The following is a 199,196-nucleotide window of genomic DNA, read 5'->3' as shown; positions in this document are numbered from 1 at the left end:
TAATCTGCGGCGGTTCCTGCCCGGTAATCCGTGGCATGAGTGCATAGATCCCTGCCCAGAGCAAAAAGCAGATAATGCCATACATCGTCAAATGGGAATGGGCGACAGTAAAATCAGTGAAATGCCATAGCAGATTGGTAGACCGGAAAGCTTCGGCGGTTCCCTGCATGGAACCGGTAAAGTAGAAAAGGATACCCGTTAAAAAGAACGGAAGCGTATAACTGTCGGTGATCTTGTACCACGCGCCTTTGAAGGTCAGCAGAAAATTGGTTGTGCCTGCCACCACCGGGATGATCATGCCCACACTGCCCACGATGGCGACCGTTTGAAGCCACCAGGGAATCGCACTGAAAACAAAATGATGGGTACCAATGAGTGTATAAAAAAGGATCTGGGTCCAAAAAGCGAGAATACCCAGGCTATACGAATAGATCGGTTTATTGAGCTGCTGGGGCAGGAAGTAATAAACGATCCCGAGCGTAAAAAGCATGAACCACATTCCAACACCCTGGTGCATGTAATAGCCTTGAATGATCGTTTCACCCAGCCCATTTTGCCAGAGAGGCACATATGCAACGACCGCGATCACAATTCCGAAAATTACGGAAGAGACAATGTACCAGTTTGAAATATAGATCTCCTTCGTGGTGCGGCGGGCAACTGTCTTAAAGTAATTGATCAATGTTAGCAGAAGCCCAATGCCAAACAGCAGCATCACCGGCCATATGTATTCCCGGTACTCCCCGCCCCCATTATTGATTCCGGCCATCAAACACAACGTGCCCAGTACCACCGCCGTGTTAATAAGGATCAATGTGTACCATCCCAGTTTTATGCTGAACAGATTTGTATTGCTCACCCTGGGCACAACATAGTTACCCAAGCCCAGCATCGCCAGTGATGCCCAGCCCCAGAAAACGGCATTGGTATGGACCGGCCGCAATCGCCCAAAGCTCAGCCAGCTGAATTGGTCTGCATCCGGCGCAACAAATTTTATCCCAATGTATTCCCCGACCGTCGTCCCGAAAACAAGCCAAAAAGTAGCTGTGATGATGAACCAGGTGACAAGCCTGGAAAGTTGCGGGTCTACTTTCGGGCGAACGTGCGCCTTTCTTTTACGTGCCACAAATGGAAGTGATGCCTCATGCTCCACATTGTTGATCAGCCCTTTATGGTCTTTGGCCGGTAATGCGCCTGACAGTTCATTATGACTCAATGCAAAATCCAGCGCATCTTTTCTTTGTTGCAGTGCTACTGCAAGATCCTTACTTTCAATTCCGTTCAGGTAATCTGCCACACGCCCGGCCTCTGCCACACGCTGCTGATTTCTATATCTGTTTAATGTGTTGGTGATCTTGAAAAATAAGAAGATAGCCCCTGCCAGGACAGGGATTGCTATCAGGACAATGGTGATTAAAATACCACCCTGGCTCAGCAGCGAGTCAGCAGTTGGTTGGCTCGACTGTGCGTGTGAAGGAAAACTTACCAAATTCAGCATAGCAAGCGCAATAACCCCCAAATGCTGCCTTTTCCCCATCCGATCGAGCAGTAATGAGATCTGTTGGCTATTCAGGTTATGGAGATATCTTGAATAATCCTGTTTGCCCGGGTTGATTTTATTAATCAGATCATGTTGAACAACGTTTTTGATCAGGACCGCAATGAAAAGCACACCTAGTGCCATCACCAATGCCACGATTCCTACCGATAGCATAACGGCTTGTCCAAATAGGCTATTTGCATATACAGGAGTCGCAACCAAATAAATCAAAAGGCATACGCTACTTATAATCTTATACTTACTGACAGCAGTCATATTATATATATTAAGATCCTAATATCTTTTAATATTGAAAATTTTATCTCTCTTTAATATAGCTCAGCCCTAAGTTCAAATTCTCATTAAACTCCCCAATCGTCGCAGACTGTAACGTGCGATGCATTTTTGTTCTGATTTCTTTAAAATCGTTGTGCAGTGGGCAAGGCTTTGTTTCGGAGCAACTTTTTAACCCAAGCCCGCAGCCCTTAAATATTTTTTCTCCGTCAATCGCCCTGACAATATCGGCCAATGTATTACTCCGGGCAATGCTGTCAACATAAAAGCCGCCATTTGGACCTTTACTGGATTGTATGAGCTCACGTTTGCTGAGTTCCTGAAGGATTTTGGCAATGAAGTGTTCCGGTGAATCAATACCAGCCGCAACTTCTTTAATACCCACTTTCCTGCCTCCTTCTGACTTCTGGGCAACAAAAATGACCGCTCTTATTGCGTATTCGCACGTTTTCGAAAAAAACATCTGCATCTGGTTTATATGCAAATATATCTTCAAGATTCGGAAAATAAAATACTTTTTACTCTTTTATTTAAATGTCTCTTTGCCCCGGGCTGTGCTTATGCCCGTTGAGTGGCTAACTATACATAGGGTTAAAACCAGTTGCTATCAATACGGATATGTTACCCGGCGGGATCGAGTTTGCGATTAATTTGAGGATCAATGCTTTACTTCTTTTCAACCCTTGAAGATATTGTCAACAGAAATAAGGATTCTTCACTGGCAAGAACCTTGTGTGCAATTCCTGCCTGAAGTGCAAGCATCTGGCCTGCACTACGATCTGCTGTTTTTTGTGCCGTAGAAAAGGTGATGTGTCCTTCAAGGACCTGCACACTGATAACCCCGGGTGCAGTATGGGTTTTCATTTCTGCACCTTTATGTAGCGCGATCAAAACAATGCGCATGCCCTCGGTCTTAAAAATAGTGATGGCATTGCGGTCGCCATTCTTGTAAGAAGCTTCTTCTTTGATCTGGGCTTTCAAAGAATTTAGGTCCATCGTTACCATTGGTGCGTCCAGTTCCCTTTCACCTTCCGGCCTTAGCTGAGTAGCTTCATTCGACTTAGTTGGGGTTGAATCTGACGTCTGTTCCAGATGCTTAACCGGCGGCGTTTCGTTCAGCGCTTTGATGAGATCATCCGTCATATTATCACTTGAGATACCATATCCGTTTACCAGAGTACCTTTTATATTGTGTTTTGGAGAAGAGATCGCATACACAATAGCCTCATCGCTTGGGTCAGACATTCCCTCAAAGCGGTAATGCTTATCAACCACAAAGTCCTCCGGGTGTATTTTCAACGAATTTGAATGGCAGACCAGGCAGTTATCGTCCAGATTAAAGTCTACGGTATAACCTCTTAATTTAAGCTCATTTAAAACTTCTGAAACAGTCGTCATAGTATTCATAAGAAATATATTTATTTACGGTCTAATAAAACAAATGTAATCAAAGCCACTGTAGCGGACAGCCGCATCTTTGACAAGACACAACCGGGACAAGCTCAGCCTCAATTGTAATGGTAGATGCTACCTTTAAAGGCCCGCTCAAGCCGAAAAGCAGCAGCAGCGTCAGGCTGCACAAGATTAATTACGCAATGAAGGCAAATTTATAATGTCATTACGGTTTTATAAGTCGCTGCACCCGTTGCATCAATGCATTTATCCGCATAATGATCTTCTTTCTGCGGAGTAGTAAAGCAGCGATTTTTTCCTGCGTTGAGACATATAGAGCGCTAAATTTTTCGCGGGCCCGGGCGTTTGCCACTAAATCAAATTTGAACATGAGAACTGATAAAGGTCTTTCAAATAAACGTAGTACGCTGTGCATCAGATTAGGTAAAAGTGTGATGCTCGTCAGTATTCGAGGATGCAGTTATCCCGACATTTGATCTATATCTCAGCTAATCAGCAAACCGCAAAAAATAAGGCTTGTCTTCAAAACTCGGAAGTCGATGATGGCCGTATTTAAACTGTCAATCAATTTCAAACTGTAAGGTGCCTGGTTAGATGATGTATTGATTTCCCTTGGTTTGCGTTCATTAAATTCCTTTTCCCTGATACCACCAAGTGTAATTTCTTTCACTCCCTGCTTCGAAGCGTAAGTAATGGTGTAGCTGCTATCAATGTTGTAAAGCTGTTTCAAGTGGAATTGAAGAAATGAGCTTCCGAAGGCAAGGCGAAATTCCTGACTTTCCTCAGCGGTCATTTTAATGATGTTGTTGATCAGGTCTCCGGATGAGATGTTGTTTATTGACAAGATCTCCCCATTTACCGGAATAGGTATCCCCATATCAGGCATTAAAGGTCCCTGGCAGGAAATGTAAGGCTTTATCCTACATCAAGGCTTTACCGTAACTATTGTAGCATTGTACGCACCGAAGCAGCCTAACCCTCCTTCAATATTTGTGTAAACCAGGGCAGGCTCCACAAATGGATTGTCATTGTTGCCGCCGTCTTTCATGGACTTGCTGAATTTGTAATAATTTTCATCCAGGTTCAGTACTTCAAACTGGATTTTGTTCAGCTTTGGGTTGGACCAGATATACTGCCACTGACCATTTTGTTCAATATTCCCAAGCATGGAGGATCGTAGTGAAACGTCGTACACCGGTGAATCGAAGGTGATACCGTCGAGATTGGTATCTGTTATCAGATAATTTTCGTTGTTGTATACCCTTTTGTTTAGACGTCGGTTAACGACAACCTGCCCAGTGGACGAATTGTAGGAATAGCCGTTTGTCTCAAGTACTTCGAAATATCCCCGTAACGAATAGACGTTTTTTTCTCCCTTGATATCGTTCCAGGATGCTTTGAAGGTCATGCTAGTGTCGCCTTTCCAGGGGTAGTCATATACGGTATCAACCGTATATCGTTTGAAAGTCACCTGGTTTTCAGGAACTGTACATGTTGCCTTTACAGTCCGTGAAACATCGCTTACCACCAGATCGTACTTTTTGCCTGCCTCAATTTTGAATGAGCCGGCAGGTATCCGATAGCTAAACGAAGAATCGTTGTATGGGATTTGGATCTGACCGGCGGCCCCGGAGAGGGTTACGGAAGCATTTTTTATGTAAGTCGGCTCATAGGATGCAGGTCCGAACAACTTTTGCGATTCGGTAACCTTCACGATGATTTCCTCTGATTGTGGCGATAGATAACATTCCACCACCAGTTTGGATTCGGTCTTAGGTAATTTGCTAAGGTCCAGATCGTCCACCAAAGTTTCGCAGCCGAATAAAACTGCAGCGCACGTTAACGCCAGGAGGTATTTAATGATGCGGTTGCTCATTGTATTTGGTCTCAATTACTTTGTTCAGAACTTGAAGTTGTAGCTAAATGATGGCATTACTGGAAACAGTGAATAGCGCGTGAGCACATTCGTAGCGGTTCCGGTTTGTTCATCGTGCTTTTTGCCGATATTATAGAAGAAAGGATTTTTCCGGTTGTAGGCATTATATAGCCCAAACTCCCAGGTACGTTCGTATCTTTTTTTCTTTTTGTGAAATTGAATTGCGATGTCCATGCGGTGATATGGCTCGGCCCGGAACGAATTCTTTTTGTCGTACTCAGATGTATTATTTCCGTAATTCCAGGGGTTGTTGAAGGCGGGATGGTAAGGGTTGCGGAATACAGTGAATTTGGAAACTGGCAAGGTAAGGGCATTTCCGGTGCCGTACACCCAGGTCGCAGAAAGTGTGATCCGCTTGCTGATTTCGTAGATTCCTACAACAGAGAGATCGTGACGACGATCATAACGCGGGTAAAAGGTTTCTCCGAAATTCAGCTCAGGAAATTTCCATTGTGTCCAGGAAAGCGTGTAGCCGATCCAGCCCGACAGCTTTCCGGTTTTCTTTTGGACCATGAATTCCGCACCATACGACCAGCCTTTTCCTGCTGTCACATTATCTTCCCAGTTCAGTTCATTGGCATTTTCGCCTTCCAGACTAATAAATGAGGAGCCTTCTTTATAGCTGATAATGTTGTTCATGTTTTTATAATAGCCTTCCAGCGTAAGCGAGATGCCGGGTGCGGCAAGGTCTTTGGCCAGACCCACTGCAACCTGGCTCGACTGCTGTGGGGCAATCTTATCCGTGGTGGGCACCCATAAATCGGTAGGAAGTCCGAGTCCGGTATTGCTCAGCAGATGCACATACTGGTTCATGGTCGCATACGATGCCTTTGCCGAAAAATCGCGGGCAAGTTTCAATGCTGCCGAAAATCTGGGTTCGGGGCGGATGTAAGTTTTTGAGCTGGTCTGAAAAGTGCTTAATCGCAAACCGCCATTTAGTTTAAGAGCAGGAAAGGGCTGCCAGGTGTCCTCGGCATAAATACCTGCCTCAATGGTATTGATCGGCGTGGCCTGCAAGTCGATATCCTCGTCGGAAAAGTCTCCTTCAACTGCCAATGCGGACGGGACAAAGCGATGTGCTGTGGCCTGAGCACCGAATTTTATGGAATGTTTGGCATTGGGATAATAATCGAAATCCGTTTTTAGCCCGAAATCGCGGATCAGACTATTGTATTTCAGACTAAAAATATCAGGATCTTTTCCTACATTTTTCTCTTCCTGATAAGCTGAGACCGCAAATTTGAAATGGCTGAAAATCAGGGAAGTGTTGACAAATAACTTTTGGTTGATCAAATGGTTCCAGCGTAATGTAGCGGTGGCGTTACCCCAGTTGAGTCCCGATTTGTTTTCAGTATTGGCGCTTTTTTCTTTGACATGAAACCTGTCCTGTCCAAAATAGCTGCTAATGTAAAGCTTGTCTTTTGCGCCGAAATCGTAATTCACTTTCGCATTGAGATCGTAGAAATAATAGCCGGGTTTTACCTTACTGCTGCTACCCGTCTGTTGCTGGGCAATCAGTGGAGCAGCCAGAACGTCTATATATGTACGTCTACCCGAAATCAGGAAGGAAGATTTCTTCTTGGCCAATGGTCCTTCCAATGTAAGTCTGGACGATATCAGTCCAATGCCCCCTTCTCCGTGCAGCTTGTCTTTGGCCCCTTCTTTCATATTCATTTCTACAACCGAAGAGAGGCGTCCACCATATCGGGCTGGAAATCCACCCTTGGTAAGCTCCACGCTTTTTAAAGCATCCCCGTTGAATACAGAAAAGAACCCGAAAAGATGGCTGGCGTTGTATACCACCGCATCGTCCAGGATGATAAGGTTTTGGTCGGGCCCGCCGCCCCGGACGTAAAGGCCGGTTTGTCCCTCGGTACCCTTCTGAACGCCCGGCATGAGTTGCAGGACCCGGATTACGTCTTTTTCACCTAAAAAAGCCGGGATTTTTTTAATCTGCGAAATCGGGACATCTATTTTACTCATTTGCACCGATTCGCTGACCTTCTCATCCAATCGGTTGCCCGAGATAAGCACTTCATCAAGCTGGTTGACAGCCGGTAGCTCAATACTGAGCTCTACATTTTTTTGCGATGCAATCCGGAGGGTCTGTTTGTCAAAGCCAACAAAGGAGTAGGAAATGGTTACGGAATCGGATTTAAGAATCGTAAGAGAGTAAAATCCGTAGGTGTTGGTGACGGCACCGTAAGCAGAGTTCTCTATAAAAACATTTACGCCGGGTAATAATTCGCGGCTGCCTTTTTCGCGCACAAACCCGCTGATCGTAATCCGGTCCTGGGCAAAGCTTGAAATTGGAATAAACAATAAAAGTACTACTGAATAGAGGGTATCGCGCATAGGTAAAATGGCTTGTTAAAATTGCTAACGGCTTGTAGTAACTCTTAGTATATTATGATGACGTTTAGGGGTATCAGTTTCTCGACAATTCAAGGACTGGGTTTGATAGCATTTAAATTAAGATAGAAGGATCCGGATAATACAGCACAGCTAAACTGTACTTGATTTTTGTATTTCGGAAGAAATAAGCGCTATTCAAAGGGGTTTTAGCTAAAGGGAATTTGATATGATCAGTCTCGTTCTTCGACAGCAGAAGCGGGACGAGATCTTTTCAAAAGTACTTGAAGCGTCTCTTGCAAACTATTGCGCTAGAGCAAAAAAACAATATCGAAAATTTGAAAATTGCGTAGTGGCATAAAAAGCACGTTATTGCCTACCTCATCAAATAGTCAAAGGGTGAACGATTTCATTAAACGACTCAATAGACACACACCAATATCAAATGACTTAGCATCTGTTATCGCCGGTAAAGCAGCGATATAGAATTATATCTAACCTATCAAGCAAAACTCAATGAAGTTCATCCGCCTACTTACCCTGTTAGTGATCGTATATAGCTTTACATCATGCGAGAAGAAAAATACCCCCGAGCCTGAACCCGAGCCTGATGTAAATGGAACGGTGTACGTGGGTAGCGATGACAAAAATCTATACGCGATCAATGCCACTACTGGTTTGAAAAAGTGGGCTTTTGCGACGGATGGAGCTATCTTTTCCAGCCCCTCTTTTGTAAATGGGGTAGTATATGTAGGGAGTTTTGATAAGAAGGTATATGCCGTGAATGCTGCTACTGGGGCGAAAAAATGGGAGTTTGCAACGGATGGACTTATTTTTTCCAGCCCATACGTTGTAAATGGGGTGGTGTATATAGGCAGTACTGACCAAAAGCTATACGCACTGGATGCAGCTACGGGTGCCAAAAAATGGGAGTTTGCAGCAGAGGGTAGTGTGGATTCGAGTCCTATGGTGGTGAATGGGGTAGTGTTTGTGGGAAGTGAAGGCAAGAAGGTATATGCGCTTGATGCTGTTACAGGGGCAAAAAAATGGGAGTTTGCAATGAGCGGTACGAGTGCGACGACCCCGACGAGCCCTACATTTGCCAATGGGGTGGTCTACGCATGTGACTTTCAAAGAACACTTTTTGCCATTGACGCAGCTACCGGTGCCAAAAAATGGGAATTTAAGACAGAAGCAAGTATTGATTCGAGTCCGACAGTTAAAAATGGTGTGGTGTATATAACCAGCTTCGACTTCAAATTGCGCGCTCTGGATGCGGCCACCGGAACAGAAAAATGGCAATTTGAGATTGGCATTACAGGGATGTCCAGCCCTACCGTCAGCGATGGTTTTGTGTATATAGGAAGTATCCCTGGTAGATTGTATGCAGTCGACGCGGTCACTGGCATAAAAAAATGGCAATTTATTACGGACGACATGAGGCCCGCCATGTACTCAAGCCTGACTGCCGCAGAAGGAATGATATACGCCTGTACCGGTGAAAAAAAACTCTATGCACTTGATGCTATGACTGGTGGCAGCAATTGGGTCTTTCAAACCGAGGGTTTGATTAATTCTTCCCCCTGCGTGGTGACGGCAAGCGGCAATGTATACCACTCTGGGGTAAGCGGCGCACAGGAATAGTTTGCTATGAGATAATATGGAGAAATCCTGCAAGACCTTTCTACGTGCATTCCGGCAAAATGGTAACGCGCGTGCTGCTATTGGTTTAGCATTGCACGCTATTGCCAATTACCATGATTACCAGCATTTGGCGCGGGGCTTTATGAACATTGGATCATTATTTTTTCCTGAAGTAATAGTAGAACAACCTTTCGCCCCTATCAGAAATAATAACAGAGTTGTAATGATCCCAATTATTGGCTTCTAAAAGATTCAGTACAGCTGATGTTGACTTAAACCGGACCGGTTTTCCAGATGTGTTGTCTAAAATCCTTTGATCGCCAGAATCATTACCGATGCTACCTACCCAAAAAGTGCTCTTCTGACCAAAGTCAACATAGACATCGACGTACTTGTTGGACATTCTTTCGGCAATCAAAACTTCAATAACCTTAATACTGTCAGATCCATTGATATCCACCTTCCCAACAAATAGTTGGCCAAATGAGGGAATAGAAGCCAGAACAAAGACGGTTGGTATGAAAAGATGCTTCACTAGCTTGATATACATGATGGTCATGATTTTGGAATGGAGGTCTTACATTAACGCAACTTTTTCATTGGTTGGAATTTGTAACTTCAAATTTACTGTCGATCGGGCTAATTTATATTAAGTTATTGTTACTCTTAAACTTCAATTTCTCCGAAAAACCGTATTATTATAGTAGTACAATAACGTTATATAGATCGTTTATTAGTATGTTTTCGTATTATATTTGAAAGCAGTTACGAAGTTTAAATATGCACGACAATGAATTTTAGTGGAAAAAATATACTGGTTGTTGGTGGAAGCTCTGGTATTGGTTTATCACTTGTTGAAACCTTACACCAACACAATGCGTCGGTATATGTGATTTCGCGGTCAAAGCCAGCCGATCTTGCCGAAGGTATTGCATACTTGCAAGCTGATGTGACAGGCGATCTTGAAGCGATCGGTGGGTTCTTGCCGGAACAGTTGCACGGGCTGGTTTATTCAGTCGGCAGCATTAACCTGAAACCTTTCAACCGCCTTACGAGCGAGGACTTTTTAAATGACTACCGCCTCAATGTCCTGGGTGCTGCTCAGATTATTCAGCAGGCAATGAAGCAATTGAAGAATGCGGCTGGGGCTTCGGTTGTCTTGATAAGTTCTGTCGCGGCTAATACCGGCCTGCCTTACCACGCAAGTATATCGGCAGCAAAAGGCGCCGTGCAGGGACTGGCCATATCGCTGGCTGCCGAACTGGCTGGTCAGAAGATCAGGGTTAATGTAGTGGCGCCCTCGCTTACCGACACACCCATGGCGCAAAACCTGCTGAGCTCACCCGAAAAACGCGAAGCATCTGCAAAAAGGCATCCGCTTGGAAAATATGGGCAACCAGAGGATATCAGCAAGGCTATTGCATTTTTGTTATCGGACGACAGCAGCTGGCTAACTGGCCAGATCATTGGCGTTGACGGAGGATTAGGCAAACTAAAAACCGCTTAATATGAGCACGAATATAAACAGCGGGCAAATCGCCGAGCTCGAAAAGCAGTACCGCATATGCCTGATTAATAGCCTGCTGGGATATAAATCGTTAAATCTTCTTGGCACCATAAGCAAGACCGGGACCACCAACTTGTGTGTGATCAGTTCGGCCTTTCACCTCGGAGCGAATCCGCCGTTGATCGGGATGGTTATGCGGCCCGGGCGCGAGCATAACGACACCCTCGCCAACATACAGGCAACCGGGCAATACACCTTGAGCAATGTGCAGCCCAAGTGGTATAAACAGGCGCATCAAACCAGCGCCAGTTATCCTTCGGGCGTTTCTGAGTTTGGGACTTGTGGATTTGATGAACTATATGTGCCTGGTTTTGAAGCACCTTTTGTTCAACAATCAACGGTCCGGATCGGATTGAAACTGCGTGAAACCATTCCAATGGAAATCAATCGCACTACGATTGTGATCGGTGAGATCGTAAAAATCCTGATTGATAATGCGCTCATCGGCCACGACGGCACCATTGATCATGTTCAGGCCGAAACCATGACCGTAGCGGGGTTGGATGCGTATTTTCTAACACGTCCCATCGGCCGGCTCGCCTATGCCAAACCGGATATTGAGCCACATGAAATAAACCAGCCCGGTTAAAATGCTATGGAAGATAATTTGGATGTGATCATCATTGGTGCGGGATTAGCGGGATTGACAGCTGCAAAAGTGTTAAAGGCTGCTGGAAAATCAGTAAAGATACTGGAAGCTTCTGACCGGCCAGGAGGCAGGGTGAGGACAGAGAAAGTGGAGGGCTTTCTGCTGGACAGAGGATTCCAGGTTTTGTTAACCGCATATCCCGAAACGCAAAGGTTTTTAGATTACGGTGCATTGGAATTGCAGAAATTCGATCCCGGCGCATTGATCTTGAATGAAACCGGTACGACTAAAATCGGGGACCCGCTTCGGCAGCCCCGTGAACTGATCAGCACGCTGGCATCACCAGCGGGCACATTCGCCGACAAGTTGCGCATGCTTGGATTAAAGTTAAAACTGACCGGAAAAAGCGTAGATGAGATTTTTACCGGCAGTGAGACGACCACATTGGCCTATCTGAACGAAGCTGGATTTAGTCAGTTAATGATCCGCCAGTTTTTCAAACCATTCATGACAGGGATCTTTTTGGAAGATAGATTAAGCACTTCCAGCCGGATGTTTGAATTTGTATTCAAGATGTTCAGCCAGGGCGATGCGGCTGTTCCCGCGAAGGGAATGGGCATGATTCCGTTGCAGTTAGCCAGTTCGCTTGCACCCGATGAGATTGTATTTGGTCAAAAAGTGGTTTCCATTGACGCAAACATGGTTACGACATCCGACGTGCAGGTTCATAGCGCAAAAAGCATTCTCATCGCCACCGATCAGCTTGAAATGCCCGAACCGTTTCTGAAAGTGCCTTCCTCCTATCATTCGGTTACCAATATGTATTTCACAGCGGCGACCAAACCTTATGACCAACCACTTATTGCATTAAATGCATTGCCCAGCAAACTTGTCAATAATATCGCAGTCATGAACAGGATCGCGCCCGCCTATTCCAAAAATGGTGATGCCCTGATTTCTCTTTCGCTGATTGGAGACCATTCAAAAACGGATAGCGTGCAGCTTCAGGGGCAGGTTTTGCGTGAAATGCAAGCCTGGTTTCCGGAGGCTATGCATTGGAAACATCTGAAAACCTATCACATCGGTTACGCGCTGCCGAATGATGACCAAGTCATTAATGTGCCTCGCAAAGACGCATTGAGACTAACTGAGCAATGTTTTATTTGCGGGGACCATTTACTGAACGGTTCGATCAATGCGGCTATGAAAAGTGGACGATTAGCCGCTGATGCAATAATAAACAGTCAGAAATAAATTTCCAGATGAAATCATACCAGCTTATTCATGAGCTAATATCACTGGTTGAAGAGCTTGAACAGCAAAACCCTGACAGGGCGGTTACGATGCAGGATTTTGCAGGATTTGTGGTTCACACAGCCGGAAAGTCTGCGCCAGGCGCTGCGCCTCCTGCCCTGCTCAGCCACGATGTGAGATTTGGGAAAAACGAGAAAACGGCACAGGAACAGGCATTTCAGCTTGACAATAACATTGGTCAATTGTTTGTATACATGAGCCGGTATGCAAAATCTTACATAAAAAAAGCCCTGGACGGTACGCCGTTAGTGACTGCCGAAGATTTTACAGCATTGGCGATTCTGCTTACTCATGACAACCTCTCCAAAAGCGAACTGATCCACTATAATTTGCAGGAAAAAACCTCGGGTACAGAAGTAATCAGAAGGCTTCTGGCAGCGGGTCTGATTAAGCAATGGGACGACGTAAAAGATAAAAGAAGCCGGCAGATCGCGATCACCGATCAGGGTAAACAGTTGCTTTACGTCGTGTTTGAAGACATGAACCACGTGGGTAAAATGATCTCGGGAAATCTTACTGTTTCCGAAAAACTGACACTTCGTTATTTACTTCAGAAGTTAGAGGATTTTCATCAGCAGCATCATCAACAAAAAACCATTTCCAGCAAAGCGGATCTGAAACGGGTGACCGAAACCTTTTTTGACCAAATCGACTAATTCGCGAGCGGACTGTCTCGATTCCCCTCCATGTTGGCTCGTATTCCCCACAACTACCAGTGCCAAGGTTCGTAGTTTTGTCGACATAAATGAACACGAAAATCGGTATGGATATCAAATTTGAAGGCGGCATTAACATTGCCGTCAAAATCCCGAAAAGTAAATATGATGCCACAGTCGGATTCTATCGCGATATTCTCAAACTCGATGTGGAAGAAAAGCCGATCACGAATCCGACAGTTTCAAGAACACACCGGGTCAATTTCGGTAACAATGTGATGTGGCTGGATTGCGTAGACAACTATACGCATTCCGAAACCTGGTTGGAGCTTAATGTGGAAAACGTCCCGGCAGCAACCGAATATCTCAGATCCCACGGCATTTCGACTTGCGACGAACTGGAAGAGCTTCCCGACAATATGCATTGGATCACCGATCCCGCCGGGTCTGTGTATATTGTTAAAAACAGAGAGTGAATCTTTGAAAATCCCGAAAGGGACGGAAGGAGCGGTTGATATCTGGCCTCAGCGGGGCCTCCTGCGAATTGGCAATCAATTAGCAGACCCCGCTGGAACTGAGACTAAATCTCCTTTCCAATAATGAGTTTATTAGTCCAGATCTCGTTGACAATGGTGTTACCGACAGCATTTGTATAATGTATCGGATCTTCGAAATTGACGGTATTACTGGTGATCGAATTAACATAATCAAAATCATAAACTTTTGCACTTAACCCGGACATGATCTGCTTGAACTTAGCCTCTTCTTTTTGCAGACCAAAATCAACCAACCTTTTGTGAAAGTCGCTGTGATGGGGAACAATAATGAAAATCACATCTATCTTATTGGCCTTTGCGAATTTGTCGAAGTTTAACAGCTGCGAATATAATTTCTCCGGAAATGCGTACTTACCATACCAGTGGCTGGCCTTTGTATTAATACTCCAGTCCCAGAATTCTTTTCTGGACATAGGCGGAGCGAAATCGGGCTTCTTGTCGGTGAAAGTATATTTGATGGTGGAATAGGCTGCTTCTGCAACGTCTTTATTATAAACGTACATAAATGGATTGTTCAGCATTCTTTTTACGCCTTCCACCCTATCTTCGTGACCAAACTTGTTGAACATGTTAAAGTTAATTCCGATCACTACCCTTTTGATCGGCGTCTTCGAATTTGCAAAATAGAAAAGATCAAATATCTCATTTAGTTTCGCTCCGTTCGTATTGAGCTTTTTGTATTTCCTCTTTGAAATCTCTTCAATTCGCTCTAATGGAATGTTATAAGTTCTTGAATCGCCAAAGATGACATTTTCGCAAGGTTCATTCACATAATCGATCGTACGATAAATGAGCGTATTCAAGCTTTCAGCCTCCTTTTTCGCTGATCTCTGGAATACTTCAAACCCAAAATAATTAAAAGGGTCAATAATCGCTATTAAAATACCCCAGACAATTAAAGGCAAAAGCAGATAAAAGAATTTGGTTAAGAACTTTTTCATATGGCTAATATTAAAATTGGAAATAGATGAAGTTACCTGCCGGGTTTTTTGTAGCGCTAAAAACGATCGCTATCAAAAAGAAATAATAGGCAGCCCATCTTATTCTCGGATTTGGGTAAATAAGTGTCCGTAACTTATCATTTGCCATCACATATTCCATTACCAATAATACGACCAGAAAGAAAACAGACGTAAGAAGATCTTCCGGTTTCAATCCCACACCCCGGAATTTCAATGACATAGCCATCGGATCAGTATAATCTCGGATATCCGAAAACATGTGTGTGATAATGTAAATAGCGTCGCTCAGGTTATTGCTTCGGAAGAAAATCCATGCGAATGCAACAAATATGAGTGTCAGGATCATGCGCATCGCATTTACGAGCACACTCGCACTATCTGCTTTCTGAATATTGAACGTCTTTTCAACGATCAGACCGAGTCCGTGTACAAAACCCCAGATCACGTAAGTCCAGTTGGCGCCGTGCCATAAACCGCTCAATGTGAACGTAATAAGAAGATTCCTGTTCGCATTGAAGGTGGAAGTGCGGTTCCCGCCCAGTGGGATATAGAGATAATCCCTGAACCAGGTTGACAAGGAAATATGCCACCTGCGCCAGAACTCCGTGAGTGATCTCGAAAAATAAGGCGAAGCAAAGTTCGGTCTCATATCGAAACCCAATAGTCGTGCAGTACCAATTGCGATATCAGAATATCCGGAGAAATCGCAATAGATCTGGAACGTAAAAAATATCGTCGCCACAACCATTGGAAAACCCGTATACGCTTCCGGGTTGTTATAAACCGTATCTACCAAAATGGCAAGACTGTCGGCAATAACTATTTTTTTAAAGAATCCTTTTAGAATAAGGCGACCGCCACTTGCTGCAAATGCATAATCAAATTTTCTCTTTTGGAAAAACTGCGGTAACAAATGTTCCGCCCGCTCGATCGGCCCGGCTACGAGCTGTGGAAAAAAGGAAACGAAAGCGAAAAAGTTCAAAATATTATGAGAAGGTTCAAGCTTTTTCTTGTAAATGTCAATCGTGTAACTAAGCGACTGAAAAGTATAAAAGCTGATACCGACCGGAAGAATAATATGAAGCGTATATACATTAATAGGTATATTCATTTCAGTCAGCATCCCGATAAAGCTATCAACAAAGAAGTTGAAGTATTTAAAGAAACCCAGAAAGCAAAGATTAAAGACGATACTCACCAAAACGAGCCGCTTTCTGAGAACAGGATTTTGTGTTTTCCAGATCTGATGTCCCAGAAAGTAATCAATAGAAGAACTGGTAAATATCAGCAACAGAAATCTCCAATCCCACCAGCCATAAAAGAAATAGCTTACAACTAGCAGAAAAGCATTTTGCGCTTTTAAGTGCCGGTTCAATACAAACCAGTACAAGACGAATACAATTGTGAAAAACACAATGAACTCGATAGAATTAAATAGCATAGTTAGTATTGAAAGAGGGGAACGTTTGAGATCTGTGCTTATTTACTACTCATTTTTAAACGGCATTTCAAATATTCGGGAGGGTCGGGTTATCTTCGCTTGAAGTGTTTCGTTGAGGTTTGACTACCACTGACAGCGTTGTTACTAAATCAAATTTAGATAAAAAAGAGCGAGCCGATCAGAAATTTGGGACGACCTCCCGATAATTAGGGGTAATGCAAGAGAATTTACTGGAAAAGGCTAATGATCTCTGGCATCGGGTCAGTTCAACGCATCCTTATTGTATTTCAACCTGTATTCCAACGGAGATACGCCGGTCACCTTTCTAAACACTTCCCGGAACGCTTTCATATCGGAATAACCCGTTTCGTACATCACTTCCTTGATGTTTTTGCTGTTGGTTTCAAACGATTTTTTGGCAGCTTCCATCTTTACGCGCTGGGCATATTCAATGGGTGTATTGCCTGTTGCCCTGATGAATCTGCGGTCGAAGTTCCGCCTGCCGACGGCAAATCTGGACGCCAGCTCGGCAATGGAAATCTTGCTTTCCACATGCTTTTCAATGTAAACCTGCGCCTGCCGGATGATCTCGTCTTCATGCGATTTTTGTCCGGCGAAGATGATAAAAGGGGACTGCGCTTCTCTCTCCATATCAATTTGAAATACTTTGGAACAGAAAATGGCCGTTTGCCGATCAAAATACTTTTCGACCAAGTAAAGGATCAGGTTGAGAAACGAATATGCGCCGCCGTTTGTGTAGATCCCGTTTTCGTCTGTGATCAACCTATCTTTCTGTACATCGATCTCAGGGAATTTTGCTTTGAACAAATCTGAAAATGCCCAATGCGTAGAGCATGTTTTTCCATTGATCAAACCTGAGGAAGCCAGCAAAAAAGCGCCGGTGCAAATACTCGCGACCTCCGCGCCGCCCCGATACTGGTCGCGGATCCATTGAATCAAAGGCTGGTTCTTCTCAACTGCCTGTTCGAACTCGTGGTTCAGGGAAGGTATAATGATCAGGTTCGTTTTGGAAACAGCAGAAATATGCACGTGCGGCCGGACCGAAAACAGCCCGTCGTGAAAGTCCACCTGTTCCGACAGACCGGCCAGCTCAATCTGATACAATGTCTTTTTATGATTTTCCTCCCAGTACTTATTTGCCCTTTTCAAAATCTTGTAAGCGCCTATAATGCTGCTCAGATTATTTTCTCCGTCGGGTACAAGGATGGTGATCTTCTTCATCTTTTTTGTTGCAAGATAGAGATAGGTATTGTCCAAATCAACCCGCGATAATGTCCATTTTACACTGCACTAATATCCTGTCAAGCCTATACTTTTGACCACGTAACTATATCAAACTTTCATTTGAAACTTAAACACGCAAGCAACTATGGCGGATATCTTACACAGGGTCGGGATCAGATCAGACTCATTACAAGACGTTTATAAAGCATTAACAACCACGGCAGGCCTCGCGGGCTGGTGGACGAGCAATACAAAAGGGGAAGGCAACCGGGTCGGCAATATTATTGAGTTTAGATTCGGCGCCGGCGGATTTGATATGAGAGTCGCCGAACTTGAAGAGCCGAGCCGGGTTGTGTGGGAGCTGGCCGATGGCCCCCAGGAATGGATGGGAACAACGATCAGTTTTGACTTGAAGCAAGACAATGATTTCGTTATTATCCTGTTCAAGCATGCCAATTGGACCGAACCGGTGGAATTCATGCATCATTGCAGCACAAAATGGGCTATATTCTTACTGAGTTTGAAATCGCTGATTGAAGATGGGAAAGGCAAACCTGATCCCAACGATATTAAAATAGACAACTGGAATTAGGTTTCATCAAGTTTACAAAAGGGGATTGGAAAGCAACCAATTCCCTTTTTTGCATTCTATCCCCGAAAAAAGATCCAGTTAATCCAACTAAACAGGCAGATTGTATAAGCGATTTAGTGCCAAACTGACTACATTTGCGCAACTATTTAGAATAAGTCTACTTACTAATAATATAAAATATGATTTGAAAGTATCCAATTCTTAGCTGCCAATATCAAATTATAAAGCAAAAAAGCCGGATGGTTCGTACCCACCCGACTCCCGCGCCGAGGCGCTATGCTTTCCAACGCCAGAACATTTTAAAGCAATGCAAATTAGTAAAATTCTGCATACAGGGCTCCTTTGTATGCTGTCAATCATCGCCTTTGCCCAGCAGTCCCGCATCGCGCCGGCCACTGCCTCGCTCGCTGGCCAGGTACGGACGGAGGACGGTGAGGCGCTTCCCGGCGCATCGGTCAGCCTGAAAGGTACCTCTTACGGTACGGTTGCGAATGCCGATGGGAAGTACACGCTCGAAAACGTGAGCCCCGGCGCCTATCAGCTAATGGTCACCTTTGTGGGTTACCAGCCGCTTTCCAGGGAAATTATACTAAAATCGGGAGAATCTGACAAGCATAACTTCAAGTTGGTTTCTCAGACCCGGGAACTGGAATCGCTTTCGGTGATCGGTCGGTCGGAAACGCGGGAGGTCAATCGCCAGGCGTATAATGTGACTGCGATCGACGCTAAAAAACTGCAAAACTCGACGCTGGATTTGTCACACGCACTTGACAGGGTATCCGGAGTACGCGTGAGGGAAAGCGGCGGCGTAGGTTCCAATATGAATTTCTCCCTCAACGGTTTCACGGGAAGACAGGTAAAGTTCTTCCTCGATGGCGTGCCGATGGATAATTTTGGTTCATCGTTTCAGCTTAACAATATCCCGATCAACCTCGCCGAGCGCGTGGAAGTGTACAAAGGTGTGGTACCGATCTGGCTGGGGTCCGACGCACTGGGCGGGGCCGTCAATATCGTGACCAATACCCGCCAGAACAGCTACCTCGATGCATCCTATTCATACGGTTCTTTCAATACCCACCGCACCGCGATCAATGCGGGTTTTACCAGCAAAAACGGTCTTACAGCCCAGCTGAATGCATTCCAAAACTATTCGGACAATAATTACTGGATCAATGTGGATGTCGCAGATGTGAATACCGGCGAATATTTCCGTGACCAGCGCCTGCGCCGTTTTCACGACACTTACCATAATGAAACTGTGATCGCGAATGTGGGTGTGGTGAATAAAAAGTTTGCAGACCGCCTGCTGCTGGGGATAACGCTGGGTAAAAACAAAGCCGAGATTCAGACCGGCGCGCGGATGGTGAGCGTGTTCGGAGCGTGGCACCGGAAGGGGAATATCGTAATGCCCAGTTTGAAATACTCAAAAAAGGATCTGTTTGTCAAAGGTCTGAGTGTCAATATTTCAGCAAACTACAACCTGGGGCAGGAACAGAATGTCGACACCGTGTATCGCCGGTACAACTGGTTCCAGCAATTCAAACAATATGAGGGTTTGGGCAGCGAGCGTGAAAGATCGCTTTACAGGTTCCGGAACAACAACGGGCTGGCTACCGCCAATGTTACCTACCAGATAGGCGCGCGCCATTCATTGACCGTTAACAACGTTTACAACACCTTCAACCGAAAAGGCGAAGACGAACTTTTTCCCGATGCGGAAAAATTCGAGCAGCCCCGGATTAACAAGAAAAACGTGCTCGGGCTCGGGTATAAGTTTGATTACAGCGAGCGTTGGAACACTTCTGCATTTGTCAAACATTTTTCTCAAAACAATAAATACTCAATATCCTACAACCCGAGCGGGAACTGGGGCGACAATGCGTTTCTGGAACAAAAAAGCAATTTCACAAAGCTGGGCTACGGAATTGCGTCCACGTATTTCCTTCGCAAGAATTTACAGTTAAAAGGCTCATTTGAAAAGAGTTACCGCCTTCCTGAAACCGACGAGCTATTTGGTGACCTGATCAATCTCGAAGGTAATATTGACTTGGATCCGGAAACGAGCTATAACTATAATCTGGGTTTCAGCTATCAGGCAAATATCAATCGGGTGCACCGTTTCAGCGTCGATGCGAATGTGCTTTACCGCGATGCGCAGGGTTTCATCCGCCCTCGACTGAATGCCAATCAGACCAAGCAGGTAATGGATAACCTGGCCGACGTGACCAATTTCGGTGTGGACGGCGAAGTGCGGTATTCTTACAATCAGCTGCTCACCGCCGGTGTAAACCTGACCTACCAGGACCTGCGAAACAATACGCGTTTTGAAGAAGGCTATACCACCGAAAGCCCGCTGTACCGCGACCGCATTCCCAATATGCCGTTTATGTTCGGCAATGCCGACGCAGCTCTATTCCTGAAAGATTTTGGAAGAAAAGGCAACACGCTGACCTTCGGCTACAACCTGCTTTTTGTACACGCTTACTACCTCTACTGGCCGAGCATGGGCAGCGACAAACTCGACATTCCGCAGCAGCTGAGCCACGATGTGAACGTGGTGTATGCCATGGCGAACGGGAAGTACAACATCTCTCTGGAATGCAAAAACCTGCTCGACGCCAAGCTTTACGACAATTTCAGCTTACAAAAGCCCAGCCGCGGTTTCTATGTCAAATTGCGGTATTTCATCAGTAAATAAAAACTTACAATTCATAATATAATTCAAATCAAAAAAATGAAAAAGTCATATCTCAAGTGGTTTTTATTTGCAGGATTGGGCCTGTCGATAGCAGCGTGCACGGACGAAAATACTTCCGAACCGACACCGGATCCTGAGCCAGGCACCAGCTCCCGCTATGTCGTAGCTTCTACGCCGGTAGGCTCGTCAGGTGTAGCCGACTATTTGCTGACCACGAGCGATCTTACCCAGGGAACGATCAGCACGATCGGAAACGGGATTGAGCAGGACGGTTCTTACCGGTATTACCTCACCCTTAAAGGAAAATTTTTCAGCCTTTTATATGGACAGGGAAATCCGGGTGCGGTTACTACCTATTCCATGGACGATAAAGGAAAGCTGGAAAAAATCTCGGATTTCCAGAGTGAAACGGTTCAGATATGGAGCACTGCCGGTGATGATCTTTTGACTTTTAAAGTGCCAAGGAGCGGAAATGAGAATGCTTCGTGGTTCAGGATCAATGCTGATCAATCCAAAATCGTCGCTGAGGGGCAACTCAATATCGTGAAGCTGGCGGGCAATGGCGAACGTGCGCATTATACCTGGGCGACTCAGGTGGGCGACAAAATTTTTGCCCCTTATATGAGCATCAAAGGCGTCGCTCCGGATGCTTTCGGAACAGCCTACCCGGACAGCAGCTGGATTGCGGTTTACTCCTACCCTTCCATGCAACTCGATAAAGTGATCAAGGATAACCGGACGAGCTTCTTCGGTTCGTATGGAAAAAACGGGCTTTCTGTTGACGAAGCTGGCGATATATATGCTTTCTCACCTTCTGTCGCAACGAACAGCGGAAAACAAACTTCTACCAAACCTTCTGCGATTGTAAGGATCAAAAAAGGCACTACGGAATTCGACAAGAGCTACCTGTTTAATGTGCAGGAAAAATCGGGCGGCAAAAAGGTAATTGCCCATACTTATCTGGGAAAAGGTAAGGCGCTGCTTTATATGCTCGTTGACGGAAATAACCAGTACGGACCTGTCAAACTCGCTATTGCTGATCTGTATAACCAAACCTTCACCTGGATTACCGGCGCGCCGGAAAGTATCGTTTCGAGCTCTGCCGCTTACAACAACAATACAATAAGTGCGGATGGAAAAACGGTGTATGTGGGATCCAATACAGAGGCAGGAAGCTGGGTATATGTGATTGACATAGAGCAGGCAACTGCCAGACAGGGCTTGAAAGTAGAAGGCGGCGCGATTACCGCTATTGTAAAAGTAAAATGATCGATTTTAAAGATTATCCCCTTCATCAACTTGGCGGTGCATTCTTTTCGATGACCACCATTGAAGATGCCGACGAATACTTCTTCGATGGTATGCACCGCCATGATTTTTATGAACTGCTCTGGTTTACCGATGTCGGACCAGAGCAGGCACATTATATTGACTTCAACAAATTCACAATTGATCCGAACCAGGTTTTTCTGCTGCTGCCCGGCCAGGTACACAGTATCCATCAGCGTCACAAACGCGGGTTTTTAATGGCTATTTCGAAGGATTTTTTTGAAAAGATGCTCGGCGGGGACATTTTCTGGTTCCAGGAATATTCCAGCAACTTCACCATCGTACTACCGGACGATTCGCTGCACATTTTCAATACGCTGATGAAGCTAATCCGGCTGGAAAATGATGGTTACCGCCGCCCGGCGATATTGGAATCTTACCTGAGGAGCTGGTTCCTGCATTGTGTTGAAATTAAAAAACAGCTTACTCCGGTCACACACAGCAATCCGCGCATACAAATACTCATCGAATCCATCGAAAACCATTACCGCAAGCAGCGTAATGCGGATTTTTATGCCGCGCAGCTTTCTATCAGTGCCAAACGACTTAATGAAATTACCCGGGAATCTTTCGGCAAAACCATCAGCCAGATGATCAACGATCGCCTGATCCTGGAAGCTAAACGCGAAATGGGCAATGTCGAAAAGCCGATCAAGGAGATCAGCTACGCGCTGGGATTTTCCGAGCCAGCCTATTTCACGCGGTTTTTCGGAAAGCACACCGGGTACGCCCCGCAGGATTTCAGAAAACGGATCGCTTCACCGGAATAAGCATTTCTATAAAAAGCATTCATAAATAAAAGGTAACATGTTCAGCACCATTTGTTTACTCTTTCTCGTCGGCTTTGTCTGCTGGATGAACACTTCCCGGCGAATCGCCTGGAACGATAAGAATCAGGTTATGGCCAAATTGGCATCCAACCCATTTTACGGCCGGTGCGCAGCCGGAGCAATCTTCCTGGTGGCAACGGTTCTCTGTGTAGTCGCGCTGGGCTGGGGCAGCGGGCTATTCGCCGCGATCGTCGTCTTGATGACCGCCGGCTCTGTTTCCGTGCTATTCTTCCCATTCAATTATTTCGGTACCAAAAGCATTGCACTGCTCTATATCTGCGCACTCGCAATTGAACTTATTACCCGCTGACCTATGCCTGCCAATAAAAAATACCTGACAAAATCCCCCTGGCTGCGGCTGAGCAAGATCCTCGCCGGGATGGTCGGCGGCTATGCCGTAACGATGAGCCTGCACCTGTTCCTGACTGCCTTTTTCCCGAAAGAAAACGTGATCATCACCGCCTTTTTCACAGGCTATATCCTCTGGGCTTTCCTGCTGCTGTACGCATTCATCGCTACAAACGTGTGGCGCGTGTGGGCGATCTACATTGTACTTACCATTGTGTTCTCATTGCCTTACCTGCTGAAATTCAACCTCAATCATGGATCTTAGGAAGTACAACATCTATTTTCATACGCATACGATAAGTGGTATTTTCATTGCCGCTATCCTGTATGTGATCTTTTTTGCGGGCTCTTTTGCTTTTTTTAAGGACGATATTTCAGCCTGGCAAAAGGGTACCTCGATCGTTGCCCGCAAACCAGTCCAGAAGTTCAACCCCGTGATCGATTCGCTTGCGGACAAGCATAACCTGCAAGGCCGGAACCTGGATTTTTACATGCAGCGCCAGGGCCAGGGTGCCTACGTGAGTATGAGCGCCTCAGCCGATACGACCATTACGAAGCCCAAGCCGAAACCCAAAAAAGAGGAAAAGAGAAGAGGGCGCGGCCGGCGCGGAGGCGATGACGATTCGGCCTATTTCCTTTACAGCTTTACAGATAACAAAGCCGCGGGCGAATATGCGAATGCCTACGATATGGGCGAGTTTCTATACCGGCTCCACTTCCTCGCACAGCTAAACCAGGTTTTTCCATTCAATATAGGTACACCAATAGGCTATCTGATCGCAGGTATCGTTTCATTTCTCTTTCTGTTTGCGTTGATAACGGGTTTGCTGCTGCATTGGGACAAAATTAAATCCAACTTCTTTGTTTTCAGGCCGCTGAGTAAATGGAAAACGGTCTGGACGGATATGCACACGGCATTGGGTGTGATCGGCTTTCCGTTCCAGCTGGTATTTGCAGTGACAGGCGTGGTACTGATCGTGAACTATGTGATCCTGAGCCCCTTCGCCAGCCTGCTTTACGAAGGCAATTCTGACAAACTCTACGAAAGCCTGCAATACAACCGCAACATGACGGCTGAGTATACTTACAAGCCGATGCAGGCAGGCTTCGACTTGGACGCATTTGTTACGAAATGGAAGAAAGAATGGAAAGGGAGCGAGATTACGCGTGTGAGCGTCCGCAACTACATGGACGAAAGCATGCAGGCCACTTTGGAATCCAAACCGAATCCGCAAGCAGCATTCGCAGGATCGGGGCTGGTTCAGATGGAAGTTATTTCGGGTAAAATTCTGGCAAAAAAATCACCAACTACCGACGGAAACTACATCGATACCGTGAAGAGCCTGGTATTTCACCTGCATTTTGGCGATTTCGGTGGCAAGCCGCTGCGTATTGTCTTTTTTATCCTTGGGTTAATGGGCTGCGTCGTGATCATTTCCGGTATCCTGATCTGGTTCGTGGCGCGGGATAAGGTGAGCACCGACGCCTACAAAAGGAAGTTCAACTTCTGGGCGAGCAACGTTTTTCTGGCAACCTGCCTGAGCATGCTTCCCGTGACCGCATTCACATTTATCATGCTCAAAACGCTGCCAAAAGTAGATCAAACGGCCATTTACCACACCTACTTTTACAGCTGGCTGATATTGTCGGTGTACTTCATCATCCGCCGCGACTTCCCGCTGATGAACCGCCAGACGTTACTCCTTTCCATCGTGCTATGCCTGGGCGTACCCATTGCAAACGGTATTTCCACCGGCCTCTGGATGTGGACTACCTGGGGGCAGGGTGCGTTCGATATCTTCTTCATCGATGCACTGTTCCTGGCGCTGTCGGTCTGCTGCGCGTTCGCTTACAGGCGGGTTCGTTTGGAGGCTAAACCGTTCAAAGTGTTGAAAAATGAGAAGAAGGAGCAGACAACATTTAAAACACAATCACTTAAAGTAAATGTCAATTTCAAATCTTATGATAACTAGAAAACTGATCCTTTCGCTGGTCGCATTGGTCGCCGCTATTTCCAACTTACAAGCACATGCATTGTGGATCCAAACTTCCCCGACCGGCGCGGCGGGCAAAGAGCAGCAGATAAAGATCATTTATGCGGAACCAGACCAGAAGCCGGAGAAACTTTCGGAATGGTATTCGGATGTAAAAGAATTTGAACTCTGGCTCACCGCACCGGACGGTAAAAAAGAGAAACTTCCGACGGTTGCCGGAGAAGATTTTCTTACCTCCAAATTTACACCTGCCCAGGAAGGTATTTACACGATATCAATAGGTCACACAGCCAAGGAGCCAGGCGGGACTACGGTATACCAGTTCAATGCAAGTGCACTGGTAAAAGTGGGCAAAGCTTCAACCGGAAATGACGCGACATTGAATAAAAACGACCTGAGCGTATTCGCAAATGCTTCTCAGACCTACAAAGTGAATAAACCCTTAACCCTGAATACTTTATACAAGAACGCACCCGGCGAGAAAATAACCGTGACCATTTCTTCACCGAGCGGCTGGTCAAAACAAATCGAGAGCAACGCCGAGGGCATAGCCGAGTTTACCCCGATCTGGCCGGGCACCTATTACATTGAAGCCTCAAAAAGCTGGAAAGAAAGCGGCACACAAAACGGAAAGGAATATAAAGCTGTCTGGCGAGCCGCTACTTTGCTGGTGGATGTGTCAAAATAGCTTTGTTTTTTGGGCCCCGGGCGGGGCCCAAAAAACTCAACGCCACCCCAACCCGGGCGCCACGTGTTCCAGGATCGCGGACAATACGTGCACGTTATAATCAACTCCCAGTGTATTGGGGATTGTTAAAAGGATTGTATCTGCTTCCTGAATAGCCTCGTCCTGCGCCAGCTCTTTGATAAGCTGATCAGGTTCGTCGGCGTAGCTTCTGCCAAAAATGGCGCGCTTGTCTTGTTCAATCATACCGATTTTATCGCGCCGGCTTGCTTCCTGACCGAAGTACATGCGGTCCTGATCATTTACCAATGCGAAAATAGAGCGGCTTACTGAAACCCTCGGCTCGCGCTTGTGCCCCGCCTTTTTCCAGGCCTCTTTATACAGCCTGATCTGCTCGGCCTGCTGCACGTGGAAAGGCTTGCCGCCTTCGTCGTATTTCAACGTGGAGCTTTGCAGGTACATGCCGTTTTCCGCCGCCCAAACGGCCGTAGCATTGGAAGCTGCTCCCCACCAGATGCGTTCCCGCAGTCCTTCCGAATAGGGTTCCAGACGCAGCAGGCCCGGCGGGTTTGGAAACATCGGGTACGGATTAGGTTCCGCGAATCCCGCACCTTTCAGCCTTTCCAGGAATTCCAGTGCTTTGCGACGTCCCATTTCCGCGTCGGTCTCTCCCTCGGCCGGTTCGTAGCCAAAGTAGCGCCAGCCGTCGATCACCTGTTCCGGCGATCCTCTGCTGATACCCAATTGTAATCGGCCTTCCGAGATCAGGTCAGCCGCGCCGGCATCTTCGACCATATAAAGCGGGTTTTCATAACGCATATCGATCACGCCCGTTCCGATTTCGATTTTGCTTGTTTTGGCACCGATGGCCGAAAGCAATGGAAAAGGTGATGCCAGCTGAGATGCAAAATGGTGTACCCGGAAATACGCACCGTCCAAACCGATTTCTTCGGCGGCAACAGCCAGGTCAATGGATTGAAGCAAGGTATCGCTCGCTGTGCGGGCGTTATATGCCGGATGATTTGCCCAATGCCCGAACGATAAAAATCCTATTTTCTTCATAAGGTTCTTTCAGAGTCATTTTCATATTAGACAGATTATCCCGCTTTAAAAGTTCCTGGCAGCCGGGTTTCGGAACATTGGTCCTGGTAACTAACTTTGTTTCAAAATCACATTTTTATGCTAGATATAGTCATTGAGTCCAGGAAAGCGGAAATCGTTCCGGGTTTTCAGGTAAAACGCATTCTCCCCTATCAGCTACGGAGGATGGTGGGACCGTTTATCTTCATGGATCATGGCGGACCGGTGAGTATACCCACGCCAACTGCAACGAATCTGGATGTACTGCCACATCCGCATATTGGTTTGTCGACGGTAAGTTATCTGTTCAGCGGAAACGTAACCCACCGGGATAGTCTTGGAGTAGAGCAGGTTATCAAACCCGGAGAAGTGAACTGGATGACAGCCGGAAAAGGCATAGCGCACAGCGAACGCTTTGAAGACCCGGCTATGCTGGCTGGCGGCGAGCTGGAACTGATACAAACCTGGGTCGCTCTTCCTGAAAAAGACGAAGAATCCGACCCTTCTTTTAAAAACTACACACCGGAACAATTGCCCATATTCACCGACACGGGTGTCTGGATGCGTTTGATCGCTGGTGATGCATATGGTCTCAAAAGCAATGTCAGTACCAGCTCCCCGATGTTCTATCTCCATATTGTGCTTGATCAGGGGGCAAAGTTTGGCCTGCCTCGGGAACATAGCGAAAGAGGTGCATACATTGTGAATGGCAGCGTTGAAGTGAACGGTATTACCTACACGGCAGGAAAATTGCTGGTTTTCTCAAAAGGCGTGGATCCGCTGATCATCGCAAAGGAGACTACCACACTGATGATGCTGGGCGGGGAGCATTTGGGCGAGCGTTACATCTGGTGGAACTTCGTTTCCAGCCGCAAAGAGAGGATTGAACAGGCGAAAGAAGATTGGAAGCAGGGTCGCATTATACTACCGCCAAACGACAACGGAGAATATGTTCCGCTGCCGAAAGACAATTCCAGACCCGCAGGCGGACCTCCTCCGCAAGCATTATCTTAATCCCAATCAAAACGCAAACAGTATTTTGTACGCGATTCTTCTTCTCCTGCATTCTCTCTTTCGCTGGTTGGTGCTGGCGTCACTATTAGTCTCTATTGGTACAGCTTATCAAGGGTTTAGTGGTAGAAAGCTTTTCACAGCGACTGCCAATAAGATCCGACACTGGACTGCGACTATCGCCCACATACAACTGATATTGGGTGCCTGCCTGTACTTTGAAAGCCCGATTGTCAAGCTGGTGTCGCCGGATACCGGTAGCGGGTGGGCCCAGGACCAACCGTTTTTCTTTCGCTACATTCATGCCGGGATGATGATTATTGCGATTATCGTGATCACGATCGGTTCTGCAAAATCAAAACGGATGAAAACGGACCAGCAGAAGTATCAAACCATGTTCCGGTTTTTTCTCGCAGCACTGGTCATCTTGCTTCTGGCGATTCCATGGCCATTCTCGCCATTTGTAGCCCGTCCCTATTTTCGCTAATACCGGTTATGACATTTTGAACAAAGTAAATTGACATTTTGAACAAAATGATCACGCAGGCGGTCCTGTAATTTTGTCCTATCACATTTAAACAAAAATGACATGGGACAGAACAATTGTCAGGGAGCTTTACAACAGCCGGTCGGCTCGGGGTTCAACGCGACATCCACAGCAAGTGATGTAATCAAAGGGATTGATTTGACAGGAAAAATCGCCATCGTGTCCGGCGGCAATGCAGGTATTGGTTTGGAAACCACCAGGATTCTGGCCGCAGCCGGGGCCACGGTGATCGTTCCTGCGAGGGACTTAGAAAAGGCGCGAAAAAATCTGGCAGGCATTCCAAATGTGGAATTGGGGAAAATTGATTTTATGGACCCTGCTTCGATAGATGCATTTGCCGACTCTTTTATCGCAACAGACCGGCCCCTACATTTGCTGATCAACAACGCCGGCATTATGTGGGTGCCTTTGCGCAGGGATAGCCGCGGAATTGAATCGCAATTGGCCACCAATTATCTGGGGCAGTTTCAGCTTACTGCCCGGCTGTGGCCCGCGCTCAAAAAAGCGAACGGCGCGCGCGTTGTGAACGTATCGTCGCTTGGCCACCAAATGGCCCCGTTCAACTTTGAAGATCCGAACTTCCTCCATCGCGACTATCAGACATTGCAGGCTTACGGTCAATCCAAAACGGCCAGCAATCTATTCGCCGTCGAGCTGGATCACTTCGGCAAACAGTTTAATATCAGTGCTTTTTCGCTGCATCCAGGTTCTATACACGGGACTGAACTGGGCAGAGAAGCGTCTTTGGAACTGTTTCAGCAAATGGGCTTTCTGGATTCCGAAGGCAATCTTTTACCCGAAGTACTGGCATCCTTGAAAACCATTCCGCAGGGTGCAGCTACGACTGTCTGGTGTGCTACAAGTCCAATGCTGAACCATCTTGGCGGCGTATATTGTGAAGATGCGGATGTAGCCGAATTAAGCCCGGAAAGTACTGATAGTGAGGTAGCTACCGAGCAGCGTGGCGTAAAATCGTATTCCCTGGACCAGGTAAGTGCCCGGAAATTGTGGGAGTGGAGCGAACAGATCACCGGTATCACTCTCGGACAGGACATGCACGCTGCTGCACCCGCATTTGTGAATTAACCTGATTTTACTCAGAATTGCTGATAATTTTGTTACGCTGTTCGTATGAACCTAGCCGCTATCACTCGCTGAGAATATGGATCACATTTCAAAGTACCTGACCAAGGAGATCAAACTTTCCAGCTACGACGACAAATTGTTTAAGTCAGACCTGATGTTTGATGATCACATGCTGATCTGGTTTATTTCCGGAGAAACAAAAATAATACAGGCGGATACTACTCACTATTTCAAAACGGGCGACATATTCCTGATCCCGAGAAATCAACTGGCCACAATTGTTAACTATCCCAAAAATGGACAGCCGCATAAAACAGTGGTCATGCATTTGTCAACCGAACGGCTGAAACGGTTCTACGAAAAAATAGAGGTTAATAGAAACGTTAGCGCCGTGCAAAAGATTTTCAGCTTCCATAATCACCCCTTTCTGGAAAGTTGCCTGGCTTCATTAATACCATACTTTAATGTGAAAGGCGAATTTCCGGAAAGTATTGCTTCACTAAAAATTACGGAAGCGATTACAATCCTGAGAGAAATTGACAAGACGGTCGACACCGTGCTGGCAAACTTTGACGAACCGGGAAAAATTGACCTGATCGATTTCATGCAGCGCAATTTTATGTTCAATATGCCGATGGAAAAATTAGGCTATCTTACTGGCCGGAGCTTGTCGACGTTCAACCGGGATTTCAGGAAATTATTTGATATAACGCCCCAGAAATGGCTTACAGAAAAAAGGCTCGAACTTGCCTATTATCAACTGTCGGAAAAGAAGAAAAAACCCACAGAAGTATACCTGGAAGTAGGCTTCGAGGATCTGTCCCATTTCTCTTTTGCATTTAAGAAAAAATATGGAATTGCCCCGACGCAGCTACATTCCCGCGCTTAGCCCAATCCTTCTATTGTGGAAACAATTGCCTGCAAGAGCCCTTTGTCGATTTTCACAGGTTCGCCTTTATCCTGCATTACCCGGAAGTTTCCTTCGTTGTCCTTTTCCAGGATCAGTCGCTGGTCCCCTACCTGCACATGTAATTGGTAAGCATAACCAAAAGTGACAACGGTAACAGGGAATTCAAGGGTTTCTCCCTGATATTCCACTGGAATTAGTATTGGCTCTTCCATAAATAATTTCGAAACGCTGAGTGATAAGAAGCAAATCTCCCGAAACTTCAACTAAGGATCAAATCTCTTTAACACCGGAAATAACAAGCGCGCCGGATTTAAAAATCGTGCCGTTACAAAACCACACTGAAATAGCCCCTTTTACCCCGCTGCGTTCCCAGGAAGATTAGCTTTTCGTTGCCTTGCCACTGCGGGAGATAATCGTCGGAAGGAATAAGGTCCGGCAGTAGTTCCACCCGCCTGACCTTGCCAGTGGTGAGGTCGCGGACCCATAAGCTGTAAGAAATGAATGAAGGATTTGCACGGCTACTCAGGAAGGCGAGCTGTTTTCCATCGGGCGAGAACGAAGGATTGGTATCGATCCAGCCGGGGTGGGTCTCAAAAAACTTTTGCTCGCCCGATCCATCAGTCGCATACAACGAAATAGCAAAACGCACCTGCTTGCCGCCGTCGCTTCGCGTGCGCGATACAGCAATATGCCGGCCATCGGGCGACCAGTCTATATTCGCCTGCCGGAAACTATTCAGATCGCGGAACCGCATTGGCGGGGTCAATGGCACCGGAGCGCCTCCCGCTACCGGCATTTTCCAAAGCCTGCCCTCTTCTTCGGTAACTGTCGGGAAAGCCAGCCAGTTACCGTCTGGCGACCAGGTCAATCCATGTAGCTGATCCAGATTTTCCAGCGGAAGTGTACGGGTAGTGCCAGTGTCGACGGTGTAAATAACCACGCCCTTTTCAGTCCGCGACAAATACGCAACCTGTTTTCCATCATCTGAAAAAGCGGGTCTGAAACCTTCTCGGGTGATCAATTTCGTAGAAGTAACCTGCTCATTTTCCAGTTCTGCCAGATACAAGGGCGATAAGTTTTGACCCGGGGCTGGTACCATCGCAACTGAGTAGAGCGCTGTTTTCCCATCGGGCGTCACCGCCCCGCCTGTTACCAGCTCCGATGTGCCGAAGCCCGGATAAAAAGCCGATTGGGAAAGTGGGCCGCTGGTAGCCATAACCGGATCGGAACTGACGGGCGGCGCGCCTTTGGCTTTTGAGACGATACGGGCTACCAACTGCACACCGCGCCCGGCTGTGGGGATATGGATTGATTTCTGATCCGCACGAACGGTCCGGTACGTTTGAAACGGGCCCAGTTCATCAGCAGCGATCTGAATCTCATACTCCTCTGCTTCCAGATCCGCGATGTCAGGGCATGGCAACATGTAACAGATAATGCTGATCCCCTCCCAACTCAACTGATATTCGCTACCACTTACGATTATTTGCAAACCAACAGGGCGTACCCGTTTGGACGGGTCAATCGCTTCCTCTTTGCAGGCGTACAGGAAAAGGAGCGTGATCAGAAAGAGTAGTGAACGTTTCATAGTAAATACGTTAAGACGTTGGTAGCGCATTTAAGACGCTGATAAGGTATGAAAGGTTGGCAGATAGTTTCACGGCTTTTTTGACTTCTATAAAAAAATCCCTTTTATGATTACTAATAAAGCAAAGCAGTTTACAATACCCGGTGTCGCGCTGGCCATTTTGATTGCGGCAACCGGCTGGCAGTTTGCGGCAAAAGAAAATAAGGCGGCAAAACCCAACATAATCCTGATTAACCTTGATGACCTGGGTTACGGCGACGTGGGCGCGTACGGGGCAACAGCGCTGAAAACGCCGAATATGGACAAGATCGCGAATGGTGGTATTCGTTTTACAAATGGATATGCTACTTCGTCTACCTGCACGCCGAGCCGATTTGCATTGGTGACCGGCGTGTATCCATGGCGCAACAAGGACGCGAAGATCCTGCCCGGCGATGCGCCGCTGCTGATCGATACCGCGCAAATGACCATTCCGAAAATCCTAAAAAAGGCGGGCTACGCCACGGGAATCGTAGGAAAATGGCACCTCGGTCTCGGTGATGGAAATACGGATTGGAACAAAGAGATCAAACCCGGACCGAACCAGCTTGGTTTCGACTATTCGTATATCCTGGCAGCCACCCAGGACCGCGTACCGACGGTTTACATTGAAAATACCCGCGTAGTCGGCCTCGATGCGAACGATCCTATTCAGGTGAGCTACAAAGAAAATTTCCCTGGCGAACCGACCGGAAAAAACAACCCGGAGCTACTGAAAATGAAGTGGCACCACGGCCACGATCAGAGCATTACGAACGGAATTTCGCGCATTGGCTACATGAAAGGCGGCGCGAAAGCCAAGTGGAATGATGAAGAAATGGCCGATCTGTTTCTGACGAAAGCGCAGGCATTTATAACAGATCACAAATCAAAACCGTTCTTCCTGTACTACGCCATGCAGCAGCCGCACGTGCCGCGCACGCCTAATCCGCGTTTCAAAGGTGTAACCGGGCTCGGACCCAGAGGCGACGCCATAGCCGAAGCCGACTGGTGCCTGGGTGAGCTGCTTAAAACGCTTGACAAAGAAGGAATTCTGGAAAACACACTGGTCATTTTCACCAGCGACAATGGCCCGGTCGTGAACGATGGTTACCACGATGATGCGGTTGAAAAACTGGGAAACCACAAACCTGCGGGACCGTTGCGCGGTGGCAAATACAGCCTGTTTGAAGCCGGCGCGCGCGTTCCTTTTATTACCTATTGGAAAGGCACGATCAAACCGGCGGTTTCCGATGCAGTAGTTTGCCAGCTTGACTTGCTCAGCTCACTGGCGCATTTAGCCGGAGAAGAAGCGAAAGGTTTGGACAGTCAGAACTACCTGGATGTGTTTCTGGGTAAAAGTAAAAAGGGGCGGAACGAACTGGTGATCGAAGCGGGCTCGCGCACTGCGTTGCGGCAGGGCGATTTTGTGATGATACCGCCTTACAACGGTCCGGCTGTGAACAAGCAGGTCAATATTGAACTGGGGAATGCCAAGGAATATCAACTGTACAATTTAAAGACAGATATTGGTCAGCAGAATAACCTTGCGAAATCCCAGCCTGAGAAACTGAAACAACTGATCGCCGCCTATCAGCAGTTGGCGAAGGGTATTTCAAACCAAAAGACAGAAACGCTTAAACTGGAATAAGAGCGCGAACTCTTCCTGTTTCCGGGTAAATTAACAACTGATGCGGGGCCGCTTTTTGCAGCCCGCATCAGTCGTTTTCAAGCAAATTCCTATACTTATCAACCTGGCTTTCAAAGTTCCTTATCGCGACTTCGTAAATGATTTTCAGCGATTCCAGGTCGTCTATATCTTTTTCATAATCGTCGCTGGCCTGCACATTCCGATCGAGTTTCGATAGCAGTTTTTCGAGCTTTTTCAATGAACCCGCATTCTCTTCCGCGCGGTACTGATACCAATCCAGCAGTTGCCTGTAATTTTCTTTTAAGCTGTCTTTTTTCGCCATTGTTAAACCTTTATCCGCAGGTCAACAATATCTGTGCCACTTTTTTGGATGGCTGAATAATGCGCGCCCTACTCCCGCAAAAATTCGCGGCTTTCGGTTCCCTGCCTCAATATAACCTTTTTGTCCGCCAAACTGAATTCAAAAGTGGCTCCTTCGGCGGGATAGGAAAACGAATGCTTGCCGGTTACCTGCAGTTCGGCAGGTTTCTGGCCGGTCGGCTCGACACTCAGCCCGGTTTCGCTTTTTGCAAAAATCAGCTTATACCACGCCTGCACGCTGCTGTAAGTACCGATGTATGGTTCCAGGTCGATGCTCGCGATCTCTTTGGCGAGGCTGACAATCCCTGAAATATGATCGGTACCGATGATCCCGTCGCCCTGTTTTAGCCGCGCTATGATACCCCAGCCGTAAAAATCATTCGAAACGCCGATCAGCAGATCATTCTCACCCGCATTCAGGTTCAGATCGACCGTCGCATTCTGGATCGAAATTCTACCGTCGGGGTAGCGTTTCATATTCTGCTGAAACAGGTTTTTGTCTGCGAAAATGATCTGGTTGTTGAGAAATACCCAAACCTCGTCGCTGAAACCGAGTTGCAGTGCCACTTTTGCAGCTTCCTTCGCAGTAATCTTCGTTTTGAGCCAGATCGCCCTGCGTGTTTTACTGCCGCCGTGCTTCCTTGTCAGGTTCACAAAACCTACGCGTTCGGCCGCTATACTATCTGTAAAAAGTTGGGGTTTGGGCTGGTTTTGAAAGGCTAGTTCACTGCCTACCGGGAGCTCGAACGGCGCGCTAATTGCCCATTTTCGGAGGTAAAGTCCGTCGTGGTCAGTGATATCAGGCAATGCGAGCGGGCTCAGACCTTCCACTTCGTCGGGCTTCACGCGCACATTGGCAATATAGGAAGCGCCTTCAAAAGCAATACTACCCTCGGCCGCGGAGCCTTCCAGCCTGGGAATATCCAGTACCGGTTTGGTTGCATTGTTGAGAAAAACTTGCAGGCGTTTGCCCGAGATAATCAGTTTCAAATGATTCCACTCCCCCGGCTTCAATATCGCAGGCGCCTGATAGTCAGGATACATATCCCACATATTGATCCCATCAAAATAAGGACAATACTGTATTCCCTGATTCGCCAGCCCGTTGTTCACCCGCGACATGCGCAGGTACACGATCTCCTGCTCCCTGGCGTCTTTGCGATGGAAATAAATGCTTTCCGCGAATTCAGATTCAGAGGGATCAATGTCAAATTCAATGGTCCCGTTTTTGAAATGGAGGTCTTTCAAAACTACCTGGCCGGATCTTTTTTCGATCTTCATCGCCTTCGCGCCTTTGTACGTTTCGAAAGTGACCTTACCTTCCTGAAATTCCCATTTCTCCGCGTTAAGCGGAATAAGATAATCGACTTTTGCAGCAGCAGGACTTACTTTTTTCCTTTGACCAAAACACTGAACCGAGAGAAGAATGAGTAAAATGGGAACGACGTTTTTCATAGCATTTTTGCTTGTTTTGTTTCGAAGCAAAAGTGCATTCCAATGCAGTTACAGCCTGTTCAAACCTGGGGCAAATTCAGTCCAAGATGCTTTCAAGCAGAATAATCGCTCATTTCGGACTGATATAGGTCTCAAATTTCAGGCTCCGGTTTTTCTCGATCACGAAACCCCCATCACCCTTCACCGCCGCCGCGCCTTTTGGATAAGACAGCGAATCATTGAATTGAAAACCATAGCAGCCTTTTGTAGTTTTTGATTTCAATGCGATCACATATTTCTTCCCTTTTTCCACCTGAATATTGGGGTTGAAGTGAAGTCGCTTGGGCGCCCAGCCCATGGAATCGGGCTCCGCAACGGTGGCAAAGAGAGAGGAACCAGTTGGTAACCCGGAATCGGTTGCAGGATATATACTCAATTCAAGCCCGGCGTCGGGGTAACCATCGCGGAAAGTAGTAAAATTAACCTCGCTCAACTTGCCCGATCTGGTAGCTACAAAAGATTGCGTCCGCTCCTTTCCGTTACTAATATCGCATTGCGTTGTAAAACCCTCCCGACCCGAAGAATTGTCGATATTTTTCCGTGACTTTTGGTCAGGTGCAGCGCCTACTTTGACACGGACATTTTCGCTCGGATTGCAGGGAACAGGCTCAATAGCGCCCTTTTCATCAAATTTCAGCGGCGCCCAGAAATAGTTGGCCAGCGCCTCATTTTTGGCCGCATTGTTCCACAGATCGCTCCCATACAGATAGACGGTTTCGGAGTCAAATTGAATCGTGGAAACAAATGAAGGTTGCCCGCCGCAGGATTTATCACTGATACTGATCCCCTCCGACCACGGCCCTAGCGGCGATTTGGCGGTACGGTAAGAAGTGCCGGCACCGGAACAATACCCACAATTTGGATCCGAATACAGGAGGTAGTAAATGCCATTTCGCTTCATCAACCCCGGCGCCTCCGTTTTGCCCGGCGTGACCGCTTTCACGTGTTTGCCAGTGCCGGATAAATAATCGTCAGTAAGTTCTTCGATCACGATGGTTCCTTTGGTCCGCCAGTCGGTGTAAGCTACGTAACCTTTACCATCATCGTCGACAAAAGTATCGTGGTCGCCATTGTTCAATCCGGCGGCTTCGGCATTCTGATTAACAGCCAGTTTCGGATTTTCAACTTCTGCAAAAGGTCCCGCTGGGTTTTTGCTCGTAAATACCCTGAACCCGACCACATTATCATACACATTTACCCACAATACATACAGCCCGGTCTTTTTGTTAAAAACAACGTGAGGCCGGAAGCAACCGTACGTATTTCCATTACACCTGCTCTGCCAGACGGGATTTTTGGCGTCAAACAGATAGCCTTTATCCGTCCAATTCACCAGATCCGGCGAAGCGTACACCTTAAAACCACAGAACGGAGCGGACTTGTTCTGCCAGGCGAAACCGCAATCGTAGCTGGTTCCGTAGAGATAATAAGTCCCGTCGAAATAGGCAATCTCCCCATCGTGCGCATCTATTGCATCGCCCGCAATATCAAAACGGGTCACCTGCTTGCCCGACTCATTAAAATTAACAATGCTGACCGGCGACAACGTATTTCCCTTGCCAGTCGCTGCATCTCTTTTGCGCTTACTCTGGCTGAATGTATCTGTAACCGGAAAAACGATTAAAAACAACAAGAATGCGGCAAGCATTCTGGCTATCGGACTGATTTGAAATTTCATAGGATTCAGGAAACTGGTCGATTCGAAAGTTACAAACCTACCGCCTAACCTCCCCGCCCGAAATGATCGAATTGGCTGATCTTTTACATATTTTGCTGTCGCGAAACCTCCCGCAAAATGGCGGGGTACAGATTTGTTATAGTTGAAGTGACCGTCAAAAAAACCATTTAAATCATACCATGATAGAAACGACAAACGTGAAGGCATTCGGAACAGAAGCGGCCGAGGCTCCATTGAACGAACTTGGCATCAGCCGCAGAAAACCGACCGCGCACGATGTGGAAATCGACATTCTCTTCTGCGGAGTATGTCACTCCGATCTGCATACCGCCAAAAATGAGTGGCACGGGACCCAATATCCCTGCGTTCCCGGTCATGAGATCGTGGGTAAAATTATCAGTGTCGGCGACCACGTGAGCAAGTTCAAAGTCGGGGATACGGTGGGAGTCGGCTGTATCGTGGATTCCTGCCGCGAGTGCCAGTATTGCCAGGATGGTTTGGAACAATTTTGCGAACCGGGCATGACCGGCACCTACAATTCACCGGACAAATACCTCGATACACCGACATTCGGCGGGTATTCTGAAAGTGTGGTGGTGGATGAAAATTATGTATTGCGCATTCCCGAAAATCTGGATCTGGCAGCGACTGCGCCCCTCTTGTGTGCGGGTATCACTACCTATTCTCCTCTGAGACACTGGAATGTAGGGCCCGGCCAAAAAGTGGGAATTGTTGGCATCGGCGGACTGGGGCACATGGGCATTAAGATCGCCAAGGCAATGGGCGCCGAGGTAGTAGCATTCACCACGTCGGAAGCGAAGTTTGCGGAGGCGAAACGCCTGGGCGCAGATGAAGTGGTGATGTCAAAAGATAAAGACCAGATGGCGGCTTACACGGGAAAGTTGCACTTTATATTAGACGCAGTTTCAGCGGAGCACGATATCAATGCATTTCTCAGTCTTCTCCGCGTGGACGGTTCCCTTGCACTGGTAGGCGCGCCTGAGCAGCCGCTGCCCGTCGCTGCATTCAGTCTGATTATGGGGCGCAAAAGTTTTTCAGGCTCTATGATCGGCGGTATTGCGGAAACCCAGGAAATGCTTGACTTCTGCGGTGAACATCATATTACCGCTGATATTGAAATGATTGATATTCAGGAGATCAACCAAGCATACGAAAGAATGCTGAAAGGCGACGTGAAGTACCGTTTCGTGATTGATATGGCTTCGCTGAAAAAGTAAAATCGGGTTCAAAGAAAGGCCTGCATGAATGAAATGAAGTGCGCTCACAAGGTGCACTTCTTTTTTTTTGAAAATATTCGCGCAAATTGTGTGACATTCTTTTTGTTGCTGCGAATAATTATTCAGGACAACATTAATTTTCACAAAGCAAAAGAAACAGCCTGATGCATGTGCCGGGAGATACCGATCTGCGAGATTCCGATCTGCGAGATTCCGATCTACGCGATTCCGAAAGTTTCCTGAATGTGATCGATGCGAATAAGGGCATTATTTACAAAGTCGCGAATGCCTATTGCCGCGACAACGAAAACCGGAAAGATCTTATCCAGGAGATTACCGCACAGCTCTGGCTTGCGTTTCCAAAGTACGATGACCGGTTCATGCTCAGCACCTGGATGTACCGTATAGCGCTGAACGTTTCTATTTCTTTTTACCGGAAAGAGACAAAAAGGAATAAGCTGAATCAGCCGCTGACTGCCGAAATAATCAGCCTGATAACGGAAGATGCGCCTTTCGATGCCAATTCTGAATTGTCGCTGCTGCACCGGTTTATCCGGGAGCTCAAAGAATTCGACCGCGCGCTGATCCTGCTTTATCTCGAAGACCGGAGTCAGCAGGAGATCGCCGACATTCTGGGAATTTCAATTTCCAATGTCTCGACAAAAGTGGCGCGGATCAAGGAACAACTCAGACAAAAATTTTCAATTTTAAAATCTTAACTACCATGCAAGAATCTGAACTGATCGCATTGTGGCGGTCTTATGATCAAAAGCTCGAAGAAAACCTGACCCTGAACCGGCAGAATGCGGCCGCGATTACGCTCATCAAGATCAAGTCGCTGCTGCGTACGATGGCGCCTATGAAAATGTTCGTGACCATTGCTGGAATACTCTGGATCTCGTTTTTATGCGTGGTACTTTACAAAACCTATTCATTCGCGAGCCCGTTTTTCTGGTATTCTATCTTGATACACGTGGTGCTGCTCGCCGTCGTAATCGGCATTTACATTTCGCAGATCATCCTGATATTCCAGACCGACCTCAGCGAGGCGCTGATGGAAACGCAGCGCCGGCTGGCATCTTTAAAAGGCTCTACCCTATTGATTTCCAGGCTAATGTTCCTGCACGCGCCGGTTTGGACAACTTTTTCAATCCAGGAAAGAATGTTCGAACACCCGGTCTGGCTTACCTTACAAGTGGCTACTACCATCCTATTCCTCATCACCGCCCTCTGGCTATTCTTCAATATCAAATACGAAAACCGTGATAAGAAGTGGTTTAAAATGATATTTAATGGAAAAGAATGGGACCCGGTGATGAGATCGATCGAGATGCTGCGGGAGATTGAAGGGTATGAGGATTGACGTTAAATAACTGAACACTGCAACTTGCACATTTCGCTGCCGTTGAATAATTCCTTCGTCGTGTATTCATTGTAATGATTAAGATTTGTCTCAACAATAATTGTCAAACCTTCTCATTCAATTTACCGGTCAGGCATATGAAGCACAACTACAATCTTAGCTTGGTATTGATGATAACCCTGACCATTGCAGGTTTGTGGTATGTTTTTCAAGATACCGAAACCGAGCCAGCCGCTACTATTATTGAAAGTGATGCCCCGGTCGTTTCTGTTGGTGGCACTGTCCCTGCGGACATTGAGAAAAGCATTAGTCAACGCGAATACCATATTACCTTCGATGCGCAGAGCGGCCGGTACCAAAGTCCCAATCGGGAACATAATCTCCGTGCATTCTACGAACCGGGTGTGCTGACAGTCCGTAACCGAAAGGATTCGGTGGGGCACAACTTCGAGTTTAAATTGATCACTAAGGGGATTTATGTTGATAATAAGCGGATTGATCTGGTTGACAAACAGGGTATAATTGAAAACAAAAACAACACCGCTGAGATCAGGCACAGTACGTTTACCGAGCAGTACATCAATAGTCCGGAAGGTATCCGCCAGAATTTTATCATTGAAAAAGCGCCATCAGGGACCGATGAACTATCTGTTAAACTGCAATTGAAGGGTTTCAAAGCAAGAGAAACTGGTAACAATACACTTGCTTTTTATAGTGAAAAAGAGACAAACAACGAGTTGGTTTACAGCGGCCTGAAATGTTGGGACGCATCCGGCTCGCCACTGCAAGCGACCCTGGCTCTGAGTGAAGGTGATATTGAGATCAATGTAGATGTCCGCGGCGCAGCATATCCCGTCACGATCGATCCGATCATATCGAATGGAAATCCGGGCAATGCGATCAAAGTCCCGGAAGTAAACCAGAACCAGGCATGGATGGGCGGGGTAGTGTCCAGCGCGGGTGATGTGAATGGGGACGGATACAGCGATGTGCTCGTGGGCGCTTCCAAATATGATAACGGGCAGATTGACGAAGGGGCAGTTTTTGTTTATTATGGCAATGCGGCTGGTATCAATATGGCTGGCGGCGTAATGCTCGAATCGGATCAAAAGGAAGCCCGGTTCGGCAGCTATGCTTCCTCAGCAGGAGATATCAATAAGGACGGTTTCAGCGATATTATTGTCGGGGCACACATGTACGATAAAGGCCAGACCAATGAGGGCGCTGCATTTGTCTATTACGGATCTGCTCAAGGAATCAGCAAAGTTGCTTCGCTGGTACTGGAAAGTAACCAGGCAGAGGCCAATATGGGCAATACCATCGGCTTGGCCGGTGATGTGAACGGGGATGGTTACAGTGATGTGCTAGTTTGTGCGCGGGCTTACGACAAAGGGCAGACCAATGAAGGGGTCGTATTCCTTTACCACGGATCAGCAGCGGGACTGAATACGAATAACCCTGTGATCATTGAAGCCAATCAGGCCGAAGCGATGATGGGCTTTTGCGCCTCTGGTGCCGGCGATGTGAATGGGGATGGTTACAGCGATATCCTGGTTGGTGCCCGGCTTTACGACAAAGGCCAGACGGATGAAGGTGCTGTATTCGTCTATCACGGCTCCGCGCTGGGTATCAATCCTGCAAATGCGGCTACTACTTTGGAAAGCAACCAGGCAACAGCATACCTGGGCCACACGGCCGCCACTGCCGGGGATGTGAATGGCGACGGGTACAGTGACATCATCATCGGAGCGAATATGTACGACAAAGGCCAAACCAATGAAGGGGCGGCTTTTATACATTACGGTTCCGCACAAGGAATCAACATTGTAGCCGCAGCAACGCTAGAATCAAACCAGGCAGAAGCCCAGTTCGGTTATTCAGTAGCTAGCGCCGGAGATGTGAATGGCGACGGATATGCAGATGTGATCGTCGGGGCGATGTTTTATGATAATGGGCAGAGTAATGAAGGGGCGGCGTTTGTTTATCCAGGCAGCCAGACTAGCATTGCGGAAACTGCAATCTCTACGCTGGAAAGTAATCAAGCCGGCGCGCAACTTGGCAGCAATGTCGCTAGTGCGGGTGATGTGAATGGGGATGGATATAGTGATGTGATAGTTGGGGCGATTACTTATGATAATGGGAATGTGGATGAGGGTGGGGCGTTTGTGTGGGTAGGAGGAGGATCAGGAGACTATTTGGACGCAGGATTGATTAAGAAAATAGACCAACGAATGAACACTGCGGGCGCTGGTGACATTAATGGTGATGGTTTTAGTGACATCATTGTTGGAGTTCCAAGTTATGATGAACATGGTGCTGTCTTTATATACAATGGTTCTTTATCCGGTATTAACTTTAACTCGTTCACTATTATCGAAAATGTACCTAATAGCGGTGATTTGGGTTGCTCAGTGGCCTCTGCGGGAGATGTGAATGGGGATGGTTTTGGAGATATAGTGATAGGTGACTTTACCTATTTTGTAAAGGTTGGCCAGCAATCCGAAATGATTACCGGGGCAGCGCTTGTATATTATGGATCATCCCTTGGGATCAAGATTAACTCACCTACTATTTTACCGAGTAACAAGAGTACATCCCTAATGGGCTGGTCAGTTGCCAGTGCGGGTGACATCAATGGAGATGGTTATGACGATTTGATAGTGGGAGACGAAGCCTATGATAATGGCCAATCCGACGAGGGCGCTGCCCTGATATACCACGGTTCACAAAACGGAGTTATCCTAAATGCGGCTATTGTTATTGAGGGCAATTCCAATTTCGCTCAATTCGGATATTCAGTATCTACTGCTGGCGATGTGAACGGAGACGGTTACAGTGACATCATCATCGGTGCCCCTTACTATACAGGTCCCGAGAGTCATGAAGGAGCTACATACCTCTACTATGGCTCGCCAAATGGCATTTCGGTTAATTCTATGCTAATGTTGCAGAAAAATCAAGCTAATGCCGGCTTTGGGACTTCTGTGGCAAGTGCGGGTGACCTAAATGGCGACGGATTTAGCGACGTTATAATCGGTGCAGATCAGTTTAGCAGCGGAAGTTATGAAGAAGGAGCTGCGTTTGTATATTATGGTGGTGCTTCGGGACTAAATGCAGCATCAGTTTTATTAGAATGTAATATACAGGGTGCTAACATGGGTAGAACAGTAGCGACAGCCGGTGATCTGAATGGAGATGGATATAGTGATGTTGTTATCGGTATACCAAATTTTCCTTTACAGCAGATAATGAGAGGAACGAGTATGGTATTCTATGGATCGTCAGCAGGTATTCCTAATGGAGCTTCTCCCGCGTTCTTCTTGAATAATATAAATCCCGTCGGACCTTTTAGTACGCTTGATTTATCCGCTTCAACGGCTGGCGATGTTGACGGTGATGGCCTGAGCGACCTATTAATGACGTCGTACGTCTATAACTACGACAGCTTTACAGAAAAAAGTCTTGTGGTGGTTTATCATGGAAGTGCAAGCCAATCCATCCAAAACAATCTCCGCCTCTACAACACCAACCTCACTACCCCAATCAACCAATCTCAATTCGCCCAGAACAACTTTGGTGCTGGGTTACATTCTAAGTCGTTTCTGGGTGGGAATAAAGGCAAGCTGGTTTGGGAAACGAAGGCGGCTGGGCAGGGGTTTTCCAAAGGGGCGAATAATGTGATTACGAATAGCACACAATCCTCTGGCTCGCAGAACATTTATGCAAGTCTGGGGCTGGTGGGTACGGAGTTGAAGAATGTAATCCCGAAACAAGGACCGGCTACGAAGGTTCGGGTTAGAGTGAAATATGATCCTGCATTGGCGCTGACTGGTCAGACGTATGGTCCGTGGCGTTACCTGTCTTCTTACTTAACTGGAAACGGTACTGCGCCTGTTCCTGACGAGGGAATGCAGGACCAATTTGAGGATACCGTATCGATGTCAGAAAGTGAATCTGAAAAAGTGAGGGTGTATCCAAATCCTGTTTCGGATAAGATCAGCATAACACAGATTTCTGGTGAAATAAAAATGTTGAGACTTAGGACGAAAGAAGGAAAAACGGTTCACCAATCTTTTGAAGCCGCAAACGAGATCAGTGTCCTTGGATTGGCACCAGGGCTGTATATTCTTTCTATCGACTATGAAAACGGCACACAAAGTTCTCACCGGGTGGTTGTCAAATAATCACCGCCCTCTGGCTATTCTTCAATATCAAATATGAAAACCGTGATAAAAAGTGGTTTAAAATGATATTCAACGGAAAAGAATGGGATCCGGTGATGAGATCGATCGAGATGCTGCGGGAGATTGAAGGGTATGAACCTAATCCCCCTGCAAACTCTTCACCGGGTTCATCAGGGCGGCGCGGATACTTTGGAAGCTGACGGTTACCAGGGCAATAGTCGCGGCGATCAGCCCGGCCAGGACGAATACCCACCAGTCGATCGTGGTTTGATAGGCGAAATCTGCAAGCCACCTGTCCATTGCGTACCAGGCGATTGGTGTGGCCAGCAAGATCGCGATCAGGATAAGTTTGAGAAAACCCTGGGAAAGCAAAGCTACTACGCCGCTCACCGTTGCGCCCAATACCTTGCGGACACCGATCTCTTTTTTCCGCTGCTCGGCCATAAATGCCGACAGACCGTATAGTCCGAGGCACGATATGAAAATCGCCAGCCCCGCAAAAAGATTGAAAATATTCCCCATTTGCTGCTCACTTCTGTACAGGTTATCGAGGTCTTTATCCAAAAAACCATATGTGAACGGATATGCAGGATTAAGCTGCCGGCTGATCTCCCCGAGCTTGCCAATAGTCGCCTCATTTGCGCCGCCGCGGGTACGAACGATCACGACCCCGCCCCATCTATTGAGCCGCAATATCAGTGGCTCAACCGCATGTTGCAGAGATTTGAAATTGAAATCCTTCACTACTCCGATAATCGTACCCTTACTTTCACTGAATGAGATGCTTTTTCCTACCGCATTACCTGCGTTCATTCCCATGATTTGCATCGCCCGTTCATTGATCACATAATTTGCAGTATCCCCTGAAAAATCGCGGGAGAAACCGCGGCCAGCCAGCAACTTTGTTTTAAATACCTTCACAAAGTTCTCATCCACATCCAGCGAAGGCACAACAATTTCATTTCTGGCAACCTGTCCTTCCCATTCCAGATCCACCGTGCCCGACGTAATGGCTGTCGGCAGCTGCGAGATGATCGAGAAATTTTCGGTAAGCGCGTTCTCTCCTAATGCCGTTTTCAATGCCTGTTTTTTATTCCATAATTCACCGGACATAGAAAGGTAGAGCAAGTTCGATTTATCAAAACCCAGGTTTCTGTTTTTGATAAAATTCAATTGTTTGTAAACAACAGCGGTACCGATGAGAAGAATAATAGCGACAACAAACTGTGTGATTACCAGTCCGTTCCTGAAAAGAAGATTCGCGCCTGCTACCCTCATTTTCCCCTTTAATACTTTCACAGGAGCAAATCCGGAGAGGAACAGCGCAGGGTAACTGCCTGAGACCAGGCCGGTCAATATCGCAATGCCGACCAGACTGAGCAGCAATTTTCCATCCAGCAATTGAATGGCGAGCTCCTTTTCGGTGAGCATCTGAAATACCGGCAGCAGCATATAAACGATCACGATCGCGATAAGTAGGGACAGGAATGAAAAGATCAGCGATTCACCTAGAAACTGGACGATCAGCTGATAGCGGCCCGCCCCTACCACTTTGCGCAGCCCCACTTCCTTAGCCCGGCGCTCCGACCGCGCTGTCGCGAGGTTCATGAAATTAATGCAGGCTACGACAAGAATAAAAATCGCGACGACGAAGAAGATATTGACATACTGCATATTACCGTGGCCCGGCAGGTCGATCTGTAAATCGGAATGCAGGTGAATAGCAGTAAGCGGTTGCAGGTGAAAATCGACTTTCATTTCACTTCCGTGCGCCTTGAATAGTTTGTAAATCTGCTTGCTCAGTGCATTCAAACCGAGATCAGAGGTATTCACATTTTTATTCAGCTGGAAATAGGTGTAAAAATTAAAGTTTCCCCAGGTCGCGGTTTTCAGATCATTGTCAAATCTGGCCAGATTTGACATCGGGATAACAAAATCAAACTGCAAATGAGAATTGGAAGGAGTATTGGCTAAAACGCCCGCGATCGTAAAATTCTCCTGATTGTTCCTGCGAATGATCTTGCCGATCGGATCCTGATCCCCGTAGTATTTCCTGGCCGTTTCCTCCGTGACCAGCAGCGCGTCCGGGTTATTCAGTGCAGTACGTACATCTCCTTTTACCAATGGAAAAGAAAAAACCCGCAGGAAGTTGGAATCAGCGAATATCACGCGCTTTTCTTCAAATTTTTTTTCTCCCACTTCAAAAAGACTTGTAACCGGTTTACTGATCCGTACAGAACTTTCTATCTGCGGCATTTGCGACTGTAATCCCGCCGCCATTCCCGCCGGACTTACTGCTGCTTTGAAATCGCCCGCATTACAAGTAAGGCGGAAAAGTTGATCTGCATTGGTATGAAAACGGTCGTAACTCAACTCGTTTCGCACCCACAACAAAATGAGAATACTGCACGCCATTCCAATGGAAAGTCCGGCGATATTGAGTGCCGAGTAGGCTTTTTGACGGAGCATATTCCGCCAGGCGATTTTGAAGTAGTTGCTTAACATATCAGGATTCAGGAAAAAGGTTTGATCATATTCTGTTTTACGCTGGCGTCGTTTTACAAATGGCGGCAGCACGGAAATTACGTTCAGGCTGTAGCGGAAAACGGCCTGCGTTTTTCCTGCGCGCCGGTACCAGTATTCGTACAATTCATCGAGGTCGCCTTCTACTTCTTCGAGCGTATTGGCCGGGTGCAGCCAGCGGAGCAAAGTCCGGGCCCAGCCGGGTGGTTTTGGCGCGCTCATATTCCGCTTACTTTTAACGCGCTTTCGGGCATCATCTGCCAGAGCTTATTACGCAGCTGCTGGATATCGCGAAGTGCAGTACTGCCGAGTGCGGTTACTTTGAAAAGTCGCTTCCGTCGACCGCCCCGCTCCGTCGTAGCCCCGCCGAGCTCTGATTTCACAAAACCCTTTTCTTCCAGTCGGATCAGCGTATTGTGAACCGCGCCGAATGTGACGAGCCGTCCGGTGTGCTGCTCAATTTCCTGACTGACCGTCACCCCGTACGCTTGTCCGTCGAGGATCGCGATCATAAGCAATACCAGCTCTTCAAATTCTCCGAGGTATGTTCGGCGCATGCTGAAACTATTAGTTTCTATTTTCTAGTACAAATGCATGCCAATTTTTAAAAACTACCCTCAGTGCGCTTACTGAGGTATTTTAGGAGTTTTTTAAAAGAATATTCTGTCCATAAAAGAACGAAGGCTGTCCGATTTTGAACAGTTTAAATACCTCTCTATTTGACAAAGAAAACCTCAGTCTGGCAAAAGTAAGCTTTCGACCGCGGCCAGGATTTCTTCCGGGCAGGGATAGGGAATGTGCGTGGCGTAAATCTGATCGGAAACGTGGCGGATAATGATATTACTGCTTTCCAGATGTCGCGGGACAGAATAGGGCAAGATCCGGTGCGGCGATTTCCACGGAGTGTGCTGCGGGTTGGTTTGCGCATATAATACCACTACGGGCGTTTGCATTGCAGCGGCAATGTGGATCGTGGCCGTATTAACCGAAACTACACAACGCGCCTGATCGATCAGGCTGGCAAACTCTCCTACCGAAAACAGCCCAGCCACCGAGATCGCCGGAGCGCCAATCCCTGCCGCAACAGTTTTCGCCAGGTTTCGCTCCGATTCCGACCCGCTGACCAGGATCGGCATTTGATATTTCTCCGCAAGTTGCCGCCCTGCCTCAATCCAGTGACCAACCGGATATTCTCTTTTTGCTTCCGAGACACCGGGGTGAAATAGAATAAACGGATTTTCAATATCAACTTGAATAGCAGCTAATTTTTGCCTGCAAGATTCAATATCAGCCGCATCAATCCGTAACAATAATTTATCATGATCCGTACTAGCGCCGAGCTTAGCGGCAAGTGCCAGATCCCGCTCCACCTGATGCGCAATATGCTGAAACGGTTCCGGATCGGGCAGCCAGTGTGTGAGTAATTGATAAGGATTTTCACGGGCGTAAGCCGCGCGCACAGGTATATTCGCCATGAAAGCCAGCATCGCGGCAGGAAGCGAACTTTGACTATATACTGTAAAAATGATAGCCGCATCAAATCCCCGACTTTTGATATCCCCTGCCAACTGTACCAATGCTGCACCATCACAGCCATCGCTTCGGACCCACGGCAAATCTGCCACGATCGTTTCGTCGATACACGGAATATTCGGAGAAATCAGCGAGCCGGCACGTGAGGTAAGTAGCGTAATGCGGCTTCCAAACGTTTCTTTCAATGCACGAAAAGCAGGCGACGCCATGATCACATCCCCCATATTATCGGCGCGAATGCACAAAATGTTATTCAGTTTCAGTTCGGGCATCGGTCAGTACCTTTTGGGTGGAGATATAGTTGGCGGCTTCCAGGAAGTTACGTGCTGTGAAATCAGGATTACGAAAGGGGCCGGTAAGCCACTCGGTTTCATTTCCATTATCGATAAGTACCGTGCGGCAGCCAGCCAGGTTGCCTGCTTCGACGTCATTCAGAATATCGCCGATCATCCACGATTGCTTTAAATCAATATGAAGGTCACCCGCCGCCTGTACCAGCATGCCGGACTTAGGCTTTCGACATTCACATGAAGATGGAGGCGCATGCGGACAAAAGTAGAAGCCCGCCAGTTCGAGCCCGTTTTCCTGAAAGATTTTGTGAAAAAATTCGACCAGCCGCTCAAAGTCGCCAATCGTAAATTTCCCCATTGCGAGTCCGGGTTGGTTTGAGATAATGGCTAGCTTATACCCCTCCGACTGCAAAGTCCGTAAGCCGTCAAAAACGCCGGCTTCAAAAACGACCAGCGAAGGATCGGCATTGTACGGTACGTCGCGAATCAGCGTACCATCCTTATCCAGGAATATGGCTTTTGTTTCAGGACTTTGAGCGATGTGCATTTGGTAAATATGGTTTGCCGCTTGCGGAAAAAAAAGATGCCACTTCACAAACAGTTGCTGTGGCAACTGGCACGCATTTATAAGGACGCGAATCCGAAAATCAACATTCCTTTTACTAACCCATGAAAAAAGAAGATATACAGCCCTGGGACTGGCAGCGCATCCTTTTTGGAGAAGCGCCCCCGGAGTTTTTGGTAGAAGTTTTTATCCGCACCTTCATAATTTACGTAGTACTGCTGGCCATCGTACGGTTAATGGGCAAGCGGATGGGCGGCCAGCTGACGATTTCGGAAATGGCCATTATGGTTACCCTTGGTGCGATTATCTCACCGGCGATGCAGATTCCCCAACTGGGTGTTTTAATGGGTATAATGATCCTGATTTGTGCACTTATATTTCAACGTGGCCTCAATTTCTTTGAATTTAAAAGCGGCAGGTTCGAAGAGCTAAGCCAGGGTACCACATCCCTTGCAGTCAAAGATGGGATCATTCAGCTGGAAGAAATGAAAAAGGCAAAGGTTTCCAGGCAGCAGCTTTTTGCGGCGCTGAGAAACCAGAACGTCTATAATCTCGGCGATGTGGGTCGGGTTTACCTGGAAGCCTGCGGCATATTCAGTGTTTACAAAAAACCGGAGCCTTCCCCTGGTCTGCAAATTTACCCACCGGAAGACCAGGGCATCAATAGCTTCTCTCAGCAGATCGTCGAGGGTAACCTGGTCTGCGCCAGCTGCGGGCATGTGGTGGAAGAGACCGACACGTCGCATACTTGTGAAATATGCAGTTCGAGTGAATGGATATCTGCAACGGTCTCCCTACCATCTCAATTAACAGTATCATGAAATCCTCAGATATCCATTTTAATGATTGGCAAAGGATATTCATCGGAGATGTGCCCGGCGGATTTTACCTGGAAGTTGTTTTTAGAATTTTCCTTATTTACCTGATCCTCATGATCTCCATGCGGTTAATGGGTAAAAGAATGGCGTCCCAGCTCAGCCGTAACGAGCTGATCGGAATGGTCTCGCTCGCCGCTGCGATCGGGGTGCCCCTGCAATCGCCCGACCGGGGCATATTACCTATCATCGTCATTGCTGCGATCGTCATTTCTGTGCAGCAGCTCGTCGCCAGCCTGGCCACCAAAAGTCAGTCGCTGGAAAAAGTCACTCAGGGAAACCTTACCGCAATTATCGAAGACGGCTGCCTGAACCTTGATAAGATGCAGCAGGTCGGCATTACCCGGGAGCGGGCATTTGCACAACTGCGCAGCCACAGTATTCGTCATCTGGGTGAGGTAAAAAGGCTTTATTTCGAAGCCGGGGGAAATTTTACATTGATCAAAAATTTTGATGTGATACCGGGCCTGCCGGTATTGCCAATATGGGATAAGGAGTACCAGCAGCAGGTTAGTGAAACGTCAGAGCAGCTCGTTTGCGAAGACTGCGGGAAGGAGTCGGCCGACGGCGAGCATGTCCCCTGCCCTAACTGCGGCAGCAAACACTTTATCAGTGCTGTTAAATAAAACTACGTGGACAATAAAAAATCACAGGCTTGCATGATGCAAAAGCCTGCGATTTGATTAGAAAAAATTTAAAGAAACCAAATACTCAGCTCAGCATCATCCGCATTCGCCGGATCTGATCCGCGTCTACTTTTCTCTTTCCGACAATACCTCTGATGATGCTTTCCAGCGAGTTATTAAATTCCTCAAACTCACCTTTAAGCGCCTGGTGCGCCTGTTGCAGAAAGGGGACATACTGCTGGTGCATGGTAATCGCTTTTTTCGGCTGCCTTGCGTATTGCTCGTACTCAACGTACAGCTCCTGATTGCTCTGGTCGGTATACCACTGCCCTACTGGCTCCGGAATGGAGATCGGCGGGCGGCAACCCAGCAGGTAGCCAGATTCTCTTAACAAATATTTGTACACCAGCACACTCACGCGCACATTCACGCCCCGCCGCATGCCGGGCTGAAATTCGGAAAGTGGCAAAATCCTGTCGACGACAATCTGGCGACCACTACTGAAATCGATCTCGGGCAGTTGCAGCCGGATTGTCTCTTTCAATGACGAGATATGTTGTTCGAGCTCCTCGTCGCGAAGGAAATCTTCGGGCCACACACTCACCTGATCTTCCAGCTCATTCGTGGTTTTCAGGAACAGCGCGGCCGCGTCATACTGTGAAAACAATTGTATTTTTTGCATGGATAAGGTAGGTAAAGGTGTTAATTCACTCAACTCAAGCACTTACTAAAAACAGGCCAAATACTTCAAAATCGCTGTTTTAGAAGAAAAAAATTTGTGAGTCGGAGAATTGTTGTCTGATGGTGCAGTCCCGCTCATCGCAGGTGCTGCGATCTGGCACAGGTTTTTACAGGGCGCCGTAATTTTCAAACCTGTCAACAAACAAATCCAAAATGAAAATCATCAGCACCAAACTACACAGCAAGCTGGATTACGCCACCGGGCCGCTCTTCATCGCGATGCCCTGGATCGTGGGTTTTAACGACAATTTAACCGCCACCTGGACACTGATCGCCATTGGCGCGATGGTCATCTTAATGTCCCTCTTTACAGACTACGAAGGTGGTATGGTACGAAGTATCCCGATGTCAGCTCACCTGAATATCGACATTGTTACCGGACTATTCCTGGCGGCATCACCCTGGATTCTCGGCTTTCATGATGAGGTGTATCTGCCGCATCTGATATTGGGGTTAATCGAAGTTGCGGCCGGATTAATGACGGTACGGGCAACGAAGGAAGTGGAGGAAAGTCCGCTGGAAAGAACTCAAAACCCAACCTGAGCAGTACTAAAACCGGATTTTTATGAAGCATTACATTCTGTTCGGACTCCTGATTGTTGCTGCCGGCTGCGGTGGCAACAACTCAGGCTCCCAGGTGAAATCCCCAGGCGATTCTATTCCTGCGAAAGACGCACTGCTGGACAAAGGCGCAGATCTGATGCAGGACAAAACGCCATTCAAAAATTTCAATACCTACCTGGACGGTTTTCATTTTTATAATGGAAATATCAACGCGCAAATGGAAGCGCATCACTATGTGAATCAGCTAAATGCCGACCTCTACCAGGCGATTATTTTCGACGGAAATGGAAAAGATGCCAAACTGATGGGTGTGGAATACATTATTACAGAGCGGCTTTTTAAAACCCTGCCTGAGGAGGAAAAAAAGCTTTGGCACAGTCACCATCACGAAGTGAAATCGGGCTCCCTCGTTGCGCCAGGAATTCCGCTTGCCGCTGAGCACGAGCTGATGGAAAAGCTGGTTTCAACTTACGGAAAAACGATCCACACCTGGCATACGGATCAGGAAAGAACATTGCCCGTAGGCTCGCCGATGGTGATGATGGGATTTACAAAAGAAGGACAGCTAAAAAAAGAACTGCTCGACGACCGCGACAAGCGATTTGATATCTCCACCGAAAAAATCAAAAAGAGCCGGGCGGATATTCCGATGCCGCAGGTGGCAGCCGGTGCCAATGCGTGGGAAAAGGGCGAGATCCGGCAATTTGTGATCAGCAGCAAGGCTGATTCGGCTCTGCACAAGCACTAATATATACCCACACTGGAATGGTTTTTTAAGACCCGCGCCTACTTAAATCTTTTACACTTCAAGCACTTAACAACAGACCAACTATGCTAGCAATGAATTATCGCGGCCCGTACCGGGTCAGATTGGACCGTAACAAGCCGATGCCGGAGATTGAGCATTCGAGCGATGCGATCGTCCGTGTTACCCGTTCCTGCATTTGCGGCTCAGATCTTCACCTCTATCACGGCCTGGTCCCGGATACGAGGGTCGGAACCACTTTTGGACATGAATTTATAGGTGTTGTCGAAGAAATCGGCGATGCGGTACAGAATTTGAAAGTAGGCGACAATGTACTGGTACCATTTAATATAGCCTGCGGAAAATGCGTTTTCTGCGAGCAGCAGCTTTATGGTAACTGTCACGAGTCCAATCCGGAAGCAACCGCAGTAGGCGGTATATTTGGCTACTCCCATACAGCCGGTGGTTTCGATGGCGGCCAGGCAGAATATGTGCGGGTACCTTACGCCGATGTGGGCCCGACGGTCATTCCGGAAGATATGGATCACGACAATGCGGTACTCCTCACCGACGTATTCCCAACAGGCTATCAGGCCGCTGAAATGGGCGGGATCAAACCCGGCGATACGGTTGTGGTATTTGGCGCAGGGCCGGTTGGTATTATGGCCGCAAAGTCTGCGTGGCTGTTCGGCGCAGGTCGTGTAATCGTTATTGACCACCTGGAATACCGACTGGAATTCGTAAAAAACTTTGCGCAATGCGAGGTATACAATTTCCGCTCGCTGGGCGATGTCGTTTTGTTTTTAAAGAAAACAACCGACTGGCTGGGTGCCGATGTGTGCATTGATGCGGTAGGCTGCGAAGCTGCGGGTGACGCAATGCAAACGATCACAGGCCGGAAGCTGATGCTGCAAGCGGGCTCGGCGACTGCGCTGCATTGGGCTATCAATTCGGTGAAAAAAGGAGGTATTGTATCAATTGTGGGCGTGTACGGTCCAACCGGAAATCTGATCCCGATCGGAAATGTGGTCAATAAAGGTATAACGATCCGCGCCAATCAGGCTTCTGTGAAGAGGTTGTTGCCGAAACTGATCGACCACATTCAGTCAGGTCGCATAGATCCTAAACAGATCATCACGCACCGGATTCCGCTGGAAGAAGTTTCTGACGCATACCATATTTTTTCAGCGAAGCTCGACAATTGTATCAAACCAATATTGATTCCGCCATCTGCACGTAAATAACGAACATTATGAAAAATACAGAAAGAGATTATAGTCACATCAAGGGCTGGGGGATCGATGCTGATCCATTGGATGTACCGGCCTATCCCATGAAGCGACGGACCGAAAATGACAATAAGGGAATGATCTGGGAAAGACCCGCACAGCAGCCGGCATTGGTGGAAGTGCTGCATTCCAATGAGCGTCCCAGTTTGTCTGCCGTATTTGGTACACCCAATCCGCCAGCCGGACTGAGTGGAAAAATCAGGCGTTTTGCATTCCGCTACTCCGAATCCATGATCCGGCACTGGCTTTTGCTGTTACTTGCCGATCGTGTGAATGTTATAGAAGGAGTAAAAGAGGATATTCAAAGTGGCCACATTCCGGACTTTTTCGGCGAGCTGGGCGGAAAAGCTGAGCTCAAATACAACAAAGCGGGTTTGGTCCGCAAAATTGCATTGGGTTCGTTGATTACGATCGTGGCTGTTGCCTGGCTGGGCAGGAAGCGGAGGTGATTTAATGAGTGAATGAGTGAATGAGTGAATGAATGAGCCGCCGTGGGCCGGGCTGCGGTGAAACCGGAATGAGTGAGTGAGTGAATTAACTGGTGAGGTTGGTAGTGATAGAATGGGTTCAGTTGATGGTTGCAAAATTGATGAACAAAAACGGTCCGGATTTCCGGACCGTTTTTGTTCTTATTTCTTTGCCAGGTTTTACTTTTTCGGCAACTTACATAAACATTTATCTAAACTCTCCAATGAGCCAAACTTCCAAAAAGCATTCGTTTCTGTATCAAAATGGGCTCGGCCTGCTCTTTGTGGGCCTTTTTATGGTAACCCTCATTGCCCAGGCGTTAACCGGCTGGCACGAGCACAATTCGGAACTGGAAGAACACCAGGCAGCCGCACTGAGCCTCGCCGCCTACCTGCAAAGCGGGCATTTCATTTCTGCAACATTTGAAAATTTTGAAAGTGAGTTTTTACAAATGGCATTGTATGTAGTACTTACAGTGGGACTTCGTCAAAAGGGCTCCGCAGAGTCAAAATCACTTGATGAGCCCGAAGATGTAGACCGCGAGCCGCAGCCTGGACCCGATGCGCCCTGGCCGGTACGAAAAGGCGGATTTATTTTAAAACTTTACGAAAACTCACTGGCGATCACATTCGGGATCCTTTTCCTAACGAGCTGGCTACTGCACTTATACGGTAGCTGGGTCGATCACAATGACCAGCAGCTCCTCAACGGGTTATCCCCGGATACCATGGGCGACTATCTGACACAAGCTAACTTCTGGTTTGAAACCTTTCAAAACTGGCAGAGCGAATTTCTGTCCATTGCCAGTATTGTAATATTCACCATTTTTCTTCGACAAAAGGGATCGCCGGAATCGAAACCAGTCGATGCGCCAAATTCTGAAACAGGGAAGTAAGCCATTTTTTTTGCACAAAAAGCCGCCTGCAATCGGTGCGGGCGGCTTTTTAACTACCAGAATTTGCAAACTTATTTAACCGAAGATCCGGTTGATTGTGCAGGAAATAGCTGCTTCGCCATTTCCAGGTGGTGCTTTAATGCAGGAATTTTCGAATCCGCCCATTTCTTAAAGTCAGGATCCTGCCCTTTGTTCGATTCAGTTTGAAAAAGTCCGATCGTTTCTTCGTGTGACGCGATCATCATATTCATATAAAGCATATCAAATTTTTCCCCATTCTGGGCGGCCAGGCTATCATATTGCTGCTGCTTCATTGCGCTTAGCCGGGCGGGAATCGTGATTTGCTTTTTTTGAGCCAGCGCTTTCAGTTCTCCGTTCACTTTGGTGTGATCCGTAATCATCATTTTCCCAAACTCCTTGCATTTTGCCGAAGTGGCGCGCTCGGAAGCCAGCTCGCCCAGCTTCACTTCCAGCATACCGCCGTCGGCCGCTGCGAGTACGAATTGCTTATCCGGCGAATCCGTTTGAAAACGGTCCGTAAAAGCCAGTGCTGCGGTCAGCACTATACACAGGGTTGATAAAAAAATTGCTCTCATTTTAAATGTGTTTTGATTTGTGATTGATTGAAAATCCGTATTCCTCATGCAATCGCCCGGAACGTGTTTGTCCAGGAAGACAGGCTGCGACTCTTAAAACCATGCCAGCAGCGGCAACTCAATGAAGTGCTCTGATTTTTTCCATTTTTGGGTAAATATGTTGATAATCAGCGTGGCACGGGAATTGGTATCGGCTGGAAAAACACTTTCAACATCCTAATTTTCTGTCTATGCGCTTCAATAAATGGTTGGTCATTTTACTGGTATTGCTGGTACTGGCCGGAGTCGGGATATGGTGGTGGAAGTCACCTACTTCTGAAAAAGTTAAGGAAAATGCGGCGGACAAGGTAATGCCTACACTGGGCGTTGCGTCGGCCAGTATTACGGATATAGATGCGGAACGTATTAAATTGGTAAGTAAGATCTCGATCCATAATCCGCTTCCTGTGGATATCAAAACGAGGAAACTGAACTACATCATCTATATCGATTCCGTAAAGGTGATCGAGGACAGCTACGAAAAGCCGATCCACATCCGTTCTTCCGACAGTTCCACCCTCACCTTGCCTATGGAAATCATGGCAAAACCGATGGCGCAGGTAATTAAATATTTTGATAACCAAAAAATCGACAGCGCAGATTATTCCGTCAAAGCTTCTTTCGAGGTGGATGTGCCGATTGCGGGAGAGCGTAAGTTCAATATGGATTTTTCGAAAAGATTGCCCGCATTGCGGCTACCCAAAGTGGAGGTGAAGCACGTAGACCTGAATGCATTCGCACTGAAAAGTAAGGGAATGGACATCGAGGTAGCGGTTTTTAATCCAAATCTATTTCCGTTGAAAATGCGCGACGGAAAATTCAGTTTCAGCATTGAAGACGCGTTGGAAATGAATGGCGTACTCGAAAAGAACATCAGCATTCCCGCCAAAGGAAGTCAGAATATTTCTGTGCATGCTCAAATGACGGATGGAAGTGTAATGAAAAGCGGCTGGAAATTACTGACTGATAAGAAAGATACCCGCTTTGCCTGCAAGTTTTCAGGAGAGATCGAATCTGAAAATAAGATGCTGCAAAACAGTAAAATGGTCAGTACGATATCCGGTACACTCGACGAGATTGTAAATACAGTGAAGAAGGCGGCGGAATAAGATTGCAATCGATAAAAACGTTTCGGGCCAGTTACCGGCGATAAATCAAATATCGCTGGTACTGACCCGAATTCTGTTATATTGTTAGTCGCCGCGATCAGGGACGCGTCGGTGTTCTTTGATTATGCTTGATCTCCTGGTTCTGATAGTTACCAGTTTTACCTGTGTGATTTTTAGTATTCTTGGGAGCCGATCCGCTGCCTTTTTTCATGGTCGTGTCGCCCTCAGTCATATTTTTTCTGCGCGCTTCCACCGCTTTTTTGGAATTCAGCATCGACTTTTCATTCGCTGCATCATTATCTGAATATCGTCCTACGTCGTTTGCGTTCTCATTCGAAGCGCCACCAGGGCGGGTACTGCCGTCGCCAGGTGTATTTTGCTGTGCCTGCTTGCTGCGCGTATCGACTTTGCCGGTATTTCCACCCTGAGCGCTACCGCCTGACGGAGCCGGGCTGCCTTTATCAGTATTACCTTGATGGGTTTTGCTTGGAGCCTGGCTATTTGGATTCTGCGCACTTGGCTTGTTGGTTTCGCCAGCGCCGGTGCCCGTAGTTTGTGAATATGAGATTGTGGTAGCATATAAAATCGCCGCAGCGACCAGCATGATTGACTTTTTCATAATGAATGATAGTTGGTTGATGATATAATAAGTGACACATTTCTAAAATTATGCCAGCAGGTAGCCTGATGGAACCTCTGATGCGCCCTCTATCTCCATTTTTCTGCTCCTTAATGTGAGCTCGATAAGCCGCTGACTTTCCGCCAGCGCAACTGCCGATTCTGTGTGCAATACCCTCGCGTGTCTTTCCGAAAAATCGTTGTCCCACAAACCTGCCTGGTGCCAGATATGAAGATTATCCCAATCGGGGCGGTCGATAACCGGGTAGAGGCAAACGCCCAGGATCGGCGCGCCGCGGTTGATCAGCTCTGCACATTGTGCCGCGATCATTCTAATCCAGATAGGTCGGTCTTCCTTCGGGTGACTCGTTTCGGAGATCACGAAGGGTTTATCGTACCGCAGGTAAGCGGCTTCCAGCATGTCGGCCAGTTCTTTCCACCTCGGATCGTTCACTTCATCATTCCAGCCCAGGAACTGGTAGCTGCCCACGATCCACTGGTTATTGTAGTAATAATTAAATCCTAAAATATCGAGCAGGTCCATACTCCCGCCTAGTTCCGGGCAGATCTTCCCACAAAGCATATCGACGGACTGAAACTGCTGCTCGTTTTCCAATGAAGCCGCGAGTAAATCGTCCAGTGTCGGATCAAGTACGGGCACCATATTGACGAGCGGCTCGGTGGTGAGTATCCTTACATGGTCGCTCATTTCTTTCATCGCCCTTGCCCCCGCGATATATGCTTTCATCAAGGCATACTTCACATTCCATCCGTTTCGCTGGCAGTAAGGCGAAGTGCCCGCTACCTCTCCCCCCAGCCAGGAAAGAAAGCTCACTTCATTCACCGGAGTAACGAAAAACACTTCACCAGGAAAATTGGCGGTATAAAATGCAACAAACGCCTTGCAAAGCGCCACGAAACGCGGCGTAAAATGAGGGTGTAAAGGGGTAAGGTCTGCTGGAAACCCGAAATGGCAGATATCCCAGATTTGCTGTACGCCATTCATTTTCCCTGCTTTCATCATCCATAACACAGCGGAAAAGTCGTAGTGATACGGCTTGTATTCCACAGTGCTCCACCTGATCCCTTCACGCACCGTCCTCATACCCAGCGAGCTAAGCCGTGCATAATCCTCATTGATCAATTCCAGATGCCCGGTAACTTCCAAAAGGTCCACGCGGTCGCCGCTGGAATTAAGCTGGTCCGTGCATTCGAACCCTCCCATCCAGAATGTACGGAATGGGCTGTTCTGCGTTTGAAAATGTGTATTTCGTGCGTAATCGTCAGCTGGCATTTTTCAATTCTCTCGTTAATACAACTGCCTTATCCTTTCTCGTCGCGGCCAGCATTAATGCCGCCATGGATGCATAGGTATCTTCCCATGATTTGTCGGCAAGATATTGATCCACTGATTCGAGCCAGTCCGGATTATCCAGATTTCCCAACTCGTATTCAATAGCCGAAATGAAAGTTTCCGCATCGTCGCCAATGCTCACCAGTCCGAGTTTTGCATACGGTAATACCACATCCCTGATCGGTGTCGACACGACCGGTCTTCCAGCCGCCAGGTATTCCGGTGTTTTGGTTGGACTGATAAATTTGGTGGATTCATTAAGCAAAAATGGGATCAGAGCCACATTCCAACCGGACAGGTAGGAAGGCAATTCCTGGTATTTTTTCGAACCGAGATAATGAATATTATCGGCAACCGGAAGCAATGCAGGGTCTATTTTAACTACTGGCCCGATCAGCATAATTTGCCAGTCTGGTCTGCGAGCAGCAATTTCCCTGATCAGTTCCTGATCAAACCGCTCATCGATCACACCATAGAAACCGAGTTTGATACCTGCGACTTTCGCCTGGTCCGCCGGCTCGGTAAGTACAACCCTTGCCGACTGGAAATGCTCTTTTTCAATGCTGCTTGGGAACGGGTGAATGTTCGAATGACTGTTTTTCTTAGCCTCGTAAAGCGTAACACCGCCTGTGAAAACAATATCAGCTTTTGCGAGCAGCTGCTGTTCCAGCTCCCGGATCCCGGCCGGAGCAAATTTGAAAGCCGACAGTTCATCCATGCAATCGTACACTAGCAGGTCCGGCTTGAAGGTTTTCGAAAATTCAAAAGCCATCGGCGTGTAATACCAGAATACAAAGTTGGTGCTGCCACGGTCTTCAAAGAAGGACGCAAGCAATTCCCTCATAATCTCATTAGACTGTTGGTGTGTGCAATCTGCCGGTAAATGCGGCACACAGACCGATAGTCCGGGAAGCTTTTTTTCAAACTGAATGTAAGGTCTGTCAGTCGCATCAAAAAATGGTTCTTCCAGAAAAAAAACGTTTCCGTTCTTAGCGAAGCGCGTCATTAAGTGTTGCGGACGTTGAAAGACGAAATCCCACCTCAGGTGGGAAAAACATAGCAAATCTTGCTGTAAGTTGATGCCCATATCGATTGTGCCAAAATAAAAATTGACACGGATAGATAAGAACTATGCCAGCGTTAAAAGTGCACTTACACGCTTAATACAAAGTAAATTGGGGAACAGCTTTCCAATTCCGGGATCAGCTGCCGGCGCGGCTGCCTCGCGCATTTCCACGCGTGTATTAGTGCGACTGTTCATCCCAGCCCGACCCACTTGCAAAATATGTGCTGGTACAAAATTTTTAGAAGCGGCGGCAGTGGAAATTTTCCAGAACTCAAAACTTTACAAACTGAAATCATGAAAACGACTAAAAGCAAGACCAAAGCCACAAAACAAATTACTGAACAAGATAGCGCGAAGCTGAAAGAACTGTTCGTTGATGGACTGAAAGACATTTACTGGGCTGAAAAAAACCTGGCAAAGGCATTGGTTAAGTTGTCCAAAAATGCAACTTCCGAAGAATTGAAATCAGCATTCGAATTGCACACTGAGCAAACTCAACAACATGCAGCAACTTTGGAGCAGGTTTTTGAGATTGTAGGGGAAAAAGCGCAGGCTAAAAAATGTGCTGCAATGGAAGGCTTGATCGAGGAAGCTAACGAGATCATCGAAAGCACAGATAAAGGCACGATGGTGCGTGACTGCGGCTTGATCATGGCAGCCCAAAAAGTGGAACACTACGAAATCGCTTCGTACGGTACCCTTAGAAATATCGCCCGTACACTCGGTTACGAAGAAGCAGCTACCCTATTGCAACAAACGTTGGATCAGGAAGGCGAAACCGATCATATCCTGACCGAATTGGCAGAAAGCTATGTAAACGAAGAAGCCAGCGCAGAGTAATTTCCGCAGGTTTAATACACAAAAAAGCTGGCGACCATCGGGTCTTGCCGGCTTTTTTGTTCTTAAGATGTGATCGCCCGCATTTGAATCAATGATCATTCTCATAAAACGGAGCTGCTTCACGTCACTTTTTTACTTGTCCGCGGAATCTAGCTTTGTGAAAAAGTAATCTTTATCCCGACAACCAAAACCGCCAGCGCTGCAAACCAAAATATGAAAATCTCTCCCGTACTAATTGGCCTGTCCCTGCTTGTACTCACTGCCTGTAACTCCGGCCCGACCGAAAATTCAGCGATCAATACGAAAACCTCTGAATCCGACAGCACCTTCAATCTCTGCTATGCATCTTTTGTGCAAAAGGATACGGTATTGTTTAATGCGTTGATGTTCGGGGATAGTATCAAAGGCAGTCTCGGCTACAAGCTTTATGAAAAGCAGCAGAATAATGGAATGTTATTGGGGAAAATGCAGGGCGACACGATCTGGGGACTATATACTTTCATGGCCGCCGATTCGCAGTTTATCAACGAAGTAACTTTCTTAAAGAAAGATACGCTGTTGGTAGAAGGCCTGGGCAACCGGGTATTTAAAGACGGGAAATTCGTTTTTGACGACAAAGCCAGCGTACGCTACGACGGAGTGAAACTGGCGAAGAGCAAATGTAAATAAGCCCGAAATCCCTGGGAGTGCTGCATACTTTTTAGTATTTTGTTGCTATGATCCTCATCGCACTCATCCTCTCTGTCGTATTCGGTTCCATAGGTTTTCTTGTGACCGAAAAAAATGCAAGGTACAGTCTGTCCGGCTATAACACGATGTCGGAACAGGACCGGCAACAATTTGATATTGTTTCCTACATCAGGCTGTTTAAACAATTCCACCTTACGCTGGCCGCGACATTATTTATCGGCGTTTGTCTGCTGAGCCTCATCGATAATAACTGGGCAAGCATATTCATGACCGTATATCCATTGGTCGCATACCTATATTTTCTGGTCAAAACGGCAGCTTATAACAAAGGAAAATCGGGTCAGAAAGCGGGGAGCTACATTGCGGGCACCGTGCTGGTAGTGGTAATTGGCACCCTGCTGTTCACCAGTTTCAAAGATTACAAAAGCAGTGAATTAAGGCTGAATGCAGATAAACTGGCGATCGAAGGCTCATTTGGAATAAAAATCAATAGAAAGCAAGTTGAAGAGCAACAACTTGTTGACCGCATCCCCGAGATCTCTTACAAAGAGAATGGATTTGCGGCGGGTGATTATGCCAAAGGCAGGTTCAGGACCAAAGACGGAAGAACAGTCTGGCTCTTTGTCAATAAAAAAGCCAGCCGTTTTCTGTGGATCAAAAGTGCGCAGGGTGATATCTTTTACAGCCACGATCAAATGGATATGCAGACACTGAGCCGGAACATCGAACAGTGGATCGCTGGCAACAATTGATACCAGCCCAGATTCAGCGGCACTTTTTTCCCGGTCCGCGCCGATTCTGGAACTGTTTTTGTAGACTGCTGCGGTTTTGAAAGTATGAATTCTTCGAAACCTATTAACAATGGAAAATCAACAGACCAACGACTCTGGCATGCAAAATCCAGAAGAAAAATATCCGGTACCACCTTTTCCCGAACAAAAACAAACTCCTCCCGGCACAGAAGGAGAACTCCGCCCCAAGGCAGATCACGGTGAGGAGTCTTACAAAGGCTCCGGCAAGCTCGCCGGTAAAAAAGCAGTGATAACCGGAGGCGATTCCGGAATAGGAAAAGCAGTCGCGATCGCATTTGCAAGAGAAGGCGCCGATGTACTGATCAGCTACCTCAGTCCGGTTGAGGACGAAGATGCCCGCGATACCGCCTCTTATGTAGAACAGGCTGGACAAAAGGCAGTTCTGATCCGGGGAGATATTAGTAAAGAGGCCCATTGCAAGGAAATAATCGAAAAAGCGGTCGCTGAATTCGGGCAGATTGACATTCTGGTGAATAACGCGGCCTTCCAAATGGCGCGGAAAACTTTGCAGGAAATCCCGTCGGAAGAGTGGGAATATACATTCGCAGTAAATATTCACGCGATGTTCTACCTCTGCAAAGCCGCAGAGCCGCATATGAAACCAGGAAGCAGCATTATCAATACGACTTCCGTCAATGCGTATTCCCCAACGCCGCTGCTCCTGCATTATGCTGCGACGAAAGCTGCGATCCAAAATTTCTCGGCAAATCTTGCGCAGATATTGCTTGAAGGTGGAAAAGGGATCCGCGTGAATGCAGTTGCCCCCGGCCCGATCTGGACGCCCCTCATCCCGTCGACTATGCCGGAGCCGGAAACATTCGGAGAGAACACGCCAACCGGCAGAGCAGGCCAGCCCGCCGAAGTTGCTCCCGCCTACGTGTTCCTGGCAAGTGAGGAAAGTAGTTACGTATCAGGTGCTACGCTGCCCGTTACCGGCGGCAGGATCACCATTTGATGTGGAAAAGCCGGGGATATCATATTTGAATATCCCCAGTTTTTGTTATTAATCCACCCACCGGCAGAAATTAACTTATTTGTCACTCGTGCTTTTCAAAGCCCACCAGATCAGTACCGGCTGAAAGAACAACCGGACAAAACGCTTCCTATCGGTATCCAGCCCGAATGCATCGCGGTGGTTGACCAGCTGGGCGATGTTACCCGGAAACACCGCAGTAAAAAATGCCGCCGCCGCCTGCCCTACCCGCTGCCGGTATTCCTTTGGCGCCGCGATCAGCGCACTGCCCATCGCGATTTCCGCAATGCCCGAATAGACAACGGTATCATCCTTTTTGAGCGGAACGAAATCCGGCACCTGCGCCTGAAATTCCTTTCTCGCAAAAGTAAGGTGACTAATTCCCGCATAAACCAGGCTCGCCCCCAGCAATACCCGCGCGACTGTTTTAATATCCTGTTCTTTCATGATTTTTTGTTTGGAAGAGAAAGAACAAATATTGTTCCGTGTACTTGCATTTACATTTCACACAGTAATTACCGACAGTTACACACTCCTATAAGCGATTCTGGTTTGGCAGACACAATTTTGCCCGAACTAATCCCAGAAAATATGAAAAAGAAAAAGTTTCTGCTGCTGTTTTTACTGCTGATCCTACTTTTCCCAGCCCGCGCCCAGGTACTTGTACTTGACGAGAATCTGAATCGGTTTCTGATCAATGAACGCAGCAATAAACCTCGTCTCGACCTGATCGTACAAAGATTTACAGATTTCGAAAAGAATGAGATGAGTAAAAAAGCGTTGCTGGATACAATTACGAAACCTACATTTAGGAATACTGAAAAGGGCTATGAAGTCCGGGCAAATCGGCTGGCTGAAAAAATGACGCTGGTGATCCGAAACCCGAAAGCGTTGCCGGAGGGTTACCTGCTCAAAATCGATAATAGTAACATGGTATATCAGGAAGAAAAGCCCAGTGAAATAGCCTTTTATAATTTCGGCGGTGAACAATGTGCGGCTACATTTCCACTACCATTTGGCCCCGATACGGTTACTATTTCACTGGAAGACAAAAATGAAAGGCTTATTTCAAAACTTACTATTCTTTACACTTACCCTACTCCCGAGCTATTTTATATCACCATTGCCCCTCACCCCGATGTAGACCAGAGTGACACGACAGGACTTCGCAAATTCCTGCATTATTACAATCAGGTACCAACGAAGTTTTCGGCTCCAAATGCTGTGCCTGATAGTCTGGTAATTGCCGAAGCGGAGTTGTATTTCGGCTTTAAAAAGGCTTATTACGATGGTAAAATCAGGGAAACTCGGGTAATGTACAGATTTAAGAACGGCAAGTTTTCTGGGAGTCTGCCGGCTCCAAACCCGAGCATTTTCTTACAGCACACCAGCGGCGACTGGAACTGGCTGATTGACGGAAAGTATAAGTTAGAGTATTCATACAGCTGGTCCGGCGCAAATGCCGGGCAATATGATTTTCGGATCGACCATCACTGGGCTGCGAGTATTATGTACAATCTGAAAGGATTTCTCTGGCTCATTCCAATGGTATTAATGACCAGGCTTTGGCTGACTGCATTACTTGTAGCCGCGTTTATATACTTTAATTTCAGGAAGCGATTAAAGAAGGAACGCACGCTGGCAAAAAAGACGAATCTCGAACTGCAAGCTATTCAGGCTCAGCTAAATCCCCACTTTGTATTCAATGCACTCGGCTCACTTCAGGGATTGATCAACAAACAGGAAATTGAAACAGCAAACTCGTATCTAACAGATTTCAGCAGGCTGCTGCGTAGTACCCTCAACAATTCGGGAAGAGAAATGGTACAGCTCTCGGTGGAAATAGGGAATCTCGAAAATTATATTAAACTGGAACAAATGCGGTTTGGCTTTGACTACAAACTGACTGGGAATGAAGACATTAAAAATATGCAGGTAGAACTCCCTTCGCTATTGATCCAGCCTATTATTGAAAATGCGATCAAACATGGGATAGCCCAGCTTGGCAGTAACGGAAAGCTCGAAGTTACATTCGAGCAGCACTCAAAAGACCTGATCGTTACGGTTAAAGACAATGGAAAAGGTTTTGACGCGACTCAGAACTTTAAAGGAAAGGGCCTTAATTTGACCCGCGAACGCATTAAGCTACTCAACAAACAGAAATTCCGCATTAGTATGGATTTTCAAAACGACAACGGCACATTGGTTTCAGTACACTTTACAGACTGGCTATGATGCGCGCGATCATCATTGACGATGAGGTTAATAATATAGATAACCTACGGGCACTGTTGGAAAAGTATTGCCCGGAAGTAGATATTTTGGGAACTGCATTAAATGCCGACAGCGCCGAGGAACTCATAGCCCGAATATCGCCTGACCTTCTTTTTCTGGATATTCAAATGCCAGAAAAGAATGGATTTGAGCTGCTTAAATCACTTTCAAACTATCATTTTGAAGTGATTTTTGTGACAGGCTTTGACCAGTATGGTATTCAGGCAATCCGGTTCTCTGCTATTGATTATCTGTTAAAACCAATCAGTCACACCGAATTGCAGGCGGCCGTAAAACGGGCAGAAGATAAGATCGGGAGCAAAAAGCAGAATGCTCAGCTCGAAAATTTAATGAAATTGCTGATCGACGAAAGGCGCACGACGGAGCACCGTATTGGTTTGTCTTCGGCAAAGGAAACGCGTTTTGTGAAGACTTCGGAGATTGTGCGCTGTCTGGCAGAAAATAATTACACGCTCTTTTTCCTAAAAGACGGCGAGCAGATACTGGTTTCGCGTCCTATGTTTGAATTTGATGAACTGCTGTCGGGTTACGGGTTTCTGCGCTGCCACCATTCACACCTTGTGAACCGGGCATTTATTAAAAGTCTGATCAAGGAAGACAGCGGGTATTTGTTGATGGAAGGCGGTTTCAAAGTCCCCGTTTCCCGCCTGAAAAAAGACTATATAAGATTGGCGCTCAGGTGAAAGAACCCGAGCGCCATTTTGCAATTTCAGCTTATCTAATGGACAAATGCTGGCTTTCCAGTACCTTCTCGATTTCAGCTTTGGAAGCGCCGCCTTTTTTCTGCCACACGATCTCGCTGCCTTTGTAGAGGATTAGTGTCGGCAGGCCTACTACGCCCAGTTCTTTTACCAGACTTTTGTTTTCGTAAGCTTCGATTTTAACCACTTTTACATTTGCCGCGTGCTCGGTTTTGATGGAGTCGATCGTGGGATCGAGGCGCTTGCAGCTGCCGCAATAGCGCGAGCCGAAATCGACCAGCACCAGTTTCTCGCTTTTTAACGAAGCCTGATATTCTTCCAGAGAAAGTCCCTTACCTGTGGTGGAAACGACCGGCCGGCCGAGTCCGATCCATTTGCTCAAACCGCCCGGCACTTCGGTAACATCCTTGAAACCAGCCTCCCGAAGCTGCTTCGCCAGCGTTCCGCTACGTCCGTTCCCGATCGAATAGATAAATACGGGCTGTTCTTTATTCAGCTTTCCGCCCTCTTTTGCAAAATCTTCTTTATTGGCAATATTAAAATTAACGGCCCTTTCCAGGTGATTTTGTGCATATTCTTCCGGAAGACGCGCGTCCAGGATCTGGGCGTTTTTACCCGCCGCTTTCAATTTCTCCTCAAAAGCATCGAAGGTCAGCAACTCTCTCTTTTTAGCCTGCTGCGCAAAGGAAGCAGTCGACAAAACGGCCGCCATAAACAGCACAATAAACAATCTCAGGTTTTTCATAAGTATGGTTTTTTAAATGGTGATTCTTATTTGGGGCGGCCCGCGTAGGGAAGATGGAGGATGGAGGAAGGAGGGATGGAGGAAGGAGGAAGGTGCTTTACGGGGCGATTGGGAGGGGGAGGTAATCGCGGTTTACGATCATCCATTCCTGTAAGCGGCTTTTCAGCTCGTGCTCTATTTCTTTTACTTCCGCAGTTCCGGCCAGGTTATTGGTTTCAAATGGATCTCTCTCTTCGTCGTATACTTCGAACATCTTCCGGCGGTCAGCGAAAAGGAGTTTATCGAAAGGCTCCTCCAATGTTCCTTCCAAATGCTTTTGTTTTAAATCCAGCCAGAAAGGTTGACCCGCGAAGTCTACCGGATGATAAGGTATCTGCCAGATCGCATTATAGATCAGCTTGTACTTTTTGTTGAAAATCGTCCGACCGAGATCGAAGTTCGAAGAGTTGGTCGGCAAGCCCTGCCCGTGTGCGCCACGGACTGCAAATGCGAAATCATGACCGGCAAAGGCGGCATTCTGAAATGCAGGAGCGACGCTGATACCCGTGATTTCCTTTGGCACAGCCAAACCGGCCACACCAAGGAATGTCGGCGCGAGGTCGATGCCAGATACCAGCGCGTCGGTTACCTGTCCTGCCTTGATCAGCCCCGGGTGGCGCATGATCAGCGGCACATTCAGCCCGAGATTGTAGAGGGTACCTTTGCCGCGGATCAGCGCGCCGCCATTATCGCCGATGAAAACGACAAGCGTATTTTGGTCTAGCCCGCGCTTTTTCAGGTCTTCCAGCACTTTGCCCACGTCACTGTCGAGCCGCTGGATTTCTCCGAGATAGGCCGCAAAATCTTCACGCAACAATTTCGTATCCGGCCAATGCGCGGGAACGGAGATCTTTTGCGGATCAGGTTCAAAATTTTTGGCATTAAAAACCCTGTGCGGGTCACTGTACCCTACCTGCACGAAAAACGGTTTTCCTTTCGGTACCTGGTTCAGAAACTCGGAGTATTGCTGGAAGATCGTGTCCCGGTTACCCGACGTTTTAAGGAAGTCTACCCTGTTTCTAAAAGTTTCCAGCCCATATTTTTCCAGAACTGCGACTGTTTCAGGAACCCTCCTGTTTCCGTCCAGATGAAAGCTGCGTCCCAGGATCCCGGTATGATACCCTCCTTTGCGGAGCAGCTCGGGATAGGAAGTTACCGACGCGTCGAGCGGCGCGGAGAAGCGCGTCATCTGAATATCCAGCGTATTGCGCCCCGACATAATAGCCGCCCGCGACAGCACGCATTGCGGGGCAGTTGTGAAGGCTTTTTTAAAGATAATCCCCTCCTGCGCCAGCTTGTCGATATTAGGTGTTTTAATCTCAGGATAGCCATAACATCCCAGAAATGGTGCACTATGATCGTCGGAAACGATCAGGACAATATTGGGTTGCTGCGCCTTCTTCTTCTGGGCCCAGGCAGCAGGGTGCAGTAAAAGCGCCAGCGTGATTGATGTTATAAGTTTTATCATGTTTTGTAGATGTTTATGTGCAGTTCGCGGTTTGCGGTTTGCGGTTCGGCTGCGCTCACCGTGACAGGTTGTTTGCAGTTCGGCTGCGCTCACTGTGACAGGTTGTTTGCGGTTCGGCTGCGCTCACTGTGACAGGTTGTTTGCGGTTCGGCTGCGCTCACTGTGACAGGTTTTGGTTAGTGGTCCTCTTCGGCCGCACGTATTTCCCTCTTTCATCGAGTGGCCGCGGGTCGGCGTAGGTTGGGTTGGTGTAGCCGGTTGCCTGTTCCTGTTTGGCGAGTTCACCTTGCAGTTGCTTTTTCAGCTTTTCGCCTTCTTTGGTATTGTGTAAATTTTTTGATTCGCCTGGGTCGCTGCTCAGGTCGTACAGCTCCGACCAGCCTTCCTCGCCGGGGTATAGGATCAGCTTGCTTTTCTCGGTCCGGATCGCTTTAATCGTCGGTACTGCGAAGCTGTTCTCATAGAAATACTCGTAGAGAAACGAGGTCCGCCAGTCTTTCGCTTTGTCTTCGACCAGCGGCACCCAGCTTTTCCCCTGGAAAGATTTCGGCGCGGCTACTCCTGCCAGATCCAGCAACGACGGCGCAGCATCCAGGTTCAGCACGATTTTGTCGACCTTCTTTCCTTTCGGAAAACGGGCGGGATAGCGTACCAGCAGCGGAATGCGGATCGACTCTTCATAAGCCGCGCGCTTGTCGCCCAGGCCGTGCTCACCGAAGAAAAATCCGTTGTCACTCGAAAAAATGATCACCGTATTCTGGTCGAGTTTCAGTGAATCGAGCGTTTCCAAAACCCTTCCAACATTTTCATCAACTCCTTTCAGCGCACCGAAGTAATTCCTGATCTTCTGGTCATTGTTTTCGGTCCAGGATCCCCCTTTTGGCTGCGCAGCATTGTTATTATTGTTATTGTTTCTTCTTTCGGTGTGGATCTGATCTTTGTAAGGGAATACCGCATTTTCGTTTTCCGGCTCTGTGAGTTTTACTTTGGCATAAGTCTCCTGGTGACGCACCGGCGGCTGGAAAGGCCCGTGCCCGGACTTGAATGCGAGCGTGACCAGAAAAGTCCTGTCCTTATTTTCGCGGATATAATTGATTGCATTGGTGGTAGAAACATCATCGACCCAACCCTGACTCGGTTCGGCTTTTCCATTGATTTCGATCGGGCAATCGAAGTATTTACCCTGCCCTACAAAACTCGCGGAATAGTCGAAACCCGGCCTCTTACCCGTTTCATTACCCATATGCCACTTCCCGAAGAACGCCGTGGCATAACCTGCCTTACGCAGTTCGGTTGCGTAGGTTGCGGTGGTATCCGTAAGGCCTGTGTGGTTGTTGGCAATTCCGTTGAGGTGGTTGTACCGGCTGTTCAGCAATGTCGCCCGGCTTGGCGAGCAGAGTGAATTGATCACAAATGCATTGCGAAAGCGCACACCTTCGGTCGCCAGTCTGTCTAGATTTGGCGTTGAAAACCACGGAAATCTTGCTTTATCTCCCTGCTCCTGCTGCACTACGCTCAACGCATCAAAACGCTGATCGTCGGTATAAATAAAGATGATATTAGGCTTCGCAGGCGATTGGGCACGCGCGAAAAGCGCGAGGGCGACAAGTGTGGCGGAAAGAATGGATTTGAGCATAATATTTAAGTTATCTGGTTATTAAGGCATTACCGGTGTGGTCACCGGCAAATGTGCGTTGGCGCATGTTGTTGGTGACAACACCAACAATGGCTTACCACCCCGGATTCTGTTTTCCCTGCAACTTCGGATTGTTGTCAATTTCTTGCTGAGGCAATGGGTACAGATAGTGTTTTGGCTGTGCATTCGTCTTTCCTGCGGCGTGGAGCGATTTGATCAGGTATGCATCGGGGCCGGTAAGTGGCTTATAGCGGATCAGGTCGAACCAGCGGGAATATTCGAATACAAATTCGAGACGGCGGTCAATACGCAGCGAATCGCGGAACTGTGCCTGGGTGAGTCCGGGAACAAGGTTATCCAGACCAGCCCGGTTCCTTACTTTGTTGTAAGAAGCATAAGCCGCCGCAGTCGGACCGTCTTTCTCGTTAATAGCCTCCGCGTGGATCAGCAATACATCTGAAAACCGCAGAACCGGCATATTTGCGGCAGACTGGCCCAGATTTGCTGCCTGCGCCGGATCAAACCATTTATTGAAATGGGGGTTTGGTCTGATCTGTCCGGTAACTGGATCTTTCAAGGTCAACTGATAAGTCTGACCGTTTGACGGGCTTACTATGGAAGTAATAAAGCTCACGTCCCGCCGCTTGTCTTTTGCCGAAAACAGTTCATAAATCCCCGGCAGCGGCTGTTCTGCAAAATTCCCGTTCATGCCCGGGATACCCGTCGGTGCCGAGCGCATCGCCTGACCATTACCATGTGAGTCTGCATTAGATTCAAATTGTGCGGAGAAAATATGTTCGATCCCGTTTTTGTAAGCAGGCAAAAAGACGTGCGAATAATTTGTAAACAAACCGTAGCCAAATGGCCCTTCGATCACTTCTGCCGCTTTCGTAATTGCATTCGCATAATCGTAGCGGGTCAGGTATACTTTCGCAAGAAGCGATCTCGCAGCGCCTCCGGTAGCGCGTCCGGCATCGGCAGCTGTATATCTTGGTGCAGATCCAAAAGTATCGTTCGGCAGTCCGTGCGCGTCGGTGAGATCCTGGATAATTTGCTGATAAACCTGCTCGGCGGGCGTCCTTTCCACATAAAGTGCTTCCGGATTGAGCGAAGTAGTTTCGTGCAAAACGAGCGGAACGTCGCCGTACAGGCGCACCAGATTGAAGTAATATAAGGCACGCAAAAACTTGGCTTCCAGTACCAGGCGGTTTTTCAGCGCTTCGTCCATCTGGATCGCAGGGATTTTATCGATCGCGATATTGGCGCGGTTGATCGCGTCGTAATGCTGCTGCCAGATCTCACGCACGCGCACGCCGGTCGAGGAATGGGAAAGTACAGATTGTGAGCGCACATCGGCATTGGTCGCGCCGGGCCCCGGCTGCACGTCGTCGCTCATCATATCCATTCCTGTCGAGAAAAGTACGTGATAAGGGGTTTGTCCGGAAGCATTAAGACGGAAATAAATCGCATTCACGCTGGCTATCGCGTCGGCCTGGGTTTTGAAAAACTGGTCGGAAGAAACGAAGGATTTCGGCGCTTCATTCAGGTCGACGCAGGAAGTCAATGCAAATTGCACAAGCCCTGCCAATAGGATAGATCTGAAAGTATTGGTATATTTTTTCATATAAATGCACTTGAAATCGCTGTGACTAGAATGTAAGGGTTAGGCCGCCGAGGAATGTTTTATTGGCCGGATATACCCCATTATCAACACCTTGCGTGAGGGTAGCTTGCTCGTTTCGGCTCACTTCGGGATCGTAGCCCGTGTATTTGGTCCACGTTACCAGGTTTTGCGCGGTTACATACAGGCGCAGCTGGCTGATACCGATCTTACCCGTGATTGTTGCCGGCAGCGAGTAACCCAGACTCAGATTTTTAAGGCGCAAATATGAACCGTCTTCGATAAACCGGTCTGAAACAGTAACTGCCGGGTTTTCAATCGCGCGGTGGATCACATTACTTGGATTAGTCGGTGTCCAGCGATCGAGCATTGTTGTAGATGCATTGATGTAGCCGGTACCCATTTCCAGGTTCGCCTGGTTGGCATTGTACACCTTATTCCCCGACTGACCTTGCAGCAATACATTGAGATCGAACCCTTTGTAACTGAAATTGTTGGTTAGCCCAAACAAAAACTTAGGCTGCGCATTCCCCACGATCACGCGGTCGTGCGCCTGGGTGATCGTTCCGTCGGGCACACCGGCAGGCCCGCTGACATCTACGTATCGTTGACTACCCGCGCGGTCATTTACATTGAATTTGGGAAGTGTAGCCAGATCGTCGCCCGTCTGGAAGATTCCAGCCTCTTTCAGAACTAAAAATGAACCGATCGGCGAGCCTACCTGCGCGATGGAATTGCCCGAGATCACCTGCGTCACGCCCGGTCCGAGGCTCAGTACTTTATTTTTATTTGTGGAAAAAACAAAATCCGTTGTCCACCCAATTTCACCCTCACTATTTACAGTATTGACCGATAGCTCAATTCCTTTGTTTTCTACACTTCCGTAGTTTTGAAATGCATTCGCATATCCGGTCGTATAAGGAAGCGGCACGTCGAGCAGCAGGTCGGACGTTTTCTTGTAATACGCGTCCAGCGTGACGTTAATGCGGTTTTTGAACAAACCTAAATCAAGACCGGCGTCGTACTGGGCAGTTTGCTCCCAGCCCAGGTTCGGATTGGCGATACTATTTGGCGCATAACCCGCAACGAGTTTTCTGCCGAACAAATAGCTGTAATAGGATTCCTGCGCGAGCGAAGTATAAGGTGCAATCTCCTGATTACCAGTGATCCCACCACTCAAACGCAGCTTCAAATTGCTGATATCCTTCACATTTTTGATAAAATCCTCCCTGCCCAGGTTCCACGATAGTGCCGCAGAAGGGAAAAATCCCCACTTATTATCATTTCCGAGACGCGACGAACCGTCGGCGCGGGCTGTAACAGTCAGGTTGTATTTCTGGCGAAAAGTGTAATTGACCCGCCCCAGATACGAAAGCAGCGTCCATTTGAAGTAATTGGAAGACGATTGCTGAAAAGTGGTCCCACCGCCCAGGTTGTGGTAGCCAAATTCATCGGTCACGAAAGTAGCAGCTCTCGCCACCGTGTTTTCGGTTGTAGAAGCCTGCTGCGTGATACCCACTACCGCGTCGAGCGCGTGGTCCGGGCTGAAAGTTTTGTTATAGCTTAATGTGTTCTCATTCAGCCAGCCGATGGTGTTTTTGTTCCCAATTGTCGCCTGACCGCCAATACCTGCGCCTTCTTGCAACGAGGCGGGCAGATAGCGGTTTTGTTTGTTGATTAAAATGTCGGTTCCTATCGAAATCTTAGCTTTTAGCCCGTCTGCGATCTGATATTCTCCGTAGGCATTTCCAAATCCTCGGTAAATGTGCGTTTCGTTGACCTGTAAATATAAAGTCGCGATCGGATTGGCGAGCGGGCTGTCGTAAATACTGCGCAATGTAAATCCGTTAGCCGAAGTAGGGTCGTAGATCGGCATCGTCGGCGGCATTTGCAGCAGGTTCGGTACCACATTTTCCGGCGCTACATTTGCAGACGATTTACTTCCTGAAAAATTGATCCCCATTTTAAACCGCTTGCTCATATCGCGGTCGAGGTTAATGCGGAAAGAATAGCGTTCGAAATCCGATTTTTGCAGGATACCATCCTGTTTGAAATAGTTACCCGAAACTGCGAAACGCGTTTTATCATCGCCCCCCGAAAACGACAGACTGTGGTTTTGAATAGCCGCCTGCCTGAAAGCCGCGTCCTGCCAGTCGGTACCCACACCCGGCTGACCAAGACTGTCAATTTCCGCCTGCGAGACTGCGGGCGCTTTTTTGGAATCGAGCAATGCATCGTTTTTCAGCAAAGCCCATTGTTGTGCATTCAGGAGCGGCAGGGTTTTGAGCACTTTTTGAACCCCATAATAACCGTCGTAGGTGATCACATTCTTGCCGGCTTTTCCTTTTTTGGTAGTGATGATCACAACCCCATTTGCCCCGCGTGAACCGTAAATAGCTGTGGCGGAAGCGTCTTTCAGAATATCGATAGACTCAATATCACTGGGGTTCAATGTGGAAAGTGCATTGATAGTCGGGCCGTTCGTTACCCCTGCATCCGCATAGCTGTTGTTGTTATACACCGGAAAACCATCGATCACATACAGCGGCTCATTTGCGCCGTTGATCGAATTCCCACCCCTGATTTTAATACTGACAGAACTTCCCGGCTGCCCGGAAGATTGCGTAACCTGCACACCGGCGGCCCTTCCCTGCAACGCACGGTCGAGTGAGCTGATCGGGACACCTTTCAGATCTCCTGTGGAAATCGACGAAACAGAACCGGTCAGATCACCTTTTTTCTGGGTACCATACCCAATTACCACTACCTGATCGAGCACATTGGCCGTTTTCAAAACCACGTCGATCGGCTCCCCGGCCAGTTCGTATATCTCAACTTCCTGCTGCTGGTAACCTGTGAGATTGATCTGTAATGTGAATGGAAAATCCTTGGGAGCGGGTATTTCAAATTTCCCGTCCACGTCAGAAACCGTGTATTTCGAGGAGCCTTTTTGAACGACGGTTGCGCCGGGAAGCGACTGGCCGCTGTCGTCTTTTATCAACCCGCTGACAATATCCTGAGAACGTACCGTCCCCACACCCAGCAGAAGCAGGGCAAATACTAAAAATCGTTTCATTAAATTTCCTTAGATGAGTAATAAATGCATTAACGTACCTGGCTATACGAACCAGCCTAGAATGTCGGCGGGCGGCGATCGGGGCGCGGCGCCTGCGATCCGATCGGGTTCTTCGGTTTGATCTTATCATATTCTACCACACCCGTGCGTTCCGCCCAGCGTACATAGTCCGCTGAAAGTTCGTTGACGATATCTGTCCGGCTGCCCGCAATGTCAGACGTTTCGCCCCGGTCTGTTTCCAGATCATACAACTCCCACTTGTAAGCCGGGTAAGTTGACACGATTTTCCATTTCCCTTTTCTTACTGCACGGTTTCCGGCGCGTTCCCAAAAGATCGGCTCGCCGCCACGATCCACCTCGTCCGCTTTTCCGGTCAGTACCGGCATCAGACTTTTTCCTGGCAATGCATTGGTTTTGATACCGTTGCTCGTCGCCGGGTAAGTTGCCTTCGCCAGATCGTAGAAAGTTGGCGCGAGGTCGATCAGGTGACCGGTACCTTTTACAATCGAACCGGCTTTGATCTGTTTTGGAAACCAGGCGATAAAAGGTGCGCTGATCCCGCCTTCGTGCATATTGTTTTTGTAAGCTGAATGCGGTGTATTGGATACATAAGCCCAGGGCTGATCTTGGTACACATACGATCCGGCCGAACCCGCAGGTCCTGTGTTGCGCTGCGGCTTGCGCGGAGAAGAGCCTGCATAACCGCCCTGCGCTCCGTTGTCAGAAATGAAGATGATCACGGTATTCTCATCTTTTTTCAATGCTTTCAGTTTTTCACGCAGCTTGCCAATATTCTGGTCTACCCGGTCCACCATAGCCGCATATATTTCCATTTTGCGTTCCCACAGCAATTTTTCATCGTAAGGAACATTTTCCCAGGGCGTTACTTCCGGGTCACGTTGCGCCAATGCCTGCTTTGGATCCGCAATCCCGATCGCTTTTTGTTTTTGCAGACGCTCTTGTCTGAGTGAGTCCCAGCCAATGCTGTACCGGCCTTTGTACTTGGCAATATCGGCCTCGTGGGCTTGCAGCGGCCAGTGCGGCGCGTTGAAGGCGAGGTATAAAAAGAATGGTTTCGGTGTTTTGCTCTGGTCTTCGATGAAGGAAATCGCGTGGTCGGTGATCTCGTCGGTCAGGTACTTGTCGGCTGGCAGGTTGATTCGTTTGTTATCTTCCACAAGCTCCACTTTCGGGCCTTTCCCGTATTTGCCGAGACCAAAATAGTTGCTTGCTCCATTGATAAAACCGTAAAAACGATCGAATCCACGCTGGTTTGGCCAGGCGAGACTATCATTCCCTACATGCCATTTTCCACTCAAAAGCGTGCTGTAACCCGCGCCGCGCAGTACCTCGCCGAAAGTAAGTGATTCCTTATTTAAATAGCCCTGATAGGCAGGCAGGCCCAGATTTACATTAAAATACCCTACCCCTGCTTTGTGAGGATATTGTCCGGTAATCAGCGAAGCGCGGGTTGGGGCGCAAATTGAATTATTATAAAACTCGCGGAAACGAATGCCTTCGCTGGCAAGCTGGTCAATATTGGGGGTTTTGATCTCGGAACCATAGGCACCAATATCTGAAAAACCAAGGTCGTCGACCATCACGAGGATAATATTGGGACGCTGGTCGGCTGCTGCTTTTTTCTGGGCATAAGCGCCTGACAAACCGAGCAGGGCAATGAGAGGTACTGTAAAAATTTTCATGAGTTAACCACAATCGTTTGAGCAATATCGATCCGTTATGGATTTTCATCCACAGGCGGAATTAATCTAAAAAATGCTTTCTAAAAACGATTCTGCTGGTGGTTAACAGAATATCCTATAAAACTGATAGACAAAGTAAAGTTTTAAAAATCGAAGAAAAAAGAAATTTGTTTGAAAAATGTGTTTTGGGGCGATAATAGGCGCTAATCAGTAATTAATACACTTTTCATTTGAAATATTGCTTTGTGCAAATTTGTATATGTACGTATTAAATCCGTACATTTATGGAGCTTACTCAAAGACATGAACAGGATATGAAAACATTAGTGAATGACCGCATCGATGTTCGGATCAGCCGGGAACATAAAGAACTTATCAAAACTGCATCAGAGATAAGTGGTTTTAAGAATCTCTCCGAATTCATTATTTTCTGCGCCAAGACGGAAGCGAACAGAATTATATCGGAGAATGATCAGTTTCTACGCTCTACCGAGGACAAGAAAATTTTTGTTGACGCTATATTGAATCCCCCCGCTCCCGGATCGCAACTGAAAAAGGCGCTGCTGAACTATGACAAATTTAACGGAGATGATCATAACAGATCTTAAAAATGAGCATATCAGGAAGGATTTTCAATGCGGGAATGAGTTGCTGAACAGGTATCTCGCGCAGCAGGCCAGGCAGGATGTGTCACGTGGATTATCAGCCTGCTTCGTATTAGCAGGCGAAAATCTTATCGTAAAAGGATATTACACACTTTCTTCCTGCTCGGACAAGCTGGAAAGTTTCCCCGAAGAACTTGCAAAAAGATTGCCCAAATCTTATAACAGTATTCCCACTACTTTACTGGGCAGATTAGCCTGCGATATCAGCGTTAAGGGCCAGCGCTACGGAGAAATATTACTCATTGACGCATTAAAAAGATCGTTGGAAACCACCACTTCAATTGGTTCACTGGCGGTTGTTGTCGATCCGATTGATGAACAGGCCCGGTCTTTCTATCAGAAATATGAATTCATAGAACTCGTAAATGGAACAAGAATGTTTTTACCAATGAAAACGATAAAGCGGTTGTTTGCGGAATGACCCCCTGCTTTGCTTTGCTAGTTACCCCCTGCCCCCTAAAAGGGGGTTCTACGTGTACTAAGCAAAACGCCCTTCAGGGGGCAGGGGGCAGGGGGTCACTCGCTGCGCAAACTCTTGACCGGATTCATCAGCGCGGCGCGGATCGATTGGAAACTTACGGTCACGAAGGCGACCAGCACTGCCAGCAAAGCGGCTTCCAGGAATATCAGCGCGCTAATACTGATGCGGTAGGGATAGTTTTGCAGCCATTTGGCAACTGAATAGTAAGCTAGCGGGAAGGCGAAGACGAATGAAATGCAGACCAGTTTCAGGAAATTTGCTGTGAGCAAACGAGCGATGCTGGCAATTGAGGCGCCCATTACTTTCCGCACTCCAATTTCTTTTGTGCGCCGCTCGGCAGAAAGTGTCGCCAGTCCGAAGAGTCCGATACAGGAAATAAAAATGGTGAGTGCGGTGCCGAAGAGCAGGATCTGCCGCCATTTTTCCTCCGCCTCATAGCGTTCCCTGTTTTCGTCGTCCAGAAATTTGTAAGTGTACGGATCCAGCGGAAACAGGCGGCGAAAGGTATTTGCTACGTGTTGAAGGCTTCCCGATTCGGTACCGGGCTTGATCTTGACAAAAAACCTCCCGTAGGAATTGCGCGCTTTCATAGTAAACAGCTGCGAGCCGATTTTTTCACTCAGATCGGCGTAATGATAGTCTTTCACAACACCCACCACCGCATATTTCTTATTGTTATCATACCAAAAATCAACAACCTGTCCGATCGGATCTTTCCAGCCCGCTTCTTTTACAAATGTCTCATTCACAAGGACCGAGGTGATAGAATCGGCAGGGAAATCGGCTGAAAAGTTGCGGCCTTTCAGAATGGGAACATCGATAATTGGCAGGAATTCGGGATCGACGGTCTCATAGGTGAAACCGATCTCTGTATTTCCATTCACCTTCGCCCGGGTGTTCCAGCGACCGCCGTTTTTGGGAGCCACAGCCAGCACATTCGGATCCTTTTGCAGTTCCTGCCGGAGTAAATGTGCCTGTTCGCGGGTAAGGTTTGATTTATTGACAGTCAGTAGATTATCGTCGCTGTAACCGAGGTCTTTATTGATCAGGTAGTTGAATTGGGAATTAATGGTAAGTGTGCCGATGATCAGGAAAGAAGCGATCGTAAACTGCAATACGACCAGGGAAGTCTGCATGTAATTCTTGCCTGAAAGCTGTATTCTGTTATAAAGTGTTTTGACAGGATTATAGCCCGACAGTATGATCGCCGGATAAAAGCCAGCAAGCAAGCCAGTCGTGAGGAAAAGCGCCAAATAGCCAAGGATCAGCTTGATATCAAACAAATAGGATAACGCGAGCGACTTATTTGCGAGCTCGTTGAATGTGGGTAATGTGACTTGAACCAACATGAGCGCGAAAATAAATGCAGCCAGACACAGCAGAAAAGATTCGCCCAGAAACTGCGCTACCAGCTGCATGCGGCCACCGCCCACCACTTTACGAACGCCAATCTCCTTCGCACGTTTCAGGGATCTGGCGACTGTGAGATTGACGAAATTGATACAGGCTATTAAAAGAATAAAAAGCGCAATACCTGTCAGAATGTAAGATAGTTGTGGGTTGTTGTGACCGGTTAACCCATTGTTGGCGGGCAAATCGGTACTCAGGTGCATGTCGGTAAAAGGTTGGAGGGTATATTCTGTTTTGTTGTTCTCGCCATATTTCTCGGCGGCTTCTTTCATCGCTTCTTTGGCATCGGCGTTGTAAACTAAGTTCATCTTTTTCTCTACCAGACTTACATTTGAACCGCGATCCAGCAAGACGAAGGTGTTCAGGAACGTATTAAACCAGTTCATACCACGCTCCATTTCACCTTTTTTTGTCAGAAAGGGAACCAGGATTTCGAACTTGATAGAAGAATTCTGGGGAGATTTCCGGGTAACGCCGGTTACGGTATAAGGTTCAAACCGAGCGTCTTTATCGTAACTGTCCTTCATCAGCAGCGACTTTCCGAGCACATCTTTCTGCCCAAAATGTTTCATCGCCATTTCTTCCGATATCACCACCGATTTGGGTTCCCGCAGCGCAGTTTGCGGGTTACCACTCACGAATGGAAATGAGAACATGGAAAAGAATGCGGTATCTGCATGAAAAACCTCCTCGCTTTTGATCTCATTCCCCTTTTTAATATCGCTCTGAGTTCCCAGGAAGCGGACTGCAGCCCGGATCTCCGGAACGCCGGCCGCAAATTTCGGCCCCTGCAAAAACCCGGTGTTGCCCCCAACCCCTGTCTGCGCTCCGGCCGGAGAAATGAATCTGCTCGTGATACGGTAAATGTTCGGGTTATTGGAATGGAACTGGTCGTAACTCACTTCGTCTTTCGTATAAAGCAGGATCAGCATGGCAGCGGCGAGCCCGATGCTCAGGCCGGTTACATTGATCAGCGAGTAAACTTTACTTTGCGCCAGGGTCCTCCATGCAATTGTAAAATAGCTTCTTAGCATATCGTGGCTAATTATAGAGGTGTTTGGATAGGATGACTTTTGTCGTTTCATGTATCTCGGTTTTATAAAACCAATTGCCTCGCGCCAGTAAAGCAGCCGCGCCTTTCGCGCGCCGGATTTCCTGACTTTGAAATGAAATTCTTCATGCAAGTCGCCCAAAATGATTTCGATCAGGTGCGGCGCACAGATCCAGGATAGGATTTTATCCGCCCAAACCGGCGGCTGTGGTGTGTTTTTCATAGCTCTACCGCCAGTTTGAAAGGTTTGACGATTCTCGACCAGAGATTTTCACGTACTTCCCTGACCTGATGCAAGGTATTCTGTCCATAGGCAGTCACGGTGTAGAGCCGCTTCCTGCGTCCCCCACGTTCTGCTGTCGGTTCGCCCATCTCAGACTTCACCATTCCCTTTTCTTCGAGTCGCTGCAATGCGGAATGTACCTGATTCAAGCGCACTTCCCGTCCGGTTTGCCCGGCGATTTCGTGGCCAAGTACGACGCCGTAAGCACCGCCGTCGAGTGCGGCAACGGTTAACAACACTATTTCTTCAAACTCGCCCAGATAAGCCCTGTTCATATTCAATCATTAGATCCATATTTGCTGATCAAATACTTTGCCAGATTCCAGGAAGCAGTTCAAAACATTAACAATCAATTAATTAAGATAAATAACAATACTACAAAGTGTTCAGATCCGAACACTGATTGTTCGGATTTTTCTGTTGCTTCCAAGCGTGGAAGGTGTACGTTATCAATTAATAATAGCAGCGGAGGTGCAGTCTGTTTTAGATTAGCAAGGAACCCTAACTACAAGTAAAGCTTCACCATCTGACGCCAGTAGCGCGGCCGGTGGGCTTCTTCGTTCCAGATATAAAAATGGTGGGGTACCCCTATTGCATTCAGTGAAGCACTTAATTGCTCGTTGTCGGGCAGAAACGGATCGTCCCGCCCTATCACGATCGTGATATCCAGCTGCCTCAGCTGGTTGAGCAGCACTTCGTCAGTTATACCCGGAACGAAGCGGTTAGGCATGTTGAAATAAACATTTTCATCAAAGTACCCGTCGAAAAGGTCGTCGAAGAATGGGAGTGATTTGGTGAGATCATACCGGCCGCTCATACCTACGATCTTACTGAAAACGGTCGGATGTTTGAGTCCGATATTCACGGCGTGGAATGCGCCCAGGCTGCAACCGGTTACGGCTAGTTTTCCTTTTTTATTTCGCTTTCTGATAAATGGGACCACTTCTTCGAGGATATATTGCTCAAACTCCAGATGCCTGAGAATACGCTCTTGCGGCGGGATATCAGAATAAAAACTCTCCTTATCAATACTGTCAACACAAAATACCTGTACCTGCCCCGCCGCGATCTTTCCGCTCATCGCGTCAATGATCTTCCAGTTTTCCATATCGTAAAAACGGGCGGACCGGGTTGGGAAAAAGAGAACCGGCATTCCTTTCTTTCCAAAAACCAACATTTCCATATCTCTTTTCAGAGCTGGGCTATACCATTTCTGGTATTCGCGCTGGGACAGGGAAGGTGCTGAGGTAATCATCGGTTATGAAAGTTTGGGGAGGTTGAGCGCATTTCTAATCCTTTCTGTCCAGATCTCGTACCCCTCCGGCGTCATGTGCAGCCCGTCCTGTTCAAACAATGTGCGGACCGGGGTGTCCTGCCCGTCGAGCATAGCGGGAAAAATGTCAATGTAATGCTGGTTCGGGTCCGTGTCGATCACGTCCAGAATGAGCCTGTTGGCTGCCCGTATCTGAGAAATGATCTCCCAGCGTTGCAGGCTTGGTTTGATACTGATATAATAGCAGGGTATGTCGCCAAACCGCTGCCGCACCTGCCCGATCAGCTGCCGGTAGTACAGGCACACTTCCACCGGATTACGTCCGTCGCCCAGATCGTTGTCACCCGCGTAAATAATCACGGTCTTTGCAGCTTGGATCTGTTTCATAATACGGTCGAAAAACCAGGTACAGGCGGCCAGCGTAGAGCCTCCAAAACCGAGGTTAATCGGCTTTACGTCCGCGAAATCTTCGTACAATGTATTCCACAAATTAATACTTGAACTACCATAAAATATAGTTTCTGGCTGATAGGGCAAGTTTTCGGCTTCTTTCTCGACCCTTAATACTTCATCTTCATACCATTCCATAAGCTTAGCGTGTCGGACAGAATCTGGCGCTCATTTAGAGTCCTGGTTCTTTTGGTTTCTAAAATTAGATTACAAATGTGACCCGCGTATTAATTTTCGGCGCGGGCATTTTATCAAATATTTAAGATTAAAAGCTGCCGATACGCGCTATAAAAACCGCACCAGCATCGCTGCTACATTACTTTGATATTATTTTCCCTGAACTTCCTGTAAAGCGTCTCCAGCACGTAGCTCTTGAATGCTGCTTCGGCGTAAACGCTGTTCAGCCACACGAGGATTTTCAGTTCCACATTATCTGCCCCGATACTATTGAACAGGATCTGTTGCGGCGCATTTTTTACAATATCCTCTCCCTTATCAACCGTTTCGCTGACGAGCTTCTTTACCAGATCCAGGTCTGATTCCACATTCACTTTAAATGTAATCTCGGCTTTCAGCTGCGCATTTTTCTGGCTGTAATTCACTAACCTGCCAGACAGTAAATCCCCATTCGGAATAATCACGCGGGAACCTTGCGAAGTGAGCATTTTACTCGACCTGATCCCGATATCCAGCACTTTTCCCTTTTTATCGGCCAGTTCAATGTAGTCTCCGATATCGAAGGGTTTTTCAAAAATCAGGATAATACCGGAGACAAAATTGTTGATGATATTCTGCAAACCCAGCCCGATACCTACCCCTAATGCACCGATCAATACGGTGATCTTATCCAGCGGAACTCCGGAAGCGGTGATCGCGAACAGAAATCCGATCACGATGATCACCAGCCGGATCAGCGCCAGTTTTGAATTTTTCTCGACGTAATTACTCCCGAATGTATTGTCAGACTCCCCAAACAGTAAGCCGATATTCTTTTGAAGCAGGTTGGCCAGGTACACGATCACGGCGAAGAACACAATATTGCCGAGCGTGAATGTGATATTACCCAGCGTGCGCGGCTTGGCGAGGATCTGTTGCAGCAAGTCTGTGATCGGGTCGATGATATTGAGATTGATCGCGAAAACCATGATCCAGAGCAATACCGAAACGAAGGTAAGTATGGTCCTGAACTTGGCCCGGCTGCTGGCTACATTGATCCGTGCAAAAAGCCCGCCCGAGCACGAGCTGACTTTGATCTGCAGCTCCATCGCTTCTATTACTATTTCAACAAAAACTGCCAGACTCAGTACCTGCACCAGCCCACTGATCGCGGTGAGATTGAAAGACTTAGCCAGACTTATTCTTCCAAAAACATTGAGCAATACCGCCGAGATATTCAGGATCACATAAATGATCGTGACCGGCTTGATGAATTTTTTATGAAGCCGGGCCTCTTTCAATTTCCCGTAAAACCAGATCCCGAAATAGATCGACAATCCATTGAGAATGATCAGCAGGGAACGCAGCAAAAAGGTATCGTTGACAAATGCATTGGTAAAAATCACGAGGGCATATAACCCCATGATCGCAAACCAGACGCGCAGCTGGTCTTTTGGCAGCCTTTTCCGGAGGAATATCGTAAGTGTGATCAGGAGTAAAAATTGGTTGAGCTCAATGTAAATGGAAGGCGAATCGGGCTCAAAGAATGGGGTTAAATTGAATAATACCACCAGCGTGGGCAAAATGGGAATGCGGGTAAGATAACTCAGATTCAGCTGCCCGATCTCCCTCGAAAGTTTGGCATTGGAAGCGAGCCGGAAGTTGATGTAAACCCACCAGAAAAAAATGCCGCAAAGTATCAGCAGAAATATCCGGTTATCCCAGGTGGAGTTGAGAAAGTAACGCAATATCCTGTCCTGGCCGAGGTAAGAGGTTTTGATTAGCGTACCAATATTGTCCGAATCGCTCGTGCGCGGCGCTTTCCAGAGATACCGGTATTCTTTGCTCAACACACTTTTACCCGACTCGCGGATATATTCATCGACGATCGTTCGCAGGTCGATGGTTTTGAAATACAATGCAGAAACGTCTGCCAGGAGCTTGCTGACCGTATCGAGATTGGCTACCGTTACTTTTCCGGTGCTTTGCAGCCGGGTCCTGAGATCTGCTATTTGCCCGGTGTACAGTTTTCTCTGGGTCGAATCGGTATTGTTGGTAGCGAGCAGGGAATCGCGGCTGAACTGGATCACCTTCTCCGACATACGCTGCAATTCCAGGTTATATTTGGACAGTTCCTTGCGCCAGTTCCCTGTTTTCAGCTGTGCATCGGTCAGCATCAGCCGGTAGTTGAGCAAACTTTTATTATCGGGAACGGTCTTATTCAGCTGCATCGCCGAGTCGATCTGAGCTACATTCGCCTGTGCTTTGGTAAGTTCCTGCCGGATCTTCGCGCCGTCGTAAGCTTTCTTGTTTGCCGCATTCATATCTGTAATTGCAGCCTGGTATTTTTCCAGCCTGAACAACAGGGTATCGGGGATCAGGGCGCTGGAATCGGTCGGGGTTTTTCTGTCCTGCGCAGAGAGAAATCCGGAGGATAGGATGAAAAGAAAAAGGAATTTAATGAATCTCATTACGCTAATTTTTGATCAAGCCGAGGCAAATAGTATGCCTTGGCGGTATACGTCGCTTTTTTTGAATGTAGTCAAATGCGCGGTCGGTTCAAATTTTGTTCTTTATAAATGCAGAAATTGAACAGAATCGGTTGGTCGCGGTGTTATTTCAGGGGCACCGAAATTGTAACGTCGCTCCTTTACATTAAAATCAGATTGTATGAATACTGAAAAAGCAATTCTGGCAGGTGGTTGCTTCTGGGGCGTGGAAGAATTGTTCAGACACTATCCGGGGGTAATTTCAACGGTAGTGGGGTATACGGGCGGCGATGTGCCCAATGCAACCTACCGCAATCACGGCACGCACGCAGAAGGGATCGCCATTGAATTCGATCCTTCCAAACTAACTTACCGCGGACTTTTGGAATACTTTTTCCAGATCCACGATCCTACCACCAGGAACCGGCAGGGAAACGATATCGGGACCTCCTACCGTTCCGCTATTTTTTATCTGGACGAAAACCAGCGCGATACCGCAAATGCACTGATCACCGAAATGGAAGCTTCTGGCGTGTGGCCGGGCAAGATCGTGACGGAAGTGGTGCCTGCCGGTGATTTCTGGGATGCAGAAGTAGAGCATCAGGATTATTTGCAAAAACACCCTGGCGGCTATACATGCCACTTTGAAAGACCAAGCTGGAAACTGAACTAAGATAGCATTCCTGCAAAAAAGCCAGACGAGTTGATCTCGTCTGGCTTTTTTGTATTCCACTAAAAATTCGGAATGTTAGTATTCCAGCTCTTTCAATTTAGCAATAACCCGATTCGCGACGATTTCGTAGCCTTTGTTATTGATGTGAATTTCATCCGCATTGTCTGGTCTCATACCTCTCGGGAAAATGCCATTTGCTATATCAGACAGATCTTCCGGGCTAGGCGAATAATTGATAACCGCCATTTCTTCTTCTGTCGGCGGCTCCATAGGTACAAATGATTTCCCGAATTCAGAAGATAACCTGCTGTTGATTTCCGTCACTTCATTGTAACGATCCGTGCCTTTTTTCTCGGGAACAGCCAGCAAAACGCCTAATACTAAAAATCTCTTTGGTTCTTCGAGATAGGAAACCGAACTATTGAGCGCCGTCACGATATCTTCTTTTGCATTGGGCAGACCAATATTGTTCCGTCCGTACCACAGGATCTGGGTCGCTGTGCGAAGCTCCGCGGGATCGTCGAGTACAAATTTGGAATCGTCGGGAATCTCGGCAATACTTTCGCCGTCAGGTTTGATGGTGTAAATTTCGCCTTTTGCTTCGTTTGCCTCGCGGGTGATCGTGCATTTTACGCCGGCCAATGTACCTGTCCGGCTATACGTCAGGAAATTGATGGGCGTGGATAAAAACTCGTTACTGAGTTTTTTCACTTTAAGCGGCTCGGTTCCATTGAACTTCCCTCCTTCCACGGTGACGGTTAAAGGTTCGCCGCCCTGCCTTATCGCAATAGATTTCGCAATCTGGCCGCCGATCCCGTCGCTTACAATCCGCCTCCCGGGCAGCCCGACGCCTACTAGTGTACCGTAAGGCACATTTGCGCCTGCGCCTATGGTGAGACTGTCACCAAAGAATGCGAGCGTCTGGTCGAGTTTTGGCTTGTCCTCTCCCGTTCCTTCCGGATTGTTCTTTTTCGGGAAAATTTCGTCGATCAATCCTTCGCAGGAAGTCAGCAATGTGGTTGTAATAATAGCCGCCCCAGTTTGGCGAAAAAATCGCCTCCGGCTTAATGAGGTGTCAGTGTTCTTAGCGCTGGATTTGCGCTGATCGTGGTTAATCATTCTGATTGGAGAACATTTGAGTGTGCTTTTCTTAATTTATATCAATAATCATTCCATAATGCAAAAAAGGAGGCTGAGCGTCCGCCCAACCTCCTTTGGTATTTTATTACAAAAAAACTGACCTACTTACTTCACCAGCGGGATCGCCCAGAAAATGCTGGCCTGGATCACACTGTTTTTGAAATCAGGATCGATATTCTGGCCGGAGAAATTTCCTACTTTGGAAAGACCGGCAATATATCTTACGCCCAGTCCAAGTCCGATCGGAGATTGGTAACCGATACCCGCCGCAGCCGACAAGTCAAGGTTCTTGGCGAAGTTGTTGATCGTCTGATCAGGCACATCGCTCGAAGTCCTGAAACCAGCCTGCGGCCCGAACTCTACGTAGAATCCGCCATTGGTTTTGAATTTCAACATAACCGGCACATTCACATAGCTGATCTTGAAATCTGACCTTGCTCCGTTGTTATCAACTTTTGCACCCTGCGTGGAGAAAAGAACTTCCGGCTGGATCGAGAATACTTTTCCAAAACCGTAATTGATTATACCACCAAGGTGATAACCTACAAGCGCATCCGATTCTATATTTCCACCGGTATAGTTACTGATGTTCAAACCTGCTTTCGGACCGATGCTGAATGATTGGGCAAACGCTGACTGGACAGATACGAGCAGTACAGCAACAAATAGTAATTTTTTCATGTTTTAAATTGATTTAATGTGACTTCGAAGTCCACTATCCCAGTTTGTGACGGGTAATTTATTCAAATGCGCCCGACTATATGCCGGACAAGGATAGTAATGAAAATGTCGTGCCAATGTAGCCGCCAGCGACATCAGCCTTCGTCCCCTGGTGAACAAATCTGTTCGGTATTGAACATTTCATAAGATACGAGAATTAGTAAACACCTCATTTTTAGCGAGTTCAAGCGGTGGCAGGTTTTTTTGCATTTTTCTTCGATCCATCATCCAGCCAACCAACTGAGAAAATATGTTCAATAATTATCTCAAAATCGCCTTTCGCAACCTGCTGCGAAACAAAGGATTTTCATCGATCAATATATTGGGGCTGTCTGTTGGCATGGCCAGCGCACTGCTGATCCTGCTCTGGATGTACAATGAATTCAGCTACGACCGGTTTCATAGCAAAGGCGACCGCCTTTTTGCAGCCTGGAACAGGAGTATTGTTGACGGAGAAATGCTCTGCTGGAATGGTACGCCGAAAATTCTCGGCCCTACATTAAAGGAGGAATATCCCGAAGTGGCCAATATATCCCGCAATTATTCCCGCTGGTACGTGACGCGGGTGGGTGACAGGAAAATTTCTACCGAGGCGATGACAACGGACGCTGCATTCCTGGAAATGTTTGACTTCAAACTTCTTCAAGGCGATCCGAAAACCGCGCTGAGCAATATCAGCTCTATCGTGATTACCCGGAAAATGGCGATTAAAATGTTTGATACCGAAGATGCGCTGGGGAAGACGCTGACGATTGACAAGGATAATTTTACGGTAACCGGAATCATGCAGGACTTACCCACCAATACTGGATTTACCTTCGAATACCTGCTGCCCTGGCAATACATGAAAAAGACAGGACAGGACGACGAACACTGGGGAAATAATACGGTCAAAACCTATATTGAACTAAAACCGGGAACTGACCCGGCGCGCTTCGCCGAAAAGATCAGGGATGTGACGATCAGGCATTCCAACAAGACCGAAGACAGCGAAATTTTCCTCCACCCGATCAGTAAGTGGCACCTTTATTCCAATTTTGAAGATGGAAAAATATCCGGCGGCCGAATAGCGATTGTGCGGCTCTTTGGTATTATCGCTGCATTTATCCTATTGATCGCCTGCATCAATTTCATGAACCTCAGTACGGCGCGGAGCGAAAAGCGGGCGAAGGAAGTCGGGATACGGAAGACGGCCGGCGCAAATAAAGGCTTGCTGGTGGCGCAGTTTATGGGAGAATCGATTATGATATCGCTGATCGCCGGTACACTGGCTTTAATACTTGTGGTTGCGGCGCTTCCTGCATTCAATTTATTAATAGGTAAAAATCTCGCTTTACCCTATTCAAATCCCTATTTCTGGCTCTCGATCCTGGCATTCATTGTGTTTACAGGTATGGTTGCAGGAAGTTATCCCGCGTTTTTCCTGTCTTCTTTCAAGCCGATCGCGGTTTTAAAAGGAACATTTAAGAGAACTAATGCAATAGTAAGTCCGCGTAAGGTGCTGGTGGTGGTACAATTCAGCTTTGCAATAGTCCTGATCATTTCCACACTTATTGTCGTACAGCAAATCAAGCACGCACAGCGACGCGACGCAGGTTATGACCGCGGACAGGTCGTTTTCCACTGGATCACCGGCGATATGGAAAAGAATTACCGCCAGATCAAAAGCGAACTGATCGCCTCCGGTGCAGCTTCTGTGACCAAAACGGCCTCGCCGCTCAGCTATGTGAACACGGATACCTGGGGTATTGAGTGGGCCGGGAAAAATCAGGCTGAGAAAATTGATTTTGACCGTTTCAGCGAAGACGAAAATCTGGTAAAAACAGCTGGCTTGCAACTGTTGCAGGGCCGCGACATGGACCTTACCAAGTTCCCCGCCGACTCCTCGGCGATGCTACTCAATGAAACCGCCGCAAAAGTAATGGGCTTCAAAGATCCGATCGGGCAGATCGTGAAAGATGAGGAGAAGTCGTATCGCGTAGTCGGTGTGGTCAAGGATTTTGTGATCGGCTCTCCTTACGAACATGCGCGGCCAATGGTGATCGAAGGGGCCCAGAGTTCTTTCAATGTGATTCACGTCAAACTTGGAACGGACAAATCGCCGGCCGATCAGCTCAAAAGTATGGAAGCGATTTTCAAGCGATATAATCCTGACTATCCTTTTGAATACCATTTTGTAGATGCGGATTTTGCGCTCAAATTTGAGGATACCCGCCGCATTGCCACATTGACGGGCCTTTTTGCCGGACTTACCATCTTCATTTCCTGCCTGGGACTTTTCGGATTGGCTGCCTACATGGCAGAAAACCGCGTAAAGGAAATCGGCGTGCGAAAGGTGCTCGGCGCCTCGGTGATGAGCATTACGGCGTTGCTTTCGGGTGAATTCATGATACTGGTCGGCATTTCGATTGTCATCGCCATTCCGACTGCCTGGTACGCAATGAGCCTGTGGCTGAGCGACTTCTCTTACCGGATCAATATGCAATGGTGGACGTTTGCGCTCGCCGGCTTTCTGGCGGTCCTCGTGTCGCTGCTGACTGTCAGTTATCAGGCGATCCGGGCGGCTTTGCTGGATCCTGTGAAAAGCCTCCGCAGCGAATAATAACCCTGGAATGATTTTAGACGGCAGACTGGCGATCAAACTCGCCTATTACCGATGATTAAAACCCAAGCCGGAAAATTTTTCACAGGTACCAGCGGGCTGGTATTGCCAGTTCCGAATAAGCAATTTTATCCCCCTGAATTTCAGGACAAAAGCCGCCTTACCTACTATGGATCGCTGTTCAATAGCATTGAGATCAACAGCTCATTTTACAAAGTCCCGCTAGCCTCGACTGTGCGGAACTGGGCGACACAGGTTCCCGAAAATTTTACATTTACATTCAAACTCTGGCGCGAGATCACGCACAATAAGGGTCTGGTGTTCGATCCCGAGTACGTGAAAAAGTTCATGGATGTTATCGGCCAGATCGGAGATAAAAAGGGTTGTCTGCTGGTACAGTTCCCGCCTTCCTTGAAAGCAATTATGCGCCCGCAATTGGAAAGATTGCTTACTACCATATCAGAATCGGATCCTGACAAAGCCTGGAAAGTGGCGCTCGAATTTCGCCATAGCTCGTGGTACCAGGACGAAACTTTCGAAATGCTCGATGGATTTGGCTTTGAGATTGTGCGGCATGACAAACCGGGCTCCGCTCCCGGCACGCTCGAATCTGAATCCGATTACATTTACCTGCGTTTCCACGGGCCGAATGGTGATTACAAAGGGCAATATGAAGATGATATGCTGATTGAATATGCGGAATATATTCAGGATTGGCTCGACGCAGGAAAAACCGTTTTCGCCTATTTCAATAATACGATGGGAGAAGCAATGAAAAATCTCACGCTGCTGAACTCCATCGTACAGAGTGGGCGGGAAGATTGATACCCGGTTACAACCTTTCACTCCTATTTCTTTTCCTTGATTATGAATTGCCTGACTCCAAACTCAACCTAATTCCTTCCCGTATGAAACACCTTTCACTTTGCTTTTTGCTGCTGGTTTTTGTGCTGTTTTCGGGCTGTAACCGTGAGAGCAACAGCAACACTGTCAACGCGATTATCGGTGATACCAGTTTTATTGAGGCATTCGGCTTTGCACCCGATGCGACGACGGATAATACGCTCAGGATCAGAACACATCTTCAATATGTAGAGCGGCTGCTGCGGAACAGGGACGTTTCGTTTTTACCAAAAAAATTAAGAGAAAAGCGAACGGAATTGCTGGACCTGCTGCAAACGTATTCAGCTGCCGGGAAATACCCGAAAAACTACGATCACGCGAACGAAAGGAAGCCTTGTTTCATCGATAGGGACGGAAATATTTGCGCAGTAGGTTATCTGATTGAAAAAACTGCCGGCCGCGAAATGGCAGAGGCGATCAATGCGGACTACCAATATGAGGCGTTGATGAATTTGAAGAATCAGGAGATCGATCGCTGGGTCGCCGCCAGCGGACTTACCAAAGAAGAATGCGCGATGATCCAGCCGACGTATGGTCCGATTATCCCGCGCCCTTCTGTTCCCGCTTCGGATTACCGGTACAGGATGAAATCAGGTTATGTGATCAGCTCCGGGCTTCTGATCGGTACAAATGTTGCTGTGAATTTTATGAATGAGATAAATATCGCTGCGGGCAGTACCAATAAGGTAGTACCCGTGGTGGGGCTGATTACAGGCGCTGGTCAAATCGTACTCGGTGCGGTCGGGTATCATCCGGAAAATAGCCGGGGAACGGATTTCAACTACTCCGACCAGCGAACACTGTCAATCGTCAATATCGGTTTGGGGGCAGCGTCCATGGTTTTTAGTGCAAGAAATCTTGTGTGGCAGCAAAAAATGGTCAGGCGCAGAACTTCCTGGAATGTTTTCAGCTTCCCGGCGGGACGCAGTCAAACGGGCGTTGGGCTAAGTTTTAGCAGGAAGATCTGATCATGTGAGGCCCGGTAGTGGGGCCTCACATGCAGTGGATTAGGCAGTTCGGATATCCACCATCCAGTCAATCCCGAATTTATCCTGAAACGCACCGTATATGTCGCCCCAGATTTGCCTGTCCAGCGGGATTACAATGGTACCGCCTTGGCTCAATGCCTCGTATTTCTCGCGCAATGCTGCTTCTTCGAAGCCGCTTAATGAGAGGTTGATTTTGCCGGCGCCCAAAGGCATACCTTCCGGTGCGTCACCGCCCATGAATTCGATGGAGCCGCCCATTAGGGTTCCGTGCATGATCTGGTCGCGGACCCCGGCAGGACAACTTCCGTCGAGATCGCCGTAGGTCATAAAATTTACTTCTCCGCCGAAAATATTTTGATAGAATTCAAATGCTTCGCGACAATTGCCATCGAACATTAAATACGGATGCAAATCCATTTGTGCCATGATTTATAGCGTTTTAAATTGTGACTATTTAATTTTTGTGACACAAAACTAGAAAGCCTGATAAATACCCTGCGGGTGAAATCGGGACAAAATCAGGGGGACTTTGCGCCAATATACTTTCCGCTTTTCAGACTATATACTGATAAAACAAACCTAATTCGTTGTTGATGCTATGAAAAAATTACTTCTACTCTGCTCATTCTTCGCATGCATTGCCGGTTACGGCGTAGCGCAGGATGCTGCCAAATTCAAGAAGTTTAGTGCCGGAATCTATGCCGGGCCGCAGCTTTATGGAAAAGTATTCAGTCATAATAAGCTCACCAAGATTTCTGGGATCACCGCGGGCATCGACCTTGGTTATGCATTTTCTAAGCAACCAGAGGGATTTTCGCTGCATTTCCAGCCCGGTTATAATACCTTCCGGCATTTCACATCGGAGGGCGCCAATACACAAATTTATCTTGAAACGACCTCAAAGTGGGAAGCGATCCATCTGCCGCTGCTGGCCCGATACACTTTTGGCTCGGGCTGGATCCGGCCTTTCGCGGAAGCCGGGCCCATGCTGCGGCTCCGTACTGCTCTTAAAACACGCTTGGCAGGTTCCGGTTGCGGTGTTATTGGATGCAGTGGGATAGTAATCAATGAAGATCTGCAACAGCAAGTCAGCAAGGATCTGGTCGGGATGACGGCCGGAGCTGGTGTGGAAGTGGATCTTTGGAAAGTCACAGTTCCCATTTCCGTGCGCATTCAGGAAGGCTTTGGTACGTCTGAATCCCATGTTGTACTCTACGACGGCCCCTATATCGAAAAGCTAAAAACCCGGACTATCCAGGTCACTGCGGGCATAAATTTTTGAGGTACTACTATCCTTCGCAAATCTTATTCCCTGGCATAAAAATGTTGCGGTTTTTTGCTTCATCAAACTCAACATAATATGCATATCGTACTTGGAGCAACCGGACATGTCGGATCTGCGGTGGCTGAAACGCTGCTTGGTGAAGGCGAAAATGTAACAGTGGTCACGCGGGATGAGGGCAAATCGAAACATTGGAAGGATAAAGGAGTGCAGATAGCGATCGCCGACGTGCACGATGTGAATACGCTTAGAGCGGTTTTACAGGGAGGCAAGCGGCTTTTTTTATTAAATCCACCCGCACTTCCCGATACAGACACCGTCGCAGAAGAACGCAAAAGCATGCTATCCATCGTTTCAGCGCTGGCAGGTTCAGGTATTGAGAAAATCGTGGCGCTATCTACTTATGGTGCGCAGGCTGGTGACGGAATCGGTGATCTGGGTGTGTTGTACGAAATGGAGCAGGAGCTCGCGAAAATCAATATCCCTACTACCGTAGTCCGTGCTGCCTATTACATGAGCAACTGGGATGGATTTCTTGAATCTGCTCAGAAAGACGGCCAGATCTTCACATTATACCCGGCAGACTTCAAACTCCCGATGGTTTCGCCGGGAAACATGGGGCAGTTTGCCGCACAGCTACTCAAAGAACCTATTGAAAAAACGGGTTTGTATCATATCGAAGGCCCTGCCTGGTATTCGCCCGGCGAGGTCGCGGATGCATTTTCCAAAGCACTTGGTAAAAAGATGGAAACCATCGTGATCCCTCGCGAGGAATGGGTTTCTGCGCTGACTAATATGGGATTTTCGCAAAAAGCAGGCAAATCTATGGCTGCCATGACCGCAGTTACTTTGGATGAAAAGTATGAAGTAACCGGCGAGCGTGTTAAAGGTGAGACGACGATTAATGATTATATCACGCAGCTGGTTAGAGCAACAGGCTGATATCACACCCCAAATCGGCGGTACTGCACTTATCTGATGTCCAAATTTAGGATCTGAGGCTTATATTGCTCCGGCAAGATCAGGTTGCGTAACATATTTTGCAGCCTGACTTTGCGCATTCCTTTGTAAACGGGTAGTATCAGACTGATAAGCGGCCCCTTTCCCAAGTCCAGCAGCTCGTTGACGCGCTCCGGTGCGATTTCTGCCTGTACCTGCTTTAAGAGGTAATACCTTCCAAGACCGAGGTGCTTTTTGTATTGTTTATACAGGTCAATGGAGTAGCTGCTTTTGATAAGATTGTCGCGCAGGTGCTCTTCCCGCATTACCTTCCATTTTTCGTAAGAATCCGGCAAGCCGGCAATTCCCATACGAAGTCCTACCTGGTTGAAAACATGAAAAATCTCCGCCAGTTCTGCGGCAGTGAGCTTTCTTTCTAATAGTTCGAAGGAGCGGATTGAATAGTCGATCAGCATAAACAGCACGTCACGATATGCCCAGTCGGGAATTTGTGCGCCACGTTTGTTTTCAACCTCCTTGTGAATGGCAGTGATCTGGTCAATCGCTTTCAATGCTTCATCATATTCAGCAAATACGATCTTTCGTGCATAAGTAACAGTTGAGAATAACCTGCCTAGCGGGTCAGCAGGGAGCTTTCCGGTAAAATACAGCCAATCCACCGCCTTGTTTACAGCGAATTCCGCCGAAGCGCCAGCGAAAATAAAAAGGATCGTATCCGCCTTTCCCCATATCTCCCGCACAATCGAATCTTGCTTAACAAACCATTTCATACATTGTAAAGTACTTTGTAATTCAAAGTAAACGGAAAATGTTCGATTTAAAAATGATCGTGTCCATTTATTCAATTACTCTCTCCCTAAAAATTTGTTAACTATCCCCCTGGCGATATCCAAAAGGGCCTTGAAGGTATTGGGTTTGACAAAAAAATCGTCGGCGCCTGCTGCGATCGCTCTTTTTTTAAGCTCCGGGTTGTCAGATGTAGATAGCATGACAGTCGGCAGGTCAACCAGTTCAGGATCCGATTTAATCTCCTTGATTGCCTCTACGCCATTCATTCGCGGCATATTCATATCCACTACCACGACAGTCTGGGAAAGGTCTTTTGAGTTTTTGACATTATCTATCAGCTCCCGGCCATCCTCGGCTTCCACGACGGTTACATTCGGGTTGGCCTCCTCCAAAGCATCTTTTATTAGCATTCTGTCATCCTCGTCGTCATCCCCAAGATGAACTGTCTGACCATTCTTCATATTCGTAGCAGCTTGAAGAACAAAGATATCAAATGATTGTGATTCGGCACTTATTTGCATTACCCTAAATCCCTAAAGGGACTTTTTGGCGTCGCATACAAATCAAACGGAAAGCCCCTTCAGGGGTTGGGGCGTTTCTACATGACCCTAAATCCCTAAAGGGACTTTCTTGCGGCGTTGCATACATATCAAACGAAAAGCCCCTTTAGGGGTTGGGGTTAGTTGGGCTTTAAGCATCACTTCACACTGACCGCCTCGACCTGATATCCTAAATCCTTCAATAACACAATCAATCCGGTTTTGTATCTCAAATGCCCGAAACCTACGGCGATCAGGCAAGGTTTCTGGCTGATGTTTTTTTCGATTTTTGGTAGCCAATTCCGGTTCCGCTGCTCGATGGTTATATGCCCGTATTCGTTTTCAATAATAACATCTGAAGAATCGGTTTTTTCAAACTGATAGGGCACTTTCATTTGCTTATAAACCCGCATCACTTCTTCTATATTGGTATTTTGTGAGTAAATATTCCAGCCCGGCTTTTCGCTTCCGGGTATCTTGGCCAGCATACTCCGCATTACTTTACGTGCATCGTCGATCTGCGTGGAGTCGAAGTTCATGTCTTTTAATTTATCAAGATGGTCGCCGCCCCTGCCTGTTGATTTATAAAGATTAAAGAGATCCAGATCCATTGATTTCGTGATTCCGTCGGGACCCTTCATATCCATTACCAGCGTTTCATAGATTGCAAACCACATTTCAAACACATTCATTTCCTCCGCGTCGGGATTATTTGTAATACCCTCTCCTACCCGCGCCACAAAGAAGGAATCGAGCGTTTTGTATTCCGCCGCATTAAGTACCGACACAGCCCGCAAGGTTGAAGCTGTCTTTTGAACGGCGACCGTATTTACCTCTGTACTAAATGCTTCCGTTAGAATGTATTCTGTACAATCGATCGCCGATTTGATCCTGGGAAAAGTGAGCAGCCAATCCAGTTCACCTAAATGCATCGTACCGAGCAGATAAGACGGTTTTTTAATACCTTTTCCAGTGATTTTCCAAAGGATAGTTTGTGGATCCTGGCTCTGTGACGCCGACTTGCCCGTCTGGGCGACGTTGCGCAATGGAAGAAATAGCGTAGCGAGAAGGATGAAGATTTTTATCACGATCAGTGGACCATTCATAAATTACAGCCGATTTATATCCGAAATCTGCATTTAAATCTTAGGAAAGTCAACTTTTAATAAATTTTGTCTCACCCGCCCCCTTCTAATGTCCCTTCCGCGGACGATTTGCCGATGAGACTAGCAGTAGTTTTGTGTTATGAAAATCATTACAAAAAATACTTAACCTGAAATTTTCTTATGCCTAAATTAAACACTTACCTGAATTTCGATGGGAAATCGGAAGAGGCTTTTACATTTTACAAATCCGTTTTTGGCGGAGAATTTACTTCCGTTCAAAAAATGTCGGATATGCCTGGTGCTGAGCAACTCGCTGATAATGAAAGAGGTCGGGTCATGCACATTTCGCTTCCGATCGGGAAGGATGATATTTTGATGGCGTCGGATATCGTACCGTCTATGGGCCACAAGTTAACGCTCGGCAACCATTCATACATTTCAGTTTTCACAGAAAGCCGCGAAGAAGCAGATCGTATTTTCGCAGGTTTATCGGCCGGAGGGGAAATCGAGATGGCAATGGAAGATACGTTCTGGGGTGATTATTTCGGTAGCTTTCACGATAAGTACGGCATCGGCTGGATGGTAAATTATCCGAAGCAGGATTAATTGGCTCGGTTTTTTTATTTACGAATGAAAAAACATCAACAAAATGGCCACTACAAATAGTAACCCGCCGAAAGACGAAGAGAATGTCAACGCGCAAAATCCCGACATCAAAGGATCGAATACAGTTAAAGATCCCGACGAATGGACAACCGGCGACGAGCCGATGACCGGCGCGCAGCAATCCTACCTGAAAACATTGTCTGACGAAGCTGGCGTAGAATTCGACAGCACTTTAAGCAAAGCGGAAGCTTCCAAGCGGATAGATGAATTGCAGCATAAGACAGGTCGGGGATTATAATATAGTGCAAAGCCCGGTCGCAGAATTTGCGATCGGGCTTTGCATTTTACTCGGGCTGTTCACCAGACAGGTGCTTACATGAGGACGACCGGTTTTCAGTCGATAAGTCGATTCGAAAAAATTAATCTTTTTGAATCTTCTTACAAACTCCCCTTCTCACAAATCAACCGGCGTCAGTTCCCTGACAGGCAGAATAATCGAAAAAGTTGTGCCTTTTCCTTCCACTGATTCGGCTTTGATCTGGCCGCCGTGATTGTTAACTATTTTGCGGCAATAGGCCAGGGAGTGACCCTCTGTCTGACCATTTTTATAGTCGGGGAATTGTGAAAAAATATCGAAGATCTTTTCCAGGTGCGGCTGTGAAAACCCCTCGCCGTTGTCCTCAATCCGTATTACCAATGATTGACGTTTTCTTTGAATGTCCTCTCCTGCACGCAAGTCATAACCAATCTCGCCGGGATAAATACGGATCACATGATCGGCTCCTTTCTTTGCGTATTGAATAGAGTTGGTGATCAGGTTCCGGAACAGCTGCTCCATTTGAAAGCGGTTCGCAACAATACTTGGCAGATTTTCAAACTTAACCTTGGTTTCAGTCGCATCCAGTAACGCTGAAAGTGAGTTGGTCGCGTCAGAAACGACCTTATTCAAATCGACGGTTTCGAAATTGGTTTCATTGTACAGATCAGTAAACTCCGAAAGCTCGGTGATGATAGCTGAGAATTTCAATGCACTGGCATCCACTTTTGTAGCATAGCTTCGAACCTTGTCCAAATCATTCTTATTGGCAGCTTCCAGCATCATTCCGGAAAACACACGCATTTTACGCAGCGGCTCCTGAAGATTGTGATTGGAAATAAACTGGAACTGGCTATTAATGTGAATAGAGTCAGCGAGCTGGTGGTTCATATCGCTCAGCTTCTGCCTACTTTTTTGTGCTGTCTCAATACTTTCCAGGTGATAGGAGATCAGATCCACGAACAGCTGGAACATGCCGATTGTTTTGATATTTTTCAGCGACGCCGGTTTCGGATCGATAGCGCAAAGCGTTCCGAAAAATTCCCCATTCTTCAAAATGATCGGGACTGAAATGTAGCTTTTAAAACCGTACATGATCGGTGTATGGTGCGCCCTGAATTGCGGATCTTCGTCGACGTTATCGATCACGACGATTTCATGATTCAGTCTGATCTCATTACAGATCGTCGTTTCAAGAACCAGCTCACCGCCAGCTTTCAGGCCGAAAGAAATTTCATCCAGCACACTACAAGCTACCCATTTATCCTCTGTTACTCTGGCGATCGCCGCGAAGCCCATTCCGGTTGACCGGCAAATGACTTCCAGCATGGTAGGTACAATCGGTATTTGCTCAATTTTCGCAATGTCGCCGGGAATATCGCTTTGGGGGTCTGTCATTCAAGCAAAAGTATTTTTTCAAATTTACCGAAGTTAAAAGTCAAAAAAAAGAAATAACTTATTCTGGCAAGTTGTAAGCGCGCCGCCCGGTTTCCTCTGTTTAAAACTTTCTATGAGCCGAATAAATAAACTAATCGGCTCAAATTTTACGTATATTTGAGCCGATTAGCAAAATTATTCGGCTCATGCTCTATAACTGGCAACAATCTGACTGGCCTGATTTCATCTTTGATCCATCTGAAACAGAGGACCTGCTGTTTGCATTTGCGGAAGCAACGGGCGCGATCAGCGGAACGTTGCATGCTGTCTCTGAGCAGATTAAAGTTGAAACTCTGATAGATACAATGGTTTTTGAAGCCATCAAAACTTCCGAGATAGAAGGAGAATTTTTGAGCCGGGAAGATGTGGCCTCTTCTATACGGAACAATCTGGGAATCAACAAAAAACCGGAACTGGTGAAAGACAAACGTGCGCAAGGCGCTGCGGAGTTAATGGTCGCTGCACGCAACTCTTACAGCGAAGCTTTGACGGAGGAGGTGCTTTTTGCGTGGCATAAAATGTTGTTGAAAGATAGCAAAACGGTCAACACGGGCGCTTGGCGGAAGGGTAATGTACCTATGCAGGTAGTTTCGGGCTCGGTTGGGAAGGAGAAAATACACTTCGAAGCGCCGCCTTCCTCTCAGGTCAAATCCGAAATGACGAAGTTTATCAAATGGTTTAATGATACCGCGCCGGGCGGCAAGTTTGAGTTTAAACGGGCTCCTGTCCGCTCTGCGATCGCGCATTTATATTTTGACAGTATTCACCCTTTCGAGGACGGAAACGGTCGGATCGGGCGGGTTATTGCCGAAAAAGCGTTGTCGCAAACGCTCCGTAGACCGGTTATGCTTAGCTTATCGAGAAAAATAGAGGCGGATAAGAAACGGTACTACAAGTCGCTGGAAACCGCGCAGCGCAGCAACAATATCACGGATTGGGTCAATTATTTTGTCCGCGTAATACTCGACGCGCAGATCGAAGCCAAGAAATTACTCGATTTCACACTCTATAAAACCCAGTTTTTCGATCGGTTCAAAAACGATTTCAACGAACGTCAGTTAAAAGTAATCAAGAAAATGCTGAAAGACGGACCGGAAGAATTTGAGGGAGGAATGAGCGCGAAAAAATACATGTCGATCACGAAGACCTCGAAAGCCACAGCTACCCGGGACCTGCAAAACCTGTTGGAAACAGGCGCATTGATACCGGCAGGCGGCGGAAGAAGTACCAGCTATTTTTTAAATTTTTATCCATAAATTGACCGTTCTTAATTTCAAATTTTACGATGAAACTATCCCAACTTAACCTCAAAAGGCTGTTCAGCCTTGCATTAACACTTTTCACTGCCTTCGCTATTCAAACTAATGCGACGGCTTTCAAACCCCTCGCCTCTCCGCTGGAAGGCCGCTGGGATATTACTGTCGACGTAGCCGGCAAGCCTTCACCTTCCTGGCTGGAAGTGAGGCACTCAGGTACCAAAACTCTGGTCGGACAATTCACAGGCTTTTCAGGAAGCGCCCGGCCGATTTCGGAAGTAATCTTTAAAGACGGAAAATTCAAGTTTGAAATTCCTCCGCAATGGGAACGTGGCGACAAATACCTGTCCGTGGAGGGAACCTTGTCGGGCGAGACGCTTTCCGGCTCACTTACTACTCCTGAAGGAAAAACCTATACCTGGAAAGGTGTGCGCGCCCCGTCGCTGCGGCCAAAAGCAATGCCCGCCTGGGGATCGCCGATCAAGCTTACAGCCGGAAACGAGATTAAAGGCTGGCATGCAGTGGGCGCTGAAAATCAGTGGGTAGCAGAAAATGGAATAATTCGAAGCCCAAAATCTGGCGCTAACCTGGTTACAGATCAGAAGTTCGGAGACTTCAAATTACATGTCGAGTTCCGAATCCCAAAAGGCAGTAATAGCGGCGTTTATCTGCGCGGCCGGTACGAAGTTCAGGTAACAGATGCCAAAGGCATGGAACCTGCACTGGACCAGATGGGCGCTGTTTACGGATTTATCACACCAAGTGAAATGGTAGCGAAAGAAGCTGGTGAGTGGAATACGCTTGATATTACGCTGGTAGGAAGAATGCTTACGCTGGTTGCAAACGGCAAAACGGTGATCAGCAACCAGGAAATTCCGGGTATTACCGGCGGGGCGCTGGACAGCAACGAAGGAGAGCCGGGTCCGCTGTACATTCAGGGCGACCACGGTCCGGTTGAGTACCGAAATATCGTGATCACGCCAGCTAAATAATTCTTTTATTAAGCACTTAATAAAACGCGCGATGATGGTTTCATCGTCGCGTTTTTTTGTGGTGAAATATCAGGTGTGATTACTGCTTCGAAATGAACAGATTTTTTACTTTTTCGTCACGCAGCGCAAGACCTGCCCAGATGAGAATTGCAAACACAGCCGCGAAATAGAGCGGCTGGCCGGCGCGTACCATAATTGCAATTGCGCCGCCCAGATAGCCTGTCACGAGGATCGCTCCGATTACCGCAGTGCGAGGTATGATATACAGTATCGTGCTGATCAGTAGGACAATACCAATGCTTTGTACCTGATCCACCGGCCAGCCCAGTTGTGCAGAGCCTTCGATGGAATGTGATTCTTTAATGACCTTCATAATTGAATCGAACAGCAAAAAAAGTACACATATTGCACTGATGATCTTTCCTGCCAAAACTCCTTTGCCTGACCTTACTTTTACCGGTTGATTTAACATAGTCGCTTCCATTTTTATAAGAGTTTAAATGTTTGTGCTTGATTCATTGAATGATACAAAACTATGGCAGACCAGCCTGGAAAATGCTGTGCAAATCCGGCAATAACAGGGGGATAATGCGACAGTAAGCAGTAAAATTTTCCATCGATATTTTTTTATTTAAAAATCAGCCCGAAATGACGACTTTCGCTCAAAAGTTTTTCTCATTTCTTCAAATCAGAATGTCTGCACGCATACTTTTTACGATTACACTCGCGGTTATGCTTTATGGCTGCAAAAGCGCAAAAGATAGTCCTAAATTCAATTTCGCCGATGGTGTCTATCACACGAAGATCAAGAATGTAAAACAGCAGGTATTTATAGAAAATACCGAAGATTCGATTGTAGTATATTCTTTGAAAAAAGGCTGGAAACGGCTGGACCTGAAAACCACCGTGAGGGAGAAAAAAGCTTATCCGCAAAATTCGGGCAAAGAAACACTAGGTGCGAACAAATACTGGCAGAATGGTTTTGATATTGACATTCTCACGATCCCGCTCAAATTCCGCCCCAGCCTGCAATCTTTCCCGAGCCAGTTCAGCAATAATGTGAATGGCGTGGTGTACCTGGGTTACCGCACCGATATTTACAGACTTTCGTATAAAAAAAATCCGATCGGCCGGATCACGCAGGATGTAAAGCATTACGGACTTTCGGCAGGTTTTATCACCGGTCTCGGAGGCACAGCGATGAACCCCTGGGTGACCAAAGATGCGCTTACTATTGAATACGACGGACTGGTGTGGTCGAAGGGAATTGCGGTATTAATGGGGCTCAATCAATTCACATTCGGGGTCGTAGGCGGGCTGGACCATTTGCTTGACAAAAACCAAAAAGTGTGGATTTATCAGAGTAAACCTTATATCGGGCTTGCAGTGGGGTTAAATTTAAATTGAAACCCTATTTTTGAAACAAATCATAGGCATCCTGGCAATGAAACTGATTATACTAGTACTGAGTAGCCTTCTCACTTTCCCCGCGTTTTCTCAGATCAAATTCATTGACAATAAGACCAGCTGGAACGACCTTTCGGCGCAGGCTAAAAAAGAAAAGAAGCTGATCTTTATCCATTTTGAAAACAGCGCCTGCCAGCAGTGTAACGAAGTCGCTTCCATGGCATTCAATAATCCATTATTAACCGAAAAATTCGGTGAGAACTTCGTTTCGATCCGGTTGAATGTGGAGACCGAAAACGGAATGGATTTCAAAAGCGGGCTGCATATTCAAGGTTCACTTATTTCGGTTTTCACCGATACGGAGGGCAATATCCTCGAAATGCAAAACGGCTCGACCAGCAACCCACAAGCTTATGCTGAAAAAGCGGACCTGGCGCTGCGGCGGCGGGGCGCGCGGGGTATCAATTCATATACCCAGGAATACCGGGCGGGCAGCCGCTCCCTGCCTTTTCTGCGGGAATACCTCGTGAAGCTGAAAGAGCTGGAAATGGTCACCGACGAGGTGCTCGACGAATACACCAGCCAGCTTCCGCCCGATTCGCTGGCCAATTTCAATACGGTTAGATTCATTTATCAATTCGGGCCGGCGCTATACAGCAAAACGAGCAAAACTGTACAGCAATTCGCACCGCGCGGGCTGGTAGAAAACATTTACAGGTCCGTACCTTTTAGCGAAGCAGTGGAAATGAATAATGGGATCGTCAGAAATTCCATGCGGAATGCGGTCATGAAAAGGGATCCTCAACTGGCCGAAGCCGCAGCCCGGTTTGCCCAATTAACGTACGATCGTGATCCTCAAATGGGAAAGGTCACTTATGAAAAGAATATGCTGCAGTACCTATACACAACCCGCGACACGGCGCAATATCTCAACCGCGCCGCGCAATTTGTAGAGCAGTACTACCGGCCGATCTCGATAGATTCACTAAAAGGGATGGACCAGGCGGAACTGGCCAAAATGAAACCACCAAAAATGAAACCTGGTGAAAATGTGACGGTATTGAGTTTTAAACTAAACAAACCTTCGCAGTACTATCCCATGGAGCTGAATACGCGCGCGCGACATTTTTATGATATGGCTACAAAAAAAGAAGACCTCGAACTAGCACTGAGCTGGTCTAAACTTGCGATGGAATGGAGTGAGGAAATACTGACTAATATCAATAACACGAATATCAACGGAAATCCGTCGTATATGGAAACCTATGCGCACCTGCTCTACAAGCTGGGACGCAAGGAAGAGGCACTTACCTGGCAGATCAAAGCTTTGGGACAACAAAAAGCAACCAGCCAACCCTACGGACACATGGAAACGGCTCTTGCCAAAATGAAAGCGGGCACGCTCTGAAATTACACGAATGCACTTTCGCCCGTAATAGCCCTGCCGACGATGAGCGAGTTGATTTCCTTGGTTCCTTCGTAAGAATAAATGGCCTCGGCATCGGCCACGAAGCGAGCGATGTCGTATTCGAGCAGTATCCCGTTTCCGCCAAAAAGCTCGCGGGCGTGATCCACGATCGAGCGCATACGCAGAGTGCAGAAAACCTTAGCGAGCGATGCATGTTCGTCGGTGAGTACGCCGCTATCCTGCAATTGTGATAACCTGAATACCATCGTTTGCATCGCTGTCAAATCGCCCAGCATGGTGACCAGCAGATCCTGCACGAGCTGAAAACCGGCGATCGGGCGGCCGAACTGTTTTCTTTCCATCGTGTATTTCAATGCAAGTTCATACGCGCCTCTTCCGCAGCCTACCGCCTGCCAGGCCACGCCGGCCCGCGTCATGCGCAGCACATTGGCGGTATCCTTGAAAGAATTCGCATTTTGCAGTCTATCGGATTCCGGTACAATGCATTCAGTCAATGTGATCTTCGCATTCTGCACGGTTCGCAGCGCCATTTTATCCTGCATTTTCTCAGCCTTGAACCCTGGATTTTCTTTTCGCACAATAAAACCCTTCACCTGATTATCGTCAAGGTCGCGCGCCCAGATGATCGTGATATCAGAGAAAGTCGCATTGCCGATCCATTTTTTCTGACCATTGATCACCCATTCGTCACCATTTCTTTTGCAAGTCGTAGTAAGTCCGCCGGCCACACCGGACCCAACTTCCGGCTCTGTAAGCCCGAATGCGCCTATTATATCCATTCTCTGCATAATAGGCAACCAGTATTTCTTTTGCTCTTCAGAACCGCACAAATAGATCGAGCCCATCGCAAGCCCGCTATGCACGCCGAAAAATGTGGAGATCGAAGAATCGATGCGCGCCATTTCCATCGCTATAAATCCTTCCAGCAATGCCGACATTCCTGCACAACCATAACCTTTGTAAGTAAGTCCGCAAATATTCAATTTCGCCATAAGCGGAATAATGTGCATTGGAAACTGTGCATTGTTCCAATAATGATTGGCTATTGGTTTGATCTCCGTTTCCATGAACTCCCGCACTTTGAGCTGGATCAGTTTTTCTTCGGGCAAAAGGGTGTCGGTAAGTTCATAAAAATCCCCATTCACTACTGGCGGCGCCTTTTTCTTTCCGGAGCCTGCCTGCATAAATTTCAGCATCTTCCCCAGATCTTCCTCGCTCATCTTGGAAACGACACCCATTAACTGATTCAGATCAACCTTCTTTGAAAGCCTGGTGATGGCCGCAAGGTCGATGTCTTTCAGAATGTTACGAAGCTGGGAAACGGAATTGAACAGGCTCATAGTCGGGAATTAGTTTTGTCGGTACTGACAGGAAAAGACTTTAAACAGGAAAATCTATCCCGGCTGCATTAATTTTCAGGTCGGCAATGTAGTGACAGGAATGAAATTTGCTTTGATATTATTAAAAACAGCAATACTATGAACACAAAACCGGAGACCCAAGAAGAGGATATTGAAGGAAGCAGTCCATCACCTGCCGGCCCGCATGATGAATCGAGGCACGAAGATGATAGTGCAAAACCGTCAAAGGTTGTGAAGAAAGAGGCTATTAAAGAATCCGAAGAGGATAATATGACAGGGAAAAAAGGCTATAACGAAACGCCGCCTACTGTTCCCGTCAAATAAATGCTATTGCTCCATAATCGCTTCAATTGCGGCCGATAAATAAACCATCGGCGCATTCCAGTTGATCGCGATCTCATTGGATGCGTAAGAACAATCGTCATCGGTAAACGATTCATCTGCAAAGTTGTTAGTGTAGGTTTTGCATTTGTCCTGGTGGCCGGGATTGGGCCCGCCGGATAATAACCCTGGTACCGGGTCTTCGATTCCATCGGCCACAGAAGGCCGGTGGTGTGGGTGCATTACCCTTTTTGAACCAAAACCTGTGAGAAAACAATAGGTTGTTGCATTTCGCCCCAAAAGATAGTCGAGATTACCGAGCGCCGCATTCAGGTATTTCTTGTCTTTGGTAAGCTTAAAAGCATACAAAAGTGCAATTCCCTGGTTCGCAGCCACCGAGCTGCTTCCCCACGAATAATCCTTTGCAATTTTGCCCATAACAGTATGATAAGGCTGTTTTGCGAGATCAACCAAAAGTCCATCCGCATAATCCTTCACCGATTTTTTAATAGGGTCTATCAATGCGGCCTCCGTTTTCAAATTTTCGCTGGTTCGGATCAAAGTGTAGTAACCCAGCGTTTGTACCATACTCCACGTCGGTAGCGCAAGTGGCTGTTTTGCTTTCAGATCAATACCTTTCAAATATTCCGTTTTCCCGGTAGTCGCATACATTTCGGCCGCTGCCCAGATCCGCTCGTCGGCCACACTCCTGTCTCCATAAGCGCCGGAAACAATATCCGGATCAAATTTCTTGTTGATCTCATTCTGATCATAATATACCTCAGGATGCTTGGCTGCCCATTCCCAGCCTTTCACTGCCGCAACGATACATGAATCGGACAATCCCGGCAGTTTGTTTTCAAAACTCTTCAAAATCCTGCCCGCCTGCGCCATTACTGCCACGAAATCGAGGGTCGCGACTGTATTTTTTTGTACCACATACCTAGGCTTATCAGCCGCGTCGGGCATGATCATTCCGTCGAACCTCGGGTTTGTTAGTTTATGGTAAACGCCACCGTCGGCCGGATCCTGCATAGTCAGCATCCAGCGCAGGTTCCATATTACCTCGTCGAGCAGGTCAGGAATCGAGTTGTTATTTTCAGGGATATTGGTGTTGAAATTCTCAAAATACAATGGGAAATCTTCATACAAAGACAACAGCGTGCCCATTGTAATACCGGAGTTGACGATGTATTTGTTATAATCTCCCGCATCGTACCAGCCTTTTGGTGAGCTGATTACAAAATTCTCAGGCCGTCCTTCCGAAACTGCCGAGGCGTGAATGAGCACTTTGTCATCTGGATGACCCGCCGGGCGCGCCCATTTGCCCGCAAACTTTTCGGGCAGGTCTGTGGACACGCGCTGATAGTAAAACCCTTTCAGCGACGCGGCCGCCACTTCCCTGTGGACCTTTGGTTTAACGTCAAATGCAGCCGATTTTCCAAGTCCAGGCACTTCTAACGTGTACTTACCTGCTTTTTTAACACTCGAAAAGTCCGCAATCCGGCTGACTTTCCCGGAATGCTGGTTATTGCGTATCTCGCTCAGCTTTCCTTTAAAAACAGCCTTGCCAGCTGCGTCCCTGACCACAAAATCAGTAGACTTCTCCCCCACCACGACCGCTAGTTTCGGTGCCTGCGGATAAAAACCCACCTGATTGAGGCGGATATCAGCGTTTAGTTTTTGGGCAAACAAAGGTTTACCGATCTGTGCGGCAAAGATTACAAGCGCCACACAAATCGGTAAGAAAGACTTTTTAAACATGGTCGAATTAGAAGTTAGCGTCGAATTGCAGTTAAAAGACGTTTCCTGCTGTTACCCTACTTTCTTCGGCCCCACTGAATCGTAAACGATCACCTTTTCCCAGAGGTGACCATAGTCTTTGATAAATTCCAGATGGATCGGGTGAGTTTGATAGATTTCTTCTTCAATGATATTTTTGAAAAAGCACATCCATGAAAAAGTATAGTCGCGCACGATCACCGAACGGTTGGTTTCAGCTGGCTTTCCAATGTGAACGTACTGAATAGTAGGCACTTTCGCCAGCTTGGTCAACCCTTCAAGCAACTTGGCCTCGTGCTCAGCGTTATGTGGTTCTTTGAGATAAAAATATACGTGGTGAATAAAAAGCTCTTTTTGTTTCTCCGGTGCTGCGGCCAGCGGGCTTACCGTTGCGATCGTCGCAATACCGGCATTTTGCAAAAACTTACGTCTTGAATTGTCTTTCATATCTTACTTAAGTGAATTACTATTGAGGATTGAGATGTGTTGAAACGATTTTCGACCAAGAAAACAACTTCTTGGCATTAAACCAAAGTATCAGTGCTGCGAAGCAAGTTCATTCCCCTGCCTCACCAGCTCTGCCACCGTCTTCCAGTTACGGGTAGTGGCGACCATTTTCAACTTACTTTCAAAGAAATTATTATTCAGTTTAGTACGTCCGTAGCCTTGTGGACAGTGGATATAAATGGTGTTGCCTTCTAAGACAAATTGATCCGGCTGGTATTTCTGAGCGTCGATTTTTTCTACTAGTTCCAGTGCCGGAGATTCAGACAAGAACGTCACGTAGAGATCGGCAATATCTTCTTTCTGAGCTTTAAAAAACGGGTTTTGGTCGAAAACTGACTGCATTGTATCTACCTTCAAAACAATCACCGGAACATCGTAGCCGAATGCATTCGCAATTGCACCTGTAATCTGCGCCGCCAGTTCTTGTTCGTCAGTCTCTTCAAAAGTAAAAAGCACGTTGCCGCTCTGTATATACGTGCTGCAATTCTCAAAACCTTCCTGCTCAAACATTGCCGCCAGCGCCGGCATTTTGACCATATTTTTCCGCTGACATTAATCCCGCGAAGTATTGCAATGTAAGTCGACTTTGGCATTAGGGATTACGCGGTTTTTTGTTCCTGCTCAGGAGGTGCTCTGGGATCGGATTCCTTTCCAGAAAAATCCGAGCCTCGTCTGCTTTCTTCTTGAAGAACGCTTCAATGATCTCTTCTTTGGTCATTGAACCTTTTGAGACTTGATGATTCTCAGTGTGGCCTGTTTCACTTTTTTTAATTGCAGTAGCCATAATATCTTGGATAGTTGATAATCGAAATTACATCATTTTGAGGTAATTAAAAATGCTTTATAGTTTACTCCTTGTTCTATCTCACGCCAACTTTCTTTGCTGTCAAGGTAGTCAAAAACGTCTTCGGTTGATGCCAGAAAACCTAAAACCCTATATTTTTCAGTCAAATTTGAGATATGATGAGAAATGCCCATCTGGTATTTTCTGGTTCGTCCGGGCGTGCTTCCGACAGCAAACACATCACACGGACAGTATTCGTCTAAAAAGTCCAGTGCAATTCTACCTACCGTCGCGAGAATGATATCTGTATCCTGATTACGAAGATTATAGCTATCATCCACAGTTTCTGTGGTTTGATCCCAAACGCCAAATGCCAGGTTGAAAATCCTCTCCCCTATCTGTTGAAAATGGACATGTAATTCAAAAATACCTTTTGGTCCCGTGCTAAAAAACTGGAACTCCTGGCTACTTAGCCGCCTCGTAGGATAGTGTGGTAGGTTCATTTTTCGCTTGAATACTAAAAAAGCTCCGGCGCGAACCGGAGCTTTTATTATCATGCTGCAAGATAAACCTTATTTCGACTTTGCGTAAGCCGCAGCCAGCTCGTTGAGCGTGGTATCTTTCAAATGCTCGGAAGCAATTACCATGCGGTAACGGAAGGTAGTCGACTCGCCTTTTTTCAGCTTGAAGTTCAGCGTTTCTTTCCCGTCGCTTAATGCTTTCATACCAAGTGGATTCACGGCGAAAAGTCCGTAACCCCGCGCGTGCCAGTAAGCAGGATAACCTACATTCTTAGGGTGGTCGATGATCGCTACACTGATGTTCTCATCCTTGATTTTACCAGTCAGATTACACCAGATCGCCCGTTTCCCCCAAACCGCCTCGCCTTCCACACCGTTGCTATTGCGGTAATTCCCGGTAATACCTTCATTGTTTAAAACCGGCACCTTCGTAGCAATACCGCCAGCGTCTGTGAAAATTTCAGGCTTGTTGGAAGGCAATTCCAGCTCGCGGGCTACTCGGATCGCGTACATTCCGTCCTTGATATCGGGCATTGCTACCTCGTCGAGCACGGCTGTGAGCGTGGTACTGCGGTCAATCATGCGGGTTTCTCCTTTTCCGCTGAATGTATAAGTGGTCGTTTCCTTTAAAGTTAAAGTCCCGTTTTTATCCACCCAATCAGCAGTGACGGTCAGCTCACCTTTATCTTTTCCACTTTTAACATTGGAAATCCCGGTGTGCAAAATAGTACCGTAAGCGCGTTTTGCATGGTCGACGGCGTCGGAATTGTTCCAGTAATCGTTGCCGTTTACATCCTCATAGTTGAGCCAGATTCCCACGTGGTGCGGGTGATCCACACGCTCGCCCGGACGCGGATCCAGCGGCCAGCCTCTCGTAATTACCGTTCCTCTGGCAGTCTGAACCGGATACAGAACCGCTTTTTTCAAAGTTTTCTCACCCGGGTAATAATATGCTGTAAAAGGCTTCCCGTCAATTTTAACCTCCACCTTTTTCTCACTTTCATTCTTAACCAGATCCACCTTTTGTGCATTTGCCAATCCGGCAAATGCAGCGAGAGAAACGGTCGCCATTAAAAAGCCTGTATTTTTTAGTTTCACTTTATGTTTTGATCTATTTGAAAATAAAAACTACAATCTTAACTCAATATGATATCCCGCTTTTTCGGATCCCAGCTTACTCTTTTACCTGTATGCAAAGCCTCGGTGGCCATAATATTGGCAACGGAGTGATTAAAACCTACGCGCGCCGGTGCATTCGTTTCTTTACGGCTGCGGATACAGTCCATCCAGTTACGCATGTGCATCGACGTCATCGGATCAGCGCCGGTATTAGCGTCGGTTGCGATTTTGTCGCCCGTTTTCAAAGACATTTCAGGAAGCAAGTTCGCCTGTAAGCCCATTCCTTTCGCATCCTTTTCCTTCAATCCACCTTCCGACGTGATCTTGTTCGTGTCCAGGTTGATCATACCGCCATTTGAATAGTAGTATTCTTTTACGCCACCTGCTTCATTGTTAAAACGAGAAGAATAGATCACCTGAAAACCTTTACTCTTATCGTCAAACGGACCATATTCAAATGCCGCGCTGAATGTATCTACATTCGTACGACCATCTTTCCAGGTATAGATTCCACCGTTAGCCACCACATTACGCGGCGCATCCAGTCCTGAAAACCAGTGTACTGTATCGATCTGGTGCGCCATCCACTGGCCCGGAATACCCGAAGAATAGGGATAGAACAGGCGGAATTCAAGATAGTAGCGCGGGTTCCATTCTACTTTGGGACGGTTCATCAGGAAGCGGTCCCAGTCGGTATCTTCTTTGCGGATCTGCGAAACGAGCTCTTTTCTTCTCCAACGCCCCGGCTGGTTCACATTCCAGGTCATTTCCACCGTGGTAATATCGCCGAACTTACCCGATTTAATGTATTCGTAAGCCGCCCAATAGTTTGGAGCACTGCGGCGCTGCGAGCCTACCTGTACGATCTGTTTCGAACTTTCCACCGCTTTCAACGCTACTTTGGCATCTTCCAGGGTTTCGGCGAAAGGTTTTTCCACATACACATCACGGCCAGATTTCACCGCCTCGGCGCAATGCAATGCATGCTGGAAATCGGCTGTACTGATGATCACCGCGTCCACATCCTTGCGGCCCAGCAACTCTTCATTATTTCTGGCTTTGATGAATTCTTTCGAAGCATAAGCCTTGTCTTTCATAAACGCGGCTGCTTCGTCGCGGCGACGGTTCCACAGATCGGAAACGCCCATAAATTCGAAATTCAATTCCTTCGCGTGATCAGAAAAGCTTGGTGCGAGTGAGCTGCGGAAACGATCTGAAAAGCCGATTATCCCAACACGCACACGGTCATTTGCACCCAATATCCGACGGTAACTGGCTGCTCCGAAAGCATTAGCTCCAACCGCTACGCCCGCCGAGGCCAGCGCTGCATTTTTTAGAAATTCCCTTCTACTTTCCATTTTTATAAAGGTTAATTTTTAATTATCAGATCCGGCTGCTCACCGCAACCAGTTGTAAATAGTAGATATCCATCTATCTACTGTATTTTTTGCTATTTTTTCGAACAGCTTTTTGTTAAAGCTCGCGCACTTTTAAACTCCGAAAAGAAACGTTATCTCCGTGGTCCTGCAAAAGCAGATTTCCCTGCGTTGACATTCCGAAACCTTCGAAATCCTTGAATTTGGAACTCATTACAAATTCCTTGAACTGCGGCGATCCGCGCACATATTCTACCACTTTATATCCGTTCAGAAAATGCTGAACAGTCCCATCTTTCTGCACTACGATACGCCCCTGGTTCCACTCGCCGATCTTCTTCATTGAATTTCTCGGTCTTTCGGCAGGTATTACATCGTAAAAAGAAGCGATCGTCCGGTTCCCATTCTTGCCCAGTTTTGCGTCAGGATGTTTTTCATCGTCCAGTACCTGGTATTCGCAGCCTATTCCCGATTTTCCTTTTGAGTTAAATTTTTGGTCAACGAAATATTTCACGCCGCTATTTGCACCCTCGTTTAGTTTGAAATCGAATTCAAACTCAAAGGCAGGCCCGTACAATTTCTTGGTAACAATATCATTTCCAGTTTCTGAACCATCTGATTTTGAGATCGTAATCGTGCCGTCGTTATGAGCCCAGCGTTTCGATGGAAAATCCGTACCGCCGTAAGAACGCCACTGATCTGCGGTTTTTCCGTCATAAAGCAGTGACCAACCCTGCGCTTTTTCCGCGGCATCCAGCTTGTTCGGGATCAGGTTCACGATCCGGATATTAGCCGCCGGACTGGGTTTCAGATTGGTGGTTTGAATGCGCACATTCTTCCAGCTCACCTGCGTGCCTTCCAAATCCTTACTTCCGATCGAATGCACTTGCAGACAGATAAAGCCGCTCGCCGTCATATCGTCAACCAAATGTGCCACCGGTACCCCGTTCAAAAACGTGCGGATCGTGGTTCCAATCGCCTCAATGCGGTATTTGTTCCAGGCTTCTTTTTTAAATGCTTTTTTCGCTTCCGGGTTTAAATCGAGCGGATACAGCCAGCCGCGACGGGCTTCGTCGTACAGTCCGGCCGAATAGGCGCGGTCACTCGGATCGATCTCAACTTGGTAACCATGCACCCTTCCATCCTGATAATCCGGCTTGGAAAGGCTCCTTATCTGAATGCCGGAATTAAGCTTATTGTCTACTTTTACTTCCAGTTCCAGGATGAAATCGCCGTAGTCTTTCTCCGTGGTAAGGAAAGAATTAGGCGTTCCCATGACGGAGGTACCGACAATGGCGCCGTCTTTCACTTCATATTTAGCCTGTCCGTTCAGCTGCTTCCAGCCTGTCAGGTCTTTCCCATTAAATAAATCTACCCAGCCATTTTTCGACTTTTGGGCCTGCACCTGGCATAGCGTAAAGAATAATAATAATCCCGCCAGGGTAAATCTGTACTTTTTCATTTTGATACGGAATAATTGATTGAAGCAGAAATAGTCTGACTTGCTGCTTTTTTGATAAACGAATTAATAGAATAACTACCCTTACAAATGCAATTCAGACTAGTAATTTACATAAACCAGACCTTATAAAGGGTATTTCAAAACTTCGGTAATATACTTCTTATTAATCTCCGCGCAGATCAGCGGCGATTTTTCAGGATCAGGCACTCCGTCCAGCTCAACCACCGCCCAGCCTTTAAACTTAATCTTATTTAGCGAAGCAAAAACAGCGGGAACGTCCACCCTACCCTGTCCCAGCTCCACGAACTTGTAGCCATTTTTGGTCTCCGCCGGTTTGGTATCTTTTAAATGCAGCGAATGCAAAATGCTTTTATACTTGATAACCGCGTCCTGCGGTTCGCCGCCGCCTTGCTTGTAATGTGCAATATCAAGCAGCAATTTAATATACCGCGGGTCCATCGCCTGCACGATCACATCCACCTCTTCGGGCGTTTCGCCCAGCTGGTTCATATGGTTGTGATAAACCGCCTGCACGCCCAGATCTGCTGTTTGCTTCCCGATCTCATTCATTACCTCCGCAAGTTTTTTCAATTCCTCTGTGGTTGGCAACCGGTCTTTCGGCCGCAGACTATTGGTGAGTTGCAATGCATTGCCCCCCAGAGCCTTCACAAAACTCGCGTGCGCTACGTGCGTATCGACAGTACTTTCAAATTTCGCCGGATCGGTTTCCACATTCCCGCTAGAAAACATAGCAAGTGTCAGGTTGTTTTTAATCAATGCATCCTTCAATTCCGAAACCTTGTTGCGATACGGACCAAAGGTATTAGCCCGCAACTGAATACCCTTAAATCCCAGACCTGCCAGCTCTGAAATAGCCTGCTCATCCTTCCCGCCCCAGGTGATCGAAGAATAGCCAACTTTGAAATCCCCCTTCTTGATCAATGCATCAGCCCAGCTATTGGCGCTGAGCAAAGTAGCCGCGGCAGCGCCGGTATATTTAAGAAAATCCCTCCGATCGGATGTAGATGTAAAATTCATTTGGATAAGGTTTTTTATATAAAGTCAACGTTTCGTTATACCATAGACTATATAAACGAAGACAGCCCCTGAACGCGGGGCTGTCTGGATTTTGATTATATGATATAACAACCCTTCCTCAATACCCCGGATTTTGCGGATATGCAGCGGGGCCTCCGGCGGTGCGGTCGATCTGGTCTTGTGGGATCGGTCTCAGGTTATGAAACTCTTTCACGTTTGCGGCTCCTTCCGGATTGTGCAGCTTCACTCTTTCGACCAGGTTACCCCAGCGTTTCAGGTCAAACCAGCGGAACATTTCGCCGGCCAGTTCGCGCTCGCGTTCTTCCATGATGAACTCCATCGTCGCTTTCGCAGGTGTGATTTCCATGGCAGTTTCTTTGCCCGGCCAAGCGGCTCTGCGGCGCACTACATTGATGTGAGCAGCAGCTTCGGCAGTCTTACCTTGTCTAATATAGGCCTCAGCAGCAATTAAATGCGTCTCTGCCAAACGGAACATCAGGAAATCCCGGCTTCCCTGCTCGTAAGTACGGTCAGGGCGAAGTGCATCTAAAAACTTGCGGTTCACCGGGAACAGGTTGGCTTTGTACAAGCTCGGAGTAAGTACCTGATAAGGCCGCTTCGCCCGCTCTTCCAACGTCATTTCATAGCCTGGAATAAAGATCGTGGTGTCGCCGGAAGCAAAAGTCAGCTCCTTTTTCGAGGTATCGAACAGATTTGTATATTTCCCCGGCTTATTGCTTTTCCACGTGTCTTTAAAAGTCTTTTTGTACCGGGAATCGTTCACGCGGTTAGCTGGCGCAAAAACCGTTTCGAGCATATAGGTAGTCGGTCTGAACCGTTTGAACGGCCGGCCGTTTTCGGTATCGCGCTGCATTCCCGCCTGCGTGTCATATTCCATCCCGAAATACAAGTGGGTACGGTTTCCGATCCCGTTCGTCAATGGGTCCGAAGTATATTGGGTAGCAAAAATCACTTCATTATTGATCTCGCCGCCGCCTTGTACCCAAACACTTGCAAAGTCAGGCAACAGGGAAAATGAGTAATTCTTGACCACATTTTCAGCATAAGTAGCTGCTTTTACATAATCATCAGCCGCTTTCGCTTCCGAGGTTGCTTTGGTCAGATATACCCTGGCCAGCAAATGTTCCGCAGCCGCTTTGGTAACCCGGCCATAGTCAGAAGTCGCAAGGCCCAGGTCAGGCAGTCCGGATTCGAGGTCGGAAATGATCTGCGCGTAGATTTCAGGAACCGGGGCGCGCGTAAATTCTTTCTGCGCTACCAGATTTCCTTTCGTCACCAGCGAGACCGGACCAAACATTTGAACCAGAATAAAATAATGGTGCGCTCTCAAAAACTTCACTTCGGCCACGCGACGCTTCACAAGCGCCGGATCCAGAGCAGTCATATTCGGAGCCACGTCGATCACGATATTAGCCGTATTAATCGCCGGGTACAAGTTGTTCCAGATGTAGTTGGTGACCACTAGCCGCCCGTCGATCTGCGAAGTATATTCATTCACAAATTTATAAGCGCCATCCGCACCCATTGTGTAGGTATCCGTCCCGAAAACGCTCAGCGTCATCGCATCCTCTGTTCCATAATAGGTTCGCAAAGAGCTGTAAACCCCTTTTACAGCAGATTCAAACCCTGGCGCCGTATTGATATATTCACTTCCAACCTGCGAGATTGGCGTCTCTTCGAGGAGGTCGTTGCACGACTGCGCACCCAGCAGGAGAATGGCAGCCAATACTGTTTTAAATCGAAATAAAACTTTCATATTTCTTTGAGATTAGTATTGATATCTGTTGGGTAAAACTAGATTTTCAAATTAAGACCAAACGTGATCTGTCTCACAGCCGGAGTCTGGTTAGCTTCGATATCTCCGTCCGTTTCGTTGTCTATACCCTTGTATTTGGTTCTGTATTCTGAGAAAATAAATGGCTGTTGGGCGCTCATAAATACGCGCAGACTGCCGATTTTCATTTTTTCTGTCCATTTATCAGGGAAATTGTAGCCCAGGTTGATGTTACGAACCTTGATAAACGTTCCGTCAAAATACAACACTGTGGAGCGGAATGGCGGGAACTCCTGGCTTTGATTTGGTCTTGGAAACTCATTCGTTGGGTTTTCAGGTGTCCAGTAATCAATATCCAAATTGTTGTAGCGACCAGCCAGCGTCATATTATCCTGGTGGAACAAGCTGCGGAACATACTTCCGAATCTTGCGAATACAAATATCGAAAGGTCAAAACCTTTGAATTCGAAACGGTTGGTCATACCGCCGGAGAACTTCGGAACCTGCGATCCCAGAATAACCCGGTCGAACGGATCAATTTTGCCGTCGTTGTTTGTATCCTGGATTTTGATCTGTCCCGGTACAGCCTGGTATTTTTTAGCCTGCTCCAATTCGTTTGTCTGCCAGATACCTATTTTTTTATAGTCAAAATAGGCAGTTAGCGGCTGTCCGATAAACCGGGCATTCCCGATATCATCCGCTTTTCCGTTGAAAAGTTCGAGGATCTTCTCTTTGTTTTTAGTCAACTGAAAATCGGTGTTCCAGCGAAACCCGTTCGGCGCATCTATATTCACCGTCGAAAGGGTAACTTCCAAACCTGTATTCCGCGTACTTCCTACATTGCGGCGCACCTGGCTGAAACCGCTGGTGATAGGGAGCTGATCCAGCAAAAGCAGGTCTTTTGTATCCGCCTGATAGTATTCCAAAGAACCGGATACCCGGCCTTTAAACACACTAAAATCAAGGCCAATGTTGGCCGTAGAGGTAGTTTCCCATTTCAGCAACGAGTTGCCCAGTGTACCGGGTGCATATCCGAAACCGGCTGCTGTACCAAAAGCATATGAAGTTCTGCTCAACAGCGCCTGCGTCTGGTAGGGATCGATCGCCGTGTTCCCTGTCGAACCGTAGCTCGCGCGCAGTTTCAGCTCATCGACCCACGTCACGTTTTTCAAAACCGGCTCATTGCTGATATTCCAGCCCAATGCTACCGAGGGGAAAAATCCGTATTTAGTATCAGCACCGAACCGGGACGAGCCATCGTACCTGCCCGTTACTGTCAGTAAATACTTCTCATTAAAGTCATAGTTGATACGCGCCATGTAGGAGTTCAGCACCCACTTCCACAATTCAGATCCTACTCCGTTGACAATTGTCGCCTGGCCCAAATTGTAAAACTGCTGCGATTCTGCCGGCACTCCGGTTACACTGAATGTGTTTCTTTCAAGATCATCTTTCTGAACAGAATGAAGTAACGTGACTCCAAGGTTATGCTTGCCGCCTAGCTGTTTATTATACATCAAAATATTTTCCAATGTATAATTGAACTGGTATTCGTTGAACTGAAATCCGGTTGCATCGCCGCCGCGGCGTGCGTTGGTCTGCGATCCGGTGAACCGTCCGATCCGGCGGTTGTTCAAATCAGGACCGAAGTTGACGCGGTATTTCAAACCTTCCAAAATCGCCCATTCTGCATAAATACTGTTGAATATCCTGAAACGCTTGGTCAGATCTACCTGCGCGCCGGGGATAATTTCGGCAATAGGATTGGTTCTTAAACCGTCGGAAGTAGGCAGGAAGATCAGTTTTCCATTATCATCGTAAGGTTTTCCAAGCGGGTTTTCAGCTAACGCTCCTCCGTAAGGGTTGAAGTTCTCTCCGTTTCGGGTACTGTAAACGCCCATCATCGAAGTACCGATCTTGATGCGTTTGGTGATCTGGTGATCCAGGTTGATGCGGAAAGTATACCGTGTGAAATCCTGGTTATAAATGATCCCCTTGTCATTAAAATAGTTACCTGAAATCGCAAACTGCGTTTTCTCATTTCCACCCTGTACGCCTACCTGGTGACTCTGGATCCTTCCCGGCCGCAGCAGAAAAGATTGATAATCCGTAGAACGGTTGTTTTTAATACCGTCCAGTTCGATCGGTTCAAATAACTTGGCATCCGCTTCCGGTGTCGCGGGACCGGCCGGGTAGAGTGGCAAACCAGTTTTTGCATCTATAACTGCTCTTCGCGACTCGCGCTTGTATTCCGCAAACTCTTCCCCATTCATCACGTCGATTTTCCCCAGCTCTTTGGAAGAACCGTAATATCCGTCATAGCTCACCACCGTTTTTCCGGGCTTACCACGCTTTGTGGTGATCAGAACAACGCCATTGGAACCGCGGGAACCATAAATAGCGGTCGCCGAAGCATCTTTCAATACTTCCATCGAGGCAATATCATTGGGGTTAAAATCGTCGATATTTCCTGCCAGCGGGATACCATCTACTACGTAAAGCGGGTCATTGGAAGCATTGATCGACCTTCTTCCGCGGATCCTTACTGTTGGCCCGGCGCCCGGTTTACTGCTATTCTGAACCACGTCCACACCCGCAGCGCGACCTTGCAATGCCTGTCTTGCATTCGTAATAGGTAACTCGCCGATTTCCTTCGAGCCTACTGAAGAAATCGCGCCGGTCAGCTGGCTCTTTTTCTGCGTTCCGTAACCTACCACCACCACTTCGCCCAGCGTTTTCAAGTCACTGGTGAGCTCAATATCCAATATGCTTTTATTTCCAACTTCAATTTCCTGAGTTACAAACCCCACAGCTGAGAACACCAGAACTGCGCCATTGTCCGGCACGTCGATCTTATACTTTCCATCTGCGTCCGTGTTAGTCCCCGTGCGGCTGCCTTTCAGTACAACTGACACGCCGGGAATCGGCGTTTTGTCTTCCGTAGCAAGTATTTTACCAGTGACAGACCGATCTATCACCGAGACGATAATCCGGGCCGGGCGGTAGGCCACAGCCTGCGCAGCGAAGCCTGTGACAATAACACCCGCCATTGTCAGCCGTATTACTTGCTGACCAATAGTCGTAAAGTTTTTTTTCATACGCGTAAGTTTGATTACTATTAATTGTACCAGAACATTTAATGCTGACGATGTTTTTCACACCGACCCTTACAAGAAAAACAATATTTTTTCTTCAAATAGTAAAACTAACCCTGCGATTACAAGTACTAGTGTAAGGAAACTTGGGGAGCTCGATTTCGGGATTCTTTATTTGAACAATTTCAATAACCATATTTTTTGAGCAGATAGTACAATCTGAAATCTGGCTCAGGATAGAAATTCGATTAGAAAATCGGAAAGAATCGTGGAAGTTTATTTATGCAATCGTTATCGGGAACGTTGTCAATATATTCTTTAATTAATATTTATTTGTAAAAACCGTCTTTACAGTCCTAAAAAATATCAGAAAAGGGATGTCACCGTTATCCTGCTTTTAGGACTTAACTTATATTCCTTTAAGAACTTGACCTAAAAAGGCTGTGAATAAGGAGTGTTAAATTTCAATGCAGGCAACTTGGGAAAAGCGGGAGGAAAAGCTCGTCAGTGACTACCGAAAATAAAGTAGAATAAAAAAAAAAGGAAGGTGACCGACATTAGTATGAGAATGATGCCTTTTGCTGTAAAATCGCGATTTGGCGCATCAGGAGATACTTTTTTTGAATCACGATCGCCAATCATATCCAGCGAGTTGCGGATCCTTCCCCAGATTGAATTCACATCCTGGTTGGACAGCATTTCGGGCTTCCAGTCGGAAGCAATCAGAACAAGCTCACGTGCCTTATCGACCGTCTCTTTTCGTGACGGATATTTGACGATCCAATTTTCCCAATAGGAACGGATCGCCTGATCGTCAGGGAACCGCACCCAGCGAATGAAGAGGTTTTCCATCGCCAACTCCTCTGCCGATAACTCTGAAAACGGTTTCATTTTGGTAGCGCGTTAGTAATTAGAAGCCTGAAAAGAATCTGCCCGATTAGTCGGGCTCTGTGTTAATTCTTTGTTAAGCTTTTCGAATAAAAAAGAAACCCTTTTCCCGTTTATACTCACTCCTGCCTCGCTTCTAAACGGAATTGGCACTTGCCCGGCAAATAGCCAGCAGGCTGCATTAGAAAATAGTTTGCATCGTCAGGCATATATATCCACGCCCCGGACAGTCATATATGCAGCACGCTAAATACCATTCTTATGAAACAGTTACTGCTGCCGATTCTGCTCCCTTTCTGCCTCTCGCAGTTTGCTTTTGCACAGAATAAAACCCTTTGGAATGGCGAAGATCAGACAACCCAAGCGTGCAAAACTGCCTACGGGTCGATTCTCTCCGGGCCGGATGCACATACCGGAAATTACTACTTCCAGGCGGAACCTGATAACTGGCACTCGCCCAGAATAAGTTTCGAATGCACGGGCATGTGGCGCGGCGATATTTCGCACTTTGATGCACTCCGCTTTTTCATAAAATCCAATAAGCCGCTTCAAACCACGGCAATTAGTTTCACTACATTTTACGCAGCAGGAAAATGGGTCAACCTTGTACCTTATTTGTCAGCAACCACTTCAATAGGCACTGATTACCAGGAAGTAGTAATTCCAATCGACTCGCTGAAAACAAAGGAATACGACCTCAGCTCGATCGAATCGCTGGAATTCTCAACCGCACCGACTGGCGGGACAACCTTCATTATTGACGAACTAATATTAACTGACAATACTCCGCCTGTCATTTCCGCCAGGCTGCTTTCGCATCAGGTGATCAGGTTGTTGGTTAACGAGCGTTTTGACACTTCCAGCTGCTACGAAGTGTCCAATTACCAGCTTAGCAGTGCGACGGGGCCGGGTTATGGTTTGCCAAAAAATCCTGCACGCGTAGGCAGACAGTCACAGGTTACCGGTTTAAAGCCCAAGTCAGGAACGCCGATTGTACAATGGGAGCTGTTTCTGGTGTTTGATCAACCGCTTCAAAACGGTTTTGAATACCGGCTGGATGTAAAAAGCCTGAAAGATCCCGCTGGAAATGTTGCTTTACTGGACACGACTTTTACGTATTCAGATGCGGCCATTTTCCGGAATGTAAAAGCAAATCAGGTTGGCTACCTGCCCGACAGCCCGAAGCTTGGCAAGCTTGGTAACTTCCTGGGCGACGCGTGGTTTTTGCCCATTGATCCGCAGAATACGCCTGATTTCCATTTGCTTGACGAAGCTGAAAATGTGGTATTTTCCGGCAAAAGCACATTTCTCAAAGCTGATTCGGCTTTCAGCGGCGAAATGGTTTTTGAGCTGGATTTTTCTGGTGTAAAAACGCCGGGTAAATACCATTTGTATGTGCCGGGTTATGGTAGATCTGAACAGTTTAGAATAGCTTCGGATGTTTACGATGAAACTTATTTTCACACTGCCAGGGCACTTTACTTCCAGAGATCAGGCACTTTGCAGCAAGCTAATGCACTGGAATGGGCCCGGAACGGACTGGCCGACCCAACTGCCGAAATACATGCAAGTCACTCATCTTCAAACTTATATTCCACCACCGACTATCCTCCTGGCACGAAATTACCAATGCCCGGCGGTTGGCTCGACGCAGGAGATTACGGCCGCTATGTTCCCACCGCAGCAAGCGCATTGTTTATCCTTTTTACCGCTTTTGAACTATACCCTGAAAAATTTCCGGACAATCACCTCAATATCCCTGAAAGCGGCAACAAAATACCCGACATCCTGGACGAAGCAAAGTATGAAACAACCTGGCTGAAATCCATGCAGGCACCTGACGGCGGCGTGTACTTTCGGGTTACTCCGACAACCTGGTCGGCGGGACTGCCTGAGGAAGAGACGAATACCCTTTATATCTCTGAAAAAACTACACAGTCAACCGCTATGTTCGCAGCTGCGATGGCGATGGCTTACCGCAATCTAAAACGCTATTTCCCTGCGCACGCCAATTCCTGTCTTGCGCAGGCTGTAAAAGCGTGGGCGTTTTTGAAAGCGCACCCGCATTCGTCGGCAACCGTGGTCACGCCCGGAATCTCGGCAGGCCCCTACCCGGACCCGGAAGACAAGGATAACCGCGCCTGGGCAGCGGCAGAGCTGTATAAATCGACCGGTGACGTTTCCTATCAGACCGATTTTCTAGCCTACTATGCACAGATCCCGCACGAATTTCACGCGACCATGAGCTGGCAGCAGCACACCGTAAAAGCTGCCTGGGCGTATGCCACAACCAAATTCCCGACAGACCAAACGATTGTAACCGAGTTCAAAGGTCGACTGGAAAGTGAAATTTTACCCAACTATAATACCCGAACCTTGCAAACGCATGCCTATCGGGGCGCCTACCACCCGTTTAAGGGATATATTGGTTACGGGACTTTTGGGATGGCGCAGAGCTATGCATTTGATTATATTATGTTCAGTTACCTGCTGGGCAAACCGGATTTACTGGATTTAGCAAAAATTCAGCTTGACATTCCATTGGGTAACAATCCGTTATCGAAAACCTTTATTACGGGTATTGGGAAAAACAGCCCTGCATTTCCGCTGCACTGGTCTACCGTCGCAAACCACTATTCTAAGGCTGTGCCAGGTGTTCCGGTTTTTGGTCCGGCAGCCTCGCTGGTCATGAACCGCCCGTCGAGTCTCGCTATTCAGGACCCGCTGAACAGGTATCCTATTGGTTTCAAAAAAGAAGATCCCTACCCCGTTCTGAGAAGATACACAGATACTCGGGAGGCAGTGGAAATGTCGGAATTCACGGTTCAGGAAATTGCGGTAACTGCGGTTGTGTTCGCTTTTTTCAGTTCGATAATCAATGAGGCGCTCCCTGTAAAGCTTGCTGATTTCAATGCTAATATAAACGAATGTCAGGTGCGGCTTGACTGGACAACCTCGGAGGAGATCAATGCTGATTACTTTGCGATCGAACGAAGCGACGACGCACGCAGATTTGCTGAGATCGGGCGTGTGAATGCATTGGGAAACAGTATTACGAATCGGGAATACCAGTTTGTGGATTCGCTTCCCGGCGCGAGAAATTATTACAGATTACGGCAGGTCGACCTTGACAGCACCTTGGAATACTCGGCAATACGTTTTGTGGCCAGCGAATGCGACACTCCCTATTTTGTTTTGAAAAATATCAGCCGAAATCAATACCAATTACAGCCGGCAGAAACAGGGAAAATGCATGGACAAAAATTGACCGGCCGCGTTTACCATATTTCCGGCGCAGTTAAAAGCGCATTCAATATCAAAGAGAACGGCGCGACAGATTTTAACTGTGCTGGATTCAGCCCGGGTATTTACATATTAAAGGTTTTGGGTGATCAGCATGAAGAGCTCTTTACCGGCAAATTATTGGTTTACTAGTCTCAGATAGCAATTATGACCATTCAATAACCAGATCTGCAATTTTCAATTTTTGCTTCAAAAGCGGCCTGGTTTGTGCAGCGATGACGGATATCCACTATCCTACGACACACTTGCCAGACACGGGACAATTTGCAGAAAAAGAAATACTGACGTCATCGCAGGAAGGTGACTCGCACGCATTCCAGAATTTATACAAACAATATCACGGGCAAGTGCAAAGTTACGCCATGCGATTTTCGCAATGCAGCGACGGCGCGCAGGACATTACGCAGGACGTTTTTCTTAAAATCTGGGAAAACCGAAAGCGACTGGCGAAAGTCAAATGCATGGACGCGTATCTCTACACGATGTGCAAAAACAGAAGCGCAACTATTTGCACCAGCTTGTTGCGCGAGCAGCAGGCGCTGCAAAATTTGGCATACGAATATCAGGATCTTCCCGCCGAAGCTGCCGACGAGCTTGCAGCAGAGCAGCGATCGAAATGGCTTAGTATCGCGATAAGACAGCTCCCGCCACAGCGCAGACGCATTTTCCGACTTTGCAAAATGGAAGGTAAAACGCACCGGCAAGCTGCCCTGGAACTGAATGTAAGCCCCGGAACGATCAACGATCATATCGTGAAAGCCACGAGGGCAATCCGTAAATTTCTTTACCTTTGCGGCTCATTTCAGGAGACTTAGTACAACAATTATACAATGACTTCGCATCAAATCCGTCAGGCTTTTCTCGACTTTTTTCGCAGCAAAGAACACCTTATCGTGCATTCGGCACCGCTGGTTGCTAAAAATGACCCTACCCTTATGTTCAACAACTCGGGCATGGCCCAGTTCAAAGACTACTTTTTGGGTAACGGAACCCCGCCTTCCAGAAGGATCGCCGATACGCAGAAATGCCTGCGCGTTTCTGGTAAACACAATGATTTAGAGGACGTTGGATTTGATACTTATCACCATACCATGTTCGAAATGCTCGGCAACTGGTCATTTGGTGATTATTTCAAGAAAGAAGCGATCGCCTGGGCGTGGGAGTTGCTGACGGAAGTTTACAAACTGCCAAAAGACAGGCTGTACGTTTCCGTATTCGAGGGTAATGCAAGTGACGGCGTTCCTTTTGATCAGGAAGCCTGGGATCTTTGGAAAGGAATTGTGGGGGAAGACCGCATTATTCTTGGAAATAAAAAAGATAATTTCTGGGAAATGGGCGATACCGGTCCGTGTGGCCCCTGCTCCGAAATACATGTTGACCTGAGAACTCCGGCAGAAGTGGCGGAGGTTTCGGGCAAGTCACTCGTGAATAACGACCACCCGCAGGTTGTGGAGATCTGGAACCTGGTATTTATGCAGTTTGAGCGGAAAGCCGATGGATCTCTGATTCCCCTGCCTGCTACCCACGTGGATACCGGAATGGGCTTCGAGCGCCTTTGCATGGCGATTCAACAGAAAACTTCGAACTATGATACGGACGTTTTCCAGAATACGATTCAGGTTTTAGAAACGCTTTCCGGTAAAAAGTATGGCTCGGGCGAAGAGCCGTTTGCCGATATCGCGATGCGCGTAATTTCCGACCACATCCGTGCGGTCGCATTCGCAATTACCGACGGCCAGCTTCCTTCCAATGTGAAGGCCGGGTATGTGATCCGCCGGATATTGCGTCGTGCAGTTCGCTACGGATATTCTTATTTAGGCTTTCAGGAACCGTTTTTCTATAAATTGGTAAGCGTACTTTCAGCCCAGTTCAAAGACGTTTTCCCCGAGTTGACAGCGCAGGAAGAGTTTGTTGCAAAAGTGATTCTGGAAGAAGAAAAAAGCTTTTTACGTACGCTCGAATCGGGTCTGAAGCGCCTGGATACGATCACTACTACATTAAAAACGAAAGGAATCAATACCATTCCGGGCGACGAAGTTTTCGAACTGAGCGACACTTTCGGTTTCCCCGTCGACCTTACTGCCCTGATTGCCAGGGAAAAAGGTTTGCTGGTAGACGAGGCCGGATTTCAGGATGCACTGGCGGAACAGAAAAAGCGCTCCCGCCAGGATGCAGCCAAAGAAGCAACCGACTGGATCGAGCTGCGTGAAGCCGACGGCGTGGAGTTCCTGGGTTATGATTTTGAAGAAACTCACAGCCATATTGTCAAATACCGGAAAGTGAAAACCAAAACCGGCGAAGAATATCATATTGTATTGGATAGAACCCCATTTTATGCTGAAATGGGTGGTCAGGTTGGTGATACGGGGGTACTGGTTTTGAAGGGGGACGACAAGGGAGAAAGGGAGGATGGAGGAAGGAGCATTGTGATTGTGGATACTAAGAAGGAGAATGACCTTTTTGTCCATATTTCGCGGGACAAAAATTTAGACAATATTTTGCAGAATGCTGGTATTGTGACTGCGAAGATCGATTTGAATCGCCGGGAAAAAATTCAGGCTAACCACTCGGCAACCCACCTGATGCTTTCGGCAATGCGTGAGGTACTTGGCACGCACATCGGACAAAAAGGTTCTTACCTGAACGATGAAGTTCTCCGCTTTGACTTCTCGCACTTCACGAAAGTAACCGACGAAGAACTGGCAAAAATTGAAGACCGCGTCAACGAAAAGATTCGTGATAATATCGCTCTGGACGAGCGCCGCAACGTGCCGATCCAACAGGCGCTGGATGCAGGCGCGACTGCCACTTTTGGTGAAAAATATGGCGATTTCGTTCGTCTGATCATATTTGACCCTACCTATTCATTCGAGCTCTGCGGGGGAACGCACGTGCCTTCAACCGGGAAGATCGGTGTATTCAAATTCATCTCGGAAGGCTCCGTTTCAGCTGGTGTTCGCCGGGTGGAGGCAGTAACCGGTGAAAAAGCGCTGGAATTGTTGCGTGACCAGGAGGCGGTTTTGGCGAAAATCAAAGAGCTGCTTAAAAGTCCGACCGACCTTGTAAAAGCGGTGGAAAGCCTCCTTGACGAGCGCAGCAATTTGCAGAAAAAGATCATTTTTCTCGAAAATGAAAAGATCCAGTCGCTGAAAACGTCGCTGGTTGCGAATATGGAAAAGCACAAAACATTTAATCTGATCGTTGAAAAGGTGCAGGTTCCATCGGCCGATTCATTGAAGCAATTATCCTACGAGTTGCGCGACCAGATCGAGAACCTTATCGCTGTGTTCGGCGCGGAGATCGGCGGTAAACCGCAGTTATCCGTATTCATTGCTGAAAATATCGTGCAGGAAACTGGTTTGAATGCAGGTAAGATCGTGAAAGAACTTGCGCAGGAAATTCGCGGCGGTGGCGGCGGACAACCGTTTTTTGCGACTGCCGGCGGGTCTGACGCTTCCGGCCTGGACAATGCACTGGCGAAAGCAAAAGGCTTATTTTAATAAACTGAAATTTAAATAAATGCAAAAGAGCGGATCCCGAAGGATACCGCTCTTTTTTGCAGCGTGTGATAACGCAACGTTGAGTATGTATTTCTTTGTTATTCTTCTGCTTTAAGCTGGCCACGAATTTCTCCCTGCGGATATTTCGCGCTGTGGATGTTTACATAATATAAACCTGCCTTCAAATCGGCAACCTGAGCTTCTGTTAATGTGTCGACGAATGCGAAAGGCGAAGTGAATTCAGTACCAAAATCGATTACTACTGATCCGGTAGAATCTGCCGGTGCCTTGTGAATATGCCACGCCGTTGGTGTGAAGACAGAATCCGTCGCCGACGAGTCGGAAGAAGTGGAGTCACTGTACAGAATATTGATTTTCAGGATCCTTGATTCCTGATCTAATGTCCCATCTACTGAACCAGTGGCTGTTGATGTATTAGCCGGAATCTCGTTCGCCCCGGAGAGTGTAGTGCTTACTTTCAACTCAGGCAATACGGGAGTTGGGTCAGTTGTATTGTCGTCATCATTACACGCAGCAACCATCCCGGCGACTAAAAACACACCCACAAATGCTAATTTTCTCATAATCCGTTATTTTGGTAAATAATTGGTTTGACCACTCAAAGGTAAAATATGATACCTCAGAGTGGCTAAGCCAACAACCAGCTGGTTATGAGAAAATTACAATTTCAGGGGTAGTACCGTCTTATGGGTATAAAGACAGCCCTTTGCTGAATTTTACAACAATTTAGAGTGAAAATGACCTGTACTGTCAAAGGATGAGCTGAATACCTGCATTGAAGCCAAGGAAGACTCCCTGAAAATCGGTCGAATTGTTGTTCTTCCACAGGTACTTTTCTACGAAGCTAAACTCGTCTTCCCGTTCATGCGTTACGTAGTTGATGGTTGGCCCGGCGAAGACCTCAAACCGGCTTCCCAGCTTGTAGGCGGGTAAAATGCGTAGTGAGTTTTTGAAATAATGTCCCCCTTCAAAGTCTGAAAGTGAGTGACTGACTGCTTCTGCATTGATGCGAAAATGATTGGTGATCCTAATATGCGCTCCCAGTCCAGCCTCGACGGCGTAAAGCGCTTTCGCGTTATCTTTTAAGTTATATCCAATACCTGCGATCCCGTACAAAACCCTTCCTCCCGACCGGAATGAGGCAATACTCGTCATGGATTCGTCCAATGTAAGCGCGATTGATTTTTCTCCGCTTTTTATAAAATTGAAGATGGCGATCGGGTAATCGCTGGTGTCGGCAATATTGACCAAACCTGCGAGCTGAATGCCTTTTACTTTCTTCGCAATGTTCATAAATCCCGCCACCTGCATGTTGGTCGTACCCGCTTTGTTCAGAAACCCGGATACCTGCGCGCCCTGCACGCTATCTTTCGCAAGATTAGTAAAACCGGCTATTTGTAAACCTTTCGCGCTACCCGACAAATTCATAAATCCTGCAACTTGCGCCCCTGCGGCTTTCTCCTTCACGATATTCCCAAAACCTGCCATTTGAATGCCCGAAGCAGATTTACCTACCATATTGAGCGCCCCCGCCACTTGCATGCCGCGCGCCTCGCCGCCGATCAGATTTACGGCACCGGCAATCTGTCCGCCCGACGCATTGTTTTTGATCAGATTCGCCGCACCTGCGATCGCAGCGCCAGTCTCATTGGCAGATAATCCGGCGATTGTGTGCAGAGAAAACCGGTTTGTGTAGCTCGCAGCGCGCTGTCCGTTGGAACTTACAGGATAAATAAGGCCGAAATGCACTACTGAAAGTGTGTCCCGCTGAGCAAATGCATTGAACGAGAAAACAGCTAAAAGAATAGTAACTATGATTGACTTCGGGGAAATGATCAGTTGAATTTTCATGGTATTGTATTTAAATAAAATGATTCAAATACATACGGTCCGTTACGATCAGTCCAGTTGCAGGCCTACAATGCCATCTCGTCGCCGTATGTACAATACTGACAACGCGGGGCAGGGTAACCCTAAAAAAAACTGAGGTTTTTTGGCGTTTTTTATCAATTCTCGTTATATTGAAAACTAAGTATCGCAATTCAATTAGCTAGCACAATATTCATGCATCACGACGAAAACAGAATTAACCGTAGACTTGAAGAGCTGAGATTAAGCACCTTAGAGGCAGGCTCAGCATTTATGATTCGGGATACAGAGTTCTTCGAAGATGGATTTATCAATGAATATCCAGACGGCTCAATGAAACTAATGAAACTCAGCGAAGACCAACGTTCCGCCTTTGAAATAAGAACTTTAACAATTTTAGAAGTGGCTCAAATGAGAAAAAAACACGGTCTTGCAGGTATAATTTATGCCTGAACTTTTTGTAATTACTGGCCCAAACGGGGCGGGAAAGTCTGTTTTAAGTAAAAGCCTGTTGCCCGAAACAGTGAACCTGCCTGTCTTCGACGGCGATAAAATGTTCTATCAACTTCTTGACGGCTTTTATCAGGAACTTAAGGTATCCAAGTATGCCAGAGAAAAAGCTGGTGAGGCATTGCAGGTTACATTCGAAAGGTTAATCAGGGACTCAATTTTAGTAGGAAGTGATTTTGCATATGAAGGGCATTTCAGCGAACAAACTTCCTGGCTGACTATTGAAAGATTTAAATCTGCCGGTTACAGGATCAACTTCACATTTTTGTCGCTGGAAACTGTTGAAATCTCATTGCAACGTGTTGCAATGCGGGTAGCACAGGGAGGGCACTTTGTTTCCCCTATTCATATTCGCCACAATTTTTACGGCAACATTGAAATGCTGGACAAGCATTTGCATTTGATAGATCGACTTAAAATAATTGATAATAGTAGCCACTTATCGCGTATACTGCTAAAAATGGAAAGCGGGAGACCTATTTATATCAGGCCAGGAATGTTACCGCCCTGGCATACAAGCACCGCTCCCGTCCTTTTCGCCAAGATTGCGAAATGTGTATAAGTTCAATCACAATCTCCCATAACGCCAGCTTACCCCACCGTGCCAGCCTAGCCAGGAGGAAACTTTGTCGGATATTTTGGTCGAGGGATAGTTGCCGGGGGGATAGGTTTTGTATTCGGGATTCGGCTCTTTTTGATCATTATGATAGAAAGAATAGGCAGGTCCCGCGAAAATGACGAACCGCTTGACCGGCTTCCAAGTAACAGCGGTTTGGAACCGGTACAGGAAGGGGGTATTCTCCCAGCTGCCCTGATAGATATTGAGATTGACGAATTCCGTCAGAAAGCCGACTTTCTTGAAAGGAAAAAACTCTTTACCCACACCAAAACCAAACTGGTAAGTCCGTTTCTCCGTCCCAGCATCCGCGCCGGCGGTGAGTATACTGTAAAAACGATGCGTACCCATTTTCCACGCCACATTCAGCGGGGTAATTTCAGTGGCGTAAACCGAGATATTAGAAGTGCTTTTTCGGATGATATTGATCAATCCAAAACTTACACCCGAGGAGCTGTCAGCGACATTTAATACACCCAGCTGAAATCCTCTCAGAATTTTGGCGGAGTTGAAAGTACCCAATTGCACGCCGCGCATTTCGTTTTTGACAATATTCAATCCACCTGTGATCTGCATACCTTGCAGAGACTGCCGGGTCCGGTTTGCGGCACCCCCGATTTGAACGCCACGAAAATCGCCCGAAGTGTGGTTCACTGCACCAGAAACCTGGACGCCGCTCCCATTTCCACCAATAATACCCAATGCGCCCGAAACCTGCACGCCTTCGAAAGTATCGCGTGCCCGGTTCATAAAACCACTTACCTGCACTCCCCTTACCCTTTTCTTGACAATCCCGCTGAATCCCGAAAGCTGCACGCCGCTCAGCGAATCGATGATCTGGTTGTGAAAACCGGCTATTTGCACACCTTCGACTTTCCCGGAAACCACATTGAATGCACCCGCGATTTGAAGGTAACGTACATCCTGCCTGGATATATTAAACCCACCCGCCAGTTCCGCGCCATTCACACCCGCCGTGTAACCACCTAATATATTGAGAGAAAACTTGTTAACTACCTGGGGACTCAATTTCCCGTGCGTGCCCAAACCCGGCGTAAGCGAAGCCTGATAAGGTAGCGCCGTAAAGAACCGGCTGATATTCCGGCTCTGCATTCTTGTTCGCGCCGAAAGAAAAAGTCGTCCCAGCCAGGTAGACTGGCCTTCGGAATATCGTACAATAAGTGGATCCAGATCGACAGCCTTTTGGTTGATCAATATGCGCATATCCTCGCGCTGCGGCTGTCCGATCACAACCGTAGTGTCTGCATAACCTACTTTACTGATCACCAAATTGACCGGAAACCCCCTTTCTCTTACGCGCAAACGGAAATGTCCGTCGTCGCCAGACATCGTCGAGACGAGCAACTGTCGCGAATAAACGCTCGCGTAATCGACCGGCGCATTGCCTTCCTGATCGATAACGTACCCCGAAATATAAATGGTCCTGTCTTTTACAGCAGGCAGAATAATCACATAATCGCCCTTTTCCCGGTATTGATATTTATCCTGAAAAAGTATATTCAAAACGTCCCGCACGGGCTTCTGAATGACATTTAACGTCACCAGACTATCACCCGCCACGATATTGCTATTATAGGAAAAGTAAAATTTACCCTGCTCGCTGATCGTTTTCAAAACCTCAGAAACCGGTTGCCCTTTCACTGAAATGGCAACCGGTTTATCAAGTATTTGCTGCGCTTGCGACAGGATCGGAATTACGATCAGGATAACAGCCAGCCGCAAAACGCGTATTAAGCTAAAAGTCAAATTCATTCCGAAAGATAAGGTCTATTTCAAAATGATCCGCTTTCCGTCTTGCTCTGCGGTTATTGAAAAAGTCTCACTGATCACTGCAATGATATTTTCCAGGGATTTTTGTTCAAAAGTGGTATTGATAGGCAGGTTTCTGATCCGTTCGTTTTCAATCACAATTTCCGCTTCATAAGCTTCATTCAGAATTTCAACGAGCCGCCACAGCGGGGTATCTTCGCAAATAAGCCGGTTGGTTCGGTAATACTTGTAAAATTCATCCTGTGACTTCTGCTTCGTCAAACCGCCCGCAACACGAGAAGCCGTCGCTTTTTCTTTGGGTTTCACTTTGATCATTTGTGTATCCCGGGCAACTTCCACCAGGCCGGTTTCCACTACCACTTCCGTTTTCTCAATGCTATTTTTAACATTAAACGAAGTACCTACCACTCTCACAGTTACGTCATTTACAGAGATAATAAATGGCTTTGCTTTGTCGGGTGTTACATCAAAAAATGCTTCCCCGGTCAGTGCCACACTTCGTTTTGCTCCGGTAAAATGCTCAGGATAGGATATTGTCGACCTTCGGTTTAAGACTACAACCGAACCGTCAGGCAGCGTATCCGTCAAGGTCTGCTCGCCGGAACTGATTGTAATCTGCTCATTTCCAAGCTGGTTACCCACTAAAAGATAAGCCAGCCAGCCTGTGCAAACCGCCAGCAAAATGGTCGCCGCAACTCTGAACTGATTAAAAACGGGCTTCTGGTACATCGATACTAGATTCTCCTTTTCCTGAGGAAAGTTAACCCTGTCTTTGAATCGCTTCCAGGCCGCATTTTCATCTACTATACTCCTGATTTCCAACTCTTTGCTCTGCTGCCAGATCAACTCAAAATGTTCGAAGTAGCGCAGGTTATCGTCGCTGTCGGATAACCACTGATTAATTTCCATTTGTTCTGCCACCGTAGCTTCATCGAGCAGCGATTTGACGAGCAGATCATCTATCGGGCGGTCTAATTCTTGTTTCATGACTGATTAACTGAGGAAAAATAATAGGAATGAGGCCGGTAAAAAATCGACCAGTTTAAGTCTTAGAAGGCGCAGCGCCTTGCCCATTTGATTCTCGACGGTCTTCACGGGTAAGTCGAGCCGGTCGGCGATTTCCTGGTATTTGAGCTCTTCAAACCTGCTCATCTGGAATATCGTCCTGCACTTTTCGGGTAGTTCTTTCAATGCAATATCCAGCCTGGTTTCCAGTTCCGACAGCTCGATCCCGTGCCCGGCGTTGCTGGGGTGTTCCATTTGATGCACCGCGTAGGATTGGTATGCATCGCGCACTTTCAGGTGTTTGATATAGTTCAGACTTTCGTGGTAAACCGAGCGGTACAAATAGCCGCTGATCGACTCGCGGATCTCAAAATGATCTGCTTTTTCCCATAACCGGCAAAAAACGTTCTGAACCATTTCCTCCGCCATAAAATCGTCCCGCAGGATCGTGCGGGCATAAGCGTGCAGTCCTTTGAAGTGTTTTTTAAAGATTTGCTCAAACTCCCACTCTCTGTCCCTGCTCAAATGTGTTACATGATCTGCTATGGCTACATTCATTGCACTCGTCAGATTTTAAATAAAAAGCGCCCGACTTGGTTGCTCATTGGAATGACAACCAGTCGGGCGCTTACCCTAATTTTTCTAACGAATATTTACTGCTACCTAATTCTTCTTGCCAGCCTTCAAGGAATCAGCCGACTTGCTGGTTTTGAAGCGTTTGTCGGGGGTACCGTCTTTTTTCAGATTCTTGTTTTCATTGTAGCGTTTGTCCGGCGTACCGTCCTTTTTCAGCTTTTTATTCTCCGCGTAGCGTTTGTCCGGCGTCCCGTCTTTCTTGGTTTTAAGCTCTGTCTGGGCTTTGTCCTGCGTAGTTTGCGCGATTACCGGTGCTGTCACTGCCAAAAATGCCAGCATAACCAATGCTTTCAGATTTTTCATAGTTACAATTTAAAAGTGAGCGATAGTAAGTTTGAATAACACATTCAGTTTCAAAGGTAAAGAACTGGGCCAGTGATTGATGTAAATAAAAAAAGACAAATTATTTGCTACCAGAAAAGTGACCAAATTGAATTGTGGCAGTCTTAGTATCATACTATAACTGTCATTCAATATGAACCAAACATCAATCACGGTTAACGGGTATGATATATCCGTAATGAATAAAGCTAAGGAGGAATACATTTCACTCACCGATATCGCAAGACAAAAAAGTGACCTTGGCACAGGCCTAATAATTTCACACTGGCTCAGCACAAAATTTACCGTTGAATTTATTGGTCTCTGGGAACAGATGCACAATCCGGATTTTAATGTTACGGAATTCAGTAACATTAAAAATCAGGCAGGGAGCAATGGTTTTATCCTATCGTCCAAACAGCTGATCGAGAAAACTGGTGCGATTTCGATCATATCCAAACCTGGCAGGTACGGAGGGGGTACTTTTGCTCACAAGGATATTGCATTCGAATTCGCGTCCTGGATTTCACCATCTTTCAAATTGTATCTGATTAAAGAATTTCAAAGATTAAAAGAGGACGAGAATGAGAGGCTTTCGCTAGACTGGCAACTGCATCGAGCACTGGCCAAAATTAACTATGGTATTCACACAGATGCTATCCAGGATATTCTGTTGCCTAAAATCATAGACAAAAAGCAATCTGCCATGATATATGCCAATGAGGCGGAGCTGATTAATGTCGCATTATATGGTATAACATCAAAGGAATGGAAAAAACAAAATCCCGACAGAAATGAGAGCTTGCGGGATTCCTCTACCATAGTGCAGCTGGTTATTCTGTCTAACCTGGAAAGCATTAATGCGATGCTGATCCGCCAAGGTCTGTCGTCCTCAGAGCGGATCAAGCATTTGAATGCGGTAGCAATAGCCCAAATGAAATCTCTCTTTCGAATGGAAATCACAAAAGTCTTAAAATCAGGCTCAAATTGATTGAGACATCCGCCCCTGTGGAAGTGGTCTTTCAAAAAAATAGCAAAAAGTCTATTGATAGAAATAATAGTGTGTTTAATTTATATCAGTGTCACCTATAATACTATAGCCGACTGTCCTCTCCTTTCTTGCTGAGCGGATAAAAATAACCAAACAGCAGTGCTCAAAATATGAATATCCAACAACTGGAATATATCGTCGCCGTTGACAATTACAGGCATTTTGTGCAGGCTGCGGAGCATTGTAATGTCACGCAGCCTACTCTTTCTATGATGATCAGGAAGCTGGAAGAAGAACTTTCAGTCAAGATCTTCGACCGGACCAAGCAACCGATCGTACCGACCAGCATTGGCCGGAAGATTATTGACCAGGCTAAGGCGATACTAAAAGAAACTTCCAGAATGAATGAGATCGCGAAGCATTTCAACGGCGATCTTTCCGGCGAGCTCCGCGTGGGAATTATTCCAACCATTGCACCCTATTTGCTGCCGCATTTCGTGAATCCATTTATCTCCGAATATCCGGATATCAAGCTGCACGTTTCTGAAATGATTACAGAAAAAATCATTTCTGAGCTAAAAATAGGAAATCTGGACGTTGGGATCATCGCTTCGCTTTCCGAAGAGAGCAGCTTGCAGGAGATACCTTTGTATAAAGAGCGGTTTTTCGCCTACGTGTCAGAAAATGCGGAAATTTATTCGAAACAATATATCCTGCCCACCGACATTGAACCAAACGAATTGTGGCTGCTCGAAGAAGGGCATTGCTTCCGGACCCAAATCCAGAAACTTTGCGAACTGAGCCGGAACAGCCAGTTCGGCAGCAGTTTCAGCTACCGGTCGGGCAGTATGGAAACGTTGATCCGGATGGTGGAGCGGAATGGAGGTATTACGATTCTACCTGAAATGGCCGTAATGGAGCTGTCTGACGATCGTAAAAAGCATATTCGCAGTTTTAAATTTCCAGAACCCGCCCGCGAAGTTTGCCTGATCGTAAACCGCGAACAAATGAAAACGCGCCTCATCGACGCGCTCAAAGGCGGCATTACCGCCAATTTACCAACTGAAATTTTTGAAGAACGAGCAGAATTGAGAATGCTTTGATTACAGAACCTTACAGTTTCGCCGCACGACGGTCACGCAGGTAACCTTCTATTTTTTCGAGATCGAATGTATTAAATGTCATCTCCTTTGTCAGGCCGCCTTTTCTCGCATTTGCTACGCCGTAATGCATATCCAGGTAACCTTCCATCGCGTGAGCGTCTGGGTTAATACTCAGCAGAACTCCCTTTTCCATGCAATAGGAAATCCAGCGCCAGTCCAGATCAAGCCGCCAGGGCGACGCATTGATTTCTACGACCACCTGATTCGCTGCACACGCATCTATAATGACCTTATGATCAATAGGATAACCTTCACGGGAAAGTAGTAACCGTCCGGTCGGGTGCCCGAGAATGGTCGTGTACGGATTTTCGATCGCCTTCAACAGCCGCGCGGTCGCTTTTTCCTGTGACATAGTCAGGTTGCTGTGCACGGAAGCGACGATGTAATCGAAGGAAGCCAGTATTTCAGTTGGGTAGTCAAGTGAACCGTCGCCGAGAATATCGGATTCGATCCCTTTTAAAATCTTGAAAGGTTTGGCAGGATTTTCGGTTGCAAAACGCGCGTTCAGCTTTTCTATTTCCTGATGCTGCCGGATCACATCTGCGATCGGAAGCCCTTGTGCGTACACGGCTGTTTGCGAGTGATCTGCGATTCCGAGGTATTCAAAACCCAGGTCCCGGCAATGCACGGCCATTTGTTCCAAAGTATGCTGCCCGTCGGAATAGGTACTGTGGTTGTGTAAAATTCCTTTCAGATCATCCCAGGTAACCAGCTCTTCGGACTTGTGTTTTTCGGCCCAGATAAACTCTTGCGACCCCTCGCGCATTTCAGGAACAATATATGGGAAGCCTGCTTTTTCGTAAATAGCTGCTTCTGTATCTGCCGTTTCATAATACGCCTGCCGCCAGATACTGGTACCTGACGAATTCTGGAATCCAAGATGTTCAGCGTCAGCTGTTTCGAGGAACAATTCATTCACAGCCCGCTCCGGTTTCACAGCCACGATCTCGATCGCAACAGCCACATCCTGTACATTTCCCCGCCAAACGAATGGAGAAGATTGCTTTTCATTTTGCACCAGCCAGTCGATTTCACCGATCGTATTTTGTAACAGAGCCGGCGATTCGGTGACCGCCAGAATGCGGATTGTATCTACTATTTCGGATTTACGACGGATATCTCCGGCCGCTTCCACCATTTCAAAAGTCTTTCTAAGTTCTTCAATAATAGCATTCGCAACTGACTCCGCTTTGTCCATTCTCAGCTTACCCGCCTGGTCTTTCAAAAATGCGAGCGAATCGAGGATTTTCTGCTGGATACTGTTCCCAAAGCCTTTCAGCTTGGAAACCGCGCCGTTTAGACAGGCAAGTTCTAGCTCGTGCAGGTTGTCAATCCCCAGCTCCCGCCAGAGTACCGCGATCTTTTTCGGACCTATTCCTTTGATATTGAACATCTCCATCACCCCAAGGGGCGTGTTGCTGATCAGCTCCTCCAATTCGGGAAAAGTGCCCGTCTGCGCGATCTGGGCTATTTTGGTAGCCGTACTCTTCCCCACTCCCTGCAATTTCGTGAGTTCCTGCTCAGTCATGTTTTGGAGCTCCCCTTCCTTGTATTTATCGAGATAAAAGGCCGCTACCGAATACCCTTTGATCTTGAAAGGGTCTGCATTGTGCAGTTCGAGTAATTTGGCGGTAAGTTCTAGGATCTCAACAATTTCAGGATTGCTCATAGGATGAAGATTAACGGAATGTTCTGCGAATTTACATCTTACCTCCGCTTCCGCGTAGTTCAGTAGGTATTTTATTGGCCCGACTTAATTACGGAAATAGCGTTATCTGCCAAAACAGACTACAATAATGCAAAATTTTCCAGCAGATAGCCCATTTGACCAAAACCAGAGTTAAATCAAAAACTTACCTTTTTATACCCGATGAATATTGAACAATTAAAAAGCTATCGCGCCGAGATTCACAATCACCTGACAAATGAGTTGTTACCATTTTGGGAAAATCGATGTGTAGATAAAGAAAACGGCGGTTTTATTACGCATTTCGACAATGCAGGAAATGATTCGGGCGAAGATGAGAAATCGCTGATTGCGCAAACCAGGACTGTTTTCACTTTTTCGTCAGCGCATCGAGCCGGTTACGGCGAAGGCAGATATGTCGAAATCGCCCGGCACGGAGTTGACTTTCTGATTGACAAAATGTGGGATAAAGAACATGGCGGCTTTTATTGGCTGATGGACCGCAAAGGCAATGTAAAAATCGACGAAAAGATCATTTACGGCCACAGTTTCGCAATGTATAGTCTGGCCGAATATACGCTGGCGACCGGCGATCCGCGCGGGCTGGAATATGCGGAGAAGGTTTTTGATCTGCTTCAAAAATACGGTGCGGATACTTATTACGGAGGTTATTTCGAAATGTTCCACCGTAACTGGGAGCTGAAAGGCGCTGGTCCTGCCGGCGGCGACCGCAAGACGCTCGATGCGCACATGCATTTAATGGAAGCATTTACAACGTTATATGAAGCAAGCCAGCAGCAGGTACACAAACGCAAGCTGCTAGAAATCATCCAGTTACTGATCAAAAAGATCATGCACCCGGTTTACAAAACGGGTATCCCGCAGTTCTGGGCTGACTGGTCGGTAGCGCCGCAGATTAAATTTGACATTATTTGGGGTTGGGACCGGTTTAGTGAAGATGGAATGAAAAGCGCGGCAGAAGATAATACCAGCTACGGCCACAATGTGGAATTCGCCTGGCTGCTGATGCACGCGCTTGATATTGCGGGCATTCCTTACGATGCATACCAGGAGCAACTCCTCGCCTCCTACGACCACGCGGTCGAGCACGGCATTGACTGGGAATTTGGCGGCGTCTATGTGGAAGGATCGCATGCGGGAGAAGTGTATGATCGCGAAAAGGAGTTCTGGCAGCAGGCAGAAGTCATCATCGGAATGCTCGACGCGTACCGGGTTTATGGTGATGAAAAATACCTGAAAGCCTACGACGCGACGCATCGTTTCGTTTTCGATCACATGATCCACTCAGAAGTCGGAGAATGGCTGCCGCTGCTTACCCGCCAGGGCGAGCCGATCTGGAAACACATGAGCCACTCCTGGAAAGTTAATTACCATTCAGTGCGGTCGATGGTACAGGGAATTGTGCGTCTCGACAAATTGATTAACTCCTGACATGCCAGCGCCAGCTTTTCGCAAAAACTTGGACAGATACGGGAATTTATTACTCAAAACTAATATTTAAAGTGCCTTTCAAGGCTCTCAGGACATTTGGTACAGTTGTTGAACTGGTTTTGTGAAATGAATTTGCAAACTAAATAAACAAAATCATGAGTGCTTTCACACAACAAGTAAAAGGAAACTGGAACGAATTGAAAGGTAAATTCAAGCAACAATATGCTGATTTGACTGACGATGATCTGCTATATGAAGATGGAAAAGAAGATGAACTTCTTGGAAAACTTCAGAAAAAGCTAGGTAAGACCAGGGAGGAAGTAGAATCGGAAGTAGCAAGCTGGTCAAGATAGTTTTAGCAGGTTTTTAAAAGGGCCCCGGGATCAATGATTCCGGGGCTTTTTTCGTAAATAGCGGTGAGAAAATCGTTTTGGTAATACTAAAATTGCATTCGTTTTATGAATACAAATGAGATACCCGTCGGCATCGTCGGATTGGGCCTGATGGGCTGCAGCATTGTTACCTGCCTGCTTATTGCGGGGCATCAGGTTGCCGCTATTGCGCCACTCAGTGCCGATATGGAACACGCGGAAAGGCGGATCCGGGAGCATTTACAGAAATCGTGGGAAAACGGGCTGATCGATAATGAACCTGAATATTACCTGCGCCGGCTGATCCTTACCGAAGATTACGATGTGCTGTATCCTTGTAAGCTTGTTAATGAATGCACGATTGAAAATATAGATATTAAAGCGTCTGTTTACAAAAAAATTGAGGCTGTGATCAAGCCGGATGCGATTTTATCAAGCAATACTTCGGCTATTCCGATCAGCCAGCTGCAAAAATTAACTCAATATCCTGAACGTTTTCTCGGCCTGCATTGGTCGGAACCTGCACATACAACGCGGTTTCTGGAAATCATCTGCGGCGAGCAGTCGGATATTAAGTACGGCGAATACCTGTATGAACTCTCGCATCAATGGGGCAAGGAGCCTATTTTGGTTAGAAAAGATATTGCCGGTTTTATCACAAATCGCCTGATGTATGCGATGTACCGCGAGGCAATTAATTTGGTGGAAAACGGTTACGCGACGATCGAAGATGTGGACCGTTCCTGCCGCAATAATGCGGGATATTTTATGACGCTGGTTGGCGTTTTCAGATGGATGGATTTGACAGGCGTTCCAGCCTATCATACCGTGATGAAAAACCTTTTACCGACCTTGAACAATAGTACCGAAGTTCCTGAGCTGATCGATAAAGTGGTGCGTGAAGGTGGAAAAGGTGTACTGAACTCTCACGGCTTCTATGACTACGAACCGGGCGAAGCGGAAGTGTGGGAGGAAACATTCAAGGAGTTTACCTATGAAATCAGAGAACTGGCATTGAAGTATCCGGCGGATATCGTAAAGCGGCGGCTGGCTGAGAAAAATATGGCAAAAGATACAGCCGGATCGTGATTCTTTTCCATTTAAAAGCGGTTGTATTAATAGCATTCATTAGTTTTGAACTGCCTTAATTCAACTCCAAATGGACGATTTCATTGCTGCGAGATCCCAAATGGCCCTTTCTCTGGGATTCCATATTATTTTTTCATGTATTGGTATGGTGATGCCGTTTTTTATGGCGGTATCCCATTATTACTGGTTAAAAACCGACCAGATAGTTTACAAGAATGTCACCAAAGCTTGGAGCAAAGGAGTCGCGATTTTCTTTGCGACCGGCGCCGTTTCGGGCACGGTCCTTTCTTTCGAGCTGGGCCTGCTCTGGCCGGAATTCATGAAACATGCCGGACCGATTTTCGGAATGCCGTTTTCTCTTGAAGGAACGGCATTTTTTATTGAAGCGATTGCGCTGGGCTTTTTTCTCTACGGCTGGGATCGGTTCAATAAATGGTTTCATTGGTTTACCGGCGTGATCGTGGGTGTGAGCGGGCTGGCTTCGGGCATTCTCGTAGTCGCTGCAAATGCGTGGATGAACAGCCCGGCTGGTTTTGACTTCGTAGATGGTCAGTATCTCAATATCGATCCTATTGCGGCGATGTTCAACAAGGCTTGGTTTTCACAGGCGCTTCACATGACGATCGCTGCCTTTGTAGCGACCGGTTTTGCGGTTGCGGGCGTGCATGCGTTGATGATCATGCGGGGTCAAAATGTGCTTTTTCATACCAAATCCTTTACGATCGCGGCCATATTCGGTTGCGCCGCTGCTATTCTGCAACCACTGAGCGGCGATATTTCAGCGAAAGATGTGGCTGTGCGGCAACCTGCCAAACTCGCGGCGATGGAAGCACATTTTCATACCGAAAAATCCGCATCGCTGATCCTGGGAGGTATTCCCGACGAAGCAAATAAGGAAGTAAAATACGCGATCAAACTTCCGGGCTTTCTAAGCTTTCTGGCGCATGGAGATTTTGAAACGGAAGTCACCGGACTTGATAAAATCCCAGCCGAGAACCACCCGCCGGTTGCGATCACGCATTATGCGTTTCAGATCATGGTTGGAATGGGAATGGCGATGATGGGGATTTCGCTTGTGTATTTTCTGGCTCTCTGGAAAAAGCGCGACTGGCTGACATCCAAGTGGTTGCTTAAACTTTTCGTATTCGCAACGCCGCTGGGTTTCATCGCTGTGGAAGCAGGCTGGACGGTGACGGAAGTGGGGAGGCAACCGTGGATTATCTACAATGTAATGCGCACGGCCGATGCGGTTACGCCCATGCCCGGCATTGCATATTCATTTTATCTGTTTACCGGCGTCTACATCTCCCTCGCTATTTTCGTAGTCTTTATGCTATACCGCCAGATCAAAATGGTAGGGACGTTGTATGATCGGGAATAGGGAGGAAAGGGAGAAGGGAGGAAGGAGGAAAGGGAGAAGAGAAGTTTATGACTGAACTAACTTACCCGTCCTCCTTCCTCCGTTCCTCCCTCCTCCCAAAAACATTCACCCATTCACTCATCACTTATTCACTTATTCACTCACTGCAAATGCTATACGTCGTCATCACATTTCTCTGGACTTCTATTCTGCTGTATCTGCTGCTGGGCGGGGCGGATTTTGGGGCGGGTATTATTGAATTATTTACTTCGAAAAAGAACAAAGCGGTCACGCGTAGAACGCTGTATTCTGCGATCGGCCCGATCTGGGAGGCTAATCACATGTGGCTGATTATTGCGATTGTGATCTTGTTTGTGGGTTTTCCAGTGATCTATTCCACGATGTCAATCTATCTGCATATTCCATTAACGGTGATGTTAATGGGCATTATTGCGCGGGGTACCGCATTCACTTTCCGGCATTACGACGCGGTAGTGGACGATATGCAGTCTATTTACAATACCATCTTTGCTATTTCAAGCTTCATTACACCTTTGTTTTTAGGTATAATAGCGGGCAGCGCTGTTTCAGGGCATATTGATCCTGAGGCTGACACATTTCTGGAAGCTTATATTTTCAGCTGGCTCAACTGGTTTTCAGTAGCAGTAGGGCTTTTCACCACCGCCATTTGCGGCTTCCTGGCGTCGGTTTATTTGATCGGGGAGGCTGAAAATGATACGGACAGGCTTCGTTTCGCGCACAAAGCGCAGTTTTTCAATATTGCTGCTGTTCTGTGCGGCATTCTTGTTTTCACCGCCGCTTACTTTGAAAAAATTCCTTTGCTGGAATGGGTGTTTGGAAATTGGGTTGGAAGAATCGCGATCATCGCGGCGACACTGTCACTGATATTTATGTGGTACCAGCTTTATCAGGGAAAAATTCGCTTGCTGCGACCGCTGGCGGGTTTTCAGGTAACTATGATTTTGCTGACCACAACATTCCGGCATTTCCCAAATATTGTAATTCTGAAAAACGGGTACTTATCATTAATGGAACACAGCGGGCAGGAAAAAACAATGCAGGCACTTGGAATGGCGCTATTATTGGGCAGCGTATTCATCCTTCCTGCATTGTTTTACCTGATTTACAGTTTTCAAAACAAACCTTATCAGGAGCAATCAGGTCACTGAGATAAAGAGGAGGTAGACGATCACGATCACGGGCAGGCCGCTCACAACGAGCGACCAGCTGAGGTGCTGCTTCTGCATTAAATAATAAGACAGGGCGACCAGGCTAATCAGTAAGAGTACAGGTAACATGACCATCCCTTTTCCGGCTGAGTCCTGTTCGGAGCTCATGGAACTGACTATAAGAAAAACCGCAGCAGTAAGATCGACGATCAGGCACATCCATATTAAGATGTTCATGTAGTGTTATTTAACTGAAATTGAAGGATCTTTTGCCAGACTCGCTTCTATTGCTTCCAACCTTTTTTCCAGGTCGCCAAATTCATTTGCTTTCGAAGTCAGCTTTGCATTTTCATCACTCAACCGGCTGTTCTCCTGCTTCAATTCCTTTACAGCTTCCAGTAAGTGCGGGATTAAACCAATGTAGTTAACGGACTTATAACCTTCCTTATCTGTTTCGACCAGCTCAGGGAAAACCGTTTCAACTTCCTGGGCGATCAAACCCGTTTGTAATGCCTGACTTCTGGTTTTGTCTTTCCATTGGTAATGGTATCCTTTTAAATCATAGAGTTTTCCAAGACTTCCGTTAAGTGGTTTCAGGTATTCTTTCAGTCGGATATCAGAATTTTGCGTAAGAGTGCCCGCTAGCCACGCGCTACCATTTTTGTTCACCTTGAATCGCCATGCCGCACCTTCCTCAAAGTAAAATCCCGCCTCTGAATCATTAACACCTCCAATAAAGCAATATGGAACATTATTTAAATTATCTAAAAATAGCCCCGCAGTGTTAGCTCCTTCATTACTTCTCAACCGAATCCTGCTTCCAACGTCTAGTATGTGTGTTGGCGCTAGTGCATTGTTCCCAATTCCAACATTACCATTGCGTAGGATTGTGAGTGCGTTACTGCGAGCGGCATATGATTTCACATCGCCATTACCTATCTGAAAAAGACGTTGGGTTGGCTTAATTTCATCCTCAACTGCATCCGAAATATCATTGGCGGCTCCCAATACAACACCAAATCTTGAATTGCTTTGGACGTTAAATCCTAATGCTGCTGAATTCGATCCAAAACTCTTAACTTCTGTTCCTATTGCGATCGAGAGATCGCCTATAGCCTTCGCTAAAAACCCAAACGCGATAGATGTTTTTCCAGTAGCCTCTGCACTTTGCCCAAGCGCAATGGCATCATTCCCTGTAGCGGTTGCTTCTGATCCATATGCAAATGAATGACTTTTGCTTGCAATGGCATTTACTCCGCCTGCAAAGGAAAAGTCTCCTATAGTATTGTCGGACCAAACGGTGCTTCCATGCAATCGCCCAAATCGGAAAGCTGCCTTTTTTGGATACCACATCAACCTAACTCTGTTTGGGATCCATTCTAAATTAGATACCTCCGCTCCCTCTTGCAACATACCTTCTTGCACAATCGGATCATCATTCTTCCACCTCCCCGCTTCATCCGCCGTATTCGCATGCTGAGCACTAGCCGCTTCGACAGATTCCGTAGCATGAATAGCATAAGGCACGCTCAATAGCTGCGTTATACCAAAATCTGTATAATTACCGGCACCATCTATGTCCATTTCAACTTGCAGGAAATACTTGCCGGATTTCCAGTCAATGTTGTTCATCTGGCCAGACAGACCTGCGCCTCCGCCTACCTGGATAGTGAAAATACCATTTGCCGTAGTCTTGGCTGTGTGTGTTTCCTGGTAAACCGGGCTGCCTAGTGCAGTTTCCGGACGAATTGAGATGCGGATACTTACATCGCGGCTGGCGACCAATTTGCCTTCCGCATTCCGGGCTACACCCTGAAAACTGAATTTTTCCGGAGCCTGGGCAAATGAGAACTGAGTAAGGAAGAGAAAAGCGAGCAGAATTTGATACATTTTCATAGTTAAGAAATTGAGTGATTCATCAGTAAGTGAATGAATCACAAACATAACCTCCTACGGAAAGGACGACTAGTTCAATTAGCCTGCGGCTAGCCGCGGTGACTAAATGGAAATTAGCGGGGATTTTGAAGCTTCCTTTTAATAATCGGCTTGTACCACTTACACATTAAAACCGACAGATGCGGCTCCCACACTTACCTTGCGGAGAAAACTTAGCAGAAACTACAAGTCCGCAAGTCTAATCCCCTTCCACACTATGATAAAAGTTTTAATAGTTGACGATGAACTGCGTGCGCGTAATGTGCTGCAATACCATATCCGCACATTTGTACCTGAAATATCTGAGATCAGAGAAGCCTGCTCTGTGCAGGAAGCGAAGGAAATTCTGGATTTTTACGCTCCCGACATCGTGTTTCTCGATATTGAAATGCCCAACCAAAACGGGTTCGAGTTATTCGACGCATTCCCTGACCCCGACTTCGACGTCATCTTTACGACTGCTTACAACAAATATGCGATTCAGGCAGTGCAGTTCAGCGCACTAGGCTTTCTGCTAAAACCTCTTGATCCCGACGAACTGATCCGCGTCGTGAAGCGGCACCAGAAAAAGCGCGATTTAAAAAACCAGAAAAGGCAGCTGCACGACAATTTTCTTAGAAAAATTGAAAAGAGAGAAGTGAGGGACTTTCGCCTAGCGGTTCCGTCAAACTCAGGTGTTTTCTTCTTCTCTACACACGAAATCCTGCGCCTCGAAGCGGATCGCAACTACACAATAATACATTTTACAGACAAACGTCCATTTTTAGCCAGCAAAACACTCAAACATTTTGAGCATGTTCTCGAACAGTCCCAGTTTCTGCGCACGCACAAATCACACCTGGTGAACCTCGATCACGTGGTCCGCATCAGTAATAACAGCGAATTTATCATCCTCCGGGACGGCTCGCGGGTGGAAGTATCGCGACGGAAGAAAGACGAGTTGCAATACCTGCTCAATATGAGGTAGCTACCGTTTGGAGGTCGGATTCAGTATAAAAAAAATAAAACACCTTTGAGTTGAATTGTCTTATTTTACACTTATACCTGCATCACTAATTCCGACCTCTATGACCGATCGTAAAACGCGGCTGGCTGTTATTCTTATCACATCGTTATTTTTTCTCTGGGGTTTTGCCCTCAATCTCAATCCGATTCTGATCCCGCATTTAAAGAAAGCCTGCCAGCTCAGCGACTTTGAATCTGCGCTTATTGACTCCGCTTCTTATATTGCCTACTTCCTGATCGCGCTTCCTGCCGGACTATTCATGAAACGATTCGGATATAAAGCTGGAATTACCCTCGGCTTGCTCCTATTTGCATTCGGCACATTCCTATTTTATCCCGCAGCAGAAATGCGGCATTTCGGCTTTTTCCTGATCGCATTGTTCATCATCGCCAGCGGGCTTACCATGCTTGAAACGGCTGCAAATCCCTATATAACTGTGCTCGGCGACCCTGACTCAGCGACGCAGCGGTTGAATTTTGCACAATCTTTTAACGGCCTCGCCGCTTTTCTGGCGCCTTTAATGGGAGGTACATTCATTCTTTCCGGCAAAACGCTTACCGACCAGGAGCAGCTGGCAATGTCGGGTGAAGAACTTGATACTTACCTGAATGCAGAAGCGGCTTCGGTACAGGTACCTTTTATAGTGATCGGTATTGTGGTGCTTTTGGTAGCAATTCTGATCTGGCGCACAACGCTTCCCGAAATAAAAGATGAAGAGGAAACTCCCGGGGCAGTGAGCGGCTCGATTTGGGGTGAAAAAAATCTGCTGCTGGGCACACTAGCCCAATTTTTCTATGTGGGTGCGCAGGTTTGTATCAGCAGCTTTTTCATTCGTTTCGCGGATAAAGTGGCTGGTATTGATGAGAAGACGGCGGCTTACTTGTTATCCGGCGCGTTTCTAAGCTTTATGATCGGCCGGTTTATAGGTACTTATCTGATGCGTTTTGTGGCTCCTCCCCGTCTGCTGGCACTTTATAGCGTGATCAACGTGGTGCTGCTTGCATTGGCGGTGACTACCACGGGTATGGCAGCAGTATATGCGCTCGTCGGCGTTCAGTTCTTCATGTCGATCATGTTCCCGACCATATTTGCATTAAGTATCAGAGGTCTTGGGGAGAAAACCAAAATAGGCTCCTCGCTGGTGATCATGTCCATCGTTGGCGGTGCTTTTTTTCCTGTAATTATGGGTCAGGTGTCGGATATTTCGTCCATACAAACGGCGTATGTGGTACCGGCGGTTTGCTTTCTGGTAGTACTATACTTCGCAATCAGGAACAATAAGATTAAAAAAGTAACGCTGGGCACGGCGCATTAACATTCATCGATTTCGGTTTTATTTCAATTTGAATACCATGGATTTACAGCTTTTTAATAAAATAATCATAGTCACAGGCGGTGCAAAGGGCATTGGCGAAGGTATTGTTCAGGTTTTGGCCAAAGAAGGCGCGATTCCGGTTATTGTGGGCAGAAATGAAAATGATAACCAGAAACTGGTGACCGAGCTGGCTTCAAAAGGCTTTGAATCCTTTCAGGTAGCAGCTGAGCTGACCCGCCCGGAAGAATCCGAAAAGGCAGTTAAAGCAGTGATAGAAAAATACGGAAGAATCGACGGCCTCGTAAACAACGCGGGCGTAAACGATGGCGTAGGTCTGGAAAACGGTGATTATGACGGATTTATCGCCTCACTTCACAAGAATGTAGTGCATTACTATTTAATGGCGCATTACGCTTTACCTGCTTTAAAAGAATCCAAAGGTGCAATTGTAAATATCAGTTCAAAAACGGCGGATACGGGCCAGGGCGGCACTTCGGCTTACGCGGCGGCAAACGGCGGCAGAAATGCATTGACGCGGGAGTGGGCCGTGGAGCTTTTGAAATACGGGATCCGGGTCAATTCGGTGATCGTGGCCGAATGCTGGACGCCACTTTACGAGCGCTGGATAGAAACTTTGCCAAATCCTGCTGAAAAACTACAATCAATCACTGCCCATATTCCGCTGGAAAACCGAATGACAACCTCGGAAGAAATAGCGAATATGACCGTGTTTCTGCTTTCACAACGTTCAAGCCACACCACGGGCCAGCTGATCTATGTAGACGGAGGTTATGTGCATTTGGACCGCGCGCTGGCCAATTCATAATTCAGAGCCGCCATTTTCTCAACGAAAAATTAACGTTACTATAATGAAAACGCTGGTTTGCACCACACCAGGGCAATTTTCTTACGAAGATACCCTCACTCCTGCCAGTCAGGAAGGACATACATTGCTCCGCATCAGGCGCATCGGCATTTGCGGCACCGACCTGCATGCATTTGAAGGTACCCAGCCATTCTTTAATTATCCAAGAATATTGGGTCACGAATTGGCCGGAGAAATTGTGGAAACAGATCGCGGCGATTTTTCCGTAGGCGAAATTGTCACATTTATCCCCTATTTCAACTGTAAAAAGTGCGTCGCCTGCCGGAACGGAAAACCCAATTGCTGCACCAGTTTAAAAGTTTCCGGCGTACATATTGACGGCGGGATGGTGGAGTACCTCTCCGTCCCCTCCTATTCCCTGGTTCACGGCGACGGGCTAAGCTTTGACGAACTTGCATTGGTAGAACCGCTGGCGATCGGCGCACACGGTGTGCGGAGAGCGATGGTTCAAAAAGGCGAAAATGTGCTGGTTGTAGGCGCCGGGCCTATTGGTCTCGGAACTATGGAATTTGCAAGAATAGCGGGCGTCCATGTGATCGCACTGGATATTAACGATTCAAGACTGGCTTTTTGCAAAGAAAAATTGGGCGTAGCACATACTATCAATGCATTGACCGAAAACGTGCCGGCCACGCTCGCCAACCTCACCGACGGTGAAATGCCAACCGTGATCATCGACGCCACCGGCAGTCTGCGTGCGATCAATACTGCATTTACCTACCTTGCCCACGGCGGGAGATATGTACTGGTAGGTTTGCAAAAAGGCGATATTTCATTCAGCCACCCCGAATTTCACAAACGGGAAGCCACATTAATGAGCAGCCGCAATGCAACCCGCGCCGACTTCGAGCACGTAATTGCAAGTATGAAAAGCGGCCTGGTTGACCCAAAAACCTACATTACACATCGGGTGGCTTTCGATCGGGTGAAAGATAGTTTCGAATCCTGGCTCGACCCTGCAAACGGGGTGATCAAAGCGATGGTATCTCTGGACTAACCCTGAATTATACCTGCCGGCAAGGCAGAGACTTATTAAAGCGGGAATTTGGGCATTCTCGCTTTAATAGTTTTAAGATAGCTGAGAAAAGGAGTTGAAATATTAATTACCCTCGTAATTTTGTGGTTGCTTTGAGCCCAAATTGAACTTCAAAGCGTTGGAATAGTAACTATTTTCATGAAGAAAATCCGTAATTTTTGCATTATTGCCCATATTGACCACGGCAAAAGTACATTGGCTGACCGCCTTTTGGAATTTACCAAAACCGTAACCAAGCGCGAAATGCAGGCGCAGCTGCTGGACAATATGGACCTGGAACGCGAGCGAGGAATCACGATCAAGAGCCACGCGATCCAGATGAACTACATTTATGAAGGAGAAGAATACATTCTTAACCTGATCGACACGCCCGGCCACGTCGATTTCTCCTATGAAGTATCCCGCTCGATTGCGGCCTGCGAAGGTGCTTTACTCCTTGTAGACGCTTCGCAAGGCACTGAAGCCCAGACAATTTCAAACTTATATCTTGCGATCAACCACGATCTGGTGATCATTCCGGTATTGAATAAAATTGACCTTCCCGGTGCAAGGCCGGAGGAGATCAAGGATGAGATGGTAGAACTGCTTGACTGCAAGCGCGAGGATATTATCCCGGCAAGCGGCAAGGAAGGAATCGGGATTGAGGCTATTTTAAGTGCGATTATTGAACGCATTCCTGCTCCCGTAGGCGATCCGAAGGCTCCATTGCAGGCGCTGATTTTCGACTCCGTGTTTAACTCTTACCGCGGTATTGAAGTTATTTTCAGGGTTAAAAACGGCAGCATAAGAAAAGGCGACCGCGTCAAGTTTATGGCGACGGGCAAGGAATATATAGCTGATGAAATCGGTACGCTCGGTTTGGCACAAATCCCGAAACAGGTGGTGGAATGCGGCGACGTAGGTTACCTGATATCAGGTATTAAAGTGGCCAAGGAAGTGAAAGTGGGCGATACATTTACCCACATAGACAGACCGGCCAGCGAGGGAATACAAGGCTTTTCTGAGGTAAAACCAATGGTTTTTGCGGGTATTTATCCGGTAGATACCAGCGAATTCGAAGAGCTGCGCGAAGCGATGGAAAAGTTGCAGCTGAACGACGCGGCACTTGTGTGGGAGCCGGAAACTTCGGCGGCACTTGGCTTCGGTTTCCGATGCGGCTTCCTGGGCATGCTGCACATGGAAATTGTACAGGAAAGGCTTGAACGTGAGTTTGACATGACGGTAATTACGACCGTTCCTTCCGTGCAATTCCGTGTTTTGAATACAAAAGACAAACTGATGAATATCAGTGCACCTTCCGAGATGCCTGAGCCTAACTTTATAAAAACGATTGAAGAACCTTATATTAATGCACAGATCATCACGAAATCCGATTACATCGGCCCGATCCTGAATTTGTGTATGGATAAAAGGGGTATACTCAAAAATCAGGTTTATCTTACTTCCGAGCGGGTGGAATTACAATTTCTTATTCCATTGGCAGAAGTTGTTTTCGACTTTTTTGACAAACTTAAAACGATCTCGCGCGGCTATGCTTCGCTGGATTACGAACTGGCTGGTTATCAGGAGTCGGATATGGTGAAACTGGATGTAATGCTCAATGGCGAACCGGTGGATGCATTGTCGGCGATCGTGCACAGGTCGAAATCTTACGAGTGGGGTAAAAAGCTTTGTGAAAAATTGCGTGAACTGATCCCTCGTCAAATGTTCGAAATCGCGATCCAGGCTGCGATCGGTCAGAAAATCATTGCCCGCGAAACGGTGAAAGCAATGCGAAAAGACGTTTTGGCGAAATGCTACGGAGGTGATATTTCCCGTAAAAGGAAACTTCTTGAAAAACAGAAAAAAGGTAAAAAGAGAATGCGTCAGGTAGGAAATGTGGAGATTCCGCAGGAGGCATTTATGGCCGTTTTGAAGATCAATTAAAAAGTCAGGAGTTCATTATTATCTTCAAACCGGGTGCAAAATTGGCCTTTTGTTGTAATTTTGACTAAAATCTAATTTTTAGACCAAGAAACTAAAATACCTTAACAAGCGATATGGCAGAAGTAATTCGTATGCCCAAAATGAGCGACACCATGGAAGAAGGTGTTATCGCAGAATGGCACAAAAAAGTAGGTGATAAAATAAAATCCGGAGATATCCTGGCCGAAGTCGAAACCGATAAAGCCACGATGGAAATGGAGTCTTACTATGACGGTACACTTCTGTATATCGGAGTAAATAAAGGTGATTCAGTGCCTGTTGACGGTGTAATGGCGGTTGTAGGTTCGGAAGGTGAAGATTACAAATCACTGCTTGAAGGAGGTAGCGGCAACGGTGCTGCATCCAACGGAAGTGCCGAGGCAGCTCCCAAAGAAGAGCCTAAGGCAGAAGCTTCTGCTCCTGCGATCGAAACTGCTACTCCCGAACAACCAGCCAGCAAACCTGCTGCTGCTCCGGCAGCCGCTGCTCCGGCAGCTTCCACAGAGAAAATCAATGCAGTGGTGGTTCGTATGCCAAAAATGAGCGATACGATGGAGGAGGGAACTTTGGTTTCCTGGCAGAAAAAAGTAGGTGACAAAGTAAAATCAGGCGATATACTGGCGGAAGTCGAGACCGACAAGGCTACGATGGAGCTGGAAGCATACGAAGACGGTACATTGCTGTACATAGGTATCAAAGAGGGCGAATCTGTGCCTGTTGACGGTATTATCGCAGTAATCGGTGAGGAAGGTGCGAATGCAGAAGCATTGATCGCCCGTGAAAACGGCGAAGCAGCTCCCGAAGCAGCTCCTGCGGCAGAAAGCAAAGAAGCTTCTGCAAGTGATAACGGTGCAGAAAAATCAGTTTCAGTAGCAGATTCAGGGGAACGCATTAAAGCTTCTCCCCTTGCGAAACGTCTGGCAGACGAAAAAGGAATTAACCTGAGCCAGGTAGAAGGCAGCGGTGACTATGGCCGTATCGTGAAACGCGATGTGGACGAATTCAAACCCGCCGCCAAAGCTGCCGCTCCTGAAAAAGCAGCAGAACCTGCCGCAGCTCAGAAACCGGCAGAACAAGCAGCTAGCGCTCCTGCGGCTCCTGCATCCGGCGTGTCGACGCCCGGCGACTTTACAGATACGCCGATCTCGCAAATGCGTAAAACCATTGCACGCAGATTGAGCGAAAGCTTATTCACCGCGCCACATTTCTATGTAACCATGGAAATCGTGATGGACAAAGCAATGACACTTCGTCCGCAATTGAATGAAGTGAGCCCTGCGAAGATCTCATTCAACGATATGGTGATCAAAGCGTGCGCGGTTGCATTGAGACAACATCCTGCTGTGAACTCGGCGTGGCTCGGAGATAAGATCAGAAAATACAATTATGTGAATATAGGTGTGGCTGTGGCGGTAGACGAAGGTTTGCTGGTACCGGTCGTGCGCGATGCTGACAAAAAGACGCTTTCTGCGATTTCTGGCGAAGTAAAAGAATTGGCCGGAAAAGCGAAAGACAAAAAATTGCAGCCGAAAGAATGGGAAGGAAATACATTCTCAGTATCCAATCTGGGTATGTTTGGCGTAGATGAATTCACTGCGATTATTAACCCGCCGGATTCTTGTATCCTGGCTGTGGGTGGTATTAAAAAGGTAGCGGCATTCAAAGAAGACGGAACGGTGTACCCGACCAATATCATGAAAGTGACATTGTCTGCCGATCACCGCGTGGTGGATGGCGCAACTGCTGCCCAATTCCTGCTGACAGTTAAAAAACTGTTGGAAGAGCCGATGAGCATGCTGGTTTAGTGACAATATCAGTGATTGGAAATATTACAAAATGAACAAAGTGTCAGGCTATCCGGTCTGGCACTTTTGTTTTAAACTCGCATTTGATCGAATCAATTCAGCATTTTATTCATGAAAAAAATACACGCGACGACCGTACTTGGAGTACTTCATAATGGAACCGTTTCACTGGGCGCTGACGGCCAGGCGACGATGGGCAATACGGTTGCAAAAGGAAATGTAAAGAAGATCAGGGTATTGCAGGGCGGAAAGATCCTGGCAGGTTTCGCCGGTTCCACGGCCGACGCATTTACATTGATCGAAAGATTTGAAGAAAAACTAAATGCGTACGGCGGCAATATGAAACGCGCCGCTATTGAACTGGCAAAAGACTGGCGCACAGATAGATATCTGAGAAAACTGGAAGCGATGATGATCACCGCCAGCAAAGACGAAATCCTGGTAATATCCGGAACCGGCGATGTATTGGAACCTGAAAATGGGATCGCATCGATCGGCTCGGGAGGTAACTTTGCATTGTCCGCAGCACAGGCATTAAAAAAGCACGCACCGCATTTGACTGCCGAAGAAATGGTAAGGGAAGGTTTGACAGTCGCGGCCGACCTTTGTATTTATACGAATCACAATTTTATGATCGAGGAGGTAAAATGATATCAAGTTATAATGTGCTTTTGTCACCCTGAGCGGAGTCGAAGTGCACGTGCCCTTCGACTCCGCTCAGGGTGACAAGCGACGTGTACGAAGCTTCGGCTGCGCTCAGCTTGACAAAAGGCTACGCTCAGCGTGACAGGGCTGCGCTCAGCGTGACGAATACAACGCCTACCCCCGTAACTTCCTGTAAACCTTCTTAGCTCGGTGAATCCACAGGGTTTCGAATTTATCCAGCTTCCCTTTCACATTCCGCACTTTTGCCAGGAATTTGTATTTACTATCTAGCGCGGCGTCGGTATTGTAGTTTTCTTTGAGATACTGCAATGCATTCGCCTCGCTCAGGTTATAGTTATCCTGCTTGGAATAGGCGTGTATCCCCTGCCCGATCGGGTTGAACTGGGAATGTGAAGCGTAATCTTCCAAAACGAAATGCTGGAACCGAAATCCCTGGTTAACCATCTGATGAAACCAGCCGGTCCCCAGATCCGCGGTGAAGCCCCAGTTTCCTCCAAAACATACATTGTCTCCCTTCGGCAGAGTTTGCTGCCGGTATAGCGCGAGGTTGATCATACAGGCATATTCATTCAGCCTGCATTCGGGCATTGGATGTACGCGTCCTGTTTCAAGTACTTCAATATCCTTTTCTTTCCGAGGGGTATCATAAGCCTGGTGTAAAGCGATCGCTTCGGCTTGCGTGGGAACATATTGCTCGAATTTGGAACCGTGACACAGTTTTGCTGAAAAACCCGGGCAAGACCAGCACTGACCGATCGAGCCCGTTCCGGCTACATTCGGATCCTGGAAAACAGGCAGCATTTCGCCGATCATATCACGGTAAAAAACCATGTCATTGTGCATGATAAACAGGTATTCACTTTCTGCTTTTTCCAGCGCGTACTGATAAGGGATCTGGTAGCGATAAGTGCTATCTCGTTTGGTGCGGTCGTAATCGAGGTAACCCAGCTGGTAGAAAATTTTGGGGTAATACAGGTCGACCGCGATCAGCGGGCTGATCGTTTTGATGACGTGGTACACATCGCCGAACTTGTCGTAAGGCTGTGTCTTTTCAACGGTTATATATATTTTGTTAATGTGCTGCCCGCTGAATTTCAGCAGGGAAAGTATCGAAATAATGGTCTGGTAGGGTTTTCCGTAGTAGATTACACATACGTCAATTTTCTTCATAGCCTGATTTTGCATTGGAAATATCCTGTAAAACTATGCAAGACTTGTCACAATTGTGCCATTAAGCTCATAAGCTTTACAAGCTCGTCGGAAACAATACGCTGACTGCCCGGCATATATTTGTTTGCGATTATCGTAAAACTCATCAAAGTCCCCGCCCTGGAAGTGAAATAACCCGCATAAGCCCGCGTGCCTTCGATAGAACCACTTTTGGCATGCACATTACCCGCCGCCTTTGTTCCTTTTGCCAGATTTCTTACTGTACCATTTTGACCTAAAACCGCAATGCTTTTGTAAAAGTCATCGAAGCTGGCGTCCTTATTCGCGAGATTTAGAATTTCTGTCAAACTGCCTGCTGTAATTGAGCCTGAGGGAGAAAGGCCGCTGCCGTCTTTGATATAAAAACCCCTCAAATCGGCTCCTTTACCCAACCAATAACTCGTTACAGCTTTCGCGGCATTGTCGAAATCGGATTGGCCTGAAAGTCTTTTTCCAGCTTGTTTTAGAAATGTATCGGCGTAAAGATTAATACTCCAAAAGTTCGTTTGCTGACAGAGTTCCCGCAATGCAGGCGATTTATATTCGTCCAATACCTTTCTCTGAATTGCTGCCGGAGGCGCGCCCGAAGCTGGTAGATTTTGGTCATAAATTGACACTGTCGCATTCCCTAAGGCTGTTTTCAATGCAAAAGCTGCATATTCGGCCGGATTTGGAATGGAGCCTTTTACCGAAAATGTCGCCTGCCCGGCCGGTACAGTTCCCGTCAGTACCACGCGGTTTCCGAGCGGACTGCTGTATAGAATCGTTTTGTCACCTGATCCTCTTTCACCCGTCGTAACCTGATTTGTAAAAGTCAGGTAAGGAATCGCGGGCTCAATACCCAGAAAAGTAGCAGGATCACCAGGTTCTACGCCGGGTTTGAATTTGGCGCGGTAGAGGTTTTCGTTGAAATTAAGCCCCTGCACCCCCGCTCCGTAATAATTTCCCATATCTCCCCAGATCCACGTACTCGCTACGGTACTATTGTCAAAAAACGACGCGTCGGGCAGTACTTTTCCTTTAATATGCTTGATACCGGACTTTTTCAGCGCCGCTACCCAGCGATTAATCAGCTCGGCGGATTTCAGAAAGCCTGTGAAACGGTCGCTGCCTAGCGAAGGGTCGCCGGTACCACGAATGTAGAGGTTACCTATTAGGCTATCCCCTTTGACCTGCCCGTCGTGTTCCAGAAAAGTTTGGTATTTAAAATCCCCTCCAAAAACCGCCAGTACAGTCGCTGTGGCAACGAGCTTCAATGTGGAAGCTGAGGGCAGGGATAGCTCCTGGTGCAGGCCAAATACATTCGCTCGTTCTTTTACCGCTTTCACACTGATCGCCAGGGAGCCGCTGCGCATGATCTCACTATTCTGGAACTCCAAAGCTGCGTCGCGCAGGTTATTTAATGCGGTACTGTCAATTTTTTGGGCAAAAAGAGGTTTGCAAAAAAGTATAAGACAGGTAAGCGAAAGCAATTTCATAACGTTATCTAACAGCTGTTGACGTGGCCCTGATGTTTGACCCAAAATCTAAACTAATCAGTAAAGTCCAAATCACAGTCGGTTTTTTGGTACTTTTGTCGGATGCATGAAACCAGTATAGGTTTTCACCCCATTTTTATATGAAATTGACATTTTGGGGAGCTGCACAACAAGTGACCGGTAGCATGTTCCTGTTGGAATCTGATGATTACCGGATTTTGATTGATTGCGGCTCAGACTTTGACTTAGATGAGATTGGCAGAAAAAACAGGTATGAAGAGCAGAAAGGCGTTTTTCCATTCGAGCCAAGCCTGATCAATACAGTACTTTTAACGCACGCCCATATTGATCACTCGGGCAACATTCCTAATTTATATAAGGAAGGATTCGAAGGCAGGGTCGTTTGTACCGAGCCTACGCTCGCATTGACGGCACTATTGCTGAAAGATTCCGCTAATCTGCACCAGAAACGGCTGAATGCGCGCCTTGGATCCAAGAAGCGCGGCAAGAAACAGAAGGAAGTTCCGAAAGACTATTACGTTGAAAAGAATGTACTTGAAGCGATGGACAATTTTGTGCCCGTCTCTTTCGGTCAGCGCTACCGCATTGCCGATAATGTAACTGTTACGTTTTATGCGGCGGGACATTTGCTCGGCGCGGCGCATATTGTAGTAGAAGTATTTGAAAACGGAGAGAAAAAACGGATCTGCTTTTCAGGAGATATTGGCAGGAAAAACTACCCGCTCCTTATTGACCCTCAGGAAGTTCCGCAAGTAGATTACCTGGTTTGCGAATCGACTTACGGAAACCGACTGCACGAAAATACCGCCGAGCCTGTAGAGGCGCTGGCAGATGTGATCAAGCGTACCTGCATTGATATTCCGGGCAGGCTGATCATTCCGTCTTTCAGCGTCGGCCGCACGCAGGCTTTGCTTTACACGCTCAATAAGCTGTACCTCGACAAATCATTTCCATTCATAAAAGTATTCTCAGATAGTCCGCTTGCGCACAGCAGCACGAAAGTTTATCAGAAACACGGACGAATGCTGAATAAGGAGGCACGGAGTTTTCAGGAAGACAACGATATGCTTTTCGATTTTGAAAATCTGATCTACCTGGAAAGTTCTGATGCCAGCCGGGCCGTTTCAAATTATAACGAACCCTGCATTATCATATCTTCTTCGGGAATGGTGCAGGGCGGTCGCGTCGAACAGCATGTGGAGGCTAATATTGGAAATCCCTACGCCACGATCCTAATGATCGGGTATGCTTCGGAGGGCACTTTGGGCTGGCGGTTACTGAACGGACAGGATACAATATCGATACGCGGAAAGCAATTGCCGGTCTTGGCTAATATTGAAAAAATTGACGTATTTAGCGGGCACGGAGATCAGAACGATCTTTTGAAATTTGTGAGAATGCAGGATCCAGAGAAGCTGAAAGGCATTTTCCTGGTCCACGGAGAACAGCAGAGTATGGCTGACCTTCAATCCAAAATTCAAGAATTTGGCTATAATTCGGTAGAAATACCATCCAGGGGAAGAACTTACGAACTCTGAAAACTTCCCCCTCAACGACAAGAACCTACATATGAGAACATACCTGGATTTCGAAAAACCTATGGCCGAGCTAGAACGGAAGCTCGAAGAAATGAAGACATTGGCAAAAGAAAACAATGTAGATTTTTCGGATGCCATTTCTTTGCTGGAAGGCAATATCACAAATCTTCGAAAAGAAATATTTGAAAACCTGACGCGCTGGCAGCGTGTGCAGCTTTCGCGCCACCCTGATCGTCCGTACACGCTTGACTATATCGAGCTGATCTGCGACGAATTTATCGAATTGCACGGTGATCGCCAGGTTCGTGACGATCCGGCTATTATTGGTGGTCTGGCTAATGTCGGCGGACAGTCTTTTATGCTGATTGGTCAGCAGAAAGGCCGTAATACCAAGCAGCGCCAGCACCGGAACTTCGGAATGCCGAACCCGGAAGGTTACCGGAAAGCGTTGCGTCTGATGAAGCTCGCCGAGAAATTCAACAAACCTATTGTAACGCTGATCGACACGCCGGGTGCATTTCCAGGAATGGAAGCCGAAGAGCGCGGACAAGGTGAAGCGATTGCCCGCAACCTGAAAGAAATGTTTATGCTGAAAGTGCCCGTGATCTGTATTGTGATCGGCGAAGGCGCTTCCGGAGGTGCATTGGGTATTGCGATCGGCGACAGGGTATTGATGCTTGAAAACACGTGGTACTCTGTTATTTCGCCTGAAAACTGCTCGGCGATCCTTTGGAGAAGCTGGGATTTTAAGGAGCAGGCGGCTGAGGCGATGAAGATCACGGCGAAAGACATGAAGAAAAACAAGCTCATTGACGGGATCATTTCCGAACCGCTCGGCGGCGCCCACCTGGATCATAACTGGATGGCGGAGGAGCTGAAAAGGGTGATTTTAGAAAATATCAAAGAACTGGCCGCGATCAGCGATCAGGACAGGATTGACCAGCGTATCGACAAATTCTGCGCAATGGGCGTAGTAGTGGAATGAAAAATACCCGAATAAAGAATATCATTTTCGACCTGGGCGATGTCATTTTGAACATTGATGTGCCCGTCGCTTCGCAATCCTTCGCCGAACTGAGCGGCAGGGAGCAGAGTGAAATTCTGGCTATTTTTAATGAAAACGAGATATTCCGCCAGTTTGAAACGGGATCCATGGATGAAGCCGGGTTCCGGAATTTTATCCGGGAAATATTGGAGTTCGATGATCTTTCTGACGAAGCGATTGATACAGCCTGGAATAGCCTGCTGCTGGACCTGCCGCCGGAGAGAGTAGAACTATTGAAAAATCTGGGTACCCAATACCGGTTATTTCTTCTGAGCAATACCAGCTCCATTCATATCACGCAGGTCAACAAAATACTGGAAGCGTCGACCGGAGTTAAGAAATTACAGGACCTGTTCGAAACTGTATTTCTTTCCTACGAAATGGGGGTGATGAAACCTGATCCGCTTATTTACCAGAAAGTACTGGCCCAGGCTGGGATCAAAGCAGAAGAAACCCTTTTCCTGGACGATAATTACGACAACATTCAGGCAGCCGCTAAACTTGGCATTGAAGTTATTCATGTTCAAAAGCCTACCACCATTTTGGAATATCTGAAAGATTATGCAGTCTAGCGCGCGTACTTACCTGATCCAGGGAATTTTATTTGTAGTTACGATCATTACCACGACGCTGGCTGGCGCGGAGTGGATATATGGGAACATCTTCTCTTTTGTGTACAACTTTTACGCGATGCTGGGTGGCGTGGATGCTGCCAGTGCTGCTGAGACGCAGGAAAAACTGTTGGGCTGGCCGCAGTTTATACAAGGTCTGCACTTCTCAATCCCATTTCTTGCTATTCTGACAATCCACGAGTTCGGGCATTACTTCGTGGCCAAAGCGCACCAGGTGAAAGTGACCCTACCCTATTACATTCCGCTGTGGTTTGGGATCCCGCAAAGCATTGGTACCATGGGCGCATTTATCCGCATTAAGTCCGTCGTTACTTCCCGCCTGAAATTCTTCGATATTGGTATTGCCGGCCCGCTGGCTGGTTTTATTGCTGCATTAGCTGTGTTATGGTACGGATTCACGCATTTGCCGCCGGTCGATTACATATTTACAATTCACCCTGAATATGCACGTTACGGATCGAGCTACCCGCAGTTTGTTTACGATAATGCGAGTGGAAACCTCGTTTTAGGTGATAATATCCTTTTCTGGCTTTTCAAAACTTACGTAGCCGATCCAAACCTGCTGCCGCACCCGAATGAAATGGTGCACTACCCTTACATATTTGCGGGTTATCTGGCTCTTTTCTTCACATCACTCAACCTGATTCCGATCGGCCAGCTCGATGGCGGTCATATTCTTTACGGGTTGATTGGCAAGAAAAAATTCAACGTGGTAGCACCCGTGTTATTTGGTTTTTTCGCGTTCTATGCGGGTTTGGGCCTGTTCAAGGCTGAGTCTTTCGCGACTGGAAATGATGGTGCTTTTTATGAACAACTTATTTATCTCGCACTTTACATTTACCTGCTTTATATCTGTTTCAAAAGGGTGAGTGAGAATAACGGCACTGCATTTATGGTCAGTCTGATCATTGTGGTGGCGCAATTTGCGATTTCCTACCTGCGTCCTGATTGGGAAGGTTCCACAGGATTTCTGCCATTTGTATTCATTTTGGGGCGTTTTCTTGGTATCAAGCATCCTGAAACCGAAGAGAACGAGCCGCTTGATACGCCACGCATTATACTTGGCATTTGCGCCCTGATCATCTTTGTAATTTCTTTCAGTCCTAATCCTTTTATTATTGTTGAATAATGGACGCCGGGGCGAAAAATAGAGTCTCCCGCAGGAAATTCCTGAAAGCTGCCGCAGTTGCGCCGCTATTTCTGGCAGACTGGAAGCTGGAAGACACATTCATTAATTCAGTAAATGCAAGGATAAAACCGGCAGACCTCGGAATCACGCTAATCCACGAGCACGTTCTGGTCGATTTTATTGGTGCGGACAAGATCTCGCCCGACCGCTGGAAGCACAAGGATGTCATCAAAAAAGCACTTCCCTATTTGCTAGAAATTAAGAAACGAGGGATCAAAAGTCTGGTTGAATGTACGCCGGCATTTCTCGGGCGGGATGTGAAACTGCTGCAAAAGTTATCTCAACAATCGGGGCTTACGATTATCACCAACACAGGTTACTATGGAGCTTCCGACAATAAATACCTGCCTGCCTGGGCATTTACAGAAAGCGCAGAAGAACTCGCAGCCCGGTGGATCGCAGAGTTTGAAAACGGAATCGAAGGAACGAATGTAAAGCCGGGATTTATCAAAACAGGCGTGAATAGCGGCCCGCTTTCAGCATTGCACCAAAAACTAATTACTGCCGCTGCACTTACCCATTTAAAAACAGGACTGACCATTTGCTCCCACACAGGCCCGGCTCTTCCGGCAAATCAGGAAATCGAGATATTGAAAAAAATGGGCGTCAACCCGAAAGCATTTGTTTGGGTACATGCAAACGGAACCCGCGAGGAGATCGTAAATACAGCAATAAGCGGCTGCTGGGTGAGCCTGGACGGTATTGGTGATGATGACAAGAGCGTCGCCGCTAATGGCGAACTGATTATTTTCCTGAAAAGTAAAGGTCTTCTCAACCAGCTGCTCATTTCCCATGACGCCGGCTGGTACACTCCGGGTGAACCCGACGGGGGCAAATTTCGAGGGTATACCACGATTTCCGACAAGCTGATCCCTTATTTAAAATCGAAAGGTTTTGAAGAAAAAGATCTGAATCAATTAATGGTTCAAAATCCTGCGAATGCATTTACTATCAAAATTCGGAAGCTGTGACGCGACTCAGGCGGGTACCTCGATCGTGAAGGCAGTCCAGCCATTTTCCCCGGTTTGTAATGAAAAACCATAACCATGGTTGGCGAGAATTTCCCGGGTCAATGTTAAACCAATTCCCTGCCCGTCTCTTTTTGTACTGAAAAATGGATTAAAAAGCTTCGCACTTCGCTCGCTATCAATAGGATACCCATTATTTCTGATCACTATTTCTGGATCTGAAACGTATAGCTCGATCTGATTCCCGGTCTCGCAGGCTTCAATCGCATTCTTGATGATATTTACCAGCACGTGCTCCATCTGCCCCTTATCGAGCTTTTTTGTCACATCAACTTCTGGTAAAAATACCTGCATAGCAACTCCTTTTGCCGTGGCGGTCGGTTCCATGAAAATAGCCACGTCTTTGACCAGCTTACCAACATTCGTCGGAATACTCGTAGGCATTGGAAGCCTCACAACATCGGCAAAATTCCGCATAAAGCGCGTCAGTCGCTGGTTGCGCTCAGAAGCAATCCCCAGTGCTTCTTTCAACTCTCTGTAATCGGTGTCGGGCAGGATGTTTTGGGTGGTTTGTAAAATAGAATCCGTTGCGCCGAGGGTATTGTTCACCTCGTGTGCCATCATCCTGATCACTTTTCCGTACGCATTCTTTTCCGATTCCAGGATTTCATTCGTCAGTTCTTCGAGCATCAGAAACGACCTTTTGAAACCCTTATCCATAAAATGCGACCGCTGCACTTTGTAAGTTACGATACCATTTGTCTTCACAACCTTAGACTCGCCATCCTGCATATTGACCAGCTCTTCCAGCAGCGGCTGCGCGGTCTCGTCCAGTGATTTCCCTGCTAAACCTTCGGCCTGCGTACCAAATTGCGCCTTTGCTTTGAGATTAAGGGATTCAATCCGGTTGTCGTAATCAAGAATAATAATGGAAATAGGCGAAGCTTCGATAAGTTTTTCCAGAAAGAAATGCTGCTCGTAAAGTCGCGTCCGTTCTTCACGAAGCTGGTCGATCATCAGATTATACACCTCAATCAAAGTATCAATCTCGCCCTTTCCTGTGGGCACAAATTTGATTGAAAAGTCCTTGTCCTTAATAGCCTCGATCCCGGATTTCACAAATTGGATAGGTTGCATAAAATTTCGGTATAACTGAATGGAAGCCACAGCCGACAGAAAAAGAAAGATTTCGGAAAGGATAAACATCAGCTTATCCTGCGAAAGGATCTTGAATACGAGCAGGACCAGCACAAGGTGCAGCACTGTCACATAAACGATATATTTAGTCCTCGTAGAAACCTTCATTGCTCGTCGGGATCGAAGGAAATGCCGTATTTTTCAAGTCTCCGGTAAAGCGCAAACCGCGTTATTCCAAGCGACCTCGCCACCTTACTGATCTTGTTCTGATGAAAATTCATTGCCTTTGAAATCATCTGATATTCCATTTCTTCCAAAGTAATGGACCCAACCTCCGGCAGATTTCTAGCAGCAGCTGATTGACCAACGGTCAGGTTTTTTTGAAAATCGGCGATATCCAGTAAATCCTTCGGAGAGAGCAGTACAGTACGCTCCACCAGATTTTTCAATTGTCTGATATTACCCTGCAATTGTAACGTTTTCAACCATTTAAGCGCGCCCGGACTAATTGTGATATCGGGACGCTGGTAGATGGTTTTGAGGTTATTTACAAAAAATTCTGAAAGCAATGGAATATCATCCGGCCGCTCGCGCAGCGCAGGCAGCTTGACGGTAATCAGATTGATCCGGTAGTAAAGATCCTCCCGAAACGTACCCAGAGCGACCATTTCTTCCAGATTTCGGTTGGTAGCACAGATTATCCGCACATCAACCGTCCGGCTTTTGCTGCTACCCAGCGGCTCAAAAGTCCGTTCCTGCAATACCCGCAGCAACTTTACCTGGCTCGACAGATCGAGCTCTCCTATTTCATCCAGAAAAATTGAACCCTTATTCGCCATTTCAAACCGGCCGATCCGATCGGATTTAGCGTCGGTAAATGCGCCTCTCACGTGGCCAAAAAGCTCACTTTCAAATAAGGTTGAAGAAATCCCGCCCAGATTAACCTTCACAAATGGGCGGATTTTTCGCTTACTATTGGAATGAATAGCCTCAGCGATCAGCTCTTTTCCAGTGCCGCTTTCGCCTGTGATCAGCACGGGCGCGTCGGTTGCGGCTACCCGGCCCACTGTGCTGAGGATATCCAGCAGCTTTGCGTCGCTGCCTACAATATTTTCGAAATGATATTTCTGTTCAAGCTTCCGCCGGCTTTCCGACTGCGGCTCCTGCTGCGCCAGGTTCAGGATCGTCCGCACGGACTGGATCAGGTATTCGTTTTGCCAGGGTTTGGTAATAAAATCAATCGCCCCTTCCTTCATTCCCTTCACCGCCAGATCAATCGTTCCCCAGCCAGTTATCAGGATCACTGGTATAGCGGGATAACTCTTTTTAATGCGCTGCAATAGCTGCATTCCCTCGTCGCCCGAAGTTTCGATAGAGAAGTTAAGATCGAGCAAAATCAATTCGGGCTTTGCAGTACGCAGCACCTCAAAAGTCTCCTCCGGCGAACCCACTCCCTGCACCACAAACCCCTCGCTTCTGAGCAGTAAAGTCAGTGAAGTACGTATCGCAATATCGTCGTCAACTATCAGGAGCATATTTATCTTTTTACCCTAAATCCCTGAAGGGACTTGCTGCGTTTCTGCATTTACCCTAAATCCCTAAAGGGACTTGCTGCGCTTAACATGCACATCGGAAAAGCCCCTCCCAGGGGTTGGGGGTCCTTCCCCTCCCATGGGTTGGGGTGGTCACTCCTCGTGCAACGCTAATGCAGGGTGGATCCTTGCAGCTTGTTTGCTGGGGAACCAGGCGCATAGGGTTACGATGAGGTAAATGATCACGATAGCTGCGAAAATAGCGATAATATATACTTCGCTATCGAGATCGAACACATTCATCATTGGAAATTGCAAGGCAAAGATCAAACCAAGTAGCAGGCTAAAACTGGCAAGTACCCATATTTCGCCTAAAAACTGAGTAGTTACCCGGCCCTCCGTCGCGCCCATCGCCCTTCTCAACCCGATCTCGTTCTTTCTTTTGGAGATATTCAGATTTAATATCCCAAACAAACCCAGCGCCACATTGGTAAGCAGAAACCCGCTCACAATCAGAAAAATAAGCACGGGCACCAGCGTGAGGTTCTGTCTGTTTTTGCGTGATTCTGTCAAATAACTCACCTCAATACCCCAGCCTGGCAGCATCACTGCGATTTCCTTTACCAATTTGGCTTCAAAGTTCGCATCGGTTCCGGGTTTGGTTTTGATCAGCATATTAGCATTCCATACATCGTCTTTTGCAAGAAGCTCAAAAACAGCCGGTTCGTCTGACATGAACTCCCCTCTCGATTTAAACTTGTCCACAACGCCGACAACTTTGAAGGATTTTTTATCATCAACTTTTATTACCTTCCCGATCGCCGCTTCGTCCAGAAAAAGCTTGTCTTCCATCGCTTTGTTGATAACAATAGGAACAAATTTGGACACACGGTCACTCTCCTGATACCAGCGCCCTTTCAGCATCTTCAGGTCCAGTGTCTTACTGAGCTCGCCGTCGGTACTGTAAAAGTCCGCGCCGACCTCCACTTTGTTGTAAGTAACTGAATTCCCCATCTGATTGGCAGAAAATGGCGTGTTACTGCTCATTCTCGACACAGATTCCACTTCCGGGTAAGCCTTAACCCTTTGCAGCGCACGTTCCAGTTTCGCTGCTACTTCCAGCGTATCCTGGTTACTCGCCAGATCCAGGTTCCATACGTGTTCGTATTCGAAGCCGACGGGTTGCAGATAGTTACGCACATTATAAACGATGAGCGAAAGCACGCCGAACAAAACCATAAACGAAGCCCAGATCTCGATAATAAGCAAAGAATGAGCCCCTTTTTTGTTCCAAATGAGTTTGAAGAGATGTGATAGCATTTTTTAAATTTTGAATGACTGAATGAGTGAATGATTACTGCTGATACCCCAAACCCCTAAAGGGGCTTTTTCGATTTTCATGTCGAGCGCAGAAGTCCCTTTAGTGATTTAGGGTAAATGCACAACGCACATCTCGCAAAAGTCCCTTTAGGGATTAGGGCTATGCCTTGAGAGCATCTACAATTTTCAACTTTGACATTCTGAATGCGGGCAGTACGCCTGACAGAAATCCGAAGAGCAGACAAACTACAATACTGATCGCGAAAACCGGAATGTTGATCGTCAGGTCGGCATAGGCGATCCAGCCGCTGGAATTGATGAAACTGATGACGATAGAGGACAAAATGATCGCGAAAAGGCCTCCTATAAAAGTGATGAAGATATTTTCGATAATAAATTGCCACAACAATGCCTTCGAAGGCGCGCCAAAGGCTTTTCTGACACCAATTTCAGAAGCTCTTTCCAGGATCCGGCTCACATTTACATTGACAAGATTAATAGCCGGCAGCCCCATAAACATCAGTAATATCAGCGAAGCAACAGTATAGAACATAACCTTTTGCGAATCGCTTCTGGCAAAAGTGCTCAGGAAATGGTCAAAATATTTGTCTGCTTTAACGATCAAAACTGAGTACTTCTGCCCATCCTGAATTTCTTTAAACGGTATACGAGCAATGTTACTGTCAAATTCTGACTGGACTGCAGGCATATCCGACTGATCCTTCGCAAGAACAATCGCGACGAAACGGCCCCGCATTCCCTTGTTTTCATAGTTGCTTTTCGGTGCGGTGTAAGGGAAATAAATGTCGGAATAGGTATACAATCGCGTCGGCGGACTGCCTTTGACTACACCTATCACTTTATAGATCACGTTTTCGATCTCGATATTCCGCCCGACTACCGTTTCACCATTTGTGTCAAAGTATTGGTCGCGCAGCGCATCGGTGATCACTGCCACATGATCGCCGTTTCGGATGTGGGTATCGTTATAGGGCTTCCCTTCCAAAAACTCAAAGCCGGTCACATACCAGAATTCAGAATCCGTGTATTTCGTATTCAGCTTGATCTTTTTACCATCTACATAAGTATTTGAAAAACTGAAATTGGAGAAGATCGTAACCTTTTCGGCTGATTTCAGGGACTTGGCATGTTTGACCAGAAACCCAAAACTGGCCGGCCCGGAAGAAGTGGTAGTCCCGCTGGAATCCGTTTGGACAACAGTGCCGACATAAAGCGACCTATTGCGCTTATTTTCAGGATAATGCGAACCAAAAAGGTGATCTAAAAAGGAAGTAAGCACCATCAGCACCGTCAAAGTAAGACTAATGCCAAAAAGAGTAATAAAAGTATAGAAAGGATGCCGCAGCAGCACTTTCCAGGCGATCTTGATGTAGTTTTGGATCATTATTAATGAGTGAATGACTGAATGAGTGAATGTTCTCAGTGAGTGAATGAGTGAATTGCTTGATGATTAAATGGGCGGTCGCCGATGCGACGAGTATTAATGACTGAATCTATGATGAGAAGATGATGTTAGAGTTATGAAAAATCCCATTCTCCGGAGGCACTTCACTCATTCAGTCATTCACTCATTCACTCATTCAAAATTAAAAAACCTGCGTCCCGTCAAACAACCTGATCAACCTGTGCGTTTTTTTGGCCATTGCGTCGTCGTGGGTTACCATGACGATGGTGGCGCCTCCTTCGTTTAGTTTTTGCAGGATATTCAGGATTTCGTTGCCCATTACGCTGTCGAGATTGCCGGTAGGTTCGTCGGCCAGGATGATCTCTGGTTTCCCTACGATGGCGCGGGCGATTGCTACGCGCTGTTTTTGTCCGCCTGAGAGTTGTTTTGGAAAATGCTTCATTCTGTTGCTCAACCCTACTTTCTCCAACGCTTCCTGCGCCAGTTCCTTTCTCTCTTTTGCAGAACTGTTGCGGTATAAAAGGGGTATTTCCACATTATCAATCACCGAAAGATCATTAATCAAATGGAAGCTCTGGAAAATGAAGCCGAGTTTCTGGTTTCGTAAATGCGCCAGATTTTTATCCGTGTACTTTTCGACCCGGCTGCCATCGATTTCAATGTAACCCTTCGAAGGCGCGTCGAGCAGGCCCATGATATTGAGGAGCGTACTTTTCCCACAACCCGAAGGTCCCATGATCGACACAAATTCTCCCTTTTTTACATTCAGGTTAATATTATTCAGCGCCAGCGTCTCAATAGAACTGGTCCGGTAAACTTTTTCAACATTTTCAAGTCTGATCATGGCGGAAGTTAATTTTGATGTTTTTGTATTAATTGAATTGTAACTTTTTGCATATACCCCAACCCCTGGAAGGGGCTTTTTCGTATTACCTGGAACCAACGTAAGTCCCTTTAGGGATTTAGGGTCCCAACCCCCGGAAAACGGCTCCTCTTGCACTATGTAAAGTCCCTTTTGGGATTTAGGGTTGTGCGACAATTACCCCCAACCCCCTGGTAGGGGGCTTTTCTTTTGGTGCAACGCAGAAGTCCCTTCAGGGATTTAGGGTCCTGCCAATAGCCTAGTAGCTTATTTTTTTATTTTGTTCAAAATCATATAAAGTCAGCAATCTTAGACTATAATAGGACTGCCAGTAATCTCTCAGCGCAAGGATATAGTCTCTTTTTGCAATATCTTTTTCCTGGGTTGCTATTCCCAGATCGGTTACGCTCAGGTCGCTGAGGATGAACCTCTCCTTCGCGATCTGATACCTTTCGGCGGCGATTTCGTCGGCTAACTTCGTCAGCTTTACCTGCTTTTGGAGCATTTGCAAAAGCGTTACCTGCGTGAATATCTCCTGCTCGAAAGTCAGCTTCTCCTGTTCAACCGATTGCTGCGCAAATTCCTGATTGGCGCGGGCAACTTCTGTTCTCGCTCTGTTGCGGCCCCACGTCATGATCGGCAGTACCAATTGCAATTCCACAAATTCACGGTCCTGCGGACTTACGTAAATTTCCCCTGGCCTGCTACCCTGGTTTGAAAGTCCGAAAGTGGCATTAAGCGAAGCATTCAGCCCATTATCTTTCCTGGCAGACTGTACATCCCTTTCCGCCTCCAAAATCTTCCTCCGGAATCCGATAGCCGCCGAACGGTTGGCAAAAGCTTCATCTAATGCAAGGCGCGTGTCAATATCAAACTCCTTCGCTTCCAGCGGAATACCCAGTTCCAGATCCCGCTCATCTCTCGACCCCATGTACAATTTGAGTTTCAGAGAAGCCACTGCAGCCGATTGTTGCGCCGATGCCAGGTCTTTTTGAGCTGTCAGTAAGCCCATTTGCAATTGTAGCAGATCATTCTGAGATATTTTACCAAGTTCCAGCTTGTGCTGCGCGATCTTGTACAAGGTATCGTTATTGCTCCGGTTCTTCTCAGCGATCTGCAAATTCACCTGCGCCACCAGCAACTCAAAATAATAGCCGGTAGCATCCAGCGCAACCTGTTCCAGCGACTGGATAAATTGCTGGTTGCCTTCCTGGTATTTCAAAGGCTGGATCTTCCGGTCCCATTTCAATGGGTTGAACTGAAAAAGCGGCTGCTTCAACCCTACTTCGAAAGGAATACCATTGTAACGCGTCGTTTTCCTTGCAAAATCGTCAAATCGCTGCATTTGCTGCTGCACATAAATCGTCCCGCCGGTTGCTGCAATATTCTGGCTGAGCGATAATCCTAGTATCCCATTATTATAGGAAACCGGCTGAAAAAGGATCGTACCGTCGGGCTGGACTACTTCTACAAAACTCCTCGTAAACCCCGGAATAGTCCCGCTGAGTGCGAGCTGCGGCTTGTAATCTGCCAGAAACGACCGGTATTGCCAGTAATTCGTTTTCTTTTGCGTAGCAGCCTGTTTAGAAGCGATGGAATGCTCGCGCGACAGTTGCACCACCTCAGCCAAAGTCAGCTGCTGGACCTGCGCCCGCGCGTTTTGGAACAGAAAAAAGATCAGAACAAAGGAGAGGTTTTTCATCGCTGGTTATTGAATGTTGAGCTCTTCCAAATGTTCATAATCATTCAAATCCGTCAGAATCACCTTTTCGCCGACTTTCAAGCCACTTTTTATTTCTACAAAATCAAAATTTGAAAGTCCGAGCTCGACGGCCCTTCTCCGGGCCACGCCGTTTTCCAGTACGAAAACATATTGTTTTCTTTTTCCTGTAAATGCAGGCCCGTTTGCAATGCGGAGCGTTTTCGCACTTTTATTCGTCACCACATACACTTCCACCTTCATATTGGGCCGCAGCGATTCGTTTTTCGCATTGTCCAGTTGAATTGTAAACCCGATTACACCATTTTTTACGGAAGGTTTCACCTGTGTGATCAGGCCGCGCATTTCGGTTTCATTGATCTTTATAATAACCGGCAGCCCCGACTTAACCTGATCCGCATACACGTCTGAACAACTTCCTTCCACCCGGAAACTACCGAGGTCAGCAACCTTCGCCAGCATTTCACCTTCATTGACGGAAGAACCAATATTCTCATTCACCCATGTCAGCACACCTTTACGGTCGGCGACGATATCGGCCATTTTTAGCTTATGCTGCAATTCTTTCAGGTTTTTTCCTTCTATCTGCGCTCCCAACTCCGTTTCGCGCAGGCTGGCGCCCATTGATTCACGGTTGTATTTCAGATCATTTTCCAGCTGCTGCTTTTCCAGCTCGGCAATTTTCAATGCATTTTCAGCCCTGGTAATATCCTCCGCAGTGCCACCCCCGACCTTCTGCAAACGTTTCGCATCTTCATGATCCGCCCGCAGCTTATTGATATTGAGTGATTTAATGCGATCGTTGATCTCTGCATCATATAGATCTTTATTCAACTTCATTTTCAGCTGGTCAATGCTGTTTCGTTTCAGTTCAAGCTGATCCTGATAGCGTTCAAACTCAATTTCTGTCAGCGATTTATCCAACTCTACAATCGGCTGGCCGGGCTGAACGCGTGTACCTGGCGTGATCAGAATGCGCTTGATGCTGGCGCGGATCGGGCTGGTAAAAATCTGCTCGTAGGCTGGAATCACCTCACCGGAGGCGGTAAGCGTATTTTCAACATCGCCCGTTTCTACTACCGAAGTCCTGATCCGTGCGCTCTCCAATGTGCTGGAAAGTGATTTTCTAAAAAAGTAAAAAATAACACCCACTGCACCGACGATGGCTATAATGATCAGCCACCGCCGGTTTCTTGATGTTTTCAGATACTCAGGGGCAACTTCCCGATCCATTGGAGGTAATTGATTTGATTCGAATTCATGGCTAATATGCCTTTAAGTATTCGAAATCTGTGCCAATTGCCAACTATCTGTTTTTCAGTGTTTTATTTATATTTTAAAAACAAAAAACCGTGCGGTAGCGCACGGTTTGTGTGATTTGGAACAGCTGCATTCAGATCAGGTTTTAAGCTTTTTCTTTTTTGCTGCCGGGAAAAGAATGTTGTTCAGGATCAGCCTGTATCCTGCCGAATTAGGATGCAGGTTCAGGTCGGTCGGTTCCTCTCCTACCCTGTGCTGGTAATCTTCCGGATCGTGCCCGCCATAGAATGTAAAAAAGCCTTTTCCGTGCGTACTATGAATATATCTCGCTTCTTTCGCAGGTTTATTTTCAGCCAGAATAATCACTTCCGGTTTGATCAGCCTGTTTTTGAATGCAGTAGTTTGTCCCAGAAAACCTTTGATCAGAGTCTTGTGATTTTGGGTCAGCATACTTGGTACCGGGTCCCATTTAGCCGAAAACTGAAATAGTGAGAAAAAATCGTTCGATTCCAGCAACCCGCGTTCGTCAGGCTGGTTATCAATATCCGAAAACTCAATTTCGTAGGGATAAGGAATGGTTTTGAAATCCTTAAATGCGAATGTATTGTCGTAGTTCAATTTGCTGTTTGCAGTCGGATCGGCCGGCGTTCCGTCGTACATCGCGTCAACAATATCTATCCCTTCGGCAGCCAGCGTAATATCAAAAGTGTCGGTCGCATTGCACATAGCGAACATATATCCGCCCCCACTCACAAATTCCGCGATCTTTTTGGCGACAGCCTGCTTCATTTGAGGCACATTCGCAAACTGGAATTTATTAGCAGTTTCCTCAGCTTCCTTTTTTTGCTCGCGGTACCAGGGAAAATCTTTGTATTGATAGAATTTTCCAAACTGTCCCGTAAAATCTTCATGGTGCAAATGGAGCCAATCGTATTCGGGAAGCTTCGTACTCAGCACTTCTTCATCATAGATCACGTCATACGGAATTTCTGCATACGTAAGTACCAGCGTCACCGCGTCGTCCCAGGGTAATTTCGATTTAGGTGAATAGACAGCAACTTTGGGTGCTTTCTGCAATTTTACTGCATCCATATTCACATCCGGCGCGCTGATCTGGTTCAGTATCTGCCCCGCCTGACCTTCCGAAATCACTTCGAAACTGACACCGCGCACGGTCATTTCTGATGCAAATTGCTGCGTATAATTAACCATAAAACTGCCGCCGCGGTAATTGAGCAGCCAGTCCATTTCCATTTCAAAAGTTTTGAGGATCCAGAAAGATATTCCGTAAGCCTTTAAATGATTCTTCTGACTGTCGTCCATCGGTATCAGGATCCGGTTGGACATCCCTTTGAAGGAGATTACCATAAAAATGATAAGCGGGACAATCAGGCGTATCACTGGTTTGATTCTTTCAGGTTTCATGCGCAGTTTTACATATTGTAATGATTAAATATAGAAATAATATCATTAACGAGCACCAGCTGTTATACTTATGAATATTCGCGAAAATGTGGACGAAGGTCTCCGGTCGATCCAAAGTAATCTGCTGCGTACGGTGCTCACAGCGCTTATCATTGCAATCGGGATTACTTCTTTAGTGGGTATTCTCACAGCTATCGAAGGCATTCAAAGTTCGGTAAACAGCAGTTTCGCCGATCTCGGCGCGAATACATTCACAGTCCGGAACAGGTATGACGATGATTATTTCAGTCGCGGCCGGCGCAGCAAAAAGTATCCTGCGATCAATTACCGCGAAGCCAGGAGTTTCGCCGAAACATTCCGGAGCACTTATGCGGATGCGAAAGTGTCACTTTCTGCGGATATCGCAGGCGCAGTCCAGGTGAATTATCAATCCAAAAAAACAAACCCGAACAGCAGCGTAGTCGGCTCCGATGATCAGTATCTTGGGATAAAGGGCTACAAGATCGATCAGGGAAGGAATATTGATAAAAACGACATGGAAAAGTCGCTGAATGTGGCGGTACTGGGCCAGGAAGTTGCGCGGAAACTTTTCGAACGGGCGGATCCGATCAACAAAGAGATCACATTCATGGGCAGCCGGTATAAGGTGATCGGCGTTTTACAAAAGAAAGGCTCGCTGGGCGGCGACAATGACTCCGACAGGATCATTGTTATCCCGCTGGAAAACGGCCGCGGTCTCGCTGCAAATCAATCACTTACTTATAATACGACGGCCTCGGCACCTACCATGGCCGATGGTGACCTGGTGGTGGAAGAAGCGCGTGGCATTATGCGCCGTCTCCGCCATGATCCGCTGGGCAAAGAAGACTCCTTTGAGATCGACCGCGCCGACGCGATGGCCAAGGATTTCGAGGAAGTTTCGGGCTACCTGCGTTTGGGCGGCTTTGGGATTGGGATCATCACGTTGCTAGGCGCGTCAATAGCTTTAATGAATATCATGCTCGTGTCCGTCACGGAACGTACCCGCGAGATCGGCATCAGAAAATCGCTTGGGGCCACACCCAGCGTGATCCGTTTTCAGTTTTTAATCGAGGCGATTGTGGTCTGTATTCTAGGCGGAATCGGCGGACTTTTTCTGGGTATTATTATCGGAAATGTCATTTCAACCTCTATCAGTACCGACAGCACTTTCGTGGTTCCGTGGCTCTGGATGGCAATGGGCATCGCGGTCTGCGTGTTTGTGGGGGTTATCTCAGGAATTTACCCGGCCATAAAAGCATCGCGCCTGGATCCGATCGAAGCATTGCGCTATGAATAAGGCGATTAGCTTTTTGGTTGAATAAAAACAAAAAATTGCCAACACTTTTTTGCGTGCTGGACTTGCTAAATCTGTTTTTTCGTCTACTTTTGCACTCCCAACAAGTAAGGTAATGCCCAGATGGCGGAATCGGTAGACGCGTTGGTCTCAAACACCAATGAGGTTACACTCGTGCCGGTTCGACTCCGGCTCTGGGTACAAAAGCCCTTCAACGCAAGTTGAGGGGCTTTTTTGCTTTCAGAGGATTTAAATATTTCAATCAAAGCTCCTCTCCGGATAACTTTTAGCTGTTTTTGGTTCGACTCCGTTTGCGGGAACTAAACCGAAGTCGAACCCATAGTTGTTCCACAGATTATGATGAATAGTGGTAGCTCTGAATGATTACCAGATAATGAATTAAGGAAGCAACAGCTTCTTTGTAACAATTCGATTGCCTGTTTGGATGCGCACCAGCAGTAAGCCGCCAGTCACATGGGACAAGTCTAAGGTTTTTAGTTTTGAAGTACCGACGATCCGCCCGGAGAGGTCGAAAACGGTCACTTGCTCAACCCTATCCTCGGTTTTGATATGCACTTGCCGCAACTGGTCGGCCCACACGATCAGCTCAGAATCCGGAACATCGAGCCTGACAGACTGAATACTTGAATGTTCGGTTTTGCCGTCGAAGTCTATTTGATGAAGGCGGTAGTAGTTCAGTCCGGAAATCGGATTAATGTCTTGGAAATGATAATCATGCGTTGCGGAGACCGTCCCATTTCCCGCTACAAATCCAATATCCTGCCAATTAATTCCGTTAGAACTCCGCTCAATGTGGAAACCAGCATTATCCGTTTCCGATGCCGTACGCCAGCTTAGCTGAATGGTTGAACCAGTTGCCCTGGCATTGAATTCTACCAGATTAACAGGCAAGGAAGAGTCATAAGTTAATTTGATTGCATTATCCGAATATTCGATTCGCCATCGGTTTCCGCCGGAAAGAGAGCTGAACTGACCAGAGATCGCAGATGCCTTTAAAATTGTAATTTCATCGCCATCAACGGGACTATAATTGACCGTTACTTTCAATGTACCGCCCAAAGTCGCAGTTCCTAACACTTCTATCTGATCATAGTTTACGCCAGCAATGCCGGCACCATTGATTTCGATGTCCATGATACTGTTACTGAAATCCTTGCTTTCATTGAAAGTAAGCTTGCCGGGAGAATAGCCGGGTGACAATGTGCCGCCTGCATTGGTGAAGCCGGCTGCGGCTATCTGTCCGGTTGCTTTGAAGTTTCCACCAGTATTGTTGCTGAAATTTCCTAAGCCCTGTCGGGTAAGCAGCGTTCCTACTGCATTGATCCCGCCAATGGTTATCGCGCCTTCATTAGCGAAGGTGTTAGCCTCTGCAAAAATGCCCTCAGCAGCATTGTCCACTTTGATATTTCCGTCAGCATTGTTTGTAAAAGTTGCCTGATTCCTTATTCCGTACGTGCCGACACCAGCGTTTGTTCCAATAGTAATGTTTGCCTGATTGGTAAAAGTGCCATTGAAATTGCGAAGCCCGGCCACGGTTGTGCGGTCTATCTGAATGTCGCCTTGTTCCATATTCAGGAAAGCCGCTTCATTGAAAATCCCGTGAACACCCACGTTTTCGAAAGCGCCGATTGTGATTTTAGCTTTATTGGTAAAAGCGCCGCTTGATTCATACAAACCTGTGTCCGAACTTCGATCGATACGAATGTGACCCGCATTGTTGTTGAATGCTGCCCGGTTTACGAGTCCGTAGCGGCCAACAGCCGTCGCAGCGCCAATCGTGATGTCGGCTTCGTTGGTGAATGTGCCGGCTGCATTGGATAAAGCAATGTCGGTAGCATGATCAATCCGGATATGTCCGCCAGCACTGTTGTTGAAGATAGAATTTGATTCCAGACCTGTCGCTCCCACTGAATTCAATGCACCGATGGCGACATTGCCGGCATTAGAAAAAGTGCCGTCGTTTCGCAGCGCCATGCGAAAGGTGGCGTCAATGCCAACGGTTCCGCCAGCCAGATTCTGGAAAGTTGCCTGGTTGATAAAACCGGAAGGCCCTACGGCATGATTTGCTCCAATGGACAAGGTTCCGGCATTTTCGAAGGCTCCCCTCACATGCGTCAGCCCAACAACTGTGGAGCGATCGACGCTGATATGGCCGCTGGCGTTGTTCCGAACGATCCCCTGATTTTCCATCCCGGAATTGCCAACGCCTGCTGCAGCTCCAATACTGATATCGGCATAATTAATGAGCGTATTTAAGACGTAAAGTGCACAAACTTTCGTGTTGGAAATCTGTATTTCTCCACGCAAACCGCCCGTTCCCAGGTTATTATTCACTGTTCCTGTAATGTACAGGCCAAAGTTACCGACGTTCGCCAGGGACCCTAGCTGCAAACGCCCTGCATTGTTTAGAAATCCTTTGACCTCAATGGAGGCGGCACTACTGCGGTCCGCACTGAGAAGAGCCCCCGAGTTGTTATTTAAAGTGGCGTTCGCGTCGACAAAAACGCTGTTCATACCGCTTGTCCCGTTCATACCCAGGCGTATTTCTCCCGAATTATCAAAAACTCCATTGATATGATTCAAACCCGATCCGCCATAAGTCTTCGCCCTGTCGATATAGATTTTTCCACTCGCCGTGTTAGTAAAGTCCGTTTTTGTCCATATCCCGTTAGTTCCAATGTTTCCTAGTCCGCCTAAAACAATGGCCCCCTCATTCGTGAAGCTTCCGGAAAGGTGGTGGATTCCCGCTGCTAGAGTATGGTCGATCTGGACTTCCGCCCCAAATTCGTTTTTCAAAACAGCATGATTTTCGATTCCCGTAGTGCCGCCCGAAGTTACTTCGCCCAAATTTATTTTGCCCTTATTAATAAGGGTTCCGGCGGCATTGAATAGCCCGAACTGACCTGCCTGGTCAATATAAATACTGCCACTCGCATTGTTGGTTAAGTTCGACCAGTTTGCGATTCCATTGTCTCCCGCACCTGTTGTGCCGCCGATGGAGATGCTGGCATCGTTGACAAAATTGCCTGCTGCATTGTAAAAACCACTTCCGGTTGAGCGCTGTATCTTGATCTCTCCGTTGCCGGAGTTATTGAAATTGGCAAGGTTTTCAATTCCGGTGACGCCTATACTGAAATTGTCGCCAATGGTGATGGCTGCTGAATTATTAAATGTTGCGTTGATCAATTTCAATGCATCTGCATTGTTTTTAACGGCACGAAGCGTTGAACGGTCAATGCTAATTTGCCCATCACCCTGGTTACTGAACGTCGCGTCGTTCCAAATTCCATGATTGCCCACATTGCCCAGGCTGCCTATCGTAATATTGGCCGCGTTAGTGAAGCTTCCGGCCGCATTAAAGATGCCGGTGTCCTGCGAACGATCCACCTGTATGTTTCCTCCTGAACTGTTTTTCACAGTTCCCTGATTAACAATACCAAAAGTCCCGGCGCTGCTTTGCGAACCTATTTGAAGTGCTCCGCTGTTCATTACAGTTCCCATGTTATTGAGGGCAGCGGTAAAATTCAAAGGTTCGGCACCCGATGCGAGCGATTCATAAGCTAAACTTCCGGAAAGACTGAGAACAGCGTCTTTCTCCATTGTTAACGCAGCATCCTCCTCCACTTTCACCGCCAGTGCAACAGCTGTTGTGCCTGCTTTGATTACCGGTAAATTCGAGACATTTGGAATAACCACACCATTAGAAGCTGTCGGAACACTTTTGTCACGCCAGTTCTGACCATTTGCCCAATCCGATGAAGCCGCCCCGGTCCAGATATCAGTTTCATCAGCGACAACATTCAACCTCAGTTTAACAGGGTTTTGCGTGTAAGACACTTCACAATCGGTGTTGATCTTTGACCGAACCTTGATGTTGTAGTCCCCATCCGGGAGCCCAGTAAAGACGGGTTGGGCAGACCAAGAAGTTCCGTCGTTCACACTAAATTCAAGGTCACCACTGCCTTCCGTATTGATGGTGATGCTGCCTGTGGGCACTGCTTCGGTCGGCTGAACGATCGTCGGCTCAACGATAATAACGCTAATAATGCCTTCGGGTACTGTCAATTGCCACGGGACAATGCGCGTGCATCCGGATGCAGATTTGATTTTGATATATAATGTATAAATACCTGCCGCAATGGACTCAGCTGGCTCAAAAGCATTCGATCCTGCATGATATATTCCCGCCAATAAAGTTGCCTGGGGATCCGAGAAAATTCCTTCTACATCAAAGCCCTGGATGCTTCCCAAAGTGAACACATCTACTGCGCCCCCACATGCGGGAATGGCTTTACTGGTAATGATTATTCCGTTATTGACAATTGCCAGGATTGTCTGACTATTCGCAGAAAATGTCAGAATACCAGTGTTTTGCAGGCTTGTTGAGAACGGATGAGCCCTTTCTGACTGTATGTAAAGCAGTCCGGCATTGGAGAAAGTCCGGCTGTTATCCAGCGCTGAAAAAAGGGAAAGCTCCGCGCAGGAAAGATTAAAGAAGTCTCCCTGATTTCTAATTGCTTTCTCCAGGGAGCGGCCAGGATCGCTGGTGCCGACAACCAATTTGGCCTTGTTTGTGAAGTCGCCGGAAGTCGGTTGAAATATTCCGGTAATGGCCCGGTCAATGATAATAATACCGCCTGCCTCATTGGTAAAATCCGCCTGGTTCTCAATTCCGGAGTCGCCCACATTTGCCAGCGCGCCAATATTGATCTTTCCTTCATTGGTAAATGATCCTCGTAACTCCGTCTCCGTGTTCTCGTAATTCATAATTCCTCGCAGAAGGCTGCGGTTGATCTGAATGTTCCCGGTTGGCTTGTTATGAAACAGGTGTTCATTCCAAATGCCGTGAAAGCCGACAGCTAATTCTGCTCCAATGAAAATATCCGCTTCGTTCTGGAAAGTGCCGGTTGCAGTGTTATAGATCCCCGTATCATTAGTCGCGTCAATGTGGATCCGGGCACCGGGCTTGTTGTCGAACGTCCCCTGATTTACAACGGCATACTGTGGAATTGGAAAGACCACTGTGCCCAATTGAATACCTCCCCCATTGACAACATGACCCAAATTGTTCATGGCTGCCCTGAATGTGAACGTTGTCGTGAATTCCCTGGAACCACTGACGATCAAAATTGCGGTTGCACCAATTGTCAGGGTGGAATTGGACTGCACAAGTACTGATTTTGCATGCACTACAACGTTACCCTCAATTGCCGGCGCAGTTCCCGCAGCGGTGATGATCACATCGGAGCTGGCATCGGGCACACCGTTCGACCAGTTCTGCGCGTTACTCCAATCCGAATTAAAACTTCCATTCCAGGTTGTTTGGCCAAAAACATGACTCATTGCCAGCAACATGATCGACAAAAGCACAGGAAAATGCCGCAATGCAGTTCTCTGACTGATTGCAAATGCAGGTATAATTTGTTTCATTCTTTCTGATTTTAGTTATTCCGCCGCATACTTCGCCACATCTTCAACTCTGAATTTGTTGAGCTCAACAATTTGAGCCTGAGGTCGCATGAGTGGTGGAATTGACTGCATTACCTGCTCTTTGTTATCAAAATCATAGATAAACCACATCTTGTGCACGCCATCCTTGCATCCCCAATGCGCCTGGGAAATGATGTGGGAGCCGGAGCCTAAAAAGACATTAATCACATGCATGCAGTCCGAAACCTTCTCGGAATGTGGGATTTCAACCAGATAAGTAGGCATAGTATTGAAGTTTAAGAGGTTTGTAATACATCCGCTTTTGCTTTGGCGGTCATCACTCACAGAAGCACATAGCGCTTTTTGCAAGTTTCGCATTCATAATCCTCCGCCCTGGCTGTGCCCAGGGACAGGATTCTGGCAAGGTGGCTGGTGACTGATTTTTTTGGAGAAACAACAAGGTTCCCACCACACACGGTGCAGCGAATTCCCAGGATGGTTCTTTTTACAATAATCTTGTCCAGATCTATCAGCGCCATAGCATTACCAAAGGTGGCAATGGCTGATTACCCGGTCAAACAAAAGGGATGAACGCCGCAGGTTCGGGATAAAATGCAGGAAGTTTGGGAAACGGGTTCAGGCGTGTTTGATGCCTAGCGAACTGAAAAGCTCATCCCGGTAAGACTTTCCAATGGGCAGTTTGATGCCTTGCATTGAAATTTCGTTTGGAAAAATGTTCTCTATTAGGTTTACATTGACCGAAAAGCGCCGGTGGATCCGGGCGAATGACTCCGGGTCGAGCTGGTGGACAAAATCGTTGATCGTTGAGCGCACCATCACCTTTTTTTGCGAGGTCAAATGCAAAAGCACATAATTGGCTTCGCTTTCAAGGTAAAGCAATTCGTCAAAAAATATCTTTCTGAATACATAGCCATCCTTCACAAACATGAAGTTTTTCGGTGGATTAGAGCTGGTCTTGACCGGTTTCACTTCGGCAAGGTTTCCGGTAAAATTGTTAAAGGCAATTTCGATGGCGGCAAAAAGTTCTTCTTTCGTGAATGGCTTGACAATGTATGCGTGCGGTTTGACCTTTTTGGCGCGCTCAATCGTCTCAACGTCGCTGTTTGCAGTCAGGAAAATGAAAGGCAGCTTGTAGGTTTCGTTAAGTTTTTCGGCGACATCAAACCCATCCTTCCGACCTGCCAGCTGAACATCGAGCAGTATCAGATCAGGTTTTTCATTTTCCAGCATATCGATTGCCTCCGTGTAATTGATTGCCGGGCCGCAGTGTGCATATCCCAGCTCTTCGAGCGTATTAACGATGGTGCGGGCGATGACAAGCTCATCTTCAACTACGCCTATTTTAAGTACACTCATGATTTTAGTCTTGATTTTTCCGAACGTCGCGAGTCGTAAAATTAATAGTAAATGTAGCACCACCATCGGTTACATACTGAACTTTACCTCCGATCTGCCTGCTAAGATCATTGATTAGCTGTAACCCAAGCGTTGATGATTTATCAAAGTTCAGATTTTCGGGCAAACCAGGCCCATTATCCATGTAATGCAGCTGATATATACCTTCTCCTATCTGTCTGATTTTCAATTCGACAATCCCGGCTCTTGCCTCGGAAAACGCATATTTGAATGAGTTGGTCAGCAATTCGTTCAATATCAAGCCAAGAGGAACGGCAGAGTCAATATCCAGGTGTGTTTCCGGTATGTCAATGCTAATATCGACTCTTTGTTGATACTGGAAAACACTTTTCACTTGCTTGCATAAGTCCCCGATAAACCTTTTCAGGTCAATGCTGCTCAGATTTTCAAACTGGTAAAGGTTTTGGTGAATCAATGCAATGCTGCGGACGCGATTGCGTCCTTCCTGCAAAGCCTCACGGGCTGTTTCATCTGTTAAAGCTTTGCTTTGCAGTTCGAGTAATCCTGAGATCACCTGCAAATTATTTTTTACACGGTGATGGATCTCTTTCATGAGCACATCTTTTTCCAATAGCAAAGCCGATTGCTCCGAAAGCGACTGCTTCAATTGTGCCGTCCGCTCATTGACAACTTGCTCCAAACGCTTCTTTTCAAAAGCTAGCTGTTTTAATCTGAGTCGAATAATCGCGTAAACGCCCAGCGTAAACAGCATTAATGCAAGTAGTATGAACCACCATTGCAGATAAACAGGTTTCAGGACCGTGAGTGGAATGTTCAGCTCACGCTTATTCCATGCCCCTTCCCTATCTTGCGCCTTTATACGTAGCGCAAAATCCCCATAAGGCAACCCGCTGATCCTGACCGAGTTTTCATTGATATAATTCCAGTTATTATCCAGTCCTTCAATTTTATAGGCATACCGGTGACCTTCGTTTTGGGTAAAATCCAGCAATTGGAAGTCCAGCGTAAAAAACTTATCGTCGGGTTTTAATACAATTTTTCCTTCGCTCAGCAAGACATTGGTTTTATTGACCAGCTCACTTTGTGACCCTATAAACTGATTGAATGCGATGATCTGCAAAGGAACTTCCAGCCCAGAACTGTCCGTACGAAAGTCACGCGGATCAAACGCATTCACGCCGTTTAACCCGCCAAAAAACAACCTGCCGTCGCTAGCCCTGAATGAGGATGTGCGGTTAAATTCGTTGTGAGAAATGCCGTCGATGGTCGTGTAAGTGTTGACCGAAAGGTTTTTCCGATTAAAACGGATTAGCCCATAATCGGAACTGATCCAAAGGTTTTCGAATGCATCAGGCTCGATTCTGTACAAAACGTCGGAAGGAAAACCGGCGGTGATGTTGAACTGTTTTGAGTGATTTGTTTTAGGATTCCAACGATAAAGTCCCTCGCCGTTCGTAGCAAGCCAGAAAATGCCGTCGGGATCCTGATAGGCGTCCAAGAGGCTCAGCCCGTTTAAAAAACCCGATTGCCGTTTCTCCATTGACAAGTTGTGCGAACCTTTTTTGGCATCCCCGGGAGCACTAATCAGTTTATATAACCCATTCTCCGCAGCGGCCCATAAAATCCCTTTTTTATCAGTAAAAAACCTGTAAACAAATTTCGCCTCGGCACTTGTTTTCGTAATCGGGATGGAATCAAACTGGTCCGTTCTTGAATTAAAAACTGAAAAACCATTCGTCCTGCCTAACAGCAAAAGACTATCATTGAGCGAATGCATTGACCAAATTTCGGATCCCAAGCCTTCGGTAAAAGTGACGACCTTATTTTCGGCATCGTCATATCGTGAGAGCGCGTAACCCCCGCTGTACAATGCTGACTGGTGTTTAACGAGCGCATAGTTTATGAACTGATTCCTGATAGCTTGCACTTTTCCTCCACTTTGCAAAAAAGTATGCGCCCAAATGTTGGCGGCAACATTCCTGGTCCGGTCTGCATAGATGCCGCGGGCCTGGCTGTTGGGCTCAATGGATTGCTGGCTGGTTGAAAAGTAATGCTGGAACCTATTCTTTTTGAGCGTCAGCTGAAAAGCGCCCAACGAAGTGCAAAGCCAAAGGTTACCCAACGCATCGGGAAAGAGTTGGTATATAAACAGGTTCTCAAAACCTTTTAGCTCCGAATGATCAATGACTTTCAAAAAGGCGCTTTTGTTCCATAAGTAAAGCGCATCGGTAGGAATGTAGAATGCAGCCCCGCCACCGCCGGTTGCAGCACAAACCTGGAACCAATAACGGTTCTTGACCCGTTCAAGATTGTATCTGGCAAGGTCGTTAACCAATGTAAGTTTTCCATTCGAGCCCGGCTTGCCCACAGCGAATTGATCTGTGTTGCTTGCTGTGTTATAGGTGATTAAGAGCTCATGATTATTTGTAAAACCGATAGGTAAAGAGCGTAACACATCATGCTGTTGAAATGCAATAACTGTGTCAGGGGTAACCAGAAATTGCTTTTCCTGATTGTTCAATTTCAACAAGACTTTCCCTTCCATGAAGGTGCAGTAAGGGCCGGTTGTCCAATAGTCAGTTGGAGTCTTTTTGTCCCAATCCTTCATCTCGAAACGGAGCTTGAACCCCTTTTTGGTTGAATAGCGCCAATAGCGAAACGGAGAGGCGGTCAAAAAGGTAACCTCCCCCGTGCCATCGTTCGCAACCCAATACACGTCACTCTCTTTGAAAGGGAGGTCAGGAAATGCAGCTGTCAATGTTTTCACCTCTTGCGTCGCCGCGTCGATCACATCCACTTTTCCGTTAGTCATTAGCTGAAAACCAGAGCTGCCGTATTGGAGAAAAAGGCGATTGGCATCGTCCCTTGCCAGCTGAACCACTTTATTCTCCTGTAACTTATTGCGCTGCCGGGTAAATAGTAAGGAATTTCGGCCGTCATAGCGATTTAACCCGTTGCGTGTTCCAAACCAAAGAAATCCCGCAGTGTCCTGAACCCCACAGAAAACTTCATGCGAAGCCAGCCCATCTTCAATGGATAGCAGCCGTTTAGTGACGGTAAATTCTGAGTTGTTTTGAGCAGAATCACTTTGCGCATGCAGAACATGCGCATTAAAAATTGACACCAAAACCCAAAGGCTGAAAAGAAGGGATAGCAAACCCTTTTGCCTTGATATGGAAGCCGTTTTGGACATATCGGGAACGTAGGAGTATTTGTAAAAGTCAACATAAAAGTGCGTGCGGCTTTGATCATACTCTTTTTTCGAGTCCGGTTAAACGGCATTGGAATAACGGTCAGGCTGAATGCCCGCTTCCAGATGGCATACCAGTTGCACTATTGTTTATTTATAACATGGTTAAAGAAGCTATTTTCTCTAAACCAGCTAGCATTTGGTTCGACATTTGTTCGGTTGTGGGTACAAAAGCCCTTCAACGCAAGTTGAGGGGCTTTTCTCGTTTTGTGCCTTTGCAAAACGCACTTTTCATCGCATTTTAGCTTATCGCTGGTTCGACTGCGGTTTAGTTGACAGAACTCGAATTTGATTCAGCCGCCGTGGAAATATAAGGCGTGATTTTACTCCTCCAAATCTTTCAGCCACTTGACGTCAGAAGCCTCCATCCCGCCCTACCGGCTTTTCCAACTGTAAAAGTGACTTTGGAAATGCCATGCTGCCGCCAAATCTTCATAGTCGTGATGTCGGCAAAGTGATATTCTTTAATTTCTAATTCTCTGTATTTCGGAATATTTCCATACCATAACAATGGGTGATATTGCTAAGGTAATTTCTCAAATCAAATTGAACGCTTGAAAGACATAGTTCATCGAAAAATTTAGTTAGTTAGTCTAAATTATATCCCATTAGTCGAACAATTTCGATTTATGAATTTTGATAATTTATCTTCAAATATTGTAATTAATAATCAAAGTTAGATTGTAAGCGGAAGCTAACAGAACCAGGAAATATCGGGAGCCTTAACGAATATTAGATCATTTAATATAAGTAAATATAAGCGAGATGTTATGAGTCGTATTGCCCAATTTATGTTCATTTAAAGCAAAGGAATTATGAACCTTAATAAATATGAGACAAATGCAAAGGATGCCGTCGAATACTTATTATCTGTCAACAATATAAAAGTCTCAAGTATTGGCCTGGAAGAAGAGCTATTACTTCATCCGGATTTTCCGAGCGTGGCTTCTGTTAGTGATGCGCTGAACGAATGGAAAATACCCAACCTCGCTACTCGCATACCCATACATCAACTGACGGCTATACCGCTTCCAGCACTTTTCTACCTGACTGTTCGAGACGGGATACTTGCGCCGATTAAAACCATTAAAAATGATACCATTGAATGGTTAGACACGGAAAATGGCTGGCAAAAGGAAACTATTGATAGTTTCGAACACAAATGGGATGGTACTGCACTCCTAATTGAGCCCAATGAATTTTCAGGAGAGTTAAAATACAAGACCCAGGTCGAAAAGCAACTTCTAAAAAATGCAAGAATTTTCTTTTTAGCTGCTGGATCTATTCTTTGTTTAGGAATATTTGCCTTTCTAAATTTAAATATCTTACTGGGGCTAACTCCATATCTAGGATTCATTATATTCGTCAAATTCGTTGGCACAGCGCTTTGTGCGCTATTACTTTGGTCTAGCTTAAACTCAGACAACCCGTTTTTGCACAAGCTCTGTCATTTTAGTAGCCAAAGCAATTGCAGTGATATTCTACAATCAAAAGCTGCTAAGATTACGTCATGGCTTACTTGGGCAGATCTTGGCTTTATATATTTTGCGGGTGGCATAATAACAATGCTTTTTGCAATTATCAATGGAAATCAAGTTTTGTTGACTTGGTTAGGAATATTAAGTGTGGTAGCTCTTCCTTACACTTTCTACTCGATTGGATATCAATACTTCGTCGCAAAAAGATGGTGTCCATTATGCCTTTCTGTTCAGTTTATTCTTTGGATAGAATTCCTAATTTTTGTGTTTCAACTTAATATACCTCAAATTGAATGGGATGCAAGATCACTTCTACTGTTATCCATTGCATTTCTAATTCCAAGCTTACTATGGACTTTTCTTAAAGAGCCTCTCATTCGATCATATCAATGGTTCGATTTGCAGCGGCAATTCTATAAGGTAAAGTTCAATGATGATTTCATTAGGGCGACCTTTAGTCAGAATGATGATATGCCACCAATATTTGATGATATGCATACGGTAAAGATGGGTAGACATGACTCGAAGAATTTGTTGACGATCATAACAAATCCGATGTGCAGTCCTTGCTCGCAAATGCACAGTCAAATTAATGAATTAATTAGCGATGGCGCGGATATTCAATGTGAGTTTATTTTTATAGGCAACAGAAATGCGTGGCGAGTGGCGGAAGTTTTTTTAGCATCGAGCGAGAGTGAAACGAAGCATAAAATGAGTGATTGGTTTCGTGATATCAACCAGGATGTGGAGAAATGGCGTGATTTAAATTACAGTGCGACTCAAAACGGAGAAGCAATTCATCAGCTTAGATTGCATGGCAAATGGAGTGCTATGGCGGGAGTGACAGCTACGCCAACCGTGTATTTCAATAAAGCAAAATTCCCTTCCGTTTTCCAGATCAAGGATTTAAAGAAAGTTGTTAGATCAATTTCTGCAAATGACCGTGTACCCATCATCTCATAGGATTTTCGAAAATCAGTTCATATTGTTAAACTTAAAAAACAAAGCTATGTCAATCTCGAATTTTAGTGGTTTCGCGCTCACGAGGGCACAAGCGAAAAATGTAATTGGTGGTGTAAAGAATATCGAATGCGATTGTATCTACGATGGTGTCACAGACACAGGGAGTTGCTCCGGAACTTCGGTAGAAGCTTGTGAGAGCTATGGCTGCAGCGGGGGCGGCATCATGAGTGAGTGCAGAGAGGTTAATCCACCAGACTGATCAGTTTTTCTTATTTGAATAAGATTCAAACTTGTGGGTTCAAACCCGCAAGTTTATTGATTTTCCCAAGGAATCAATCGAAAGCCATATTGCGACATTTAGGAATATGACTGATATCATATCTACCACAATTCAATGCCTGTAAACTTTCAGCACTATCGCCAACTTGATAAAATGGACTGCGGTCCTACCTGTCTTCGGATGGTGGCCAAGTATTATGGACGCCACTATTCAGCTCAGTCTCTCAGAGAACTAGCCCAGATTGGAAAGGAAGGCGTATCATTGCTTGGAATTGCCGATGCAGCTGAGGCTATTGGTTTCAAGACGGTTGGCGTGAAAGTGAGTTTAGATAAACTCGTGAAGGACGCTCCCTTACCTTGTATCTTGCATTGGGGGCAGAATCACTTTGTCGTTCTTTACAAAATCACGCGTGACACTTTTATCCTGAGTAAGCAGGGGCTACAAAATGTGTGGGGCGGAAGAAGTCAGGAGGCAAATTCCACAACACCGATACCTAATAGCAACCCGGCCGCTTACAGATCTGTTTTTAAAAAGAACACAGATTATGATTTCCATGTAGCGGATCCTAGTTCAGGCTTGTCAAGCTACAACGAGAAGGAGTTTTCTAAAATGTGGCTGAGCAGTCTTAACAAAGATGATAAAGAGGGCATTGCCTTGCTGCTAGAAACCACACCTCGATTTTTTGAGGAACGGGGAGAAAAGAATGATGGCGTAACACTGACGCAACTCGTTGGTTACCTGTCAAAATACAGGAAACTTCTAGTCCAGCTCTTTTTGGGAATGCTTGTCGGAAGTGGCCTCTCCTTGTTATTTCCTTTTTTGACCCAATCAATCGTAGATATTGGTATTGGCACGCAGGACATCAATTTCATTTACCTTGCGCTTATAGCACAAGCGGTGCTATTATTGAGTACAACAGTTGTTGAATATATCCGAAGCTGGATCCTACTGCACATTAGCGTTAGGTTGAACTTGACGATCCTTTCAGATTTTCTTATCAAGCTCATGCGGTTGCCAATTTCATTTTTTGATGTCAGGCAGTTTGGAGATATCATGCAGCGAATAGGTGATCACCAACGTATCCAGACCTTTCTTACCGGACAGGCACTAAATCTGCTGTTTTCGTTTTTTAACCTATTTGTATTCGGGGCAGTGCTTGCCTTTTACAGCTTGCAGATTTTTACAGTCGCATTGGCCGCTTCGATACTGTACGCTACTTGGGTGGTATTATTCTTGAAGAAGAGGAGGCAGCTTGATGTGAAGCGCTTCAACATATCTTCAGGAAATCAAAGTATCCTGATCCAGCTTATCCAAAGTATGCAGGAAATAAAACTTGCAGGAGCTGAAACTTTGAAACGGTGGGAATGGGAGCGGACTCAGGCTAAATATTTCAAATGGAACGTTTCGAGCCTTTCTCTGTCCCAGGTTCAGCAGGCGGGCGCTTTGTTTATCAACCAGGGCAAGAGTATTATCATCACGTTTCTGGCTGCCAAGGCGGTTTTGGACGGCAACATGACCTTGGGAGGAATGATGTCCGTGCAATACATACTCGGTCAGTTCAACAGTCCAATCGAACAGTTGGTAAGTTTTTTGCAAAGCTGGCAGGATGCGCAGATAAGCCTTGAAAGGTTGAACGAAGTTCACAGGATTGAAGAAGAGGAACCTGCCCACAAAAACAACCGGAAGGAATGGGATACTAGCCAAGATATACAGATATCCGGTTTATCATATACATATCCAGGTGCGGGCAACGAACCTGTACTTAGTGATATTAATCTCACAATCCCACACGGAAAGACTACTGCAATTGTCGGTACAAGCGGCAGTGGCAAAACAACGCTTCTCAAGTTGCTGCTGCGTTTTTACGAACCCCAAAAAGGAGAAATCAGACTGACTTCAAATCAGCTTACTTCCCAAAGTCCGATCATTGAAGGGTCTTTGAAGCAGAATGGGGAGTGGACGCGGGGGATTGCGTTGAAGTACATCTCCCATAAGGCCTGGCGTAGTCAATGCGGCGTAGTGATGCAAGATGGGTTTATATTTTCAGACACAGTTGCCCGTAATATCGCAGTCAGTGATGAAATCATTGATCAGAATCGGCTTTACAGGGCTGCGCAAACAGCCAACATTCATGATTTTATCGAATCCCTGCCGCTAGGTTATCACACAATGATCGGGTCTGCCGGCAATGGTATCAGCCAGGGACAACGACAGCGAATTTTGATTGCTCGGGCCGTCTACAAAAATCCTCAACTACTTTTGTTTGATGAGGCGACCAATTCACTGGACGCAAATAATGAAGCTATAATTGTCCGAGAGCTCAACAAATTTTTTAAAGGTCGTACCGTAATTGTGGTTGCCCATCGTCTGAGTACGGTAAAACATGCAGACCAGATCGTTGTAATGGAAAAGGGGGAAATCCTTGAAGTAGGAACCCACAAAGAACTGGTTGAGAAAAGGGGGAAATATTTCGAATTGGTCAGCAATCAGTTGGAATTGGCCGAAGGTTAAAAATGTACATCCAAGCAAAAAGCCAAATATATCCGGTGATTTCATCCGTAAATCCTTTCCGCGAGCTGCACAGCGACGAAATGCAGGAAATAGTAGGCGCACCGCCTCACTGGATATTGACTTGGGGAATAAGCGCATTTTTTGGTATGCTCCTCATCCTTTTCGCCGTCTGTTGGTTTATCCGGTATCCGGATATTGTCCCAGCTCGAATCAGTCTCACTGCCTTCGAAGCTCCGAGAACAATCGTAGTCCGTTCGGAAGGGAAACTAGACCGTCTACTGATTAAGGATGGCCAGCAAGTCCTAAAGGGGCAATCCCTGGCGTTCACCGAAAGCACTGCCGACCACGAACAGGTTCTAAACCTGTCGCAACAACTAACAATTCTTGAAAATTTCCAGCTCTCTCGTCATCCGCTATAACACATGTTAAAATCCTTCTATCCACGACCTTAATTATAGATTATTTTTGTAACCTCTAATGCAAGATAGGGCGTATTCTGTAAAAAAGTATGATTTAAGCCGTTTTGTGAATTCTCGTTTTTAGTCGGGGTATAAAAGCCCTTCAACGAAAGTTGAGCGGCTTTTGTACGTTTAGAAGCGCGACAACATCAGGAGGTGTACTGCACTCCAATATGCTTTAATTAAAAGAACGCCTGAAATCCAAAGGCGACACACTGGTTTTGAGCTTGAAAAGTTTACTAAAGGACTGTGGATGTTCGAACCCTAATTCATACGCTATTTCGCTTATCGATGCATCGCTCGTCGATAGCTGTTCTTTTGCCTTTTCAATCAGATGGTTATGAATGTGCTGTTGTGCATTTTGCCCGGTCGTTGATCGCAGCATATCACTTAAGTAACTGGCACTGACGTTTAACTGCTCAGACAGAAACTGGACAGTTGGAAGCCCCTGCTTTTTCGTGGGTGGTGACTGAAAGTAGGCTTGTAAAATTTCTTCTACCTTTTGAAGCAGATCGCTGCTTACCGCCTTACGGGTAATGAATTGCCGGCTGTAGAACCGGTTGGCATAATTCAGCAGCAATTCGATCTGAGAAATAACAACGTCCTGGCTGAAATTATCAATTCTGTCTTTCAATTCTTCTTCAATACTTTCAAAAACAGAAATGATCGTGGTCTTTTCCTTTTCCGATAAATGTAGCGCTTCATGGATAGAATAGGAAAAAAATCCGTACGCTTTGATCTTCCTGGCCAGTTCGTAACCAAGTAAAAAATCCGGGTGGAAAAGTAAAGTATAACCGGATTGATCACTGAGCGGTGCGTGGCCTCCTGTGATCTGATTAGGCGAAACAAAAAACATTCCCCCCTCGTCGAAATCGTAGTAATGCTGCCCGTATTTAAACTTCCCCCGGAAGTTTGTCTTATAGGATATCTTATAAAAATTTAGGATATGGGGACTGGGAAGCCTTTCCAGTGGAATGGTCCCTGCAGCATTATTTATTAAACTTACCAATGGGTGCATAGGTGCCGGCATGTCCAGCGCCTTATGCAGCCTTGATAAGGAATTGAATCTATGGCTAGACATCTCATCCTTCATAATGTCCGTTTTACAATTTACTTTCAATACTGCCTAATGCACCTGGTACGCCGTTAAGGGCTTTCTTGGCGTCTTCCCAACTTGTATCGTTCGGATCGAATGTACTCCGAACATACGCAAGAATGCTTTCACATACAAAGGTAACACGCTCCGGATTTTCATCACTTGTTTCGCGGGCATCATACCCTGATATGCCACCAAAAATGTGTTCGGCGCCAAACACGGTCAGCAGGTCCTTCGGGCCGGAACTTTGATAATAAGCGTCTGCACGCCAGTTGTCCACATCAGAGAACATGAGGTTTATGTCTTTGTCCCCATTCACAATGAGTGCTGGCAAAGTCATGGTGCTGAAATTACCTGCCGCCAACACAGGATAGTGCTGTCTATTGACTCCGTTAAATCCTTCCGGCCCACCAGAGGCGCCAATCAGCACCCGGGCCTTCAATCTTGGCTCTGCGGAATTCACTATTTTTCCTGTGGCCGGGTCGGTTACCTCCATGCCTGCCAGCATGGCCACGGTCTGGCCGCCCATGGAATGACCGATGGCAGCAACTTTTGCTTGATCGACTCTTCCGGTTAACCCAGGCACTGTTGAAATGATTTCGTCCAAATGATCAAGGATAAATTGCATGTCCGTTGCCCGTGAACTCCAAAACAAGGGTGCTTCCGGAAGGGATGAGGGAAGCGCAAGTGCTTTGGAATTTTGATGGGTAGGCTGAATTACAACAAACCCTTCTGCCGCAAAAAAATCAACCATGGGACCATATCCTCTGTACGAAGAGAGAAAATTAGAGGGACCATGCCCATGCGAAAGAAGAATGACCGGCAAGTTGTTTCCGCTAGCAGGAGCAGAAACTTTCATTTCAAGGTCTACGTGACGGCCGGAAACTGGTAATACAACCGGACTGAAGCTCATGATGGGCGTCTGTGACTGTTTCATGTTGTTATTGATTTTTGAATTTTGCGATATGCAAAGTTCATCAGCCTTTAACTCCCCGGCGTAGTGAAATTGGGGCATTACGTAGCCAAACTCCGGAAAAGGAATTCAATAGTGTGTTTCTGAACTCAAAATCTTGGAAAGACGTCTTAAACCCATTTCTCGAACCCTAGAAGCTCTTGGAGATCACAAGTATCCGGGATAATTAAAAGAACTCACCTAATCCCAAATACGCTCTTAGGACAACAATATTAGGTTTGAGTAGAAGCAAACTACAACATCTTTTCAGCTCCTCATAAGCTGCACTCCAAAATTGATATTTATATAAGTGGTCAACTAATTGATTGAATAAGCCTTGCCTCCGACTGTGCCGTTGGCTCAGTCTCCAGAAAAGTAAAAATCATATCATAAAATTCCTTAGGAAGAAAAGGCTTAACAAGGTATTCGGAAAACCCACTGGACATAGCTTTGTCACGCTCTTCTGTAAACGCGGAAGCGGTTAGGGCGATTATTGGTGTCTGGGAATCCTGGGCCCGAATGATCTGTGTAGCTTCGAAGCCATTCATAATAGGCATCCCAAGATCCATCAATACCAAGTCATAATGATTGCTACCAAATCTTTCAACTGCTTCAAGGCCATTTTCAGCCTTATCGTATTTTAAACCGATCTTATCGAGCAAAATAGTAACTATCATTCGATTAACAGCATTATCGTCCACCACTAAAACCCTTGCATTTGGAAGAACAACTCTCACGTCCACAGGCTTTCTATCCACCGGTTGCTGATCGGAATAGGTGAAATAAATACAAAATGAAAAGCGCGATCCATGCCCCTGCTCACTCTTTAATTTTATTTCACTGCCAAAAAGTTGTACGAGTTCTTTGGTTATAGCGAGTCCGAGCCCGGTTCCACGATTGCCCCTACTAGTTTCCAAACTACTTTGTACAAAAATCTCGAAAATAGAAGACTGATCTTCCAGCGGAATACCGATTCCGGAGTCGCTGATTTCAAACTGTAACAATATCTGGCTCTGATCCCTTTCAACTTCCCTGACAGCCAACTTTACAAAACCTCTTTCAGTAAATTTTACCGCATTATGAAGTAAATTGGTAATGATCTGATTAAGCCGGACCTGATCGCCAGTCAAATGAACCGGAAGCGACGAATCGATTTCAAAGATCAAATCAAGCTTTTTTTCCTGAGCACGCGGAATAAACGTTTTTTCTATGTTTCTAAGAAAAATGGAGAGGTTAAATGGTTCCTTTGCAAGCTTGACATGGCGGGAAGTAATTTTGTTTAGATCAAGCACATCATTTATTATAGCCATCAGTTGATCTGAGGAAAACTTTAAAGTCCCGACCAGCTCTCTTTGGAGAGCGGTTCTTAAATCTTCCTGAAGCAATAAATGGATCACGCCAACAATCCCGTTCAGCGGAGTCCGTATCTCATGGCTCATTATAGAAAAGAAGTCGGATTTTGCCTGCATCGCATCCCTGACCAACTGGTTTTGCTTTTCCAGCTCTTTATTTTGCTTCTGCAGCCTCTGGGCAAAGACAAACTCCCGATACTGCCTAATGTAACGCATTTGCAAAATCAATGGAAAAACACATAGTCCCAAAAAGTAGAAAAAACCTCCCTCCTTCAAAAAAAGTATAAGCACATCCGCTCCATGGCTATAAAGCGCAAGGGAAAAAAACAGGGCCATGATCACCGAACTGATCACGGCATAACTAAACTTCCAGCGTAGTACCCAGACCGAAAATATCAGCTGCAGCGTCAAATTAATGCTCAGGCCGTAATAATTAATGGTTTCAAAACGAGCCAGAATATACGCATGAAAAATAATCAGCAAAATCCGGCTAAAAAAAGAGGCATTCTGACTATCTATTTTCTCTCTGAAGTGCAGGAAAATAATTAGTGCCACCAAACCGCTACAGGTTAGTTGTACCAGGAGAATGGATTGATAATTTGGATTACCATTCAGGTAATAAAGGATCGAGGTTAATGGATAACAGACCAAAAATGTGAAACAGAAAATTCTGTTTCCCCACATGGCTTTTTCTTCAAATTCTTTTTCCCAAGGAATCTGCAAGCTGTATGGATCATCTTTAATCCCTTGATCAGAACTAGTTGTCTCCACTGTCAATAAAATTCAAGATTTCAATATCGCAATGTAGCCATTTAAAGCTCAGTTCCTTCTACTATGGCATGCTGAAATTCGAAATACCTGAAGCTTCGGCATATGTTTACTTTAATGACCAATAATAGTTCCTAGGCGTTCTGACATCATGATTAATGTCATTTATTCCGAGCCTTAATTTATCCCCTTCCATCAGCCAACCATAGTAGCTAAAAACCTTCGCGTTTTGGTCGCCTAAAATTATTCCTCGCACTCCTATTCCCATACCCCGTACCTGGATCTCGATAGAGTCTACTTGTGCGCTGGTAATGAGTTTCGTATCCGCACTTTCATCTTTGAGAAATTCAAATTGTGCTTTGTCACCGTTCAAGTCTTGACCCAAAATTTTTCCGAGCCTTGCAATGTGAGCTTCCACGACAGGTTCAGAGGTTGGCTTCTTACATGAGATTGTTGCTGCCAATAAAATGATCAGGAAGGATAAGCGTCGTGCCATAAAAAGAAGGTTTTCAAATTTCTCAAAGATACGTGAAAGAGATTAAAGCCTCTTGTCAGAAGTCGTGGCGACGGTAAGGAGTAAGGTATAAATCGAATTGAATTATAAATGCCAAACTTTCCAACTATAACGGATTAATATATATCCTATCAAAAACTTTGAATTATGAAAACCTCCCTATTCTCAATTATCCTGCTTTTTGCTCTGATTGCCTGTGAAAAGGACAGCCCAAAACCCGATCCAGAAATTAAAACCCTCGTAGGCAAATGGAAGCTTACAGCCTATGAGAAGAATGTAAATGGATCCAATATCTGGGTTCCAATAGATGGAGAGCCAAACTACATAGTTTTTAGATATGATGGCGTGATACTTGATTCAAATGGCTGTCCGAATTGTGCGCCCAAATCGTATTATGTGAACGGAAAGCTCTTCGAAGTGATCCCTAAGGAAGCGATAGCAATCAGTTCCCAGTGCCCCGTTGTTGACTGTATAGGCTGCGCTACATGGGATATTGATCAGTCTGATAATGAACTCATTGTCACGCTCTGCCAACCCTCTAATACGAAATCGAAATACATTCGAGAGTAAGCGAGCTTATTGTATTCTCCTGTTGTGAGCCCTAAGCGGCAGTAATGAAGTAACGATACGTTATTAATTCAGGTATAATTGGACCTCTCTGCTACTTTTATCTCTATTTCTGATACTATCTTTCACAAACTGGGTTCAATTGAAATTTTATATTAGTTTACTTAGGTACTAAAACTCTGGACTATGAAAGCAGTTGAGTTTCACTTACCTCAGGATGTTGACAAATCGTTTATTGTTTTTCGCGAGAAAGGTGATTTCTTCCCCGCTCCCTGGCATTTCCACGCGCACTTCGAATTTGTACTGATCAATAAAAGCACCGGCAGAAGGATGGTTGGAGATCATATCGGCTATTTTGAGGAGGATGATCTGGTGTTTATGGGTTCACTGCTGCCACACGTCTGGGTTAATGACCCTATATACCTGGAAAGGAAAGCGGAAGACAAAGCAGATGCACTGGTCATACACTTTACAGATGATTTCCTGGGTGAGGATTTTATGAATATTCCGGAAATCGACAATTTCAGAAAAGTGCTCAATCTGGCTGACCGTGGAATGGCGCTACGAGGCGAGACGCGTGATAGAATCAATAAACTGATCCGCGATATGCCTGCGATGAACGGATTGCAAAGACTTTCTTCCTTGTTCCTGATCTTCGATATCATGTCCACCACGACGGAATACGATCTTTTAGCCAGTCCTCGCTTTGTACAAAACTTCCATTACGATTCTTCCGACCGCTTCAAAAAAATCACCGGGTACATTATGCAGAACTTCGACAAGGATATTAGCCTCGGAGAAATTGCTTCTGTCAGCAGCATGGGCGTTACTGCATTTTGTAACTTTTTCAAGGAACAGTTCCGGGTTACATTCGTAGAATACCTCACGACCGTCCGCATCGGACACGCCTGTAAGCTGCTTTCAGAAAACGACCGGAATGTGGTAGAAGTGGCCTATGAATGCGGATTTAACAACCTCGCAAACTTCAACCGTCAGTTCAAAAAACTGAAATGTATGACCCCGAGCGACTACCGGAAAACGCTCACGCTCCGGTAGTGATTTTTACTTTTATATCAAATAATCCTGAAATATAGTATCAGCTTGAAGCCTTGCCGAGTTTTTCTGCCATTACCAAAAGTTGCGTACGGATGGTAGCCTCTGCGCCGGAAGCGAGACAGCTGTACCGGCAGCGCCAGGTTTCGTATCCTCCTTTGTCAATTTCGGCGGCAGGCGGCACGTATCCCACATTACCATTGGCCATGGTGATCGTGAAATAGTGCGTGGAAGCTCTGTTTTCCTTTAAGTATAAGCCTGTTTCAGAAAAAAACTCACCCGCAAGCCCGCCGATCATTCCGTCACCGATTTTGATTACCTGCACCGGGCAGTCACGCTGGTCTGGTGTTTCGTTCAGCAATATTTGTTCTCTTGCGTAGATCTGCCGCAAACCTGCCTCGTCCGGCTCAATAGTTTCAAAATGCGCCCCGGCCATAATGCTGGTAGCAGCTTCAATTTCCTGCGGATCCGGCTTCGTAACAGACACTTGTACAATTTCGAGTGCAGCTTCCAGCACTACATCCGTTTGCCAATCCAAAGCATTGATATTTTCAAAAACCTTGTCAGCCAGATCGCTACCTATCAATTTACTCTTCGCGAGATGCATTTTAGGATAGCGTTCCGGATTTAGGAAATCCCAGATATTAACGTCGCCGCTGGTCCCGTTGCTCATGATTCCCACGAACTCTGGCCCGGCCTGTAACTTTTCCCGAAGCGCCTCCGCAAAAACACCGAAATAGTCCGCGGATATTGTCCCGTTTTCCCAATCCCCCACATAGTGCAGTGAATAGTTGGCAAGCAGGCCGATCCAGCTACCATCCAGCCCTTTCACCGCCAGGTAACCCAGGTCAGGATCGGTAGGCGCAATGCTTTTCACGATCATTTCTTCCGCGCCGAAAGGGTTGGTCTTGATCTGATCAGCGTGTCCCGTGACCGGATTAACGGCAGTATAAGCCGCATTCATTTCATACCTGCGACAAAGCAAATGTTCCGGCGCGTTCACATTGCCGAATGCAATCTGGGCAGGCCGCAGGTTTTGAATAGCCTGCCGCACAGATTCGACGATCAGTCCCGGCAATTTTTGCGCATAAGCCGGATCCACGCTTCCCAAATGTACATCCGCAACAGAACCCGCCGCGTGCGTGTGCGTACTGGAAATCATAATATGCGATGCCGCAATGCCCGTTATCTTCGTTATCTCCGCTTTTACGGGATCCAGAAAATCTTTCGGCATTACACAAATATCAACCACCACAAAAACAACAAAAGTATTCCCTCTGCTGAAAACCAGCGCTTTGGAATACAGATCATCATGAATATAGGTGGCGTAATGCGTGACAAAATCACCATTAATCCGCGTCCCCAGGGAAGGAGTAATATTAACCCGCGCAGCACCAGCTTGTAGTAACGGCATATCTAAAATCAACTTTATTCTCTCATTCATCGCACCGGCGACCCGGTCATTCATCGCACCGGCGACCCGGTCATTCATCGCACCGGCGACCCGGTCATTCATCGCACCGGCGACCCGGTCATTCACTCATTCACTCATTCACCTCCCCACGCCTTCCTCAAAAACCTCACCCAATTCCCGCTAAATATATTATCAATATCTACATCAGAGTAACCCCTTCTGACAAGAATGGACTCGTATTTCTGTAAGTCAGCAATGGAGTTCATATCCCAGGGAGATTGTTCGGTACCGAAAATTCCGTCAAGGTCGCTCCCTATTGCCACGTGGTGGCTGTTTCCGGCGATCTGACAAATGTGGTCCCAGTGGTCGACGAGATGTTCAAGCCGGATGTCGAGCTGCCAGGGATCGGAAACCATGTCTATAAAGCGAATGTCCATAGCCCAGCAATCGAGCATGCCGCCAATGACAGCACCCCGCTCTATCAGCCTTTTAATTTGATCGTCAGACAGTTGCCGCTGGTTCGGGACGATTTTACGCACATTATGGTGACTCGACCAGATCGGGCCATTGTAGAAATCCAACACCTGATCAAAACCTTCATCGGTCAAATGCGTGGTATCCAGGATCATATTCAACTTGGACATCTCGCGCATCAGCTCGAACCCCAGCGGCGTTATCGGCCCCTGCATTTTAGTACCCGGCGCATACCGTCCCGGCCCGAAATGCGATAATCCTACTGCCCGTAAACCATATTCATACGCGCGATGCAAGTACGAAATATCAACCAGGGAATCAGCACCTTCGAGACTCAGAATATAGCCGACCGGCTTCTTTTCATTCCCTGTTTCATCGTTTTTCCAAAGTGCGAGATGCGCATCCAGCCCGGCGACATCCCGGATCTGTACCATTTCCCCAAGCGATTCCATTTCACGGTACCAGGCTAGTTGCGCCTGCGTCATCGCCCAGGCCTGTTGTGGCGAATTCCAGCCCGGTAATGCGCTCCCGAACGGCGTAACTCGCGCCAGCTGGGTGGCCACTACCAATCCGACATTGCCTTTTCTGAGCTCAGGAAGGCATACTGTGCCTCTACCCCGATCATTTTTGTCCGACATGTGCATTTCCCGCTGACGGATTTCGTCCAGCGGCAGGATCAGGTCGCGGTTCCATTCGATGGCATTCATGGCCAGGTCCAGGTGGGCGTCGAAAATCAGTCTGCTCATAGTACTAGCGAAAATTGAATCCGTTGCGAACCGGCTCAGCGACCTCTTCGGGATTATATTTAAGAGGATATTTATCCATTAACTCCTTCGCCTCACCGCTGAATTTCCCCAGGAGCGCCTGCCATTTTTTATCTTCTCCCGGTGAATAAGTGTAAAAACCCTTTTCGCCTTCCATTCCCCATTCTTTTTGTAAAAGCATTTCTTGAAAAAATGCGGGGATATGGGTTCCTTTGGACAGCTCGGGATTCAAATCTTTCATCACCATTCCATAAGCATAAGTGCCCATCAGGTCCATATAACGCAGGTTTCCGGCAAAAGGCAGGTAATAACCGGCATCATTCCGGCACGCACGATCGATATCTTCCACAGTGGCATACCCGTTTTCTACCAGGTAAAAAGCCTCCCGGATCATCGCAGCCATTAACCGCATGCGGATACCCATGTTGCCATGGATCACATAAGGGTCTTTTTGCCAGAATGCAACGGCTATGTGACAGACCTGATCTGCCAGTTCAGGATCCGTGACGTTATTGGCAATTATTTCAAGAAAAAAGGTCGTATCCGCAGGTTCTGTCCAGTTTACGCCAATAAGACGCCGGGGAAAGGCGGCATCTTTTTGCAGGGTATCGAGACCAATTGTTTCCGTATTGACTGCAATGATCGCGTTCGTATCAAGCACTTTTTCCAGCTCAGCTATCTTTGTTTTCTTGATTTCAAGATCTTCTTCTGTGATCAGGATAGCTAATCCGTACGCCGTTTTTAC

171 protein-coding genes and 1 tRNA gene (1 of these 172 only partly in view) are annotated in these 199,196 nt (G+C 46.8%); 83 read left to right on the top strand and 89 right to left on the bottom strand.

Going from position 1 to position 199,196, the window contains the following annotated elements:
- From LZG94_RS24955 to LZG94_RS24930, 6 genes are all read right to left on the bottom strand, one after another.
- Window positions 1-1,714, bottom strand: a 1,714-nt coding sequence (locus tag LZG94_RS24955) for a cbb3-type cytochrome c oxidase subunit I (protein ID WP_233794384.1), incomplete at its 3' end; no start/stop codon positions are given.
- A gap of 145 nt (window positions 1,715-1,859) precedes the next feature.
- A complete protein-coding gene (locus LZG94_RS24950) occupies window positions 1,860-2,297 on the bottom strand; it encodes an Rrf2 family transcriptional regulator (RefSeq protein WP_233794383.1) in 438 nt (145 codons plus the stop codon).
- 203 nt (window positions 2,298-2,500) lie between these two features.
- On the bottom strand, window positions 2,501-3,241 hold the full coding sequence (locus tag LZG94_RS24945) for a cupin domain-containing protein (RefSeq protein WP_233794382.1): 741 nt from the start codon (window positions 3,239-3,241) through the stop codon (window positions 2,501-2,503).
- A 490-nt stretch (window positions 3,242-3,731) separates the two neighbouring features.
- Window positions 3,732-4,124, bottom strand: a complete 393-nt coding sequence (locus tag LZG94_RS24940) for a hypothetical protein (protein ID WP_233794381.1) — start codon at window positions 4,122-4,124, stop codon at window positions 3,732-3,734.
- Between the two features lie 48 nt (window positions 4,125-4,172).
- A complete protein-coding gene (locus tag LZG94_RS24935; RefSeq protein ID WP_233794380.1) occupies window positions 4,173-5,123 on the bottom strand; it encodes a DUF4249 domain-containing protein in 951 nt (316 codons plus the stop codon).
- Between the two features lie 24 nt (window positions 5,124-5,147).
- Entirely contained in the window at window positions 5,148-7,538 is a 2,391-nt protein-coding gene (locus LZG94_RS24930) for a TonB-dependent receptor (protein WP_233794379.1), read from the bottom strand.
- Between the two features lie 513 nt (window positions 7,539-8,051).
- Here LZG94_RS24930 and LZG94_RS24925 point away from each other — a divergent pair.
- The gene (locus tag LZG94_RS24925; RefSeq protein ID WP_233794378.1) at window positions 8,052-9,179 is read left to right on the top strand and encodes a PQQ-binding-like beta-propeller repeat protein; all 1,128 of its coding nucleotides are present in this window, start codon (window positions 8,052-8,054) and stop codon (window positions 9,177-9,179) included.
- A gap of 157 nt (window positions 9,180-9,336) precedes the next feature.
- On the opposite strand, the gene LZG94_RS24920 is transcribed toward LZG94_RS24925, so the two are convergent.
- A complete protein-coding gene (locus tag LZG94_RS24920; RefSeq protein ID WP_233794377.1) occupies window positions 9,337-9,738 on the bottom strand; it encodes a hypothetical protein in 402 nt (133 codons plus the stop codon).
- 231 nt (window positions 9,739-9,969) lie between these two features.
- On the opposite strand from LZG94_RS24920, the gene LZG94_RS24915 reads away from it, so the two are divergent.
- The 5 genes from LZG94_RS24915 (at window position 9,970) to LZG94_RS24895 (ending at window position 13,781) form a co-directional block, all read left to right on the top strand.
- Entirely contained in the window at window positions 9,970-10,686 is a 717-nt protein-coding gene (locus LZG94_RS24915; RefSeq protein ID WP_233794376.1) for an SDR family NAD(P)-dependent oxidoreductase, read from the top strand.
- Between the two features lies 1 nt (window position 10,687).
- Complete coding sequence (locus LZG94_RS24910; protein ID WP_233794375.1) at window positions 10,688-11,335, top strand: flavin reductase family protein; 648 nt, start codon at window positions 10,688-10,690, stop codon at window positions 11,333-11,335.
- Between the two features lie 6 nt (window positions 11,336-11,341).
- Entirely contained in the window at window positions 11,342-12,589 is a 1,248-nt protein-coding gene (locus LZG94_RS24905; protein ID WP_233794374.1) for an NAD(P)/FAD-dependent oxidoreductase, read from the top strand.
- An 8-nt stretch (window positions 12,590-12,597) separates the two neighbouring features.
- Entirely contained in the window at window positions 12,598-13,305 is a 708-nt protein-coding gene (locus LZG94_RS24900; protein WP_233794373.1) for a MarR family winged helix-turn-helix transcriptional regulator, read from the top strand.
- Between the two features lie 89 nt (window positions 13,306-13,394).
- Window positions 13,395-13,781: a hypothetical protein gene (locus LZG94_RS24895; protein ID WP_233794372.1), complete on the top strand. Its 387-nt coding sequence runs from the start codon at window positions 13,395-13,397 to the stop codon at window positions 13,779-13,781.
- A 104-nt stretch (window positions 13,782-13,885) separates the two neighbouring features.
- Here LZG94_RS24895 and LZG94_RS24890 read toward each other — a convergent pair whose 3' ends face one another.
- From LZG94_RS24890 to LZG94_RS24880, 3 genes are all read right to left on the bottom strand, one after another.
- The gene (locus tag LZG94_RS24890) at window positions 13,886-14,803 is read right to left on the bottom strand and encodes a hypothetical protein (protein WP_233794371.1); all 918 of its coding nucleotides are present in this window, start codon (window positions 14,801-14,803) and stop codon (window positions 13,886-13,888) included.
- A gap of 10 nt (window positions 14,804-14,813) precedes the next feature.
- A complete protein-coding gene (locus tag LZG94_RS24885) occupies window positions 14,814-16,265 on the bottom strand; it encodes an MBOAT family protein (RefSeq protein WP_233794370.1) in 1,452 nt (483 codons plus the stop codon).
- A gap of 261 nt (window positions 16,266-16,526) precedes the next feature.
- Window positions 16,527-17,507 carry a GlxA family transcriptional regulator gene (locus LZG94_RS24880; RefSeq protein WP_233794369.1) on the bottom strand — a complete coding sequence of 327 codons (981 nt, stop codon included), beginning with the start codon at window positions 17,505-17,507 and terminating at the stop codon, window positions 16,527-16,529.
- Between the two features lie 148 nt (window positions 17,508-17,655).
- Between LZG94_RS24880 and LZG94_RS24875 the strand changes: the two genes are divergently transcribed.
- The 8 genes from LZG94_RS24875 (at window position 17,656) to LZG94_RS24840 (ending at window position 25,989) form a co-directional block, all read left to right on the top strand.
- On the top strand, window positions 17,656-18,102 hold the full coding sequence (locus LZG94_RS24875) for an SRPBCC domain-containing protein (protein ID WP_233794368.1): 447 nt from the start codon (window positions 17,656-17,658) through the stop codon (window positions 18,100-18,102).
- Window positions 18,103-18,409: 307 nt separating this feature from the next.
- Window positions 18,410-20,800: a TonB-dependent receptor gene (locus tag LZG94_RS24870; protein WP_409013363.1), complete on the top strand. Its 2,391-nt coding sequence runs from the start codon at window positions 18,410-18,412 to the stop codon at window positions 20,798-20,800.
- Window positions 20,801-20,836: 36 nt separating this feature from the next.
- The gene (locus LZG94_RS24865) at window positions 20,837-22,069 is read left to right on the top strand and encodes a DUF4374 domain-containing protein (RefSeq protein WP_233794366.1); all 1,233 of its coding nucleotides are present in this window, start codon (window positions 20,837-20,839) and stop codon (window positions 22,067-22,069) included.
- The gene (locus LZG94_RS24860; RefSeq protein ID WP_233794365.1) at window positions 22,066-22,899 is read left to right on the top strand and encodes an AraC family transcriptional regulator; all 834 of its coding nucleotides are present in this window, start codon (window positions 22,066-22,068) and stop codon (window positions 22,897-22,899) included. The genes LZG94_RS24865 and LZG94_RS24860 overlap by 4 nt, the downstream gene beginning before the upstream one ends.
- Before the next feature lie 37 nt (window positions 22,900-22,936).
- Window positions 22,937-23,269 (top strand): hypothetical protein, encoded by a 333-nt coding sequence (locus tag LZG94_RS24855; protein WP_233794364.1) that lies wholly within the window; start codon window positions 22,937-22,939, stop codon window positions 23,267-23,269.
- Window positions 23,270-23,272: 3 nt separating this feature from the next.
- Entirely contained in the window at window positions 23,273-23,572 is a 300-nt protein-coding gene (locus LZG94_RS24850; RefSeq protein ID WP_233794363.1) for a hypothetical protein, read from the top strand.
- Window positions 23,562-25,280 (top strand): PepSY domain-containing protein, encoded by a 1,719-nt coding sequence (locus LZG94_RS24845; RefSeq protein WP_233794362.1) that lies wholly within the window; start codon window positions 23,562-23,564, stop codon window positions 25,278-25,280. Before LZG94_RS24850 ends, LZG94_RS24845 begins: the two co-directional genes overlap by 11 nt.
- A complete protein-coding gene (locus tag LZG94_RS24840; protein WP_233794361.1) occupies window positions 25,270-25,989 on the top strand; it encodes a DUF4198 domain-containing protein in 720 nt (239 codons plus the stop codon). The genes LZG94_RS24845 and LZG94_RS24840 overlap by 11 nt, the downstream gene beginning before the upstream one ends.
- Before the next feature lie 36 nt (window positions 25,990-26,025).
- Here LZG94_RS24840 and LZG94_RS24835 read toward each other — a convergent pair whose 3' ends face one another.
- Window positions 26,026-27,048 (bottom strand): LLM class flavin-dependent oxidoreductase, encoded by a 1,023-nt coding sequence (locus LZG94_RS24835; RefSeq protein ID WP_215231942.1) that lies wholly within the window; start codon window positions 27,046-27,048, stop codon window positions 26,026-26,028.
- Window positions 27,049-27,165: 117 nt separating this feature from the next.
- Between LZG94_RS24835 and LZG94_RS24830 the strand changes: the two genes are divergently transcribed.
- The 4 genes from LZG94_RS24830 to LZG94_RS24815 all read left to right on the top strand — a co-directional run bounded on the left by LZG94_RS24830 (window position 27,166) and on the right by LZG94_RS24815 (window position 30,599).
- Window positions 27,166-28,080: a pirin family protein gene (locus LZG94_RS24830; protein ID WP_233794360.1), complete on the top strand. Its 915-nt coding sequence runs from the start codon at window positions 27,166-27,168 to the stop codon at window positions 28,078-28,080.
- On the top strand, window positions 28,016-28,564 hold the full coding sequence (locus tag LZG94_RS24825; protein ID WP_233794359.1) for a hypothetical protein: 549 nt from the start codon (window positions 28,016-28,018) through the stop codon (window positions 28,562-28,564). The genes LZG94_RS24830 and LZG94_RS24825 overlap by 65 nt, the downstream gene beginning before the upstream one ends.
- 102 nt (window positions 28,565-28,666) lie before the next feature.
- Complete coding sequence (locus LZG94_RS24820; RefSeq protein ID WP_233794358.1) at window positions 28,667-29,710, top strand: SDR family NAD(P)-dependent oxidoreductase; 1,044 nt, start codon at window positions 28,667-28,669, stop codon at window positions 29,708-29,710.
- Between the two features lie 76 nt (window positions 29,711-29,786).
- Window positions 29,787-30,599 (top strand): AraC family transcriptional regulator, encoded by an 813-nt coding sequence (locus LZG94_RS24815; protein WP_233794357.1) that lies wholly within the window; start codon window positions 29,787-29,789, stop codon window positions 30,597-30,599.
- Here LZG94_RS24815 and LZG94_RS24810 read toward each other — a convergent pair.
- Both LZG94_RS24810 and LZG94_RS24805 read right to left on the bottom strand, forming a co-directional pair.
- A complete protein-coding gene (locus tag LZG94_RS24810) occupies window positions 30,596-30,832 on the bottom strand; it encodes a hypothetical protein (RefSeq protein WP_233794356.1) in 237 nt (78 codons plus the stop codon). The two genes, LZG94_RS24815 and LZG94_RS24810, sit on opposite strands and share 4 nt — an antisense overlap.
- 113 nt (window positions 30,833-30,945) lie before the next feature.
- Window positions 30,946-32,208, bottom strand: coding sequence for a hypothetical protein (locus tag LZG94_RS24805; RefSeq protein WP_233794355.1), 1,263 nt, complete (start codon window positions 32,206-32,208; stop codon window positions 30,946-30,948).
- 106 nt (window positions 32,209-32,314) lie between these two features.
- Between LZG94_RS24805 and LZG94_RS24800 the strand changes: the two genes are divergently transcribed.
- Complete coding sequence (locus LZG94_RS24800; protein WP_233794354.1) at window positions 32,315-33,877, top strand: arylsulfatase; 1,563 nt, start codon at window positions 32,315-32,317, stop codon at window positions 33,875-33,877.
- 67 nt (window positions 33,878-33,944) lie between these two features.
- Here the strand turns inward: LZG94_RS24800 and LZG94_RS24795 are convergent, their stop codons facing one another.
- From LZG94_RS24795 to LZG94_RS24785, 3 genes are all read right to left on the bottom strand, one after another.
- A complete protein-coding gene (locus LZG94_RS24795) occupies window positions 33,945-34,199 on the bottom strand; it encodes a hypothetical protein (RefSeq protein ID WP_233794353.1) in 255 nt (84 codons plus the stop codon).
- Between the two features lie 68 nt (window positions 34,200-34,267).
- Window positions 34,268-35,692: a DUF1080 domain-containing protein gene (locus LZG94_RS24790; protein WP_233794352.1), complete on the bottom strand. Its 1,425-nt coding sequence runs from the start codon at window positions 35,690-35,692 to the stop codon at window positions 34,268-34,270.
- 109 nt (window positions 35,693-35,801) lie between these two features.
- A complete protein-coding gene (locus LZG94_RS24785) occupies window positions 35,802-37,409 on the bottom strand; it encodes a family 43 glycosylhydrolase (protein ID WP_233794351.1) in 1,608 nt (535 codons plus the stop codon).
- Window positions 37,410-37,588: 179 nt separating this feature from the next.
- On the opposite strand from LZG94_RS24785, the gene LZG94_RS24780 reads away from it, so the two are divergent.
- From LZG94_RS24780 to LZG94_RS24765, 4 genes are all read left to right on the top strand, one after another.
- Window positions 37,589-38,647 carry an NAD(P)-dependent alcohol dehydrogenase gene (locus LZG94_RS24780; protein WP_233794350.1) on the top strand — a complete coding sequence of 353 codons (1,059 nt, stop codon included), beginning with the start codon at window positions 37,589-37,591 and terminating at the stop codon, window positions 38,645-38,647.
- 164 nt (window positions 38,648-38,811) lie between these two features.
- The gene (locus LZG94_RS24775; RefSeq protein ID WP_233794349.1) at window positions 38,812-39,366 is read left to right on the top strand and encodes an RNA polymerase sigma factor; all 555 of its coding nucleotides are present in this window, start codon (window positions 38,812-38,814) and stop codon (window positions 39,364-39,366) included.
- 5 nt (window positions 39,367-39,371) lie between these two features.
- Window positions 39,372-40,010, top strand: coding sequence for a hypothetical protein (locus tag LZG94_RS24770; protein WP_233794348.1), 639 nt, complete (start codon window positions 39,372-39,374; stop codon window positions 40,008-40,010).
- Window positions 40,011-40,147: 137 nt separating this feature from the next.
- Window positions 40,148-44,194: an FG-GAP-like repeat-containing protein gene (locus tag LZG94_RS24765; RefSeq protein WP_233794347.1), complete on the top strand. Its 4,047-nt coding sequence runs from the start codon at window positions 40,148-40,150 to the stop codon at window positions 44,192-44,194.
- Window positions 44,195-44,332: 138 nt separating this feature from the next.
- On the opposite strand, the gene LZG94_RS24760 is transcribed toward LZG94_RS24765, so the two are convergent.
- The 4 genes from LZG94_RS24760 to LZG94_RS24745 all read right to left on the bottom strand — a co-directional run bounded on the left by LZG94_RS24760 (window position 44,333) and on the right by LZG94_RS24745 (window position 49,087).
- A complete protein-coding gene (locus tag LZG94_RS24760; RefSeq protein ID WP_233794346.1) occupies window positions 44,333-46,939 on the bottom strand; it encodes an ABC transporter permease in 2,607 nt (868 codons plus the stop codon).
- A complete protein-coding gene (locus tag LZG94_RS24755) occupies window positions 46,936-47,274 on the bottom strand; it encodes a PadR family transcriptional regulator (RefSeq protein ID WP_233794345.1) in 339 nt (112 codons plus the stop codon). The genes LZG94_RS24760 and LZG94_RS24755 overlap by 4 nt, the downstream gene beginning before the upstream one ends.
- Before the next feature lie 177 nt (window positions 47,275-47,451).
- Window positions 47,452-48,522, bottom strand: a complete 1,071-nt coding sequence (locus LZG94_RS24750) for a glycosyltransferase family 9 protein (RefSeq protein ID WP_233794344.1) — start codon at window positions 48,520-48,522, stop codon at window positions 47,452-47,454.
- Window positions 48,500-49,087 carry an HAD-IIIA family hydrolase gene (locus tag LZG94_RS24745; protein WP_233794343.1) on the bottom strand — a complete coding sequence of 196 codons (588 nt, stop codon included), beginning with the start codon at window positions 49,085-49,087 and terminating at the stop codon, window positions 48,500-48,502. The genes LZG94_RS24750 and LZG94_RS24745 overlap by 23 nt, the downstream gene beginning before the upstream one ends.
- Before the next feature lie 122 nt (window positions 49,088-49,209).
- Between LZG94_RS24745 and LZG94_RS24740 the strand changes: the two genes are divergently transcribed.
- Window positions 49,210-49,926 (top strand): DUF421 domain-containing protein, encoded by a 717-nt coding sequence (locus tag LZG94_RS24740; protein ID WP_233794342.1) that lies wholly within the window; start codon window positions 49,210-49,212, stop codon window positions 49,924-49,926.
- Window positions 49,923-50,606, top strand: coding sequence for a YetF domain-containing protein (locus LZG94_RS24735; protein WP_233794341.1), 684 nt, complete (start codon window positions 49,923-49,925; stop codon window positions 50,604-50,606). The genes LZG94_RS24740 and LZG94_RS24735 overlap by 4 nt, the downstream gene beginning before the upstream one ends.
- Before the next feature lie 85 nt (window positions 50,607-50,691).
- Here the strand turns inward: LZG94_RS24735 and LZG94_RS24730 are convergent, their stop codons facing one another.
- Window positions 50,692-51,288: a hypothetical protein gene (locus tag LZG94_RS24730; protein WP_233794340.1), complete on the bottom strand. Its 597-nt coding sequence runs from the start codon at window positions 51,286-51,288 to the stop codon at window positions 50,692-50,694.
- A 212-nt stretch (window positions 51,289-51,500) separates the two neighbouring features.
- Here LZG94_RS24730 and LZG94_RS24725 point away from each other — a divergent pair, with 212 nt between their 5' ends.
- From LZG94_RS24725 to LZG94_RS24705, 5 genes are all read left to right on the top strand, one after another.
- Window positions 51,501-51,890: an SPW repeat protein gene (locus LZG94_RS24725; RefSeq protein WP_233794339.1), complete on the top strand. Its 390-nt coding sequence runs from the start codon at window positions 51,501-51,503 to the stop codon at window positions 51,888-51,890.
- A 22-nt stretch (window positions 51,891-51,912) separates the two neighbouring features.
- Complete coding sequence (locus LZG94_RS24720) at window positions 51,913-52,659, top strand: OBAP family protein (RefSeq protein ID WP_233794338.1); 747 nt, start codon at window positions 51,913-51,915, stop codon at window positions 52,657-52,659.
- An 83-nt stretch (window positions 52,660-52,742) separates the two neighbouring features.
- Window positions 52,743-53,900 carry a zinc-dependent alcohol dehydrogenase gene (locus LZG94_RS24715; RefSeq protein WP_233794337.1) on the top strand — a complete coding sequence of 386 codons (1,158 nt, stop codon included), beginning with the start codon at window positions 52,743-52,745 and terminating at the stop codon, window positions 53,898-53,900.
- 8 nt (window positions 53,901-53,908) lie between these two features.
- Entirely contained in the window at window positions 53,909-54,394 is a 486-nt protein-coding gene (locus LZG94_RS24710) for a hypothetical protein (RefSeq protein WP_233794336.1), read from the top strand.
- A gap of 242 nt (window positions 54,395-54,636) precedes the next feature.
- A complete protein-coding gene (locus LZG94_RS24705) occupies window positions 54,637-55,308 on the top strand; it encodes a DUF6766 family protein (RefSeq protein ID WP_233794335.1) in 672 nt (223 codons plus the stop codon).
- A 71-nt stretch (window positions 55,309-55,379) separates the two neighbouring features.
- On the opposite strand, the gene LZG94_RS24700 is transcribed toward LZG94_RS24705, so the two are convergent.
- Entirely contained in the window at window positions 55,380-55,904 is a 525-nt protein-coding gene (locus LZG94_RS24700) for a DUF4142 domain-containing protein (RefSeq protein ID WP_233794334.1), read from the bottom strand.
- 230 nt (window positions 55,905-56,134) lie between these two features.
- Here LZG94_RS24700 and LZG94_RS24695 point away from each other — a divergent pair, with 230 nt between their 5' ends.
- Window positions 56,135-57,052, top strand: coding sequence for an LEA type 2 family protein (locus tag LZG94_RS24695; protein WP_233794333.1), 918 nt, complete (start codon window positions 56,135-56,137; stop codon window positions 57,050-57,052).
- Between the two features lie 97 nt (window positions 57,053-57,149).
- Here LZG94_RS24695 and LZG94_RS24690 read toward each other — a convergent pair whose 3' ends face one another.
- From LZG94_RS24690 to LZG94_RS26430, 4 genes are all read right to left on the bottom strand, one after another.
- Complete coding sequence (locus LZG94_RS24690; RefSeq protein ID WP_233794332.1) at window positions 57,150-57,671, bottom strand: hypothetical protein; 522 nt, start codon at window positions 57,669-57,671, stop codon at window positions 57,150-57,152.
- 48 nt (window positions 57,672-57,719) lie between these two features.
- Window positions 57,720-58,964, bottom strand: a complete 1,245-nt coding sequence (locus tag LZG94_RS24685) for an amine oxidase (protein ID WP_233794331.1) — start codon at window positions 58,962-58,964, stop codon at window positions 57,720-57,722.
- Window positions 58,954-60,030, bottom strand: coding sequence for a glycosyltransferase (locus LZG94_RS24680; protein ID WP_233794330.1), 1,077 nt, complete (start codon window positions 60,028-60,030; stop codon window positions 58,954-58,956). The genes LZG94_RS24685 and LZG94_RS24680 overlap by 11 nt, the downstream gene beginning before the upstream one ends.
- Before the next feature lie 123 nt (window positions 60,031-60,153).
- Window positions 60,154-60,285: a hypothetical protein gene (locus LZG94_RS26430; protein WP_255700713.1), complete on the bottom strand. Its 132-nt coding sequence runs from the start codon at window positions 60,283-60,285 to the stop codon at window positions 60,154-60,156.
- Between the two features lie 99 nt (window positions 60,286-60,384).
- On the opposite strand from LZG94_RS26430, the gene LZG94_RS24675 reads away from it, so the two are divergent.
- The 4 genes from LZG94_RS24675 to LZG94_RS24660 all read left to right on the top strand — a co-directional run bounded on the left by LZG94_RS24675 (window position 60,385) and on the right by LZG94_RS24660 (window position 63,387).
- Window positions 60,385-60,930 carry a ferritin-like domain-containing protein gene (locus tag LZG94_RS24675; RefSeq protein WP_233794329.1) on the top strand — a complete coding sequence of 182 codons (546 nt, stop codon included), beginning with the start codon at window positions 60,385-60,387 and terminating at the stop codon, window positions 60,928-60,930.
- 213 nt (window positions 60,931-61,143) lie between these two features.
- Window positions 61,144-61,599, top strand: coding sequence for a hypothetical protein (locus LZG94_RS24670; RefSeq protein WP_233794328.1), 456 nt, complete (start codon window positions 61,144-61,146; stop codon window positions 61,597-61,599).
- Window positions 61,600-61,646: 47 nt separating this feature from the next.
- Entirely contained in the window at window positions 61,647-62,372 is a 726-nt protein-coding gene (locus LZG94_RS24665) for a DUF3784 domain-containing protein (protein ID WP_233794327.1), read from the top strand.
- A 109-nt stretch (window positions 62,373-62,481) separates the two neighbouring features.
- A complete protein-coding gene (locus tag LZG94_RS24660; protein ID WP_233794326.1) occupies window positions 62,482-63,387 on the top strand; it encodes an SDR family oxidoreductase in 906 nt (301 codons plus the stop codon).
- A 75-nt stretch (window positions 63,388-63,462) separates the two neighbouring features.
- On the opposite strand, the gene LZG94_RS24655 is transcribed toward LZG94_RS24660, so the two are convergent.
- Entirely contained in the window at window positions 63,463-63,852 is a 390-nt protein-coding gene (locus LZG94_RS24655; RefSeq protein WP_233794325.1) for a hypothetical protein, read from the bottom strand.
- 144 nt (window positions 63,853-63,996) lie between these two features.
- Between LZG94_RS24655 and LZG94_RS24650 the strand changes: the two genes are divergently transcribed.
- Together LZG94_RS24650 and LZG94_RS24645 are read left to right on the top strand one after the other, a co-directional pair.
- Entirely contained in the window at window positions 63,997-65,640 is a 1,644-nt protein-coding gene (locus tag LZG94_RS24650) for a sensor histidine kinase (protein WP_233794324.1), read from the top strand.
- Entirely contained in the window at window positions 65,637-66,383 is a 747-nt protein-coding gene (locus LZG94_RS24645) for a LytTR family DNA-binding domain-containing protein (protein WP_233794323.1), read from the top strand. Before LZG94_RS24650 ends, LZG94_RS24645 begins: the two co-directional genes overlap by 4 nt.
- Window positions 66,384-66,414: 31 nt before the next feature.
- Here the strand turns inward: LZG94_RS24645 and LZG94_RS24640 are convergent, their stop codons facing one another.
- The 6 genes from LZG94_RS24640 to LZG94_RS24615 form a co-directional block, all read right to left on the bottom strand.
- Window positions 66,415-67,146 carry a thioredoxin domain-containing protein gene (locus LZG94_RS24640; protein ID WP_233794322.1) on the bottom strand — a complete coding sequence of 244 codons (732 nt, stop codon included), beginning with the start codon at window positions 67,144-67,146 and terminating at the stop codon, window positions 66,415-66,417.
- Between the two features lie 97 nt (window positions 67,147-67,243).
- A complete protein-coding gene (locus LZG94_RS24635) occupies window positions 67,244-68,653 on the bottom strand; it encodes a sulfatase (protein WP_233794321.1) in 1,410 nt (469 codons plus the stop codon).
- A 157-nt stretch (window positions 68,654-68,810) separates the two neighbouring features.
- Window positions 68,811-70,289: a sulfatase gene (locus LZG94_RS24630; RefSeq protein WP_233794320.1), complete on the bottom strand. Its 1,479-nt coding sequence runs from the start codon at window positions 70,287-70,289 to the stop codon at window positions 68,811-68,813.
- Window positions 70,290-70,383: 94 nt separating this feature from the next.
- Window positions 70,384-71,913, bottom strand: a complete 1,530-nt coding sequence (locus LZG94_RS24625; RefSeq protein ID WP_233794319.1) for a RagB/SusD family nutrient uptake outer membrane protein — start codon at window positions 71,911-71,913, stop codon at window positions 70,384-70,386.
- 25 nt (window positions 71,914-71,938) lie between these two features.
- The gene (locus tag LZG94_RS24620; RefSeq protein ID WP_233794318.1) at window positions 71,939-74,986 is read right to left on the bottom strand and encodes a TonB-dependent receptor; all 3,048 of its coding nucleotides are present in this window, start codon (window positions 74,984-74,986) and stop codon (window positions 71,939-71,941) included.
- A gap of 56 nt (window positions 74,987-75,042) precedes the next feature.
- Window positions 75,043-76,689 carry an arylsulfatase gene (locus LZG94_RS24615; RefSeq protein ID WP_233794317.1) on the bottom strand — a complete coding sequence of 549 codons (1,647 nt, stop codon included), beginning with the start codon at window positions 76,687-76,689 and terminating at the stop codon, window positions 75,043-75,045.
- Window positions 76,690-76,973: 284 nt separating this feature from the next.
- Between LZG94_RS24615 and LZG94_RS24610 the strand changes: the two genes are divergently transcribed.
- Together LZG94_RS24610 and LZG94_RS24605 are read left to right on the top strand one after the other, a co-directional pair.
- Window positions 76,974-77,297, top strand: a complete 324-nt coding sequence (locus LZG94_RS24610) for a DUF1778 domain-containing protein (protein ID WP_233794316.1) — start codon at window positions 76,974-76,976, stop codon at window positions 77,295-77,297.
- Entirely contained in the window at window positions 77,278-77,775 is a 498-nt protein-coding gene (locus LZG94_RS24605) for a GNAT family N-acetyltransferase (protein ID WP_233794315.1), read from the top strand. The genes LZG94_RS24610 and LZG94_RS24605 overlap by 20 nt, the downstream gene beginning before the upstream one ends.
- A gap of 95 nt (window positions 77,776-77,870) precedes the next feature.
- On the opposite strand, the gene LZG94_RS24600 is transcribed toward LZG94_RS24605, so the two are convergent.
- The 5 genes from LZG94_RS24600 to LZG94_RS24580 form a co-directional block, all read right to left on the bottom strand.
- Window positions 77,871-80,519, bottom strand: a complete 2,649-nt coding sequence (locus tag LZG94_RS24600) for an ABC transporter permease (RefSeq protein ID WP_233794314.1) — start codon at window positions 80,517-80,519, stop codon at window positions 77,871-77,873.
- Window positions 80,516-80,854 carry a PadR family transcriptional regulator gene (locus LZG94_RS24595; protein WP_233794313.1) on the bottom strand — a complete coding sequence of 113 codons (339 nt, stop codon included), beginning with the start codon at window positions 80,852-80,854 and terminating at the stop codon, window positions 80,516-80,518. The genes LZG94_RS24600 and LZG94_RS24595 overlap by 4 nt, the downstream gene beginning before the upstream one ends.
- Before the next feature lie 230 nt (window positions 80,855-81,084).
- A complete protein-coding gene (locus tag LZG94_RS24590; protein WP_233794312.1) occupies window positions 81,085-81,834 on the bottom strand; it encodes an esterase family protein in 750 nt (249 codons plus the stop codon).
- Window positions 81,835-81,837: 3 nt separating this feature from the next.
- A complete protein-coding gene (locus tag LZG94_RS24585) occupies window positions 81,838-82,440 on the bottom strand; it encodes a GDSL-type esterase/lipase family protein (protein ID WP_233794311.1) in 603 nt (200 codons plus the stop codon).
- Between the two features lie 173 nt (window positions 82,441-82,613).
- On the bottom strand, window positions 82,614-84,929 hold the full coding sequence (locus tag LZG94_RS24580) for a mechanosensitive ion channel family protein (protein ID WP_233794310.1): 2,316 nt from the start codon (window positions 84,927-84,929) through the stop codon (window positions 82,614-82,616).
- A gap of 199 nt (window positions 84,930-85,128) precedes the next feature.
- Between LZG94_RS24580 and msrA the strand changes: the two genes are divergently transcribed.
- The gene (msrA, locus tag LZG94_RS24575) at window positions 85,129-85,620 is read left to right on the top strand and encodes a peptide-methionine (S)-S-oxide reductase MsrA (protein WP_233794309.1); all 492 of its coding nucleotides are present in this window, start codon (window positions 85,129-85,131) and stop codon (window positions 85,618-85,620) included.
- 75 nt (window positions 85,621-85,695) lie between these two features.
- On the opposite strand, the gene LZG94_RS24570 is transcribed toward msrA, so the two are convergent.
- Together LZG94_RS24570 and LZG94_RS24565 are read right to left on the bottom strand one after the other, a co-directional pair.
- Entirely contained in the window at window positions 85,696-86,739 is a 1,044-nt protein-coding gene (locus LZG94_RS24570) for an SGNH/GDSL hydrolase family protein (RefSeq protein ID WP_233794308.1), read from the bottom strand.
- 126 nt (window positions 86,740-86,865) lie between these two features.
- Window positions 86,866-87,441: a porin family protein gene (locus LZG94_RS24565; protein WP_215231992.1), complete on the bottom strand. Its 576-nt coding sequence runs from the start codon at window positions 87,439-87,441 to the stop codon at window positions 86,866-86,868.
- Between the two features lie 289 nt (window positions 87,442-87,730).
- Between LZG94_RS24565 and LZG94_RS24560 the strand changes: the two genes are divergently transcribed.
- The 3 genes from LZG94_RS24560 to LZG94_RS24550 all read left to right on the top strand — a co-directional run bounded on the left by LZG94_RS24560 (window position 87,731) and on the right by LZG94_RS24550 (window position 91,953).
- On the top strand, window positions 87,731-90,082 hold the full coding sequence (locus LZG94_RS24560) for an ABC transporter permease (protein WP_233794307.1): 2,352 nt from the start codon (window positions 87,731-87,733) through the stop codon (window positions 90,080-90,082).
- A 54-nt stretch (window positions 90,083-90,136) separates the two neighbouring features.
- Window positions 90,137-90,907: a DUF72 domain-containing protein gene (locus LZG94_RS24555; protein ID WP_233794306.1), complete on the top strand. Its 771-nt coding sequence runs from the start codon at window positions 90,137-90,139 to the stop codon at window positions 90,905-90,907.
- Between the two features lie 83 nt (window positions 90,908-90,990).
- Window positions 90,991-91,953, top strand: coding sequence for a hypothetical protein (locus tag LZG94_RS24550; protein WP_233794305.1), 963 nt, complete (start codon window positions 90,991-90,993; stop codon window positions 91,951-91,953).
- A 39-nt stretch (window positions 91,954-91,992) separates the two neighbouring features.
- Here the strand turns inward: LZG94_RS24550 and LZG94_RS24545 are convergent, their stop codons facing one another.
- Entirely contained in the window at window positions 91,993-92,400 is a 408-nt protein-coding gene (locus LZG94_RS24545) for a VOC family protein (RefSeq protein ID WP_233794304.1), read from the bottom strand.
- Between the two features lie 172 nt (window positions 92,401-92,572).
- Between LZG94_RS24545 and LZG94_RS24540 the strand changes: the two genes are divergently transcribed.
- Window positions 92,573-93,256, top strand: coding sequence for an outer membrane beta-barrel protein (locus tag LZG94_RS24540; RefSeq protein WP_233794303.1), 684 nt, complete (start codon window positions 92,573-92,575; stop codon window positions 93,254-93,256).
- Between the two features lie 78 nt (window positions 93,257-93,334).
- A complete protein-coding gene (locus tag LZG94_RS24535; RefSeq protein WP_233794302.1) occupies window positions 93,335-94,198 on the top strand; it encodes an NmrA family NAD(P)-binding protein in 864 nt (287 codons plus the stop codon).
- 29 nt (window positions 94,199-94,227) lie between these two features.
- Here the strand turns inward: LZG94_RS24535 and LZG94_RS24530 are convergent, their stop codons facing one another.
- The 3 genes from LZG94_RS24530 to LZG94_RS24520 form a co-directional block, all read right to left on the bottom strand.
- Window positions 94,228-94,986 (bottom strand): oxygenase MpaB family protein, encoded by a 759-nt coding sequence (locus LZG94_RS24530; RefSeq protein WP_233794301.1) that lies wholly within the window; start codon window positions 94,984-94,986, stop codon window positions 94,228-94,230.
- Window positions 94,987-95,061: 75 nt separating this feature from the next.
- A complete protein-coding gene (locus LZG94_RS24525) occupies window positions 95,062-95,466 on the bottom strand; it encodes a response regulator (protein ID WP_233794300.1) in 405 nt (134 codons plus the stop codon).
- Window positions 95,467-95,702: 236 nt separating this feature from the next.
- The gene (locus LZG94_RS24520) at window positions 95,703-96,650 is read right to left on the bottom strand and encodes a TraB/GumN family protein (protein ID WP_233794299.1); all 948 of its coding nucleotides are present in this window, start codon (window positions 96,648-96,650) and stop codon (window positions 95,703-95,705) included.
- Window positions 96,651-96,830: 180 nt separating this feature from the next.
- On the opposite strand from LZG94_RS24520, the gene LZG94_RS24515 reads away from it, so the two are divergent.
- Both LZG94_RS24515 and LZG94_RS24510 read left to right on the top strand, forming a co-directional pair.
- Window positions 96,831-97,256 carry a VOC family protein gene (locus LZG94_RS24515; protein ID WP_233794298.1) on the top strand — a complete coding sequence of 142 codons (426 nt, stop codon included), beginning with the start codon at window positions 96,831-96,833 and terminating at the stop codon, window positions 97,254-97,256.
- A 43-nt stretch (window positions 97,257-97,299) separates the two neighbouring features.
- Window positions 97,300-97,554 carry a DUF3072 domain-containing protein gene (locus LZG94_RS24510; protein WP_233794297.1) on the top strand — a complete coding sequence of 85 codons (255 nt, stop codon included), beginning with the start codon at window positions 97,300-97,302 and terminating at the stop codon, window positions 97,552-97,554.
- Between the two features lie 156 nt (window positions 97,555-97,710).
- On the opposite strand, the gene LZG94_RS24505 is transcribed toward LZG94_RS24510, so the two are convergent.
- The gene (locus tag LZG94_RS24505; protein WP_233794296.1) at window positions 97,711-98,970 is read right to left on the bottom strand and encodes an ATP-binding protein; all 1,260 of its coding nucleotides are present in this window, start codon (window positions 98,968-98,970) and stop codon (window positions 97,711-97,713) included.
- 185 nt (window positions 98,971-99,155) lie between these two features.
- Here LZG94_RS24505 and LZG94_RS24500 point away from each other — a divergent pair, with 185 nt between their 5' ends.
- Both LZG94_RS24500 and LZG94_RS24495 read left to right on the top strand, forming a co-directional pair.
- Complete coding sequence (locus LZG94_RS24500; RefSeq protein WP_233794295.1) at window positions 99,156-100,265, top strand: Fic family protein; 1,110 nt, start codon at window positions 99,156-99,158, stop codon at window positions 100,263-100,265.
- 29 nt (window positions 100,266-100,294) lie between these two features.
- Window positions 100,295-101,257: a DUF1080 domain-containing protein gene (locus LZG94_RS24495; protein WP_233794294.1), complete on the top strand. Its 963-nt coding sequence runs from the start codon at window positions 100,295-100,297 to the stop codon at window positions 101,255-101,257.
- A 79-nt stretch (window positions 101,258-101,336) separates the two neighbouring features.
- On the opposite strand, the gene LZG94_RS24490 is transcribed toward LZG94_RS24495, so the two are convergent.
- Complete coding sequence (locus LZG94_RS24490) at window positions 101,337-101,729, bottom strand: DoxX family protein (protein WP_233794293.1); 393 nt, start codon at window positions 101,727-101,729, stop codon at window positions 101,337-101,339.
- Between the two features lie 221 nt (window positions 101,730-101,950).
- Between LZG94_RS24490 and LZG94_RS24485 the strand changes: the two genes are divergently transcribed.
- Together LZG94_RS24485 and LZG94_RS24480 are read left to right on the top strand one after the other, a co-directional pair.
- Window positions 101,951-102,664, top strand: coding sequence for a hypothetical protein (locus LZG94_RS24485; protein WP_233794292.1), 714 nt, complete (start codon window positions 101,951-101,953; stop codon window positions 102,662-102,664).
- 10 nt (window positions 102,665-102,674) lie between these two features.
- Window positions 102,675-104,072, top strand: coding sequence for a thioredoxin family protein (locus tag LZG94_RS24480; RefSeq protein WP_233794291.1), 1,398 nt, complete (start codon window positions 102,675-102,677; stop codon window positions 104,070-104,072).
- A 2-nt stretch (window positions 104,073-104,074) separates the two neighbouring features.
- Here LZG94_RS24480 and LZG94_RS24475 read toward each other — a convergent pair whose 3' ends face one another.
- The gene (locus LZG94_RS24475) at window positions 104,075-105,433 is read right to left on the bottom strand and encodes an acyl-CoA dehydrogenase family protein (RefSeq protein ID WP_233794290.1); all 1,359 of its coding nucleotides are present in this window, start codon (window positions 105,431-105,433) and stop codon (window positions 104,075-104,077) included.
- A 138-nt stretch (window positions 105,434-105,571) separates the two neighbouring features.
- On the opposite strand from LZG94_RS24475, the gene LZG94_RS24470 reads away from it, so the two are divergent.
- Window positions 105,572-105,778 (top strand): hypothetical protein, encoded by a 207-nt coding sequence (locus LZG94_RS24470; RefSeq protein ID WP_215232013.1) that lies wholly within the window; start codon window positions 105,572-105,574, stop codon window positions 105,776-105,778.
- 3 nt (window positions 105,779-105,781) lie between these two features.
- Here LZG94_RS24470 and LZG94_RS24465 read toward each other — a convergent pair whose 3' ends face one another.
- From LZG94_RS24465 to LZG94_RS24410, 12 genes are all read right to left on the bottom strand, one after another.
- Window positions 105,782-107,539 carry a glycoside hydrolase family 9 protein gene (locus tag LZG94_RS24465; RefSeq protein WP_233794289.1) on the bottom strand — a complete coding sequence of 586 codons (1,758 nt, stop codon included), beginning with the start codon at window positions 107,537-107,539 and terminating at the stop codon, window positions 105,782-105,784.
- 51 nt (window positions 107,540-107,590) lie between these two features.
- Window positions 107,591-108,004, bottom strand: a complete 414-nt coding sequence (locus tag LZG94_RS24460; protein ID WP_233794288.1) for a Dabb family protein — start codon at window positions 108,002-108,004, stop codon at window positions 107,591-107,593.
- A gap of 90 nt (window positions 108,005-108,094) precedes the next feature.
- Window positions 108,095-108,601, bottom strand: coding sequence for a DUF1697 domain-containing protein (locus tag LZG94_RS24455; RefSeq protein WP_233794287.1), 507 nt, complete (start codon window positions 108,599-108,601; stop codon window positions 108,095-108,097).
- Between the two features lie 55 nt (window positions 108,602-108,656).
- Window positions 108,657-108,848 carry a hypothetical protein gene (locus LZG94_RS24450; protein ID WP_233794286.1) on the bottom strand — a complete coding sequence of 64 codons (192 nt, stop codon included), beginning with the start codon at window positions 108,846-108,848 and terminating at the stop codon, window positions 108,657-108,659.
- 32 nt (window positions 108,849-108,880) lie between these two features.
- Window positions 108,881-109,405 (bottom strand): DUF6934 family protein, encoded by a 525-nt coding sequence (locus LZG94_RS24445; RefSeq protein WP_233794285.1) that lies wholly within the window; start codon window positions 109,403-109,405, stop codon window positions 108,881-108,883.
- Between the two features lie 15 nt (window positions 109,406-109,420).
- Complete coding sequence (locus LZG94_RS24440; protein WP_233794387.1) at window positions 109,421-110,440, bottom strand: PmoA family protein; 1,020 nt, start codon at window positions 110,438-110,440, stop codon at window positions 109,421-109,423.
- Between the two features lie 65 nt (window positions 110,441-110,505).
- Window positions 110,506-111,846 (bottom strand): Gfo/Idh/MocA family protein, encoded by a 1,341-nt coding sequence (locus tag LZG94_RS24435; protein WP_233794284.1) that lies wholly within the window; start codon window positions 111,844-111,846, stop codon window positions 110,506-110,508.
- A 115-nt stretch (window positions 111,847-111,961) separates the two neighbouring features.
- Window positions 111,962-113,326: a DUF1080 domain-containing protein gene (locus LZG94_RS24430; RefSeq protein WP_233794283.1), complete on the bottom strand. Its 1,365-nt coding sequence runs from the start codon at window positions 113,324-113,326 to the stop codon at window positions 111,962-111,964.
- Window positions 113,327-113,449: 123 nt separating this feature from the next.
- Window positions 113,450-114,364, bottom strand: coding sequence for a sugar phosphate isomerase/epimerase (locus tag LZG94_RS24425; RefSeq protein WP_233794282.1), 915 nt, complete (start codon window positions 114,362-114,364; stop codon window positions 113,450-113,452).
- Window positions 114,365-114,482: 118 nt separating this feature from the next.
- Window positions 114,483-116,141 (bottom strand): RagB/SusD family nutrient uptake outer membrane protein, encoded by a 1,659-nt coding sequence (locus tag LZG94_RS24420; protein ID WP_233794281.1) that lies wholly within the window; start codon window positions 116,139-116,141, stop codon window positions 114,483-114,485.
- Between the two features lie 38 nt (window positions 116,142-116,179).
- A complete protein-coding gene (locus LZG94_RS24415) occupies window positions 116,180-119,257 on the bottom strand; it encodes a TonB-dependent receptor (RefSeq protein ID WP_233794280.1) in 3,078 nt (1,025 codons plus the stop codon).
- Between the two features lie 501 nt (window positions 119,258-119,758).
- Window positions 119,759-120,145: a hypothetical protein gene (locus LZG94_RS24410; RefSeq protein ID WP_233794279.1), complete on the bottom strand. Its 387-nt coding sequence runs from the start codon at window positions 120,143-120,145 to the stop codon at window positions 119,759-119,761.
- 258 nt (window positions 120,146-120,403) lie between these two features.
- Here LZG94_RS24410 and LZG94_RS24405 point away from each other — a divergent pair, with 258 nt between their 5' ends.
- The 3 genes from LZG94_RS24405 to alaS all read left to right on the top strand — a co-directional run bounded on the left by LZG94_RS24405 (window position 120,404) and on the right by alaS (window position 126,945).
- Window positions 120,404-123,577, top strand: coding sequence for a glycoside hydrolase family 9 protein (locus tag LZG94_RS24405; RefSeq protein WP_233794278.1), 3,174 nt, complete (start codon window positions 120,404-120,406; stop codon window positions 123,575-123,577).
- Window positions 123,578-123,660: 83 nt separating this feature from the next.
- Window positions 123,661-124,260: an RNA polymerase sigma-70 factor gene (locus tag LZG94_RS24400; protein ID WP_233794277.1), complete on the top strand. Its 600-nt coding sequence runs from the start codon at window positions 123,661-123,663 to the stop codon at window positions 124,258-124,260.
- A gap of 15 nt (window positions 124,261-124,275) precedes the next feature.
- Entirely contained in the window at window positions 124,276-126,945 is a 2,670-nt protein-coding gene (gene alaS, locus LZG94_RS24395; protein ID WP_233794276.1) for an alanine--tRNA ligase, read from the top strand.
- Window positions 126,946-127,043: 98 nt separating this feature from the next.
- Here the strand turns inward: alaS and LZG94_RS24390 are convergent, their stop codons facing one another.
- Window positions 127,044-127,529, bottom strand: coding sequence for a CHRD domain-containing protein (locus tag LZG94_RS24390; RefSeq protein WP_233794275.1), 486 nt, complete (start codon window positions 127,527-127,529; stop codon window positions 127,044-127,046).
- A gap of 187 nt (window positions 127,530-127,716) precedes the next feature.
- Window positions 127,717-128,817: a hypothetical protein gene (locus LZG94_RS24385; protein ID WP_233794274.1), complete on the bottom strand. Its 1,101-nt coding sequence runs from the start codon at window positions 128,815-128,817 to the stop codon at window positions 127,717-127,719.
- Window positions 128,818-129,030: 213 nt separating this feature from the next.
- On the opposite strand from LZG94_RS24385, the gene LZG94_RS24380 reads away from it, so the two are divergent.
- A complete protein-coding gene (locus LZG94_RS24380) occupies window positions 129,031-129,288 on the top strand; it encodes a hypothetical protein (protein WP_233794273.1) in 258 nt (85 codons plus the stop codon).
- Window positions 129,281-129,907, top strand: coding sequence for a zeta toxin family protein (locus LZG94_RS24375; RefSeq protein ID WP_233794272.1), 627 nt, complete (start codon window positions 129,281-129,283; stop codon window positions 129,905-129,907). Before LZG94_RS24380 ends, LZG94_RS24375 begins: the two co-directional genes overlap by 8 nt.
- A gap of 6 nt (window positions 129,908-129,913) precedes the next feature.
- On the opposite strand, the gene LZG94_RS24370 is transcribed toward LZG94_RS24375, so the two are convergent.
- The 4 genes from LZG94_RS24370 to LZG94_RS24355 form a co-directional block, all read right to left on the bottom strand.
- Window positions 129,914-131,734 carry an STN and carboxypeptidase regulatory-like domain-containing protein gene (locus LZG94_RS24370; protein WP_233794271.1) on the bottom strand — a complete coding sequence of 607 codons (1,821 nt, stop codon included), beginning with the start codon at window positions 131,732-131,734 and terminating at the stop codon, window positions 129,914-129,916.
- A 15-nt stretch (window positions 131,735-131,749) separates the two neighbouring features.
- Window positions 131,750-132,739, bottom strand: coding sequence for a FecR family protein (locus tag LZG94_RS24365; RefSeq protein ID WP_233794270.1), 990 nt, complete (start codon window positions 132,737-132,739; stop codon window positions 131,750-131,752).
- A 6-nt stretch (window positions 132,740-132,745) separates the two neighbouring features.
- A complete protein-coding gene (locus tag LZG94_RS24360) occupies window positions 132,746-133,315 on the bottom strand; it encodes an RNA polymerase sigma-70 factor (RefSeq protein WP_233794269.1) in 570 nt (189 codons plus the stop codon).
- 105 nt (window positions 133,316-133,420) lie between these two features.
- Window positions 133,421-133,696 carry a hypothetical protein gene (locus tag LZG94_RS24355; protein ID WP_215232032.1) on the bottom strand — a complete coding sequence of 92 codons (276 nt, stop codon included), beginning with the start codon at window positions 133,694-133,696 and terminating at the stop codon, window positions 133,421-133,423.
- Window positions 133,697-133,868: 172 nt separating this feature from the next.
- On the opposite strand from LZG94_RS24355, the gene LZG94_RS24350 reads away from it, so the two are divergent.
- Both LZG94_RS24350 and LZG94_RS24345 read left to right on the top strand, forming a co-directional pair.
- The gene (locus tag LZG94_RS24350) at window positions 133,869-134,705 is read left to right on the top strand and encodes a KilA-N domain-containing protein (RefSeq protein WP_233794268.1); all 837 of its coding nucleotides are present in this window, start codon (window positions 133,869-133,871) and stop codon (window positions 134,703-134,705) included.
- Between the two features lie 170 nt (window positions 134,706-134,875).
- Entirely contained in the window at window positions 134,876-135,808 is a 933-nt protein-coding gene (locus LZG94_RS24345; RefSeq protein WP_215232033.1) for a hydrogen peroxide-inducible genes activator, read from the top strand.
- Window positions 135,809-135,818: 10 nt separating this feature from the next.
- Here LZG94_RS24345 and LZG94_RS24340 read toward each other — a convergent pair whose 3' ends face one another.
- Window positions 135,819-137,537, bottom strand: a complete 1,719-nt coding sequence (locus tag LZG94_RS24340; protein ID WP_233794267.1) for a DNA polymerase/3'-5' exonuclease PolX — start codon at window positions 137,535-137,537, stop codon at window positions 135,819-135,821.
- A 201-nt stretch (window positions 137,538-137,738) separates the two neighbouring features.
- Here LZG94_RS24340 and LZG94_RS24335 point away from each other — a divergent pair, with 201 nt between their 5' ends.
- The 5 genes from LZG94_RS24335 to LZG94_RS24315 all read left to right on the top strand — a co-directional run bounded on the left by LZG94_RS24335 (window position 137,739) and on the right by LZG94_RS24315 (window position 143,017).
- The gene (locus LZG94_RS24335; RefSeq protein WP_233794266.1) at window positions 137,739-139,007 is read left to right on the top strand and encodes an AGE family epimerase/isomerase; all 1,269 of its coding nucleotides are present in this window, start codon (window positions 137,739-137,741) and stop codon (window positions 139,005-139,007) included.
- Between the two features lie 155 nt (window positions 139,008-139,162).
- The gene (locus tag LZG94_RS24330; RefSeq protein WP_149641817.1) at window positions 139,163-139,360 is read left to right on the top strand and encodes a CsbD family protein; all 198 of its coding nucleotides are present in this window, start codon (window positions 139,163-139,165) and stop codon (window positions 139,358-139,360) included.
- 105 nt (window positions 139,361-139,465) lie between these two features.
- Window positions 139,466-140,467 carry a 3-hydroxyacyl-CoA dehydrogenase family protein gene (locus tag LZG94_RS24325; protein WP_233794265.1) on the top strand — a complete coding sequence of 334 codons (1,002 nt, stop codon included), beginning with the start codon at window positions 139,466-139,468 and terminating at the stop codon, window positions 140,465-140,467.
- 70 nt (window positions 140,468-140,537) lie between these two features.
- The gene (locus tag LZG94_RS24320; RefSeq protein ID WP_233794264.1) at window positions 140,538-141,848 is read left to right on the top strand and encodes a cytochrome ubiquinol oxidase subunit I; all 1,311 of its coding nucleotides are present in this window, start codon (window positions 140,538-140,540) and stop codon (window positions 141,846-141,848) included.
- Window positions 141,849-141,997: 149 nt separating this feature from the next.
- Window positions 141,998-143,017 carry a cytochrome d ubiquinol oxidase subunit II gene (locus tag LZG94_RS24315; RefSeq protein WP_233794263.1) on the top strand — a complete coding sequence of 340 codons (1,020 nt, stop codon included), beginning with the start codon at window positions 141,998-142,000 and terminating at the stop codon, window positions 143,015-143,017.
- Here LZG94_RS24315 and LZG94_RS24310 read toward each other — a convergent pair.
- Both LZG94_RS24310 and LZG94_RS24305 read right to left on the bottom strand, forming a co-directional pair.
- Window positions 143,006-143,254: a hypothetical protein gene (locus LZG94_RS24310; protein ID WP_233794262.1), complete on the bottom strand. Its 249-nt coding sequence runs from the start codon at window positions 143,252-143,254 to the stop codon at window positions 143,006-143,008. The two genes, LZG94_RS24315 and LZG94_RS24310, sit on opposite strands and share 12 nt — an antisense overlap.
- Before the next feature lie 6 nt (window positions 143,255-143,260).
- Window positions 143,261-144,913 (bottom strand): tail fiber domain-containing protein, encoded by a 1,653-nt coding sequence (locus LZG94_RS24305; protein ID WP_233794261.1) that lies wholly within the window; start codon window positions 144,911-144,913, stop codon window positions 143,261-143,263.
- A 256-nt stretch (window positions 144,914-145,169) separates the two neighbouring features.
- Between LZG94_RS24305 and LZG94_RS24300 the strand changes: the two genes are divergently transcribed.
- The 7 genes from LZG94_RS24300 (at window position 145,170) to hslV (ending at window position 153,616) form a co-directional block, all read left to right on the top strand.
- Window positions 145,170-145,919 (top strand): LytTR family DNA-binding domain-containing protein, encoded by a 750-nt coding sequence (locus LZG94_RS24300; RefSeq protein WP_233794260.1) that lies wholly within the window; start codon window positions 145,170-145,172, stop codon window positions 145,917-145,919.
- A 100-nt stretch (window positions 145,920-146,019) separates the two neighbouring features.
- Window positions 146,020-147,273, top strand: coding sequence for an L-fucose:H+ symporter permease (gene fucP / locus LZG94_RS24295; protein WP_233794259.1), 1,254 nt, complete (start codon window positions 146,020-146,022; stop codon window positions 147,271-147,273).
- Between the two features lie 37 nt (window positions 147,274-147,310).
- Window positions 147,311-148,099: an SDR family oxidoreductase gene (locus LZG94_RS24290; RefSeq protein WP_233794258.1), complete on the top strand. Its 789-nt coding sequence runs from the start codon at window positions 147,311-147,313 to the stop codon at window positions 148,097-148,099.
- A 43-nt stretch (window positions 148,100-148,142) separates the two neighbouring features.
- The gene (locus LZG94_RS24285; protein WP_233794257.1) at window positions 148,143-149,156 is read left to right on the top strand and encodes a zinc-binding alcohol dehydrogenase family protein; all 1,014 of its coding nucleotides are present in this window, start codon (window positions 148,143-148,145) and stop codon (window positions 149,154-149,156) included.
- A 177-nt stretch (window positions 149,157-149,333) separates the two neighbouring features.
- A complete protein-coding gene (gene lepA / locus LZG94_RS24280; protein ID WP_215232045.1) occupies window positions 149,334-151,121 on the top strand; it encodes a translation elongation factor 4 in 1,788 nt (595 codons plus the stop codon).
- Window positions 151,122-151,234: 113 nt separating this feature from the next.
- A complete protein-coding gene (locus LZG94_RS24275; protein WP_233794256.1) occupies window positions 151,235-152,965 on the top strand; it encodes a pyruvate dehydrogenase complex dihydrolipoamide acetyltransferase in 1,731 nt (576 codons plus the stop codon).
- Window positions 152,966-153,076: 111 nt separating this feature from the next.
- Window positions 153,077-153,616, top strand: a complete 540-nt coding sequence (gene hslV / locus LZG94_RS24270) for an ATP-dependent protease subunit HslV (protein ID WP_233794255.1) — start codon at window positions 153,077-153,079, stop codon at window positions 153,614-153,616.
- A gap of 168 nt (window positions 153,617-153,784) precedes the next feature.
- On the opposite strand, the gene LZG94_RS24265 is transcribed toward hslV, so the two are convergent.
- Together LZG94_RS24265 and dacB are read right to left on the bottom strand one after the other, a co-directional pair.
- A complete protein-coding gene (locus LZG94_RS24265) occupies window positions 153,785-154,801 on the bottom strand; it encodes a hypothetical protein (RefSeq protein ID WP_233794254.1) in 1,017 nt (338 codons plus the stop codon).
- Between the two features lie 47 nt (window positions 154,802-154,848).
- Complete coding sequence (dacB, locus tag LZG94_RS24260; RefSeq protein ID WP_233794253.1) at window positions 154,849-156,318, bottom strand: D-alanyl-D-alanine carboxypeptidase/D-alanyl-D-alanine-endopeptidase; 1,470 nt, start codon at window positions 156,316-156,318, stop codon at window positions 154,849-154,851.
- Window positions 156,319-156,458: 140 nt separating this feature from the next.
- Between dacB and LZG94_RS24255 the strand changes: the two genes are divergently transcribed.
- The 5 genes from LZG94_RS24255 to LZG94_RS24235 are packed head-to-tail and all read left to right on the top strand — an operon-like array spanning window position 156,459 to window position 161,714.
- Window positions 156,459-157,877, top strand: coding sequence for an MBL fold metallo-hydrolase RNA specificity domain-containing protein (locus LZG94_RS24255; RefSeq protein ID WP_233794252.1), 1,419 nt, complete (start codon window positions 156,459-156,461; stop codon window positions 157,875-157,877).
- Window positions 157,878-157,908: 31 nt separating this feature from the next.
- Window positions 157,909-158,862: an acetyl-CoA carboxylase carboxyltransferase subunit alpha gene (locus LZG94_RS24250; RefSeq protein WP_233794251.1), complete on the top strand. Its 954-nt coding sequence runs from the start codon at window positions 157,909-157,911 to the stop codon at window positions 158,860-158,862.
- Window positions 158,859-159,494 (top strand): HAD family phosphatase, encoded by a 636-nt coding sequence (locus tag LZG94_RS24245; protein WP_233794250.1) that lies wholly within the window; start codon window positions 158,859-158,861, stop codon window positions 159,492-159,494. The genes LZG94_RS24250 and LZG94_RS24245 overlap by 4 nt, the downstream gene beginning before the upstream one ends.
- Window positions 159,484-160,683, top strand: a complete 1,200-nt coding sequence (locus LZG94_RS24240; protein WP_233794249.1) for a site-2 protease family protein — start codon at window positions 159,484-159,486, stop codon at window positions 160,681-160,683. The genes LZG94_RS24245 and LZG94_RS24240 overlap by 11 nt, the downstream gene beginning before the upstream one ends.
- Entirely contained in the window at window positions 160,683-161,714 is a 1,032-nt protein-coding gene (locus tag LZG94_RS24235) for a phosphotriesterase (protein WP_233794248.1), read from the top strand. The genes LZG94_RS24240 and LZG94_RS24235 overlap by 1 nt, the downstream gene beginning before the upstream one ends.
- A gap of 6 nt (window positions 161,715-161,720) precedes the next feature.
- On the opposite strand, the gene LZG94_RS24230 is transcribed toward LZG94_RS24235, so the two are convergent.
- From LZG94_RS24230 to LZG94_RS24195, 8 genes are all read right to left on the bottom strand, one after another.
- On the bottom strand, window positions 161,721-163,016 hold the full coding sequence (locus tag LZG94_RS24230) for a PAS domain-containing sensor histidine kinase (RefSeq protein ID WP_233794247.1): 1,296 nt from the start codon (window positions 163,014-163,016) through the stop codon (window positions 161,721-161,723).
- Window positions 163,013-164,383 (bottom strand): sigma-54 dependent transcriptional regulator, encoded by a 1,371-nt coding sequence (locus LZG94_RS24225; protein WP_233794246.1) that lies wholly within the window; start codon window positions 164,381-164,383, stop codon window positions 163,013-163,015. The genes LZG94_RS24230 and LZG94_RS24225 overlap by 4 nt, the downstream gene beginning before the upstream one ends.
- Before the next feature lie 150 nt (window positions 164,384-164,533).
- Complete coding sequence (locus LZG94_RS24220; RefSeq protein WP_233794245.1) at window positions 164,534-165,700, bottom strand: ABC transporter permease; 1,167 nt, start codon at window positions 165,698-165,700, stop codon at window positions 164,534-164,536.
- Between the two features lie 160 nt (window positions 165,701-165,860).
- Window positions 165,861-167,105, bottom strand: coding sequence for an ABC transporter permease (locus tag LZG94_RS24215; protein WP_233794244.1), 1,245 nt, complete (start codon window positions 167,103-167,105; stop codon window positions 165,861-165,863).
- A gap of 202 nt (window positions 167,106-167,307) precedes the next feature.
- A complete protein-coding gene (locus LZG94_RS24210) occupies window positions 167,308-167,970 on the bottom strand; it encodes an ABC transporter ATP-binding protein (RefSeq protein ID WP_233794243.1) in 663 nt (220 codons plus the stop codon).
- Between the two features lie 277 nt (window positions 167,971-168,247).
- Window positions 168,248-169,690, bottom strand: a complete 1,443-nt coding sequence (locus LZG94_RS24205; RefSeq protein ID WP_233794242.1) for a TolC family protein — start codon at window positions 169,688-169,690, stop codon at window positions 168,248-168,250.
- A gap of 6 nt (window positions 169,691-169,696) precedes the next feature.
- Window positions 169,697-170,941, bottom strand: coding sequence for an efflux RND transporter periplasmic adaptor subunit (locus tag LZG94_RS24200; RefSeq protein WP_233794241.1), 1,245 nt, complete (start codon window positions 170,939-170,941; stop codon window positions 169,697-169,699).
- A gap of 165 nt (window positions 170,942-171,106) precedes the next feature.
- Complete coding sequence (locus tag LZG94_RS24195) at window positions 171,107-172,393, bottom strand: asparagine synthetase B (protein WP_255700712.1); 1,287 nt, start codon at window positions 172,391-172,393, stop codon at window positions 171,107-171,109.
- Between the two features lie 70 nt (window positions 172,394-172,463).
- On the opposite strand from LZG94_RS24195, the gene LZG94_RS24190 reads away from it, so the two are divergent.
- Window positions 172,464-173,711 (top strand): ABC transporter permease, encoded by a 1,248-nt coding sequence (locus LZG94_RS24190; RefSeq protein WP_233794240.1) that lies wholly within the window; start codon window positions 172,464-172,466, stop codon window positions 173,709-173,711.
- 114 nt (window positions 173,712-173,825) lie between these two features.
- A tRNA-Leu gene (locus LZG94_RS24185) sits at window positions 173,826-173,909 on the top strand.
- Window positions 173,910-174,107: 198 nt separating this feature from the next.
- On the opposite strand, the gene LZG94_RS24180 is transcribed toward LZG94_RS24185, so the two are convergent.
- From LZG94_RS24180 to LZG94_RS26495, 4 genes are all read right to left on the bottom strand, one after another.
- The gene (locus tag LZG94_RS24180; RefSeq protein ID WP_233794239.1) at window positions 174,108-179,159 is read right to left on the bottom strand and encodes a T9SS type A sorting domain-containing protein; all 5,052 of its coding nucleotides are present in this window, start codon (window positions 179,157-179,159) and stop codon (window positions 174,108-174,110) included.
- A 15-nt stretch (window positions 179,160-179,174) separates the two neighbouring features.
- Window positions 179,175-179,444 (bottom strand): hypothetical protein, encoded by a 270-nt coding sequence (locus tag LZG94_RS24175; protein ID WP_233794238.1) that lies wholly within the window; start codon window positions 179,442-179,444, stop codon window positions 179,175-179,177.
- Between the two features lie 351 nt (window positions 179,445-179,795).
- The gene (locus LZG94_RS24170; protein WP_233794237.1) at window positions 179,796-180,536 is read right to left on the bottom strand and encodes a LytTR family DNA-binding domain-containing protein; all 741 of its coding nucleotides are present in this window, start codon (window positions 180,534-180,536) and stop codon (window positions 179,796-179,798) included.
- Between the two features lie 4 nt (window positions 180,537-180,540).
- Window positions 180,541-183,681 (bottom strand): histidine kinase dimerization/phosphoacceptor domain -containing protein, encoded by a 3,141-nt coding sequence (locus LZG94_RS26495; protein WP_233794236.1) that lies wholly within the window; start codon window positions 183,679-183,681, stop codon window positions 180,541-180,543.
- A gap of 941 nt (window positions 183,682-184,622) precedes the next feature.
- On the opposite strand from LZG94_RS26495, the gene LZG94_RS24160 reads away from it, so the two are divergent.
- The 3 genes from LZG94_RS24160 to LZG94_RS24150 all read left to right on the top strand — a co-directional run bounded on the left by LZG94_RS24160 (window position 184,623) and on the right by LZG94_RS24150 (window position 189,458).
- Window positions 184,623-186,248: a vitamin K epoxide reductase family protein gene (locus LZG94_RS24160; RefSeq protein WP_233794235.1), complete on the top strand. Its 1,626-nt coding sequence runs from the start codon at window positions 184,623-184,625 to the stop codon at window positions 186,246-186,248.
- 394 nt (window positions 186,249-186,642) lie between these two features.
- The gene (locus LZG94_RS24155; protein WP_233794234.1) at window positions 186,643-189,039 is read left to right on the top strand and encodes a peptidase domain-containing ABC transporter; all 2,397 of its coding nucleotides are present in this window, start codon (window positions 186,643-186,645) and stop codon (window positions 189,037-189,039) included.
- Between the two features lie 2 nt (window positions 189,040-189,041).
- Entirely contained in the window at window positions 189,042-189,458 is a 417-nt protein-coding gene (locus LZG94_RS24150; RefSeq protein WP_233794233.1) for a hypothetical protein, read from the top strand.
- 217 nt (window positions 189,459-189,675) lie between these two features.
- Here the strand turns inward: LZG94_RS24150 and LZG94_RS24145 are convergent, their stop codons facing one another.
- From LZG94_RS24145 to LZG94_RS24130, 4 genes are all read right to left on the bottom strand, one after another.
- Window positions 189,676-190,590: an AraC family transcriptional regulator gene (locus tag LZG94_RS24145; RefSeq protein ID WP_233794232.1), complete on the bottom strand. Its 915-nt coding sequence runs from the start codon at window positions 190,588-190,590 to the stop codon at window positions 189,676-189,678.
- A 10-nt stretch (window positions 190,591-190,600) separates the two neighbouring features.
- The gene (locus tag LZG94_RS24140) at window positions 190,601-191,530 is read right to left on the bottom strand and encodes an alpha/beta fold hydrolase (RefSeq protein ID WP_233794231.1); all 930 of its coding nucleotides are present in this window, start codon (window positions 191,528-191,530) and stop codon (window positions 190,601-190,603) included.
- Window positions 191,531-191,859: 329 nt separating this feature from the next.
- Entirely contained in the window at window positions 191,860-193,668 is a 1,809-nt protein-coding gene (locus LZG94_RS26490) for a response regulator (protein ID WP_233794230.1), read from the bottom strand.
- Between the two features lie 106 nt (window positions 193,669-193,774).
- Window positions 193,775-194,161 (bottom strand): hypothetical protein, encoded by a 387-nt coding sequence (locus tag LZG94_RS24130; RefSeq protein ID WP_233794229.1) that lies wholly within the window; start codon window positions 194,159-194,161, stop codon window positions 193,775-193,777.
- Between the two features lie 165 nt (window positions 194,162-194,326).
- Here LZG94_RS24130 and LZG94_RS24125 point away from each other — a divergent pair, with 165 nt between their 5' ends.
- Together LZG94_RS24125 and LZG94_RS24120 are read left to right on the top strand one after the other, a co-directional pair.
- Window positions 194,327-194,749, top strand: a complete 423-nt coding sequence (locus LZG94_RS24125) for a hypothetical protein (RefSeq protein ID WP_233794228.1) — start codon at window positions 194,327-194,329, stop codon at window positions 194,747-194,749.
- Between the two features lie 183 nt (window positions 194,750-194,932).
- Complete coding sequence (locus LZG94_RS24120; RefSeq protein ID WP_233794227.1) at window positions 194,933-195,802, top strand: AraC family transcriptional regulator; 870 nt, start codon at window positions 194,933-194,935, stop codon at window positions 195,800-195,802.
- Window positions 195,803-195,842: 40 nt separating this feature from the next.
- Here LZG94_RS24120 and LZG94_RS24115 read toward each other — a convergent pair whose 3' ends face one another.
- The 3 genes in view from LZG94_RS24115 to LZG94_RS24105 are tightly spaced (at most 8 nt apart) and all read right to left on the bottom strand, a layout consistent with a single transcriptional unit that may run on beyond the window.
- Window positions 195,843-197,339: a neutral/alkaline non-lysosomal ceramidase N-terminal domain-containing protein gene (locus tag LZG94_RS24115; protein WP_233794226.1), complete on the bottom strand. Its 1,497-nt coding sequence runs from the start codon at window positions 197,337-197,339 to the stop codon at window positions 195,843-195,845.
- Window positions 197,340-197,347: 8 nt separating this feature from the next.
- Window positions 197,348-198,433 carry a dipeptidase gene (locus LZG94_RS24110; RefSeq protein ID WP_233794225.1) on the bottom strand — a complete coding sequence of 362 codons (1,086 nt, stop codon included), beginning with the start codon at window positions 198,431-198,433 and terminating at the stop codon, window positions 197,348-197,350.
- Window positions 198,434-198,437: 4 nt separating this feature from the next.
- Window positions 198,438-199,196 carry the 3' portion of a 3-hydroxyacyl-CoA dehydrogenase family protein gene (locus LZG94_RS24105; protein ID WP_233794224.1) on the bottom strand. Its footprint extends 120 nt past the window's final position, so 759 of the gene's 879 nt are visible here — the last part of the coding sequence; its start codon lies off the right edge, out of view; its stop codon occupies window positions 198,438-198,440.

The organism is Dyadobacter sp. CY343 (assembly GCF_021390335.1).
In the GTDB taxonomy this organism is placed as follows: Bacteria; Bacteroidota; Bacteroidia; order Cytophagales; family Spirosomataceae; genus Dyadobacter.
This window is presented reverse-complemented; position numbering and strand designations above follow the sequence as displayed.

What these genes read in the sequence shown, in the direction of transcription:
- LZG94_RS24950 (WP_233794383.1), bottom strand. Translation starts at nt 2,297, where the DNA reads ATGTTTTTTTCGAAAACGTGCGAATACGCAATAAGAGCGGTCATTTTT.
- LZG94_RS24945 (WP_233794382.1), bottom strand. Translation starts at nt 3,241, where the DNA reads ATGAATACTATGACGACTGTTTCAGAAGTTTTAAATGAGCTTAAATTA.
- LZG94_RS24940 (WP_233794381.1), bottom strand. Translation starts at nt 4,124, where the DNA reads ATGGGGATACCTATTCCGGTAAATGGGGAGATCTTGTCAATAAACAAC.
- LZG94_RS24935 (WP_233794380.1), bottom strand. Translation starts at nt 5,123, where the DNA reads ATGAGCAACCGCATCATTAAATACCTCCTGGCGTTAACGTGCGCTGCA.
- LZG94_RS24930 (WP_233794379.1), bottom strand. Translation starts at nt 7,538, where the DNA reads ATGCGCGATACCCTCTATTCAGTAGTACTTTTATTGTTTATTCCAATT.
- LZG94_RS24925 (WP_233794378.1), top strand. Translation starts at nt 8,052, where the DNA reads ATGAAGTTCATCCGCCTACTTACCCTGTTAGTGATCGTATATAGCTTT.
- LZG94_RS24920 (WP_233794377.1), bottom strand. Translation starts at nt 9,738, where the DNA reads ATGACCATCATGTATATCAAGCTAGTGAAGCATCTTTTCATACCAACC.
- LZG94_RS24915 (WP_233794376.1), top strand. Translation starts at nt 9,970, where the DNA reads ATGAATTTTAGTGGAAAAAATATACTGGTTGTTGGTGGAAGCTCTGGT.
- LZG94_RS24910 (WP_233794375.1), top strand. Translation starts at nt 10,688, where the DNA reads ATGAGCACGAATATAAACAGCGGGCAAATCGCCGAGCTCGAAAAGCAG.
- LZG94_RS24905 (WP_233794374.1), top strand. Translation starts at nt 11,342, where the DNA reads ATGGAAGATAATTTGGATGTGATCATCATTGGTGCGGGATTAGCGGGA.
- LZG94_RS24900 (WP_233794373.1), top strand. Translation starts at nt 12,598, where the DNA reads ATGAAATCATACCAGCTTATTCATGAGCTAATATCACTGGTTGAAGAG.
- LZG94_RS24895 (WP_233794372.1), top strand. Translation starts at nt 13,395, where the DNA reads ATGAACACGAAAATCGGTATGGATATCAAATTTGAAGGCGGCATTAAC.
- LZG94_RS24890 (WP_233794371.1), bottom strand. Translation starts at nt 14,803, where the DNA reads ATGAAAAAGTTCTTAACCAAATTCTTTTATCTGCTTTTGCCTTTAATT.
- LZG94_RS24885 (WP_233794370.1), bottom strand. Translation starts at nt 16,265, where the DNA reads ATGCTATTTAATTCTATCGAGTTCATTGTGTTTTTCACAATTGTATTC.
- LZG94_RS24880 (WP_233794369.1), bottom strand. Translation starts at nt 17,507, where the DNA reads ATGAAGAAGATCACCATCCTTGTACCCGACGGAGAAAATAATCTGAGC.
- LZG94_RS24875 (WP_233794368.1), top strand. Translation starts at nt 17,656, where the DNA reads ATGGCGGATATCTTACACAGGGTCGGGATCAGATCAGACTCATTACAA.
- LZG94_RS24870 (WP_409013363.1), top strand. Translation starts at nt 18,410, where the DNA reads ATGCAAATTAGTAAAATTCTGCATACAGGGCTCCTTTGTATGCTGTCA.
- LZG94_RS24865 (WP_233794366.1), top strand. Translation starts at nt 20,837, where the DNA reads ATGAAAAAGTCATATCTCAAGTGGTTTTTATTTGCAGGATTGGGCCTG.
- LZG94_RS24860 (WP_233794365.1), top strand. Translation starts at nt 22,066, where the DNA reads ATGATCGATTTTAAAGATTATCCCCTTCATCAACTTGGCGGTGCATTC.
- LZG94_RS24855 (WP_233794364.1), top strand. Translation starts at nt 22,937, where the DNA reads ATGTTCAGCACCATTTGTTTACTCTTTCTCGTCGGCTTTGTCTGCTGG.
- LZG94_RS24850 (WP_233794363.1), top strand. Translation starts at nt 23,273, where the DNA reads ATGCCTGCCAATAAAAAATACCTGACAAAATCCCCCTGGCTGCGGCTG.
- LZG94_RS24845 (WP_233794362.1), top strand. Translation starts at nt 23,562, where the DNA reads ATGGATCTTAGGAAGTACAACATCTATTTTCATACGCATACGATAAGT.
- LZG94_RS24840 (WP_233794361.1), top strand. Translation starts at nt 25,270, where the DNA reads ATGATAACTAGAAAACTGATCCTTTCGCTGGTCGCATTGGTCGCCGCT.
- LZG94_RS24835 (WP_215231942.1), bottom strand. Translation starts at nt 27,048, where the DNA reads ATGAAGAAAATAGGATTTTTATCGTTCGGGCATTGGGCAAATCATCCG.
- LZG94_RS24830 (WP_233794360.1), top strand. Translation starts at nt 27,166, where the DNA reads ATGCTAGATATAGTCATTGAGTCCAGGAAAGCGGAAATCGTTCCGGGT.
- LZG94_RS24825 (WP_233794359.1), top strand. Translation starts at nt 28,016, where the DNA reads ATGTTCCGCTGCCGAAAGACAATTCCAGACCCGCAGGCGGACCTCCTC.
- LZG94_RS24820 (WP_233794358.1), top strand. Translation starts at nt 28,667, where the DNA reads ATGGGACAGAACAATTGTCAGGGAGCTTTACAACAGCCGGTCGGCTCG.
- LZG94_RS24815 (WP_233794357.1), top strand. Translation starts at nt 29,787, where the DNA reads ATGGATCACATTTCAAAGTACCTGACCAAGGAGATCAAACTTTCCAGC.
- LZG94_RS24810 (WP_233794356.1), bottom strand. Translation starts at nt 30,832, where the DNA reads ATGGAAGAGCCAATACTAATTCCAGTGGAATATCAGGGAGAAACCCTT.
- LZG94_RS24805 (WP_233794355.1), bottom strand. Translation starts at nt 32,208, where the DNA reads ATGAAACGTTCACTACTCTTTCTGATCACGCTCCTTTTCCTGTACGCC.
- LZG94_RS24800 (WP_233794354.1), top strand. Translation starts at nt 32,315, where the DNA reads ATGATTACTAATAAAGCAAAGCAGTTTACAATACCCGGTGTCGCGCTG.
- LZG94_RS24795 (WP_233794353.1), bottom strand. Translation starts at nt 34,199, where the DNA reads ATGGCGAAAAAAGACAGCTTAAAAGAAAATTACAGGCAACTGCTGGAT.
- LZG94_RS24790 (WP_233794352.1), bottom strand. Translation starts at nt 35,692, where the DNA reads ATGAAAAACGTCGTTCCCATTTTACTCATTCTTCTCTCGGTTCAGTGT.
- LZG94_RS24785 (WP_233794351.1), bottom strand. Translation starts at nt 37,409, where the DNA reads ATGAAATTTCAAATCAGTCCGATAGCCAGAATGCTTGCCGCATTCTTG.
- LZG94_RS24780 (WP_233794350.1), top strand. Translation starts at nt 37,589, where the DNA reads ATGATAGAAACGACAAACGTGAAGGCATTCGGAACAGAAGCGGCCGAG.
- LZG94_RS24775 (WP_233794349.1), top strand. Translation starts at nt 38,812, where the DNA reads ATGCATGTGCCGGGAGATACCGATCTGCGAGATTCCGATCTGCGAGAT.
- LZG94_RS24770 (WP_233794348.1), top strand. Translation starts at nt 39,372, where the DNA reads ATGCAAGAATCTGAACTGATCGCATTGTGGCGGTCTTATGATCAAAAG.
- LZG94_RS24765 (WP_233794347.1), top strand. Translation starts at nt 40,148, where the DNA reads ATGAAGCACAACTACAATCTTAGCTTGGTATTGATGATAACCCTGACC.
- LZG94_RS24760 (WP_233794346.1), bottom strand. Translation starts at nt 46,939, where the DNA reads ATGAGCGCGCCAAAACCACCCGGCTGGGCCCGGACTTTGCTCCGCTGG.
- LZG94_RS24755 (WP_233794345.1), bottom strand. Translation starts at nt 47,274, where the DNA reads ATGCGCCGAACATACCTCGGAGAATTTGAAGAGCTGGTATTGCTTATG.
- LZG94_RS24750 (WP_233794344.1), bottom strand. Translation starts at nt 48,522, where the DNA reads ATGCCCGAACTGAAACTGAATAACATTTTGTGCATTCGCGCCGATAAT.
- LZG94_RS24745 (WP_233794343.1), bottom strand. Translation starts at nt 49,087, where the DNA reads ATGCACATCGCTCAAAGTCCTGAAACAAAAGCCATATTCCTGGATAAG.
- LZG94_RS24740 (WP_233794342.1), top strand. Translation starts at nt 49,210, where the DNA reads ATGAAAAAAGAAGATATACAGCCCTGGGACTGGCAGCGCATCCTTTTT.
- LZG94_RS24735 (WP_233794341.1), top strand. Translation starts at nt 49,923, where the DNA reads ATGAAATCCTCAGATATCCATTTTAATGATTGGCAAAGGATATTCATC.
- LZG94_RS24730 (WP_233794340.1), bottom strand. Translation starts at nt 51,288, where the DNA reads ATGCAAAAAATACAATTGTTTTCACAGTATGACGCGGCCGCGCTGTTC.
- LZG94_RS24725 (WP_233794339.1), top strand. Translation starts at nt 51,501, where the DNA reads ATGAAAATCATCAGCACCAAACTACACAGCAAGCTGGATTACGCCACC.
- LZG94_RS24720 (WP_233794338.1), top strand. Translation starts at nt 51,913, where the DNA reads ATGAAGCATTACATTCTGTTCGGACTCCTGATTGTTGCTGCCGGCTGC.
- LZG94_RS24715 (WP_233794337.1), top strand. Translation starts at nt 52,743, where the DNA reads ATGCTAGCAATGAATTATCGCGGCCCGTACCGGGTCAGATTGGACCGT.
- LZG94_RS24710 (WP_233794336.1), top strand. Translation starts at nt 53,909, where the DNA reads ATGAAAAATACAGAAAGAGATTATAGTCACATCAAGGGCTGGGGGATC.
- LZG94_RS24705 (WP_233794335.1), top strand. Translation starts at nt 54,637, where the DNA reads ATGAGCCAAACTTCCAAAAAGCATTCGTTTCTGTATCAAAATGGGCTC.
- LZG94_RS24700 (WP_233794334.1), bottom strand. Translation starts at nt 55,904, where the DNA reads ATGAGAGCAATTTTTTTATCAACCCTGTGTATAGTGCTGACCGCAGCA.
- LZG94_RS24695 (WP_233794333.1), top strand. Translation starts at nt 56,135, where the DNA reads ATGCGCTTCAATAAATGGTTGGTCATTTTACTGGTATTGCTGGTACTG.
- LZG94_RS24690 (WP_233794332.1), bottom strand. Translation starts at nt 57,671, where the DNA reads ATGAAAAAGTCAATCATGCTGGTCGCTGCGGCGATTTTATATGCTACC.
- LZG94_RS24685 (WP_233794331.1), bottom strand. Translation starts at nt 58,964, where the DNA reads ATGCCAGCTGACGATTACGCACGAAATACACATTTTCAAACGCAGAAC.
- LZG94_RS24680 (WP_233794330.1), bottom strand. Translation starts at nt 60,030, where the DNA reads ATGACGCGCTTCGCTAAGAACGGAAACGTTTTTTTTCTGGAAGAACCA.
- LZG94_RS26430 (WP_255700713.1), bottom strand. Translation starts at nt 60,285, where the DNA reads ATGAACAGTCGCACTAATACACGCGTGGAAATGCGCGAGGCAGCCGCG.
- LZG94_RS24675 (WP_233794329.1), top strand. Translation starts at nt 60,385, where the DNA reads ATGAAAACGACTAAAAGCAAGACCAAAGCCACAAAACAAATTACTGAA.
- LZG94_RS24670 (WP_233794328.1), top strand. Translation starts at nt 61,144, where the DNA reads ATGAAAATCTCTCCCGTACTAATTGGCCTGTCCCTGCTTGTACTCACT.
- LZG94_RS24665 (WP_233794327.1), top strand. Translation starts at nt 61,647, where the DNA reads ATGATCCTCATCGCACTCATCCTCTCTGTCGTATTCGGTTCCATAGGT.
- LZG94_RS24660 (WP_233794326.1), top strand. Translation starts at nt 62,482, where the DNA reads ATGGAAAATCAACAGACCAACGACTCTGGCATGCAAAATCCAGAAGAA.
- LZG94_RS24655 (WP_233794325.1), bottom strand. Translation starts at nt 63,852, where the DNA reads ATGAAAGAACAGGATATTAAAACAGTCGCGCGGGTATTGCTGGGGGCG.
- LZG94_RS24650 (WP_233794324.1), top strand. Translation starts at nt 63,997, where the DNA reads ATGAAAAAGAAAAAGTTTCTGCTGCTGTTTTTACTGCTGATCCTACTT.
- LZG94_RS24645 (WP_233794323.1), top strand. Translation starts at nt 65,637, where the DNA reads ATGATGCGCGCGATCATCATTGACGATGAGGTTAATAATATAGATAAC.
- LZG94_RS24640 (WP_233794322.1), bottom strand. Translation starts at nt 67,146, where the DNA reads ATGAAAAACCTGAGATTGTTTATTGTGCTGTTTATGGCGGCCGTTTTG.
- LZG94_RS24635 (WP_233794321.1), bottom strand. Translation starts at nt 68,653, where the DNA reads ATGATAAAACTTATAACATCAATCACGCTGGCGCTTTTACTGCACCCT.
- LZG94_RS24630 (WP_233794320.1), bottom strand. Translation starts at nt 70,289, where the DNA reads ATGCTCAAATCCATTCTTTCCGCCACACTTGTCGCCCTCGCGCTTTTC.
- LZG94_RS24625 (WP_233794319.1), bottom strand. Translation starts at nt 71,913, where the DNA reads ATGAAAAAATATACCAATACTTTCAGATCTATCCTATTGGCAGGGCTT.
- LZG94_RS24620 (WP_233794318.1), bottom strand. Translation starts at nt 74,986, where the DNA reads ATGAAACGATTTTTAGTATTTGCCCTGCTTCTGCTGGGTGTGGGGACG.
- LZG94_RS24615 (WP_233794317.1), bottom strand. Translation starts at nt 76,689, where the DNA reads ATGAAAATTTTTACAGTACCTCTCATTGCCCTGCTCGGTTTGTCAGGC.
- LZG94_RS24610 (WP_233794316.1), top strand. Translation starts at nt 76,974, where the DNA reads ATGGAGCTTACTCAAAGACATGAACAGGATATGAAAACATTAGTGAAT.
- LZG94_RS24605 (WP_233794315.1), top strand. Translation starts at nt 77,278, where the DNA reads ATGATCATAACAGATCTTAAAAATGAGCATATCAGGAAGGATTTTCAA.
- LZG94_RS24600 (WP_233794314.1), bottom strand. Translation starts at nt 80,519, where the DNA reads ATGAAAAACACACCACAGCCGCCGGTTTGGGCGGATAAAATCCTATCC.
- LZG94_RS24595 (WP_233794313.1), bottom strand. Translation starts at nt 80,854, where the DNA reads ATGAACAGGGCTTATCTGGGCGAGTTTGAAGAAATAGTGTTGTTAACC.
- LZG94_RS24590 (WP_233794312.1), bottom strand. Translation starts at nt 81,834, where the DNA reads ATGATTACCTCAGCACCTTCCCTGTCCCAGCGCGAATACCAGAAATGG.
- LZG94_RS24585 (WP_233794311.1), bottom strand. Translation starts at nt 82,440, where the DNA reads ATGGAATGGTATGAAGATGAAGTATTAAGGGTCGAGAAAGAAGCCGAA.
- LZG94_RS24580 (WP_233794310.1), bottom strand. Translation starts at nt 84,929, where the DNA reads ATGAGATTCATTAAATTCCTTTTTCTTTTCATCCTATCCTCCGGATTT.
- msrA (WP_233794309.1), top strand. Translation starts at nt 85,129, where the DNA reads ATGAATACTGAAAAAGCAATTCTGGCAGGTGGTTGCTTCTGGGGCGTG.
- LZG94_RS24570 (WP_233794308.1), bottom strand. Translation starts at nt 86,739, where the DNA reads ATGATTAACCACGATCAGCGCAAATCCAGCGCTAAGAACACTGACACC.
- LZG94_RS24565 (WP_215231992.1), bottom strand. Translation starts at nt 87,441, where the DNA reads ATGAAAAAATTACTATTTGTTGCTGTACTGCTCGTATCTGTCCAGTCA.
- LZG94_RS24560 (WP_233794307.1), top strand. Translation starts at nt 87,731, where the DNA reads ATGTTCAATAATTATCTCAAAATCGCCTTTCGCAACCTGCTGCGAAAC.
- LZG94_RS24555 (WP_233794306.1), top strand. Translation starts at nt 90,137, where the DNA reads ATGATTAAAACCCAAGCCGGAAAATTTTTCACAGGTACCAGCGGGCTG.
- LZG94_RS24550 (WP_233794305.1), top strand. Translation starts at nt 90,991, where the DNA reads ATGAAACACCTTTCACTTTGCTTTTTGCTGCTGGTTTTTGTGCTGTTT.
- LZG94_RS24545 (WP_233794304.1), bottom strand. Translation starts at nt 92,400, where the DNA reads ATGGCACAAATGGATTTGCATCCGTATTTAATGTTCGATGGCAATTGT.
- LZG94_RS24540 (WP_233794303.1), top strand. Translation starts at nt 92,573, where the DNA reads ATGAAAAAATTACTTCTACTCTGCTCATTCTTCGCATGCATTGCCGGT.
- LZG94_RS24535 (WP_233794302.1), top strand. Translation starts at nt 93,335, where the DNA reads ATGCATATCGTACTTGGAGCAACCGGACATGTCGGATCTGCGGTGGCT.
- LZG94_RS24530 (WP_233794301.1), bottom strand. Translation starts at nt 94,986, where the DNA reads ATGAAATGGTTTGTTAAGCAAGATTCGATTGTGCGGGAGATATGGGGA.
- LZG94_RS24525 (WP_233794300.1), bottom strand. Translation starts at nt 95,466, where the DNA reads ATGAAGAATGGTCAGACAGTTCATCTTGGGGATGACGACGAGGATGAC.
- LZG94_RS24520 (WP_233794299.1), bottom strand. Translation starts at nt 96,650, where the DNA reads ATGAATGGTCCACTGATCGTGATAAAAATCTTCATCCTTCTCGCTACG.
- LZG94_RS24515 (WP_233794298.1), top strand. Translation starts at nt 96,831, where the DNA reads ATGCCTAAATTAAACACTTACCTGAATTTCGATGGGAAATCGGAAGAG.
- LZG94_RS24510 (WP_233794297.1), top strand. Translation starts at nt 97,300, where the DNA reads ATGGCCACTACAAATAGTAACCCGCCGAAAGACGAAGAGAATGTCAAC.
- LZG94_RS24505 (WP_233794296.1), bottom strand. Translation starts at nt 98,970, where the DNA reads ATGACAGACCCCCAAAGCGATATTCCCGGCGACATTGCGAAAATTGAG.
- LZG94_RS24500 (WP_233794295.1), top strand. Translation starts at nt 99,156, where the DNA reads ATGCTCTATAACTGGCAACAATCTGACTGGCCTGATTTCATCTTTGAT.
- LZG94_RS24495 (WP_233794294.1), top strand. Translation starts at nt 100,295, where the DNA reads ATGAAACTATCCCAACTTAACCTCAAAAGGCTGTTCAGCCTTGCATTA.
- LZG94_RS24490 (WP_233794293.1), bottom strand. Translation starts at nt 101,729, where the DNA reads ATGTTAAATCAACCGGTAAAAGTAAGGTCAGGCAAAGGAGTTTTGGCA.
- LZG94_RS24485 (WP_233794292.1), top strand. Translation starts at nt 101,951, where the DNA reads ATGTCTGCACGCATACTTTTTACGATTACACTCGCGGTTATGCTTTAT.
- LZG94_RS24475 (WP_233794290.1), bottom strand. Translation starts at nt 105,433, where the DNA reads ATGAGCCTGTTCAATTCCGTTTCCCAGCTTCGTAACATTCTGAAAGAC.
- LZG94_RS24470 (WP_215232013.1), top strand. Translation starts at nt 105,572, where the DNA reads ATGAACACAAAACCGGAGACCCAAGAAGAGGATATTGAAGGAAGCAGT.
- LZG94_RS24465 (WP_233794289.1), bottom strand. Translation starts at nt 107,539, where the DNA reads ATGTTTAAAAAGTCTTTCTTACCGATTTGTGTGGCGCTTGTAATCTTT.
- LZG94_RS24460 (WP_233794288.1), bottom strand. Translation starts at nt 108,004, where the DNA reads ATGAAAGACAATTCAAGACGTAAGTTTTTGCAAAATGCCGGTATTGCG.
- LZG94_RS24455 (WP_233794287.1), bottom strand. Translation starts at nt 108,601, where the DNA reads ATGGTCAAAATGCCGGCGCTGGCGGCAATGTTTGAGCAGGAAGGTTTT.
- LZG94_RS24450 (WP_233794286.1), bottom strand. Translation starts at nt 108,848, where the DNA reads ATGGCTACTGCAATTAAAAAAAGTGAAACAGGCCACACTGAGAATCAT.
- LZG94_RS24445 (WP_233794285.1), bottom strand. Translation starts at nt 109,405, where the DNA reads ATGATAATAAAAGCTCCGGTTCGCGCCGGAGCTTTTTTAGTATTCAAG.
- LZG94_RS24440 (WP_233794387.1), bottom strand. Translation starts at nt 110,440, where the DNA reads ATGGCGACCGTTTCTCTCGCTGCATTTGCCGGATTGGCAAATGCACAA.
- LZG94_RS24435 (WP_233794284.1), bottom strand. Translation starts at nt 111,846, where the DNA reads ATGGAAAGTAGAAGGGAATTTCTAAAAAATGCAGCGCTGGCCTCGGCG.
- LZG94_RS24430 (WP_233794283.1), bottom strand. Translation starts at nt 113,326, where the DNA reads ATGAAAAAGTACAGATTTACCCTGGCGGGATTATTATTATTCTTTACG.
- LZG94_RS24425 (WP_233794282.1), bottom strand. Translation starts at nt 114,364, where the DNA reads ATGAATTTTACATCTACATCCGATCGGAGGGATTTTCTTAAATATACC.
- LZG94_RS24420 (WP_233794281.1), bottom strand. Translation starts at nt 116,141, where the DNA reads ATGAAAGTTTTATTTCGATTTAAAACAGTATTGGCTGCCATTCTCCTG.
- LZG94_RS24415 (WP_233794280.1), bottom strand. Translation starts at nt 119,257, where the DNA reads ATGAAAAAAAACTTTACGACTATTGGTCAGCAAGTAATACGGCTGACA.
- LZG94_RS24410 (WP_233794279.1), bottom strand. Translation starts at nt 120,145, where the DNA reads ATGAAACCGTTTTCAGAGTTATCGGCAGAGGAGTTGGCGATGGAAAAC.
- LZG94_RS24405 (WP_233794278.1), top strand. Translation starts at nt 120,404, where the DNA reads ATGAAACAGTTACTGCTGCCGATTCTGCTCCCTTTCTGCCTCTCGCAG.
- LZG94_RS24400 (WP_233794277.1), top strand. Translation starts at nt 123,661, where the DNA reads ATGACGGATATCCACTATCCTACGACACACTTGCCAGACACGGGACAA.
- alaS (WP_233794276.1), top strand. Translation starts at nt 124,276, where the DNA reads ATGACTTCGCATCAAATCCGTCAGGCTTTTCTCGACTTTTTTCGCAGC.
- LZG94_RS24390 (WP_233794275.1), bottom strand. Translation starts at nt 127,529, where the DNA reads ATGAGAAAATTAGCATTTGTGGGTGTGTTTTTAGTCGCCGGGATGGTT.
- LZG94_RS24385 (WP_233794274.1), bottom strand. Translation starts at nt 128,817, where the DNA reads ATGAAAATTCAACTGATCATTTCCCCGAAGTCAATCATAGTTACTATT.
- LZG94_RS24380 (WP_233794273.1), top strand. Translation starts at nt 129,031, where the DNA reads ATGCATCACGACGAAAACAGAATTAACCGTAGACTTGAAGAGCTGAGA.
- LZG94_RS24375 (WP_233794272.1), top strand. Translation starts at nt 129,281, where the DNA reads ATGCCTGAACTTTTTGTAATTACTGGCCCAAACGGGGCGGGAAAGTCT.
- LZG94_RS24370 (WP_233794271.1), bottom strand. Translation starts at nt 131,734, where the DNA reads ATGAATTTGACTTTTAGCTTAATACGCGTTTTGCGGCTGGCTGTTATC.
- LZG94_RS24365 (WP_233794270.1), bottom strand. Translation starts at nt 132,739, where the DNA reads ATGAAACAAGAATTAGACCGCCCGATAGATGATCTGCTCGTCAAATCG.
- LZG94_RS24360 (WP_233794269.1), bottom strand. Translation starts at nt 133,315, where the DNA reads ATGAATGTAGCCATAGCAGATCATGTAACACATTTGAGCAGGGACAGA.
- LZG94_RS24355 (WP_215232032.1), bottom strand. Translation starts at nt 133,696, where the DNA reads ATGAAAAATCTGAAAGCATTGGTTATGCTGGCATTTTTGGCAGTGACA.
- LZG94_RS24350 (WP_233794268.1), top strand. Translation starts at nt 133,869, where the DNA reads ATGAACCAAACATCAATCACGGTTAACGGGTATGATATATCCGTAATG.
- LZG94_RS24345 (WP_215232033.1), top strand. Translation starts at nt 134,876, where the DNA reads ATGAATATCCAACAACTGGAATATATCGTCGCCGTTGACAATTACAGG.
- LZG94_RS24340 (WP_233794267.1), bottom strand. Translation starts at nt 137,537, where the DNA reads ATGAGCAATCCTGAAATTGTTGAGATCCTAGAACTTACCGCCAAATTA.
- LZG94_RS24335 (WP_233794266.1), top strand. Translation starts at nt 137,739, where the DNA reads ATGAATATTGAACAATTAAAAAGCTATCGCGCCGAGATTCACAATCAC.
- LZG94_RS24330 (WP_149641817.1), top strand. Translation starts at nt 139,163, where the DNA reads ATGAGTGCTTTCACACAACAAGTAAAAGGAAACTGGAACGAATTGAAA.
- LZG94_RS24325 (WP_233794265.1), top strand. Translation starts at nt 139,466, where the DNA reads ATGAATACAAATGAGATACCCGTCGGCATCGTCGGATTGGGCCTGATG.
- LZG94_RS24320 (WP_233794264.1), top strand. Translation starts at nt 140,538, where the DNA reads ATGGACGATTTCATTGCTGCGAGATCCCAAATGGCCCTTTCTCTGGGA.
- LZG94_RS24315 (WP_233794263.1), top strand. Translation starts at nt 141,998, where the DNA reads ATGCTATACGTCGTCATCACATTTCTCTGGACTTCTATTCTGCTGTAT.
- LZG94_RS24310 (WP_233794262.1), bottom strand. Translation starts at nt 143,254, where the DNA reads ATGAACATCTTAATATGGATGTGCCTGATCGTCGATCTTACTGCTGCG.
- LZG94_RS24305 (WP_233794261.1), bottom strand. Translation starts at nt 144,913, where the DNA reads ATGAAAATGTATCAAATTCTGCTCGCTTTTCTCTTCCTTACTCAGTTC.
- LZG94_RS24300 (WP_233794260.1), top strand. Translation starts at nt 145,170, where the DNA reads ATGATAAAAGTTTTAATAGTTGACGATGAACTGCGTGCGCGTAATGTG.
- fucP (WP_233794259.1), top strand. Translation starts at nt 146,020, where the DNA reads ATGACCGATCGTAAAACGCGGCTGGCTGTTATTCTTATCACATCGTTA.
- LZG94_RS24290 (WP_233794258.1), top strand. Translation starts at nt 147,311, where the DNA reads ATGGATTTACAGCTTTTTAATAAAATAATCATAGTCACAGGCGGTGCA.
- LZG94_RS24285 (WP_233794257.1), top strand. Translation starts at nt 148,143, where the DNA reads ATGAAAACGCTGGTTTGCACCACACCAGGGCAATTTTCTTACGAAGAT.
- lepA (WP_215232045.1), top strand. Translation starts at nt 149,334, where the DNA reads ATGAAGAAAATCCGTAATTTTTGCATTATTGCCCATATTGACCACGGC.
- LZG94_RS24275 (WP_233794256.1), top strand. Translation starts at nt 151,235, where the DNA reads ATGGCAGAAGTAATTCGTATGCCCAAAATGAGCGACACCATGGAAGAA.
- hslV (WP_233794255.1), top strand. Translation starts at nt 153,077, where the DNA reads ATGAAAAAAATACACGCGACGACCGTACTTGGAGTACTTCATAATGGA.
- LZG94_RS24265 (WP_233794254.1), bottom strand. Translation starts at nt 154,801, where the DNA reads ATGAAGAAAATTGACGTATGTGTAATCTACTACGGAAAACCCTACCAG.
- dacB (WP_233794253.1), bottom strand. Translation starts at nt 156,318, where the DNA reads ATGAAATTGCTTTCGCTTACCTGTCTTATACTTTTTTGCAAACCTCTT.
- LZG94_RS24255 (WP_233794252.1), top strand. Translation starts at nt 156,459, where the DNA reads ATGAAATTGACATTTTGGGGAGCTGCACAACAAGTGACCGGTAGCATG.
- LZG94_RS24250 (WP_233794251.1), top strand. Translation starts at nt 157,909, where the DNA reads ATGAGAACATACCTGGATTTCGAAAAACCTATGGCCGAGCTAGAACGG.
- LZG94_RS24245 (WP_233794250.1), top strand. Translation starts at nt 158,859, where the DNA reads ATGAAAAATACCCGAATAAAGAATATCATTTTCGACCTGGGCGATGTC.
- LZG94_RS24240 (WP_233794249.1), top strand. Translation starts at nt 159,484, where the DNA reads ATGCAGTCTAGCGCGCGTACTTACCTGATCCAGGGAATTTTATTTGTA.
- LZG94_RS24235 (WP_233794248.1), top strand. Translation starts at nt 160,683, where the DNA reads ATGGACGCCGGGGCGAAAAATAGAGTCTCCCGCAGGAAATTCCTGAAA.
- LZG94_RS24230 (WP_233794247.1), bottom strand. Translation starts at nt 163,016, where the DNA reads ATGAAGGTTTCTACGAGGACTAAATATATCGTTTATGTGACAGTGCTG.
- LZG94_RS24225 (WP_233794246.1), bottom strand. Translation starts at nt 164,383, where the DNA reads ATGCTCCTGATAGTTGACGACGATATTGCGATACGTACTTCACTGACT.
- LZG94_RS24220 (WP_233794245.1), bottom strand. Translation starts at nt 165,700, where the DNA reads ATGCTATCACATCTCTTCAAACTCATTTGGAACAAAAAAGGGGCTCAT.
- LZG94_RS24215 (WP_233794244.1), bottom strand. Translation starts at nt 167,105, where the DNA reads ATGATCCAAAACTACATCAAGATCGCCTGGAAAGTGCTGCTGCGGCAT.
- LZG94_RS24210 (WP_233794243.1), bottom strand. Translation starts at nt 167,970, where the DNA reads ATGATCAGACTTGAAAATGTTGAAAAAGTTTACCGGACCAGTTCTATT.
- LZG94_RS24205 (WP_233794242.1), bottom strand. Translation starts at nt 169,690, where the DNA reads ATGAAAAACCTCTCCTTTGTTCTGATCTTTTTTCTGTTCCAAAACGCG.
- LZG94_RS24200 (WP_233794241.1), bottom strand. Translation starts at nt 170,941, where the DNA reads ATGGATCGGGAAGTTGCCCCTGAGTATCTGAAAACATCAAGAAACCGG.
- LZG94_RS24195 (WP_255700712.1), bottom strand. Translation starts at nt 172,393, where the DNA reads ATGAAACCTGAAAGAATCAAACCAGTGATACGCCTGATTGTCCCGCTT.
- LZG94_RS24190 (WP_233794240.1), top strand. Translation starts at nt 172,464, where the DNA reads ATGAATATTCGCGAAAATGTGGACGAAGGTCTCCGGTCGATCCAAAGT.
- LZG94_RS24180 (WP_233794239.1), bottom strand. Translation starts at nt 179,159, where the DNA reads ATGAAACAAATTATACCTGCATTTGCAATCAGTCAGAGAACTGCATTG.
- LZG94_RS24175 (WP_233794238.1), bottom strand. Translation starts at nt 179,444, where the DNA reads ATGCCTACTTATCTGGTTGAAATCCCACATTCCGAGAAGGTTTCGGAC.
- LZG94_RS24170 (WP_233794237.1), bottom strand. Translation starts at nt 180,536, where the DNA reads ATGAGTGTACTTAAAATAGGCGTAGTTGAAGATGAGCTTGTCATCGCC.
- LZG94_RS24160 (WP_233794235.1), top strand. Translation starts at nt 184,623, where the DNA reads ATGAACCTTAATAAATATGAGACAAATGCAAAGGATGCCGTCGAATAC.
- LZG94_RS24155 (WP_233794234.1), top strand. Translation starts at nt 186,643, where the DNA reads ATGCCTGTAAACTTTCAGCACTATCGCCAACTTGATAAAATGGACTGC.
- LZG94_RS24150 (WP_233794233.1), top strand. Translation starts at nt 189,042, where the DNA reads ATGTACATCCAAGCAAAAAGCCAAATATATCCGGTGATTTCATCCGTA.
- LZG94_RS24145 (WP_233794232.1), bottom strand. Translation starts at nt 190,590, where the DNA reads ATGAAGGATGAGATGTCTAGCCATAGATTCAATTCCTTATCAAGGCTG.
- LZG94_RS24140 (WP_233794231.1), bottom strand. Translation starts at nt 191,530, where the DNA reads ATGAAACAGTCACAGACGCCCATCATGAGCTTCAGTCCGGTTGTATTA.
- LZG94_RS24130 (WP_233794229.1), bottom strand. Translation starts at nt 194,161, where the DNA reads ATGGCACGACGCTTATCCTTCCTGATCATTTTATTGGCAGCAACAATC.
- LZG94_RS24125 (WP_233794228.1), top strand. Translation starts at nt 194,327, where the DNA reads ATGAAAACCTCCCTATTCTCAATTATCCTGCTTTTTGCTCTGATTGCC.
- LZG94_RS24120 (WP_233794227.1), top strand. Translation starts at nt 194,933, where the DNA reads ATGAAAGCAGTTGAGTTTCACTTACCTCAGGATGTTGACAAATCGTTT.
- LZG94_RS24110 (WP_233794225.1), bottom strand. Translation starts at nt 198,433, where the DNA reads ATGAGCAGACTGATTTTCGACGCCCACCTGGACCTGGCCATGAATGCC.